This is a genomic window from Flavobacterium sp. HSC-32F16 (assembly GCF_024171645.1).
Taxonomy (GTDB): domain Bacteria; phylum Bacteroidota; class Bacteroidia; order Flavobacteriales; family Flavobacteriaceae; genus Flavobacterium.
Genome location: NZ_JALKAC010000009.1, coordinates 1 through 230,686, shown reverse-complemented (window position 1 = coordinate 230,686; position 230,686 = coordinate 1). Strand labels below are relative to the sequence as shown.

187 protein-coding genes, 4 tRNA genes and 1 other RNA gene (1 of these 192 cut by a window edge) are annotated in these 230,686 nt (G+C 33.6%); 110 read left to right on the top strand and 82 right to left on the bottom strand.

Going from position 1 to position 230,686, the window contains the following annotated elements; all coding sequences use genetic code 11:
• The 3 genes from L1276_RS21055 to L1276_RS21045 form a co-directional block, all read left to right on the top strand.
• On the top strand, window positions 1-2,490 hold the 3' portion of the coding sequence (locus tag L1276_RS21055) for a nitrate reductase (RefSeq protein WP_253791325.1). 1,026 nt of this gene lie to the left of the window's left edge; only the last 2,490 of its 3,516 coding nucleotides appear in the window; the start codon falls outside the window, past its left edge; it ends in the stop codon at window positions 2,488-2,490.
• 79 nt (window positions 2,491-2,569) lie between these two features.
• A complete protein-coding gene (locus tag L1276_RS21050; RefSeq protein WP_253791323.1) occupies window positions 2,570-4,012 on the top strand; it encodes a rubredoxin in 1,443 nt (480 codons plus the stop codon).
• A 389-nt stretch (window positions 4,013-4,401) separates the two neighbouring features.
• Window positions 4,402-5,037 carry a hypothetical protein gene (locus tag L1276_RS21045; RefSeq protein WP_253791322.1) on the top strand — a complete coding sequence of 212 codons (636 nt, stop codon included), beginning with the start codon at window positions 4,402-4,404 and terminating at the stop codon, window positions 5,035-5,037.
• Between the two features lie 177 nt (window positions 5,038-5,214).
• Here the strand turns inward: L1276_RS21045 and moaA are convergent, their stop codons facing one another.
• From moaA to L1276_RS20975, 14 genes are all read right to left on the bottom strand, one after another.
• Window positions 5,215-6,222, bottom strand: a complete 1,008-nt coding sequence (gene moaA / locus L1276_RS21040) for a GTP 3',8-cyclase MoaA (RefSeq protein WP_253791321.1) — start codon at window positions 6,220-6,222, stop codon at window positions 5,215-5,217.
• On the bottom strand, window positions 6,209-7,123 hold the full coding sequence (gene moaCB / locus L1276_RS21035; RefSeq protein WP_253791320.1) for a bifunctional molybdenum cofactor biosynthesis protein MoaC/MoaB: 915 nt from the start codon (window positions 7,121-7,123) through the stop codon (window positions 6,209-6,211). The genes moaA and moaCB overlap by 14 nt, the downstream gene beginning before the upstream one ends.
• Window positions 7,124-7,132: 9 nt before the next feature.
• The gene (locus tag L1276_RS21030) at window positions 7,133-7,564 is read right to left on the bottom strand and encodes a molybdenum cofactor biosynthesis protein MoaE (RefSeq protein ID WP_160373255.1); all 432 of its coding nucleotides are present in this window, start codon (window positions 7,562-7,564) and stop codon (window positions 7,133-7,135) included.
• A gap of 190 nt (window positions 7,565-7,754) precedes the next feature.
• Window positions 7,755-8,825: a HesA/MoeB/ThiF family protein gene (gene moeB / locus L1276_RS21025; protein WP_253791319.1), complete on the bottom strand. Its 1,071-nt coding sequence runs from the start codon at window positions 8,823-8,825 to the stop codon at window positions 7,755-7,757.
• Between the two features lie 10 nt (window positions 8,826-8,835).
• Window positions 8,836-9,072, bottom strand: coding sequence for a MoaD/ThiS family protein (locus tag L1276_RS21020; protein ID WP_253791318.1), 237 nt, complete (start codon window positions 9,070-9,072; stop codon window positions 8,836-8,838).
• A 2-nt stretch (window positions 9,073-9,074) separates the two neighbouring features.
• Complete coding sequence (cobA, locus tag L1276_RS21015; RefSeq protein ID WP_056202691.1) at window positions 9,075-9,863, bottom strand: uroporphyrinogen-III C-methyltransferase; 789 nt, start codon at window positions 9,861-9,863, stop codon at window positions 9,075-9,077.
• A 5-nt stretch (window positions 9,864-9,868) separates the two neighbouring features.
• Complete coding sequence (locus L1276_RS21010; RefSeq protein ID WP_253791317.1) at window positions 9,869-10,435, bottom strand: molybdenum cofactor guanylyltransferase; 567 nt, start codon at window positions 10,433-10,435, stop codon at window positions 9,869-9,871.
• Between the two features lie 285 nt (window positions 10,436-10,720).
• A complete protein-coding gene (glp, locus tag L1276_RS21005; RefSeq protein WP_253791315.1) occupies window positions 10,721-11,893 on the bottom strand; it encodes a gephyrin-like molybdotransferase Glp in 1,173 nt (390 codons plus the stop codon).
• A gap of 166 nt (window positions 11,894-12,059) precedes the next feature.
• Window positions 12,060-12,308, bottom strand: a complete 249-nt coding sequence (locus L1276_RS21000) for a DUF6755 family protein (RefSeq protein ID WP_253791313.1) — start codon at window positions 12,306-12,308, stop codon at window positions 12,060-12,062.
• 24 nt (window positions 12,309-12,332) lie between these two features.
• Window positions 12,333-12,845, bottom strand: a complete 513-nt coding sequence (locus L1276_RS20995; protein ID WP_253791311.1) for a ubiquinol-cytochrome c reductase iron-sulfur subunit — start codon at window positions 12,843-12,845, stop codon at window positions 12,333-12,335.
• 9 nt (window positions 12,846-12,854) lie between these two features.
• Window positions 12,855-13,424 carry a 4Fe-4S dicluster domain-containing protein gene (locus L1276_RS20990; RefSeq protein ID WP_253791309.1) on the bottom strand — a complete coding sequence of 190 codons (570 nt, stop codon included), beginning with the start codon at window positions 13,422-13,424 and terminating at the stop codon, window positions 12,855-12,857.
• An 18-nt stretch (window positions 13,425-13,442) separates the two neighbouring features.
• The gene (locus L1276_RS20985; RefSeq protein WP_253791307.1) at window positions 13,443-15,659 is read right to left on the bottom strand and encodes a molybdopterin oxidoreductase family protein; all 2,217 of its coding nucleotides are present in this window, start codon (window positions 15,657-15,659) and stop codon (window positions 13,443-13,445) included.
• Window positions 15,660-15,796: 137 nt separating this feature from the next.
• Window positions 15,797-16,846, bottom strand: coding sequence for an MFS transporter (locus L1276_RS20980; RefSeq protein WP_253791306.1), 1,050 nt, complete (start codon window positions 16,844-16,846; stop codon window positions 15,797-15,799).
• Between the two features lie 11 nt (window positions 16,847-16,857).
• Window positions 16,858-18,330 carry a nitrate/nitrite transporter gene (locus tag L1276_RS20975; RefSeq protein WP_253791304.1) on the bottom strand — a complete coding sequence of 491 codons (1,473 nt, stop codon included), beginning with the start codon at window positions 18,328-18,330 and terminating at the stop codon, window positions 16,858-16,860.
• Window positions 18,331-19,288: 958 nt separating this feature from the next.
• On the opposite strand from L1276_RS20975, the gene L1276_RS20970 reads away from it, so the two are divergent.
• The 9 genes from L1276_RS20970 (at window position 19,289) to L1276_RS20930 (ending at window position 32,433) form a co-directional block, all read left to right on the top strand.
• The gene (locus L1276_RS20970) at window positions 19,289-22,414 is read left to right on the top strand and encodes a TonB-dependent receptor (RefSeq protein WP_253791303.1); all 3,126 of its coding nucleotides are present in this window, start codon (window positions 19,289-19,291) and stop codon (window positions 22,412-22,414) included.
• A gap of 16 nt (window positions 22,415-22,430) precedes the next feature.
• Window positions 22,431-23,903, top strand: coding sequence for a RagB/SusD family nutrient uptake outer membrane protein (locus L1276_RS20965; protein WP_253791301.1), 1,473 nt, complete (start codon window positions 22,431-22,433; stop codon window positions 23,901-23,903).
• Window positions 23,904-23,934: 31 nt separating this feature from the next.
• A complete protein-coding gene (locus tag L1276_RS20960; protein ID WP_253791299.1) occupies window positions 23,935-25,857 on the top strand; it encodes an arylsulfatase in 1,923 nt (640 codons plus the stop codon).
• Window positions 25,858-25,995: 138 nt separating this feature from the next.
• Complete coding sequence (locus tag L1276_RS20955; RefSeq protein WP_253791296.1) at window positions 25,996-26,547, top strand: DUF1254 domain-containing protein; 552 nt, start codon at window positions 25,996-25,998, stop codon at window positions 26,545-26,547.
• Between the two features lie 61 nt (window positions 26,548-26,608).
• Window positions 26,609-27,202, top strand: a complete 594-nt coding sequence (locus L1276_RS20950; RefSeq protein ID WP_253791294.1) for a DUF1214 domain-containing protein — start codon at window positions 26,609-26,611, stop codon at window positions 27,200-27,202.
• Window positions 27,203-27,441: 239 nt separating this feature from the next.
• Window positions 27,442-28,500 (top strand): sterol desaturase family protein, encoded by a 1,059-nt coding sequence (locus L1276_RS20945; RefSeq protein ID WP_253791293.1) that lies wholly within the window; start codon window positions 27,442-27,444, stop codon window positions 28,498-28,500.
• A gap of 89 nt (window positions 28,501-28,589) precedes the next feature.
• The gene (locus L1276_RS20940; RefSeq protein WP_253791292.1) at window positions 28,590-29,306 is read left to right on the top strand and encodes a thioredoxin domain-containing protein; all 717 of its coding nucleotides are present in this window, start codon (window positions 28,590-28,592) and stop codon (window positions 29,304-29,306) included.
• 196 nt (window positions 29,307-29,502) lie between these two features.
• On the top strand, window positions 29,503-31,122 hold the full coding sequence (locus L1276_RS20935; protein WP_253791291.1) for a sulfatase-like hydrolase/transferase: 1,620 nt from the start codon (window positions 29,503-29,505) through the stop codon (window positions 31,120-31,122).
• Between the two features lie 51 nt (window positions 31,123-31,173).
• The gene (locus L1276_RS20930) at window positions 31,174-32,433 is read left to right on the top strand and encodes a YeiH family protein (RefSeq protein WP_253791290.1); all 1,260 of its coding nucleotides are present in this window, start codon (window positions 31,174-31,176) and stop codon (window positions 32,431-32,433) included.
• A 230-nt stretch (window positions 32,434-32,663) separates the two neighbouring features.
• Here L1276_RS20930 and L1276_RS20925 read toward each other — a convergent pair whose 3' ends face one another.
• Complete coding sequence (locus L1276_RS20925) at window positions 32,664-32,894, bottom strand: helix-turn-helix domain-containing protein (protein ID WP_253791288.1); 231 nt, start codon at window positions 32,892-32,894, stop codon at window positions 32,664-32,666.
• Between the two features lie 83 nt (window positions 32,895-32,977).
• On the opposite strand from L1276_RS20925, the gene L1276_RS20920 reads away from it, so the two are divergent.
• Complete coding sequence (locus L1276_RS20920) at window positions 32,978-33,208, top strand: hypothetical protein (protein ID WP_253791286.1); 231 nt, start codon at window positions 32,978-32,980, stop codon at window positions 33,206-33,208.
• Between the two features lie 206 nt (window positions 33,209-33,414).
• On the opposite strand, the gene chiA is transcribed toward L1276_RS20920, so the two are convergent.
• From chiA to L1276_RS20880, 8 genes are all read right to left on the bottom strand, one after another.
• The gene (gene chiA / locus L1276_RS20915; protein ID WP_253791283.1) at window positions 33,415-38,151 is read right to left on the bottom strand and encodes a T9SS-translocated chitinase ChiA; all 4,737 of its coding nucleotides are present in this window, start codon (window positions 38,149-38,151) and stop codon (window positions 33,415-33,417) included.
• Between the two features lie 492 nt (window positions 38,152-38,643).
• Window positions 38,644-40,710 (bottom strand): beta-N-acetylhexosaminidase, encoded by a 2,067-nt coding sequence (locus tag L1276_RS20910; protein ID WP_253791281.1) that lies wholly within the window; start codon window positions 40,708-40,710, stop codon window positions 38,644-38,646.
• A gap of 155 nt (window positions 40,711-40,865) precedes the next feature.
• Window positions 40,866-42,806, bottom strand: a complete 1,941-nt coding sequence (nagB, locus tag L1276_RS20905; RefSeq protein ID WP_253791280.1) for a glucosamine-6-phosphate deaminase — start codon at window positions 42,804-42,806, stop codon at window positions 40,866-40,868.
• Between the two features lie 116 nt (window positions 42,807-42,922).
• Window positions 42,923-44,494, bottom strand: a complete 1,572-nt coding sequence (locus L1276_RS20900) for a RagB/SusD family nutrient uptake outer membrane protein (RefSeq protein ID WP_253791278.1) — start codon at window positions 44,492-44,494, stop codon at window positions 42,923-42,925.
• 13 nt (window positions 44,495-44,507) lie between these two features.
• Window positions 44,508-47,534: a SusC/RagA family TonB-linked outer membrane protein gene (locus L1276_RS20895; RefSeq protein WP_253791276.1), complete on the bottom strand. Its 3,027-nt coding sequence runs from the start codon at window positions 47,532-47,534 to the stop codon at window positions 44,508-44,510.
• Between the two features lie 328 nt (window positions 47,535-47,862).
• Window positions 47,863-48,882, bottom strand: coding sequence for a glycosyl hydrolase family 18 protein (locus L1276_RS20890; protein WP_253791274.1), 1,020 nt, complete (start codon window positions 48,880-48,882; stop codon window positions 47,863-47,865).
• 89 nt (window positions 48,883-48,971) lie between these two features.
• The gene (locus L1276_RS20885; protein ID WP_253791272.1) at window positions 48,972-50,492 is read right to left on the bottom strand and encodes a SusD/RagB family nutrient-binding outer membrane lipoprotein; all 1,521 of its coding nucleotides are present in this window, start codon (window positions 50,490-50,492) and stop codon (window positions 48,972-48,974) included.
• A gap of 10 nt (window positions 50,493-50,502) precedes the next feature.
• Window positions 50,503-53,691: a SusC/RagA family TonB-linked outer membrane protein gene (locus L1276_RS20880; protein WP_253791270.1), complete on the bottom strand. Its 3,189-nt coding sequence runs from the start codon at window positions 53,689-53,691 to the stop codon at window positions 50,503-50,505.
• A 269-nt stretch (window positions 53,692-53,960) separates the two neighbouring features.
• Here L1276_RS20880 and L1276_RS20875 point away from each other — a divergent pair, with 269 nt between their 5' ends.
• The 3 genes from L1276_RS20875 to L1276_RS20865 all read left to right on the top strand — a co-directional run bounded on the left by L1276_RS20875 (window position 53,961) and on the right by L1276_RS20865 (window position 57,339).
• Entirely contained in the window at window positions 53,961-55,013 is a 1,053-nt protein-coding gene (locus L1276_RS20875) for a sensor histidine kinase (RefSeq protein ID WP_253791268.1), read from the top strand.
• Window positions 55,003-55,704: a LytTR family DNA-binding domain-containing protein gene (locus L1276_RS20870; RefSeq protein ID WP_253791266.1), complete on the top strand. Its 702-nt coding sequence runs from the start codon at window positions 55,003-55,005 to the stop codon at window positions 55,702-55,704. Before L1276_RS20875 ends, L1276_RS20870 begins: the two co-directional genes overlap by 11 nt.
• 168 nt (window positions 55,705-55,872) lie before the next feature.
• Window positions 55,873-57,339: an MFS transporter gene (locus tag L1276_RS20865; protein ID WP_253791264.1), complete on the top strand. Its 1,467-nt coding sequence runs from the start codon at window positions 55,873-55,875 to the stop codon at window positions 57,337-57,339.
• Between the two features lie 114 nt (window positions 57,340-57,453).
• Here the strand turns inward: L1276_RS20865 and L1276_RS20860 are convergent, their stop codons facing one another.
• The 5 genes from L1276_RS20860 to ffs all read right to left on the bottom strand — a co-directional run bounded on the left by L1276_RS20860 (window position 57,454) and on the right by ffs (window position 60,128).
• Entirely contained in the window at window positions 57,454-57,951 is a 498-nt protein-coding gene (locus tag L1276_RS20860; protein ID WP_253791262.1) for a hypothetical protein, read from the bottom strand.
• A 90-nt stretch (window positions 57,952-58,041) separates the two neighbouring features.
• Window positions 58,042-58,698 (bottom strand): fructose-6-phosphate aldolase, encoded by a 657-nt coding sequence (gene fsa, locus L1276_RS20855; protein WP_253791260.1) that lies wholly within the window; start codon window positions 58,696-58,698, stop codon window positions 58,042-58,044.
• A gap of 144 nt (window positions 58,699-58,842) precedes the next feature.
• Entirely contained in the window at window positions 58,843-59,049 is a 207-nt protein-coding gene (locus L1276_RS20850; protein WP_253791258.1) for a hypothetical protein, read from the bottom strand.
• 4 nt (window positions 59,050-59,053) lie between these two features.
• On the bottom strand, window positions 59,054-59,857 hold the full coding sequence (locus L1276_RS20845) for an SDR family oxidoreductase (protein ID WP_253791257.1): 804 nt from the start codon (window positions 59,855-59,857) through the stop codon (window positions 59,054-59,056).
• A 173-nt stretch (window positions 59,858-60,030) separates the two neighbouring features.
• An RNA gene (ffs, locus tag L1276_RS20840) (signal recognition particle sRNA small type) lies at window positions 60,031-60,128 on the bottom strand.
• An 88-nt stretch (window positions 60,129-60,216) separates the two neighbouring features.
• Between ffs and L1276_RS20835 the strand changes: the two genes are divergently transcribed.
• On the top strand, window positions 60,217-61,269 hold the full coding sequence (locus L1276_RS20835) for a glutaminyl-peptide cyclotransferase (protein ID WP_253791255.1): 1,053 nt from the start codon (window positions 60,217-60,219) through the stop codon (window positions 61,267-61,269).
• Between the two features lie 92 nt (window positions 61,270-61,361).
• Window positions 61,362-62,597, top strand: coding sequence for an imidazolonepropionase (gene hutI / locus L1276_RS20830; RefSeq protein ID WP_253791253.1), 1,236 nt, complete (start codon window positions 61,362-61,364; stop codon window positions 62,595-62,597).
• A gap of 180 nt (window positions 62,598-62,777) precedes the next feature.
• On the opposite strand, the gene L1276_RS20825 is transcribed toward hutI, so the two are convergent.
• Entirely contained in the window at window positions 62,778-63,659 is an 882-nt protein-coding gene (locus tag L1276_RS20825) for a hypothetical protein (RefSeq protein ID WP_253791252.1), read from the bottom strand.
• 97 nt (window positions 63,660-63,756) lie between these two features.
• Here L1276_RS20825 and L1276_RS20820 point away from each other — a divergent pair, with 97 nt between their 5' ends.
• A complete protein-coding gene (locus L1276_RS20820; protein ID WP_253791250.1) occupies window positions 63,757-64,803 on the top strand; it encodes a formimidoylglutamase in 1,047 nt (348 codons plus the stop codon).
• A 124-nt stretch (window positions 64,804-64,927) separates the two neighbouring features.
• Complete coding sequence (locus tag L1276_RS20815; RefSeq protein ID WP_253791249.1) at window positions 64,928-66,175, top strand: DEAD/DEAH box helicase; 1,248 nt, start codon at window positions 64,928-64,930, stop codon at window positions 66,173-66,175.
• On the opposite strand, the gene L1276_RS20810 is transcribed toward L1276_RS20815, so the two are convergent.
• From L1276_RS20810 to aroC, 3 genes are all read right to left on the bottom strand, one after another.
• Window positions 66,172-68,361 (bottom strand): response regulator, encoded by a 2,190-nt coding sequence (locus L1276_RS20810; RefSeq protein WP_253791247.1) that lies wholly within the window; start codon window positions 68,359-68,361, stop codon window positions 66,172-66,174. The genes L1276_RS20815 and L1276_RS20810 overlap by 4 nt on opposite strands.
• A gap of 114 nt (window positions 68,362-68,475) precedes the next feature.
• Window positions 68,476-69,756: a dicarboxylate/amino acid:cation symporter gene (locus L1276_RS20805; RefSeq protein ID WP_253791245.1), complete on the bottom strand. Its 1,281-nt coding sequence runs from the start codon at window positions 69,754-69,756 to the stop codon at window positions 68,476-68,478.
• A 52-nt stretch (window positions 69,757-69,808) separates the two neighbouring features.
• Window positions 69,809-70,867, bottom strand: a complete 1,059-nt coding sequence (gene aroC, locus L1276_RS20800; protein WP_029273121.1) for a chorismate synthase — start codon at window positions 70,865-70,867, stop codon at window positions 69,809-69,811.
• Window positions 70,868-71,055: 188 nt separating this feature from the next.
• Here aroC and L1276_RS20795 point away from each other — a divergent pair, with 188 nt between their 5' ends.
• Both L1276_RS20795 and L1276_RS20790 read left to right on the top strand, forming a co-directional pair.
• Complete coding sequence (locus L1276_RS20795) at window positions 71,056-71,880, top strand: UDP-2,3-diacylglucosamine diphosphatase (RefSeq protein WP_253791243.1); 825 nt, start codon at window positions 71,056-71,058, stop codon at window positions 71,878-71,880.
• A 157-nt stretch (window positions 71,881-72,037) separates the two neighbouring features.
• On the top strand, window positions 72,038-72,535 hold the full coding sequence (locus L1276_RS20790) for a hypothetical protein (protein WP_253791241.1): 498 nt from the start codon (window positions 72,038-72,040) through the stop codon (window positions 72,533-72,535).
• A gap of 134 nt (window positions 72,536-72,669) precedes the next feature.
• On the opposite strand, the gene L1276_RS20785 is transcribed toward L1276_RS20790, so the two are convergent.
• The 8 genes from L1276_RS20785 to L1276_RS20750 form a co-directional block, all read right to left on the bottom strand.
• Window positions 72,670-73,095: a protease complex subunit PrcB family protein gene (locus tag L1276_RS20785; RefSeq protein ID WP_253791239.1), complete on the bottom strand. Its 426-nt coding sequence runs from the start codon at window positions 73,093-73,095 to the stop codon at window positions 72,670-72,672.
• 25 nt (window positions 73,096-73,120) lie between these two features.
• The gene (bshA, locus tag L1276_RS20780) at window positions 73,121-74,257 is read right to left on the bottom strand and encodes an N-acetyl-alpha-D-glucosaminyl L-malate synthase BshA (protein WP_253791237.1); all 1,137 of its coding nucleotides are present in this window, start codon (window positions 74,255-74,257) and stop codon (window positions 73,121-73,123) included.
• Window positions 74,258-74,517: 260 nt separating this feature from the next.
• Window positions 74,518-74,964: a hypothetical protein gene (locus L1276_RS20775; protein WP_253791235.1), complete on the bottom strand. Its 447-nt coding sequence runs from the start codon at window positions 74,962-74,964 to the stop codon at window positions 74,518-74,520.
• Between the two features lie 233 nt (window positions 74,965-75,197).
• Window positions 75,198-75,680: an ABC transporter ATPase gene (locus L1276_RS20770; protein WP_253791233.1), complete on the bottom strand. Its 483-nt coding sequence runs from the start codon at window positions 75,678-75,680 to the stop codon at window positions 75,198-75,200.
• 121 nt (window positions 75,681-75,801) lie between these two features.
• Window positions 75,802-76,593 (bottom strand): (Fe-S)-binding protein, encoded by a 792-nt coding sequence (locus L1276_RS20765; protein ID WP_253791230.1) that lies wholly within the window; start codon window positions 76,591-76,593, stop codon window positions 75,802-75,804.
• 128 nt (window positions 76,594-76,721) lie between these two features.
• On the bottom strand, window positions 76,722-78,053 hold the full coding sequence (locus L1276_RS20760) for a (Fe-S)-binding protein (RefSeq protein ID WP_253791228.1): 1,332 nt from the start codon (window positions 78,051-78,053) through the stop codon (window positions 76,722-76,724).
• Between the two features lie 5 nt (window positions 78,054-78,058).
• Window positions 78,059-79,024 (bottom strand): MlaD family protein, encoded by a 966-nt coding sequence (locus tag L1276_RS20755; RefSeq protein ID WP_253791226.1) that lies wholly within the window; start codon window positions 79,022-79,024, stop codon window positions 78,059-78,061.
• 50 nt (window positions 79,025-79,074) lie between these two features.
• Window positions 79,075-80,196, bottom strand: coding sequence for an N-acetylmuramoyl-L-alanine amidase (locus L1276_RS20750; RefSeq protein WP_253791224.1), 1,122 nt, complete (start codon window positions 80,194-80,196; stop codon window positions 79,075-79,077).
• 49 nt (window positions 80,197-80,245) lie between these two features.
• Between L1276_RS20750 and L1276_RS20745 the strand changes: the two genes are divergently transcribed.
• Together L1276_RS20745 and L1276_RS20740 are read left to right on the top strand one after the other, a co-directional pair.
• Window positions 80,246-83,014, top strand: a complete 2,769-nt coding sequence (locus tag L1276_RS20745; RefSeq protein ID WP_253791222.1) for a putative LPS assembly protein LptD — start codon at window positions 80,246-80,248, stop codon at window positions 83,012-83,014.
• A gap of 25 nt (window positions 83,015-83,039) precedes the next feature.
• On the top strand, window positions 83,040-83,420 hold the full coding sequence (locus L1276_RS20740) for a RidA family protein (RefSeq protein ID WP_253791221.1): 381 nt from the start codon (window positions 83,040-83,042) through the stop codon (window positions 83,418-83,420).
• Here the strand turns inward: L1276_RS20740 and L1276_RS20735 are convergent.
• The 5 genes from L1276_RS20735 to L1276_RS20715 all read right to left on the bottom strand — a co-directional run bounded on the left by L1276_RS20735 (window position 83,401) and on the right by L1276_RS20715 (window position 91,647).
• Window positions 83,401-83,775, bottom strand: a complete 375-nt coding sequence (locus tag L1276_RS20735) for a methylglyoxal synthase (RefSeq protein ID WP_253791355.1) — start codon at window positions 83,773-83,775, stop codon at window positions 83,401-83,403. The two genes, L1276_RS20740 and L1276_RS20735, sit on opposite strands and share 20 nt — an antisense overlap.
• Window positions 83,776-83,785: 10 nt before the next feature.
• A complete protein-coding gene (locus L1276_RS20730) occupies window positions 83,786-84,637 on the bottom strand; it encodes an N-acetylglucosamine kinase (protein ID WP_253791220.1) in 852 nt (283 codons plus the stop codon).
• Window positions 84,638-84,763: 126 nt separating this feature from the next.
• A complete protein-coding gene (gap, locus tag L1276_RS20725) occupies window positions 84,764-85,768 on the bottom strand; it encodes a type I glyceraldehyde-3-phosphate dehydrogenase (protein ID WP_253791219.1) in 1,005 nt (334 codons plus the stop codon).
• A gap of 95 nt (window positions 85,769-85,863) precedes the next feature.
• Window positions 85,864-86,850 (bottom strand): 6-phosphofructokinase, encoded by a 987-nt coding sequence (gene pfkA / locus L1276_RS20720; protein ID WP_253791218.1) that lies wholly within the window; start codon window positions 86,848-86,850, stop codon window positions 85,864-85,866.
• A 309-nt stretch (window positions 86,851-87,159) separates the two neighbouring features.
• Window positions 87,160-91,647, bottom strand: a complete 4,488-nt coding sequence (locus tag L1276_RS20715) for a translocation/assembly module TamB domain-containing protein (RefSeq protein WP_253791217.1) — start codon at window positions 91,645-91,647, stop codon at window positions 87,160-87,162.
• 204 nt (window positions 91,648-91,851) lie between these two features.
• Here L1276_RS20715 and tsaD point away from each other — a divergent pair, with 204 nt between their 5' ends.
• The 8 genes from tsaD to L1276_RS20675 all read left to right on the top strand — a co-directional run bounded on the left by tsaD (window position 91,852) and on the right by L1276_RS20675 (window position 99,086).
• Window positions 91,852-92,874, top strand: a complete 1,023-nt coding sequence (gene tsaD, locus L1276_RS20710) for a tRNA (adenosine(37)-N6)-threonylcarbamoyltransferase complex transferase subunit TsaD (RefSeq protein WP_253791216.1) — start codon at window positions 91,852-91,854, stop codon at window positions 92,872-92,874.
• Window positions 92,875-92,876: 2 nt separating this feature from the next.
• Entirely contained in the window at window positions 92,877-93,590 is a 714-nt protein-coding gene (locus tag L1276_RS20705; protein ID WP_253791214.1) for a 16S rRNA (uracil(1498)-N(3))-methyltransferase, read from the top strand.
• A gap of 123 nt (window positions 93,591-93,713) precedes the next feature.
• A complete protein-coding gene (locus L1276_RS20700) occupies window positions 93,714-94,352 on the top strand; it encodes a DUF4159 domain-containing protein (protein WP_253791212.1) in 639 nt (212 codons plus the stop codon).
• 10 nt (window positions 94,353-94,362) lie between these two features.
• Window positions 94,363-94,863, top strand: coding sequence for a TrmH family RNA methyltransferase (locus tag L1276_RS20695; RefSeq protein WP_253791209.1), 501 nt, complete (start codon window positions 94,363-94,365; stop codon window positions 94,861-94,863).
• A 296-nt stretch (window positions 94,864-95,159) separates the two neighbouring features.
• A complete protein-coding gene (locus tag L1276_RS20690; RefSeq protein WP_253791207.1) occupies window positions 95,160-96,113 on the top strand; it encodes a zinc metalloprotease in 954 nt (317 codons plus the stop codon).
• Between the two features lie 128 nt (window positions 96,114-96,241).
• Complete coding sequence (locus L1276_RS20685; protein ID WP_253791205.1) at window positions 96,242-97,333, top strand: AI-2E family transporter; 1,092 nt, start codon at window positions 96,242-96,244, stop codon at window positions 97,331-97,333.
• Between the two features lie 2 nt (window positions 97,334-97,335).
• A complete protein-coding gene (locus tag L1276_RS20680) occupies window positions 97,336-98,517 on the top strand; it encodes a class I SAM-dependent methyltransferase (RefSeq protein WP_253791203.1) in 1,182 nt (393 codons plus the stop codon).
• 2 nt (window positions 98,518-98,519) lie between these two features.
• Window positions 98,520-99,086, top strand: coding sequence for a hypothetical protein (locus tag L1276_RS20675; RefSeq protein ID WP_253791201.1), 567 nt, complete (start codon window positions 98,520-98,522; stop codon window positions 99,084-99,086).
• Here the strand turns inward: L1276_RS20675 and L1276_RS20670 are convergent, their stop codons facing one another.
• Window positions 99,087-99,740 carry a M15 family metallopeptidase gene (locus L1276_RS20670; RefSeq protein WP_253791199.1) on the bottom strand — a complete coding sequence of 218 codons (654 nt, stop codon included), beginning with the start codon at window positions 99,738-99,740 and terminating at the stop codon, window positions 99,087-99,089. It lies immediately after the preceding gene.
• 95 nt (window positions 99,741-99,835) lie between these two features.
• Between L1276_RS20670 and L1276_RS20665 the strand changes: the two genes are divergently transcribed.
• Window positions 99,836-101,122, top strand: a complete 1,287-nt coding sequence (locus L1276_RS20665; protein ID WP_253791197.1) for a M20 family metallopeptidase — start codon at window positions 99,836-99,838, stop codon at window positions 101,120-101,122.
• Between the two features lie 43 nt (window positions 101,123-101,165).
• On the opposite strand, the gene L1276_RS20660 is transcribed toward L1276_RS20665, so the two are convergent.
• From L1276_RS20660 to L1276_RS20640, 5 genes are all read right to left on the bottom strand, one after another.
• Window positions 101,166-102,353, bottom strand: a complete 1,188-nt coding sequence (locus L1276_RS20660) for a DUF2931 family protein (protein ID WP_253791195.1) — start codon at window positions 102,351-102,353, stop codon at window positions 101,166-101,168.
• 321 nt (window positions 102,354-102,674) lie between these two features.
• On the bottom strand, window positions 102,675-104,768 hold the full coding sequence (locus L1276_RS20655) for a phospholipase effector Tle1 domain-containing protein (RefSeq protein ID WP_253791192.1): 2,094 nt from the start codon (window positions 104,766-104,768) through the stop codon (window positions 102,675-102,677).
• A 5-nt stretch (window positions 104,769-104,773) separates the two neighbouring features.
• The gene (locus L1276_RS20650; protein ID WP_253791190.1) at window positions 104,774-105,268 is read right to left on the bottom strand and encodes a DUF4280 domain-containing protein; all 495 of its coding nucleotides are present in this window, start codon (window positions 105,266-105,268) and stop codon (window positions 104,774-104,776) included.
• A 21-nt stretch (window positions 105,269-105,289) separates the two neighbouring features.
• Window positions 105,290-106,450, bottom strand: coding sequence for a hypothetical protein (locus L1276_RS20645; RefSeq protein ID WP_253791188.1), 1,161 nt, complete (start codon window positions 106,448-106,450; stop codon window positions 105,290-105,292).
• Between the two features lie 281 nt (window positions 106,451-106,731).
• A complete protein-coding gene (locus L1276_RS20640) occupies window positions 106,732-107,835 on the bottom strand; it encodes a fatty acid desaturase (RefSeq protein ID WP_253791187.1) in 1,104 nt (367 codons plus the stop codon).
• Window positions 107,836-108,056: 221 nt separating this feature from the next.
• Here L1276_RS20640 and L1276_RS20635 point away from each other — a divergent pair, with 221 nt between their 5' ends.
• Window positions 108,057-108,809 (top strand): hypothetical protein, encoded by a 753-nt coding sequence (locus L1276_RS20635; RefSeq protein ID WP_253791185.1) that lies wholly within the window; start codon window positions 108,057-108,059, stop codon window positions 108,807-108,809.
• A 102-nt stretch (window positions 108,810-108,911) separates the two neighbouring features.
• Window positions 108,912-109,865 carry an alpha/beta fold hydrolase gene (locus tag L1276_RS20630; protein WP_253791183.1) on the top strand — a complete coding sequence of 318 codons (954 nt, stop codon included), beginning with the start codon at window positions 108,912-108,914 and terminating at the stop codon, window positions 109,863-109,865.
• Here the strand turns inward: L1276_RS20630 and L1276_RS20625 are convergent.
• The 7 genes from L1276_RS20625 to L1276_RS20595 form a co-directional block, all read right to left on the bottom strand.
• On the bottom strand, window positions 109,862-110,683 hold the full coding sequence (locus tag L1276_RS20625) for a phospholipase A (RefSeq protein ID WP_253791181.1): 822 nt from the start codon (window positions 110,681-110,683) through the stop codon (window positions 109,862-109,864). The genes L1276_RS20630 and L1276_RS20625 overlap by 4 nt on opposite strands.
• 83 nt (window positions 110,684-110,766) lie before the next feature.
• Window positions 110,767-111,945 (bottom strand): MFS transporter, encoded by a 1,179-nt coding sequence (locus tag L1276_RS20620; protein WP_253791179.1) that lies wholly within the window; start codon window positions 111,943-111,945, stop codon window positions 110,767-110,769.
• A gap of 157 nt (window positions 111,946-112,102) precedes the next feature.
• Window positions 112,103-114,553: a glycoside hydrolase family 3 C-terminal domain-containing protein gene (locus L1276_RS20615; RefSeq protein ID WP_253791177.1), complete on the bottom strand. Its 2,451-nt coding sequence runs from the start codon at window positions 114,551-114,553 to the stop codon at window positions 112,103-112,105.
• A 124-nt stretch (window positions 114,554-114,677) separates the two neighbouring features.
• The gene (locus L1276_RS20610) at window positions 114,678-115,565 is read right to left on the bottom strand and encodes an alpha/beta hydrolase (RefSeq protein WP_253791175.1); all 888 of its coding nucleotides are present in this window, start codon (window positions 115,563-115,565) and stop codon (window positions 114,678-114,680) included.
• 13 nt (window positions 115,566-115,578) lie between these two features.
• Window positions 115,579-116,616, bottom strand: a complete 1,038-nt coding sequence (locus L1276_RS20605; protein ID WP_253791173.1) for a nucleoside hydrolase — start codon at window positions 116,614-116,616, stop codon at window positions 115,579-115,581.
• A gap of 243 nt (window positions 116,617-116,859) precedes the next feature.
• Window positions 116,860-119,172, bottom strand: coding sequence for a glycoside hydrolase family 3 N-terminal domain-containing protein (locus L1276_RS20600; protein WP_253791171.1), 2,313 nt, complete (start codon window positions 119,170-119,172; stop codon window positions 116,860-116,862).
• A gap of 10 nt (window positions 119,173-119,182) precedes the next feature.
• Window positions 119,183-121,438, bottom strand: coding sequence for a TonB-dependent receptor (locus tag L1276_RS20595; protein ID WP_253791169.1), 2,256 nt, complete (start codon window positions 121,436-121,438; stop codon window positions 119,183-119,185).
• A gap of 392 nt (window positions 121,439-121,830) precedes the next feature.
• Between L1276_RS20595 and L1276_RS20590 the strand changes: the two genes are divergently transcribed.
• Window positions 121,831-122,577: an NUDIX domain-containing protein gene (locus L1276_RS20590; protein WP_253791167.1), complete on the top strand. Its 747-nt coding sequence runs from the start codon at window positions 121,831-121,833 to the stop codon at window positions 122,575-122,577.
• A 347-nt stretch (window positions 122,578-122,924) separates the two neighbouring features.
• On the opposite strand, the gene L1276_RS20585 is transcribed toward L1276_RS20590, so the two are convergent.
• The 9 genes from L1276_RS20585 to L1276_RS20545 all read right to left on the bottom strand — a co-directional run bounded on the left by L1276_RS20585 (window position 122,925) and on the right by L1276_RS20545 (window position 138,729).
• Window positions 122,925-125,054, bottom strand: coding sequence for a DEAD/DEAH box helicase (locus tag L1276_RS20585; RefSeq protein ID WP_253791164.1), 2,130 nt, complete (start codon window positions 125,052-125,054; stop codon window positions 122,925-122,927).
• Window positions 125,054-126,367 (bottom strand): ATP-binding protein, encoded by a 1,314-nt coding sequence (locus tag L1276_RS20580; RefSeq protein WP_253791162.1) that lies wholly within the window; start codon window positions 126,365-126,367, stop codon window positions 125,054-125,056. Before L1276_RS20580 ends, L1276_RS20585 begins: the two co-directional genes overlap by 1 nt.
• Window positions 126,364-128,115 carry a tellurite resistance TerB C-terminal domain-containing protein gene (locus L1276_RS20575; protein ID WP_253791161.1) on the bottom strand — a complete coding sequence of 584 codons (1,752 nt, stop codon included), beginning with the start codon at window positions 128,113-128,115 and terminating at the stop codon, window positions 126,364-126,366. The genes L1276_RS20580 and L1276_RS20575 overlap by 4 nt, the downstream gene beginning before the upstream one ends.
• A gap of 47 nt (window positions 128,116-128,162) precedes the next feature.
• Window positions 128,163-129,065 carry a BRCT domain-containing protein gene (locus L1276_RS20570; protein ID WP_253791159.1) on the bottom strand — a complete coding sequence of 301 codons (903 nt, stop codon included), beginning with the start codon at window positions 129,063-129,065 and terminating at the stop codon, window positions 128,163-128,165.
• A gap of 480 nt (window positions 129,066-129,545) precedes the next feature.
• Window positions 129,546-132,533 carry an AAA domain-containing protein gene (locus tag L1276_RS20565; protein WP_253791156.1) on the bottom strand — a complete coding sequence of 996 codons (2,988 nt, stop codon included), beginning with the start codon at window positions 132,531-132,533 and terminating at the stop codon, window positions 129,546-129,548.
• Between the two features lie 156 nt (window positions 132,534-132,689).
• Window positions 132,690-134,258, bottom strand: a complete 1,569-nt coding sequence (locus L1276_RS20560) for a DndE family protein (RefSeq protein ID WP_253791154.1) — start codon at window positions 134,256-134,258, stop codon at window positions 132,690-132,692.
• A complete protein-coding gene (dndD, locus tag L1276_RS20555) occupies window positions 134,248-136,350 on the bottom strand; it encodes a DNA sulfur modification protein DndD (protein ID WP_253791152.1) in 2,103 nt (700 codons plus the stop codon). Before dndD ends, L1276_RS20560 begins: the two co-directional genes overlap by 11 nt.
• Complete coding sequence (locus L1276_RS20550; protein ID WP_253791150.1) at window positions 136,347-136,529, bottom strand: DNA modification system-associated small protein; 183 nt, start codon at window positions 136,527-136,529, stop codon at window positions 136,347-136,349. Before L1276_RS20550 ends, dndD begins: the two co-directional genes overlap by 4 nt.
• Window position 136,530: 1 nt before the next feature.
• On the bottom strand, window positions 136,531-138,729 hold the full coding sequence (locus L1276_RS20545; RefSeq protein ID WP_253791148.1) for a DNA-directed RNA polymerase subunit alpha C-terminal domain-containing protein: 2,199 nt from the start codon (window positions 138,727-138,729) through the stop codon (window positions 136,531-136,533).
• Between the two features lie 324 nt (window positions 138,730-139,053).
• On the opposite strand from L1276_RS20545, the gene L1276_RS20540 reads away from it, so the two are divergent.
• Together L1276_RS20540 and L1276_RS20535 are read left to right on the top strand one after the other, a co-directional pair.
• Entirely contained in the window at window positions 139,054-140,523 is a 1,470-nt protein-coding gene (locus tag L1276_RS20540) for a recombinase family protein (RefSeq protein ID WP_253791145.1), read from the top strand.
• A gap of 5 nt (window positions 140,524-140,528) precedes the next feature.
• Window positions 140,529-140,693 (top strand): PTS sugar transporter subunit IIBC, encoded by a 165-nt coding sequence (locus L1276_RS20535; RefSeq protein WP_253791143.1) that lies wholly within the window; start codon window positions 140,529-140,531, stop codon window positions 140,691-140,693.
• Window positions 140,694-140,883: 190 nt separating this feature from the next.
• Here the strand turns inward: L1276_RS20535 and L1276_RS20530 are convergent.
• The 3 genes from L1276_RS20530 to L1276_RS20520 form a co-directional block, all read right to left on the bottom strand.
• Window positions 140,884-140,957, bottom strand: a tRNA-Arg gene (locus L1276_RS20530).
• Between the two features lie 40 nt (window positions 140,958-140,997).
• A tRNA-Pro gene (locus L1276_RS20525) sits at window positions 140,998-141,072 on the bottom strand.
• A 14-nt stretch (window positions 141,073-141,086) separates the two neighbouring features.
• Window positions 141,087-141,170: transfer RNA gene (locus tag L1276_RS20520), tRNA-Ser, on the bottom strand.
• Window positions 141,171-141,407: 237 nt separating this feature from the next.
• On the opposite strand from L1276_RS20520, the gene L1276_RS20515 reads away from it, so the two are divergent.
• From L1276_RS20515 to L1276_RS20505, 3 genes are all read left to right on the top strand, one after another.
• On the top strand, window positions 141,408-142,586 hold the full coding sequence (locus L1276_RS20515) for an acetyl-CoA C-acyltransferase (protein WP_253791141.1): 1,179 nt from the start codon (window positions 141,408-141,410) through the stop codon (window positions 142,584-142,586).
• Between the two features lie 64 nt (window positions 142,587-142,650).
• Window positions 142,651-143,412 (top strand): C40 family peptidase, encoded by a 762-nt coding sequence (locus tag L1276_RS20510; RefSeq protein WP_253791140.1) that lies wholly within the window; start codon window positions 142,651-142,653, stop codon window positions 143,410-143,412.
• Between the two features lie 31 nt (window positions 143,413-143,443).
• A complete protein-coding gene (locus tag L1276_RS20505) occupies window positions 143,444-144,505 on the top strand; it encodes an SMI1/KNR4 family protein (RefSeq protein WP_253791138.1) in 1,062 nt (353 codons plus the stop codon).
• 196 nt (window positions 144,506-144,701) lie between these two features.
• Here the strand turns inward: L1276_RS20505 and L1276_RS20500 are convergent, their stop codons facing one another.
• Window positions 144,702-145,547, bottom strand: a complete 846-nt coding sequence (locus L1276_RS20500) for an AraC family transcriptional regulator (RefSeq protein WP_253791136.1) — start codon at window positions 145,545-145,547, stop codon at window positions 144,702-144,704.
• A 119-nt stretch (window positions 145,548-145,666) separates the two neighbouring features.
• Here L1276_RS20500 and L1276_RS20495 point away from each other — a divergent pair, with 119 nt between their 5' ends.
• The 3 genes from L1276_RS20495 (at window position 145,667) to L1276_RS20485 (ending at window position 147,855) form a co-directional block, all read left to right on the top strand.
• Window positions 145,667-146,653 (top strand): aldo/keto reductase, encoded by a 987-nt coding sequence (locus tag L1276_RS20495; RefSeq protein ID WP_253791134.1) that lies wholly within the window; start codon window positions 145,667-145,669, stop codon window positions 146,651-146,653.
• A 315-nt stretch (window positions 146,654-146,968) separates the two neighbouring features.
• Complete coding sequence (locus L1276_RS20490) at window positions 146,969-147,574, top strand: NAD(P)H-dependent oxidoreductase (RefSeq protein ID WP_253791132.1); 606 nt, start codon at window positions 146,969-146,971, stop codon at window positions 147,572-147,574.
• A gap of 2 nt (window positions 147,575-147,576) precedes the next feature.
• Window positions 147,577-147,855: a putative quinol monooxygenase gene (locus L1276_RS20485; RefSeq protein ID WP_253791131.1), complete on the top strand. Its 279-nt coding sequence runs from the start codon at window positions 147,577-147,579 to the stop codon at window positions 147,853-147,855.
• Between the two features lie 53 nt (window positions 147,856-147,908).
• Here the strand turns inward: L1276_RS20485 and L1276_RS20480 are convergent, their stop codons facing one another.
• Window positions 147,909-148,616 (bottom strand): class I SAM-dependent methyltransferase, encoded by a 708-nt coding sequence (locus L1276_RS20480; RefSeq protein ID WP_253791129.1) that lies wholly within the window; start codon window positions 148,614-148,616, stop codon window positions 147,909-147,911.
• A gap of 297 nt (window positions 148,617-148,913) precedes the next feature.
• Here L1276_RS20480 and L1276_RS20475 point away from each other — a divergent pair, with 297 nt between their 5' ends.
• The gene (locus L1276_RS20475; protein WP_253791126.1) at window positions 148,914-149,795 is read left to right on the top strand and encodes a LysR family transcriptional regulator; all 882 of its coding nucleotides are present in this window, start codon (window positions 148,914-148,916) and stop codon (window positions 149,793-149,795) included.
• Between the two features lie 356 nt (window positions 149,796-150,151).
• Window positions 150,152-151,438 (top strand): DUF2130 domain-containing protein, encoded by a 1,287-nt coding sequence (locus tag L1276_RS20470; protein WP_253791124.1) that lies wholly within the window; start codon window positions 150,152-150,154, stop codon window positions 151,436-151,438.
• A gap of 82 nt (window positions 151,439-151,520) precedes the next feature.
• On the opposite strand, the gene L1276_RS20465 is transcribed toward L1276_RS20470, so the two are convergent.
• Window positions 151,521-152,300 carry an META domain-containing protein gene (locus tag L1276_RS20465; RefSeq protein WP_253791123.1) on the bottom strand — a complete coding sequence of 260 codons (780 nt, stop codon included), beginning with the start codon at window positions 152,298-152,300 and terminating at the stop codon, window positions 151,521-151,523.
• A 267-nt stretch (window positions 152,301-152,567) separates the two neighbouring features.
• Between L1276_RS20465 and nirB the strand changes: the two genes are divergently transcribed.
• The 9 genes from nirB to L1276_RS20420 all read left to right on the top strand — a co-directional run bounded on the left by nirB (window position 152,568) and on the right by L1276_RS20420 (window position 165,411).
• Entirely contained in the window at window positions 152,568-155,081 is a 2,514-nt protein-coding gene (gene nirB, locus L1276_RS20460; protein ID WP_253791122.1) for a nitrite reductase large subunit NirB, read from the top strand.
• Between the two features lie 212 nt (window positions 155,082-155,293).
• The gene (nirD, locus tag L1276_RS20455; protein ID WP_253791121.1) at window positions 155,294-155,671 is read left to right on the top strand and encodes a nitrite reductase small subunit NirD; all 378 of its coding nucleotides are present in this window, start codon (window positions 155,294-155,296) and stop codon (window positions 155,669-155,671) included.
• A gap of 247 nt (window positions 155,672-155,918) precedes the next feature.
• The gene (locus L1276_RS20450; RefSeq protein ID WP_253791120.1) at window positions 155,919-156,503 is read left to right on the top strand and encodes a DUF4202 domain-containing protein; all 585 of its coding nucleotides are present in this window, start codon (window positions 155,919-155,921) and stop codon (window positions 156,501-156,503) included.
• 10 nt (window positions 156,504-156,513) lie between these two features.
• Window positions 156,514-158,322 carry an ATP-binding protein gene (locus L1276_RS20445; protein ID WP_253791119.1) on the top strand — a complete coding sequence of 603 codons (1,809 nt, stop codon included), beginning with the start codon at window positions 156,514-156,516 and terminating at the stop codon, window positions 158,320-158,322.
• Window positions 158,323-159,022: 700 nt separating this feature from the next.
• Entirely contained in the window at window positions 159,023-160,678 is a 1,656-nt protein-coding gene (locus L1276_RS20440) for an arylsulfatase (RefSeq protein ID WP_253791118.1), read from the top strand.
• Between the two features lie 30 nt (window positions 160,679-160,708).
• Entirely contained in the window at window positions 160,709-161,533 is an 825-nt protein-coding gene (epsC, locus tag L1276_RS20435) for a serine O-acetyltransferase EpsC (protein WP_253791117.1), read from the top strand.
• 13 nt (window positions 161,534-161,546) lie between these two features.
• Complete coding sequence (cysK, locus tag L1276_RS20430) at window positions 161,547-162,467, top strand: cysteine synthase A (protein WP_253791115.1); 921 nt, start codon at window positions 161,547-161,549, stop codon at window positions 162,465-162,467.
• 105 nt (window positions 162,468-162,572) lie between these two features.
• Window positions 162,573-163,493 carry a family 2A encapsulin nanocompartment shell protein gene (locus tag L1276_RS20425; protein ID WP_253791114.1) on the top strand — a complete coding sequence of 307 codons (921 nt, stop codon included), beginning with the start codon at window positions 162,573-162,575 and terminating at the stop codon, window positions 163,491-163,493.
• The gene (locus L1276_RS20420) at window positions 163,477-165,411 is read left to right on the top strand and encodes a family 2A encapsulin nanocompartment cargo protein cysteine desulfurase (protein WP_253791112.1); all 1,935 of its coding nucleotides are present in this window, start codon (window positions 163,477-163,479) and stop codon (window positions 165,409-165,411) included. The genes L1276_RS20425 and L1276_RS20420 overlap by 17 nt, the downstream gene beginning before the upstream one ends.
• 305 nt (window positions 165,412-165,716) lie before the next feature.
• Here the strand turns inward: L1276_RS20420 and L1276_RS20415 are convergent, their stop codons facing one another.
• Together L1276_RS20415 and rocD are read right to left on the bottom strand one after the other, a co-directional pair.
• The gene (locus L1276_RS20415) at window positions 165,717-166,169 is read right to left on the bottom strand and encodes a DUF1810 domain-containing protein (RefSeq protein ID WP_253791110.1); all 453 of its coding nucleotides are present in this window, start codon (window positions 166,167-166,169) and stop codon (window positions 165,717-165,719) included.
• Between the two features lie 194 nt (window positions 166,170-166,363).
• Window positions 166,364-167,617 (bottom strand): ornithine--oxo-acid transaminase, encoded by a 1,254-nt coding sequence (gene rocD / locus L1276_RS20410; protein WP_253791107.1) that lies wholly within the window; start codon window positions 167,615-167,617, stop codon window positions 166,364-166,366.
• A gap of 194 nt (window positions 167,618-167,811) precedes the next feature.
• On the opposite strand from rocD, the gene L1276_RS20405 reads away from it, so the two are divergent.
• The 4 genes from L1276_RS20405 to L1276_RS20390 all read left to right on the top strand — a co-directional run bounded on the left by L1276_RS20405 (window position 167,812) and on the right by L1276_RS20390 (window position 171,177).
• Window positions 167,812-168,264 carry an Lrp/AsnC family transcriptional regulator gene (locus tag L1276_RS20405; protein ID WP_253791104.1) on the top strand — a complete coding sequence of 151 codons (453 nt, stop codon included), beginning with the start codon at window positions 167,812-167,814 and terminating at the stop codon, window positions 168,262-168,264.
• Window positions 168,265-168,371: 107 nt separating this feature from the next.
• The gene (locus L1276_RS20400) at window positions 168,372-169,145 is read left to right on the top strand and encodes a dienelactone hydrolase family protein (RefSeq protein WP_253791102.1); all 774 of its coding nucleotides are present in this window, start codon (window positions 168,372-168,374) and stop codon (window positions 169,143-169,145) included.
• A gap of 34 nt (window positions 169,146-169,179) precedes the next feature.
• Window positions 169,180-170,151, top strand: a complete 972-nt coding sequence (locus L1276_RS20395; protein ID WP_253791100.1) for a DUF3667 domain-containing protein — start codon at window positions 169,180-169,182, stop codon at window positions 170,149-170,151.
• Between the two features lie 6 nt (window positions 170,152-170,157).
• Entirely contained in the window at window positions 170,158-171,177 is a 1,020-nt protein-coding gene (locus L1276_RS20390; protein WP_253791098.1) for a M28 family peptidase, read from the top strand.
• Window positions 171,178-171,320: 143 nt separating this feature from the next.
• Here L1276_RS20390 and rho read toward each other — a convergent pair whose 3' ends face one another.
• Window positions 171,321-173,138 carry a transcription termination factor Rho gene (gene rho / locus L1276_RS20385; RefSeq protein WP_253791096.1) on the bottom strand — a complete coding sequence of 606 codons (1,818 nt, stop codon included), beginning with the start codon at window positions 173,136-173,138 and terminating at the stop codon, window positions 171,321-171,323.
• Between the two features lie 184 nt (window positions 173,139-173,322).
• On the opposite strand from rho, the gene L1276_RS20380 reads away from it, so the two are divergent.
• The 3 genes from L1276_RS20380 to L1276_RS20370 all read left to right on the top strand — a co-directional run bounded on the left by L1276_RS20380 (window position 173,323) and on the right by L1276_RS20370 (window position 175,517).
• Window positions 173,323-173,739: a DUF4293 domain-containing protein gene (locus L1276_RS20380; RefSeq protein WP_253791094.1), complete on the top strand. Its 417-nt coding sequence runs from the start codon at window positions 173,323-173,325 to the stop codon at window positions 173,737-173,739.
• A 161-nt stretch (window positions 173,740-173,900) separates the two neighbouring features.
• On the top strand, window positions 173,901-174,557 hold the full coding sequence (locus L1276_RS20375) for a response regulator transcription factor (protein ID WP_253791092.1): 657 nt from the start codon (window positions 173,901-173,903) through the stop codon (window positions 174,555-174,557).
• Window positions 174,558-174,596: 39 nt separating this feature from the next.
• On the top strand, window positions 174,597-175,517 hold the full coding sequence (locus L1276_RS20370) for a sensor histidine kinase (RefSeq protein WP_253791089.1): 921 nt from the start codon (window positions 174,597-174,599) through the stop codon (window positions 175,515-175,517).
• Window positions 175,518-175,519: 2 nt separating this feature from the next.
• Here L1276_RS20370 and L1276_RS20365 read toward each other — a convergent pair whose 3' ends face one another.
• Window positions 175,520-176,014 (bottom strand): metallophosphoesterase, encoded by a 495-nt coding sequence (locus tag L1276_RS20365; protein WP_253791087.1) that lies wholly within the window; start codon window positions 176,012-176,014, stop codon window positions 175,520-175,522.
• A 271-nt stretch (window positions 176,015-176,285) separates the two neighbouring features.
• On the opposite strand from L1276_RS20365, the gene truA reads away from it, so the two are divergent.
• The 40 genes from truA (at window position 176,286) to L1276_RS20165 (ending at window position 213,724) form a co-directional block, all read left to right on the top strand.
• Window positions 176,286-177,020, top strand: coding sequence for a tRNA pseudouridine(38-40) synthase TruA (gene truA / locus L1276_RS20360; protein WP_253791085.1), 735 nt, complete (start codon window positions 176,286-176,288; stop codon window positions 177,018-177,020).
• Window positions 177,021-177,102: 82 nt separating this feature from the next.
• Window positions 177,103-178,857, top strand: a complete 1,755-nt coding sequence (locus L1276_RS20355) for an ABC transporter ATP-binding protein (RefSeq protein ID WP_253791083.1) — start codon at window positions 177,103-177,105, stop codon at window positions 178,855-178,857.
• 15 nt (window positions 178,858-178,872) lie between these two features.
• Entirely contained in the window at window positions 178,873-180,444 is a 1,572-nt protein-coding gene (locus L1276_RS20350; protein ID WP_253791081.1) for a histidine kinase, read from the top strand.
• A gap of 85 nt (window positions 180,445-180,529) precedes the next feature.
• Window positions 180,530-183,127 carry a zinc-dependent metalloprotease gene (locus tag L1276_RS20345; RefSeq protein ID WP_253791079.1) on the top strand — a complete coding sequence of 866 codons (2,598 nt, stop codon included), beginning with the start codon at window positions 180,530-180,532 and terminating at the stop codon, window positions 183,125-183,127.
• A gap of 18 nt (window positions 183,128-183,145) precedes the next feature.
• Window positions 183,146-186,484 (top strand): SusC/RagA family TonB-linked outer membrane protein, encoded by a 3,339-nt coding sequence (locus L1276_RS20340; RefSeq protein WP_253791077.1) that lies wholly within the window; start codon window positions 183,146-183,148, stop codon window positions 186,482-186,484.
• A gap of 11 nt (window positions 186,485-186,495) precedes the next feature.
• Window positions 186,496-187,815 carry a RagB/SusD family nutrient uptake outer membrane protein gene (locus tag L1276_RS20335; RefSeq protein ID WP_253791075.1) on the top strand — a complete coding sequence of 440 codons (1,320 nt, stop codon included), beginning with the start codon at window positions 186,496-186,498 and terminating at the stop codon, window positions 187,813-187,815.
• Between the two features lie 204 nt (window positions 187,816-188,019).
• Window positions 188,020-188,784: a LytTR family DNA-binding domain-containing protein gene (locus tag L1276_RS20330; RefSeq protein WP_253791074.1), complete on the top strand. Its 765-nt coding sequence runs from the start codon at window positions 188,020-188,022 to the stop codon at window positions 188,782-188,784.
• Between the two features lie 225 nt (window positions 188,785-189,009).
• The gene (locus L1276_RS20325; RefSeq protein ID WP_253791073.1) at window positions 189,010-189,594 is read left to right on the top strand and encodes an HNH endonuclease; all 585 of its coding nucleotides are present in this window, start codon (window positions 189,010-189,012) and stop codon (window positions 189,592-189,594) included.
• Between the two features lie 266 nt (window positions 189,595-189,860).
• Window positions 189,861-191,249, top strand: a complete 1,389-nt coding sequence (gene lpdA / locus L1276_RS20320; RefSeq protein WP_253791072.1) for a dihydrolipoyl dehydrogenase — start codon at window positions 189,861-189,863, stop codon at window positions 191,247-191,249.
• Window positions 191,250-191,827: 578 nt separating this feature from the next.
• Window positions 191,828-192,007: a type I toxin-antitoxin system SymE family toxin gene (locus L1276_RS20315; RefSeq protein WP_253791071.1), complete on the top strand. Its 180-nt coding sequence runs from the start codon at window positions 191,828-191,830 to the stop codon at window positions 192,005-192,007.
• Between the two features lie 145 nt (window positions 192,008-192,152).
• Window positions 192,153-193,106, top strand: a complete 954-nt coding sequence (locus tag L1276_RS20310) for an SPFH domain-containing protein (protein WP_253791070.1) — start codon at window positions 192,153-192,155, stop codon at window positions 193,104-193,106.
• Window positions 193,106-193,348 carry a hypothetical protein gene (locus tag L1276_RS20305; protein ID WP_253791069.1) on the top strand — a complete coding sequence of 81 codons (243 nt, stop codon included), beginning with the start codon at window positions 193,106-193,108 and terminating at the stop codon, window positions 193,346-193,348. The genes L1276_RS20310 and L1276_RS20305 overlap by 1 nt, the downstream gene beginning before the upstream one ends.
• A 13-nt stretch (window positions 193,349-193,361) precedes the next feature.
• Window positions 193,362-194,315: a hypothetical protein gene (locus tag L1276_RS20300; protein ID WP_253791068.1), complete on the top strand. Its 954-nt coding sequence runs from the start codon at window positions 193,362-193,364 to the stop codon at window positions 194,313-194,315.
• A gap of 24 nt (window positions 194,316-194,339) precedes the next feature.
• Window positions 194,340-195,299, top strand: coding sequence for a DUF6620 family protein (locus tag L1276_RS20295; RefSeq protein WP_253791067.1), 960 nt, complete (start codon window positions 194,340-194,342; stop codon window positions 195,297-195,299).
• 112 nt (window positions 195,300-195,411) lie between these two features.
• The gene (locus tag L1276_RS20290; RefSeq protein ID WP_253791065.1) at window positions 195,412-196,161 is read left to right on the top strand and encodes a DUF2314 domain-containing protein; all 750 of its coding nucleotides are present in this window, start codon (window positions 195,412-195,414) and stop codon (window positions 196,159-196,161) included.
• Window positions 196,162-196,302: 141 nt separating this feature from the next.
• Window positions 196,303-196,788, top strand: coding sequence for a YgcG family protein (locus L1276_RS20285; RefSeq protein WP_253791063.1), 486 nt, complete (start codon window positions 196,303-196,305; stop codon window positions 196,786-196,788).
• Between the two features lie 131 nt (window positions 196,789-196,919).
• Window positions 196,920-197,564: a suppressor of fused domain protein gene (locus L1276_RS20280; protein ID WP_253791061.1), complete on the top strand. Its 645-nt coding sequence runs from the start codon at window positions 196,920-196,922 to the stop codon at window positions 197,562-197,564.
• A complete protein-coding gene (locus L1276_RS20275; protein ID WP_253791060.1) occupies window positions 197,565-197,975 on the top strand; it encodes a hypothetical protein in 411 nt (136 codons plus the stop codon).
• 118 nt (window positions 197,976-198,093) lie between these two features.
• Window positions 198,094-198,996, top strand: a complete 903-nt coding sequence (locus L1276_RS20270; RefSeq protein ID WP_253791059.1) for an arginase family protein — start codon at window positions 198,094-198,096, stop codon at window positions 198,994-198,996.
• Between the two features lie 111 nt (window positions 198,997-199,107).
• Complete coding sequence (locus L1276_RS20265; protein WP_253791058.1) at window positions 199,108-199,482, top strand: YdeI family protein; 375 nt, start codon at window positions 199,108-199,110, stop codon at window positions 199,480-199,482.
• Between the two features lie 195 nt (window positions 199,483-199,677).
• Window positions 199,678-200,109 (top strand): GNAT family N-acetyltransferase, encoded by a 432-nt coding sequence (locus L1276_RS20260; RefSeq protein WP_253791057.1) that lies wholly within the window; start codon window positions 199,678-199,680, stop codon window positions 200,107-200,109.
• A gap of 20 nt (window positions 200,110-200,129) precedes the next feature.
• Window positions 200,130-200,519, top strand: coding sequence for a DUF1801 domain-containing protein (locus L1276_RS20255; protein WP_253791056.1), 390 nt, complete (start codon window positions 200,130-200,132; stop codon window positions 200,517-200,519).
• Between the two features lie 55 nt (window positions 200,520-200,574).
• Window positions 200,575-201,171 carry an NAD(P)H-dependent oxidoreductase gene (locus L1276_RS20250; protein WP_253791055.1) on the top strand — a complete coding sequence of 199 codons (597 nt, stop codon included), beginning with the start codon at window positions 200,575-200,577 and terminating at the stop codon, window positions 201,169-201,171.
• Between the two features lie 77 nt (window positions 201,172-201,248).
• Complete coding sequence (locus L1276_RS20245) at window positions 201,249-201,662, top strand: 3-hydroxyacyl-ACP dehydratase FabZ family protein (RefSeq protein WP_253791053.1); 414 nt, start codon at window positions 201,249-201,251, stop codon at window positions 201,660-201,662.
• A 151-nt stretch (window positions 201,663-201,813) separates the two neighbouring features.
• Complete coding sequence (locus L1276_RS20240) at window positions 201,814-202,302, top strand: SRPBCC domain-containing protein (RefSeq protein ID WP_253791051.1); 489 nt, start codon at window positions 201,814-201,816, stop codon at window positions 202,300-202,302.
• Window positions 202,303-202,468: 166 nt separating this feature from the next.
• Window positions 202,469-203,365, top strand: coding sequence for an NmrA family NAD(P)-binding protein (locus L1276_RS20235; protein WP_253791049.1), 897 nt, complete (start codon window positions 202,469-202,471; stop codon window positions 203,363-203,365).
• A 12-nt stretch (window positions 203,366-203,377) separates the two neighbouring features.
• Window positions 203,378-204,292 (top strand): AraC family transcriptional regulator, encoded by a 915-nt coding sequence (locus L1276_RS20230; protein WP_253791047.1) that lies wholly within the window; start codon window positions 203,378-203,380, stop codon window positions 204,290-204,292.
• Window positions 204,293-204,356: 64 nt separating this feature from the next.
• On the top strand, window positions 204,357-204,785 hold the full coding sequence (locus tag L1276_RS20225) for a hypothetical protein (RefSeq protein ID WP_253791044.1): 429 nt from the start codon (window positions 204,357-204,359) through the stop codon (window positions 204,783-204,785).
• 11 nt (window positions 204,786-204,796) lie between these two features.
• A complete protein-coding gene (locus tag L1276_RS20220; RefSeq protein WP_253791042.1) occupies window positions 204,797-205,012 on the top strand; it encodes an ArsR family transcriptional regulator in 216 nt (71 codons plus the stop codon).
• Between the two features lie 72 nt (window positions 205,013-205,084).
• The gene (locus L1276_RS20215; protein ID WP_253791040.1) at window positions 205,085-205,453 is read left to right on the top strand and encodes an ester cyclase; all 369 of its coding nucleotides are present in this window, start codon (window positions 205,085-205,087) and stop codon (window positions 205,451-205,453) included.
• A 98-nt stretch (window positions 205,454-205,551) separates the two neighbouring features.
• Window positions 205,552-206,601, top strand: coding sequence for a serine hydrolase (locus tag L1276_RS20210; protein WP_253791038.1), 1,050 nt, complete (start codon window positions 205,552-205,554; stop codon window positions 206,599-206,601).
• Window positions 206,602-206,608: 7 nt separating this feature from the next.
• The gene (locus L1276_RS20205) at window positions 206,609-207,031 is read left to right on the top strand and encodes a DUF1801 domain-containing protein (RefSeq protein WP_253791036.1); all 423 of its coding nucleotides are present in this window, start codon (window positions 206,609-206,611) and stop codon (window positions 207,029-207,031) included.
• 2 nt (window positions 207,032-207,033) lie between these two features.
• Window positions 207,034-208,137 (top strand): MBL fold metallo-hydrolase, encoded by a 1,104-nt coding sequence (locus L1276_RS20200; RefSeq protein WP_253791034.1) that lies wholly within the window; start codon window positions 207,034-207,036, stop codon window positions 208,135-208,137.
• A 52-nt stretch (window positions 208,138-208,189) separates the two neighbouring features.
• A complete protein-coding gene (locus L1276_RS20195; protein WP_253791032.1) occupies window positions 208,190-209,314 on the top strand; it encodes a lactonase family protein in 1,125 nt (374 codons plus the stop codon).
• A 201-nt stretch (window positions 209,315-209,515) separates the two neighbouring features.
• Window positions 209,516-210,034 (top strand): GNAT family N-acetyltransferase, encoded by a 519-nt coding sequence (locus L1276_RS20190; protein WP_253791030.1) that lies wholly within the window; start codon window positions 209,516-209,518, stop codon window positions 210,032-210,034.
• A gap of 82 nt (window positions 210,035-210,116) precedes the next feature.
• A complete protein-coding gene (locus tag L1276_RS20185; RefSeq protein WP_253791028.1) occupies window positions 210,117-210,698 on the top strand; it encodes a TIGR00730 family Rossman fold protein in 582 nt (193 codons plus the stop codon).
• A gap of 90 nt (window positions 210,699-210,788) precedes the next feature.
• Window positions 210,789-211,976: a PorT family protein gene (locus L1276_RS20180; protein WP_253791027.1), complete on the top strand. Its 1,188-nt coding sequence runs from the start codon at window positions 210,789-210,791 to the stop codon at window positions 211,974-211,976.
• 139 nt (window positions 211,977-212,115) lie between these two features.
• Window positions 212,116-212,583, top strand: a complete 468-nt coding sequence (locus L1276_RS20175) for an SRPBCC family protein (RefSeq protein WP_253791026.1) — start codon at window positions 212,116-212,118, stop codon at window positions 212,581-212,583.
• 85 nt (window positions 212,584-212,668) lie between these two features.
• A complete protein-coding gene (locus tag L1276_RS20170; RefSeq protein WP_253791025.1) occupies window positions 212,669-213,037 on the top strand; it encodes an iron chaperone in 369 nt (122 codons plus the stop codon).
• A 6-nt stretch (window positions 213,038-213,043) separates the two neighbouring features.
• Complete coding sequence (locus tag L1276_RS20165) at window positions 213,044-213,724, top strand: mutarotase (RefSeq protein WP_253791024.1); 681 nt, start codon at window positions 213,044-213,046, stop codon at window positions 213,722-213,724.
• Between the two features lie 78 nt (window positions 213,725-213,802).
• On the opposite strand, the gene L1276_RS20160 is transcribed toward L1276_RS20165, so the two are convergent.
• Genes L1276_RS20160 through L1276_RS20150 form a run of 3 tightly spaced genes read right to left on the bottom strand, consistent with a single transcriptional unit; the run spans window position 213,803 to window position 217,102 of the window.
• Window positions 213,803-214,165, bottom strand: a complete 363-nt coding sequence (locus L1276_RS20160) for a VOC family protein (protein ID WP_253791023.1) — start codon at window positions 214,163-214,165, stop codon at window positions 213,803-213,805.
• 19 nt (window positions 214,166-214,184) lie between these two features.
• Window positions 214,185-214,928 carry a DUF2625 domain-containing protein gene (locus tag L1276_RS20155; protein WP_253791021.1) on the bottom strand — a complete coding sequence of 248 codons (744 nt, stop codon included), beginning with the start codon at window positions 214,926-214,928 and terminating at the stop codon, window positions 214,185-214,187.
• Between the two features lie 26 nt (window positions 214,929-214,954).
• Complete coding sequence (locus L1276_RS20150; protein ID WP_253791019.1) at window positions 214,955-217,102, bottom strand: cation:proton antiporter; 2,148 nt, start codon at window positions 217,100-217,102, stop codon at window positions 214,955-214,957.
• A gap of 319 nt (window positions 217,103-217,421) precedes the next feature.
• Here L1276_RS20150 and L1276_RS20145 point away from each other — a divergent pair, with 319 nt between their 5' ends.
• The 8 genes from L1276_RS20145 to L1276_RS20110 all read left to right on the top strand — a co-directional run bounded on the left by L1276_RS20145 (window position 217,422) and on the right by L1276_RS20110 (window position 229,320).
• Window positions 217,422-218,849, top strand: coding sequence for an L-serine ammonia-lyase (locus tag L1276_RS20145; protein ID WP_253791017.1), 1,428 nt, complete (start codon window positions 217,422-217,424; stop codon window positions 218,847-218,849).
• Window positions 218,850-218,954: 105 nt separating this feature from the next.
• The gene (locus L1276_RS20140) at window positions 218,955-220,157 is read left to right on the top strand and encodes an SH3 domain-containing protein (protein WP_253791015.1); all 1,203 of its coding nucleotides are present in this window, start codon (window positions 218,955-218,957) and stop codon (window positions 220,155-220,157) included.
• A 49-nt stretch (window positions 220,158-220,206) separates the two neighbouring features.
• Window positions 220,207-221,025: a 3-methyl-2-oxobutanoate hydroxymethyltransferase gene (gene panB / locus L1276_RS20135; RefSeq protein WP_253791013.1), complete on the top strand. Its 819-nt coding sequence runs from the start codon at window positions 220,207-220,209 to the stop codon at window positions 221,023-221,025.
• 194 nt (window positions 221,026-221,219) lie between these two features.
• Window positions 221,220-221,909 carry an RluA family pseudouridine synthase gene (locus L1276_RS20130; protein ID WP_253791011.1) on the top strand — a complete coding sequence of 230 codons (690 nt, stop codon included), beginning with the start codon at window positions 221,220-221,222 and terminating at the stop codon, window positions 221,907-221,909.
• A gap of 75 nt (window positions 221,910-221,984) precedes the next feature.
• Window positions 221,985-223,313 carry an aldehyde dehydrogenase gene (locus L1276_RS20125; RefSeq protein WP_253791009.1) on the top strand — a complete coding sequence of 443 codons (1,329 nt, stop codon included), beginning with the start codon at window positions 221,985-221,987 and terminating at the stop codon, window positions 223,311-223,313.
• 121 nt (window positions 223,314-223,434) lie between these two features.
• Entirely contained in the window at window positions 223,435-224,229 is a 795-nt protein-coding gene (locus L1276_RS20120; RefSeq protein ID WP_253791007.1) for a hypothetical protein, read from the top strand.
• Window positions 224,230-224,326: 97 nt separating this feature from the next.
• On the top strand, window positions 224,327-228,379 hold the full coding sequence (locus tag L1276_RS20115) for a PAS domain S-box protein (protein ID WP_253791005.1): 4,053 nt from the start codon (window positions 224,327-224,329) through the stop codon (window positions 228,377-228,379).
• 92 nt (window positions 228,380-228,471) lie between these two features.
• Window positions 228,472-229,320, top strand: a complete 849-nt coding sequence (locus L1276_RS20110; protein WP_253791003.1) for a neutral zinc metallopeptidase — start codon at window positions 228,472-228,474, stop codon at window positions 229,318-229,320.
• Between the two features lie 297 nt (window positions 229,321-229,617).
• Here the strand turns inward: L1276_RS20110 and L1276_RS20105 are convergent.
• Window positions 229,618-229,691 (bottom strand) — tRNA-His (locus tag L1276_RS20105).
• Window positions 229,692-229,768: 77 nt separating this feature from the next.
• Entirely contained in the window at window positions 229,769-230,485 is a 717-nt protein-coding gene (gene bshB1 / locus L1276_RS20100; RefSeq protein ID WP_253791001.1) for a bacillithiol biosynthesis deacetylase BshB1, read from the bottom strand.
• Window positions 230,486-230,686 lie beyond the last annotated feature (201 nt).

Here is a 230,686-nt window from a genome sequence, read left to right as displayed (position 1 = left end):
CGCGAAGTGGGCGGTATGGCAACGCTTTTAGCAGCCCACAAAGACATCGCAAACCCAACACATAGAAAAGAAGTAGCTGATTTTTGGGGTGTTGACGAACTTTCAGATCAACCGGGTTTAACGGCAACCGAAATGTTTGATGCTTTAGAATCTGGAAAAATGAAAGCTGTTTGGATTATCTGTACCAATCCGCTAGTGAGTTTACCCGATTCCCGAAGAATCGAAAAAGCGCTTCAAAACGCTAAATTCGTAGTCGTTCAGGATATTTCGCATAATGCCGATACAGCAAAATTTGCCGATTTACTTTTGCCTGCTGCAGGATGGTTAGAGAAAGAAGGAACGATGACCAACTCAGAGCGTCGCATTTCTTATCTTCCAAAAGGAATAAATGCGCCCGGAGAAGCACTTCCGGATATTGAAATTTTAATTCGTTTTGCTAAAAAAATGAATTTTCATGGATTCAATTTTAACAGCGCCGAAGAAATTTATAAAGAACATTGTGCGCTTACTAAAGGCACTAATATTGATATTTCTTTTTTAAACTATAATCGCTTAAGATCGGAAGGAACTTTTCAGTGGCCCGTTCCAGATTACGGACATCCGGGTACACCTCGTCTATTTACGGATAAAAAATTCTATACACCCTCACAAAAAGCCATTTTCAATTTACCAGCGGCAATTGAAAACACATCAGAACAGCCAACGCCGCAATTTCCGTTTATTTTAACAACCGGAAGAGTTCGCGATCAATGGCATACGATGACTAAAACGGGTAAAGTCTCCAGATTAATGACGCATACACCAAGTCCGGTTTTAGAAATTAATCCAATTGATGCTTTTAAAAACAATATTAAAAACGGCGATATTGTCATTGTTTCGAGTAAAAATGGCGAAGTTCGGGTAAAAGCAAAAGTTACGGATTCCATTAAAGAAAAAGTAGTTTTCCTGCCGATGCATTGGGGAAAGCAACTTGAAAATGATTTAAACCGAACCAACAATTTAACGAATACTGTTGTCGATCCAATTTCAAAAGAACCCGATTTTAAATTTACAACCGTTTCGATTACGAAATATGTAAAACCATTTCAGAAAATTGCGATTGTGGGTGCCGGAGCGGCTTCATTTAGGTTCATTCAAAACTACCGTGAATTCAATACAACCGATGAAATTATTGTTTTTTCGAATGAAATAAATCCATTTTACAATCGTGTTTTACTTCCCGAATATATGACGGGCGAATTTACTTGGGAACAGCTTTTAAAAGTAAAAGACGGCGAAGCTTTAAACAAGCTCAACATTACCATGAAGGCCGGAGTTGCCATCGATAAAATAGATACAGCCAATAAAATTATAAAAGACAGTTTGGGAGAAACGCATACTTTCGACTCGTTAATTTTAGCCACCGGAAGCCGTCCGTTTATTCCGGAAAACGCACAGCTTCATCTTCCCGGCCGATTTACGGTAAGACGAAAAGAAGATGCAGATCGTTTAAAGAAACATCTTGACAGCACTAATCTTCCGCCAGAAGAACAGCATGTTGTGATTATTGGAGGCGGATTATTAGGATTAGAGTTGGCCGCCGCTTTAAAACATAAAAAGGTAAAAACCACCATAATCCAAAGAGCTTCTCGTTTGATGGAACGTCAGCTGGATTTAATTTCCAGTAAATTATTAGCCGAAGAAGTACAGCTTCGTGATATACAGATTTATTTTGATAATGAAGTCAGCACCGTTTTTGAAACCGATAATCCAAACGAAATAGAGATTGCACTAAAAAGCGGCAGAATCATTACCGCAAATGCCATCGTGTATACTATAGGTACAATTCCAAATATAGAAATTGCCAGAGAAAGCGGTCTTTCCTGCGGACGCGGCGTAAAAGTAAATCAGTATTTACAAACCTCAAATCCAGATATTTTTGCGATTGGAGAAATAGCTGAATTCAACAATAAGTTATTTGGAATCACTTCTGCAGCAGAAGAACAGGCCGATATTCTGGCTAACTTTTTAGCGGGCGATATCAGCAGTTATTATAAAGGTTCGGTTTTAATGAACATATTAAAACTCGAAGATTTAAATCTTTGCAGTATTGGCGATATCGAAATTCCGGAAAACGATGATTCATTTGAAGAAATTGTCTTTTCAGATCTTAAAAAACGCTATTACAAAAAATGCATCGTAAAAGACGATTTGCTTGTAGGAGCTATTTTAATGGGCGATAAAAATGAGTTTGCCGAATTTAAAACGATGATCGAGAGCAAAATCGAATTATCAGACAAACGAAATTTATTATTAAGAGGAAGCTCAAGCGCAAAACCTGTTTTAGGAAAATTAGTCTGTTCCTGCAGTCAGGTTGGAGCCGGAAACATCGAAGAAACAATTAAAAGCGGGGTAAACAATTTTACCGATTTATGTAAAAATACCGGCGCTGGATTAGGCTGCGGCAGTTGTAAAACAGAAGTTAAAGAGATACTCGCTAAGTGTAAATAGTTTCTTTTGTTTCAAGTTTCAAGTTTCAAGTTGTTGGAATGCGAAACCTGAAACCTGAAACTTGAAACAAAACAAAACCATGGAGTTAACAAGATTAATAGTAAAAGGAGGCGTTATATCTCCGGGAGAGTTGAGAGAAGTCGTTAATATGGCTGCTGATCAAGGTTTGGATTCCATTTCTTTTGGTTCCAGACAAGATATTATATTTCCAAAAGGTTTTAAATCTGTGGATAAAAACGCTTTAGGGAAACATCATTTTGTTTATCCCGATCAAAAAAGCGGGAATAATATTGTTTCGTCTTATGTTTCGACCGATATTTTTAGAAACACCAATTGGCTTACAGGAAATAAATTCCTTTATATATTGGAGCTTTTTAAAGAACAGCCCAGACTTAAAGTTAACATAAACGACCCCAAACAACAGCTTGTTCCGTTGTTTACCGGACATTTAAATTTTATTGCTTCAGAGCACGAAGACTATTGGTATCTGTACATCCGCCTGCCAAAATGGGAACGTATGGAACTCTATCCCGTTTTAATCTATAGTTGGGATATTGACAAGTTCTATTACGAAATCGAAAAAATTACCGCCGAAGAATCTATCGGAATCGATTTGATTTTTAATCTCGTAAGCGAAGCTTTAGACACTAATAACAGAACTATCGACAAACCTTTGAATGTTCCGTTTTATCCGTTTCCGTATTATGAGGGTATGAACAGAATGGGAATCGATCAATACTGGCTCGGTTTATATTGGCGAAATAATCTATACGATTTAGATTTTCTAAAAGAAATGTGTGATTTATGTTTCGATTGCAAAATTGGTAAAATCTGTATTACGCCCTGGAAATCATTCATAATAAAAGGAATTCCAAAAGACCGAAAACTTGAATGGGAAAAATTCTTAGGCAAACGCGGTATCAACGTTCGTCATTCGTTATTAGAACTCAACTGGCATTTACCCGTTGCCATGGAATGGGCGTTGAACTTAAAAACATTTCTGGTTCGTACGCTCGATCAATTTGATATCAGCACTTACGGATTGAATTTCGGAATATCCGAATACAATCGCGACGGTCATTATTTCACTTCAATTGTAGTCGAAAAAAACGAACTTCCTGCGGTTCTGGAATCAATTAAAATCCGCGATACTTATAATGTATTGTTTGCCAAAAATTTTGACCCAAACACACGTGAATATATTGTGCATTCGCAAGATATTGACAAACTCGAACTGCCAACAATTTTAATCGAATTAAGCCGAAAATATTTCAATGAACTCGGAAATGCAATAACCGAATCCACCGAAAAAAATCAGAAAAAAGAAAAACCGCAACAGGATATTTACCAATGTCAGGAATGCTTAACACTTTATAAATCAGAATTTGGAGATGAAAGCCAAGGTATTCAAAAAGGTATTTTGTTTACAGATTTAGGCGATGACTATTGCTGTTCCTTATGTGAAGCGCCAAAAAGCAATTTCAAAATTCTGGACACGAGAGATATCGAAATGACAAAGTAAATAGCAGAGAATTAAATTTACCCAAATAATTTTTAGGAGCTTTTTCCAGCTGTCCGCTATATCTTTTGTTTTTTAAAGAAAAAAACAAAAGGATGCCGCTTCCATCTGGGCTAGGGCAATCTTTTTCCATAGGTAATAATTTGAAAATGTCATTTTTCTTAAAACCTTAATTTTTATTACGGAAATACCTTAATTTTCATGTAGAATTGTTAAGAAATTTTGATTTTTCATTTTAGCCAAAAACACAAATTCCTCATCAACAACAACTTAATGTTAATTTTTATTCAAAAACTTAACATTGAAAGACTTGTTTTATAATTATCTTTACTTAACTATCAGTTAACAATTTAGTTACATTACTTATTATTCTCATCTAAAAGCACAGAAATATGGAAAACAAGAACGAAGAAATTGCCCCAGAGAAGATCGATTCACCTGCAGCTGAAAATGCGCAGCCCGTTAAGGAAAATGAAAATAAACCAGCTGTAAAAACACCTGTTCGCAAAGCACCAGTTAAAGCTGCTGCTCCCGCTAAACCTGCAGCTACAACAGCAAAAAATACTACTGCTAAACCTGCAGCGACCAAAGCTCCTGCAGCAACTGTTACTAAAACAGCTGCGACAACTTCTACAAAACCCACAGTAAGCAAAACTCCAGCAAAAAAAGTTTTAACTCCAGCTGCAAAGCCAGAGGAAAAAAAGACTATAGAAACAGCAGCAGCTGAACCAAAAGAAGAGAATACAAACGAAGCAGCTGCAACTGTAGAAACTGCTAAAGATAAATCTGATAAAAAGAAGAAAAAAGTGAAGGACAAAGAAAAAGACAAAGCGAAGAAGAAATTAGCCAAGAAAAAAGAGAAAGCTAAAAAAGACAAACAGAAAGAAAAAGCTAAAAAAGCAAAATTAAAAGCTGCAGCTAAGAAAAAAGATAAAGCGAAAAAAGCAAAGGATAAAGCGAAAGCTAAAAAAATTGCTAAAAAGAAAGTGAAGTCTAAGAAAAAGGCAAAAGCCAAAAAGAAAAAATAATATATAGAAAGGTTTGACTTTAAAAAGTTGAACCTTTTTTTATGCTTATTTTTTTGTCATGTCGACGAAGGAGAAATAACACTCGTAAATCGACAAAGATTGGCAATCTTCTCTGCGGAGTTTCAAGTGCGATTTCTCCTTCGTCGAAATGACAATATTCAGAAATTCTCTCAAATCCTACCCCCCAATCGCAATCATACTACGATTATCAAAATGTTTAGCAGGATCATTCATTTCATCTATGGTAACCATTCCGGCGCGGACTTTCTTTTTGTTTTGTACAGATTCTGAAATCAAATTTGTAATCGATTCGCCATTTCTAAAAGGCGTCAACAAATCCGTTTCAGAATTGGAAAAAAGACAATTTTTTATTTTTCCATCTGCAGTTAAACGAATTCGGTTACAGCTGTCACAAAACGGATTTGTAATCGAACTTATAATTCCGAAATCGCCTTGAAAATCTTTTATTTTATAGGTTCTTGCAGTGAAGTTTTTTTCGTCTTCCAGTTTTTGAATTTCATCTTCAGAAAAATCATTTCCTACTAAAGATAAAATCTCATTTTGAGAAACCATTTTACTTCTGTCCCACTCGTTTCCGGCAAACGGCATAAATTCAATAAACCGAACTGAAATGGGCAGAAACTGCGTTAGTTTAACAAAATCAACAATTTCGTTATCATTAAAACCTTTCATTAAAACGACATTTACTTTCACCTGAAAGTCATGGTTCAAAAGCAAATGCAGATTATCGACAACCTTCTCAAACTGATTTCTGAGCGTTATAGAATGAAATTTAGACGAAATCAATGTATCTAAACTCAAATTGATTTTTTTGACTTTAAACTGCTTTAAAGCCTCAATATGACGATCAATTAAAATCCCGTTTGTCGTTATCGAAAGTGAAATATTTAAATCAGCTAATTTTGCGATTATCTCTGGGAAATCTTTTCTTAAAAGTGGTTCTCCGCCTGTTAGCCTTATTTTATCAACACCATTTTGTACAAAAGTCTGGGCAATACCAAAAATCTCATCAGCAGTCATTAAACTGGCTTTAGGAGAAAGCGCAATTCCGTCCGCCGGCATGCAGTACGTACAACGCAGGTTGCATTTTTCCAGCAGCGAAATGCGCAGATAGTTGTGTCTGCGCCCAAAAACATCCGTCAAAATTGTGTTAGAGGCTGTCATGATTTTTTCCTTTTAAAATATGAAAGACGTGCATTACATGCGGAAAAACAGCGTCCATCGATTCTCTCGCTCCATTTGTTGAGCCCGGCAAAGCCAAAACTAAACTTTTACCCAAAGTTCCCGCCACAGTTCTCGAAAGCATTGCATACGGCATTCTTTGCTGTCCGTAATCACGAATTGCTTCTTCTATTCCCGGAATTCTGCTTTCTAAAATTGGCGATAAAGCTTCCGGCGTTACATCTCTTGGAGATAATCCTGTTCCGCCCGTAAAAATCAACAGTTGATTCTCTTTTGCGAAAGCTTTTGTTCTTTCCTGAATAATATCCAATTCATCAGGAATAATTTCATAATGAGAAGTTTCAACTCCGTATGATTCTAATTTTTCTACAATAATTTTTCCTGATCTATCTTCTTTATCTCCTGCAAAAATCGAATCAGAACAAACAAAAACCGCCGCTTTTATTGCATACGGAAATTTATTTTTAAAAGAAGATTTTCCACCTTCTTTATTAATCAATTTGATGGTCGAAATTTCGATTTCTTTATCAATTGGTTTCAACATATCATACATCGTCAATGCCACAATCGATGCGCCGTGCATGGCTTCAACCTCAACTCCGGTTTTATAAACGGTTTTTACATTGAAGATAATCTGAATCTCTAATCCTTCGATTTTATATTCAACTGATGTAAATTCAATTGGAAGCGGGTGGCAATCCGGAATTGATAAATGCGTGTTTTTTACCGCAAATAATCCTGCCGTTTTTGCCATTTCGAGCACATTCCCTTTCGGAACTAAATTATTCACCACAGCGTCAATTGTTTCTTGTCTGCTGACTTTTACAATTGCTGTTGCCGTTGCTTTTCTTAATGTGCTTATTTTATGCGTAATATCTACCATTTTATCTTGTTAGGTATTTTGTTTCCAAGTGAATGTATCGTTTTCAAACATTTCTTTACCAAAAATCGGCACATCGGTTTTGATCCAGTTTACAATGGCTTCTGTTGCTTCATAAACTTGTTTACGTCGGGTTGCCGAAACAAAAACGAACAAACAAATTTCACCTGCTTTTACAACGCCTAAACTGTGGTAAATGTGCATACAGGTTAAATCAAATTTGGCAAAAGCTTTTTCGCGAATCGTATGTAAAGCTTCGTTTGCCATATCGGTGTAAGCTGAATAATCAATCGCCACGACTGTATTGTCGTGAATTACATCGGCACGAACTTGTCCTAAAAAAATATTGTGCGCTCCAATTGTATGTTTAGATTGGTGCTTGGCAATAGATTCTGCTATAAATTCAGGAGCAATTGGCCCTTCTACAAATACATTTTTACTCATTGTTTATGTTTTTTTTGCCACAGATTACATGGATTAAAATGATTTTTTTCTTTTGCCACGAATTACACTAATTTCCACTAATTTTTATTCGCAAAAATCAAAAAATTAATTCGTGAAAATTAGTGTAATTCGTGGCAAACAACTTTACACAAAATAATTCAAAAATCCTTTTAATCCTTAAAATCTGTGGCTATAAATTCATCTCATTTGCTAATAATTTCTTAATTTCTAAAACACCGCCAGCAATACTTTTTATATTTTTAAATTGATGTTTTTGAAGCAACTCTACAGCAACTTTACTTCTTATTCCAGATTGACAGAAAATATAAATCGTTTGGTTTTTATTCAGTTTTTCAATTTCATTTTCTAAATCTGGCAACGGAATCATAATTTGATTTTTAAAACTGATTTTTGGCAGTTCCTCTTCGTTTCTAACATCCAAAAATAAAACAGAATCATTGTTTATTTCATCTAAAATTGATTCAAAATTGACTTCTTGAACTTCAGATTTATTATATTTTTCTTTGAATGATTCTCTGCTTATTAACTGAAAATCACTTTTATCGAAATCGTATTTTTGTTGTTCGTTGTTGAGAATATTATAAACCAATATTTTACCGCTTAAAACTTCTCCAATCCCCAGAATCATTTTCAGGACTTCATTTGCCTGAAGCATTCCGATAATTCCAACCGAAATTCCAATTACTCCGGCATCTTCACAGTTTAATGCGTTATTGTTTTCATCTGGATACAAACATCTGTATGTTGGTCCGTTTTGATAATTGAAAACCGAAACTTGCCCCTGAAATCTAAAAATTGATCCGTAAACCATTGGTTTATTGGTTACCAAACAAGCATCATTTATTAAATATTTAATCGAAATATTGTCTGTTGCGTCAACAATGATGTCGTATTTTTCAAATAACGAAATGGCATTTTTAACCGATAATTTTTCATTAAAAGCGTTGACTTTTACGAGCGGATTCAATTCTGAAATCATCAGTTTTGATTCTTCAACTTTATATTTTCCAACTGCCTGACTTTTGTAAATTACCTGACGTTGTAAATTCGAAATCTCGATATTGTCATCATCTACAATTCCTATTTCTCCAACTCCGGCTGCAGCCAAATAAGGTAAAATTGCCGCACCCAAACCTCCGGCACCAATAACCAAAACCTTAAATTTCGATAATTTGTACTGACCTTCCTCTCCTATTTCAGGAAGAATCATTTGTCGGTTATATCGGTTTGATGCATTCATAAATTAATTTTTATCCTCCGGCAAACGGTGGTAATAAAGCAACAATATCATTGGTCTGCAAATTATATGCGGCTGCTTTTGAAACTATTTTTTGATTTACTGCTACGCTGAAAGAAAGGGATTCAAATTGGTATTTTTCTTCTAAATCACGCAATAAATCCTGCAGTGAAACTTCAGAAAAAGCTACTTTTTCGAACTCACATTTTGTCTTTTCGGCAACAGCTCCAAAATATTTAATCTCAATCATTTTTATAAATTTAAATTTTGAAAAATGAATTCATCTTCAAAATGTTCCTGAAAATAGGAAATCCAGCTTGAAGTATTTCTAACTACTTCGCCAATCACAATAATGGCGGGTGATGATATGTTTTTTTCAGCAACCAATTTAGTGATTGTATTGATAGTTCCAATCACTTTCTGCTCTGAATTTTTTGTTCCGTTTTGAATAATGGCGATGGGCAAATCGTCATTTCTGTTTTCCTGATAAATAGAAATTATTTCGTTCAATTTATGCATTCCCATCAAAATAACTACTGTCGCCGCCGATTTTGAAGCCAAAAGAACATCTTTCGATAATTTATGATCTGAAGTTGTTCCGGTAATTACCCAGAAACTTTCGGCCACTTTGCGCTGTGTCAAACTAATTCCAACCGAAGCCGGAACGCCCAAAGCAGATGAAATTCCGGGAACAATAGCAGTTTCAATTCCAAATTCTTCTGCAAACTCGATTTCTTCGCTTCCTCTTCCAAAAACAAATGGATCTCCGCCTTTTAATCGTACAACGTGTCCGTGACTTTTTGCCATTGAAACGATCAAATCGTTAATTTGGTCTTGTGTGTAGGCGTGACAGCCTAAACGTTTTCCAACAAAAACAATTTCGGCATTTGATGCATATTCTAATAATTCTTCGTTGACCAAAGCATCATACAAAACTACATCGGCACTTTTTAAAGCTTTTATGGCTTTCATCGTAATCAATTCAACGTCGCCTGGACCTGCGCCAACAATCGTTAATTTTGGTGTTTTTAAGTTTTGCATAATCTTTAACTTAAATTGATATTCAGATCATTTAATTCGTCGGCCGAATTAATATTTGTTAAAGGAAAGTTTTTACTTTCTTCTATATTCAAAATTTGATGCGGCACTTTAGCTAATAAATCCATCATTTTTAATTCATCCGCTTCAATGGCGCTTTTAATAATCGGAACAATCTTTTTTGAATAAATTCCAATTAATGGATGTGTTTTACTTTCGGAAGCAAACACCGTAATTCCGGCTTCTTCGGTATGTTTTGAAATTAATTCTTGTAATAATTCGGTTGAAATTAACGGAATATCGCAGCTTAAAATCAAATTAAATTGAGTTTCAGAATGGGATAAAGCGGTATAAATACCACCTAAAGGACCTTTGTCTAAAACCAGATCGGGTATTTTTTCATACGGCAGATAATCGTATTCTTTTGATGCCGTAATCAGTTTTATTTGATCTGTAATGGGCAAAATTGCCTTAATGATGTGTTCTATAAATGGTTTTTCCTGAAACAAAACCAAGCCTTTCTCTGACTGCATTCGAGAACTTTTTCCGCCGCAAAGAATAAATACTGTTTCCATGGTTTTGCTTTTTTATTTCTGGTTTCAGATTGAAATGAGAAAAAAAATTTACCTCAAAGTTCCTTAAGGTTTTTTATTCATTGTTTGTTTTAAATTAAGTCCACAAAGCTGTTTGTATACAAACGGACTTGCCATTTTTTTTCCAAGTTTTCAGCTGTATGTTTTAAATTATATACCGCTTCTCATCTTAATCCTTAAATTCTTTATTCTATTCTCTTTATTCTATTCTCTTTATTCTATTCTCTTTATTCTATTCTCTTCATTCTATCTTCTAAAAAATCTCATTTAATCAATCGGCAAAAGGGTTACTAATTGTCCTTTTTTGTATTGTTCGATATTTTCGGGAACTATTAATAAACTGTTGGCCACTGCAAATGTATTGAGCATTGCCGAACTTTGGCTGTTTAAAACTGTGACATTTGTTTCGTCGTATTTTGCTTTTAAAAACAATGTTTTTCCTGTATCGTTTTTAACATCCGAATTTAATTTTCGAACTACTTTTGTTTTATGAATTTCAGAAAATCCGATTCTGTTTTTTATCGCTGGCGAAACATAAATGTAAAAATTCGTTAGTGATGATGCCGGATTTCCAGGCAAAGCGAAAACTAAAGTTTCTTCTTTTGAACCAAAGAACATTGGTTTTCCGGGTTTTTGATTGATTTTATAAAAAAGCTCTTTGACGCCGTTTTGCAATAAGGCTTCTTTTACAAAATCATAATCTCCTACCGAAATTCCGCCGGAAATTAAAACGATATCATATTTCTTCAGTATACTTTTTAATGCTTTTTTAGTGGCTTTGAGATTGTCATTAACTCTGTAAATCTTTGTTTTTTTGATTCCGATTGTCTGAAGCGCCGCTTCAAGCATAACGGAATTACTTTCGAAAATCTTTCCTTTTTTTAATTTCTTTCCCGGTTGTACTAATTCGTTTCCTGTTACGAGAATAGCTGTTTTAGGCTTTTTGTAAACCTCAACTTCAGTAATTCCTAAACCAGCCAGAAATCCTATCGCTGCAGGAGTTATTATTGTATTGGCTTCAAAAACAATATCGTCTTTTGCTATTTGTTCTCCTTTGGGGCGAACATTTGCTGCTTTTTCGGGCATTGTGGCAATTAAAATCGAATCTTTATTTGCCATTACGTGTTCCTGCATTACAACTGTATCTGCATTGTCCGGAACAAAAGCGCCTGTAAATATTCGAACTGCTTCGGTATTTTTTAGCTTTATATTTAAATGATCTCCAGCCTGAGAGGTTCCAATAATATCGTATTGGTGTCGTATGCTGTGAGTAAAAGCATATCCGTCCATCGCCGACTGACGAAATGGAGGCATATTTATTGGCGAGATTACTTTTTCTGCTAAAACGTAACCTAATGCTTTGCTGACCGCAATTGACTGCGTTGGCATTTTTGTACTGTTCGCTTCAATAATTGCTATGGCTTCTTCTACTTTAATCATTATGCTATTTTATTATAAGCGAAAAAATACTTATTACAAATATAAGTATTTTTACTTAGTTATTTCGTTAGTATTTAAATATTTTTAAAAATATAAATTTAGCGTTATTCTTTTAAATACATTCAGAAAAACTCAAATAGCTTTTTTAAACTTTAAATGCTTGTGTTTATTTCTTTCTAAAATTCCCTTTTGGAAGATAATATAACCAGGCAAAGCCAATAAAAAACAGTACTGCCGAGGCTATAAAAGCGGGAACTAAAATTTCTTTATTATTATCTAAAGCATTGTTTAATGAGGCATACAAAAGCCAGATTTGAATGCTTACATTTAAAATCAAAATAAAAATAAGGGTTGAAAGTATATTGTTCAATTTGTTAGGATTGGCTCGGTTCTGACTTCGTCTAAAAGTACTCATGCTTCTTAATTTAAATTATACAAATCAGCTTTCTTTTTTCTGTATTAATGCTTTTACAAAAACAGCATTTTCTTTAAATACCACTTCTAGCTGTGGCAAAGCTCTTGGCGGCGGGCCTGCAATTACATCTCCGGTCATGGCATCAAATGATCCTTCGTGGCAGGGACAATGTATAATTCCGGTTCCGGGTTTGTAATACACAGAACAGGAAAGATGTGTGCATTTTTGTTCATAAGCCCTGAATTCGCCATTTTCAAGATGAACTAAAATATACGGAATTGTGCTTCCTTCGAGTACAAATCCTCTGGTTCCTCCTACTGGAATATCTTCTTTATTGCAGATAAAATGTTCGCCTTGTACTTCTTCTTTTGGCAGTAAAAAAGCCTTTGCAGTTACAAATCCGCTTCCTACCATTAAGCCGCCGGAAACAAGAGTCAGGAATTTAGCAAAATCGCGTCGGCTGACCTGAGTTGATTCCTGCTTTTTAACAGGGAAATCTTTTTTCCAGTTTTGATTTAAATTATCTTCTTTTGACATGACTTGTATTTAATAGATTCTTAATTCTGTACTGCCTTTTGGCATCATGATATTTACTTTTGTTTTGACTTTTTCCTGTCCAAAAATAAAGTTGTTAATTGGCGTACTATTAGGTCTCATTTCTTCTATCTGCTCTTTGGTCCCAAAAAACAAAGCACCGCTTGGACATACTGTGGCGCACATTGGTTTTTTACCTACGCTTGTTCTGTCGTAACACATATTGCATTTCATCATCAAATCATACTCTTCATTTTTCTTTGGTACTCCAAAAGGACAAGCCATAACGCAGTTTGAGCATCCTATACATCTTTCTGTATTTGCGGTATGCACAATGCCAAATTCGTCCTGCGAAATAGCATCTGCCGGACACACATTAGCACAAACCGGATCTTCGCAATGCATACAAACCTGAACTGTGGTTTGAATAGTTGAAGAACGATCGACATAATTAACACTGATTAAAGTCTGCTGGCCGTTAGTTTCACATTCGGCGCAGGCCATTTCACAGGCTTTACAGCCAATGCAGCGCTGCATGTCTACAAAAAATTCTTCGCTGGTATTAAAATTAGTCAAATTCATAAGTTCCTTTTTTACAGATTAAATACTGGCATACGCTTCTGATTCTTTGGCCGGCGGTGCAATTTTTCCCTGCGGTTCTAGTAAACAAGCGCAGACTTTAAATTCCGGAATTTTAGAAATAGGATCTAAAGTTCCAGGTGTTAATTGATTGGCCGATTTATGTCCCGGCCAGTGATACGGAATGAAAACGGTATCTTTTCTAATCGTTTCAACAATATTGGCAGGAAAAATTCCTTCTCCGCGTCGTGTTGCCACTCTTACTAATTCTCTTTGTTTGATGCCGTATTTAGCGGCGAGTTCAGGATGAATTTCTAACATTGGTTCCGGAAACTGATCAACTAATTTTCCAATTCGGCGTGTTTGGGTACCGCTCAAATATTGCGAAACAACGCGGCCAGTTGTTAATGTTATTGGATATTCATCATCTGTAACTTCACCCGGAAGTTTATAGGGCGCGGGATTAAAATGCGCTTTTCCGTCTGGGGTTTTAAACTTTTTATCTTCCCAAAGTCTTGGCGTTCCCGGATGATCTTCGGTTGGACAAGGCCAGAAAACACCCATTTTATCTTCTACTTTTTTATAGGTAATTCCAAAATAGTCTGCTGTTCCGCCTTTTGAAGCGACACGCAATTCGTTAAAAATTTCTTCACTGTTATTATAAGTAAATTTATCTTCTTCGCCCAGTCTTTTGGCTATTTCTAATAAGATCGAAGTATCGGTTCTGGCTTCTCCCGGAGGAGTTACAGCCTGTCTTATTCGGATAACGCGTCCTTCTGCCGAAGTTGTCGTTCCTTCTTCTTCTTCTTGTAAAGAGCCAGCCAAAACAATATCAGCATGACGGGCAGTTTCATTTAAAAAGAAATCGATACAAACATAAAATTCCAATTTTTCTAATGCCGAACGAACATAATTATTGTTAGGAAGCGAAACCAGCGGATTGAAACAAATTGAAATTAATCCTTTGATTTCATCTCTGTGAATCGCTTCGATAATTTCATAGGCCGTAAGTCCTTTTCCGGGCATATCTTTTTCGTCTATTCCCCAAACCTGCGAAATATATTTTCTGTGTTCCGGGTTTTCAATATCTCTATTTCCGGGCAATTGATCGCATTTATGTCCGTGTTCTCTTCCGCCCTGACCATTTCCTTGTCCGGTGATCGTTCCGTAACCGCAATACGGTCTTCCAATTCTTCCTGTTGCCAAAACGAGATTGATACAACCCAAAACATTATCAACACCTTTTGAATGATGCTCAATTCCTCTGGCATGAAGCAAAAAGCTTGTTTTCGCTTTTCCCCATAAATCTGCGGCAGCTTTTATTTTTTCTTTATTGATTCCGGTAACTTCTTCTGCCCATTCCAGAGTATAGTCTTTTACGGCATCGATTGTTTCCTGAAATCCTGATGTATAATTATCAATAAAATCATGATCAAGCATATCGTGATCTACCAGATATTTGAGCATCGCACCGTATAAAGCCGAATCGGTTCCGGGTTTTACATCTAAGTGAATATCAGCCGTTCTGGCAAGCGGAATCATTCTTGGATCAATGACAATCAATTTTGCACCGCGATCTCTGGCTTTCCAAATCCAATGTGTTAAAGTTGGAAACGTTTCGCTTATATTGGCACCGGTTACAATGATAACTTCGGCATATTCTAAATCTGAATAATTATTTGAGGCGCGGTCTAAGCCAAATGCTTTTTTATTTCCGGCTCCGGCGCTTACCATACATAATCTTCCGTTGTAATCGAGATTTCTTGTTTTTAAAGCAACACGGGCAAATTTTCCAACTAAATAACTCTTTTCGTTGGTTAATGAAACCCCAGATAACATTGAGAATGCGTGTTTTCCGTATTTTTCCTGAATACGTTCTATTTCTGAAATAGTTTTATCGAAAGCTTCGTCCCACGAAATTTTTTCAAAACCTTTTCCTTCTACTCTCTTTATAGGATGTAAAAGCCTGTCTGGGTGATTATTCTGCAAATATCTTTGAACGCCTTTTGGACATAAACGACCTTCGTTAAACGGAAATTCCATCCACGGTTCAAAACCTACTACTTTATTTTCTTTTACTAATAGCTGAATCCCGCACTGCATCCCGCAAAAACAACAATGTGTTTTTACAACCTCATCCGGTTCGTCTCTTCCATCGTAACCATCTACTGGCGCGTAATTTAAATGCGGCCCAAATGCCTCAATTATTTTTTCTGTTGATACGGGTAGTTTTGCCATTTTTTTTTGTTCTTTTTTGTTTCAAGTTTCAGGTTTGAAGTTCTGTGTGGAACTTGAAAATTTATAAATTGTATTTAATGTTTTACGCTCTGTTCGGAACTTGAAACCTGAAACCTCAAACTTGAAACTTTTATAAATTATCCAAATAAATTTCCGCCTTCTACTCTTGCTTTTAAATGTGCTTGTGCTAAACGGGATCTTTTACCTTCGGGGCTTAGGTCGAGGTGAGAAGTTCCGTCTTCGTGGGTAAAATCAAAACCCAGTTCTTTGGTTACAATTTTTAAATCGTCGATATGTAATTGTGTGGCAAATTCTTCGCCTGTATGCGGACAGACTGCCATTCCTTTTTTGATTCCTTCTTTCTTATAAATATGAGCTCCAATTTGTGCCGGACGCTGTATGATGTGAAAGAATTTTCCAAAAGGAATCCATATCAAAAACATAATTACGGTTATGGCATGTATAACGGCAAGGAAATCATACGCAAAGCCTTTCATGAATTGGTAGGAATAAGTGAGGCATAATCCGGTAACTGATATTGCGATCAATAAAATAAGAGGCAATAAATCTCCTTCAAAAGTCTGGGTTGCTATTAATCCGGGATTGGTTAATCTTCTTCTTAAATAATAAACAGATCCAATTATAACGAGCCATGATGACCAATTTAAGGCATGAAAAATAAGGAATGCCAAAATGGACCCTATTTGAAAATCCATCATTTTAAATCCGAAGAAATGTGCTTCGTAAATGGAAATTGAATTTGGCGCCAGCGTAAAATGTATCCATCCAAATGTAAGCGGAATCGTAATAGCAAATGCCGATAAACATCCTAAAGCAATACAAAAATGGGCAAACCACCGCCATCTGCTTCGTGGATAAATGAATTTCTGGATTACAATATTTTCTACAGATTCTTTTCCTAAAAAAAATAAATGTGAAAAGACTTTACCCGTAAAAAGAAATTTGATGCTTCTTTTAAAATACATCCATGTTGGCGGTCTTTGCAGCCAAACGGTATATCGGTAGACGATTCCGAAGAAAGCGAATATGGTTCCAAATAAATAAGTTACAAGCGCTGCATCAAAATTTTGTAATTTTCTTGACCCATAAAACACAAGCACAATTGTTAGTACCGAAACTAATGATGCAACCAGTATGGCTTTGGTATTAAACGTTTTATTTTTCATTTGTACTTTTTTTAGTGTTTTCTATCCATATCTTTTGCATACTCTGGCGATTTCTCTTTCATTAAACTCACCACAACGCGATGCATCCAGATTAAACAGATTAAAGAAACAACGAGTATAAACATCCACGAACTGGTCCATAAACCGGTAAAACTTAAAAGATAGCCGAAAATAATCGGCCCGAAAAAACCGCCTAATCCGCCAAGCAAACCGACCATGCCGCCAATTACGCCGACTTCATTTGGAAAATAATCCGGGATATGTTTGTAAACTGCAGCCGAACCAATTCCCCACGCTGCGCCAATTAAAATAACCAGAACTAAATATACCCACATATTGGCTTCAAAATGGATCTGGGTTATTCCTTCGGCTAATAAATCTTTCTTTTGAACTTGCTGATTTTGTTCTACAACAACTTCCTGCCATGATTTTTTAGAGGGAAAGTATTGATTGTGTACAGCATCTTTATCTTCTTGTGTAATGGGATATGTTTTACCTCCCACAACAATTTCATTTTCAGAAACCTTGGTTACTGTTCCTGCTTTTGAGGCTACAAGTCCAGATCCTGACGTGGTAATATCCATTTTAGGAAACATCAATAGAAAGCTTAGTATTACTGATGAACTTAAGACCCAATACATTACTTTTCGTGCTCCAAATTTATCAGATAAAAATCCTCCGTAAGCACGTATAACGCCAGATGGAAGACTAAATAATGCGGCAAAAAGTCCGCCCATTACTAAAGTGGTGTGGTATACATTTAAAAAATTAGGTAGAAGCCATTGCGAAAATGCTACAAATGAGCCGAAAACAAGAAAGTAATACAGCCCGAATCGCCAGACTCTTGCTCTTTGAAGTGGTTTTAATAATTGTGAAACGGTTTTAGACTGTGCTTCGACTTTTTTATTTTTTGTAAAGACGAGAAAAACAATTCCCATTACTAATAAAGCCGATCCGTAAATAACAGGAAGCCATTTCCATCCGTTTTCCGGATCACTCTCGGAAAATTTTGTCAATAAACTCGGTGCAAGAAAGGTTGTCAGTGCAGCACCGGAGTTTCCCATTCCAAAAATACCCAATGCTCTTCCCTGCCATTCTTTTGGATAATAGACTGATGTATATCCTACGCCAATTGCAAAACTGGTTCCCACCATTCCAAACAAAAAACTTAAAATGGCAAAAGTCCAGAAACTATATGCAAATGGTAATAAAAAAAGCGGTATTGAAGATAAAATCAGTAAACAGGAAAAAACAGGTTTTCCTCCAAATTTATCAGTTAGGATTCCCATTGGCAAACGCATTATAGAACCTGTTAAAATGGGAATTCCCAAGAGCCATCCTGTTTCGACGACGGTCCATTCAAAGATTCCTCTATCGGTTAAAAAAGTAACTAATACTCCATTTAGCGTCCAGCAGGCAAAACAAACCACGAAGGCTAAAGTGTTGAAAAAAAGAATGCGGTGAGATTTTGAAAGATCTGTCATAGAAAATACTTTTTAACAATTACTAAAATTGGTACTCTATAAATCAATTTTTCCGGCGTATACAATTCTATTTTCTTTTCAAAAAATAGAAGATCTTAAAATTAAGAAAAAATTTACATTAAAACACTAATTACTAGCTATTTGAAAAGTTTCCAAATAAACTTTCAAACCCAATAGCTTTAAATGGAATTTTTTGATTTGAAATTAAAATTGTGTTTTCCTGACGTTTTTTAGAAATTTAAAGTGTTTACTAAGTGATTAATAACAAGTATTTTAACTGTAAAATACTACAATTTCATACCGCTTTTCAAAAAATATTTAACATTTTTCACAGCTTCAAACAGAAACACAAATTACTAATAATCAATACATTAGCTATGTTTTTTACCTTCAAAAATTCAACAAAATCATTCTTTTTCAAAAAAAAATGGTTAAACTTTTGGTTTTTATTATATTAAAATTAACTTTGTCTATAGGATTAGTAGAGTTATAAAATAATATTCGAAACCAAAAAAAAATATTTTGAAAACAACCGAAAGCATATCGTATTATATTCTTCCAAAAAATGATACTTATAACAATTGTTGTTATATGTGCTTCTGTTGTTAATTACCAACGCAATCCGTTCGTTATTAGATTAAATTTCTAAATCTAAAAACGAAATCCCAATTTCACCACCAGATTACTTTTATTGAATTAAGAATATCTAATTGAGGCCGGAAACTGCATCAAAAGGAATTTTTGAATGTATCTATATTTTAAAAAAGAAAATAATTAACCAACTAAAAAAAACTAAATGAAAACAATGCAAAGCTGCTGTAAATAAAAAAAGCCATTTCTGCGGCAACAGAAATGGCGAGGCTTAAAGAACATTTATCACTAAATCAAGGAAACAATTAGAGGGTTGAAAATTCAACGCTCAGGGCGCCTTGTTAATTACTTAAACCATTACAAAGAAATGAAAAAAAATATAAATCTCATTTTATGGGTTACAATTTTGTTAGCATCCCTGCAATTTCACGCACAAAATACAACACCGCTTATTCAATCTAAACTCGACGGAACTGTAGTCGATGACGTTACAAATCAGCCTATTATAGGCGCATCAATCAATATTAAAGGCACAACACACGGCGTACAGACAGATGCTGAAGGTAAATTTTATTTTCAGACAGGTCAGAAATTTCCTTACACACTAATCGTAAGTTATATAGGATATAAAAAACTGGAAATCGTAGTTGAAAAAAATCCGGTAACGATTCACTTAAAAGAAGAAAGACAAGAACTTGATGAATTGGTTGTTGTAGGGTACGGAACTCAAAAGAGAAAAGACATTACAGGTTCTGTAGCTTCAGTTCCAAAGGCAAATTTATCTCAGGTAACGTCATCGGCAGATAACTTATTACGAGGCGCTGTTGCCGGTGTGGTAGTTACACAAAGTTCTGGCCGTCCGGGTGCTTCTTCAAGTGTTCGAATTCGTGGAGGAAACTCCATTACGGCGGGTAACGAACCTTTATATGTGGTTGACGGAATCCTGATTTACAATGACAACTCAAACAGTTCTGCCGGTGTATCAAATGCTGGTGCGAGTTTAAACGTTTTATCTACTATAAATCCTTCTGACATTGAATCTATTGAAGTTCTTAAAGATGCTTCTGCAACCGCCATTTATGGTTCTCGAGGTGCGAATGGTGTTGTAATTATTACCACCAAAAAAGGAACAAAAGGTCAGGACAATATTTCGTACCAAGGTTATTTTGGGATTCAAAATATATCAAAAAAACTTCATATAATGAACGCAAGTCAATGGGCAAGTTTACGAAACGATGTTCAGGCTAGTATTGGTCAGGCACCTTCGTTTACTGCAGCTCAAATTGAAGCTTTCAAAAATTCAGGAAGTTACGACTGGCAGTCGGCTGCATTTAGAAAAGCAACTCCGGTTCAAAACCACCAATTGTCTTTTTCAGGAGGTGACGAAAGATCGAGATACTCCGTTTCTGCAGGATATTTTGATCAGGAAGGAATCGTTTTAGGATCTGATTTTAAAAGAATTTCGCTTCGTGTGAATTATGAAAGAAACTATTCTCAGAACTTTAAATTTGGTGTGAATGCCAATTATAGTAATTCTGTTTCAAATGGCGTAGGAACTAATGGAAGCGGCGGAAGAAATCCAAACCCTTTAGTTAGTATTTTATTAACTGCTCCGGTTGTTCCTATTAAAAACCCTGACGGAAGTTACAACGTAACCAACAACCCGTATGCAACTTCTGTAAATGGTTTTGTTCCGAATCCGATTAATGATTTGGAAAATACAATTAACGAAACTAAAATCAACAGAATCTTAACGAGCTTATTTGGTGAGTATAAAATCACTAAAAAACTGACAGCAAAAGTAGCCGTAAGCGGTGATGTTATCAGTACAAAACAAAACTATTATGCGCCTTCGAACACTACAAATGGTGCCGGAACAAAAGGTTTAGCTTCTATTGGAGACCGATTAGTAAGTTCTGTTTTAAATGAAAACACATTAAACTACAATACCAACTTCGGCGAAGACCATAAATTCTCAGCTTTAGGAGGTTATACTTTACAATATACTAAAGGTGAAGTTGTAACGGCAGGAGCGAATACGTTTGTAAACGATGCCAATACGTATAATGCTTTGCAGGATGGTGTCGCGGTAAAACCATACAGCGACGCTTTCGAAAGTGTTTTAAAATCGTGGCTTGCGAGAGTAAATTACTCTTATAAAGGAAAATATAATTTTACACTTTCTGCCCGTGCAGATGGTTCTTCAAGATTTGGTTCTGAATCTCTTTGGGGGTATTTCCCATCAGCAGGTTTCTCCTGGAATATTACCGATGAGGAATTTGCTAACAATATCAAAGGTGTAACAGAGGCTAAACTTAGACTTACAGCGGGAACTACAGGAAATCAGGAAATTGGAAATTACCTTGCTTTAGCTCAAATGGGTTCTGTAAACTACTCTTTTGGAGGAACTTTATATACCGGTCTTGCTCCTACCCGATTGGCAAATCCGGATTTGAAATGGGAAAAAACAGATCAATATAATGTTGGTTTAGATTTATCCTTATTAGATAGAAAAATCAATTTTGTTTTTGATGTGTATTACAAAAAAACAAACGATTTATTAATCAGCGTTCCGGTGCCGTTAACGTCTGGATATGCAACTGTCCTTCAAAATATTGGTGGTGTTGAAAATAAAGGTATCGAAATTGGTTTAACGACTGAAAACCTAAAAACGGAAAACTTTTCATGGAATTCAAATGTGGTTTTTTCTGCTAACCGAAATAAGGTTGTAGCGATTGGAAATGGAGTCGATCAGTTTTTCCCGGTTGTGCCAAATGGTTCATTATTACAGCAACAGCCTGTAACGGTAAAAGTAGGTCTGCCTCTGGGAACTTTCTGGGGATACAAAACAAACGGAATTTTCCAGACTCAGGAAGAGGTTAATACACAGCCAAAAATCAATAGTTTGGCTAATACAAAAGTTGGGGACAGAAAATATGTTGACACGAATGGAGACGGCGTAATTACAGCTCTTGACAAAGGAAATTTAGGTTCGTCTCAGCCAAAATTTGTCGGCAGTTTCAGCAACACGATTTCATATAATGATTTTGATTTGAATTTCTCTTTTCAGGGATCTTACGGCGGAAAAATCTTCAACGCTTTAAATCAGCAGTTAGAAATTTCAACTCTTGGAACAAATGCTAATGTTACTTTAGAAGACCGCTGGACGCCAACAAACCCAAGTAACGAAATCCCAAGAGCGACAAGTTCACCGCTTGGAATTGTTTCTGAGCGTTATGTAGAAGATGCTTCTTTCTTACGCTTAAAATTAATTACACTGGGTTATACATTACCAAAAAGCGCTTCTAAAAAACTGGGAGCCAAAAGTGTAAAATTCTATATATCGGCAGAAAATTTAGTGACTTGGACAAAATACACTGGATATGATCCAGAGGTAAGTTCATACGAACAAAACAACTTATATCCGGGAATTGATTTTGGTTCTTATCCAAACGCAAAAACATTCATCTCGGGCTTGAACGTAACTTTCTAAGTAAAAAAAATATAAAATGAAAAAGATTATCATAACATTCCTTTTTAGTGCCGGTTTATTTGTATCGTGCGCTGACCTTGAGGTAACACCAACCTCGTTTGTAACCGAAGATAAATATTTCGTAACCCAGGATGATGCTGTTGCGAGTGTAACTGCGGTTTATGCTTCGTTAAGCCTTGATCCTGGCGAACAGAGTTTATTTGGAAGAAACCTTTATTTCTTAACCGATATGGCTTCAGATTATGCTGCGGCGGGAGTTTCAGCTACTAATCCGCAGGTTAGAGCTTTGAGCAGTTTAACACATGATGCGACATCTGACCGTGTTCAGGTAGCGTGGAGACAAATCTATGCAGGAATCAACAGAGCCAACGTTTCTATTGATAATATTCCAAAAGTATCTGGAACCGAAGTCGTTAAAACAAGACTAATCAACGAAGCTAAATTTATCCGTGGATTGCTTTATTTTCAGGCGGTTCGTCTTTGGGGCGGTGTGCCGATTGTTTTACACGAACCGACTTCTATTCAGTTAGAAAGTTTAAAATCAAGAAGAGCAACTGTAGATGAAGTTTATGCTCAGATTATTAAGGATTTAACAGATGCAGAAAGTCTGCCTGCAGCTTATACGGCTGCAGATGCCGGACGCGCAACATCAGGAGCTGCAAAAGCAATTTTAGCAAAAGTATATCTGACTAGAAAAGACTGGCCAAATGCTATTTTGAAATCGAGAGAAGTAATTAACGGCGGTTACGGATATGGATTATTCGAAAACTTTCAGGACATTTTTACTAAAACAAAAAAGAACGGAAAAGAACACATTTTCTCTGTTCAGTTTGAGCCAAATCAGGCTGGAAACGGTTCAAGCGGCAGTACTTTTCAGGCCACTTCTTTTACTGGATTTACTGCAACAGAACCAGCAGATATTATTTCTGATGTAGCGTTATTTTATGATATTTATGCAGCTGGAGACACTCGTAGAGATGTTAGTTATGCTAAACAACTGCCAAACCCAACAACGGGAACTTTATATACTTTTCCAAAACCAATTTTTAAAAAATATCTGGATTTAACCAATTTGGCAACGCCAGGAAACGTAGCGATCAATTTCCCTGTAATTCGTTATGCCGACATTTTATTGTCTTTGGCTGAAGCCATAAACGAACAAGGGGCTCCCACTCCTGAAGCTTTTGAACTGCTGAATCAAGTCCGAAGAAGAGCTTACGGAAAAGCCATTGCAGCCCCAGATGCAACCCTAGATTTAACAGGATTAGATCAAGCAGGATTTAGAGCAGCGATTCAGGAAGAACGCAAAAAAGAGTTTGTTCAGGAAGGACAGCGCTGGTTTGACTTAGTTCGCTGGGGAACTTTGGTTACAGAAATCAAAAAAGTTACAGCTAAAAACTCCGTTTCAGAAAAAAACAACCTTTACCCTATTCCACAAAGTGAAAGAAATATTGATCCGGTTGGTTTACCACAAAACCCTGGATATTAAACTTGAACCACAAACCAAAAAACTATTTACGATGAAAAATTTTATGAATAATGCCACAGTCAAAAGCTCTAAAAAAGGGCTTTTGATTACTGCAATACTAGTTGCACAACTAGGAATTGGACAAGAAAAAGAAGAATTTAAAGGTACAATTGGCAAAACATTAGCCGATTCTAAAGAGTACTGGCCGGATCCGGTTAAAGCGCCGGCAGGTGCTCCAAATATTGTCTGGATTTTGTTGGATGATGTTGGATTTGGAGCTTCAAGTACTTTTGGTGGTTTGATTAACACGCCTGCTTTTGATAATCTGGCGAATAACGGTTTACGTTATACGAACTTTCATACTACGGCAATTTGTGCGCCAACACGTGCTGCATTATTAACAGGAAGAAATTCCGGAAGAGTTCATGTAAGCGGCTTTTCACACACGGTTTTATCGGCGGGTTTCCCAGGCTGGGACGGAAGAATTCCTTCTGATAAAGGAACTATTGCTGAGATTTTACGCGACAACGGTTACAATACTTTTGCTGTTGGAAAATATGGTGTAACGCCAGATGAAGAAGCTTCAAACGCTGGACCGTTTGACAGATGGCCGACTGGAAAAGGTTTCGATCATTTTTACGGATTCTTAGGTTCGCAAACTGATCAATATAAACCTGATTTAGTAGAAGATCAGACGCATATTAAACCAGACGGACGTCACTTAAATGAATTGATTACAGACAAAGCCATCAGTTATATTAAAACACAGCAAAAAGCGGCACCGGGAAAACCTTTCTTTTTATACTATGCACCGGGAGCCGTTCACGCACCGCATCAGGTAGCAGAAAAATGGGTTGAACCTTATAAAGGAAAATTTGATGAAGGCTGGGACGCTTATCGCGAAAAAGTATTGGCAAACCAAAAGAAATTAGGAACTGTGCCTGCAAATGCTGTTTTACCAGAAAGAAATCCGTTGATTACAGAATGGAAAAAACTTACACCGGATCAGAAAAAAGTATATGCAAGATTCATGGAAGTTTATGCTGGATTCCTGACTTACACAGATGCTGAAATTGGAAGAGTGGTTAATTATTTAAAAGAAACCAATCAGCTTGATAATACTCTGATTTTTGTGGCAATTGGAGATAACGGAGCCAGTAAAGAAGGTACTTTACAAGGAACGATCAACCAAAGTTTATTTTCTCAAGGAAAATCAGATGAAGAAAATCTTCAAAGCAACTTAAACAACATTGGCGAAATTGGAACTGCAAAAGGTTTAAATACGAACTATCCTTTAGGATGGGCGCAGGCAACAAACGTTCCTTTTAAAAACTGGAAACAAGATGCACAATCTGAAGGAGGAACTCGTAATCCGTTAATTGTATTTTATCCTAATGGAATTAAAGACAAAGGCGGCATCAGAAATCAATACAGCCACGTAACTGATTTATTACCAACAACTTTGGATATTGCAGGAATTAAAGCTCCGGAATATATCAAAAATGTGAAACAAGATATTATTCAGGGTTCTACATTCAAAGCCTCTTTGGATAATCCAAAAGCAGAATCTTTACACAAAGTTCAGTACTACTACATCTTTGGAAACAGAGCTATTTATAAAGATGGCTGGAAAGCCGCTGCGGCACATTTACCGGATTCATTTGCCGTAAAAAAGTCTTTGGGTAATAACGAAAAACCGGCTGCAAGTAATTTTGATACTGATGTTTGGGAATTGTACAATCTAAACGAAGATTTTAACGAGCGTAACAATCTTGCTAAAAAATATCCGGAAAAACTGGCTGAACTTCAGAAATTATTTGATGAGCAGGCAAAAGAAAACAATGTATATCCGTTAATTGACTGGCAGGATGTTTATAACAGAAGAATTCATAATACTGCGGCTGATAAAGGAAAAACGCTTCAGGATTTAGTAAAACAAGTAACTAAACCGGCAGATACAGAAACTACAAAATAAGGTTTCCAGAACCTGCAAGATTTTAAAACCTTGCAGGTTTCAAATTACTTACAAGAAAAGTCTGTATAGATTTTGAGTACCAAAAAATCATACCTGCAAAGTTTTTAAAGACTTGCAGGAAAACTAAAAAAATAAACTATGGCAGCAACAAAACCACTTATTAAGAAAGGCATTTTTGCCTTGATTCTTGTAGTAATTGCAGTAACTTTTTACTATTTGACCATTTGGGCAGTTCCATATTACGTTCAGAATAAATTTGCAGAAAAAAGCCTGGGATTTGTCAATACACCAAGATTTGGCGATCAGCCAAATGCTGAAAACAGCAGAGTAATTCCGCTTCCAAATCCTGATTTCTTGTATTCTACAATCAATTACGATTTAAAAGAAAATGTACTGAAAATTTCTGGAATTGTTCCTGATTCAACGTATTGGTCAATTTCGGCTTATCAGGAAAATACAACCAATTATTTTGTAGAAAACGAAGAAAAAGTAAAAGCAAAATTCGAATATTATTTAGCTCCGGAAGGAAGTACGTCTGCGGCTCTAAGAGATATTCCGAAAGAAAAAATCATTTACAGCCCAACTACAAAAGGTTTAATTCTGTTTCGCTATTTGGTTTCAAAAGCGTATCCGGTTAAGACACTAGCAGAATTGCAACACGGTGTTAAAGTAGAAAAGTTATCGAATTAATGACTACGACAACTTTGACAAAGTTGCTCAAAGAAAACATTCAATTTTAAAATCAATAAAAATGGCTTTAAATCAAAAAATTAAGAAAATAACAATTGGATTAGGATTAGTTCTTTTGTCCATAGTTTTAGGGAGCGGTATTGGTATTTACAATATCAAATCAGGCAAAAGTGATTCGCAGCGCATTATAGGCAACTGGCAGACGGTTGATAAAGACAAAGACCTCAACTCTGCTGATTTATTGACAATTGCACAAGTTGCCGTTTACGGACCTTACGCACTGACGAAAAAAGAAGTTATTTACCTCAGCACGAGTACTGACAGTGAAGGAAATGCTTTAGACCCAAAATCAGATTACATAATCAGCGGAAAAAAACTGGATGCTAAATATTGGAGCATCACAGCGTATGACGAAAATGGATTTTTAATTAAAAACCCAATCAACAAATACAGTTACAATCTGGAAGATGTTAAATACGAAGCTGATAGTACTTCTTATAAAATCAATCTTTCGGGAACAGAAAAAAAGGAAAACTGGCTTCCTGTCAATAATGTTCAAAAAACGAGTTTAATCATTCGTTTGTATCTGCCTTCAGAAAAACTAAGAGAAAATTTAACGGTTGAAACGCTTCCAGCCATTCAAAAAGTGAAGTAAAATATAGATTCTAACAAATTAGTGAAAAATTAAACAATAAAACTCTACTATATACATAGAATTAGCAGTTAATTTATTTATTTTTACACTAAAGTATTAAAATACAAAAGGATATGAAACGAGTAGATTATGAAATCATAGGAAAAAAGATTGTCGTTGGTACAATTCTCTTTTTAGTTCCGCTGGCCATTTTAGCCGGAGGTTTAGTATTAATTAATCAATTTTTAAAATAAGAAATCATGGCAATAGTTCAAAAAGAAAAATTAACAAGAGACTTAATCATTAGTCTATTTATATACAGCCTGCCAGTAGTGGCAATTTTACTGTATTTTAAACTAACAAATAACGTTGTGAGCACATCACATATTACTTTACCTCCATTTTTAGAATTTGCACAACCCGTATTTCAAAACATTAGAACTTGGGGATTAATTGTATTTATGATAGTTTTAGGAATTATCGAATTTACAGCAGGTCTTTATGATGATGAATGGACAGGCGAAGAACGTAAAATTGATATTGTTTCATTCCTTGCTCCAAAATTAATTTTACCGCCGGTAATTGCTTTTTTCAGCTTAAACGCTTTACCGTATTTATTGCCAAATGCGGCAAACTCATTATCATGGGTTCCGTTTTGGGGAGGTTTTTTCTTAATCGCAATCGCCGATGATTTAACGCAGTATTGGTATCACAGACTTCATCATCAAGTTCCGTTTTTATGGCGTTTTCACAGAACCCATCATTCCGCTCCATACATGGGAATGGCGATGGCTTCGAGACAAAACTTTATTTATACGATTTTTTTCTCGCAGATTTATTTAACGGCGACTTTAACGTATTTAGGTTTAGGATTACCAGCTTTATTTGTTTTGGTAATTAAAAGTTTCATCACATTGGGTGCGCACTCAAGTATTGCCTGGGACAAACCATTTTACAAATACAAAGTTTTACATCCAATTGCATGGGTTTTAGAAAGATTGATTTCTACTCCGGCCACACACCACGCACATCACGCAGATACAAGCGGAGACGGTGTGGGTCATTTTAAAGGAAACTTCGGAAATATGTTTTTCATATGGGATGTTATTTTCGGAACCGGATTAATCACTCGTAAATTCCCAGAATCTTACGGAATGAAATCATACAAACAAGAAGAATGGTACGCTCAATTTTTATGGCCGATATTCAAATCTAAAAAAGAAGGAAGTGCATTAGCAGACGGCGTTTTATCAGTTCCCTTAAAGCCAAAACCAGTAGAAGAACCTATTGAGCAAACTCCGGTTTTAGAACAGGCTTAATCGAAAAAAGTAAATAAAAACATAAAGTACGGCAGTGTATTCAAAAGGAATTTGATTACACTGCCCGCTTTTATCAAAACCTTTCCGTTATGAAAAATAATAGACTTAAAAACAGTATTATAATCCTAATTTTACTTGTTGCGATCGCAGGCTTTTCGCAGAATAAAAGTTCAAATACCGTTTCGCTTGATATTTTCTACAGCAAAATTCAAGCTGAAAAAAATCCACAGATAATTGATGCCCGCGGTCCCGAAGAATTTGCTTTAAATCATATTAATGGCGCAGTAAATTTCAATCTGGAGTCGAAAAATTATGCGGAACAAGCAGCAAAATTAGACAAATCAAAACCCGTTTTTACCTACTCTATTGGAGCTGGAAGAAGCGTTTGGCTGGCCGATGAATTGCTGAAAAATGGTTTTAAAGAAGCTTATAGTCTGGAAGGAGGTATTGCGAACTGGATTGGAAACGGAAAGCCTTTTTATGCCAATTCTAAAAGCAAACTCACTCTCACAGAATACAATAAAATCGTTGCGGATAATAAAACGGTGTTGGTCGATATTGGATCTAAATACTGCGGTGCGTGTACAAAAGTAAAACCCGTTTTAGAAACCATCAGAACCCAATATGGCGAGAATTTAAAAATTGTAGAAATCGACCTGGAAACAAGCCCGCAAGTTATTGCTGATTTAAAAACCATAAAAGTTTTCCCAACCTTGATTTTATATCAAAATGGTAAAATCATTTTCAAAAAAGATGGTTTTAATGATTTGAAAAAAGATGTTGATGTGGCTTTGGCTTCAAAATGATAATCTAATTTCAGGACAAAGTTCGCTGCAATCGTGTCGGCTGAGCGAAGTCTAAACCCGCGTTAGAAACTCTACAAAGATTAAATTTTCATGACAGAGCTACTTGTATAGGCTTCGACTTCGCTCGGCCTGACAAACTGTACATAAAAAAATCAAACAACGTAAAACCAAAATTCAAAAATTAACTCACCAAAATATGGCAGTCTATAAAAAAAGAACCAAAATCGTAATAGCCATTCTAATAGTGCTTCTCATTCTCGCTGCGTTTTTATTCTGGCCAATTAATACTGATGGAACATTAATAAAACCCGATGAAAAATTAGCGGAAGGAAAAGCCGATTTTCTTTCTCAAAAAGACACTTCTGCAGCTTCAGAAAAAAAACCTAATATTATCATTCTCCTTGCCGATGATTTAGGCAAATATGATATTTCGTTATACGGAGGAAAATCAACGCCGACACCGCAAATTGATTCTCTCGCTGCATCCGGCGTAACTTTTACAGACGGCTATGTTTCATCTTCTATTTGTTCGCCTTCACGCGCGGGATTGCTGACTGGACGTTATCAGGAACGTTTTGGACATGAATATCAGCCTGGAGATCGTTATCCAAAAAACAACTTAGAATATTATGCTTTTAAGTATGTAATGAATACGAACAGCTGGCGGTTAAATCCTAAAATTGAATATCCAAACGAAGCTTCAATCGCGACTCAGGGACTTCCAAAATCTGAAATTACTTTTGCTGACTTAGCCAAAAAACAAGGTTACAGTACGGCCATTATCGGAAAATGGCATTTAGGACATAACAAAGGATTTTTTCCTTTAGACCGAGGTTTCGATTATCATTACGGCTTTTATCAGGCGTTCTCACTTTTCGCTCCGGAAGATAATAATCCTGATATTATCAATCATCACCATACAGATTTTACCGATAAAATGATTTGGGGAAAAGGCCGTGTTGGAATTGGACAAATCCGTCGTGACACCACTATTATTGACGAAAAGAAATATTTGACCGAAAGTTTTGCAGAAGAAGCCGAAGCTTTTATTAATAAAAATAAAACCAAACCGTTTTTGCTTTACGTTCCTTTTAATGCACCACACACGCCATTTCAGGTTCGCAAAAAATATTACGATCGTTTCCCGAATGTAAAAGACGAAAACAAACGTGTTTATTTTGCCATGATCAGCGCACTTGATGATGCTATTGGAAGAATTAGAGCCAAAGTTAAAAAAGAAGGTTTAGAAGAAAACACCTTAATCTTCTTTGCGAGTGACAATGGCGGTGCCGATTATACTTTTGCTACAACAAACGCGCCATTAAAAGGAGGCAAATTTTCTCATTTTGAAGGCGGTGTAAATGTTCCGTTTGCACTTTCGTGGAAAGGAAAAATCAAACCCAATACGATTTATAAAACGCCAGTAAGTTCTCTGGATATTTTCAGCACAATTGCCGCCGTAACACATTCAGGGCTGCCAAAAGACCGTGTTTACGATGGTGTTGATTTAATTGATGTGGTCAATAATAACAAACAAGCACATCAAAATTTATACTGGCGTTCCGGAGATGCAAAAGCAATTCGAAGCGGTGACTGGAAATTAATCATTAGCGGTAAAACTCACGAAACATGGCTTTATAATCTGGAAAAAGACAAGTCTGAAACTACAGATCTGGCTTCAAAAAATCCAGAAAAAGTAAACGAATTACAAACTGCTTTACAAAAATGGGAAAAAGGTTTAATCAAACCGCTTTGGCCCAATCTGACTTATTATGAATTCAACTTTGGTAAACAAAAATACTTTGTTGATTTATAACAATTAACAGTCCTGCAAGGTTTTGAAAACCTTGCAGGAAATCAAAAACAAATGTCAACCCAACCTAAACCATTTAATATTCACGAAGACTGGACTGTCGTAATTTTAGGATTTATAATTATCGGGATTTCCCTTTTTATATTTCTTCCCGAAGTTCCCGTTTTCAGCTGGACAAATACATCTGATTTATTTACGAAAGTATTTGATTTAGCAAACCTTGAAATTCTTTTAATTCAGTTTTTATATCTCATTTCAATTGGCACAATCGGAGCATTTTTGATTGGAAGATCCATAAAATATTTCCTGTTTACTTTTCCAATAGTCTATCTTTTAACATTGATTGCATTGATTCTCGCAGGAAATTCAGCTATAAAATCCATCAATTTAGAAGCCGTTATTTTCAGTTTGATAATAGGTTTAGTGATTGGGAATTTCTTCAAACTTCCTGAATGGTTTCGTTCATCGCTTTCTACAGAAGTCTTTGTCAAAATCGGACTGGTTTTATTGGGAACCGGTGTTATTTTTTCAGATATATTAAAGGCAGGTTCATTAGGCTTAATTCAGGCATTGGTTGTTGTGATATCCGTCTGGTATTTCGCCTTTTGGCTTTGCCGAAAATTAAAGGTCGACGATGAACTAACAATGATGATTTCGAGTGCCGTTTCTATTTGCGGCGTTTCGGCGGCAATTGCCACATCGGGCGCAATTAAAGGAGATTCAAAGAAATTATCGTATGTGATTTCGATTGTTTTGGTAACTGCAATTCCCATGATGATTTTCATGCCTCTTATTGCCAAATACTTCAATTTCCCCGAAGAAGTAACCGGAGCCTGGCTCGGCGGTAGTATTGACACTTCCGGAGCTGTTGCAACTTCTGGAACTTTAGTTGGCGAAACGGCTTTAAAAATTAGTACAATTGTAAAATTCTCTCAGAACGTTTTGTTAGGATTAGCCGCTTTTGCTATTTCAGTTTATTGGACGTATTCGCATAATACGGCATCAGAAACTGTGGAATCAAAACCAACTTTAAAAGTCATTTGGGAACGCTTTCCAAAATTCGTAATTGGTTTTATTGGTGCTTCTTTAATTTTTTCATTTCTAATTACACCAGAAACCAGAGACGGCATAAAAGACAGTTTAAAAAATCTGCAGTCAATTTGGTTTGCATTAGCTTTTACAAGTATAGGTTTAGAAACCAATTTTAAAGATTTACTGAGTAATAACAGTCGTAAACCATTATATGCCTTTTTAATTGCACAATTATTCAATGTAATTGTTACGTTGATTGTTGCTTTTTTACTTTTTGGATGATCTTTTTTATTCTCCACGAATTGAATTTGTGTAATTTGTGATAAACACCTACTGCCTCATTTCTATAATAGTTTCATCTTCAAACCATAAAAAACCTGGCAACAAAAATTGCCAGGTTCAAAGGATTTACGCAAAGTTTAAGCTCTGTATTTGTCATCTCGACGAAGGAGAGATCACACAAGAAAGTCGCAAAGGTTTCTCGCAGATTTAGCAGATTTTTTTTGCTGAAGTTATTTCAAATGAAAGCTTAGCAATTCTGTAAGTTCAATATCAAAAGCATTTGCAATTCTAATAAAAGTTCTTATACCTGTATTTATTTTACCTCTTTCAATTCTGCCAATTTGATTCCGTGGAATACCACAATCATCAGCCAAACCTTGCTGAGATAACCCTCTTTTTTCACGTAATTGTCTAATGTGAATTCCGAGATTTACAATAAAAGTTTCTTCTGAAATATTCATATTTCAAAAGTCATAACAATTATTTTTTAATATGACACAAATTTGTGTCAAAAATTAATATATTTACAGAAAAAAACAAGATAATGATTACAGAAAACATTTCAAACGAAGTTGAAACCAGATTAAAAGATTTTTTTAATAACAGTATTGAATGCAAAGAAATGGCAAAAATGTTACGAGAAGTAAACAATGCACTTTCGCTATGCGTTATGAGAGGATGCGAAACTGTAGAATCTGAAATAAAGAATATCGATGATAATTTTTACTGGCTTAATAGACTTGCAGAAACTTTAGATCCTTATCTAGAAGCTTAAACAATTACTAGAAATTGTTTTAACCATAAAAAAACCTGGCAATAAAAATTGCCAGGTTCATAATGCGATCCTCAAGGAGAAAACCAAATAACAAATCTCCTCAATTCAATGCATTTATTCGAAATAAAAATAGATTAAAAAATAAATAACCAAACTCAATTTTAACCGTCCCAAACATTTTATTTCTAAGCTTTCAATCATTGTAATTAATTTAAAAAGTTCATTACTTTGAATGATTTTTTGTTTCCTGCTTTGTCTGTTACTACTACTAAAAACAATTGTTTAGATGAGAAACTATGACTCTGAAGCAGTACTTCTTTATTATTTTGAACATTTGTGTGACTTACTAAATTTTGTCCCAAAATATTGAAAACATCAACTTGGGCGATATCCTCATTTTCATTTGAAACTGATAATGCATTATTTTTAAAATACGCTATCGTTGCTGTCTTTTTAGCTGAAATATCGTCAAGTACTAATGTTTTTGCTGCTGACTGCGAAGCGAAATAAGCGGCATAGGCTTTAGATAATTCAGATGAATTACCACAAGAAGATGCATCCCAGTTTACAGACCAAGTCATTAAACCTCTTAAAGAAGGATATGGTCCGCCTGGCTGCATAGTATATGTTCTTCCTGAAAAAGTGGTTCCGGTTCTTAAATAATGCATAGCATTAATTCCTTCTGCCGGCGTTATATAACCGCTGCCTGCTGCACTTGGACAAGCTGGTAATGCAATAAGAACTTTTGAGGGTGCTAAACCATCAAAATGCATTCCTGTTGTACCAATGTTATATCCTTTTATCACCATATCTGTTAGGGCTGTTACCATGTTTGCTCTCTTAGCTGAACCATAATATTGGCCATCTAATCCATTTTCTCCTCCTGTATTATACAATTGTACAGCTAACAAATCTAGTTCATTACGTAAGTTTTGAATAATTGGCAGGAAGGAACCAAAAGTATCAGTATAGGTAGAATATCCTCCTTGTACGTATTGTGTTTCCGGAGCTGCAGTTAGTAAAAATCCAGGGCCATAGTAAGCTTTTAATTCTTTGAAAGCATCTACTACGTTTTTTAATCTTGGATAAGCAGAAATACCCGCATAAGAAATATCTCTTAAACCTCCTGCATTAAAATTCATCGATCCGCCTTCAAAATCAATATCAACTCCATCAAATTGATATTCATCAATAATTGCTTTCAGACCATTAACAAAAATATTTTTTTGAGCTACATTGTCCAAAACAACATGACCATTTTGACCTCCAATAGAAACAATAACAGGAACACCGCTATCTCTTAAGGATTTTATATCATTTTTCAGCAATTGCTTATTGAAAACACCATTCGTCAAATATCTAGTGTCATTAGTAGTTAATACTGGTGTATAACCATCACGATTAACTGTTTCTACGAAAGAATAATCAACTACGTTAAACTTACTTCCCACCATTTGAGAAAAATATAAAAATGGAGCAGAAGCATTTTCCCAAGAATGCGCATATCCTAAAATAATTTTAGATGGAAGCGGAATGAATCTATTAGTGCTCACTGGAGCAATTTTAATTGTATTGTTTAATGTAGTTATACCAGATTTATTATCGGTTGCTTTGATTACAACTGGATAATCCTGATAAGCAGATGGTGTAAAATTATACGTATAGGTATTATTTGTACCTGCTGTCATGTTAAATGTACCTCCATTTATTGTAATAGTAACTCCTGAAACCGATCCGTCACTATCAACAGCTGTAACTGAAATTGGCACAACTTGAAAAGAACTTTGGTTTACAGTAGTATTCGATGGTGAATTCCAAGTAATTACAGGCAATGTATTTGGACAGTTTGCACCTGAACAATTTAATGTAAAACTATATGTTTTTGAATCTGTTGTTCCGTTTGATGCAGTAGCCGTAACGGTTAAAGTATGAGAAACTCCGAACTGATTTGCTGCTGGTGTCCAACTTGCGGTATAAGTTCCCGAAGAATTACTAGCACTTAAGCTTTGTCCATCTAAACTAAATACAACAGATGAGATTGTAGTGGCATCCACTGCACTTAATCCAACACTTGCAACAAAATTAATTGCTGTCCCTAAATTTATAGCAATCGCGGAAGCTGTTGGTGCTGTAATCGTAACTACCGGCTTAGTCGCAACCACCGATTGTCTATTAAAATTATAAACCGTTGGAGTTGTAGGAACTGCAAAGTTGGCTAAGTTATTTGGATAATAAGTCACTTCACCATTTTCCCAAGAATTTAATTTCAAACTTAAAATTTGTGCATAACCTGCTACAACTGAATTATCGAAAGTATAATTTCCTGATGCATCTGTGGTTGCCAAAACACTTTTCCAGTTGTGCGTGTTATCTGTCCAAGGTAAAACAATTTCTACTTTTGCACCAGCAACCGGAGTTGTTCCGTTTTTAACACTACCACTGATTAAGTTTGTGGCTGCAGCCAATGCTGATTTTGCTGTAGAACTTGTATTAAAATTGTAAACCGTGGGATTTGCAGGAACTGCGAAGTTTGCCAGGTTATTTGGAAAATAAGCTGTTTCACCATTCTCCCAAGAATTTAATTTCAAACTTGTAACTGTTGTATAACCTGCTACAACTGAATTATCAAAACTGTATTTCCCTTGTGCATCTGTTACAGCAATAACACTTTTCCAGTTGTGTGTGTTATCTGTCCAAGGTAAAACCAATTCTACTTTGGCACCAGCAACCGGATTTGTTCCATTTTTAACTGTTCCGCTGATCTTATTTGTGCTTACCACAACATCTTGCGTGAAATTCAATGTTTTATTGGCATTCAAATTAGAATAAACAGTTGAAGCCGGCGTAAATGTCTGCCCTGTTAAAGCAGCAGTTACTGTATAATTTCCGCCGGAAGGCAGGCTAAGAGAATACGTACCGCTTGCAGTTGTAACTGCAGCATAACTTCCTCCTGTGAAAGAAGCCGTTACCGTTACGCCAGAAACCGGAGCTGTATTATTTAACACTGTACCGCTTACTGTATAATTAACAACTGGCGCACCTTGAGTAAAATTCAAAGTTTTGTTTGAGTCAATTGCATTATATACAGTTGAAGCCGGAGTATAAGAGAATCCGGATTTTGCCGCTGTAACAGTGAAATTTAATCCTGCTGTTAATCCTGCAATGCTGTAAACACCGCTTGCATTTGAAACTGCTGTTAATGTTGTACTTCCCGAAACTGCCGAAACTGTTACGCCTGAAACTGGTGTTGTACCATTAAGAACAGTTCCGCTTACTGTATAAGTCGGCTGAGTTCCGTTAATTACAATTGCCGTTTGATTTACCGTAACGTTTATTAAAGTTACAGGAGTAAATGTATAAGTCGCCTTTAAAGCTGTCAATGTATAATTTTGTGTCGAAGTTAAATTATTGAATGCAAAATTTCCATTAGTAGAAACCACTGTCTGAATAACAGCATTACTTGGATTGCGTAATTCAACTGTAACATCCGATACTAAAGCTGAACCATTTTTTACAGAACCCGAAATACTTACTGTTCCCGGAACAACGCTTCCAAAAGAAGTATCAACCTGATTCAATAATGAATTTGGAATTGCACCTCTGGTATCCTGAGACAATTCCCAAATCATACCTCCGGCCAAATTTCTCGATTTTATATACTGAACCTTTAAATCCATTGATTGTTTATCTTCATAAGAAATAAACTGTTTTAAAGTTGAGTTGTATAAATAAGGAACTTTAGTTGTATTGTCAAAATACCTTACCCACCCTGCCGAAGCTGCAGACGGAGTTACCATCATGGTACTTGGATCCAGATAAGCATGTGAATTGGTAACCGGATTTCCGACTAAATCACATATTTCAATACTTCCTGATTTTTCACAAGCTCCAGAACCATCCCATGTTCCTGTTGGATTTTGTGGATTTGTACATCCGGGAACTATATATCTTGGTGCTGCAACAAACAATCCGTTTGTTGAATTTGTGGCAACGTTATCGAATTTTTTTCCGTAGAAAGGTAATCCCATGATTAATTTATTCGCAGGAAAACCAATCACGTTTAAATATTGATTTGTTAATTCATCTAATGATTCTGATTGTGCTGCGCCATATAATGGATCATTTGTGTTTCCGCTGGCATATAAAGGCGCATTGTAACAAGTCTTATCATACCAGTTCCCTCCAAAATCATATCCAAAATAAGTAATATAATCGCAATAAGTCGAAATATCTTCTGTCATTCCGTATTGTGATCTGTTGTTTGGTCCTAAATATTGTTTAGAAACATTTCTAACATTGTTTCCCGCCGCAATTGTAACCAGTTTATTTGGCATTGCCTGACGCATTGCCTTCAATAAAAGCACTAGATTTTTGTTATCATCAGGACTGTATTTTTGCGGAGGAACAGGCGCTCCATTCACAATTTCAGTACCATCAGTTCCTCCAGAAAGAGGATATTCCCAGTCGATGTCGAATCCATCGATAAAAGGATAAGTGGCAATAAAATTTACCATATCTGCTGCGAGAGCAGCTCTTGCTGCCGGACTGGCGGCAATTGGAGAAAGATCCTGACCTTTTGTCCAGCCTCCAACAGAAATTAGAATTTTTAAATGCGGATACTTTTCCTTAAGCTTCTTTAAGTCATAAAAGTTTCCTTTTACAGGAGCATCCCAAGGGATTCCGCCTTCCATATGCTCAAAATCGGCATAAGTATCCAAACATTTTAATTTTGTATTCTCCGGATGAGCAGGATCATACGTTGTACCATAAAAAGAATAATTTAAATGCGTAATTTTACTTCCATCAATCTTGGGAACGTTAAAATCCCTTGCATAGATAGACCATTGCGCATAATATCCCACTACTTTTTTACCGTGGGCTGGCTGTGCCGACGCGAGTAAGGGAAACAGTAACAAAAAGAGTAATCTGTAATAATGTTTCATAATTAATAAATATTGGTTAATAGAAAATAAATAATTGGGCCGCAGAAGCTTTAAAGCTTCCGGGTTTCGCTCAACTGCAGGTTGGAAGGCTGCTGTCGACTGGAAATAAACTCAAATTACATTCTATAGATAAATATTACTATTACCGATTCTTTCATAATCAATAGCAAATAGTAGTGATTGATATTTATTTATAATTTCAAAAAAATTAAATTAAATACAACTGATAAATTTGGGACTACTCATCAATTCTAACTCTGTTTTGTCATGTTTTAAAAATTCTATTCTTTCTATTTGGTTTTTAAATGTTAATACTCCTTTAATGGTTATTTTTTTAATGCTTTTTTTTGAAGTTTTTTGTTTGATTCGGAATAAAAAAAATGGGAAAGTTTAACTATAATTACCTCTGCCAAATGTTTTTGGCAGAGATAATCAGCACTCTTAAAACAACACTGTAACTTAAACTTACTAAATACTAATTCAAACCAAACCTTAAATTAATTTCTTTAAACTTTCATAAACTGACAATTCTACGTCAGCATGATCTTTTGTATTACATTGTTCTACTAAACTTTTTAAATCTGCTGCTTTTAAAGTCGATTTTTTATCTAATACCAAAAGCAGTTCTTGCGATGCATCGCTTAATTTTTTAGACAAAGGCAAAATAGACTGTACTAAAGGCGCATTGGCGCTTAATTCGACTAACCCTTTATTAACAGAAATCCATTTATTAAAAAATGCTGCCACTTTTGCTTTATTATCTGCTGATTTATTTGCCAGATATTGAGTAACTGCTTCGTCAAAAGCCAGAGAATCTTTTGCATCAGGGGTACAAGCATCTGCAAAAAGTGTAAACGGAGAATACATTTGATATTCTGTTCCACCTTTATTTCTTGTATATCCTTTTAATGGTTCACAAACATTTGAAAACTCATTAATCGATTTGATATTTTGATTATTAGCAATATTTCTAAGGATAACAGCTTTATTTCTAATATGTGTTAATCCTAATTCTTCTAGTCTAAATGAAACCGTTTCAAGACGTTTGCGCATATTGGCAACATCTGTAATATTTTCTGCAGACCATAATCTTTCGGCAATAGCTGCTGTTCTTGGCCAAACTCTTGAATCTACTGTTGCTGCCGTTGTAAGTTCTGTCCACATTGTGGCTTCACCTCCCAGAATTCTTGCTTTTTCTTCTGTAGATAAAGCAGCCCCTTTTGGCATTGGATCATTTAAATAATGGCTCGCAATTGGGTACATCAAATCGATGTAAAATCCGTTTGACAATACGGTTTTATATCCTTTTTTTACGGCATCAACTAATGATTGTCCAGCAACTACACCTTCGTTTGGACCTCTCCAAGAGTGAACGATTGCTTCTTTTGAAAGGTCTTTTGTTAGAATTTCTTCCCATCCCATCAATTGTTTTCCATGTTTTTTAAGCATAGGAGCCAATTGCATCGTGAAATAAGTTTGTAATTCGTGATTCGTTTTTAAATTATGTTTCTTTTTAAACTCTTGAATTTTTGGATTGGCATCCCAGTCTTTACCTTCATTTTCATCGCCTCCAATATGGAAATAGGCTCCAGGGAATAGCGGGCATATTTCGTCAAAAAGTTCACTTAATATTTTATATGTTTTAGGATTTGAAGGATCTAATGTTGGTGAAAAAATACCAGCATTTCTCTCAATTCCATAGGTAGAGATTGCTGTACCTTGAATATTTTTTTCAGAAGTTCCTCCAGTCAGTGTAATCACTTTGCTTCCAATTTCCGGGTAAGCGGTAAGTATGGCTGATCCATGACCCGGAACGTCTATTTCAGGAACAATTAAAATACCGCGCTCATCGGCATATTTTACAATATTTCTAATTTCCTCCTGTGTGTAGTATAATCCATCCGAAGCTAATTCAATTAATTTTGGATGTTTTTTAGTTTCAATTCTCCAGCCTTGATCGTCAACTAAATGCCAGTGAAAAATATTCATTTTTACGGCTGCCAATGCATCTAGATTTCTTTTGACTACATCAACAGGCTGAAAATGTCTTGACGCATCAAGCATTAAACCTCTCCATGTAAATCTTGGAAAATCTGAGATTTGAGAAACCGGAAAATAGAACGATTTGCTGTCATTTTGAAGTAATTGTAATAAGGTTTCCAATCCATGCAAAGCTCCTAAATCGCTCGTTGCATTGATTGTAATTTTGTTAGCTTTTACATCTAAGCTGTAGCTTTCGTCTTCATACAAACCAATTTTTCCGCTTTTATCGCAGTTGATCTGCAATTCAGCATTTGGATATTCATTTAATTTTGTAATATAACCTTGTTCAAAAAAAATACCTGTTCTACCATCTAATCGGCGTAAAAAGCGAGTTACTCCTCCAAAAATTCTAGGATTAGGATTTCCGGAAATATTTACTTTAAAGTTTTTGGTTAATGTAAAATTTCCGTCGTTTACAACAACATTTTGAGGCCAGGGCATAAGGTTTAACTGCTCTTTTTTAATTTGAGCGTTTGCTGTTACGCCTGCTAATAGTAGTACAAATAGATATTTCATTTTAATTTTTTTTGATTCGATACTTTTTAGGCATCTTTGGAAATTAGATAAAAAAACAAAACTCAGAATGACTTCTGCTTTACCTCACCTATCGCGAGGTCAAACTGAATTTTGAAATTTGATTCGCTCTCACCCGAATCGGTTTTAAAACAACTTTAATAATCAAAACGTTTAAAAGCTTCAATAGCTTCATATTCTGCCAATCCTAATTCATCATACAGAATTGCGGTATTTTTATTTCGGTCTTCTGCCCTAACCCAGAATTCCCTTGAATCATTTCCCTGAAACATAACTCGGTCTTTTTGAGACTGGTGATATAAAATGGCGTGGCGTTTCAATAATACTTCTGATGGAGAAAGCGGGACTGCCATATCAATTTCATGAATATCCCATTCGTGCCAGGCTCCTCTGTAAAGCCATAACCAGCAGTCATCCATGTATTTTTCAGGTTTCAGTTCTTTCATTGCGGCAAAAATCGCATTCAGACAAACTTCATGTGTTCCGTGCGGATCTGCCAAATCGCCGGCCGCAAAAACCTGATGCGGTTTTATTCTCGCAATAATTTCTTTTACAATGGCAATATCTTCAACGCCTAACGGATTCTTTTTTACCTGTCCTGTTTCATAAAACGGAAGATCTAAAAAGTGTGTATTTTCATCTTTTAATCCAATGTATCTTGTTGCCGCGTAAGATTCTCTTCTTCTGATTAAGCCTTTTAATTTTCGAACTTCAAGAGAATCAATCTGATTTTCTGATTTGTTATTTAAAAACTCAATAACGGATTTGAAGTTGATGTCTTTTGGTAGATTTCCGCCTGCAAAATCGTTGCAGACCTCAGCAAATTTCAATGCCTCATCGTCTGTAACGGCAATATTTCCGGAGGTTTGATATACAACATGTACATCATGGCCTTGTTTTATCAATTTTGAAAAAGTTCCTCCCATTGAAATCACGTCATCATCTGGATGCGGACTGAAAAGGATAACTCGTTTTTTTGCCGGATTGGCTCTTTCCGGACGATGTGAATCATCGGTATTGGGCTTTCCGCCCGGCCATCCTGTAATGGTGTGCTGTAATACGTTAAACATATTGATGTTTAAATCGTAAGCAGAACCTTCTTGTGCTAATAGATCTGACATTCCGTTGTTGTTGTAATCACGGTCTGTCAATTTTAAAATAGACTGGTTTGTTTTCTGGCAAAGCCAAACAATCGCTTTACTTTTTAATTCCTGTGTCCAAATACATTCTCCAACCAGCCAGGGCGTTTTAAATCGTGTCAATTTTGATGCTGCAGACTGATCCAGTACAAAAGTTGCATTGGGATGATTCTGCAAAAATGTAGCCGGAACTTCTGAGCTGATATCTCCCTGCACTGTTCTTTTAACGATATCGGCCTTGTTTTGCCCCCAAGCCATTAATACAATTCTTTTCGATCTCATAATGGTAGAAACCCCCATCGTAATGGCTCTTTTAGGAACGTTGTCGATTCCGTTAAAGTCAGATGAAGCGTCTACTCTTGTAATATGATCTAAAGTGATAATTCTGGTTCCCGAATTGATATGTGATCCCGGTTCATTGAAACCAACGTGGCCTGTACGACCGATTCCTAATAATTGAAAATCAAGTCCGCCCGCTTGTTTAATATTCATTTCATAGTCGATGCAGTATTGATTGAGTTCTTCAATAGATACTGTTCCATCAGGAATATTAACATTTTCAGGTTTAATATCAATATGATTAAAAAGATGCTGATGCATGAAATAATGATAGCTCTGATTGTTTTCTCTACTCATTGGATAATATTCATCCAGATTGAAAGTGATTACATTATGAAAGCTCAGTCCTTCTTCTTTGTGCATTCTCACTAATTCTTCATATACTTTTATTGGAGAAGAGCCTGTTGCAAGTCCAAGCACACAAGATTTATTCTTTTCCTGCTTAGATCTAATCAATTGAGCAATTTCCTCTGCTACAATTACCGAAGCTTCAGCTGAACTTTTGAAGATCTCGTTGTGAATTTTCTCAAATCTTGTTTCTTCAAATTTACCGGCGCTCTTATAACTGATATCAGGTTTTATTTCTAAAGCACTTTTCATTTCTTTTCTTTTTTTGGTATATACAATTTTGGTTTTTGAAATGGCACAAGCAATTTGCATTGCTTGCACCATTTGCTAACCAAACTTAAAATCTTATATTTTTTTGATGTTTATTTTTAGAAATTCGGAGCATTAACATCCCACCAAAGTCTCGTAGCACCAGTATCTGCACCTCCAAGTTTTGTTAATCCTGATTCAACTCCTTTAGGATTGTTAGCTTTTTCTGATTGTGTAAAAGGTAATCTTCTAACACCAAACTCAGTACTGATAACACCTCCACTTTGATTGTTATTAATTCGAAATAATTTTGGGTAACCTGTTCTTCTGTATTCAGACCAGGCTTCTTGTCCATCAGGATAAGTAGCAATCCATTTTTGAGTAATAATTTTTTGAAGATTTGTTTCTTTATCAGCTCCCCAAGCAACAGTTACATTATTTATAGCCGGTGTGTTATTTTTAGGCTCAATTAAGTCAACATAATCTTTAGCTGTCTTAGTATTATCAGCAATATAAGCTTCTGCACCAGCTACTCCATTTTGTTCAAAAGAAGCTTTGATACCTCTTTCATATAAGCTTTGAGCATCTCCACCCATATTCCATCCTCTTAATGCACCTTCTGCTCTTAAGAAATATACTTCAGCAGTAGACATCCAAGTAATTTCTCCAGTTTTTGTTCTTGGACCTGTTTGCGAAAATGCGGCATATGTTGTTGCAGTAGGATATACAATACCTGTCCTAACTCCTTTATATTCACCTGGAGAAATTGCAGATGTTTCCCAATATTTAGAAATTCTAGGATCTTCATAACCTCCTAAAATAGACTCCATATCTGCGCCCATAAATAAACCTGCCCAAGAATGGCTCATTTGATCGATAACATTAAGATCTACAGGAGATTTTATCTTCATAACATCGTCATTTGTAACCATAACTCCTAATGGATGATTCACTGCTTTCTCTGCTTCCGTTTTTGCCAGTGCAGGGTCAACTTTAGAGATACGCATTGCTAGTCTTAAACGCATAGAGTTTGCATATTTAACCCATTGTGCATATTTTCCGTTATAAGAAGACAAATCAGTTCCTTCAAAAACCGATGCCTCTCCTGCAGTAATTCTAGCTGTTAAATCATTTACTGCAAAATCTAAATCTTTAAACATTTGAGTATAAATCTCTTGCTGTGAGTCATAAACCGCAGGTCCATCTGATCCGTAACTTGACATTACAGCCGGGCCATACATATCTGTAATTCTTTGCATTGCAACAGCTTTAATAATTAAAGACCACGAATAGAAATTATCATATTTACCTTTTGCTCTTTGCTCAACCTTATAAAGATTCGCAATAATATTAACATACGCATCATCCCAAGCATAAGTATTCCATCCTTCATTTAATACGTAGTTATTGTTTATTTCAACATATTTAAAAGGGTTTGGAGTGATCATATATCCAGACCATCCATCTGCTTGTAAACTCTGTTGTATTTGATACTGCCAGGTTACATCACAAATGTACATTCTGTTAAAACTTGGCTTAAACAAACTTTTAATATTATTAAAGTTTTGCTCTAAATCTGAGGTACCTGCCCCAACTGGGTTTGTATTAATTTCCTCAAAGTTATCTGTACAGCTAAATGCCGCTAGTAAGGAAAGGCATATTGCTGTTTTTTTTATTTTATTTGATATCATGATTTCTTTTAGATTAGAAAGTTATGTTTAAATTAAGACCGATACTTCTTGTTGATGGTAAACCAAATACATCAACACCTTGTAAACCTTCTCCAGTACTTAAAGCAATATTCGGATCAAAAGGAGCATCTTTATAAATAAAGAATAAATTTCTTGCTATTAATGACAAACTTGCTGATTGTACAAATGGAATAGCTTTTTTGTTAAAAGTATATCCTATCGAAATCTCTCTTACACTAACATTAGTCGCATCATATGCATACTCTCCAGATGCACCATTTCGACCACCAATACCATTATAGTAATCATATGCACTCATTGTAGTTACAGCTGTACCGTTAGGTAATACTGCATTAATTGGCACACCACCAGCGTTTCGTGCATCGCCTGATCTTTTAGAAACACCATTTGCATCGTTAATTGCTTCTGTTAAACTTAAAACTTCACCTCCAAAACGTCCATCTAATAAAATACTCGCAGTAAAAGCTCCAATTTTAAATGTATTAGACCAGCCTAACATGAAGTCTGGGTTTGCACTTCCAATTTCTTCCCAATCTGTTTTTTGTATTTTTCCATTTTCATCAAGCAATATTCTTCCTTGAGCGTCTTTTAAGATATTTTTTCCTTCAATAACTCCAAATGGTCTACCTTCAATTAGTGAATATCTATAACTATTAGATCCTGGATCTGTTAGAATAATTCTTCCTTGTGGAGTTTCTGCGGGGATATCATTTACCTTGCTTTTGTTAGTAGAAAAGTTAAGACTTGAGTCCCAAGAAAACTTTTCACCTTTAATTATACCAGCATTAGCTACCACTTCAAAACCTCTATTAGTGATACTACCAGCATTAATAGCATAATTAGTATAACCAAATGGATTTGTTGAAGGTGCAGGAACTTGAATATATTGATTTTTAGTTTCTGAATTATAGTACGAAAATTCAAAACCAAATCTATTGTTAAACATTCTCCACTCTGTACCTAATTCAATCTCAGACTTAAGTTCTGGTTTTAACGTTGTGCCTGGTTTTGGTCCTACTGGAGGATTTACTATACTTCCTGCTACAATAGTAGACGTTGGACTAGTAATAAAAGCGGCAATATCATTACCTACTTGTGCATAAGTAGCACGTACCTTTCCGTAACTCACCCACTCTGGCATTGCTGTCATTTCACTTAAAATAGCCGAAATACCTACAGAAGGATAAAAGAAACTAGGATTATCAGTATTCACCAATGTGGAAGACCAGTCATTTCTAGCTGCAACATCTAAGTATAAATAATTTTTATATCCAAAAGTAGTAGCCGCAAATATTGATTGTACTTCTCTTTGTGAACCAGTCTGAACGTTTCCATTATTATTAACAAAATTTCCTAAAGTAAAAATGTTATCATAATTTAAACCTCCACCAATTCCTGAATCTATAGTAAGACCAGTCGTTCTAGAATTATTGATACTTGCTCCAATTGTAGCATTAAAAGAAAATTTATCTGAAAAATCAGTATTGATTAAACCAATTAAATCAGCATAATTTTGGGTTCCAATTAAGCTAGCATTAATATACCTGCCTGTTGGATGAGCCAAAGCTTCGGCAGTTGATGCATACATTCTTTTTTGGAAATTACTTTCACTTCTATTATAACTATATCTAGATGTTAAATGAAACCACTCCGCAACTTTGTAATCTAAAGCTATAGAACCATTAAAAAAGTTGTTTGTATCTACTGTTTTTTCTCTATTTATAAGCCAATAAGGATTCTCATTACTATCATCAATCTTAACACCAGGATAGTTTTGAACCATCATATTTTTTACCGGATCAAATACTTCAAAAGTTTTTAAATCATTTAAAGTATATGCTCTAGGATGAGAGTAAACACTGTTTATTGGATTAAAGTACAAACCATTTGTAGGTCTGTTATCAATTGTTTGAGTAGTATAATTACCTGTAGCGGCAACATTTAATTTATCCTTGAAAAATTTTCCTGATTGACGAACACCAAAGTTATTTTTCTTTAAATGATTATTTGGAATGATTCCCGAAGCATCTGTATTTGCATAAGTCAAACTCGTCGATGATCCTTCTGTAGCTTTCGAAAAAGCTAACGAAGTTATTTGTGTAACTCCAGTTTCAAAAAAATCTTTAACATCATCTTTTACTTTCTGTTTAGCACCCCAAGATAATTGGCTTCCTGGATCAGAAGTATAATCTGATTGAAATTTTGGTAAATAAGCTGCCGTATCAAAAGTCGTAACAGATCCTACATTGAAAGTCTCTGCTCCTACTTTTCCTTTTTTAGAAGTAAGCAAAATTACCCCATTTGCTCCTTGACTACCATACAAAACAGAAGCTCCAGCACCTTTAAGAACAGTCATGCCTTCATAATCATCTGGATTAATCAGTGATACTACATCTCCTCCATCTCTGTTACCACCAGCTAAATCCCCAAAAGTTCCATTAGGCTGACCTGATCCTGCATTATATAACGGAATACCATCAATAACATACAAAGGCTGATTATTTGTAAAAGAAGAATTACCTCGAATAACTACTTTAGTAGAACCACCTGTACCAGAAGAACTTTTGGTCACAGCCACACCGGCTATTTTTCCTGCAATAGTATTAATAACGTTAACATCTCTAACTCTTGTTAGTTCTTCTGCTTTTAATTCCTGAGTAGCATAAGTAACCGATTTCTTAGCTCTTTTTATACCTAGTGAAGTAACCACAACCTCATTTAAAGAATTAGATGCCGCTTGTACCATTTTAACATTAACTGTAGCAGCATCTCCTACAACTATGTTTTGTGTTTCAAGACCTACATAGCTAAAAACTAGTGTCTGTCCTTTTTGAACCTCGATTGAGTACAATCCGTCAAAATCGGTAGTAGCGCCTTTTTGACCTCCTTGCACAGCAACAGATGCACCTGGTAATGGCATCCCGTCAGAATCTGTAATCACACCTTTAACATTTTTTACCTGAGCAAGCGAAACCTGCGTAGTAAAAACAATCATAAAGATTAAGAAAATTTTTTTCATGTTAATTTATTTTGTTAGTTATGATGTAAAATTATTCTTAAGGGATTGTTAAAAAAAATAATTTATACAAACTACTATAAAGTTTAAACCAACGACATAAATTAATCAACAATCCGTTACCCGAAAACGTTTTCATTTCTATAAAAAGCAGAATTATTCCCATTTACAACAATTATATTCTTAAAAACTTAAATTTTACTAAAATATATTCAAAATCAATAACAATCTATAAATCTGATATTTATAAAAAAAGTAATGCTTCTTTCTAATCAAATTGAATAAAAAGAAGCGAAAAACTTATTAATAAAAAAAGATATAAGAAGTACAATTAATTATTGCACATACCTGAATTCTTGTATTTTAAATCTGTATATTTTTTATGAATGATCTCTAAAAGTGAATACTCTCCAAAAGAATCCTGAGCCAATTCCCAAATCATTATGCCGCCTGTATTTTGTGCTGCATATTCTACTTTTTTCGAAATAGTTGGTCGGCCGTTGTAATAAATTTTACCTATTTCATCCTGATCGGCAAACTGCGTTCCTGTCTGTACTATTTCACCAAAAGTAGAACTGGTTACTACTGCATCAGTAAAATTATAACCATAAAAAGGTACGCCGAGTGTCAGTTTATGACTTGGAACATTTTGTTTCTTCCAAAATTCAATTCCTTCTTTTGCAAATTCAAACGAACTGTGCTGTTCCACTTTATTTGGACTCCACGGCCCGGTACTGTCATACGCCATTATATTTATAAAATCGAAAGCATTTAATGCTTCTGAATTTATATTCACAAATCGGGTATTGTTTGGAAGTGCAGCTGTAAGCAGTTTTTTTTTACTTGCCAGTTCTTTTTTTAATTCAACGACAAAACCGCTGTATCCGGATGTTACAGCATCCCATTCAAGATCTACATCAACGCCGTCTAAATTATGATCGCTTACAAATTTTAGAATGTTCTGAATAAACGCCGGCCGGTTTTCTGGTTTATCAATCAACAAAGACCAATTTGCAGCTTGTTCTTCAGAAATGACGCCGCCAGCGAGCGAAATACTTATAACAATATTTGGGTTAACCGATTTTACATATTTCGTTACCGCATCGATATCACCACTAAAAACCAGATTTCCGGTTTTATCAGGATTGGCAAATGCAATATTCAAGTGTGTAAGTTTACAAAACTGTATGGATTGTATTTTGTCAAAACTATCAGCAGATAAATACCCCACAACTCGTGCTGTTTTCTTTTTTGAATTTTCTAAATTTAGTTCTTTATCAGATGAACAACTGTACGCCGTAAGCGAACATATAAAAAAAAGGATGCCTAATAAGGCTTTATTTTTTATCATAATTTTGAATTTAAACTTTAGTGTTTTTAATTTTTAATTAGAATGAAAATAATACCTTATCAGGCATGACTTTATATTTTGGAATTTTACTAATTTACATCCCACCAAACTTTACCTGTCCAGTCGTTTTTACCTCCTAATCTTTCTACAGCTTCTAAATAGTTTTTCTCATTTTTCTGCATCTCGTCATTTGGATAATACAAACGTGTAGGTGTAACTCCTCCTGTTTGAGATTCCGGGCTTGTTATAGGCACTAAATGAGGATATCCTGTTCTTCTCCAGTTTGAATACGCTTCGATACTATTGAATAAATAAGTAACCCAAAGCTGTGTTCCTATTTGTTCTTTTTGTGTTCCCGCAACTAAAGGTTTTGCTGCCAAATATGTATTGATACTTGTCTGACTTGCAGCAGGTGCTCCATAGATTTCTAATTGTTTTACACCTGCTTCAACTCCTTTTTTATAGTAGTCTGCTGCCTCACCCGAAACCCAGCCTCTGTAAGCTGCCTCTGCTAATAACAATTGCGATTCAGAATAACTCACATGTAAAAATGGAGTTGTTAACTGCTGATAGTAAGGCTGAATATCGGATATTGATTCAGATCCTCCACCTGTAACCTCCCATATAAAACTTCCAGGTACAACTCCTTCGTATAAACTTTCCCCAGGTTTTGGCGCTCCCCCAGATGAACTTACTTTTTTTTGTGTCGCCAGCATTGGTAACCTTGGATCACCATTATCTCTTAAATAATTAATTAACAAAGAACTAAAATGATCTCCTTGCTGATCTGAAATAAAACCATAAGACAATCCATTTCCTCTAAAATCAAGCTTAGCAGGATCATCATTAAAAGGAAAATTCAAATGACGCATAATGCAGTTGTCAGCATTGCTTTCAAAAACACCATTTTGAAAAGCAAGTTTTGCCTGCTTTTCAGCTTCTGCCGGACTAACTTCAGAAATTCTCATTGCCAGACGCAAACGTAATGTATTAGCAAGTTTTTTCCACTTTGTGATATCTCCATCATAAAACAAGTCTCCTTTTACCGAACCTCCTCCAGCATTTAACTGAACAAAAGCTTCTTGCAGTTCTGCAAAAAATGAATTGTAAATATCTTGCTGTTTATCATACTTTGGCGTTACAATTCCTGTAGAAAATCCTAAACCAGCCTCTGAATAAGGGACATCACCATAAATATCTGTTAATCGCTGTGCAATCATTACTTTCATAATTTTAGCTACAGCATTTATATTTGAAGCCGCCGGGTCACTTTTGGTTTTATCCAAAATATCTACAACACTTTTCATTTCGTTAGAATAAACACTTCTCCATAGTGCAGTTGCATATTCATCGTTTTTCTTGAATTTACCCCCATATTCGGTTACAGCCCATGAACCAGAATAATGTTGTACAAAACCTCCAGAGTATATTAAATTAGTTCTGTGCTGATAAAATCCGTTCCCTGACATACACAACTGAGTAAATGTAAGCTGACCAGCCGGGTTTGGTGATAACGCAACCGGGTCTTTCATCAGTTCGTCAAAGTTTTCTGTACAGCCTGCCGTGGTAAATACTGCAGCTAAGGCTATTATTATATACTTAATTTTCATAATTTACTATTTAGAATGTAACTTTAATATTAAAACCATACGATCTTCTTGATGGTAATGAGCCATACTCAAATCCTTGTCCGTTACCCGAAGTGTACATTGATTCCGGATCAATGTTTGGCAGATCTTTATTAAATGTCAACAAATTTCTTGCAAAAGCAGAAATATAAATTGAATTAATTTTTGCTCCGTTAAAAACACTTTTTGGTATAGTATATCCTAAACTTACTTCTCTTAATTTAACGTAAGAAGCATCATAAATAAAAGGTGCAGGAGTGTTATCAAAAACACTTCCCCAATAAGCCTGAGGATCTACAGGTTTTGTATTTTTAACATAAACCGGATTATCAGCAGTTCCAGTATTTACCACTCCATTTGCTACATAACCTGCTGTAGCAACATAAGTCGATGGATTAAAATTAGGGTCATTTGCTGCAGCTTGTGCTCTTGCCGCGTTATAAGCATCACGTCCTTCTGTTGTAATATCCAAAAGTCCTTTTCCTGCCGCAACCGCATTCGTCATAGAATATACATCCATACCAAATTTCATATCCAATAAAAATTGAAGTGTAATCCCTTTGTATGAAAATCTATTGGTTAAACCAGCTGCCCAATCCGGAAGACCTTTTCCTAAAGCAACTTTAGTATCAGTGTATAATGGAAGTCCGTTTGCATCAACAATCATTTCTCCTGAAGGTGTTTTTTGAAAATCTTTTCCAATAATAGTTCCGTATTGTCCGCCAACTTGTGCCACAATTGCTGCATTTGCCCAACGAGCTTCAGAAATAGTGTAAGTGTTAATGTCTGGATGTAAAGAAAGAATTGAGTTTTTATTTTTAGAAAAGTTTAAGTCAATTCCCCATTCAAAATCTTTGGTTTTTATTGGTGTGCCCGATAAAAATATTTCAATACCTTCATTACGCAATTCTCCTGCATTTACCGAAAGAAATTCATATCCCGACGTTGCAGATGATGCTAAATCAAGTGTCTGATCTGAAGTATCTTCACGATAAACTGTAATATCTGCTCTTAACCTGTTTTTAAAGAAAGAAGTTTCCAAACCAAACTCGATTCCTTTTTTCGTCTGATACGTTAAATTAGCATTTGGTGCGGCTGTATTCTTAATATTCACAACACTTTGTCCGTCATAGGCCGAATAAGTTGTATAGTTTAATGCGTTTTTATAAGCTCCGGGTGCATTGGAAACTTTTGCCCAGGAAGCTCTTAATTTTCCATAAGAAAAAGCATCACTTTTGATACCAAATGCATCAGAGAAAACAAAACCTAATGAAGCGCCCGGATAAAAAGCATCTTTATTAATAACACTGAACCAGTCATTTCTTCCTGTAAATTCAGCATACAAATAGCCTTTATAATCAAATTTAGCAGATCCGTAAACAGAATTGGTTCTTGTTTTAGTTTCTGATGGTGCATTTATCGTTTGATTAGAAAAATTACTGATATATTCAGTCCCGGGTTCAATAATATTTGTTCCGAAACTAGAGTTTTGCATTCTTCTAAAATCTCTTCTGCTGGTTCCTAAAATTCCTGACAATGTAAAATCCTCAGCCAGTTTAATTTCGCTAAAATTAGCAATGATATCTGTATTCATTTCAGAAACCGTAATATCTTCTAAACCAAGATATCCAGTCTCTCTTGCCGGCCATGTACCGCCTGGAGCCATAAAATCCTTAGAACTAAAAACATAAGTATCTAAACCAGTTCTAAAAGTTAATCCAACCCATTTTTTAAACTGATAAGTTCCGGCAACGTTACCCATAAAACGGTTTTTCTTAGATGAATTATGATTTGCATCTACTGTAAAATAAGGATTTAGCTGATAAATATTATTATTCCATTTATAAACTTCTCCTGTTTCCGGATTTCCGTAATTTTTCAGCCAGGCCTGATCAATATTTGGTGCCAGACCAGTTAAAGAATATCCAACATTGTTTGGAGAATCTCCTAAACCAGGTCTGTTTTCCGTATTTTCAACCATATAATTTACGTTAGCATCCAAAGTAAATTTGTCCGATTTTAAAGTAGCATTTAAACTGGCATCATTTCTTTCTAAACCAGATCCCGGAATAACATCGTCATTTTTCAGATTATTATAACCAAAACGAACGTAGGCATTTTCACTACCTCCAGAAAGTGCAATTCCGTTGGTGGTTGTAACTCCAGTCTTAAAAAATCCCTGAATGTTATTATCAACTTTAGCATAAGGTCTCATAGAACCATCAAAAATTTTAACCTGCTGTCCTACTGCTTCAGAAAATTTAGGCCCCCAAGAACTTGTCGTATATCCATATAATTCATCTGGTGCTTTTGCAGGATCTGGTAAAGTTCCACGGCTTCCTGTACCATAATCAGATTGAAAATCATCATATTTGGCATTTACTCTGTCAAAACTAACACCGCTGGTAAGTTCAACTTGCAGTTTTCCTTTGCTTCCTTTTTTAGTTGTAATTAATATAACACCATTTAACGCTCTGGAACCATATAAGGCTGATGCAGCGGCTCCTTTTAATACCGTTAGACTTTCTATGTTATTTGGATTGATACTGGAAATTCCGTCTCCACTGTCTCTTCCATCAAACCATTTACTGGCTGCGGCACTATCGTTATTCAAACCTGAGTTATCAATTGGAACTCCATCTACAATATAAAGCGGCTGGTTACTCTCGCCTATACTGGAAATACCTCTAATAATAACTCTTGAACTTCCTCCAACCCCAGTTGCCGGAATAGAAACATCGACACCCGCAACTCTTCCGGAAAGCGCACTGGCTACATTAGTAGTGATTACTTTGCTTAACTGATCACCTTTTACATCCTGAACGGCATAACCCAGTTCTTTTTTCTGTCTCTTAATCCCTAACGCCGTAACCACAACTTCATTTAAGTTTTGTGTATCCGGGTTCAATACAACATCAATTGTTGCTGCCCCTCCTACTGTTACCGTTTTAGTTTTAATTCCGATATACGAAAATGCCAAAACATCTCCTGCAGATGCCTGAATCGTATACTTACCATCGTAATCACTTTGACTTGCCGTTTTTGTACCTTGAATAATAATACTTACTCCCGGCAGCGGCAATCCATTTTGATCGCTTACCAAACCTTTGATTGTCTTTACTTGTGCAAGTGAAACCTGCGCTGTAAATACAATCATAAGGGCTAACATAATTTGTTTCATTTTTATCATGGTTTTGATTAGTTGCAGATAAAATTATTGTTAAGATACTGTTAAAAAAAATTATTTATACAAACGGTTCTATTTTTTAAACAAACGACGTAAAACATTCAACATTATGTTTTACGAAATCGTTATTCTATTTAAATAAAATATTAATAAGCTTTTTTTACAAAAAAATTTTCAAAAGAATTGTGATTTAGCCAGTAATTGTGTAAAGTTGCACATTCATTACAAAACCTTACAATCAATAATAAAACGTTAAAAAAAAGTTGAACGAAATCCAAAAACTAAAATTCGATATAAAGCTTAAAAATCACATTTGGTTTTGGGGAAGTTATTTCACACTCAACTTTTTAAGATGGGGAGCTTATTTTAATGACTATCCTTATTCCTTCAAATCGAATTTAATTGAATTTTCACTGCACATTCCTTTGGTTTATTTCAACCTTTTTATTTTAGTGCCAAAATATGTTCTAAAACAAAAATATATTACCTACGCTTTAGCCTTAGTTACAAGTCTTTTTGGGATTTATTTATTAAAGACTGTTTTAACCTATTATATCATATCTGAAAATATCTGGCCGGAAGCCAACCGAGAATATCATCCTTTTGACATTAATCATATTTTAGCGGTCTGTATTGGAGAATTGTATGTGTTAGCAATGGCATCATCTGTTTATCTAACTTTAACCTGGCTTAGAGAAAGAGAACGAAACCGATCTTTGAGAGAAAATCAATTTAAAATCAAGCTCAAATATCTCGAAAACCAAATCCAGCCGCATTTCTTTTTCAATACATTAAATAATCTATATGCTTTATCATTAGAGTCTTCAGATAAAGTACCGGATGTAATCATCAAACTTTCAAATTTGATGGAATATGTTTTATATGATGTAAAAGGAACCAAGTTTGTGCCTCTCATCAAAGAGATTGATTACATTCAGAATTATATAGAAATTGAAAAGTTACGCTTTGAAAATGTAGAAGTTACCATCAACTTAGAATCGAATATTGAGGATATTGTTGTACCGCCGTTAATCTTTATTTCTCTGGTTGAAAATGCCTTTAAACATGGCGGAATTAACAACAATAATTTAAAAATTAAAATCAATTGTAAAGTTACCAACAACAAAATGTTAGACTTTGAAATCTTAAATAATTTTGTAATTTCACAAAATCTTAAATCTAAAGGCGGCATTGGTTTAGTAAATACAAAGAAGAGGCTGAAATTAATCTACAAGAATCATTTTAGCTTAAAAGACAAAACAAAACTTAATTACTATATAATACGTTTGCAAATACCTATTCAGAATGAAGATTAAATGTGTATTGATTGATGATGAGCCTTTAGCAATAAAAGTGCTGCAAAATTATTTTAACAATTTTACAGATTTTGAAGTTATCGGGACATTTAATAACTCGCTGGAAGCACTGGATTTTATAAACAATACTTCTGTCGATGCTGTTTTTTTAGACATCAATATGCCTATGATGACCGGTTTTGAATTAATAAGCTTAATAGAAAACAAAACAAAAGTTATTATTACAACCGCGTTTAGGGAATTTGCTGCCGAAAGTTACGATCTTGATGTACTGGATTATTTAGTAAAACCTATTCCGCTGCCAAGATTCATAAAATGCATCAATAAAATTACAACCGAATACAATTTAAAAAACAATATTAAAATCGATACCACAAAAGGCGATTCTCATATTTTTATTAAAGTCGATAAAAAAATGATGAAAATTAATATTGAAGAAATTCTTTTTATCGAAGGAATGAAAGAATATATCAAAGTTGTAACGCCTGATAAAACCTACATTACCCATAAATCCTTGACCTCTTTATCCGAAGAATTGCCGGCAGATCGCTTCCTCCGCATCCATAAATCCTATGTAATTGCACTGAATAAAGTAAAATCTATAGAAGGAAACCGCATTCAAATACAGTCTTACACCATTCCTATTGGAAGAAATTACAGTAAAGACGTCAAAAACAGAATTCTCGAATAAAACTTTAACATTTCTAACTCTCAATAAATTAACACATTGTTGAATAAATAAGGTAGTTGGTTTAAATTTAACATTATTTTCAATCAATAATTTTTTTTTGACTTACGTAACAAATATATTTACGGTCTTCAAAAAACAATTTATTAAAAAATTAACCTTATTACAATTATGAGTTCAGAAAATGTTCAAACCAAATGGGGACAGTTTATCTCATTGATAATCGTCTTCTTCTTTTGGGGTTTTGTTGGTTCTGCCAATGACATCCTGATTCCAGTATTCAAAAAAGTATTTACTTTATCTCAAGTACAGTCACAACTAGTTGCTTGGGCATTTTATGCTGCATATTTTGTAGGTTCAATAATCTTCTTTTTAGTTTCTTTAAAATTAGATGTTCTGCAAAAATTCGGTTACAAGAAAACACTTTCGGCTGGTTTACTTCTTTCTGCTGTTGGATCATTTTTATTCGTTCCGGCTGCAACGATGGAAAGTTTCCCTTTCTTCTTAACCGCTTTGTTTACTGTTGGTTTAGGTTTTTCAATTCAGCAAATTGTAGCAAATCCTTTAGCTATTAAAATGGGAAGCCCAAACACTGGAGCTCACCGTTTAACATTAGCAGGAGGTATCAACTCATTCGGAACAACTATTGGTGCTATCTTACTAGGTATCGCTTTATTTGGAATGGGAGATAATAAAAACACATCACTTTCTTTAGAAGATATCAAATTACCTTTCATCATCCTTGGACTTGCTTTTATCGCAGTAGCTATTTTCATGAACTTCTCTAAAATTGAAGATCCTGAAAAAGAGGAAGAAGTGGTTAAAACAGTTCACGAAAAATTCAACATTCTTGATTACCCACAATTGTATTTAGGAATGTTAGGAATCTTTATTTATGTTGGAACTGAAGTAACAATCATTAGTAATTTACCTGCTTTATTGCATACAGCAGAGTTTGGAAATGTATTAGAAGATGCCATTGCACCATTTATCGCCCTTTACTGGGGAAGTTTAATGATTGGACGCTGGAATGGTGGTGTTAACGTTTTCAACACTTCAAACCTGGTTAATACTGCTTTAAAATTTATCGTTCCGGCTATTGCTTTTGGAGTAATTATTGGAGCTAACATTTTTGCTGCACACGACGTTTCTTCATTCTACATCTACCCAATCTGGATTTTAGTATTCATTGGAGTAAGTTTTGTAGGAGGAAAAAATGCCGGAAAAACATTAATGCTTTTCGGACTTTCAGGAATCACCATGATGATTGCCGGATTAGTTTGGCCAGATCCCTCAATTGCTAAATTCTTCTTTATCTCAGGCGGATTATTCTTGTCTATCATGTGGCCTTCTATCTTCGATTTAGCGATCGCAGGTTTAGGAAAAAACACAGGAAAAGCATCTTCATTCTTGATCATGATGATTTTAGGAGGTGGAGTTATTCCTTTAGTACAAGGAAGCATCTGTGATCTTGATCTTAGTAAACCTGAAGGGATTTTTGGAATTACATGGACACATTTCTCTTATGTAGTGCCACTTATTGGTTTTGCTTATTTAGCATTCTACGGTTTCTACTGCCCTAAAATTTTGAAAAAACAAGGAATCAGCCACGTTGAAAGCGAAGGTGGCGGACACTAAAAAACTTAGAAACATCAATATAAAAAAAATCCAAATTCCCATAAACAGGAATTTGGATTTTTTTTATTCACAAAACAAAAACTTAGAAGCTTACCATCTTAAAAACTCAGTCCTTTATTTAGCATTAATAATATTATTCAAATTCTTTTTAAAAATCGCTTTATTCTGTACCGAAATTGAATAAACAACATCTTTGTCAGCATGAACAATAACTTTGTCTATATTGGCTTGTAAAAGTGCTTTTGGGTCTTTTATTCTTAAAGTACAAGCTCCGTCAAAAAAGCCGTCATCTTCAATAATCTTTCTGGCTTCTATAATAGTTCCATCGCTTAAAACCGCAGAAATAGTCATTTCCTTATTTAAAGTTTTCGAATAAAATCCATCCATAACCAAAAGCAGGCGATAAGAATTCTTCATTTCAGGCCCTTTAAATTCGTGCCGGGTAATGTTATACCGAAGTCCCTTTGCCAAAGTCTGAAACTTCACAGAACAATCCAATTCAAATGTTGCCACATCTCCCGCATCATTTACACTTTTAAGCACTTTTGCTGTTTGTGCATATATCGACACATTTAAAGCAAAAAAAGACAAAATAATTACTATAACTTTCATATTCAATTATTTAAGCTTCATATAAAAGTAAAAAAAATCGCCTTTTCTCGTTAGAAAAAAGGCGATTTTAATTTTATAACTATCTAAGGATTACTTATTTCCTTTTTCGAAGTCAGCAACGAATTGAGCTAAACCAATATCAGTTAAAGGATGTTTCAACAATCCATAAATTGCAGAAAGCGGTCCAGTCATAACATCTGCACCAATTTTAGCACAGTTTACGATGTGCATTGTGTGACGCACAGAAGCCGCTAAAATTTGAGTTTCATAACCGTAGTTATCATAAACCTCTCTAATTTCCTGAATCAGGTTTAAACCGTCAGTAGAAATATCATCTAAACGACCAACAAACGGAGAAACAAAAGTAGCCCCGGCTTTAGCAGCCAATAGAGCTTGTCCTACAGAGAAAACAAGAGTTACGTTAGTTTTAATTCCTTTATCAGAAAAATATTTCGCAGCCATAACACCTTCTTTAGTCATAGGCAGTTTTACAACGATTTGTTCATGTAATTCAGCCAGCTCCTCACCTTCTTTAATCATCCCGTCATAATCAAGAGCGTTTACTTCAGCACTTACATCACCCTCTACAAGGTTGCAAATGTCAACATAATGCTTAAGTATATTGTTTTTTCCGGTAATACCTTCTTTCGCCATTAACGACGGATTAGTTGTTACACCATCTAAAACACCTAAAGCTTGTGCTTCTTTAATTTGAGCTAAATTAGCTGTATCAATAAAAAATTTCATAATCTATTATATTTAAATTGTGTTGATTTATTTTTTGGGCGTGACCGCAAGGGTCGGGCTTTCGGCTATATCTTTTGTTCCGTTTCTATTCACAAAAGGATAACGACTCTATCCCTCACGCAAACTCAGCTGCAAAATTACAACTTAAAATTGCTTAGAAGAATTGTTTTTATTTAATTCTTTCAATTCATCCCTAATTTCTTCCAGAACTTTTAAGGTTTCTTCTTTATAAACTTCAGAATTATTAATCTTATCACTCAAAGAACTTAAAATTCTGCGAAGCACAAACCAAATAACCAGAAAAACTAAAACAATAAAAATAGTAGGCAAAAATTCTATAATCTTATCCATAATCCTATAATTTATAATGATTCATAAGCATTTTTTCGTAAACCTTATCTGGAAGTGCACGTTTCAAAACAATTGAAAATTTCTGCATAAACACGCCTACTTTATAATGTACTTTTGGTTTTTCTTTTTGAATGATTTTAAAAATCGCTTCTGCCATTTCATTCGGATTACTTCCCGCATCAACATGTTCATTCATTGTCGCAAGTGTATCGCCATATACTTTTTCATAAGCAGAACCTTTTACAACAGGCGCATGATAACGTCCGGAAGCAATATTAGTAGCAAAATCGCCCGGAGCCACGTTTGTAATTTCAACTCCAAACTGCTTAACTTCCATTCTTAAAGCCTCAGTAATCAACTCCAAAGCTCCTTTTGATGCTGAATAAACACTGCGATAAGGCAGTCCCATATAAGCAGCAATTGAAGTAATATTAATAATCAAACCCGCTTTTTGTTCACGCATTTGTGGTAAAACGGCTTTCATAACTTCAATTGGACCAAAAAAGTTCGTTTCAAAATTGTTTTTGATTTCCTCCATCGGAATTTCTTCCAAAGGTCCTGTGATTCCAACTCCGGCATTGTTAATTACAATATCCAGTCTGCCAGAAGTTTCGATAATTTTACTGACAGCTAATTTAATCGAATCAGTATTTCGAACATCTAAAGCTACAAGAGGAAATATTGAATTCAGGACTTTTTCAGGATTTCGGCTCGTTCCGTATACGACAAAACCTTTTTTATGCAAAAATTCACCAATAGATTTTCCAATCCCCGATGATCCTCCGGTAATTAAAACAACTTTACTCATTTGCTGGTTAGATGTTAAATATTATAAGTTAAATGTGATTATCTATGAGTAGAATTAATGCGAAAAAGAAAAACTTCTAACTTCTCACATATAACTTCTAACTTTCGAAAGGTCCAAAAATAAAAAAATCCTCCCGAAGGAAGACTACTTTTATACAAATTCTAAAAAATAAAAAGTGGCAAGCGACCTACATCGCACCGCTCAACCACGTACCCTTGCTATGTTCCCATCCTGGGGGAGTCTGCAGGAGCTGGTCGTGTAGGACTTGCCGGTGCAAATATACAATCTTTTTATATTTTTGCAAGAGCTTTGCTGCTATAAAAATATCATCGTATATTGGCTTATTCAAATTTTTAACTATGAAAAAACATAACTTCCTAGCTGTCATTTTATTAGAAATCACATTAATTGGATGTGGAGATAAAAATAAAAGTGAAAATTCTTTGTTTACTATCGATGATTCTGCTTTTCCGGCTCATTTTACGCAAAAAGAACCGCTTACAATCGGAATTTTAAACCCGAAATCGAAAGAAATTGACAGCGTTGCCTACTTCATAAACGACCAAAGTGTTGGAAGTACAAAAGGTGCTGAAGATTTTAGATTTGAATTATTAGATCAAAAATTAGGTTATCAATATCTAAAAGCTACTGTTTATTTTGGCGGAGATTCTTCTGATGCTACTAAAAGAATCGAACTAGTTTCAGATATAGAACCTAAACTATTAAAGTATAAAGTAGTCAATACATATCCACATGATAAAAAATCCTTTACAGAAGGTTTTGAGTTTTACAATGATACTTTATATGAAAGCACCGGACAAGAAGGCGCTTCGTTTATAAAAAAATACGACTATAAAACAGGAAAGATTTTTAAACAAATCGATCTTGACAAACAATATTTTGGAGAAGGAATTACGTTTATTAACGGCAAATTGTTTCAGTTAACATATAAAAACAAAAAAGGCTTTATTTACGATGCTAAAACATTAAAGCTTGAAAAAACTTTTGATTACGAAAAAGATATCGAAGGATGGGGAATGACTAATGACGGAAAATATATCTATCAAACTGACGGAACCGAAAAAATCTGGAAAGTAGACCCAAATACTCAAAAAATGATTGACTACATTAATGTGTATTCTGGAACTTCAAAAATTAAAGCGATTAATGAACTAGAATGGATTAACGGAAAAATCTATACCAATGTTTGGTTTAAAGATGCTATTGCGGTTGTAAACCCTGAAAACGGAGCTGTTGAAGGAATTTTAAACCTTTCAGATCTGCGTAAAACAATGAACGACATTACAACAGATGATGTTTTAAACGGAATTGCATACAATCCTAAAACCAAAACTATTTTGGTTACAGGTAAAAACTGGAGCAAAATGTTTGAAATAACGGTTTCTGAATAAAAAACACGAAATAATAAAAGCACAAATTTCACAGATTTCACGGATTAGTTCGTGTTAATTTGTGAAATTTGTGTTTTATAACAATCCCAATCATGGTTACAATAATAAAAAACATACAAGAACTGCTTCAAGTACGCGAAACTTCAATTTCTAAAGTTTCAGGAGCTGAAATGGCAGAACTTCCCACAATTAAAAACGCATTTTTAGTAATAAAAGATAATCTTATTGCTGATTTTGGAGCAATGGAAAACCTTCCTGAAATAAAAGCCGATAAAATTATAAATGCATCAGGCCGCGTTGTTCTTCCGGCTTGGTGTGACAGCCACACGCATATTGTATACGCTGGAAACCGCGAACAGGAGTTTGTAGACCGCATTAACGGATTTACTTATGAAGAAATTGCCAATCGCGGCGGTGGTATTTTAAACTCAGCTAAAAAATTAAACGAAACTTCGGAAGAAGAAATTTACGAACAGTCAAAGCTTCGTCTTGAAGAAGTTATGCATTTAGGAACCGGAGCTGTTGAAATAAAATCCGGTTACGGATTAACTATTGAAGGCGAATTAAAAATGCTTCGTGTTATTAAAAAACTAGCAGAAAACTATCCTATTTCAATAAAAGCTACTTTTTTGGGTGCTCATGCTTTTCCCTCACATTACAAAGAAAATAAAGCAGGTTACATTGACGAAATCATAAATAAAATGCTTCCGGAAATTGCTCAAAATAAACTGGCAGATTATGTAGATGTTTTCTGCGAAAGCGGTTATTTCTCAGTTGAAGAAACAGAAAAAATCATGCAGGCAGGAATTGAATTCGGCTTAAAGCCAAAAATTCACGTTAACCAGTTTAATTCTATTGGCGGAATTCAGTCTGGAATTAAATTTAACGCTCTTTCTGTAGATCATCTCGAAATAATGAACCCGGAAGATATTGAAGCTTTAAAAAACACCGAAACCATGCCAGTGGCCCTGCCTTCGTGTTCTTATTTCCTAGGTATTCCGTACACACCGGCACGCGAAATGATGAAAGCCGGATTACCTTTAGCCCTGGCTACTGATTTTAATCCTGGTTCTACTCCATCAGGAAACATGAATTTTGTTGTTGCAACAGCCTGTATCAAAATGAAAATGACTCCTGAAGAAGCTATAAATGCCGCAACAATAAACGGCGCTTATGCAATGGGACTTTCAGAAACTCATGGAAGTATTACAAAAGGCAAAAAGGCCAATTTAATCATAACTAAACCTATTTCATCTTACTACCAAATTCCTTATGCTTTTGGAAGCAATTTAATTGAAGATGTTTTGATTGAAGGAGAAATCATATAAACAGATATAATTTCAACGCAGTGATTGAAACTACTGCAAAAATACAATTCTTAAGTCTTCTAAGAAATATATACCGCAGCTGAAACTACAGGAAACTCTGCGTTAAACCTATTATATAAAAAAAGGTCTGTGAAATCACAGACCTTTAATATCAAAGTGGTATTTACTTTTTTAGCACAATTATCTCAAACTGAAACTAGTTTTAGAAACTAATTCGTCATTATCAAAAACATTGATAAAATAAGTTCCTTTAGCGAAATCTTTTCCTGGAAGATCTTCAGAAACATTTACAGATTTATTTTCATACTTTACAGTAGTTTTAAAGCTGTATGTTAAAGAATTATCTCCAAAGCTTTCTGTTTTTTTCTCGCCTAAAACGTTATTTTTTGCATCAATAACCTGAACATAATATGTTTTATCTCCAGATTTAGCAATTTGGTTTTCAGCAATAGTAAAACTTACTTTTAAGATATCAGCACGGCTTGCTTTATCTGTTTCGATTTGTTTTCCTGAGCTTTTCAATTTGTAAGCAGAAGTTTTAGTGTTCAAAACCGATAGTTTAGAACCTCTTTCAACTGTTTTTGCAAGCTCTTCATTTTGCCCTACAAGCACTTCATTGTATTTTTTAGACTCTCCTAATACAGTAATTGTACTGTCTCTCTGAACTGTTAAAGCACCATTTTGTTTTTTCAATTCATCATTCTCTGCAACTAAAGTTTTCATTTTACCTTGCATTGCCTGAACTTGAGCTCTGTATTTAGAAACATCACCTTTTGATTTATTTAAATCATCCATCAAAGCGACAACTTTATCTCTTTCCTGAATTAATTCGTCTGACATTGATGTGTTTTCAGCAATTGCAGCATCATAAGTTGCTTTCAATTCCTGTAAATCTTTCATTACAGATTCTTTTTCTGTCATTGTAGTTGTAAGTTCTGTCTTAACTACATCAGTATCAGAAGATAATTTAAAAATATACACTAAGCTACCAATCAGTAGGACTGCTAAAACCGCTATTACCGCTTTTAGACTTGAATTGTTGTTGTTCTTTGGGTTTTCCATATTTAATAATTTTCTTTAATAACAAATTTAAGAATTAATATATGTTAATAACGTAAGTTGTTACAATTATATTATTTTTGGAAAATAAATTTTTTTCATGGAGAAATTGATTCCTTTTACTGTCAATGATTTGGCAAAAGTCACAAATCATCGTAGTGGTGAAATAAAGTTCGGAGAAAAAATGATTGTACTGCCTAAAGAGGCTGACAAAATCAAATTTTTACAAGAATCTGAGGCGAAATATGTCCTTTTGGGAATTCCGGAAGACATTGGTGTGCGTGCGAATTATGGAAGGCCTGGAACAGCATCAGCGTGGGAAAACGCTATTAAAAGTATTGCAAACATTCAACATAACCGCTTTTCAAAAGGCAGCCAGATTATTGTTTTAGGACAGCTTGATGTTTCTGAAGAAATGCGTGATGTCGAAAAATTAGATTTTAACGACATCGATGATCGTTCAAAACTAAGTCAGCTGGTAGAAAAAATAGATAAAGAAGTTTCCCATATTATTTTTACAATAATGAAAGCCGGAAAAACTCCTATTATTATAGGAGGCGGACATAATAATGCTTACGGAAATATTAAAGGTTCGGCTTTAGCCAAAGGAAAACCAATAAACGCTGTAAATTTTGATGCCCATTCTGATTTTAGAATTCTCGAAGGGCGCCACAGCGGTAATGGATTTTCATATGCGTATGAAGAAGGCTTTCTAAAAAAATATTTCATTTTTGGGCTTCACGAAAATTATACTTCAAAAAGCGTTTTAGATCTTATTAAAAAATTGGAAGACCGCGTACGTTATAATACTTATGACAGCGTGAACATTCGCAAAGAAAAAGATTTTACCCGCGAAATGGCTCTCGCTCTGGAATTTATAAAAACGGATGCCTTTGGAATTGAAATTGATCTTGATGCTATTCCTAATATTGCCAGCAGTGCCATGACAATAAGCGGCTTTTCTGTAGAAGAATTACGACAGTTTATTTCATTTTTCGGACAGCATAAAAACGCTGCTTATTTACATATTTGTGAAGGCGCGCCAGATTTAGCCGATTCTCCAAATAACAATTTAATTGGAAAATTAATTGGCTATTTAGTAACTGATTTTATTAAAGCAAATAACGAAAAAGAGAAATTAGCTTGAAGAGCAGGCGGCTTAAAACCACACATTTTCCAAATAATACAAGATTCAAACAGCCGATTGACTGAATAAACCTATCTTTGCACAGAATTTAGTACTTAAAACTAAAATTCTTAATTACTAAGATATGTTATTCGAAGATTTATCACTCTCAAAAAGTATACAAAAAGCCGTATTTGAAGAAGGCTACCTAAACCCCACTCCTATTCAGGAAAAATCTATTCCGATTGTTTTAGCCGGAAGGGATTTAATTGGCTGTGCGCAGACAGGTACGGGAAAAACAGCGGCATTTGCAATTCCAATTATACATCAATTACATAGAATTGTTGGTTCGTCAAAAAAAGCAAAACAAATTCGCGCGCTGATTGTAACACCTACGCGTGAATTAGCAGTGCAGATTGGACAGAGTTTTGACACCTATTCTAAATATACCAATTTAACACAATTAACCATTTTTGGAGGAGTTTCTCAAAACCCTCAGGTTGATGCATTAAAAAATGGTGTTGATGTTTTGGTAGCAACTCCGGGACGTTTATTAGATTTACAAAAACAAGGTTTTCTTGATTTAGATCATCTGCATACACTGGTTTTGGACGAAGCCGATCAGATGCTGGATATGGGTTTTATAAACGATGTAAAAAAGATTGTAAAACTTACACCTAAAAACAGACAAACTTTATTATTCTCTGCAACAATGCCACTTGCAATTCGCGAACTGGCAGAAATGTTTTTGCAAGATCCTGAAAAAGTTGAAGTTTCTCCGGTTTCATCTACTGCCGAAAATGTAGAACAGCGTATTTATTTTGTTGACAAAACAGAAAAAAGAAACTTATTATATCATTTGATTAAAAACGAAAATTTATCAAATGTATTGGTATTTTCAAGAACCAAACACGGCGCAGATAATGTTGTAAAAGCACTTCGCAAAAAAGATATTCCTGCTGAGGCTATTCACGGTGATAAATCACAAAATGCCAGACAACGTGTCCTTGATGCTTTTAAAAATAAAGAAGTAGGTGTTTTGGTTGCGACAGATATTGCAGCAAGAGGAATTGATATTGATCAATTACCCTATGTTATCAATTTTGATTTACCTAATATTCCTGAAACGTATGTACATAGAATTGGACGTACAGGACGCGCAGGAAATGGAGGTATTGCTATTTCTTTCTGCGGAAAAGACGAAGAGCCTTACTGGAAGGATATTAAGAAATTAATAAAAGTAGATGTAAAAATTATTACAGATCATCCTTATCCATGGCATGCAGGAAGTCCTGAAGCTGGAGAAAAACCTAAAAACTCAAACAGAAGCGGCGGTGCTCACAAATCGAGAAAATCAAGTGCTTCAAAACAAAATAAAAAACGCTGGTATTAACAACCAGCGTTTTTCGCTTCTATAATTAAGTAATTTATAATCTTAAATAATTTTACAGGCTCAAAAGGTTTTACGATAATATCATTCATCCCTGACGAAAGCGCTTCATCTGTAATTTCATCTTTATCAAAAGCCGTCAGCGCCACAATGGGCGTTTTTATTCCTAATAAACGGATTCGTTTTGTGGCTTCAAAACCATTCATTAAAGGCATATTGATATCCATCAAAATAAGATCAAATCTTTCTTTTTCTAATATTGAAAGTGCCCCAAAACCGTCATCAACAACCTTACAGACAAAATTATTTTTTTCGATAATTTTTTTCGTAACCAGCTGATTAATTAGATTATCTTCTACAATAAGAATTTTATAAATTTCGCTTGATGTTAAATCCACTTCGATATCTTCAATTATTTTTTTTGTTTTTTGAGGATCATGCTCAAACGGAATTAAGAACGAGAAAGAAGTTCCTGCTCCCAAATCGCTTTCGAGCGTAATGGTACTTCCAAAAAGTCCTAATAATCGTTTTACAATACTCAGCCCTAATCCTGTTCCCTGATAATCTTCATCTTTTCGTCCAACCTGAACAAACTTTTCAAAGATTTTATTTTGATCTACAGCGGCAATCCCAACGCCATTATCTTTTATCAGAAAATCTAAATAATACAACTTACCTTCAATTTTATCCAACTTAACGATAATATCAACTTCTCCGTCTTTGGTAAATTTCAAGGCATTGCTGACTAAGTTCATCAAAATCTGCCCCAAACGAAGTTTGTCTCCAATTAAATATTCTGGTATATGATCGTCTATTTCAACATTGATTTTATTGTTATTTTTTTGAGATAAAAACGAAAGTGAATTTTTAATCATGGTAATTTCATCAGAAACATTAAATGTCAGGCTTTCTAGTATAACTTTATTTTCTTCAATTTTATTTATTTGAAGAATATCGTTTACCAATGAAAGTAAATATCTTGCTGAGAATTTTAAAGCACTTAAGTGCTGGCTTTGAGATAATTCTTTATGTTCTTCTAAAAGCATATTGGTTATACCAACCACACCGTACAACGGAGTACGCAATTCGTGGCTTATAGTCGAAATAAACTGGGTTTTAAGCAGTGAGGCTTCCTCTGCAATTTCTTTGGCTTCCAGAAGCTCTAAATTGTGTTTTTTCTTAAATCCGATGTTCTTAATTAAGGTTACAATTAAAAAAAGCAGAATTAGAGAAATCAAAATAAACAATATTACAATGATTCGGGATTTTTTAAGACTTTGAGATTGTGATGTTTTTTCGTTTTCAATTTTATCGATCTGTCTTTTATATTCATCCAATTCTAAATTGAAACCTGCAATAGAAGCTTTTTTCAGCTTTTCCTGATTGTAAAGTTCTGCGGTAATTTCATTAAACCTAACAAGATGTTTATAAGCTTCTTTGTAATTCTTTATTTTAGTTAAGAATTTAGAATATTCTAAATGCGTATACGATAAATCAGATTGTTCGTCACTATTTTTACCTGCCGTTATTGCTTTCAAAAAGTAGGCATTGGCTGCATTATCATCATTAATATAGCTGGAATACATACCGTTCAGCATATAGACAATTATTTCTGTTGATGCGTCTCCATATTTTTTAACATGATTTCCAACAAATTTTAAGTATGGATATCCGGCATTAAAATTTCCAATATCAAAATAAGCCCACGCAATATTTACGTTGGTAAAATAAATTTGATCTGTATTATTGGTTTTTAAACTATAAGCTATTGACTTTTTGTAATAATCGATTCCTTTATCAAATTGTTTTTTTTCAAAACAATAAATGTTGCCAATATTATTGTGAAGACTATATTTTATAGAATCGTTTTCAGTTTTATTAGCGTAGTACAAGCCTTTATTATAAAAGAAGAGTGCTTTATCAATCTCTGATAATTCGTTATAATTACCTGCAATGACTTTGTAGGATTTGGCAATTAAATTATCATTCTTGGCTGCTGTAGCATAATTTAAAGCTACACGGGAAGTAATTAGTGATTTTTCAAAATTAGAATCTTTGAAATCGTTCCAGGCCTGTTTAATTAATCTATTAATCCGGGCTTCAGAAACGGGTTCAGATTGTGCAACAGCCGAATAGCCGAAACAATTCAGGAAGAGTACTAAAAATAAAATAATCCGTATGTGGGGCATCAATCGGCTAATTTTATCAAATATACACTTAAAAATAAAAAAAAGCTGTATTTCCTATAAAAATACAGCTTTTCTTTTTCGTTTATCTGGTATCGTTTTCCCTTAGAAAAACAATTAATTTTCTAACGCAGATTCAGTGTCATCATTTCCTTCCCATTTACCAACAACTGAGGTTGCAAGTGCATTTCCTAAAACATTGGTTGCACTTCTAAACATATCACAAAAGTGGTCAATTGGCAGGATTAAAGCAATACCTTCAATAGGAATTTTAAACATTCCACAAGTAGCGGCAACAATAACTAAACTTGCTCTTGGCACACCTGCAATACCTTTACTGGTTAACATTAAAACCAAAAGCATAGCCATTTGTGTTCCTAAATCCAGGTGTACACCATAAAACTGAGCGATAAAAATACTGGCAAAAGTCATGTACATCATACTTCCGTCTAGGTTAAAAGAATAACCCAACGGTAACATGAATGCTACGATCTTATCTTTTACTCCAAAGTTTTCTAATTCTTCTGTTAACTTAGGAAAAACCGCTTCACTGCTCGTAGTTCCAAAAGCAATGGCCAACGGTCCTATAATTCGTTTTAATAATTCAGTCATCCTTCCTTTTAAGAAAAAGTAACCTACAAGAATCAAGACCACCCATAATGTACTAATCCCTACTAAAAATGATCCGAAAAATTTAAAATAGGTAATTATTAATTCTTCTGCATCGCGAATAGCAAATACTCCTGCAATAGCACCAAAAACTCCAATTGGAGCAAAGTTCATTACATAATTTACCATTTTTAAAACAATATGCGAAGCTTTATCAAAAGCATTTATAATTGGTTTTACTGTACTTCCTAATGAAGCAGCCGCTAATCCAAAAAAGATAGAAAAAATTACAATCTGTAAAATTTCATTGGTTGCCATTGCTTCAAAAATACTTTTAGGAACAATATGTTCAACGAAATTTTCTACAGATAATATTTTTGTTTTAGCTGTAACCTCAGAAGCCGCAGCCATATCAACATGATCTAACTTTAAGCCAACTCCCGGTTTTAAAACATTTACAAAAAATAATCCAATTAATAAGGATATAAAAGAGGCAGTAAAAAACCAGCCAAGTGCTTTTCCTCCAACTCTTCCAACAGTTTTTATGTCACCTAATTTTGCAATTCCTACTACTAAGGTGGTAAAAACTAAAGGAGCAATAATCATTTGCACTAATCTGATAAAGATAGTAGCCAGCATTTTTATTTTATTGCTAAATGATACTGCTGCTTCCTGGGAAATTGAATTATGAATAATAATACCCAAAACTGCTCCAAGCACCATTGCAATTATAATCTGCCCGGTTAGTCCTGAAAAAAATGATTTCTTTTTGTTTTCTGTAACTTGCATTAATTTACTTTTAGATTATTAAAATATAAGACCCTCACTGTCTTAATTTTTATTAATATGTTTTGTTGATTAAATAAAAATCAGCCAAAACAATTGCAGCCATCGCCTCAACGATTGGCACTGCACGAGGCACCACACACGGATCATGACGTCCTTTTCCAGTCATTGGTGTAATATTTCCTTTATTATCTAAAGAATCCTGAGTCTGCATGATAGTTGCAACAGGTTTAAAAGCTACTCTGAAATAAATATCCATTCCGTTGCTTATTCCACCCTGAATTCCGCCGGAAAGATTCGTTTTTGTAGTTCCGTCAGGATTATATAAATCGTTGTGTTCGCTTCCTTTCATTTCAGAACCGGAGAAACCGCTTCCGTATTCAAAACCTTTTACTGCATTAATAGAAAGCATTGCTTTTCCTAATTCAGCATGTAATTTATCAAAAACAGGCTCGCCTAAACCAACCGGAACATTTTGAATTACACACGATACAACACCGCCAACAGTATCACCTTGTTTGCGAATATCACGAATGTATTCTTCCATAATTGCTGCCGATTTTTCATCTGGACAGCGAACCGGATTGCTTTCTATTTTAGAAAAATCCAAATCTTGGTATGGCGTATCTAAATGGATAGGTCCAACCGAAGAAACGTAAGCATTAATTTTAATTTCAGGAAGCATTTGTTTTGCAATTGCTCCTGCTACTACTCTGCTTGCTGTTTCGCGGGCAGAACTTCTTCCGCCTCCGCGATAATCACGAAAACCATATTTTTGGTCATACACATAATCAGCATGACTTGGTCTGTAATTATCTTTTATATGAGAGTAATCGTCTGATTTTTGATTGGTATTTGGAATAATAAAACCAATTGGAGTCCCAGTAGTTTTTCCTTCAAATATTCCGGATAGAAACTGAACCGCGTCTGGTTCTTTTCTTTGTGTTACGATCGCTGATTGTCCTGGTTTTCTGCGGGACATTTCAACTTCAATCGCTTCTAAATCAAGTTCTATTCCTGATGGACAGCCGTCTATAATACCGCCTAGAGCTTCACCATGCGATTCGCCAAATGTAGTAACTTTATATAGGGTGCCGTAGCTATTTCCTGCCATTGTAATTTGTTTTGAGCAAATGTAAGTTTTATGAATTAAATTAAAAAATTAAAAATTGGTAATATTAATTAAAGATTAAACAGTTTAAAAATCACAATTTATTAAAATTGACCTCGAATTAGTAACCTTTTCATAAAATAAATTCCATGAGATTTACTTTCATTTGTGGAACTTCAAATTAAGAAAAATTGAAAAAACGAAATGTCGAATTGGTCATTATTTCTGATGTCCATTTGGGAACTTACGGAAGTCACGCTAAAGAACTAAACAACTATTTATCAACCATTAAACCTAAAACCTTAGTCTTAAATGGTGATATAATTGATGCATGGCAGTTTAGAAAATCTTATTTTCCAAAGGCGCATTTAAGAGTTATCCAGCGCATTATCGGGATGGCTTCAAAAGGCACCAAAGTATATTATATTACTGGAAATCACGATGAAATTCTTCGAAAATTCAGCGATATGAATATGGGGAATTTTTCTTTGGTCGATAAATTAGTTTTAGAATTAGACGACAAAAAAGCGTGGATTTTTCATGGTGATGTCTTTGATGCTTCTGTACAGCATTCTAAATGGATTGCAAAACTAGGCGGATTAGGTTATGATTATTTAATTCTTGTTAACCGATTTGCAAACTGGTGTCTGGCAAAATTAGGAAGAGAACCGTATTCTTTCTCTAAAAAAATAAAAGCAAGCGTTAAAAAAGCAGTTAAATTTATTTCTGATTTTGAAACTACTGCGACTGATCTGGCTATCGAAAAAAATTACGATTATGTAATCTGCGGTCATATCCACGAACCAAAAATCATTACCAAAGAAAACAAGTACGGATCTACTTTATACTTAAATTCAGGAGATTGGGTTGAAAATTTAACCGCTCTTGAATATCATAAAAAGCGTTGGAAACTATATTCCTATACACATAGTAATTTTACTGAAGAAGAAAATTTATTTGAAATGGAAGATATTTTAACTTCTCAATTACTATCAAACATTATTCTTAAAAAATAAAGCCAACCAGCCTTATAACATACTGTAGACTATGTTTTTAACTTTTTAGGATATTAAAAATTCTAAAAAATGTGAATTATATAACAATTTCTAAAAATATTATACGTTCTTCATAAACAAGGAAATCTAAATTTGAAAAAAATTAATTAACCATTTTATGAAGAAGATAATAGTATCTGCCATTATGCTTTTTGGATTTGCATTTACGGCACAATCACAAGAAATTTCAAAACACGCTCTAGGATTGCGTTTAGGAGACAACAACGGATTTGGAGGTGAAGTATCATACCAATTAGGACTAAACCAAAAAAACAGACTTGAATTTGATTTAGGCTGGAGAAACAGCAGCGATGTTGACGCCATTAAAGGAGTAGCTCTTTACCAATGGGTTTGGAACATCGACGGCGGGTTTAACTGGTACGCAGGTGTCGGGGGTGGTATCGCCGCTTGGGATCATGATTATTACAACAACAACTTTAGATACAACGACAGCGGAACTTATGTTTTTGCAGCTGGAGATATCGGTATAGAATACAGATTTAAAGAGGTGCCTATTACACTATCGTTAGATGCAAGACCTGAAATTGGTTCTGGATATTATGACGATGACAATTTTGGATTTGACGTTGGATTAGGCGTTAAATTCAGATTCTAATTAAAAATAAAAAATAATTGTAAGAAGAAACCTGTCGTTTAAAACCGACAGGTTTTTTTTATGTTTTAGGTTTCAGGTTTTGTGTTCAAGTTCACATCAAGCCTTACGCCTTTCATCAGGCATTCTTGACTTGGCTACTTAACAATAATCTCCTTTTTAGAATGTACTTTTACAACTGTATATGGATAAGAAATCATCTGCATAACCATTGCATCAGAAGCAGGAGCATTTTCTTTAACCGTTATAATAATATTTTTATCAGTTTCTTCAACCTTTTCTACGGCAATAGAATAACCGCTGGTATTTTTCTCCCCCATATTCAAAATAACATAGTTGGAGTTATTAATGTCAGCATTTTTCATTTTATCAGCCAAAATTGGGTCATTTTGAAGCATTTTAATCTCATTAGGTTCTGTAAGGATTTCAAAAAATCTGATATTTCCACCACCGCTCGATTGTTCCGTTAAAACCTCATAGAGTGCCGTTGTTGAATTTGTTGTCTTTGTTGCACCGCAAGAAATCAAAACAAAAATAACCAAAACCGAAATTGCTTTTTTCATTCGTTAAAATTTTTAAATTAATGTTTTAATCTTTATAATCGTCAATTGCTTTTTGGTACAAAGCTTCATATTTAGGCAGAATGTTTTTAATGTCAAAATTCTTTGCCACTTCAAGTGCATTTGCCTTAAACTCGTTCAGTGTTTTATCGTCTTTTAAAATCTTAATAGCATTTGCCGCCATCTCATCGACATTTCCAACATCACTTAAATATCCCGAAACTCCATTAAAATTAACTTCTGGCAAACCTCCTGAATTACTTGAAATAACCGGAACACCACAAGCCATAGCTTCTAAAGCCGCTAATCCAAAACTTTCTGTTTCTGACGGAAGTAAAAATAAATCAGTCATGCATAAAATTTTGTCGATTTCATTACTGTTTCCAAAGAAAATTACCTTGTCGTAAATTCCCAGTTCCATACATAATACTTCTGCTTTTTCCTTTTCTGGACCATCACCAACCATCATTAATTTAGCCGGCATTTCCTTCTGGATATTATAGAAAATCTTAATAATATCCGGAATACGTTTTACTTTCCTGAAGTTACTAATATGCGTTATGATTCTTTCGTTTTCCTTTGCCATAACGTAACGATGACAAGGCGCCGTCGGATCCTTAGCCACTTTATCCAATTCAATAAAATTAGGGATTACCTTAATTTTATTCTTGATTTTGAATAATTTCAAAGTATCGTCTTTTAAACTCTGCGAAACCGAAGTTACATAATCTGATTTGTTGATACTAAAAGTTACCGCTGGTTTATAAAACGGGTGATTCCCTACAAGAGTAATATCAGTTCCGTGAAGCGTTGTAATCATCGGAAGATTAATTCCTTCATTCTTTAACATTTGCTTTGCCATATAACCCGCATAAGCATGCGGAATTGCATAATGCACATGAAGAACTTCTATTTTATACAATTTAACCATATCGACCAATTTACTTGACAAAGCCAATTCATACGGTTGATAATGAAATAAAGGATATTCTGGAACGTTTACTTCGTGATAATGAACATTAGGATTTAAAAGCGCCAATCTTACTGGCTGACTGTAAGTTATAAAATGGATTTCGTGTCCTCGTCTGGCTAATTCGAGGCCTAGTTCTGTTGCAACTACGCCACTACCGCCAAATGTCGGATAACAAACTATTGCTATTTTCATGTATTAAATTTAATTCTACGAAAATACTCAAAAATAGCGTTTAATTAGGCTTTTAAATTGTTAGATTTTCGACAAAATTAGATTAACTCTGGTTGATAAATATTTTTAGAAGAAGCACAATATCTGCAAAAAAGACCAGTAGTCCCGCTGTTCACTAAATCTTTTATGGCGAACCCCGCCATAAAAGGATACCGCTTCCATCGGGGCTAGATTAGGCGGTTTTGTTTTTATAAGAACATTTTATTTTAATGCTTTTAATTTTAAACATCGCTAGTAAAAGTCAATTCATTAAAGTTTGGAATTTTATTTATCATGCCATCGTTCCAGCTCATAAAGACAAAATTCTCAACTTCTTCAAGATTACTAATTACAATATTTGTCTCTTTTATAAAAGCTAAAACACCTGTATATCCCAGAATTGTTGCATTTGTATCCATATATGATGCACAAAACCCATTTATCTTAATAGTCCAGAAATCGGAACTGTGTGAAAGTGCAAATTCAAGTCCATTTCTCAATCCGGTTTTCCAAGTATTGAAACCTTCATGCCTGACATCCATCAAATCGCTGGAATATTTGTAACCCGAATAATCTTCTATAATTTCATTTCCAGTTTCATTCTTTTGAATATGTAAGTTTACAATCGCAAAATGTAATAATCCATTTTTAACCTTATGCCATCTAAAATTATGATCAGGGTTTATCATTATTAATATTATTAGCTATTTATAAACTAGGCTGCTATTTAAATTGATATTCTTTTATCTCGTGAACTTTGTCAAAGTTTCACGCAATCTTTGTCGATTCTCCAGTGCGATTCCTCGTTCGTCGGAATGACAAACTTTCGTGAAACCTGAAACTTGAAACCTCAAACAATTAAAACAAAAAAAGGCACAAAATTTAAAATTTCATGCCTTTTCAAATATATTATAAATTTCTCTTAGAAAAATCTGCTGTGCCAGCTGTCTGCGGCAGGAACCTCCCAAGATTCATTGAATTCTTCGATATTGTTTACCAAATTATTGAAAACAATAGTATTCTCAGATACAGATTTATCTTTTACCATTTTTTTGAAATCAATTAATGGTTTATGAGCAATATGTTCTCCATTCTTAAAAGTAACATTCATTTTATCCAATAAATCAACGTTGTACTTTTTCTCTAAACTTTGAATGAATTCTACCGAACTATCAATAGAACAACCCGTGGCGGCCTGCACATCCTGATTTACAGCTAATATGATAAAACGATTGTATTTTAGCAAAAATGATGCTTCAAGACTGGTTCCGTGTGCGGCCCATTCTTCTACAAAAGCTTTTAAATCGGTTTCAATTTCAGAAAACTCTTCCTCAGAAAACTTTCTGTTCGATTGGTAAATCCAAACTCTTGATTCACCAGGTAAATTTTCAAAAGGTATATACATTTTTAAATTTTAAATTATTGATTTTAGATTTTAGATTTCTTGAATTGTTTCAGGTTTAAGGTTTCAAGTTTTAAGTTAAAAAACTTAGCAGCTTAGCATCTTAGAACCTTAGCAACTTTCTCTATAAATCTTGCGCATTCGCAATTAACTCCGCAACGTCCATTACTTTTACCTCACCCTCTTTATGAGCATGTTTAATTCCATCCGTTAGCATCGTGTTACAGAAAGGACATCCGGCAGCGATAATATCCGGCTGAACTTCTAAAGCATCTTCTGTACGCAGTACGTTTACTTCTTTGTTTCCTGGTTCAGCATCTTTAAACATTTGCGCTCCACCTGCTCCACAGCATAATCCGTTTGCTTTAGAACGTTTCATTTCGACTAATTCAACATCAAGTTTCTGAATTAATTCTCTTGGTGCTTCGTAAACTTTATTGGCTCTTCCTAAATAACAAGGATCATGAAAAGTAATTTTCTTGCCTTTAAACTGCCCGCCTTCAACCGTAAGTCTTCCATCATCAATTAATGATTTAAGGAACTCTGTATGGTGAACAACTTCATAATTTCCTCCTAATTCAGGATATTCATTTTTTAAGGTATTAAAACAATGCGGGCAAGCTGTAACAATTTTTTTTGCTTCATAAGCATTTAAAACCTCGATATTCATCATGGCCTGCATTTGAAACAAAAATTCATTTCCAGCCCTTTTTGCAGGATCTCCTGTACAGCTTTCTTCTGTACCCAAAACTGCAAAAGAAACATTAGTACGATTTAAAATACGCACAAATGCTTTAGTAATTTTTTTTGCTCTATCATCAAAACTTCCTGCGCAACCTACCCAAAACAAAACTTCTGGTTGTTTTCCTTCGGCCAGCATTTCTGCCATTGTTGGTACTACTAAACTTTCTGACATCTTATTCTGTTGTTAAATCGGTTAATCGTTGATTTGGTTAATCGTTCTCTCTCTACGATAACCTTACTAAAAACCTTAAATATTTTATTATCAATTAAACGGTTAAACAAATAAACGCTTAAAGTATCTTAATTCTCGTTTTTCCAGTTCAAACGGTCCTGCTGGCTGTATTGCCAAGGGGCACCATTATTTTCAATATTAGTCATCATAGCATTTAATGACATTGGCGCAGCGCTCTGTTCCATAACTAAATAACGACGCATATCCATAATAATAGACAACGGACTAATATTTACCGGACATTCTTCTACACAGGCATTACATGAAGTACAAGCCCATAATTCTTCTGGAGTAATATAATCGTTTAATAGTGTTTTATTATCCGGAACAAAAACGCCTTTATTGGCATCTATGTTTTTTCCAACTTCCTGAAGACGGTCTCTTGTATCCATCATAATTTTACGCGGAGACAATTTTTTACCCGTTTGGTTTGCCGGACATGCAGAGGTGCAACGACCGCATTCTGTACACGTATAAGCATTTAAAAGCTGTACCCAGTTTAAATCCTGAACATCGCTTGCACCAAATTTGCTTGGAGCAGCATTTTCATCAGCCGGAGCTGCTGCAAATGGATCGGCATTTGGATCCATCATTAACTTAACTTCTTTTGTAACGGACTCTAAGTTATCAAACTGTCCTTCTGGATTTAAATTGGCAAAATAGGTATTTGGGAAAGCTAAAAGAATGTGCAAGTGTTTTGAGAAATATAAATAGTTCATAAAAATCAAAATACCAACAATATGAAGCCACCAAAAAACTTCAAACAACAGCATCACCAATTCATTTGACATTCCGTTAAAAATTGGAGCAATGAACTGACTTATCGGGAAGCTTCCTGCTTTATGAAACACTCCTCCCGGAACGCTTTGTAAATGAAGATCTGAAGCATTCATTAACAAAAATAAGATCATTAAAACGGTTTCGAAATATAAAATATAATTCGCATCGCTTTTTGGAAATCCTTTTAAATCAGAATGGATAAAACGCTTTAACCTGATAAAGTTTCTTCTGATCCAGAATACCGTAACCGCAAAAATTACAAGTATTGCTAATATTTCAAATGAAGCAATTAAAACATCATAAACTACACCTAAATAAGGTGCAAAGATTCTATGAGTTCCAAACAACCCATCGATTATAATTTCCAGTAATTCGATATTAATAATTATGAAACCCACATATACAAAAATATGAAGAATTCCTGCTACAGGGCGTCTCACCATTTTTGACTGCCCGAGAGCAATCAATGCCATGTTTTTCCAGCGCGCTTTAGAATTATCTTTTCGATTTACATCTACTCCTAAGTTAATGTTTCGGATGATTTTTTTCACGCTCGCTGCAAAAAAACCGAAACCAACTATAAGAAGTATGGCGAACAAAATATTATCTAAATAACTCATTACAATTATTTTTTATCAGTTGAATTAGCATCTTCTGCAGGCGCTACATAAGGTTTGTTTTTCTTTCCAAAAAGAGAAACGTTTACGTAACGAGTTGGGTACAAACGAACGTCTTGTAATAACAATTCAAGTTCTTTTGATGTTTTCGCAAGGTTATTATAAAGAGCATCGTCATTTAATAATTTACCTGCAGTACCTTTCCCAGAGTTTAAGTTAGCCATAATACCATCTACTTTTGCTAAAGTCTGGTTAAGATTACGAACTGTTTTTCCTAAATCGGCTTTGTTTAAAGAATCAGAAATTTTATTGAAGTTGCTTGACATTTTATTAAAGTTTGTCACAACGCCGTTTATCTGCCCTTTGTTTGTATCCAAAATATTGTTTAAACTTCCTGAAGCTCTATGAAACTGCTCCATTGTCTGGCTCAATTCAGCTAAAGTTTTCTTTAAATCTTGTTGTGTTTTTTGATCCAAAACATTGTTTAATCCAGTAACCAGATTATCAATATTTAAGAGCATTTTATCCAATTTTTGTGTTATTGGTTCAATTTTACCTCCTAAAGATTCTGTTAATCCTAATTTCACATCAGCAGGAAGCGTTTCTCCGTCTTCTACAAGATTTTTATCGGCTAAATTTGGAATAATAGCAATTTGCTTTCCTCCAATTAAACTAGCTGAATATAAAGATGCTTTACTTGTTTTTGCAATAGGAAAATCAGTTTTTAATTGAAGCTCAACTAATAATTTCCCAGTATTTTCATTGATAGTAATTTTATTCACTTTACCAACAACAAGTCCGTTTATGGTAACTGGCGCTGATTGTGAAAGTTCTTCAACATTATCATATTCAACATATAATGTTTTATAATTTGTAAAAAGATCTTTGCCTTTTAAAAAACTGTAGCCCCAAATAAATAGTAAAATTGACGCGATGACTAAAATAGCCGTTTTAATTTCTCTTGTTAGTTTCAAAATTCTAGTGTTTGTTACAAAATTAATATAAATATTCGAACTTGTGACGATTATTTGATCGCGTCCTGAATACTGATCTTCTCCCCGTCTTTGGTTGCCACTAAAAAGGAAGCGCCATATCCTTTATTTTTAGCCTCTTCCATATATTTTTTTGCAGTTTCATAATCTGGAGTTTCCTGGTAGAAATATTTATAAATATTGTTTTCGTAGATCATGGTAACATTTTTCAACCCTTTAAAATTTTTAGGCTCTAGTGGTGTTTTTTTGATACTTGCAATAAGTTGTACTTTAAAAAAAGTTCCTTTTGGCGCATTTTTCGTTACTGCAGCAGGAGCAGTTGTTTTTGGTTTTGCGGGAGTAGTATCTCTTATGGGCCGACTATCGTCTGACTCTCCTCCTGAGCCAAAATATTCTCTTTTATAACTCAGGATTGCTTCTGCAATTGCTTTTGCTATATCATCCTGGCCTTCTTCTGAATTTAAAATATTACCTTCTGTTGGATTTGATACGAATCCTGTTTCTACCAAAACTCTTGGCATGTATGCTTTGTGAAGTACCATGAAAGGTGCTTGTTTTACTCCTCCCTGACGAAGTTTTTTACCTAACCTCTCAAAATTATCTTCGATTTTAGTGGCGAGAGAAATGCTATTATCTAAATATTCTTCCTGCATCAATGTCATTCCGATCATAGATTCTGGCGAATTTGGATCGAAACCTTCATATTTACGTTTATAATCTTTCTCTAAAGTAATTACAGAGTTCTCTTTTTTCGCAGCTTCAAGATTCGAAGCAACTTTACTCAAACCCATTACATACGTTTCGGTTCCGTCAGCGGCTGTATTTTTATTGGCATTACAGTGAATAGAGACAAAAATATTTGAGTTTGCTCTGTTGGCAATATTGGCTCTTTCGACCAAATCTACAAAAACATCCGTTTTACGAGTATAAATCACATTTACATTTGGATTTAGCTCTAAAATTTTCCCTACTTTTAAAACAATAGCTAAGGCAATATTTTTTTCGATCCGGCCGCTGTAAACTGCTCCAAAGTCATGATCTCCATGTCCGGCATCAAGTGTTACTTTAAAAACATTTGATTGACTATAAGAGCAAAATGACAATATCGTTAGAAAAAAAGTAAAGATTACCTTAATTTTGTTTAAACCATTCATAAATCTAAAAGTTAATTTTAATAAAATGCAGCTGTTATAATTTTTACAATTGATTATTTTTGCCAAAAAATTATATGTAAGTTTGACATGTCAAAAAACAAGCCATAATTTTACAAAAATAGTATTTAAACCTTTGCATACAAACTTATTTAATATCGTTTTAATATCATTTTTCCTAACTATAGGATGTGGTAAATCATATTCGCAAGAGATAAAACCTAAAAAAAAATCTTTACCTGCTGCAAAACAGACAAATAAACCGGCCGCTTCTCCTACAACAGCAGCACCGGCAGTTTCTACAGCAACTGTTGATACGGTTAAGATAGACAGCATTAAACCCAAAAAAGAGTTTCTCGATGCTCCTACTAAATATAAAGCTAAAGATTATGCAAAATATGATAAGAAGAACAAATTGCTTACTTTGTATAATGAAGCCGAATTGTATTACAAAGATGTTGAATTAAAATCGGGGATTATTATCTTAAATCTTGAAAAAGATGAAGTATATGCCGGAAGAATAAAAGATTCTGCCGGGGTTTTAGTGCAATATCCTAATTTTAAGCAAGGTTCAAATGAAGTACAGCCTGATTCGATACGTTTTAATTTTAAAACAAAAAAAGCCTTAATTTATAATTCAAGAACAAAACAAGGCGAATTAAACATTAAAGCTTCTGTTACCAAAAAAGAAAACGATTCTGTATACTTCTTAAAAGGTGCACGTATTACAACCGCTGAGGATATCGACAATCCTGAATACTACTTTCAAACCAGCCGAATTAAATTTGTACCCGGCAAAAAAATTGTGGCAGGTTTAACACAAATGGTAATTGCGGATGTTCCTACTCCTCTGGCATTACCGTATGGTTTTTTCCCGTTGAGTAAAGAAAAAAGTGTTTCAGGAATCATTATTCCAAGTTACAATGATTCAAATACAAGAGGATTCTCATTACAAAATGGAGGATACTATTTTGCACTTAGCGATAATTATGATTTAACCGTTTTAGGAGATTATTATACCAATGGAAGTTACGCCATGCGCTTTGAGTCTGCGTATGCGGAGAGATATAAATATCGAGGAAATGTCAACATACGTTTTGAAAACCTTATAAACAGTGAAAGAGGATATCCCGATTATTCAAAACAAAACATTTACAACATTCAGTGGTCGCACTCTAAAGATACTAAATCGAATCCAAATTCAACTTTTTCTGCGTCTGTAAATATGGGTAGCAGTAAGTACTTTAAGCGATCGATAAATCAGGCCAACATTGGTTCTAATTTAAATAACACTTTAAGTTCGTCTATTTCATACAATAAGACTTTCAATACAATACCCGGTTCACGTATATCGCTTTCAGCCACGCATCAGCAGAATACACAAACTGAAGAGATTTTAATGACACTTCCTAACTTTCAGGGAAGTATTGATCGTATATATCCTTTTGTGGGCGAAAACGGAGTTAAAAAAGGATTCTTTAAAAACATCAATTTGCAGTACAATGTAACCGGAAAAAATAATTTTAAAACAACCGATTCATTATTTTTCAAACCACAAATGTTTAAAGATGCCCAAATTGGTATGCAGCACAGTATTCCAATTAGCACCAACTTTAAAATATTTAAATATTTTAGTGCAGGAGCATCAACAAATTATCAGGAAACATGGGTTACCAAAACAATTGATAAAAATTACGATCCTAGCAAAGGTGAAGTATCAAACACAACCGTAAATGGTTTTGACGCCTTTAGAACGTACAATTTCAGCACTAATCTGGGAACTACCATTTATGGTACATTTAATTTTGGAGCCGACAAAAAGATTCAATCTATTCGTCATGTCATGAGACCGAGTATTACATATGCTTATACACCTAGTTTCGAAAGATATTATGACCATTATACGGTAGATGCTGCCGGTCGAATTTCGACAGATGAATATACAAGATTCGAAAGCGGTATTTACGGCGCTCCAGGAAGAGAAAATTCGAATATCGTTGGATTCTCTTTAAGCAACACTTTTGAAGCTAAAGTAAGAGACAGTGACAGTACAAAAACTGAACCGAAGAAAATCATGCTGTTAAACAATTTAAATTTCAGCACGAGTTATAATTTCAACGCAAACGGAAAAGAAACTTTGGCATGGCAGCCAATTATTGTGAGCGGTGGAACTCAGTTTTTTGACAATAAAATGAATGTCAATTTTGGCGCTGTTTTAAATCCGTATGCCATCGATAATGCCGGAAACGTAATCAATATGTACAATATTGAAAATGGAGGAAGTTTGTTTAGAATGACAAGTGCCAACCTTACCATGAATTATTCGTTTTCAAACAAAGGAACCGGAAAGGAAAAAAACAGCCAGAGCCAGCGGAATGGTGGACGTAATGATGATTTATTTGGAACCAATACAGACTTAAATGACACCCGAAACAGTCAGTTTGCAAATGATCCTGAACGTGAGGAAGATGTTATTACAGAATTCTTCAGTTCAAAATTACCGTGGGATATGACAATGGCTTATTCGCTTACCTATTCTAATGTAAATCGTGAAAGCAAAATAACCGGAAACTCTATTATGATTTCTGCCAATATGGATATTACTCCTAAATGGAAAGGCGGGGTTTCGACTGGGTTTGACTTTGTTCAAAAAGGGGTTACTTTTACTCAGTTCCGTTTTGAAAGAGATTTATTAAGCTGGAGAATGGCATTTAACTGGCAGCCAATGGGAACAAATTCAAACTGGAATTTCTTTATTGGTATAAAATCCGGAATGCTGAGCGACATTAAATGGAATAAACGAAGTACTTCAACTCGATAATACATCGACTTAAAATAATTTTATTATGAAAAAAATAATCTTTACAGAAAAGGCTCCAGCTCCTATTGGTCCTTACAGCCAAGCGGTTTTATCAGGCAATACACTTTATGCTTCTGGACAAATTGCTATTAATCCAGCTTCTGGAGAATTGGTTACTGATACTATCAATAATGAAACTACTCAGGTTATGGAAAATATTGCTGCTATTTTAGAAGCTGCAAATATGACTTTTGAAAACGTAGTTAAAGCCACAATCTTTATTATGGATATGAACAATTTTGGTGCTATAAACACTGTTTACGGTTCTTACTTTAACGAAAAAACCGCTCCAGCACGTGAAACGGTTCAAGTGGCATGTCTGCCAAAAAATGTAAATGTTGAGATATCTATAATCGCTGTCCAATAGCATCTAATAATAATTGTGCCGTTGCTTCATTGGTTGCCAGCGGCACATTATGCACATCGCAAACACGAATTAACATATTAATATCCGCTTCGTGAGGATGACTTGACAATGGATCTTTAAAAAAGAAAACCATTTGTGTAATCCCTTCTGCTACTCTTCCTGCAATTTGCGCATCGCCTCCTAAAGGTCCTGAAAGCATTCTTTGCGTTTTAAATCCCGCAGCTTCCGCTTTTCCTCCAGTAGTTCCAGTACCTATAAGCTTAATTTTTTCATTATGAAGAATTGCTTCATTCTTAATCAAAAAATCAATCAAATCGGCTTTTTTACCGTCGTGTGCAATAATTGCAATTTCCATAAACCCAGAACTATTGATTAGCGACATGGTAAGCAATTAAACCATCAATAGGTCTTCTTAATACATTTCCTAATTTAAGCTCGTATTTATCAAAAGTTTCTTGTAATTCATCTTTCAAATAGAAAGCGATTGAACCAACAAAATGAACAGGAACTTCTTGACAGTTATCAAATTGTTTGATATAGTTTTTAACGAAAGATTTCATTCCTTTGAAAATGATTTTTCTACAGAATTCAGTGTCTTTATGTTTAATTAAAAACTTAGCAAAAGTTGCCAGATAAGCATTTGGGTTTGGCTCTTTATATAATTTGTTTTTAATAAAATCAGGATCAACGTCGTACTCTTTTTCAAGTTCCTGCGCTAATTCCTTTGGCATTTTATTAAAATAGTACTTTCTAATCAATTCTTTTCCAAAAACGTTTCCGCTGCAATCATCCATTACAATATAACCTAATGACTGAACTTTTTGATGCAATACTTTTCCATCAAAATAACTGCAGTTAGATCCAGTTCCTAAAATAGACACAATTGCTTCTTCACCTTTTGGAGTTGTAGCATAAACAGCTGCATAAGTATCTTCCTGAACATCAATAATAGCGTTAGTAAAATACTCCTGAAAGATTAACTTTAAAGCTTCTTTCATTCTGTCTGTTCCACAACCTGCTCCGTAAAAGAACAAATGTGTTGCATTTTTTTTATTTTGTAAAATATCAAAACGGTCGTTTAGTCTTGCAATAATTTCCGGTCCGTCTAGAATTTCAGGATTTAATCCTAATGTTTGTGTGGTAAATAATACTTTTCCATTATCATCAATTGCAATCCAATCGGCTTTAGTAGACCCACTATCAACTATTAATTTCATTTTATTTTTTGTTTTTGGTTCAGTTGCATTTTAAATAAGTGTATTTTCTACATTAATTAAAGATGTAACAAAATAAGAAAATCCCGTTATTTTGGTGATAACGGGATTTTGCAAAAATATGTAATATTATTTTAAACCTGCGATATGTACAGATAAATCAATTAATTTGCTTGAGTATCCGTACTCATTATCATACCAAGATACTAATTTAAAGAAAGTTGAATTTAAACCGATTCCTGCACCAGCATCGATGATAGAAGTTCTTTTGTCAGAGATGAAATCCTGAGAAACAACTGCATCTTCAGTATATCCTAAGATACCTTTTAATTCATTTTCTGAAGCTTTTTTCAATACAGCTAAGATTTCTTCGTATGTAGTTTCTTTAGCCACTTTTACAGTTAAATCAACAACAGAAACGTCAGCAGTAGGTACACGGAAAGACATTCCAGTTAATTTTCCATTCAAAGATGGGATAACTTTTCCAACCGCTTTTGCAGCACCAGTTGAAGAAGGAATGATATTGATTGCAGCCGCACGTCCACCTCTCCAGTCTTTTCTAGAAGGTCCGTCAGCAGTCATTTGAGTTGAAGTAGTTGCGTGAACAGTTGTCATTAAACCTTCAACAATTTCGAAATTATCATGGATAACTTTAGCTAATGGAGCTAAACAGTTTGTAGTACAAGATGCATTAGAAACTACTAAATCAGAAGCTTTTGCAGTTTCGTGGTTCACTCCCATTACAAACATTGGAGCATCTGCAGATGGAGCAGAAATGATAACTTTCTTAGCACCACCTTTAATGTGCTCATTTGCAGTTTCAATAGTTGTGAAGATACCAGTACATTCTGCTACTACATCAACATCAACTTCATTCCATTTTAAGTCAGCAGGATTTCTTTCAGCAGTAATACGGATATTTCTTCCGTTTACATACAATTTTCCTTCTTTAACTTCAACAGTTCCGTCGAAACGACCATGAACTGAATCATATTTTAATAAGTAAGCTAAGTGATCTACGTCTAATAAATCGTTGATTGCTACAACTTCTACATTATCTCTATTGAAAGACTCTCTAAAAACGATTCTTCCGATACGTCCAAATCCGTTTATTCCTAATTTTACTTTTGACATTTTACTAAATTTTTGCTTTTGTTTTTATTATACTAATTCAAAGTCTAATTTCCTCACAATAAACTTCTTCTCTTTTAAACTTTTATCTTATATAATTATGTAGACATGATGTCTGACACTCTCAATAATTCTCTATCAATTTCAGATTTACCTTTAATTGCCTGCTCAAGCGGGGTTAAAACTACTTTATCTTCTTTAAGACCTACCATGTAGTTTGATTTTCCTTCAATTAAAGATTCTACTGCTTTTACACCAAGACGGCTTGCCAGAACACGGTCAAAACAAGATGGCGAACCACCACGCTGCATATGTCCTAAAACTGATACTCTTACGTCGTACTCCGGTAAATTAGCTTCAACATAATCTTTTAATTCGAATACGTTTTTACCAATTTTATCACCTTCGGCAATAACCACTATACTTGATGATTTTCCTGAAGCTTTACTTTTTTGAAGAGAGTCTAACAATCTGTCAAGACCTAAATCTTCTTCAGGAATAAGGATTTCTTCTGCACCTGCACCAATTCCGGCATTAAGTGCTATATGTCCTGCATCTCTACCCATAACCTCTACAAAGAATAAACGGTTATGTGAACTTGCAGTATCTCTAATTTTATCTATACAGTCAACAACAGTATTTAAAGCAGTGTCATAACCTAATGTAAAACTTGTACCAAAAATATCATTATCGATTGTACCTGGAATTCCCATTACCGGGAAATTGTATTCTGCATTAAAAATTAATCCTCCGGTAAAACTTCCGTCGCCGCCAATAACAACCAAAGCATCAATTCCTGCTTTTAAAAGGTTTTCGTGCGCTTTTTTTCTACCTTCAGGTGTTCTAAAATCTACAGAACGAGCGGATTTTAAGATCGTCCCTCCTTTATTTACAATATTGTTAACGCTTCGAGGGCCCATTTCTTTAAAATCTCCTTCGATCATTCCTTGATACCCTCTATAAATTCCTATGCATTCTATATTATGATAAGCACATGTTCGAACAACTGATCGTATTGCAGCATTCATTCCTGGTGAGTCTCCTCCTGAGGTAAGAACACCTACTTTTTTTATTGTTTTTGACATTATTTAAGTATTAAAGTTGTAAATTTAGCAAACATTCACCACTTTTCTGGTTATGTTTATTATAAATTAATAAAATCTGTTAAATTCAAACGTTTTCGTTAATAAGTTTTTTGGTATCAAAAATTTCATTTAAAATAATAAATCGCCCATTTTTTAATTAATTCTTTAAAATTAACAATACCTGAATCAAGTGTTATAAAAATCTTAATTATAGCTCTTTAGGAAAAAACAAACCGAAACTCTAAAATTAAGCATAAAAAAACCATTCGTTACTGCGAATGGTTTTTTTATAGTCATTTTAACAATCTATTAAAAATCGTTGTCCGGAATTAAGCCTTCGTTATTATTTTGGGGTTTTGGCTTTTTCTCTTCTTCTTTTACTGGTTTCTTTTTATCTTTATCAGTGTCTTTACTGCTTTTGAAATTATTCATATAATTAGGATTTAGATTAGAATCCTGAAGGTCATCCGATTTTTTAACCGCTCTTTCCAGTTTATGACTTTTGAATAATTTATTTACCAATTCGCTGAAAGTATCAAAATCGACTTCATACGAAATACCAACTCCTTGCGTGTAACCAATACCTTGTCCAATATAATTAATATCATTTTCTTTATTAAATAAACGAAGATTCATCGATCCGTCTTCGTTTACACGATATAAAATCTCAATATCCCCTACAATAGCAGATTCATTTACTCCACCAACCGGAACTCCGACTTTACCATTTATGGAAATTCGTTCATTAATCTGTGATGAAATATTAGCAACAAACTGGCCGTCAGCTTCCTGACCCAGCCTTCTATCTGCCGAAATAAAATTCAAATCTATATTAATAAGGTCATTATCTGATTTTATAATCCCGCCTAACAAACTGGCAGCAGTTTCTGCAAATGTTCCAGATAAATCGCTTTGGTTAAATCCGTCCTGACTCATAAATGAACCTGTTGAAAGTAAATACAAAGCCTGTGTCTGACGAACGTCTTTATCATCTAACTTATATTGTATTTCAGATTTTAATACATTACTTACTGATGGAAACTGAATATCAAAATTAGGCTCAGGACTCGTTAAATCTCCCCTTAAACCAATTACCACTTCTACAGGAACTTTTTTATTGAAAGATGAATTATCTAACAATACGGCTGGATTTGCCGAAGTCCTGTAAACGGCCTCTAAATTCAGCTGTGCTTTCATTGGGTTTCCTTCCCAAATAATAGAACCTCCTTTTTTAACCGCGAATTTTTTATCAATTAAACCGCCATATTTAAAGTTATAAGTTCCTTCGTATGCCTGGAAATCTCCCCACATATTAAATTTACCCAGCGTATTAATTTTAAACAATAATGATCCGTATCCTTTTCCTTTCATACCATGACCGGAATTTCTATCGAGGATCACCTCTACTTCTGCATCTGGCGTAATATCAAAATCAAATTCTAATTCAAGACCATTATAGTTTCTTGTTTTTTCTACAATACCGTTTGCGAGATTGTATTTTTCTTTTGGCGTAACAAAATGTATCCAGCTGCTTTCTCCTACGCTTTGTACATTATTTATAGGAATCTTAACTTCAGTTCCTTTTTCTGATTTGGCGTCAACTTTAATAAATAAATTTTCTGTTGGGCCTTTTATGCTTGCGGTTCCATTTATAAAAGCAGTTCCAAAATAAGCCGCATCCTCGCTGTCTTTGGTATCCAGTGCCAATAAACGTTTAGAAGTTATGGTTAAATCTAATTTCCAATCGCCAAAATTATGATGCTCAATAGTTCCGTTTAACAATCCTTTTGTTTTAAACTTAGTATCGGTTAACTGATTATTTCGAAACAGAAATTTTTCATCAGTTAAATCAATAACCGTCCTGTCGCTTAATTCGTAATCTGTATTTAGATACGGAATTGTCATTCCTGCCTTTTCTACATATAAACGCCCGTTGATTTCTGGTTTTTTCAGATTCCCCACAACTGCTGCATTTCCAGAAACAGAACCTCTTACATTCGATAAAACATCGCCGCCTACAGTTCCTAAAGTAGCCAGATTAAATCCTTCGAGCTTTAAGCTTAAATCTAAAAATGTCTCTTTATTTTCGATTGCAAAAGTTCCATTTGCTCTAAACGACTCTGCAAAACCGTTTATAATTGAAGAATTTATAGTAAACTTTTTAAAACTTTGATCTCCCGAAATATCAAAATTCAGCGTTCCTAAATCTACTTTATTCAAATTAAGATGATCTACCACAATATTTGCCGTTGGCTGAAAAACATCTTTATTCTGCTTATAATTTATGTTTCCGTTTAAATTTCCGTTAAACACAAACTTCGAAGTATAAGGCGTTATTTTATTTATATCTACATCTTCAAAATTGAGGACAATATCTTTATAATCTTTTCCTTTGATGATACCATTCAAATCAATTTTCTGATTTTCATGAGATAAAACAATATTATCAATCGTAAAATTTTTAAAAAACTGATCAAAAACAATCTGATTGTCTTTTGCTGCATCTTCGTTTAAATACCATAAATAGTCTTTAAACTTCATTTCGGATTTTTTTATTCCTATGATATTATTTTTCTTTTTATCGATGGTATGAAATAAATCCAGATTGAAATAATCCTGTCCTTTGTCGCCGCCTTTAAACTCTGAACGAACAAACAAGGTATCTTTTGAAGTTACGTTGATTAAATTGAAATCACGTATTTTATAATACGGAGTTTTAATACTGTCTAGTTCAACGAAAGCATTATAAAGCGGGTTTTTATTATCAATACTGATTCGGATATTATCAAAAGTATTTTTAGCTGCTGTAATTTGTTTCGATCTGAAACCAAATTTAAATTCCTGTAAATCTGAATCAATTTTTCCTCGTACCACTGTACTCGAATCAATTTTCATTTCAGGATACAACATTTCAACAACCTTATTGTATACATGAAAATTGAAACGTAAAAATTGTCCTTTCTTCACCTTATAAGGCTTGTAATTGGTATATAAACTTCCAACGGAATTCATTACCAGTTTATCCAATTGCGCAAACTGAAATTTACCCACAATTCTTCCTTCAACAATATCTGATGAATTAATTGTTATGGTTCTCAACCTGTCTGCATCAAAATTTGAACTTATCGTTACATCATCAAAAACATAGGTTTCTTTTGGATTTTGATATTCAGCATCTTTTATAAAAATAGTCCCTTGAAGATTCTCAATCGAATTTCCGGTTACCTGAACAACGGCATCACCTTTAAAATGAGAAATTGAATCATTGATGAATCTCAATTTCTGTAAATCTGAATTTTCTACATTGATATGAAAATCATAACGGCTTTCTCTTTTACTTAAGTCTACCAATCCGTCAAAAGTCAAACTCAAATTAGGATCATTTATAGAAAGCTGACCTTTATAATAAGGAAGCTTAAAATTACCGTTAACTACAATATTACTGTATTTGTATTTATTGTAATCTAATTTCGAAATGTCTCCTTTAACAATAGTATTCAAATATTTCTCGGTAAAACCAACTCCGTCCACATCTAAATCTAAAGTAGTTCTGCCAATATCTTTTCGGCCCAATAAAGAACCAATATCAAAATTATCCAAAACGATATTTCCCGAATAAGAAGCTTTATCAATAAAATCCATATTATTCATATGAAGATTAATTTTACCATCTCCCAAATCGGTTGCCATTTTAAAGTCGGTTTCCAGGGCCGTGGTGGATACTTTTGCTTTCCCTACGATATTAAACTTCCCAATTCTTTTAAGCTCTTTAGGCAGTTTTCTTCCTAAAATACCCGGAAGAATCACAACCAGATTATCATAACTCGATATCAATTTATCAAACTTTCCGTCCATCGAGAACTTTTGTTCTTTTGCACCTAAAAGATTTTTGAAATTAATGTTCCCGAAGATTTTAGAACCGTTTGCATCACTAAGTCTTAAATGATTTAGGTTTAAATTATTTAATGGCCCTTTTATCTTCGTTTTAACTTTAAAATGCTGATTTTTACCCAAACCGTCATAAAAATAACGAATATCATTTGAAGCTATAGATGACGAATCCAGCGCAACATCAAACTGAACTTTATCTGTAAATTCTAAGAAATCCTGAACTTTATAATTCAAAATAGCTTTTCCATAAATCCATGATCTTTTGGTTTTTATGGCTAAATTTTCAACCTTAATCTGTTTTTTGGTATAACTGAATTTTCCGGCAAAATTAGAAACATATAAACCTCGATGATCTAAAAATGAAAATCTATGAATATTGGTATTTACTTCTGGACCATAGAGTTTAAAGTCGCTGATATAGGCATTTAGCTTTTTAAAGTCTAAAAACCTTGGAGTGTTTTTATTTTCATCAACAACCGAAAAATTTCCATTGGTTATATAAGCGTTTCTCGCTGTTAGAAGAAAGTGTTTATTTGATTTTGGTTTTTCTTGCTTTTCATTCTCAAACAATCTAATAAACTTATTAATATTGTTTTCGTCTTCGTTTTTATAGGTTTTTAAATTAAAAATCAAACCTGTTAAACGAATATCACCAAAAATCAAATCGCCGTCAATGGCTCTTTTAATGCTTAAAATATCTGTATTTATAAGCTCCGAATAGATTAAAGTCTTTTTATGATGATCTAAAATATGTACTTTTTTTAGTTTTACACCGCCAAAAATATTAATAGCCGCTTTATCAATACTGATATTGGTTTTAAAATCAGTATTAAGAGTTTCAGTAATATACTTTGCGATTTTTGTCTGCACTACAGGCAGAGACAGAGTGATAGCAAGTACCAGCAAAAGTAAAATTAAGCCAATCAGGGTTCTGGATACTATTTTCTTAACTCTTTTGATAACTGTATTATTATTGTTTTTGTATTAATTTAATTTGAACAGACAAAGGACGACTGTTTTGATAAAAATTCTTTAATTTTGGCATCTGCTTCAATCAAAGAAATTTCAAAATTTGATTTGTCAAATATAATCCAAAATTCGTGCCTTTATATGCAAAATTCAGAGGTTTTTATTCTTGCCATCGAAAGTTCATGCGATGATACTGCCGCCGCGGTTTTACATAACGACAAAGTACTCTCAAATGTTGTAGCCAATCAGTTAATTCACAATCAATATGGTGGTGTAGTCCCTGAATTAGCTTCGAGAGCACACCAGCAAAACATAGTTCCTGTAATCGATGCTGCACTTCGCAAAGCAAATGTACAAAAAGAACAGCTATCTGCCATTGCCTTTACACAAGGTCCCGGCTTAATGGGATCACTTTTAGTGGGAAGCTCTTTTGGTAAATCATTATCACTGGCGTTAAATATTCCGTTAATTGCTGTAAACCACATGCATGCACATATTTTAGCACACTTTATTGAAGAAGAAGGATATGACAAACCCGAATTTCCTTTTTTAGCTTTAACTATTAGCGGTGGACATACACAGATCGTTAAAGTAAACAGTTTTTTTGATATGGAAATCATTGGCGAGACCACTGATGACGCGGTTGGAGAAGCTTTTGACAAGAGTGCAAAAATATTAGGACTTCCCTATCCGGGCGGACCTTTAATTGATAAATATGCCAAAGAAGGAAACCCAAAAGCTTTTGCTTTTACAAAACCAAAAGTTCCGGGACTAGATTTTAGTTTTTCGGGATTAAAAACGGCTATTTTATATTTCATTCAAAAGAACAAACAGGAAAATCCAAATTTCATCGAAGAAAACCTAAACGATATCTGTGCTTCAATTCAGCATACGATTATCGAAATTTTAATGGACAAATTAAAACTGGCTGTTAAAGAAACCGGAATTAAACAAATCGCTATTGGAGGCGGCGTTTCGGCAAATTCAGGAATTAGAACTACTCTAAAAGAAAGTGAAGGCAAATACGGCTGGAAAACTTTTATTCCGAAATTTGAATATACTACGGATAATGCTGCAATGATTGGAATTGTAGGTTATCAAAAATATTTATCAAAACGATTTGAAACTTCCTCAGTGGTTTCTAAAGCGCGAATTCAATTTTAATTATGCAGTTATTTTACAATCCGGATATAGACGAAACAACCGAAAGTTTTTCTTTTGATAAAGAAGAAAGTAAACATATTATAAAAGTTTTACGCAAGAAAGATTCAGATATTCTTCATGTTACAAATGGTCAGGGTTTATTGTTTGAAACCGAAATTACTTTGGCCTCTGATAATAAATGCATTGTAAGTATTCTTTCTATAAAAAAATCTCCGGAACCTAAATTTCGTCTGCATTTAGCCGTTGCACCAACCAAAATGAATGATCGCTTTGAATGGTTTTTGGAAAAAGCAACAGAAATTGGAATTCAGGAAATTACGCCAATCATCTGCGATCGTTCTGAAAGAAAAGTGATTAATTTAGAGCGTTTTGAAAAAATCATTTTATCAGCAATGAAACAGTCAAATGAAACATTTCTTCCTAAATTAAATGATGCCGTTTCGTTTAAAGAATTTATTAAACAGGAAAATAAAGGTTTGCAATTTATCGCACATTGCGAAGAAACCGATAAAAAATCTTTGAAAGAAGCTCTAAAACCAAACGAAGACGTTATTTTATTAATTGGCCCAGAAGGTGATTTCTCAGAAAAAGAAATTGCATTGGCTATTGAAAATAAATATCAGCCGGTAATGTTAGGAAATACGCGTTTGCGTACAGAAACCGCAGCAGTTGTGGCTTGCCATAGTGTTGTGTTTTTTAATGAAACATCAAATTAAGACAATCTTGTCATCCCGAGGAACGATGGATCGCACTAGTTTATTGACAAAGATTATCGGTAATCTCTGCAGAATTTCTAACGCTTTTTCTCCTTCGTCGAAATGACAAACATGTAAAATTATATGAAAAAACTATTTCTTTTATTCTTATTGGTTTCCAGCGCTTCCTTTTCACAGGAAATTGCATTACTAAAATACAGCGGCGGAGGCGATTGGTATTCCAATCCAACTTCGCTTCCTAATTTAATTCGTTTTTGCAATTCAACTATCAATACCCGAATAAAAGCAAAACCTTCGACTGTGGAGCCAAGCAATCCTGATTTGCTTTCGTATCCTTTTGTACACATGACAGGACACGGAAATGTAGTTTTCAGCGATTCTGATGTTTCGAACTTAAGAAATTATTTAAATGGAGGCGGTTTTCTTCATATTGATGATAATTATGGAATGGATCAATATATTCGAAAAGAAATCAAAAAAATATTTCCTAATAATAATTTAGTCGAAATTCCGGCAAATCATCCTATTTTTCAAAAACCATTTCCTTTCCCAAACGGACTGCCTAAGATTCACGAACATGATGGAACACGTCCGCAGGCTTTTGGAATTTTTGTAGAAAATAAACTCGTTTTATTGTATACTTACGAATGTGATTTAGGCGACGGCTGGGAAGATGCCGAAGTTCACAACGATCCCGCAAATGTTCGCGATAAAGCCTTAAAAATGGGTGCGAATATCATTAATTATATCTTTACCAATTAAATTTTAAAAAGTGCAGCTGACTCACGAAGAAAATCAATTTGAGAGAAAAACATTTCCTATAACTTTGGTTTGCGATCATATTTATTTTCAGCAGAATATTGGTTCTCTTTTTAGAATTTCTGAAGCCTTTGGTGTAGAAAAAATCCTTTTTTTAGGAAAAGATATTCCGCTTACGCCAAGAAAAATCAATAAAACTTCTCGCAGTACACACCTTCATGTACCGCATCAAATTATTGAAGAAACCGCAGAATTAGCTGTCTATCTTCAAGAAAACAACTTCGAAATTATTGCTTTAGAAATTGCAAGCAATAGTAAACCTCTGAAAGAAGTTGTGATCCAGAAAGACAAAAAAACAGCACTTTTGATAGGAAGTGAAATTGACGGAATTTCTGATGAGCTTCTAAAAATCTCAAATGAAATTGTTCATATTAATATGTTTGGAAAAAACAGCAGTATGAATGTAGTACAAGCGGCCAGCATTGCTTTGTACGAGATTACTTCTTTGTTCTAAATTCTACTAACAATTAATCTTCAATTTGAATCAATTCTTAAACAGTCTTTTAAAGAAAGATTCAAAAACCCGATAAAAAGCAAATAATAACGTTAAAATACATTTAAAAAACTAATAAGTAAGAAAAAACATCTTAAAAATAATTTTAACTTTTTTGTAGGAACTAGATTATATAAGGGATTGTAAAATTCTCACAAATAAATTGGTATAAAAATTTGGCTACAAATTGAATTTGTTATAAAATTGCGACCTGGTTAACCAAAACTAATATTTTATAACAAAAACCCCCTAGATTTATGAAAAAGGTTATTATTTCCGCAATTACAGCTTTAGTGCTGTTTTCATGTCAAAGCGAGTCATCTGAATCTGCAAACCCAGATGCAGCAATTGCAAGCCGTCGTGCCTGTGCAACTCAGGATGTTTTAGAAGCTCAATTAAAAGCTGATCCAACATTAGCAGTTAGAATGAACGAAATTGAAGCTTTCACAAACAAAGCTTTACTTACAGGTAAACTTGTAAATGGAAAAATCGAAATTCCTGTTGTAGTAAACGTTTTGTACAGAACAACTGCAGAAAACATTTCGGCTACACAAATCCAATCTCAAATTGATGTATTAAATAAAGATTTTAATGCATTAAACTCTGATTACAATAGTGTTCCTGCATTATTTGCTGGTGTAAAAGCCAATATCGGAATTACATTTGTTTTAGATCAAATTATTCGAAAATCAACAACAAAAACCTCATGGGGTACAAATGACGCCATGAAAAAAACAGCCCAAGGTGGTTTGGCACCAACTTCTCCTACAACAAAGCTTAATATATGGTCTTGTACTATTGGGAACAATATTTTAGGTTATGCACAATTTCCTGGCGGAGCATCGTCTACAGATGGAGTTGTAATTGATCCAAGATATTTTGGTTTATCTGGCGCAGCAAATGCACCATTTAATTTAGGAAGAACTGGTACTCACGAAGTGGGACACTGGCTGAACTTACGTCACATTTGGGGAGATGCAACTTGCGGAAGCGATTTAGTTGCAGATACACCAACTCACAACGAAGAGAATTATGGCAACCCTGCTTATCCACATTACAGTACTTGTTCTGGTACGCCTGTAGAAATGACAATGAACTACATGGATTATGTAAACGATAATGCAATGTACATGTTCTCAACAGGTCAGAAAAATAGAATTTCAGCTATCTTCGCAAGCGGAGGCGCAAGAAATTCTTTTGCACAACCTTAATTAAAAAAATTGTAATTAAAGGCGAGATGAAAATCATCCCGCCTTTTTTTTTGCTAATTATTTTAGAACGTCCCAAACATTAGAATTATAAAAGCTTTTTCCTATATTTATAATCTTAAAATTTAAATATGGTAACGTCAAAAACTATTTCTAACGGCATCTTACGATCATTGGCAACAATCTTAGTAATTGGTATCGTTTTATACTTCTTATATGAAATTCAGACTGTAATTGTTTATTTATGTGTTTCCTTACTATTGTGTTTAATTGCCAATCCGCTGGTTTTATTTTTAAAAAATAAACTAAAATTCAGTAATTCAATGGCTGCCACAACTACCATTATCTTTTTTATCTTTCTTATTGTAGGCTTTATTTTACTGTTTGTGCCTTTAATTATTTCGCAGGCAAATAATTTGGCTCTATTAGATACAGCACATCTTCAGACTAAATTTATGGAGACAGAAACCCATCTTGAAGAATATTTTAATATTCAGCATATTGATTTAAATAAAGTTATCAAAGACTCAAAACTAACATCGGTATTGGATTTTAGTTATTTCACCGGATTTATCAATTCAATTATCAATTTTATGGCCAATATGGGAATGGGATTGGTATCGGTATTTTTTATTACTTTCTTTTTTATAAAAGATCAAACCATTTTTAAAGACCAGGCAAGAAGAATACTTCCTGATTCTAATGAAGATAAAATTTTAAATTCAATCACAAAAATCAACCACTTATTGACCCGATATTTCATTGGTTTATTATTGCAGTTAATCGTTGTATTTATTCTTTATCTGATTGTATTACTAATCTTTGGCAATAAAAATGCTTTTGTAATTGCTTTTTTATGTGCTATTCTAAATGTTATACCTTATTTAGGGCCAATTATTGGAACTACTTTGGCTGGAATTTTAACTATGATCAGTATGATTGGGCAAGATTTTCAATCAGAAATTCTACCAAAAACCATTTATGTAATTATTGGCTTCTTAATCGTTCAGGCAATTGACAATAATATCAGCCAGCCAATAATTTCGTCAAAAAGTGTAAATTCGCACCCGTTAGAAATATTCTTAATTATCTTAATCAGCGGTATCACGTTTGGAATTGTGGGAATGATCATTGCTGTTCCGGCTTTTACCATGATTAAAGTAATTTTAAAAGAATTTTTTCCTAACAATAAAATTGTCTCCGTATTAACCGAAAGAATTTAGCTTTGAACAATCCCATTTTGCATCCAGATATTCAAGAATTTATAATTCAGAATACTGGTGCAGATTTAACAAAATTAGCGCTTCAGAAAAATCCGTTTCCAGAAATGGATTGGATTTTAATTTTAAATCAGATTGAAGCAAGAACTAAAGCAAAAGATAAACTCCCGACTTGGTTTGCGGCGGAAAATATCATTTATCCAAGTAAGGTTTCTGTTGAACAAACCTCATCCGAAAAAACAGCGGCTTATAAATCTTCTTTAATCGAAGGCGATACTCTAATCGATCTTACCGGAGGCTTTGGTGTTGATGATTGTTACTTTTCCAAAAAGTTTAAATCTATTGCGCATTGCGAAATAAATAAAGATTTATCTGCAATTGTAAAACATAATTTTGAACAGCTGCAAGTTAAAAATTGTCATTTTTATGCTGATGATTCGGCAAACGTTTTAAATAATTTGAGTCAGAAATGGGATTGGATTTATATTGATCCTTCTCGTCGAAATGATGCAAAAGGCAAAGTTTTTATGTTGAAAGACTGTCTGCCCAATGTGCCGGATTCTTTAGATTTTTATTTTGAAAAAGCAAATTCAATTTTAATTAAAACAGCGCCTTTACTGGATATTTCTGCCGGATTATCTGAATTAAAATCTGTAAAAAACATTCATATTATTGCGCTTGAAAATGAAGTTAAAGAACTGCTTTTTGAAATTCACAAAAATTATTCGGGTGAAATAACTTTAAAAACAGCCAACATTTTAAAAGATAAAATTGAAACATTTGAATTTGTTTTGGGTGCAGAAAATGAATTACCATCGTATCATCTTCCTCAAAAATATCTTTACGAAGCCAATTCAGCAATAATGAAATCCGGCGGATTTGATGAAATAAGTTCTTTTTTCAAAATAAATAAACTTCATAAACACTCTCATTTGTATACTTCTGAGGATTTAATTGATTTTCCGGGAAGAAGGTTTGAGATTGAAAAAGTAATTTCATACAACAAAAATGAAATGAAAAATGAACTTTTAAATCAACAAGCGAATGTTACAATCCGTAATTTTCCCGAAACTGTAGAGAACATCAGAAAGAAATGGAAAATAAAAAATGGAGGAAATCTTTATTGTTTTTTTACAACTGATAAAAATGATAACAAAATAGTTTTAATTTGCAGAAAAATAAACTAGAAATGAAACAACTAATTACATTAACTCTTTTTTTATTAACCTTTACAGCATTTTCCCAAAAAGCATGCGAATACAGCGTGAATGTAACAGACTCTATTGGATCTTATAAAGTAACTAACGAGTATTTAATGAGCGAAAAATACTTTGGCGGTTCGTTTAACTATGTTTTCTTTTCGCTGGCACAAACGGATGGTCTTCCGACTTTAAATTTACAGAATATTCAAAAAAGCAAAGATTTTATAAAAGCCAACTGCTTTGATAAAAATTCAAAAATCTTTCTTCAATTAGAAAACGGAAAAATTGTAACACTGCTTCATATTGATGCTGAAAGCTGTGGTACTCTTGTACGTGATGACAAAGGTTTTGATAACCGAATCAATACAGGAATCTTTATGTTTATGAAAGATAATTATGAAGAGCTTAAAAAATCGCCAATATCAATTATGCGCGTTAAATATCTTACGAATATTGAAGATTATATCGTAAAAAGAGACCTTACTTCTGAATTAACAGGTAAAGTAACGCATCCGAATACGTATTTCATGGAAAATATAAGATGTGTGGAGTAATTAATTGCAATTCCACTTTTGATTAGAAACGGCATCTTTTAAACCTGCTTTTAAGTTATAATGCCACCATTCCGAATCAAATGAATTGAAACCATTTTCTATCATTATCTTTTTCAAAAACTTTCGATTAGATAAAACTTTTTTAGACAAATTGGTATAATTATGAGCTGCTTCTGGTCCAAAAAAATCAAAAGCAGTTCCCATTTCCAACTCTTTTCCGTTAACATCGACTAACGAAATATCAACGGCTCCTCCTCTATTGTGGATGGAGCCTTTTTTTGGATCGGCCACATATTTGGGGTTCGATACAATTTCCCACATTCTCTTCTGAATCGATAAAGGTCTATAGCAATCGTAAAGTTTAATTTTATAGCCTTTTTTAATAAATTCCTTATTAGCCGCAACTAAAGCTTTTACTGTTTTCAATCGTAGTAAACATTCAGCACAATCGTACACTTTGGCTTTTAAAAAATTGTCTTCTGTTGCATATTTCATATCATAGACAAAATCTTTGCTATAGTCTTTTAGATTAACAAAAGTGGTGTCTTCAATTTTATGTTCTACGGGTTCTGTATAAGTTTCGTTTTGTGCTTTCGCAGAATTTATCCCAAAAACAGCAATAAAAAAAACGGAAGTTTTAATAAAATGTAACATGAAGTTATAATTTTGTCTTTATTTAAGTAAATATATAAATTATAATTAAATTCGTTTGACTTAAAAGCTTCCTAATTCAAGATTCCGTTTTTAAAATGAATAAACAAATTCTATTAACATTACTTATTTTGAGTACATTTTGTACGCCTATTGCTTACGGGCAAAAACCAAAAAGTAAATTGACTGTACACGAATCTATTCAGTTTGAAACAGATAAAATCTTCGACAAGCTTGTTCAGATTCGACGGGATTTTCATGAAAACCCAGAACTTGCCGGCAAAGAAAAAAGAACTCAGGAAGTTATCAAAAAGCATTTATTGGATTTAGGCCTTCAAGTCGAAACAGAGATTTACGGCTATGGTGTTATAGGTATTTTAAAAGGAGATAAAAAAGGAAAAAATATCGCCTGGCGAGCCGATATGGATGCCCTCCCTAATGATTTCCCTGATCCATCTGATTTTAAATCTAAAGTAAAAGGTGTTCAGCACGGCTGTGGTCACGACGTACATATGGCCGTTGCAATAGGAATTGCAGAAGTTCTGGCAAAAAACAAAAAGTCACTTCGAGGTACGGTTTATTTTATTTTTCAGCCTGAAGAAGAAACATTTATTGGTGCAAAAAGAATTGCCGAAAATAAAAAATTCGAGCAATTTAAACTCGATGAGATTTATTCCCTGCATGTTACGGCACTTCCTGCAGGACAAATAATGGTAAAAGCAAATGAAATGTATGCTTACCAAAAAGAGATAAACATACGATTTAAAAATGCATTATCTGGGGAAGAAATAAAAGAACTTACATCGAAAATTCGTAACTCTTTAGTTCGATCTAATAATGGCAGTAAACCCTGGGAAATCCAGTCTATTATAGATCCTAAAATTGGATTAGCTAATCCAAGCACGATATTCAAAGACTATTTAATTGCTGATGAAAAATTTAGAACTTATTCTAAAAATGATTCGTTTCACATGAATGCAGAACTATATGAGACCGATGCTGATAAAATAAAAAATATAATACCTAGTGTCGAACAGATAATAAAAGACAGTAATTACGGTTCTCAACTGCTGTCTGTTTCTTTCATAAAAGAAAATCCAACGGTTTTAAACCCTCCTAATTTAACACGCAATTCAATAAATACGCTGGACACTATTTACGGAAAGGGTTTTATTACACCTGATTACGGACAAGTTCCTTATTTTAATGATGATTTCGCTTATTTTCAGCAAAAAATACCCGGAGTTTATTTCTTGCTTGGAGGTTCTAATTTCGAAAAAGGAATCACAGCCATGAATCATGCTCCAAATTTTGAAGTTGATGAAGAATGTATTAGAACTGGGGTTAGAACGTTTTCTTCGTTACTGTTTGAGAGAGGCAAATAAAAAACTATTTCAAATGAAATAGTTTTTTATTATCAAAGCATTCTTAATCAGCATCATAAACTGCTACTGTAGAGTTAGGTATTTCAACTTCTGATGTTGATGATTTTAGAAAAACTTTACCTGAATAAACCGGCTTGTAGATGTTACTTTTCACAATTTCTTTATTGAATTTAATATACAATTCAACATTTTCATTTTGAGCATAAAATGTTTTAAAAACTTTTATCAGCTCTAGATTTTTATTACGTTCCTCAACCAGTGATAAATTTTCTTCTATTTTTTTTTCTTTAGGAACACAGAGATCAATACGAACCTCAAGCTTTCGCCCAAAATTATCTTTTAGAAACAACACCATATTTCCAGGAATAGCTTTTAATATTTGAGATTTTAAAATATAATTCAAATCATTGCTCTTAGTATCGACAGATTCATGATTAATAAACCAAATCTCATAATCATATATTTTGTATTGTTCTGTTTTATTAAAGTTTATTGAATATTTATACCTTTCTAATAAATCTTTCCAATAAATATTATTTATTTTGTTGTGTGTTATTTCATCTTGTACAAAAGGAAGCATATCATTTTGATAACTTTTTATTACAACTTCTCTTTTAGCTTCTCCTCTGTAAAAATTTTCCCATTCAATATTTGTTTCGTGTGCTTGATATGTCCCTATTTCTATCTGTGCAAAACCACTAATCCATAAAGTTACCAAACCTTTTGGGGCTAATCCAACTGTAAGTTCTGAAAATTTTAAATCAAATTCTGATCCGTCAGGATGAATTCCTTTCCCATAATTTTGCTTAAACAATTCGTACATTTTTTGCTGTGGAAGCTCAAATTCGCCAGTAAAAAATTTATTTTCTGCATAAGAAAGCCAAGTTAATATCATGCGTTCTGGTACTTTTCTCAATTCATCACCTACAACCCAACTACCATTACTATTACCCCAGCCGGCTTTCAAAACTTCTCTGCTTGGTATCCATTGTGCACTGCCGTCAGAGGCAATAAAGCTTCCACTTACAATTTCCATTGGATATTCTTCGCCTGCACCTGCAGCTGCTAACCATCCGAATTTTTCTGTTTTTATTAGCATTTCTTTTTTCTCTTCCTTGTTAAATATTAGCATACCACTTTCCTTGCATACATTATAGACATCCTTTAATAATATTACTAATAGTGTTATCACTATTAAAATGTAAATTTTGTTTAAATTATTTATTTTCATATTTTTAAATTAATGTGATCCCATTCCTTTAGCAAAGTGGTAAAAAACACCAAATTAATGACAATACAATTATGCTTGCTATAATAAGAAGTGTAAATAAAATTTTTGCCCATATTTTTTTTAATCCATATGCATAAACATATAAGGAAAATAAGATTGTAAAAATAGGAATTGTTGTTATTAATTTTTCTCCATTTGAATCACTTGAATAAAAAAAACTGCATAAAAAAGAGATTAACAAGATTAGTAATAATGATAATATCTTATTTTTATTTTGATCGGACATTTTATTTAAATTTTTAACTTTCATAATTTCAACTATTAACCCTCAATAATTTTTCTTGAAGGTTTTCCTTCTTTATACCTGCCTTCCATTCCTAGTCCATCATAAGTTGATCGATGTAAATACTTTTTCCGTACAAAATGTAATTTTTCAGTTTTTAGGGTTACTGCTTTAGAATGTGCTCCATCATTTGCTAAAGCAAAATTTAACAATAATTCTTTTGTATCAGCTAAATCTTCTGGAACACTGTATTTTAACCCCTTAGTTTCAATGTCTTTTTTCTCAAATTTTAATTTATATTTTTCAGCTAAACTTACCATAATAGCTAATGGAATAAATTGATACGAGAAAGGTATAGTTCGATTTGCCATATGCGTCGTATAAGGATACCCTTCACTTTGAACTGTTGTCGTAACTATTTGTTTCTCGTCATACCAGCCTTCTTTTATTAAAGTTTCTTTTATATTATTGTATCCACTTTCTAAATGAAGTCTTCTTCGTTCATTTTCTATTTCTGCATAACCACCTCCAATATCACTATGAACCCCTGGTATAGAAAGCTCATAACCTATTCCAGCATCAATAGAGCTTTTTATATTGGTAAGAGAGAAGTTATATCGGTATTCATCATATGCAGTAAGGTGAAATACTTTTTTTACATTCCCTTCTAATTTTAATTTTAGTTCTTCGACATCGTTATCAAAGTTATGCGACAATCCTGAACCGACTTTTGCAAAACGGCCCTCTTCTTCGTACGAAGAAACTGTATCAAATAAACCTACAAAATTTATTATGAACTTATTTGATTCAATATTATACAAATCTTGTAATTTTCTTCTTTGCGACAAAAAATGCCGTGCTGCTGTTGCACCTCTACTAAAACCGATAACATTTACATCTATTTCATTTATAAACTGATTTGATGTTATATATTTTTTCTTTTTTAAACTATCTATTTCAGTTTGTATTTGATTAAAAGCTTTACGAACCTTTACAGGAATGCCTGATACATCACCACTACCAAAAGCATATCCCATAGTATCATCCTTCTTTTCGTTTGTTGTTCCTTCTCCCTCGATATAAATAGGAATGATTCGTTCATTCAAATCCATGATATTTATTGTTTTCATAATTGCAACATTTGAAAAATAATTATCATAACTACTTCCTTCTTCTTTATTTTTAACAAAAGCTTTTGCTCCTATTTCTTCCTCTGGAGTTAATATTATTCCTTTTTTCTTCTTTTCATAAGCTAATCTAGCTTGAGTATTTTTCATGTTGTTTTTAGTCCCGTCAAAAAAAACATTAAGAGTTACTTTTACTCCTATTTTATTTTCTGGTTTCTTTTGCTTGTATGGAGCAGAAACCTTTACAACACTATTATTTTTAGGCGGTTCAACCATTTTTTTAAGATCATTTACAATTTTCAATTGTATTGTATCTTTATAGGTATCTATTTTTCCTTTGTATTTTACCTGAGCATAAAATTCATGTTCATTTTCATCTCTAAAATCTTTATCATTCAGTATTTTTTGATATACTTTTATGTTATTAAAATAAATTTCGGTTTTACCATATTTATCTACAGGCGAAGATTTATAAGTTCCCATATTTCGAGAGCTGCTCCCATGTCCATCTGTTCCTTCATCTTCCCAAATAGTTACATCAAGTCGGTCTCCAACAGGAATATTGAGAGTATGAATAAACAAGCGAACATTATCAGAATAACCTATTTTTTTTTCCTCAAGATCACGATAATATTCATCCTGCCATTTTAAATTCTCAATACTTGGAGTTCCTGCAACTGGAGTAATATTGAGCTTTGCTGTGCCTTGTGCTCCATGGGAATCTGAAAAATCTACTACAATTGTATAATTGCTTCCTAAACTTGCCTGACTAAAAGTGATTTTCCCATCTGTACCCAAATCAAAAAATAGTTTTCCATTTTTTAAAAGTTTCCATTGCTGCTTCACAATTTTAGAACCATCTACATTTTTATGAACATCAGCTTTATCATTAACATATAATTGTACTCCTTTTTTTACTTGATCATTATTTTGCTTTGTGTACATTAATACATACACATTCTTACCAATTATAGGCCTTGTCTCCCCTTTTATAAAAAAACTCATAATTTCTATTTATCAACTTCAGGTATTCCATTTAACTCATTTTGAAACTCTCTCATATTAAACATTGGATTTATTAGATTATGAATATCTGGATCTGCTTTCATAAAATTTTGTTCACTTGGCTCAGCTAACTGCCCATGTTTTGTTATTTCAATACAATCGGTTCCGCCAATTGGACAAGTTCCTTTACTATCTTCCAATAATATTTTTCCTTTGTTAGATAAAGTAATTTTTTCATAAACATTACTCCATTTTGTAATGGTAGCTTGACATGGCAGATAATCACCACTACCATTTGGCTGCATTTTACATTTCCCAAAAGTATTTTTATCTAAAGTCTGACCAATTTCTTTATCTGTAGCAATCAGCTTTTTTTCAGCGTCTTTATCATTTGCATAATGTTTACTTTGTGTATTGACTTTTAATTTATCTAATTTCGCTTCAACACTAAATTTGCATTTTAAAGAGGCTCCATTTACAACAATATGTTTTTCGCTCATAATTGTTTTCTTAAATTATGTTTAATAATGAAGTTTAAAAAGGTCTTTAAAAAAGCTTTCTTTTTTTTTCTTTTCTTCTACAAAGAATGATTCTTTTTTATTATAAGGAACAATCTTTGTATCATTAAGATTATAGATTTTGACAAAGACCTTTTTATGGTAATCTCCCAGAATATCACATTCCAGACTTATATTTTCGATTGCATAGGAATTAGGATTTAAATGATGAATAGAATGATAATTCCCAGATGATATATTGTTAAATGGGGTTGTTTGTTCAGACCAATCAGCCAGCAATCCTTTTTTTTCGATTACTATCATGCCAGCATCATTTAAGTATTCATTAATTTTTTGAGTTACATTAAATAGTAGTACATCATCTTTAGGTGTAAGAGAGAAATCTGCCTGATTTGTAAAAGAAAAATTTAAAGTATAACCAGTGTGAATTCCATTAAAAAACATATTTAAAAACCAATCATCTGATACATTTTTCAGCAGATTATCAGGATTCTCTAAAATAAAATCGACAGTATTAAAATATTTATTGATCACAATACCTTCTTTAGTTTCTGCAATTTTTTTTCTCTTTTCAGTCCAACGTTCAACTATATCATTAAAATTATGAATATCAACCCATTTTCCTTCTGGATTAACAACAATTAATAAAGGGTACAAAATAGTTGAAACCTCTTCAGCAACAGTATCTACTATCTTTTCTATGACATTGTTATTTAAAAACACTTTAGACACTCTATCAATTTCAAATAAGGAGTATCCATTTTTATCTCTTTTAATAAACTCAACACTAACCTTATAACTAACAGATTGTAATTGTTTATCATTCTCTACAGCTAAAAATACCTTATAGCTGTTTTTACCTATAACGTGACTGAAAGGTATCGTAAACTCATTATCAAAAACTACTTTTACAGGCTTCAATTCTTCCTGCTCTTTGTTTGATCCAGTACTTTTCGGATTTAAAAGAAGAAACCCTAGATGACTTGGAAAACCGGCATTTATTACATCTATATTTTCAATACAATTAAAATTATGATAAGATCTAAGCTCATATAATGTCATTTCAAGTTTATCAGCAACTGATTCAGGAGTATCTCCTTTTTGGATTTCATAAATAAAGTGTTTAATCTCTCCAAAATCATTTAAGATTTTACCTAAAGTCATAAAATTGTAAGATTTATTTTCGTTTTAAAGATACATTTTTTCTTACAATTTATAATTAATCGGTAAAAAATAAACAAGTAAAATATAATTATTTTCTTATATAATCAATATACTTGTTACCAACTAATTACGTTTCTAGATATGATTAATGAAAGACGATATCTGGTATTATTTTTAAATTTAATTTTGGATTAGTGATTGAAATTAATCTGAAATAAGCAGATTATACAAGAAGTTTACATTTATTATAGTTGGAAAGAATAAACTATTCTCTTAAATCCTCAAATCTCTCCAGTCATCAAAATATTTTCTTTAACTCCTTTGTTTTTCAACATTCTAAAATGCGAACGTATTGCATGATAAAAAGGATAGGAAGTATATGGAAGATCATATTCTTTTGCATATCGCATTATAATGGGCGTTATGTATGGATAATATGTATGACCAACGCTTGGAAAAAGATGGTGCGCCACATGATGAGTAAAACCTCCGTATAAAAAATTGGCCAGTTTACTGTTGGTACTAAAATCTTTGGTAACAATCATTTGATGAAACGCCCAGGTTGCGGAGAGATTTCCGTCTTCATCGGTTCCCGGGAAATGTGCATCTTCATCAACATGTGTAGAAACTAGTGCTACAACTCCTAAAACACTTCCAAATAAATGCATTGAAATCCAAGCTGATAAAATTAAATACCAAGGCTGATTTAAAACAATCATCGGGATAAAAAGAATATAAAACAGATTTATGATTTTTGCCGTAAACAATAGGAAAATCTGTTTTCGCGGAATTTCTTCGACAACCTTTTTTACAAAGTTATTTTTAGTGCCAAAGAAGTCTTTAAAGTCGCGAATGTAAATCCAGTTCAAACTGTAAAACGGATAAATAAACCACATATAAATATGCTGATATTTGTGATACTCAAAAACCGGACTGTTTGGAAAAATCCTGATAATATCACTTTGTTTAATATCAATATCCCAATCGGGCACATTGGTATAAGCATGATGAAGGTTTATATGGCGCCGCATCCAAAGCCAGTGATTGCTCCCAAAAAGTTCTAAAACATATAAAAACAATTCGTTATGCTTTGGTTTTTTAAATAAGGCACCATGCGCGGCATCATGAAAAGCATTTATAAAAAGTACAATCATGGTAAACCCAGTCAGAATGTAAAAAAGGAAAAGTAAAGGTGTGCTGTTTCCAAAAAACAAAATACAGCCATAAAACAAATAAAACAAAAACAAAAGGCCTAAAGACTTTACAACATTTAAAAGGTACAAGGATGAATTTTGCAAAACAGTTTCGTTCACTTCTGTGCGTAACTTTTTAAAAAAATCATCGGTACCGGCTTTAAGATAAACCGGGCGTTTTAATTTTTCCATAATCGGTATTGCTAGAAATTGTGATATCAAATTTAATAAAAAAAAGTTAAAACACATACTTTCAAAACATTACAACAATAACAACCAGTCATTTATAAAAATATTTTCAAAAAATGAAACCACAAAAAGTTTAGTAAACATACATAAACTATTGATTTTTTATAACTTTACTTCAACCCAATATTTATCATTTTACAATCCAGAAACGCAAATTTTCTAAAATGAAAAAAAGAGAGAAATTAGAAATCATTAGAAAATACTATCCTAATGCTTTAACTACAATCGATTTTATAAATAAAATCATTGATTATATTGAAGAAGAACTAGACTTAGAACCGGCAGAAATAATGTTTGCAGACAGCATTTGCAGTGATGATGTAAACAGCATTCAATATCCTGTACGAACTAATGAATTTCTGGGACCTTTTAAAATGGGCGGATTAGATGGTTTCCCTTTTACCGGATTAACCGGAATGCAGGCATTCGCGAGTCATGTTCCCGATAACGGAGCTGTTTTTATTTATTATGGACCTCACATTGGAATTTCTAAAGAGGGAACTATTGGCGAAATAAATCGTTTTGGCCAGCACAAACCCTCAAGCTGTTGCGGCGCAGCCCATGGAGCTTTGAATAAGTTACTCGATAATACTATACAGCCAGGACACATTACTGAAATAGATTATCAAATGAATACAATTGAGCAAATTCTTTACAATCAAAAAGATAAAATAATAAATGCCGAAATACCGCTTTATGAAGCAACAGAAATAATCTACGAATCAATAGACAATCGAATTCAGCAGTTAATTGAAAGCACGAAGTATAACTGCAAATATGTTATTCTGGTTGGAGCTGTTTTAATTAACAGCGACAGCGATATTGGTTCTTTTTCATCAACCAAAAGATTTGATGTTATTGATTTGAAAAAAGGAACGAGACAAAATGTATTATCTACATTACATTTAACTTTATAAGAAACAATTTATTTTATCTTTATACACTTATAATCATTCTGTTAATAAAACAAAAATTGACAAAACAGAGCAAATCTGATCTCATAATTAATTACATAAAAGATGAAAAATAAAATACAATTTACTCTGATTCTTCTTGTAGTATTTGTTGGCTGCATATGTGCACAAACTCAAACTAATTATGATACTTTATCTGTTGGTAAAATAAAACAGATTATTTCTTATAAAGGAAATCAAAATGCGCCTCTTATACTTTTTTTACATGGAGGTCCAGGCAGTTCCAGAATGAATCAGGCAGAAAAATTCAGCAATAAACTTCAAGATCATTTTCTAGTGGTACAATGGGATCAAAGAGAGGCAGGCAAAACACTGGCTTTAAATACATCTTCAGTTCCAATTACACTTGAATTGATGGAAAACGATACTTATGAGTTGATAAAACTTCTTTTAAAAAAATTTAATAAAAAGAAAATCTTTCTCGTTGGGGAATCGTGGGGCACTATTTTAGGTTTTAAAATGGCCGAAAAGCATCCGGAATTATTAAGCGCTTATATCGCATTCAGCCCAGTGATAGATCAGTCAAAAAGCGAACAAATACTGCTGGATAAACTCAAAGCCGATGCAAAAGAAAAAGGCAATGCAACCGCAGAAAAAGAATTAAATACCGTTAAAATTCCTTTTAAGAACTCCGACCAAATATATTATTCCCGCAAATGGATGTTTAGTTATGACGGGCAGCCTTTTGCCGACAAGGACACAATCGCAGTAAAACAATACCTAAAAACATGGTCAGACACATGGCTGCCAACATGGAATAAGGCCATTACGCAAAATCTATTTAAAGAACTGCCTTCGGTTAAATGTCCTGTATATTTTTTTATTGGAAAAAAAGACCTTCAGACCAACTTTTCTATTGCCGAAAAATATTTTGAAATTCTAAAAGCTCCAAAGAAAAAAATATTTTTGTTTGAAGATGCCGGGCATTCCGTCTTAACCGAAAAATCAGAAGAAGTTCAAAAAATAATTATTGAAGAAATCTTAAAAGCCAATAATTAAAAAATCCCCATATTTTCGGGCTTAATGGTAAATCCTAATCGAATCATGCTTTTGTGTTCCTGATAATCGATTAAACTTTCGGTGTAACCCACAAACCATTGCAAGGTGAGATAATAATTCTCGTCTTTATAGGGTTTCCAGTTTAATTGTGTCTGCAAAGAGCCATAATTAATAAGACCGCTTCCTTTTCTAAAAAGAACATCGGCGCTCCATCGTCCAGGTTGTATCTGATAAGTTGCACTTGCTTCACCGTAACCCACATATTTTGTAAGTCCGGGATTGTCTTCTTTATCTACAAGCGGAATCCAGCCTCGTAATCCGACAGTCCATCGTGGTGAAACCTGTGATTTTAACGAAAAAGCCAGCATATTCCAGGTTCTTGAATAAATAGAATCTCTTCCGTTTGATTCGTGTTCAAATGAAATGGCTCCATACGTTAATCTTTCGCCTTTTAAATAAAACGGACGAACAAGGGCGACACCTGGATTAAAATTAATTTCTGAAAAGGGTTTCGAATTGGCGTAAATATCCCAAAAGGCTTTTTGGGTATACATTAAATACGGGAAAAAACCACCCCATAAAGGTTTTGAGTTTAATCGGAGTTTAAAACTAACCTGATATTTTACATCGGCACTATTACGGGTAATATCGTCATCAAGAGGAACACCAGTTAAAAAATAATTATCCCTGTGAACAGAAAAACTATGTTCTTTAAGCAGCGAATCTGCCGCGCGGAAATTCTTTTTATCTTCTACAATCTGTGAATTTGCTTTGAGCGAAAACAAAACAAATCCTATAAATAAATATTTTAAGTACATTTTTATAGTTTAAATTGGGGCTTAATTATAAGCTTTTTACACTAATGTACGGTATTTTTATCAAATTAAAAAATTGCATTTTTCTAGAGTTTCTCTTTAAATCTTTTCCTTTTCCAGTACAAAAGGTATAAAATTCCCATAAACAAGACCAGAATATCTATTTTCATGATTTGTGGTATTCGTGATATTTGATCACTGTAATAACTGCCTCCCAGTAAAGCTCCTAAGCCAATTCCTAATTCCATAGAAATATACATGGTGGCTATCGCTTTTCCGCGGTGTTCAGGATTACTTAAATCAATAGTCCATGCATTGATTGCCGGCGATAATATCCCCGTTCCCATTCCGTAAAGTGCGGCTCCTGCTAAAAGCACCGTTATACTATTTCCTGTACTAATTACAAATAAAGCAATTGAGGTTATAACCAAACCTGCAAATATAACATTGGTGCGTCCGTGCCTGTCAGAAACCTTTCCAGAACCAAACCGAACCAAAACAGAAGCGATTGTAAATGCAGTAAAAAATACTCCTTTATTTTCGGCGCCCAGATGCTCGCTCCAATCTGGAATTAAAGTCAATATTAAACCATAAGCTGTATAAGAGAAAAAAGTAATAATTCCGGCAGGAAGTGCTCCAATATCTATAATATCTTTTCTACCAATGTAAAACATTGATTTATGAAGTTTTTCTTTTGCAACTAAAGTTTCTTTCATATTCATTACAATAACAATCGATAAAAAAGCAAGAAACGACGAACTGTAAAACATAATATCGATTCCGTAAGCATTTACAACCATCCCGCCCAGCGCAGGTCCCAAAGCACCGCCAATACTAAAACATAAACCATGCATTCCTAAAGCTTCACCCCATCGTTCCTGTGGAATAATATCGGCAACATATGCCGAAGTGGCCGTGGGTTTAAATCCTGTTGAAAAACCATGAACCAAACGCAAAAACAAAAATCCTGATACTGAAGTTAATATGGGATACAAAAATCCGCAGATTAAACACACCACAGATCCAACTGCCATTACAGGAACACGTCCCCACTTATCAGTAAGTTTTCCGCTGAAAGGACGAGAAATTGCAGCCGTAAGTGTAAACAGCGAAATAATAAATCCTTTATATTCTGCTCCGCCCAAACTGCTTAAATAACTTGGCAGCTCCGGTATAATCATATTAAAACTTGACGAGAACAAAAGGGAACTCAAACAAAGCAAAATAAACTGAAGCGTATAAATAGATTTCTTTTTTTGTGACATTTTAAGCAGTTAGGATATTTCTAATAAAAAGAAAAGAAGATTTTTTTAAGGCTGCAAAGATAAAGGTATCGAACAAAATTTTGGTATAATAAACAAAACAAAAAACCGTCTCAAAAAATGAGACGGCTTTTATTAACCAACGCGTAACTAACTATAATTAAGGCTTAAGCTCTGTAAACTTCGAATCTAATTCAAAAGCTTTCTTCACTTTCTCAACCGTAATTTCTTTTTCAACTGCAAACGATGCGGTTTGTTTAATATCTAAAGAAGAAGCTCCAACTAAAACTTTGTAATTTCCTGCCTCAGCAATCCAGGCACTTTTGTTTTCTAAGAAAGAAGCCAGATCTTTTGGAGATAAAGTCAAAGTTAACGTTTGGCTTTCGCCTGGTTTCAATTCTTTTGTTTTTCCAAAAGCCTTTAATTCTTCTTTCGGTTTATCAATAGATTTTGAAGGTGCTGAAAGATACAATTGCACTACTTCTTTTCCTGCTGCTTTTCCGGTATTTTTTACCGTAACCGAAACAGTCAATTTATCTTTGAAAGTTGGAGAACTTAATTTTATACCAGAATATTCAAAAGTTGTATATGAAGTTCCAAAACCAAATTCATAAGACGGTTTAATGTTGAACGTATTAAAATAACGGTATCCAACATACACACCTTCTTCATAAGTCACGTCTTTCGGATTATCAACTGGAAATCCAGGGAAATTTTTAGCCGAAGGCGTATCTGAATATTTGGCTGGGAAAGTCATTGTCAATTTTCCAGATGGATTTATTTTTCCTGAAACCACATCAGCAACAGAATGTCCGCCTTCCTGACCTGGCTGCCAAGCTAATAAAATAGCATCAACTTTATCTTTCCAAGAAGCTGTTTCGATAACCCCGCCAATATTTAAAATAACAACTACTTTTTTTCCTTTGGCATGAAAAGCTTTTGAAATTTTATCCAGCATTTGAATTTCTTCATCAGCCATATTAAAATCGTTATTGACAACTCTGTCGCCGCCTTCTCCAGAATTTCTTCCTAAAGTCACAAATGCAATTTCAGAACTTGCCGCTTTTTTAGCGATAAAAGCATCATCCATTTTTAATTCTGGAAGTCTTTCTGGCAAAGCCAAAATTCCTCTTGCTTTTCTGTTTTCTTTTTCAACTGCTACTTCTTTTTCCGCATGTGGTTTATATAAATCAACCAATTCTTTGTCTAATTTATAACCTGCAGCTGTTAAACCTTCTAAAAGAGAAACGGTATGTTTGTTGTTCACACTTCCGCTTCCTGTTCCGCCTGTAATCCAAGCATAAGACGTAACTCCAAAAACTGAAACCTCTTTTTGTTTGTCTGCAAAAGGCAGGGCATTGTTTGTGTTTTTAAGTAAAACCATTCCTTCGGCTGCAGCATTTCTGGTTACTTCAGCATTTTTAGTCAAGTTCGGTTTATCGCTGTATTTGTATTTCGCAAAAGTCGGCGTACGGAAAACATATTCTAAAATTCTTTTCACGTTTACATTTGCCACTTCCTGAGATAATTTACCAGAATCTAAGGCTGTCAACAACGCTTTTTTCTGAACTGGAATTCCCGGCATCAATAAATCATTTCCGGCAATCATTTGCTGTACAACATCAGAGTTTGAACCTTTAGAAATAGATTCAAAACCTGGAAAACCCCCAAACCAATCCGTCATTACAATTCCTTTAAAACCCCATTCGTCTCTTAAAACCTGAGTCAAAAGATCTTTTCTGTCAGAGGTATAAGTTCCGTTTAATTTGTTGTATGAAGACATTACAGTCCAAGGCTGCGATTCTTTAACAGTGATTTCAAAACCTTTTAAATACAATTCACGAATTGCTCTTTCAGAAACATGTGCATTAATTGTCAAACGGTTTGTTTCTTCATTATTTACTGCGAAATGTTTAATCGAAGTTCCTACTCCCTGAGACTGAATTCCGTTTACAATTGCAGCAGCAGTTTTTCCAGATATTAATGGATCTTCAGAATAATATTCGAAGTTTCTTCCGTTTAAAGGATTTCTGTGGATATTTAAAGCAGGCGCTAATAAAACATCAACACCGTATTCTTTTACTTCATTCCCCATTGCTTTTCCAACTTCTTCTAAAAGCGCTTTATTCCAAGTTGAAGCCAAAGCCGTTCCAACCGGAAATGCCGTTGCATAATACGTTTTAGAATCATTATCTCTCGTTGGCGCAATTCTCAATCCAGCAGGACCATCGGCTACTACCGTTGCAGGAATTCCGAATCGCTCAAAAGCAGCTGTTCCTCCTGCCGCACCTGGAACCAAACCTTGTTTAGAATCTCCAACGGGACCAGTTAAAACTTCGATTCCTGGCATTCCAGTTCCAATCAAAAGTTCTACTTTTTCTGCATTCGTCATTTCTTTGATGATCGCATCAATTCTTTGATTAGCAGTAAGACGCGTATCTTCCCACGGATCTAGTTTTCCGTTTCTGTTGAAATCAGCAAACGTAAATCCTTTAATAGTAACAAGAGGCGGATTCGTTTCATTATTTGGAATTGTATTCCAAGACAAATTAGAAAGCACTAACGCCGTTAAAAGCGTTATTTTTCCTGTTTTTATAATTTTATGTTTCATAATATATAGTTTTTAAAGTCTTATTTTTTTTCACGCAGATTTAGACAGATTTAAGCAGATAAATGCAGATTTTTTTATTCTAATCTGCTCAAATCTGTCTAAATCTGCGTGAAACCTTTTATTTCTAGTTTAAAAAACCTTGAAGTTTCAACCAATCTTCAAAGCGAGTTTCCCATGAGTCAACTGGCAGATTTTGTTTTCCAGTTCCAAAACCATGTCCGCCTTTTGAGTACATATGAAGCTCAACAGTCTGCCCTGCTTCAAGCCATTTATTATACATTTGAATGCTTCTTGGAGCCAATTTTAATTGGTCATCACTCGCTGCACATACAAACATTGGAATCTTTTTTTCTGGCGCAGCAACGCTCAGAAGTTCAGGTCTTGGACCTCCGTAAATATTCGCTACAAAATCCGGAAGCTGTTCTGTTTTATTATCCAAAACAGTTTCCATTGCTACCGTACTTCCTGCAGAGAAACCAATAATTCCCACTTTTTTAATATCTATGCCATATTTTGAAGCATTGTTGCGAACGTAGTTTAAAGCATTTTTTCCGTCTTGAGCCGCTAATTGAATTGTTGCCAGAGAGTTTTTTTCGAATGCTGCTCTGTCTTTCAATTTGTCCATCATTTCTCTTGCCGGATCATTGGTTTCGGTTTTATTCAAGCGGTATTTCAAAACAAAAGCGGTAATTCCTTTTTTGCTTAAAATTTCGGCCAGTTCTTTTCCTTCTCTGTTAATTGATAAACTTTGGAAACCGCCACCCGGAGCAATGACAATCGCGGTTCCTGTATTTTTAACTCCTTTTGGAACTTGGTAAACCAATAAACTTGGATCAGTTACATTATAAACTACTTCGGTCTTAAACAAATCCGAATACATTTGAGCTTCTTTTTGTGTCCAGTTTTCAGATCCCGGCACTTTTCCCTGATATAATTTTATAGCTTCTTGTGCTTTCACAGAAGTTCCTAACAGCAGAAATCCTGCTGCTAAAAATGTGTATATAATTTTCATAATAGTTTGATTGTTATTTAGTTGTTTTAAACAATTGCAGTTTGGCAAAGAAATCTTCAAACATCAATCGCGTATCTAATTGGTTGTAAACTCTAATATTTCTTCCGTTATGATTGATTTCATAAAGTCCCTGTGCATTAATAAATGGTGAAGATTTCAAGACATAAGAACTCGAACTCGGATCTGCTTCAAAAGAAGATTGTAAAGCCGTTAACAAAACCAGCGGACTGTCTCCCATAATATAAGTTTCGCCAATATGAAGGTTGAATTGCTGTACTCTTTTCATCAGGCTTTCTATTTTTTCTGAAAGATATTCTCCTGTTTTTCCTTGTGGTTTTACTTTTAACAACAATTCAGAATACGACAATAAAGTCTGGCGATACGCATTTCTAGGAATTTGCCAAATTGGAATTTTTGAATCATTAAAAATGACTTGTCCCGCAGTAATATCAATTCCTAAATTGTATTCTAAAGAAGTGTAACCCGGCGGTGGTGTCGCTAAATCTGTATATTCAGGACCTCCTATCCAAACCAGAGTAAGACGTTCTGCTATTTTAGGTTCTAGTAAATAAGCGCTTGCAATTTCTGTTAATCCTGCACCACAAACTACATAAAGCGGTGTTTTTACATCGTCTCGCATAGCTTCTTTTACAATGGCCTTTGCTCCTTCTGAAATATTTGGTGTTTTAGCATCTTTCAGCTGCAAATTGGAACCTTCATAAACTGGAAAAGCGTTTTGAAGTTTCATGACTTCCAAAAGTTCTTTCACTTTTTTAACCGCATTTGTGGCAGTTTCTGATGAAGAATCAAAACCATCTCCCGGTTTTAAATGTGATCCAATTATTCCTTTTATTTCTGCTGAAGGCGATAAAATCTGATGAACTAATTGAAACAATCCATCGGGATCTCCGCTAAAATCATTATCGACAATAACACGCATTCTAGTCTGTATCAAATCTTTTGAAAATGAATTTTTAGATGTTGATTGGGCTTGTGAACAAATGCTTAAAAGCAAACAGAAAGCAAATAGTATTTTTATATTATTTCTCATTATTTCACGCAGATTTATTATGATTTAAGCAGATTTTGCTGATTTTATAGTTTTCGCTAACATACAGTTTGTCATTTCGACCTAAGGGAGAAATCTCCGTAAGTAGCTCCGATCCTAAGACAAACCAATCTTTGTCGAGTTTCTTGCGAAGATTTCTCCTTCGTCGAAATGACAAGATTGTGTTTACTTTGTCGAAACCTGACAGGTTTTAAAAACCTGTCAGGTTTAAAATCGTACTAAAAATTATTGCTTTTTATAAACCTCAGTACGAGCATCTTTAATAACCCCTTTCCAGTTCAATCCAAAAGCAAAATCATAAGTATTTCCTTCGCTGTCTTTATGCGGTATAATATCGTAAGGAACATCTTCAAATTGTTTTTCGACCGTTTCCATATTCGCTGGCATTTGTACTGGAAGCAATCCTGAAGGTTCAGCTTTTCCTGAAATAATATCTAAAACAGCCTGAGAAGAAACTCCGAAATTCAATACAATTCCGTCAACCTGTTTTTCGAATTCATTAAAAATCATAGGTTTTGAAGCCGTAACCGAAACAATTACCGGCTTTCCGTTCATCATATCTTTAGTATCGAGAATCGTTCTCAAATCCATAGTGTTTGCGACAGTTACCGTTTTGTTTTTGTAGGTTCTGTCTTTTATAGTTGGGTCAATAACCTGATCTCCGGCTGCGATACTTTTTGTTCTGGCTTCCGTTGCGGTATAAGTTCCGTATTGAAGTGAAATCGGCACGTAGCCATTACTTCCGTTTTGTCTGTCTTTTAAATCATAACCGCCTTCTAAACTCTGCGGACTTGTTACAAAAACAATGGCAAAATCAGCTTTTGAAGGATCTTCGGTAACATTGTAATATTTCTTTACTAACTCTAGATTTACTGGATATTCTAATTTCGGCTGACTTGCAACGCCCCACCAATCTTTGGTTGAAGCCGTATAAATCTTCGGAATAAAAACGGTTTTCTTTTCTTTTAAAGGCAAAACAGCCGCTTTGTTTTTCAATAATACAACCGATTTCAATTGGGCGTCATAACCTGCTTTCATAAACTCAGGATTTCCAACAACAGCTTTTGTTTCTTCCACATTCAAATAGGGATTTTCAAAAAGCCCTACTCTAAAAATGTTTTTCAATAAACGAACGGCTGATCTTTCAAATCTGGCTCTCATAAAAGATTCTCCAAATTCTTTAGTTCCCATTTCATAAGCAGCCAAAACGGGTTTCTTATCATTGTTTCCGCCAAACTGATCTACTCCCGCAATAATTGCTTTGTAGTGTCTTTGATCGATTGAAAGATTTTCAACTCCCCAAGGTTTTCCGGCAAAAAGATTTGGTGTCTTTCCTTCATCTCCCGTTACTAACCAATCGGTACAAACTACGCCATCGTAACCGTATTTATCTCTTAATAAATCGGTAATAATATATTTGCTGTAACCATTGGCCACATTTTCGTTGTATTTTTTATCCTGATCAAAAGTGATCGTGTAATAAGGCATTACCGCCGAAGCTTTACTGGTTTTTCCTTTCAATTTGAAAGCACCATTAATAAACGGATCAATATGCTGCTGTAAATTATTTCCAGGATAAACCGCAAATTTTCCATAAGCCCAGTGACCGTCGCGTCCGCCTTCTTCAGCACCGCCGCTTGGCCAGTGTTTTACCATTGCGTTTACACTTTTGTAACCCCAGCCGTCTTTAATTTCGTCTTTTCCGTATGAAGTCTGAAAACCATCAATATAAGCTCTTCCCATGTCTCTGGTTAAAGCTGGGCTTTCGCCGAAAGTCATCGAAATTCTGTACCATCTTGGCTCAGAACCTAAATCAATTTGCGGCGATAAAGCAGTCGCAATTCCAAGTGCACGATATTCTTTTGCAGCAATTTGTCCAAACTGTTCTACAATTTTTGGGTCAAATGTCGATGCCATTCCTAATCCGTCAGGCCACATTGAGATTGTTCCTCCCGCTCCGGCATTAAACTCAGACGTTACATTTGCCGTATGACGCGGATCTGTACTGGTATTACTCGGAATTCCAAGTCCAATTCCTTCTACAAAAGCCTGCATTTCGTTGTTCCATAAAGCGGCAGTTTCCGGCGTTTCTACACTTGTAATAAGCACATGGCGAAGATTATCATCTTTAAGAAATAATTTCTGCTCATCTGTAAGCTGCCAAGGTTTGGCTCCGCTTTCAGCAAAAACTTTTCCGTTGTAATGACCCGCTCTATATCCATCTGCAGGAGCCGGAAGCGCCTGATGACGACTATAAAGCATCAATCCTGCAATTTGTTCCACTGACATTTTTGAAGCTAAATCTTTGGCTCTTTCATCTGCCGAAAGGCGCCAGTCTTCATATTTATCAAGCTTTCCGTTTTTATTTAAATCTTTAAATTTCTTTCCGTTAACGGTTAGAATTTTGATGCCAGATTCGGGAGAATATCCCAAATCTGCACCTTTATTATTTTTAACTATGGTAAAATTTCCTTGCTGTGCCTGCATGGTAACGCTTATAAAAAAAGCGAAACCTGCAGTTATAATTATTTTTTTCATAGAATGAAATTTAGAATCTGAAATTAAGAGACGCTTCTAAAGTAAATGGACGAATGTAAGATCCAACCAAAAGCTGATCGTAATAATTTGAAGCATCTGTAATTAACTCAGCTCCATTGATTGTTCCTTTTGCTCCTGTTTGATTTAAGAAGTTTACAGCAGTCAAACCAATATCAAAATGGTTGTTGATTTTGTAGTTTACACCTCCAAAAGTTTCCCATCTTGGAGCAAAATATAACGCATTGGTCTGATTTGCATATTGCTTGCTGAAATATCTAAAACTTGCCCAGAATTTGAAATCTTTGTACGTATAACTTGGGTCAATTTCCATTAAAACTTTAGAGATTTCCAAAACGTTTTTATCGTTATAAGAATAACTGTTTCCAAAAGCATTAAAGTTGTAGTTTTTATAAACCGGATCTTGAAACGTAATTAAATAATGCAGATTAAATCCTTTGAATGGTGAAGCCACAATATCTGTTGTCCATCCCAAAGTCTGAATATCGTAGAAAACTGTTGCCACTTCCGACTGACTTGCATTTGATGGATTTACTAAGTTTAATCTTGCCTGATAATTATTTCTTGTCAAATAAGTTGCCTGAGATACAACACTGAATTTATCATGATTGAAATACAATCCAAAAGCTCCTAATGGACTTTTAGTTTTTGCCATATTAGGCACGGCAGCTCCAGAATAACTTTCTAATTGTCCGTTTTTTTCTGTATAAGTAAAGTCTGCAAGAATTCCCGCTCTTTTAGTTACTTTATAAACCGCATTGATAGAACCTCCTAAATGAAACCAATTGTTATCAAAATACGTTTTCTGACTTGGATCAAACACTAAATCTGGTGTTCTTGGTGTCAGATAATAATCTCCTTTTAATTTGTGGTATCTTAAATTAACTCCATAAGCTAAACTCAAACGATCGTTAATCATCCAGTTATCAGAGAAATATCCAGATAATTTATTTTCGAAACCATTGTGGTATTCTCCCCCAACATTGTAATTGTAAAATCCGTCAGCATCTGTGTTTGAAGTGCCGCCCGGAGTATTACGAACCAATTTATCAGGATTTGCGCTTACCGTTTGGTTAAAAAATGAACGGCTTGAAGTAAAGTCGTCTACTTGATAATAGTATTCTGTTACACCAAATCTCCAATTGTGTTTTTCCACATTTTTTGTAATCTCAAATCTTGATAAAGCCGTTTTTGTAGGCGTTCCATCTGTGTATAATCCCAACATCGAATTTACATTCCCCACATAAGCATTTCCAGTTGATTTGTATGTGAAATTGTCCGCCGCACTCGCCTGAAAAATCCCAAGCGGAATGGCAATTAACTGAGAAGCTTCGGCATAACGAAAACGAGTTGAGAAATTTAATTTCCAATCGTTTGCTAAATCATAATTTCCTAAAATGTCAAAAGTGTGTGAAGTCGATGCTGCATCGCTTCCGCCCATATCAGCAAATTTAGTTTCTCCTGTCATGATATCTTTAAACTTCATGATTCCGTCATTTACGATATAAGAGTCACGACCAATTTTAAAGTCATTGTATTCTTCTACTTTTCCGCCTTCTTTGTATCTAAAAACAGCGTAATTTGTTAGCGAAGCTGAGTTGGCATATTTATACAAAAAGCTGATCTGTCCTTTTCCGTTATTAAATTTCTTGGTAAGTCCGGCTCTGTAAATTTGTGTTCTGTCTGAATAATTAGCAAACTTTAAGTCAAATGAATTTGGATCAAAATTGGCATAAGCTCCCATTGTATAAGACCAGCCTTTAGCCAACGGTCCGGAAACATTTAAGTCACCTTTCATCCAGCCAAAACTAGATCCTGAAAAGTTTCCGTTAATTTCTAATTTATCGGTTCCAAGTCTGGTGTATGAATTCACTGCAAACCCTAAATCTCCGGTTGTAATAGCAGCTTCACCAATTTTCAGTAAACCTGTGCGTCCTAAACTTGCACTTTGCCTCCAGGTTCTGTTTGGTAATTCCGGCCAGAAATAATACACAACCGGCAGATCATTTTCCTGAATTGTAATTCCGCCAACAGTTGAAGGCAATCCGATATTTACATCACGCGGCCCAGTATTATTGGCTGCGTTTAGCATTACATTTCTATTTTTTTCTTCTTTACTATCAGTTTCAACAATTTTGGTCAATTTTTTTATTGAATCTGCTGCTTGTTGTTTTTTATCGTCTTGAGAATAAGCGTCGATTGTTGGAAAAACAGCCATGCAGAATGCGGCCATTAACATTTTTTTCATAAGTGGTGAGGTAGTTTAGTTTGTGATACTTTTTCATTGCTTCATAATGAAGCAATATTAAATACTATTTCTGAATTCAACAAATAATCACCTTAAAAATTTTCAAAATCGCATTATAAATGGAGCAATAATTCTATATAAACAATTAGAACAGAATATTAATGTATAATTAAAAAAGAAGAAAAGTAAAGCTACCACGTTTGCGTAAAGTACCGAAAACAGTGGATAAAGTCAAGATGACCTTATAACATCAAAAAATACCAAAGTGTTAGGCTCTGCCGATAATTAACATTTTTCTTTTTTTTTCTAAGAATATAAAATTGTCAGAAAAAATCTAAAAAATTTGACTCGTACCTGTTAAAACAATTAAATTTGAAGCTAATTGTACCGTAATGGAATTTAAAAAGTTTCTCGAAACCGAGTCTGAAGAGGCTTGGAAAAAATATATTCCGACACTTTCTATCGATAGTGTTATCTTTAGTTTTCACCAAAACTCACTTCATGTCTTGTTGTTAAAAATGATAGATATGGATTCTTGGGGACTTCCCGGCGGTTATGTAAAAAAAACTGAAAATGTTGATGAAGCTGCAGTCCGCATTTTAAAAGACAGAACGGGAACTGAAAATATTTACCTGCATCAGTTTCATACTTTTGGAAATCTTAATCGTTCTGAAGATGCTTTTTCGGATTATGATGATAGTATTTGGTACAAACAGCGTTTTATTTCTATTGGGTATTATGCTTTGGCAGAACATTCGCAGGTAAATCTGGTTATTGATGAATTTTCCAGCACTGTTGAGTGGCATCCAATAGAAAGTCTTCCTGAATTTATGATGGATCACAGAGCTATTTTTGATAAAGCATTAATAACGCTTCGCGAACAATTAAACAATCATCCTATTGGTTATAACCTGCTCCCTGAGAAATTTACAATGCCTGAACTTCAAAAATTATACGAAGGTATTTTAGGTAAAAAACTAAACAGAGGTAATTTCTACAGAAAGATTCTGCGTTATGATATTTTAACCAAATTGGATGAGTCCCGCAAAGGCGGTGCACACAAAGCTCCCGATTTATATAGTTTTGATTTGGAGAAATATAATAGCGCCTTAAAAGAAGGATTGCAAGGGAATTGGTAATTAAACAAATATTTTATTTTATAAATAGATAACCTTCGTGAATATTGAAGGGTAAATTTTGATATTTAACTCTCTGTTTCGTAAATTAATTAATTTGAAAGTATCCCTGATGGAGGATTACTTCTTTTATCTAAGATTTCTTCTATCTTCTGAATGTGAATTTAAAAATATTGAAGTTTATCACTATTGATATCTGCTTTCATGGAATCAGATAAACTTTTTTTCCAATATATTAACCACTTTTATATTCCATAATTCTCAATCTCCCAAATTTAAAATCAGATTTCTTTTCATTTCATGATAAATATAAAGCCTTTAAATTTCGTTGCTAACTGTAAAATAAATCATTACAAATTATCTACAATTTGAGTAACGCTAATTAAAAAATCCTCAGTTTGTTTTATATCAAAATAATTTTGTTTCATCCATTCTATTTGATATTTCACTGGTAAATAAACACCCCATTTTGATGTAATTAAGGAATCTGGATTTTTTTCTAATTCTTCTGTTATAATTTCCTCAATAACATCCACGTTTGAAGTTATGTAATTAAATTTATCCAAAAAATCATCTTTAAATTCATCAATATCGAATGAGCTTGTGCAATCGTCTAATGAGTGCTTTATTTCAGAAAATTTAAAAAGAAATTGTAAAGTTCTATTTATTTTAGTACCTGTAAAAGTGTACAATACGAGTTTTTTTTCTGAAACCAACAATGGTCTTTCCAACTCCATATTGTTGATACCAAAAACAGAAAAATCACTTCGCATCTCATCTAACTCCTCTGAAGCTTCTTTATTTAGCTCATTAAATTGTTGATTCTGAAATAATATCTCAAACATCTTATTCCTAATTTTGGGATGTACCATTCCGCTTCCACCAAAAAAAAGAGGCTTTTTACCATCATTTGTAGGTTTAACTTCAATTTTTTTTGCTTTGAAATCGACAAAAATAATTTTCCAGATTTTAGCTGCTAATAAAATATTTTCATCTTCTCTGATTTGTGGTGTCAATGGAATTTCACCTATTTTTATTCCTGCATTCACAACCTTAAAATTATCTTCAATAGTAAAGGCACTGTAAAAATCCCTATTATTGACGATTTTTTCTCCTTCAATTCCTATAATAACTTCATCTCTTAATTTTTCGAATAAATCAATAGCAATTAAATGGTTTAAAATCTCTTCAATATCTATGCTCTCGATATCATTGAATGCGAAGTTTTGCTTTAGTATTTTAACTAATTCATTAAAATTAATGCCTGAATTTCCTTTTGTTATTGATAATGCCTGATGCAGTAAAAGATCATAAGCTAAAGTCATTGAGTCTTTTGGCTCAATAAAACCTTCTTTATACAATTCCCAGCAAGCCAATGACTGCAATAAGCTCCATTTATCTGTTGCATACAAATAGAGAAAACTTTTTGCACCATCTCTTCTTCCACTTCTTCCTATACGCTGTATTAATGATGCAATACTGTGCGTTGCATCTATTTGTACAACCTGATCAACAGAACCAATATCAATTCCGAGTTCTAAAGTTGAAGTACAGGAAATGCAAAAATTTTGTCTGTTGTTACTTTTTGCAAAATATTCTACGTATTCCCTAACTTCCTTATCAACAGATGAATGATGCGAAAAATAATTTACATGACCGTTTAGCTTTTCAGAAAGCTTTTTTAATTTAACTGCTACAACTTCTGCAAGTCCTCTGCTATTCGGAAAAATTAAAACTTTACTATCTTTAGTTTCTAAATACAAATCTTTAAAAAGACTTAAGGGTAAGTCATCACCGTCGTTTTTGAAATATTTAAATTTAGCTTCAATTTCTTTTGATGCTTTATCTCTTAAAACTATTGTTGGTACGGCAGAACCTGCAAATTTCTTGACCTCGTCATAATCTCCCAACGTTGCTGAAAGTCCAATTAGCCTAAATTGATTTTCATTTAAATCCTGTAATCTGGATAAAATAGACTTTAATTGTACGCCTCTTCCCGATCCAATAAAAGAATGAATTTCATCAATAACAACAAATTTAAGGTTCGAAAAAAGATGCTTTACGTTAAAAGGTTTGTTTGAAAGCATAGCTTCCAGAGATTCTGGCGTTATTAAAACAACTCCCGATGGGTCCTTTATTAATTTCTCTTTTAAAGTTGCATTTGCTTCTCCATGCCATTTTACAACATTAACTTCTAAGTTTTTACACAATTCTTCAACTCTGTAGAACTGATCATTAATTAATGCAATAAGAGGGGAGATATATAGAACTTGTACCCCCTTTTCATTAAAATTAACCTGAGATAAAATGGGCAAAAAAGCAGCTTCAGTTTTTCCAGAAGCAGTTCTAGATACTAGAATATAATGATTATCTGTTGTTAAAACTCTTGAAATTGCTGCATTTTGAATAGGACGTAATTCTTCCCATCGTTTATCACGAATATATTTTCGGATAGGTTCAGATAATAATTCAAATGACATTACAATTCTTCTATGCTGTCCATTAAAACAGTATCTGGTCTTTCGTCAGAAATTTCAATCTCTCCAAATAATTTTGATTTATCTAAATCAGGGTTCTGTCTTAATATATTTAGAATATTTAAAAAATCTCTAATAACTTCTCTTGGTGTCAAAAATTCAGAAGCTCCCGGTTTATTAAACATTTCCTCCATGAAGTTTTGTATATCTTCATCAGAAACATTTGTTGATACTTTATAATTATAATCAAAGATTGCTTTAAGCTTTATTAAAAGCACAAAAATTTCGTTATGATCGAGTGGCAATAATTTAATTACAGGCTGTGCAAAGTCTCTAATTTCTGCGGTTTCAAACTTATTTGTTTCTAAACGGGATTTTAAAGCATGATAACTAAACAATCCTCTTCTTTCGTTTTCCAGAACTTCTTTAGTTCCTGCAAAATTGAAAAAAAGATTACTCACTTTACCTTGAAAACAATCATTATATATTGCCAAAATCTTTTCATAATTCTTTTCTCTAGTTGCGGAAACAGATATTTTATAAAGATTTATGGCTTCATCAAGATTAATCATAAAACCACTATACCCCATGCTTACAAACAATTTGGTGAAGTTTTTAAGCATATCATAATAATTCAAGTCGTTGAGGATCTCTCTCACGCCTAAATCTTGTTTCGCTTCCGTTTTGGTATTATACTCTCCTTTTAACCATTTTAAGGCATTTCTTCTTAATTGCTCATCATCTTTGATATAACCCTCGTAATATTTCATCACAACTGTTCCAAAATCAAAACCTCCAACTTCGGTTATTTCGTTGATGGTTTTCATTATGTTATTCTGAATAAGAGTCAAATATTGTTCTTCTCTAACATTTTCTAATGGTATATTATTAGATTCTGCCGTTTTCATAATCACTTGTTCTATCCATTTTTCCATTAAAGTTGGCAATGCCCCACCTTCAGGTTTAGTCTGAATAGCAACATTATCCATAATAGCGGCATATAATGCTACTCCTTTTCCATCATTTGAGTAAAGTCTGTTATCTGGCGTAAAATCTGCATTTGCTACGACAAACTTTTGTTTTAGTGCGACAGTGTTTAGTAAGTGCAACATGAATGATTTTCCAGACCCGAAATCTCCGATCCAAAATTTAACCATACTATGTCCATTTTTCACATCTTCTAATGCGCTTACAACTGCATCAATTTCCTCAGAGCGTCCAACTGTAATATGCTGGACACCAATTTTAGGAACTACACCTCCAATTAATGAATTAATAATTGCTGTTGCTTCTTTGGGTTTTATGTTTTCTGTCATTTTGCTAAAATTCGGTTATAGTAATTTTCGTTTATAATATAAAAATCATCATCTTCTTCAATTAAAACATCGTCTAATGTGTCGTAGCATATTTCATTAATACTTTCTATCAGTTGGTTTTTAAACATCCCTTTCGATTTTGCGAAAGTTTCAAAATCAGCCTGAAGAAGAGAAAAATTTGCCTTTGAAAAAGAATCAAGAACATCTTGCTGTATTTTTGTAAAATTGAGTAAGTTGTCATAAAGAGATGTATCGATCTTAATGTATTCAGAAACAGTCTGTCTCTCTGTTTCAGGATTAATGACTAATTCTGTTTTTAAATCTTCCTGCTCATTTTCATCTCTAAGATATTCATTAAGAAGCTCAACCGTTCCCGAGTGTTTTTCATGAACTTGTTGAATAGCATTTCTATCCAATTGAATTTTTTTTCGTTTAGCTGTATAAACATTATTTACAGCCTTTAAAGCTTTTTCTAAATCTTTATCCTGGATAAACTCATTGATTATTGCTTGAAAATCATCAAATTGATCGCCATTTTTGAACAAAGTTTTCTGAACTGTCACACCTAATGGTTTCTGATCAAATTTTACGGATTTTAAATCATAATGAATATAATAAACGTACAATGTAAGCGACGCTTCTTTATTATGAACTGCGATAAACTTTGATGCGTCATAAAAAATATTTTCAATTGATGGATTATCTCTATTTAAATTTCCAAGATTGATAATCTGATTTATAAATGTGTCTGAATCTTTATTGAAATTACTAGTTAATTCATCAAATTTAATTTTCCAACGAGTTGTATTTTGGATATTTAATTCATAATCCGTTTTTTCATCTGGCTCATTAATTGTTGGTGCATAAATTTGTAATATCTTATTTAACCGTATTATTATTCGTTCGTTGTATTCTTCTTTTACAGTATTCGATATATAGGTTAGATCTACATTAAGTTTTCTTTTGTGTCCAAAAATTTCACGAACAGTATTTTCACAGTATTTGAAAATATTAGAATGAAGTTCATTTATAACCGTTTCAATAGAGTATTTATAGTTATTACTTTCTGGTTTATAGTTATAGTGTTTTTGTGCGATAATATCAGCTACTGTAGTAAGTTCTTCATGTAAAGAAGATGAATCCTTTTTACATCTTTCATCTAATCTTTTAATTACAGACAAATAAAATTTCATGATTTCGACAGCACAAAACTCAATATTAAAGAAATTATTAGCCGGATTCCAAATGTTATTTAAAAGCACCGCATCTTCATCATTTAAATTTAATTTGCCTCTAAATTGAAATCCCAATTTTAACTGATCGTATCCCGAATAATCATCATAATAATTTTCCTGTCTACGAATTCTCTCTGAATCTTTTCTTAAATCGTGTTGCTCTAATTTTTTAATAAAATGAGAAACACTGTACGTTTTTGTTTTAGGATAGTTTATTTTTAATTCGTTTAATTCTTTTTCTAAACGAGCAATATTTTTATGATTATCAAATTCTTTTAAAAGGTCAAAAAGTAAAACAAACGCATAATTATTATTCCCTTCTAAATCTGAATAAATACCGTTTAAAAAGTTAAATTTAAAAGTTTTGTAATAAACACGCTGCTGGTTAGTTGCCGAATTTATTTCTGAATATGAATATACATATTGATGCCCCCAATAAGGAACTTTTGAAGGTTTTGAAATATTTGAAAGACTATAAGATTCTCCTGTAATATCTATAATAGAATTATCCATACATCCTAAATTTGATTTTATTAATACTATGCTCTAAATCGGATTTATTATAATAAATCGTCTATAAGATCAGAAAAATCAAATTCATGTATAAGCATAATAAAATATCCTTCTTTTCTTAAATTAATAGCTTTTTCAACTTTTCTTCCGTAACATGAAAAAGCCCAAGCTGGATTACCATTATCACCAACAATTAAATAATCAGTCTTTTTAGTAAGGCTGTCTGTTGGTATACCTCCAAGTTTAATAATATCTCTGTGAAGATTCTCTCTATTTCCTCTTTGTAAAACTCCTGTAATGCAAAAAGTTTTACCTTCAAAAACCACCTCAGGTTCACTCGTACAAAGACCTGAAATATTTACATCAATTGTTTCATTTTGAATCTTCTGTCTTATTTCATCATCATGAATTTGTACAAATTGCTTAAAAAAAGCCATCAAAACTACTCTTTCTTCTTCTTCAATTTTATTATCAGATAAAATAGAAAGAACTAAACTTCTTATTTCATCATAAGGATAATACGTATTTAAATGTTCATTGTCATCCAGCCATTTTTGAAGATCATAAATTTCTTTATCAGTAATAATCCCATCTGCTAAAATACCGTGACAAATACCTTGCAAAATCTGAAGATCTGAAGTTACCGCATTATAGTAGTAATTACCGTTTTCGTATTTCTGACATAACCAATATAAATCATCAATTGTTTCTTTTGCTGGAATTTTATTGGATATAGCATCTTCAATAATAATCATGAATTCGTTCAAAGGATTACGATTCATTAACTCTCTATGAGCAATAACCCATTTTTGAAGTTCTTTTATTTCTTGGATATTAATTTCGTCATCTAATTTAATACCCAATAAAAATCCTTTTAGAGAACTAATAGCTTTATCTGTTTGGGATTTTACAGTATACACTTTTAATAATTCCTGATCAACATTTATCATAATGAATTGATTTTATTATAATTATAAAAAATAATTTTGACTATAAGATTATTTATAAAGTGTAAATATTAAGCTTTATATTTTGTAATCATTACGGAAAACCATAATCATAAAAATTATATCAAAAATATCATTAACGAATTAAAAATAATTAAGTATATATACCTGTTTTATAACTTTACTAAAGGATTAAGAATTTAAGACTTCCAATTTTGCCATAATTATTGAATTATAATGCTCGTTATAAAAAATCATGTGCAAACATTATTAGAAATTAATAAAGATAATAGATTTTATTATCTTAAAAGTGATATAAAACAAAAAAGCCACTCAATTGAGTGGCTTTTTTGTGAACGCAGAAGGAGTGAATACGAACCTTTTACTTGAAGATTTGAAACTTTTAGCTGAATCGTTTGATGATATTTTGCTTTAAGAAGTAATCTTAATTTATAATCATAGATTTTGATGTTGTATGAGAGATTACTTTTTTGTTTCGTAAATTAAATGGTTTGAGAGAATACCAGATGGAGTCTTGCTCTTTTTATCTAATATTTCTGTATTTGCAAAAACAATAAAATTATCTTTAGCTCTTGAAACTGCTACATTTAACATATTCGGCTTATTGTCTCTATCAAAAAACATTGTACCTGAATCGCCTTTTCCATAAACCATTGAGAACAAAATTATGGATCTTTCAGCTCCTTGAAGTGCATGAACGGTTCCTAATTTTAATTTATCAACATTAAATCCTGCATTTTTTAATGCGTATCTCAAACTGTTTTTTTGACCAACAAAAGGAGTAATAATACCAATAGAATCTTCAACTTTTCCATATCTCTCCTCTATTCTCGTTTTATTCTGAACTAACCAATTAACTATTGCCTTTACTTCATTCTCATTGTAACGACTTGAATTTTTTACCGTCGAATTTCCTTCAACATGAACGCAATACATTGGAGGGAATAATAAATCACTTTTTGCTGGTCCTTTAAGTGGTACTAGCTTTCCATGGTATGCTAAAACATTGCAATAATTAATAATCTCATCAAAACAGCGTCGATGCTCAACCAAAGTAACACCTTTTTCCTTTGCGTCAAGCTCTCGAATATTACTCGAATTTTGAGCCATTTTCATTATACTTCCAGTTGAAGCAAGAAAACCTTTAGGATCAAACTCTTTTTCATAAATAGGATCATCATAACTTTTAATGATGTTGCATTTTTTTAAATTACCAATATCAATTTTATTGGTAATATTCCAAACAGGCTCAATTTGTTTAACATCACCTACAATTACTGCCTGCTTAGCCAGAGAGAATGTTGCAACTCCAACCTCAGGAGCAACCTGACCTGCTTCATCAACAATCAATAAATCTATAAAACTATAAAGTGGTGGAGTGTCAAAAATATTTTTACCATCTTCACCTTTTTTGAAAAACCTGAAAAAACTAAAAAATTTAGGGGCCATGTAAAATGTGCTTACAAAACAAGGCGTTAACATTGCTTGTCGCTGCCATCTATTTATGATTGCATCAAATCCTTTTCTATCGAAACTTTCATCATTCAAATCAGATTCTAATTTCAATAGCCATCTTCCTTCCCAGTAGTGCAAAGCAAGTTGAAATGCTTTGTGACGAAGAGAAACATCTAGCTCATCATAAAAACAATTTGGTTTGGTACCATTTTTAATTTTCAAATACTCAAATTCCCAGTATTCTTCTTCTGTTTTAGGTGGATTTCCAATAATTGAATTAGAAATTTTCCATTCTTTCCAATTATTAATAGACTCAATAATCCTTTTTGCGGTTGTTATTTTATTGTTAATCTTTTCAAGTATTGCACTTTTTGTATAAACAAATTCTTTGGTTTCACTTATTAATGAATCTCTCAATAAAATTCTAACTTCAGATACTCTATTCGCTAAAGCTGATTTCAACCCAAAATAGCAAAATAGCTTTCTAAAGAAAGATTCATTATTAAAGTATGAAATAATTTTTTCTTCTAATTTATTTAAAATCTCAATATCAGATTGAAACTGCATTTCGTTTAAAATGTTTTCAGAATAATATGTCTTACGAATGCTGATATTATTTAAATAACCATTTGAAAATAGTTCTTCATTTTGTAAGTAATCTTTCCATTTTTTAGATGCTTCATTTAATATTGTCTGGATATTTAAAATTTCCTTTTGGATTTTTTTTATACCATCATTAATATTTAAAATCTTATCTTCTAAATATTTTGAACAGTTTTCGGTAAAATAAGGTTTTGCTATTTTTAAGTACGAATGATTTTCAACTCTATTAAACAAGCCTTCACCATTTTGCTTCTTGTAGTTTATTCCTTTTAGTTCTGCTTCTGTTTTTCCATTAGCTGGTAAATAAGTTGCATATCCTTCAATTTCTGGTAACCATCTGCCTTCTAAATTACCTGGCTTTGTATTTGATTGTGAAAAACTATCTATTATATTTGTTACTGCTTGATTATTCGTTGAACAAGCAAGAATTATAGAAGGTTGATTCCCAACAATGGCACTTTCTACAAATTTGTTAGCAACTATACTTTGCAACAAAGTCGTTTTTCCTGTTCCCGGAGGTCCATTAACTGCAAAAACTTTGTCATTTGTATTTAAAAAGGTATTTAAACTTTTACGCTGGGATATTGAGATTGGGAAATCAAATCCCATTTGTCCAGTATGCAGGAAATTTGAATCGATGAATTCAGATACATTTAATGGATTGTTTTCTTTAGGATTATTTAGCGTTATAAAAGTCTTTAGTAATTCAGGAATGTTGTCTTCTTTTAATATCTTCTCATACAAATGAATTATACCAATAGCGGCATTTATATCTTCATCTGGCAATAAAACAATCGCATTTTTTAAAGTTTCATAACCCTCTGTTTGATAATTCTCAATGTTCTGATTTATGGCTAAGGCAAAAACATTTTTTACGTAATCTATATATTGCTTATAATTCACATATTCTTCCCGACCTACAGCAGTTGCATTATCAATATCTTCAACTGTACCAAATACAAATTCAGTTCTTTCATCAGCTAAAGGCTCTAAATACTTTCTTTGGAAAACTGGAAAATATTCTTCAGGAACTTGTAGCCTTCCTTTTCTATCTAGTTTAGCAAAATACCAAAACGGAAACTTAGGCTGTTTGTCTTTTAAGAAAACAAGATTTTCCGTTGTAGGCCTTATTTTTATTGGAGAAATCAATACTTGGACTTCATCTAAAGCAACCCAATTCTCACTTTCTTTACTTAAAACTCCTTTTTTTTTATTTATACTTGCTTCTTCAAAATCTATCAAGTTATTTACGCTTATCAAATCTTCTATTTGCTGAATGTCAATTTCAAAACTATCAATTTCAAAATGTTGAAGTTTATCAATATTTATATCTGCTTTCAAGGAATCAGATAAACTTTTTTTCCAATATGTTAACCACTTTTTATATTCCATAATTTCTCACTCCCCTTAATTTGTAATCAAATTCTTTTTACACTTTATGATATATAATTAGACTTAAAAAAAAACTAACTGCAAAATAAAATCTGTCATTGCAGCATCCTTAAACTGTAAAATTAAACCGTTCTAAATTTGTCCTCGAGTAATTCTTTATATGTTTTCTTCTCTTTTAGTCTTCCACCATTGCTTTAATTCAATAAGTTTTGGTTCTCCCATATTAATTAATCCCCTACCAGAATCCAGCATAGATAATTGAGAATTTAATTTCACTTCGCTATTTACGCTTCCAAGAAATGGTATTATTCTTTTAGAAGATTTATCATTAACATTTGCACAAATTGGAAACTGTATTTGAGACATAAAATTAAAATCATTATATATAAAATCTTGAGTCTCTTGAGCAATTAAAATTATAATTATCCCCATTGATCTTAGCTCTCTTAGCATTGATTCAATTACAGGTCTTGCATTTTTATGTTGCAAAAAGTTTTGAGCTTCATCAATAATAATAACATGTTTCAACTCTTTAATATTATTGGTAACAATAGTATCACCCGATTTTTTAATACTATCATACATATATTTTAAAAGATTGAATGTTACAAATTGTTTAATTTCTTTTGTAACTTCGGAAGGCATAGAAATGTATGTACTTTGATTAAAGATTGAATAAGTATCTGACTCATTATATATTCCTGAATTTATCAATTGTTGTATTACACTTGTTGTTGTGTCAAATTTACCTTTATTTTTTTCTAGAATCGTTTCTAATAATTCATCTAATGTTGGTGCTTTTTTATTTTCAAAATAATAATCTTTAATTTCTCTGACTAAACTTGCAGATTGAACCTGTCCAATACTTTTAAAAAAAGTTCTCAAATCACTCGCAAATGATTCTATATAATTTTGATTACTTAAATCGTAATTTTTCAAAGGACTGAAAGGAAAACCATTTTGATGATTGATATTAATAAAAGTTGCCTTTGTTGAAGCTAAAAAAGAATCCAGTTTTTCTTTCGTATCAGTACCTTTAAAATCGAAAAAAGTATATTTTAATTCATAATCTGTTTGTTTAGAAATTTGATAAATCAAATCAAATACAAATTGTGTTTTTCCAGAACCTGTTGTACCTGCTATACCAAAATGTCTACTTGTATATTCTGTTTCATCATTAATTTTTATTTTAATAGAATTGCCATCTAGATCAGTTCCTAAACAAAGTTCAATAGGCTTACTTGAAGTATTAATTTTTAAAACATTAATTTGAGACTCATTTTGGTTAACAATGTGTACATTCGTACTTCTCATTAATAAACCCTTATTAATGGCTTTTAATAAAATGTCTATGTGATCCCCTTTTGAGATGTTCCCTATATCAATCTGGTCATTCCAAATGTTTAGACCGTGATTTAAATGAAGCTTAAACAACTTTGCAAATTCTTCTTCAAAAGTATTTTTATTATAATGCTGATCTAAAATAGACTTAAAAATTATTGTATTAGAGCTATCTCCAATAATAGTTCCAAATAAAGCTTTATCATCACGAAATTCTTTACCATCTGAGCTAGGTATTTCTTCGTTTTCAATATCAAAAATCTTACCTGAGAGCAAACTATATGAGAATGCTATTCGAGGAACAATACCTTCATTTTTGAAATTGTATAAAGTTTTTAACTTGTATAACAACTCATCGTTTTCTTTGCTAATTTTAATTCTCATAACTATGGAAATATCCGTTTTTTAAATTTGTATTGGCTCCATCATTTACCAATAAATATGATTTTGAAACATTCTCTGAAATATCTTTAAATCTTTTTGGTGTAATCTCACTATTAGTTGAAAATAAGACAACTTGTTCTGAAAGAGTAGGATAATATTTTTTAATAATACTATCTCTATGTTCTTCATCGAGTCTTCCAAGTGGTGTATCAATAAATATAGGTAAGCTTTGAATTGATTCTTTTAAAATAGCTTTTATTAAACAAGAAATATAAATCTGTTTTTCACCAGATGACAAGGTCTCTTTTCGAATTTCATTATCATCTTGGTCTATAAGAGTTATTTTCATGCCTTGACCAGATGCTAGAATTGTTACTTTGACATCTTCAATAAATTTACTATGATTCTCTTCACTATTTAGTTTATGCATTAAAGTTTTCAATTCAACCAGAATTGTTTTTTCTAAACTTTCTTTATGCTTATTTTTTTGTTCGTCTAGAAACAAATTTAAAACTTCAATATATTCGTTACTTTTCTTAATTTTTAGTTTATTTTGTTCATTTATATCTACTTTTTTAACAAGTGCAACTAATTGTTGATTAAGCCTAACAATATCGTTTTTAAGTTTTGTAATTTGCTGAAGATTTTCACCAATATTCCTGTTTTTTTCAGTTATGTTATAATCGGCAGTCTCTTTTTTTGAAGAATAATCTAAAATTAATTCATCTTCTAAATCAGCATCTACTTTATTAAGCGTTTTATTTAAATCAGAAAGTTTAATTTTTGTTTCGTTGAATTCATCAATTGTAGTTGCAAATAAATCTTTTGATTGAGTATTTATAACATTGATTGCATCAACAACTAATCTTTTTTCCGAGTTATTCAAATCGTGATCAAATTCTAATTCTACATAATCACCATTTTCTTTAAACAATTCAGAACCTAATGACTGAGCTTTTTGATAATAAAAGATTTTGTCTTTTAAAGACATTGTTGAGTTTTCTGGTTCGGGAGGCTTGTTAAAAAGTAATTCAATAAAACTTTCTATTTTTTCTGAATTTTCTTTTAAAAAGCTTTGGGAAACTTCATTTTTTTCCTGAATTTCAAGATGTTCTTTTACTTCTTCTAATTTTCCAGAGAGCATCGCTAGTGGAATAATTTCACTTAGCTCATTAAATCTTTCATTCAATTCATTCTCTTTAACTTTAAGTTTCTCAATTTCAATTACAACAGTTTCTCTGTCAAACATTGAATTTCCTTGCTTACTATGTTTAGATATTAAATTGTCGTATTCTCGGATGTTTTTTTTAAGTCCGTCAATTTCTTTCAATCTTTCAGCATTTTCTTCTTCAAATTTTTCAATATCAATTTCTGAAATTTTAATTTCATTTTCTTTATTAGCAATTAATTCTTGCAAATTTTTTGTTGCACCTTCTTTTTTAAGATTATTAATATAAAAATCAATATCTTCTATAAGTGTTTCATAAGTGTCTAATCCTAATATTTTTCCTAATGCGTCATTAATAAAACTACCCTCTTCTTTTATAGATAAATTTGCAATCTCACCAATCTTTTCAGCATCAAAAAATACAAATTTTGCAGCGTCAATTGGAATGATATAATCATTGATAAAATTAATTTTATCATTTTCTTCATTAAAGATTTCAATATTAGAAATAGAATCAACAATCGACAAAGTTTCACTCATTGAAGCCACATCAAAAGTTCTTGTTATAATTATACTTTCCGAATTTAAAGACAATGTTTTTAGTTCAGGTAATTCAATTTCTGTAATAATAATATTTACAGAAAAATTAGTTTTGTTTTCTCTTTTTGCAGACCAATTAAGAGATTGTTGCATAAAAGATGAATAATTTTTTTCTTTTTGTATTTCTTTTTTGAAATTCTCATCTATTTGGGAAATTTTATCACCATAAAGACACCAAACAATAGCTAAAAGAAAATTGGTTTTGCCATATCCATTTCTACCACCTATAATAATAATATTCTTATCAGAACTAGTAGTTAGATCAATATTAACCGAATTATAATATTGTCTAAAATTTTTTATTTCTATATTTGAAAACTTCATTTTGTTGCTTTTTCGATTATATCATTAATTTTTGGTTGATGATAATTATTTCTTTTCAAAAGTTTTTTTGTTTTTACAGATTCAAGTAAAGATTTTAGAGAATCATAATTTATATCTTTCGACAGACAAATTTCTTTTAGTCTTGTTTCTTGCAATATTTTAGCTTCTTTGATTTTCATATTAAAAAGTTTGTATTTTTTTTGCGATTTCTATAAAATTTAATTCTTCTTTTTCATTCATTTCTTTAGCTTCAAATAACTTCCTTTGTTTATAGAAAAAAACATATAATTTTTCTTCTCCTGGCTTATTTGCTGAAGGCAAGCGTTTTTTATTAGAAATAAATTCTATCAGTTCTTTGTATTTATAAGATGTGCTTAATCTTCTTCTTTTATTTGAAGTATCTAATTGGTTTATAAGTGAGGTTATAAAGTTTTCTTTTTTACTTTCAAGTTTACCTTTATCGATTTTACTTCTCTGAACATTGTACCACCTATATAATTGTATTTCTTCTTCTGGACATCCACTTGAATATGGAAGACGATTCTCCTTTTCAATAAATTCTGCTAAAAGCTCAAAGCTTTCCTCCCATGTTTTTAAAACAGATTTGTTAAATGATGATAATGGAATAAATATATCTGTATCATATTTTTTATAAGAAAGCCCAACTGTTGAATCTTTATAAAAAACAAATAGTCCAGACTCATCAGCTTTTAGATTATCTAAAATACTCCTTTCGTATGTTTCAGGTCTAAATTTTATAACATACTCTGCTATTTCTGAAATATGTTTAGGTTTATAAGCATTGTGCAAAAAATCTTCTGTAATCTCTCTTATTGTACCACCTTTAAACCCTTCAAGTTCTTCTTCCCACTTTTTTAGCCCAAAAACGCTGTTTCTTCCGATTGGTACAAAACCATTTATTCTTTTCAGAGTAGCTCGAACTTTAGCATCATCAGTCTCATAATGAGGGTGCAATTCCATAATTTTTTGAGTAATCTCGTTTACTTTCGATGGTTTACCTAGTTGTTGTAACGCTTCATAGGAGTATTCAAAGCCTGATTTTGAAGAATTTCTTTCAAAAATTAAATTATCTTCTAAATCAATATAGATCTCGAATTCTTGATTTACCACCTTTTCTGCAATACTTATAATTGAGTTGAGAGTTTCTAAATTATTATTAATTAAAAAATTAGATAAATAACTTTTAAAACTAAAACTATAAGTTTCTTCAATACGATCACTTAATCTCCGATTTATATCATTTGCGAATAAAACAAAATCAAATTCTATTGCAAGTTCTTTTTTAATTAAATAGAAATTATTCCAGTTATGTCTATTTCTAGCAGTAAAAAATTTTGGCTGTAAAACATCTTCGAAATTTCCAATAAGTTCATATTCGTAAGACCAATAGGAATATATTATATATGTTATAAATTCTTTAGTGAAGTTTGTTTTATTTTGAATGTTAATGGATTCCACTCGAGTATCGTCTATCTCTAAGTAATATTGAATATTATCAATATTATATTTTTGAAGTAAATTATCATTAAAGTTTCGAATAAAAAGTAGTTTATTAAATAACTCTTCCAAAATAATTTTTCTAACTTGTCTAACTCTTTCTCTGGTCAAATTTACTTCTTGGGCTATGCCATCAAGAGAAAGTTTTGAAGCGTGGCGATAAATTTTAAAAGCTTTTCTAAAGATTTTTGTTTGATTTACATCATATAAGGCATTTTGATTTATTAGAAAATTAATCAATTGAAAAATTGATTCTGATTCCAATATTTCGTAAGGTATAAAAGGTAAACGAAACGTTTTCTGAATTAAAAATTTATTTTTTAGTGATATTATATATTTAGCATCTTCATTTTTACTTACTTCAACAATAAAATCTTGAATAATGCTAATATATGCTTCTAATTCAGAGACCGAACGAGCACCTACATTTCTTATTTTTTTAATATCAAAACCATCTGAAAATAATATTCTATCTGCAAAATTTTTAATCTTAAAATTATCCTCCAGAAATATTTTGATTGCATTTTTACTTCTAATTGAAAGACTATTTGTGTTTATTTGGATAAAACTATTTATTACTTCTCTTTGATTTCTAGACAATTCAGAAATAATTATTTTTAATTTGTTTTCAATTTTGGTCGGATAAATATCATCAAAACCAAAATCAGTATTTTTATATTTATTGTATAATTCTATTAACTCTTCATTTGATTTCTTACCACAATTTCTGAGTTTATCGAAAGAGCAATTTTCTTGATAGAATTTAATTATATCTTCAAGCGTTTCAAGTCCACTATATTTACAGGCGTGATAAGAACGAACACTTAAGTTTTCGTTTTTATAAATTTCATCAATTGTCATTAAATATTTTCAAATATTAGATTCAGTCTTTGAATATTGTGAAACAGAAAATAAATCATTTACTTTCTGTTTTCAAGATTTCCAACAAATATTATTCTTTTTCATGGGTCAATTTTACGGAAAACCATATTTGTCCTTCAAATATATCTATTCGCAAAAATTAACAACCACGTATTTATACCTGTTTATTTATAATTAATGTCACTAATATTTCTGTGTTGATTTATCCAAAAATTACTGTTTTTGTAAATTTATGTAACTAATTGAGATGTCTACACATGTCCCTGCTAAAAACAAATCAAGAAATCTCTATATATTATTGCTATGGAAAATGCTTATTTATATGTCAGAGTAAGTACTGACGAACAAAAAAGAAAAGGTTATTCCTTGCCTGAGCAGGAAGAAAGATTATTGAAGTATTGCAAATTCTACGATATAGAAGTCAAAGGAATTTATCGTGAAGATTTCTCCGCAAAGAATTTCAATAGACCAGAATGGAACCGATTATTTTCAGAAATTAAAAAGAAATCATCAGGAGAAGGTAAAAACATATTATTTATCAAATGGGATCGATTCAGCCGCAATATTGAATATGCTTACGAAATGATTGGAAAGCTTCGGAAATATAAAACAATAGCAAAAGCTATTGACCAGCCAATTGATTTCTCCGTGCCGGAAAGTACAGTTATGCTGGCGGTATATTTAGCTGTTCCGGAAGCAGAAAATACTCGGAGAGCTCAAAACACTTCAAACGGCATTCGACGAGCGAAGTTGATGGGAAGATATCCTAACAAGGCACCATTAGGTTTTATCAATTTAACATCAATGGATGGTAAAAAAGGTATAGCTCCCAAAGAGCCTGAAGCTGAAATCATAAAATGGGCTTTTTATCAAGTTGCAAAGAATGATCATAGAATAACTGAAATCATAAAAACAGCTAATAATAAAAGATTAATTTGTTCAAGATCACACTTTTTCAGGATTTTGCACAATCCAGTTTATTGCGGACTTATACCGGTCAAACTTGAATCTAGCGAAGAGCAAGTGGTAAAAAGATTACACGAACCATTGATATCTGAAACTTTGTTTAATCAGGTTCAGTCTGTTATTAATACTAAAAGAAAAACTACTGCTAAAAGAGATGATTTGCAATCAACATTTTTTCTCAGAGGTTTTTTAACATGTCCTATCTGTAATCGAAAACTTAGCGGAAGTATCTCAAAAGGAAGATCAAAAAATTATCCATATTATCATTGTCATAATGGCTGTAGGACAAGGATAAGTGCATTCTTTCTCAATGATTGTTATCAAAATAAACTCCAACAATTAATACTCTCAAATAATGCGATTGAATTATTTAAAAAAATTTTAGAAGAGCAGAATATAAACACACAAAAAGCAAGTTATTTATACACCCAAAAAGTATTAGCGAGGAAAATAAAAGAAGAGGGTATAACCCTTTCTCAAGGCAGAAAACTATTTATAGCCGGAATATTAAAAATTGATGATTACAATGAATTAAAAAAAGAGACTCAGGTCAGTACCAAAAATCTTAAAAAGGAAGCACATGATATTGCTGTTAAATTAAAAGCTATTGATAGAAAAAATCAAATCGAAGAAAAAGCATTAGTTGAAATTTTTAAGAGTTTTTCTGAATTTGAGACCTCAGATAAAAGACATTTGGTAAATCTTATTCCACCAACCGACATTAATTTTAAAACAGGTGACCTATCTTTAGATTTAAATCAGGCGCTTTTAAAAATTTTATCAAAAAAAAGTAACCCAAAAAAGTAGAAAAAATGAATTTCATTGAGAAGAATGTTTCAGTAGAAAAAGCCGTTATTATTCTTTCCAAGAACGGCATTCAGATAGATGAGAAGGAGGCAAAAATTATTTTGGAATTACTATATTTAGTGTCAAAAAATTACGAAAAACCAAAAGAGAAAAAAACTCTATATCCTTAACGGGATTTCGAATCATAGTTCAGCTTCGATTAAATCTCTAATAAAGCCACTTTTAGACTGTTTATTTCAAACAGACTAAGAATTCCTTGTGAAAAATTCGAACCGTAAAATATTACGCTGTAAAGACTTGAAAAACCTACATATTCGTATAAAAAAAATGAGACAACTATTAACTAGTTGTCTCATTAAGTGATCCCAGAAGGATTCGAACCTTCGACCTACGCATTAGAAGTGCGTTGCTCTATCCAGCTGAGCTATGGAACCAAAATAAGATTTTTTTTAATTAAAAACTCTTAAAAAAAAGTCGGGGTGGCAGGATTCGAACCTGCGGCCTCCTGCTCCCAAAGCAGGCGCGATAACCGGGCTACGCTACACCCCGAGGCAAAATTTAAGCGGAGAGACAGGGACTCGAACCCTGGCGACGGTTACCCGTCGACAGATTAGCAATCTGCTCCATTACCGCTCTGGCACCTCTCCAAGCTCAAGAAACGTGTTCTGTTTTGCGGTTGCAAATGTAAGACAACATTCCATATCTCACAACTATTTTCACGCTTTTTTTTAAGTTTTTTTAATCTTTTTTTCAAAACACTTCACAATCAAACAAATAGAATTAACAAAAATTTCATCTTGAATTTAAAATTACCCTATTTGATACAAAATTTGAATTTATTCAAATAAACAGTAAATTTGCTAGATAACTAATATTAACAGAAAATGAACAAAAGAGTTGTGATTGTTTCTGCCGTTAGAACACCTATCGGAAGTTTCATGGGAGGGTTATCTACCGTACCCGCACCAAAATTAGGCGCTGCCGCTATAAAAGGAGCCCTTTCTAAAATTAACCTTGACCCAAAATTAGTTGATGAAGTTTTCATGGGGAACGTAATCCAGGCAGGTGTTGGACAAGCTCCGGCTCGTCAGGCTGCGCTTTTTGCAGGATTATCAGAAGAAGTTGCTGCCACAACAGTAAACAAAGTCTGTGCCTCTGGAATGAAAGCCGTAATGTTTGGCGCGCAGGCAATCGCATGCGGAGATGCCGAAATCGTAGTTGCCGGCGGAATGGAAAGCATGAGCTTAATTCCACATTACGTGCAAATGCGCAACGGAAATAAATTTGGTCCGGCAACAATGCTTGACGGAATGCAAAAAGATGGTTTGACAGATGCTTACGATAATAACGCAATGGGAGTTTGCGCTGATTTATGTGCAACTGAATACAACATCAGCCGTGAGGAACAGGATAATTTCGCTATTCAGTCATATGAAAGAAGCGCAAAAGCCTGGGATGCCGGAAAATTTGATAATGAAGTCGTTCCTGTTGAAGTACCACAAAGACGCGGTGAACCTATTATATTCTCAAAAGACGAAGAATATACCAATGTAAAACTAGATAAAATTCCTTCGTTAACCGCTGTTTTTACAAAAGACGGAACAGTTACTGCTGCAAATGCCTCTACAATTAATGACGGTGCTGCTGCTTTAATTTTAATGTCTGAAGAAAAAGCAAACGAATTAGGAATAAAACCCCTAGCCTACATAAAAGGCTATGCCGATGCCGCACAAGAACCAAAATGGTTTACTACAAGTCCGGCTAAGGCATTACCAAAAGCATTAAACAAAGCAGGAGTTGCCATTGGAGATGTTGATTATTTTGAATTCAACGAAGCCTTTTCTGTTGTTGGTTTAGCCAATTCAAAAATATTAAACCTTGATAACAATAAAGTAAACGTAAATGGCGGTGCAGTTTCATTAGGACATCCTCTAGGTTGTTCCGGAGCTCGTATTATTGTAACTTTACTAAACGTTTTAGAGCAAAACAATGCTAAAACCGGAGCTGCAGCAATTTGCAACGGCGGCGGCGGCGCATCTGCAATTGTTATTGAAAGAGCATAATTAAATTACAATTAGGAGTTATTCATCGCAATAACTCCTAATTTTCAACTAATACATTACCTAAATGTTCGGAATTTGTAATCTTGCCATAGTACCCGTTCGATCTGAACCTAGTGACAGAAGTGAAATCGTTACACAACTTTTGTTTGGCGAACACATCGAAATTTTAGAACGTCATAATCAATGGGCCCGAATAAAAATTCAGTTTGACGATTACGAAGGCTGGGTTGATTCAAAACAATATCAGGTAATTTCTGACGAACAATACAATCAATTAAGCAAAGAAGCCATCATTCTAAATGCTGATTTAATTGATTATATCACAGCACCAGATAATTTATTACTGCCAATTCCTCTTGGAGCTTCCTTAACTTTTCTTAATAACAGCGAAATCAATACAGCAAATTTTGATTTTGAAGGCACAAAAACCAGCGGCATAAAACCCAAAAGTGCGCTTATAAGCACCGCCTTTATGTATTTGAATGCACCTTATTTATGGGGAGGAAAAACACCTTTTGGGATCGATTGTTCCGGTTTCACACAAATGGTTTACAAACTAAACGGCTATAAAATCCATAGAGACGCATCTCAGCAGGCATTGGAAGGAGAACCGTTAAGTTTTATTGAAGAAAGCGAAGTAGGCGATTTAGCCTTCTTTGACAATGATGAAGGAAATATTACCCATGTAGGAATTATAATGGAAAACAACTACATCATTCACGCAAGTGGAAAAGTTCGCATTGACCGCTTAGATCATACCGGAATTTACAATCCTGAACTAAAAAAACACACTCACAAACTGCGTGTAATTAAGAAAATAATTTAATTCTTTATCGTAATCCTTAAATAAACTCACTTTGACAAAGCTTTTATTATCTAAAACTGACTTTACAATTAATGATGTTTCTATCCAATTTCCAATTGATATAGATAATTTAAAAAAGGCTTTGGGAGAATGTCGATATACAAAGAAACAGTATAATCACATTTATACATGGGATGAACTTGGAATTATAGCTTTTTCTAAAGAAGGTAAACAAGCAGAACATTTGATGCTTGAACTCATAACTAACAAATATGATTATTGTTCAAAAAATCCTTTTAAAGGACAATTTCTCTTTGATGGCGATGATATATTCGATTTTTATATATCTAATAAAAATCAAATTGTAAAACTTTTTAAAGGAGACAAAACCGGAGCTTTAATTCTTAACGGAATGAGTGTTTGGTTTGACAAAGAAGATGGCGAAATTACCGCTCTTGATATTGCTGCTTACCAAGAAGCAGAAAAACAAAAAACAGAAAAAACACCTCTTGATCCAGAGTTTACCATATTTGAAACTTTATGGAAGGAATGGATTTCTGAAATCAATAAAATTGTTGAAACCGATAATGATTATTATAATCTGACAGACGGTATTACTCCTAAAACCGCAACAGAACATTCTCCATTAGAAGACGACATAAAAATTCCGCCAGCACTTTTAAATTTTTACAAAGTCCAAAATGTAGAATACGATGCCGTAACTTCTGCTTTTCAGTTTTTAATAGGCACCTGGAGTTATGATCTTATTCCGTTTGAAGACATTGCAGAAGAATGGAATTCGATACAAGATTTACAATTTGACGAAGACGATCTTCCTGAACAAGAAGAAATAGATTTCGAAAGACTTCAAACCAACAACTACACAAACCCAAAATGGATTCCGTTTGCTACAGGAAGAAATGGAGATTATTTATTGTATGATACAGACCCGGCCGAAAAAGGAAAATTCGGTCAAATCATAGAACTTCAAAACGAATCTTGGGACAGAAATATTGTCGCAGATTCTTTAGAAGAATTAGTTCAAAATGAAATTAATAATTTAAAAGCGGGTAAAACTGAGCATTTTGATTTTATTATTGAAAAAGAGGATTAAAGTACACGGATAAAATTGATTCGCCTTGCGAAAACGCGGATAAAACTGATTTTTTTCCATCTCTCAGAGCGCAGACTTATTTAAAAATCCATTTTAAATCAGCTTAAATTATTTTATAATCTGCATGAAATAAAAAATCTTTTTAATCATTAAAATCTGTGGCAAAAAAAATTCGTGCAATTAGTGCAATCCGTGTTTAAGCACTCAATCGAATCGTCTTTCTAAACTCAGACGGACTATAGCCTTTTTGCTTTCTAAAGAACTTATTAAAATGGCTTTCATCCGTAAAACCAAATTCATAGGCAATTTCGTTAATACGCTTATCGCTGAATTGCAATCGATGTTCAATCAGCTTCGTTTTATAATTGCTGATATATTGCTGCATGGTTTCGCTGGCATGTTTCTTAAAATAGCGTCCCAAATACGTATTCGAAATTCCGAAATAATCACTTATAGATTCTGCTTTAATCTTTTCAGGATAATAAATATTCGTCTGAATATATTGAAGAATACCCATTGCTCTCGCTTCAGAACCCACATTTACCTGTTCCGGTAAATATTTCGCAATATTCCTTGCTACAATGATAATCAGCGTGTTAACTAATTGCTGGATCAATTCCTGATTATAAACATCCTTATCCTGATGTTCCCTGCAAATAGCTTCAATCATTACTTTAACCAAACATTTATCGGCATCATTTTTTAAAATACAACCCGGCTGATGATTGGCATTTTGCAGAATATATTCTAAACGTTGAATGTTCTCGTTTTGAAGACTTGAGTTTTTCAAATAAATATCATTAAATCTTAAAAAGAAAAATTTCGTTTTGGTTTCTATCGTAAAATTATGACAATCCTCAGGTGTCAACAAAAACATATGTCCGGCATCATATTCAAAAATATTTTTATTGATGCACTGTCTTCCCGTTCCACTCAAAATATAAACCAACTCAAAGAAATTATGACGATCTCCAACATCCGGATATTCATCTAATGTTTCAAAAGATACTGTAAACGGCTCGTATAGATTTTCTTTTTTCATAAATTTAAAATTATTTGAAGTTGCAAATTTACATAAAAAAGACAAATATATACAAGTTAACACTCTTAAAAATGGTATAATTTTGTCAAGCGAAATTTAAGATATAAAAATACAACATTATGGAATATAGAAAATTAGGCAATACCGAACTTGAATTATCCACTATTACATACGGCGCATTTGCCATTGGAGGAAACATGTGGGGAGGAAATGAGAAGAAAGATTCAATCGATTCTATTCACGCTTCAATCGATCACGGCGTAACCACAATTGACACCGCTCCTTTTTACGGATTTGGTTTAAGCGAAGAAATGATTGGCGAAGCATTAAAATCTCACGATCGTTCAAAAGTACAATTGTTAACCAAATTTGGTTTGGTTTGGGACGGAAGTAATAAAGAAAAAGGAGATTTCTTTTTTGACGCCGATGATAACGGAAAAAAAGTTCCTGTTTACAAATATTCATCAAAAGAAAACGTAATAAAAGAAGTTGAAGAAAGCTTAAAACGCCTTCAAACCGATTATATCGATTTGCTGCAAATTCACTGGCCAGATGCTACAACGCCAATTTCAGAAACAATGGAAGCCGTTGAAACTTTAATCCAACAAGGAAAAATCAGAGCTTTTGGAGTAAGTAATTATAGTATCCCACAAATTCAGGAAGCACAAAAAACAGTTCAAATTGCCTCAAATCAAGTTGCTTACAGCATGCTGAACCGCAAAATTGAAGAAGATTTAATACCTTTTACAGTTGCAGAAAACATCGGAATCATTGCTTACAGCCCAATGGAAAGAGGTTTGTTAACCGGAAAATATTTCACAGACAGCAAACTAAAAGAAAACGATCATAGAAATGGTTATTTTGGTCAGTTCGATCTTCAAAAAGTAAAAACATTGGTTGAAGAATTAAGTTCACTGGCAAACGCAAAACACATTTCAATTTCGCAATTAGTGCTGCGTTGGACAACTTTACAAAAAGGAATTGCAATTGTTTTGGCTGGAGCCAGAAATGCAGAACAGGCCGTTTCAAACGCAAAAACAATGGATTTCGATTTGTCGGTTTCAGAATTGGAATTTATTAATCAGGCAATTTCAAAGCTTAAATAATATTCTTTTTACCACATAGAAACATAGTTTTATAGTGTCGTTAAAGGCGTTTTACTTGCATTAACAAACATAGCTATGTATGAAAAACCAGTTACTTTCAACTACCTTTTTCAAGAAAGAAAAATCTATGCTTCTATGTGTTTCAAAAAAATCTCAAAAATTAAATAATTAGAATTTGGGCGTGTCCCAAGGGCCGGGCTATCCACTAAATTCCCAATTAACAAAAACTACGGCTAAAAAGCCTTGTTTTTCTAAATCGGGAGATACCGCTCCTATCCCTCACGCATCCATTTTCAAAAGAAACAATCATATAAAATGAAAAAAATATTTATCATCAACGGAAGTCAAAATTTCGCACATTCAGGTGGAAAATTCAATGAAACCGTTACCGATTGGACAATTGAATACTTAAAAAACAATAAGCAATTCGAAATTAAAACAACCGATATCAAACAAGACTTTGACTTAGACGAAGAAGTAGAAAAATTCGTTTGGGCAGATGTTGTTGTATATCATACTCCGGTTTGGTGGTTTCAATTACCAAATCTTTTCAAAAAATACATCGACGACGTTTTTACAGCCGGACACAACAAAGGAATTTACAAAAGCGATGGAAGAAGCCGAGTAAACCCAGATATTAATTATGGAACAGGCGGACAATTACACGGGCGTAAATATATGCTTACCACAAGTTGGAATGCACCCGCAGCCGCTTTTACACTTCCGGGAGAATTCTTCCAAGAAACATCTGTAGATGACGGAGCGATGTTTGGCTTCCATAAAATGAATAAATTTGTAGGTATGGAAAAATTAAACAGTTTTCATTTTCATGATGTTGAAAAAGGTGCAACTGCAGAAAACATTGTCATCTTTAAAGAAAATTACACCAAACATTTAGACGAAACCTTTAAAAATCTATAATTATGATCTCTATCACTGCAATTATAAAAAGCAAACCGGAGCATTTAATCGAAGTTCAAAACATGCTTACACATTTAGTAACCGAAACGAGAAAAGAAGCAGCTTGTATTCGTTACGATTTACATACTTCTGAGAATGTATTTATTCTTTGGGAAGAATGGAAAGATCAAGTTGGATTGGATTTACATAATAATCAATCTTATCTGCAAGAATTCATTAAAAAAACAGAAACGCTTGTCGCTATTCCAATTCAGGTTTATAAAACAGCTCAGGTTTTATAAATTATATTCATTATACCTGCAAGGTTTTGAAAACCTTGCAGGTATAATGAATACTATTTTACTCCGCCAAAAGCGCCAAAACACATGTTTTTATGTAAAATTTCTACTTTTGAAAAACCTACTTTTTTCATTAAATCCAATTGATAATTCATAGATCTCGGCGTATCTTCTTTGGCGATATAATCAAATACATTTTGACGGTATTCTGCCCCTCCTATTCCTTCTAAATATTCACCATAACGCTGCCAAGTATATTCGTTTAATAATTCGGTGTCTTGCGTAATCAAATCCGAAATCATAAAACAACCGCCTGATTTCAATACCTTGAATATTTTTGTGAAAGTCGTTTCCCAATCCTGATCATCTCTCAAATGATGTAAAACCGCCCCAGCCAAAATAATATCAAAACTATTTTCTTCTAAAGATACTTCTCGAATATCACCTTGTTTAATTTCTACCTTTCCCTTCGTTTCCATCGAAACCCTTTCAAAAGCTTTATCCAGCATCGGCAAACTCAAATCGACTAAAGTGCAGTTTAAATTTGGCAATTTAGACAACATCATTAAAGTATAATTTCCAGCTCCGCAGCCAATATCCAAAACATGAGCAGCATTTGGAACAATACGTTTTGAGGCTTCCGTTATTAATTCTAAAGAAACCTTAGCATCAATTGTAGACAACTGTCCCGTTTCTAAATTCGAAAATCGTTCGACATCATTGTCAAATCGTTCTTTGATCTCTTCAATAGTTGATTTTTTCATGATTTTGATTTTTAATCTCTCGCAAATTGCGCAGATTGAGCGAATCTTTTTGCTATTATATGATTGGGAGATTATTATGATTAAGATGATTTATCTAAATTAATAATCCGCTCAATCTCCAAGATCTGCGAGAGAATTGTTATTTTAAAAGTTATAAGTTTTTTTGCTATGAGTTATTCGTTACAGCTCTAACTTTTAACGTTTCACTTCTAACATTTAACTTAAAACCAAAACTATCGCTTTCATGAATACTTTAAAAATACTATTTTTATCAATTAACAATACTTTAAAAGTATCATGGAATTACGTCATCTAAAATATTTTCTGGCTGTAGCCGAAGAACTGAACTTTACCAAAGCCTCAGAAAAATTATTTATTTCCCAGCCTCCATTGAGCCGTCAGATTATTGAATTGGAAGAAGAACTTCAGGCAAAACTTTTTATCAGAAACAATAAAAAAGTAGAATTGACCGAAGCCGGAAAGTATTTCGAAAAAGAAGTTAAATCCCTTTTTCAGGATTTGGAGCGCATTTCTGTGAAAACAAAAAAGATTGCTGAGAATATTTCGGGAGAATTCAGAATCGCTTATATCAGTTCTATATATTCTTCGACGATTGCAGAATTAATCAAACATTTAAAAATACAATTTCCCTTTGTAAATTTCAAACTCTTTGAAGTTTCAACGAGCAAACAAATCGATGCTTTGGAACAAGGAAAGATTGAAATGGGAATTATTCGTTCACCTATAAAATCTCCCAAAATACAATCACATTTATGGTTCCAGGATGGGTTTTCAATTGTTTTTAATAAAAAGAATGCTCCCCTAAAATCTGAAAAAGAAATATTGAATTTAAAAGAGGAAACTTTCATTTTCTTCAATAAAGATTATGCACCCCATTATCATGAAGTTTTACTGGAACTTTGTGCTTTTTACGGCTTTACGCCGAAGATTATTCACGAAGCCAACAACATTAATTCCATCGTGCAATTAGTCAAAAACGGATTAGGGATTTCAATTGTTCCTTCAAACATTGCAAAAAACAACCAAGATCAAGAAATTGGTTTTATTGAATTAAAAAAAGTCAATTTACAAACAGATGTTTCGATTATTACATCCAAAGAAGATGATTCTGAAATTACAAAAGCAGCCGTTGCGTTTTTGCTGCCACAAAGGCGCTAAGACGCAAAGTTTTTTTTAAAAAGAAAGGAGCGTACAGTTTGTCATCCTGACGAAGGAAGGATCACACAAGAAATTCCACAAACAGAATCGACAATCGTTGTCGAGTTACGTGTGTGACCCTTCCTTCGTCAGGATGACATAAATTGAGAAAAAATCCTTTTAATCCTTTAATCTGCGGCAAAAAAACTTTGCGCCTCTGCATCTTTGTGAGATTAAATTAGAAAAAACTTTGCGTCTCAGCGCCTTCGCGGCCATAACAAAAATTCGTTACAATTTAGTACAGAAATCCACATTATAAAAAGAGAACTTTTAAATACCTTAGCAAATTATAATTCTACACAAAAAAACTAATAAAAATGGCTGAACAATCTTCAATTCAGTGTCCAAACTGCGGAACTCCCATAGATGTCAATGATGTTTTAAAACATCAATTGGAGGACAGCATTCGCAAAGAATTTCAACAAAAAGCAACTATTCAAAATAAAGAATTAGAGCTTAAAAATGAACAATTGGACAAAGCCAAAGCAGAATTTGAAGCCAAAAAGAAACAGGAAAACGAGCTTTTTGCCGAACGTTTGGAACGTGAAAGAAAAATTGCTGAAAAAGAAATTTCAGAAAAACTAAAAACCAAACTCGAAGAAGAAAACAAAGATCGTTTACTTTTAATGGAAAAAGAACTCTCTGAAAAATCAGACAAAATCAGAGAATTAAATAAAATGCAAGGCGAAATTGCAAAACTCCAACGTGAAAAACTGGAAATGAAAGATACCATTGAAGCCGAAGCACAAAAACAATTAAATGCCACTTTGGTTTTAGAACGTGACAAAATCCGCAAACAGGAAGAAGAAAAAAACGAGCTAAAAATCAAAGAATACCAAAAACAATCTGACGATCAAAAAAAGCTGATTGAGGAAATGAAACGTAAGCAGGAACAAGGTTCTATGCAGTTACAGGGCGAAGTAATGGAATTAGCAATTGAGGAATGGCTGGCAAATAATTTCCCTCTTGACAGTATTGATGAAATCAAAAAAGGCGCAAATGGAGCCGATTGTCTTCAGATTGTAAATACACGTGAACTTCAAAACTGCGGTTCTATTTATTATGAAAGCAAACGAACAAAAGCTTTTCAACCTTCGTGGATTGAAAAGTTCAAAAATGATATTAGAACAAAAAGAGCCAATATTGGTGTTTTAGTAACCGAAGTTATGCCCGCAGGAATGGACCGAATGGGAATGCGAGACGGCATCTGGATTTGTACTTATGAAGAATTTAAAGGTCTAAGTGCGGTTTTGCGTCAATCCTTAATTCAGATAAGTCAGGCAGTTCACGCACAAGAAAACAAAGGCGATAAAATGTCGATGTTGTACGATTTTCTAACCAGCAACGAATTCCGTTTACAGATTGAAGGAATTGTAGAAGGTTTTACACAAATGCAAAGCGACTTAGATTCTGAAAAAAGAGCGATGCAGAGAATCTGGAAACAAAGAGAAAAACAAATCGAAAAAGTAGTTCACAATACTTTAGGAATGTACGGGTCAATTCGTGGTATTGCCGGAAATGCCGTCCAAAGCGTTAAAGCATTAGAGTTGGATTTTATTGAAGGTAATGATGAAGAGGAAGAACCTAAAGAATTATTGGAATAACTTAAGTATAAAAAAAACTCTCGCAGATTGAGCAGAAAAAAATCTGATTTATCAGCTAAATCTGCGAGAAATAACAAACACATCAATCCACCTTCTTAAAAACCAAAATCTTAGCAGAAGGATTCGACAGTGTCAATCTATTATTTTCAATAGAGTACGCAGTTGTACTTTGTAATGCCTTAGTAAACTCCCCTTCTTTATTTCCGGGTGCACACGCCATTAAAGTCGAAACTACTTTGGAAAATCGAAGTAAATCTTTTTCATAAAAAATAGAACCGCTTATAGCATTACAGCCGCCATAACCTGAAAATCTGTTTTCTGATGAATTGATTTCGATTCTTGGAAATTCTCTTTGAAAATCAGTTACAAAAACTTTAAACCCGTTTAACTCTTCAAGAACCCAAATATCATGCAGACGATAATCTGTATTATATTTTCCACAACCCTGAATTTTTTTAGTCTCTAATTCTGAATTATTTTTAATTTCTATCGAAACTTTATAAGGAGAAATTGCACCCGACATTGAATTCTGGCAATCTACCTGCTGGATTGTAATTGTCGCCGACGAAGTTTCGTTGCTTACTTTATACATCTTAACATTGGCATCCATTGCCTTTACAGCATCAACAGGTGCAAAAACAAGTTTTTCTTTTCCAGAAATCAAAGATGTGAATATAATATTGTCATTCCCCATCTTTAAACCCCAAAACGGTTCATTTCCCGTTGCTGTAAAATAATATTTCATCTCATCTTCCTGAGATCCATATTCAGAAGTAGTTTGTGTATCCGAAGTTTTGCTTGCTGTAGATTTACAGCCTGACAGGAAAGAAAGTAAAAGCAAAAGTGACAGTATATTTTTCATAACGTTTTATTTAAAATAGCATCTTTTAACAAAATACAGGTAAAATTCTTATGAATTTACGACATTTTTCTGAATTACTTATTTAGAATCTTTTCAAATTTAAAATATTTGCAAGTATTTCAATTTGTCCGAATCCCGTATTACGTAAAGGATTAAGATAAAATACGTATTCATACAAGAACATATTACATGAAAAACTAATAATATTACGTATTTTTATAAGTATAAATACTTATATTTGCATAGTAATACTTAATTAAAGAAATCATGATTAAAGTAATAGTAGTTGGAAATGGCATGGTTGGTTATAAATTTTGCGAAAAGTTCATTGCAAAATCAGGACAGGAAAAGTATCAAGTTACCGTATTTGGAGAAGAACCGAGGCGTGCTTACGACCGCGTTCACTTAAGTGAATACTTTGGAGGAAAAACCGCAGATGATTTATCACTTTCAACTTCCGAATGGTACTTAGAAAATAATATTACTCTAAACACATCTGAATTAATTACGGATATTAATCGTACCGAAAAAACAATACATACGCATTTAGAAAAAACACATACGTACGATTACTTAGTTCTAGCAACAGGTTCGTCAGCTTTTGTTCCGCCAATTGAAGGCGTTGAAAAAGAAGGTGTTTTTGTATACAGAACCATCGAAGATCTCGATGCAATTATGTCTTACGCTAAAAAAATAAAAATAAAAGGTGCAACCGAAGCTGCCGTTCTGGGCGGAGGATTATTAGGTCTTGAAGCTGCAAAAGCGGTAAGAGATTTAGGATTGAATCCTCATGTGGTGGAATTTGCTCCTCGTTTGATGCCGAGACAACTAGACAAAGGCGCAAGCGATATGCTCCAATCTAAAATTGAAGAATTAAATATTGGAATTCATCTTAACAAATCAACGCAATATATTGACGGAAAAGAAAGTATAACAGGAATGATGTTTGCAAACGACGAATTGTTAAAAGTAGACATGTTGGTTATTTCTGCCGGAATTAAACCTCGCGATGAACTGGCAAGAGTTTCAGGACTTGAAGTCGGCTTACGAGGCGGAATCGTGGTAAACAATCAAATGCAGACATCAGATCCTTCCATTTATGCTATTGGCGAAGCGGCGCTTTACAATCAAAACATTTATGGACTTGTTGCTCCAGGTTACGAAATGGCCGATGTTGCTGCCGAGCAAATCTTAAATGGTTCTAAAACCATGAGAGAAACCATCGATATGTCGACTCAATTGAAATTAATTGGCGTTGAAGTGGCAAGTTTTGGCGATCCTTTTATTGAAAATGAACATGTTACAGCGATTGTTTACGAAAACAAATTAAGCGGTATTTACAAAAGAATCAACGTTACTAAAGATTCGAAAACGCTTTTAGGAGGAATTTTAGTTGGAGACTCCAGCGATTACAATTCCCTTTTCCAGATTTACAGCAACGCAATGGCTTTGCCTAAAAATCCAGAGGATTTGATCTTAGGTTCTCGAGATGGTTCTGAAGGTTCAAGTTTAGGAAGCGTAATGGATTTGCCGGACACTGCCGTAATTTGTTCTTGCGAAAATGTGACCAAAGGGGCTATCTGCTGTAAAATTCTAGACGAAAGTTGTGCTACTTTTTCAGATGTTGTAAAAGCAACTAAAGCAACTTCTGGTTGTGGCGGCTGTAAACCAATGGTTTCAGATTTGGTAAAAGCAACACAAAAATCTTTAGGAAAAGAAGTAAAAGAAGTAATCTGCGAACATTTTAACTACAATCGTCAGGAGTTATTCGATTTGGTGAAAATCAATAAATATGAGAATTTCTATGATGTTTTAGATCATCACGGAAAAGGCGACGGATGCGAAGTCTGCAAACCTGTAGTTGCATCTATTTTCTCTAGCATTTACAATGATACAGCAAACAAACACGTTACAACGCAAGATACTAATGATAGATTCTTGGCTAACATTCAGCGTAACGGAACTTATTCTGTTGTTCCGAGAGTTGCCGGAGGAGAAATCACTGCTGAGAAATTAATTGTAATTGGTGAAGTTGCCAAACAATTCGATTTATACACTAAAATAACCGGAGCACAAAGAGTTGATTTATTCGGAGCGCATTTAAGCGATCTGCCAAAAATCTGGAAAATTTTAATTGACAATGGTTTTGAAAGCGGTCACGCTTACGGAAAATCGCTTCGTGCCGTAAAAAGCTGTGTCGGAAATGCTTGGTGCCGTTACGGAATGGACGACAGTGCCGGATTTGCGATCGAACTTGAAAATAGATACAAAGGAATTCGTTCTCCGCATAAATTAAAAGGCGGTGTTTCGGCCTGCATTCGCGAATGTGCCGAAGCCCGAGGAAAAGATTTCGGATTAATCGCCGTTGAAGGCGGATGGAATTTATACATCGCAGGAAATGGCGGTGCCAATCCAAAACACGCTGTTTTATTAGCCGAAAAAATTGATAAAGAAACCGTAATCAAATACATGGATCGTTTCTTAATGTATTATATCCGCACGGCTGGCCCGCTGATTAGAACTTCAACTTGGTTAGAAAAATTAGACGGCGGTTTAGAATATTTGAAAGAAGTAATCATCGAAGATAGTTTAGGAATCTGCGAAACATTAGAAGCCGAAATGCAGACTTTAGTAAACACTTTCGAATGCGAATGGAAACAAGTTCTGGAAAAACCAAGATTACTAAAACGCTTTAATCACTTTATAAACTCAGAAGAAAAAGACGACAATGCCGTTTTTGTTCCGCTAAGAGATCAAAAAGCGCCAAAAGCGTGGACTTAAAAAAATATGTTGCCACAAAGACGCAGAGTAAAATTATAAAAAATCTAAAAAAACTTAGCGCCTTTGAGCCTTTGCGGCAAACATAAGCTCCAAAAAAAGAAAAAAAATCACAAACGTTTGCTGTCCTTCTTACCCTCTTTTTTACTGCGCCATCATAACTCTCATGATTGTAAAAAGAGGGCTAAGAAACAGGAAACCAAAACTCAATCAAAATGGAAGAAATCTTAAATCAATACGAAACAGTTCATGCGAGCGATGCTACAATTTGGTTCAAAGCTGGTAAAGTAGAAGATTTTCCAACTAACCGTGGCGGATGCATCAAATACAAAAACAAACAAATCGCTATTTTTAACTTTACGCGCCGTAACGAATGGTACGCCTGCCAAAACGCATGTCCCCACAAAATGGAAATGGTGCTTTCAAGAGGAATGACAGGCTCTACAGATGATATCCCAAAAATCGCCTGCCCAATGCATAAAAAAACATTCTCGTTAGTAGATGGTACTAACTTAAATGGCGATGATTTAAAAATTGCAACGTATCCAATTAAGGTTATTGAAAACGAAGTATTCGTGGGCTTTGTAGATTAATTTATAAGCCACAGATTTCACAGATTAAAAGGATTAAAATTGTTCGCCACGAATTTCACGAATTCCACTAATTTAATTCGTGGTAATTCGTGAAATTCGTGGCAAAAAAACTTAACACTAGATTAAATCCAAAAAATCCTTTAATCTGTGGCAAAAAACAAAAACAATAATTTGTGCTAATTCGTGAAATTCGTGGCGAAAAAAAACTTAATTCCGTATCTTTGAAATTCTATTATCAAACCAAAAAATGACTACACCTTTTCAAAAAGCAAGCGAATGGATTGATGCTGAAAACGCACAAGATCCAAACATCGAAACCGACCAAAACAAAGAATATCCAAAAGAATTATTGTATTCCAACAGGATGTACGAAAGACTCATGCAGTTTGAACCTAATGCATCCGAAGAAATCCAGATCGCATCAAAAGCACAGCACATCTGCCGATGGAAAGTCGCTCGCGAATCATACCCAATGGATCGTGTTGGTTATTTGAAATGGAGAGAAGAACTGAAAAAATTCCACGCAAAAACTACTGCCGAAATTTTGGAGAAAGCTGTTTATGATCAGACTTTTATCGATCGCGTTTCCTTTTTAATAGAGAAAAAATTACTTAAAAAAGATCACGAAACACAATTACTTGAGGACGTTATTTGCTTAGTGTTTTTAGAATATTACTTAGATCCTTTCGTTCACAAACACGACGATGAAAAACTAAAAAATATCATCAAAAAAACCTGGGATAAAATGTCAGACAAAGGACATCAGGAAGCCTTAAAAATCAACTATTCTGAAGAAAATCTAAATCTTATAAAAGCCTCTTTAGGATTGTAATTTGATTTCTATGAAAAAAAGCAATCAGGAAGAAGACAAAATCACGTTCAAAAATTTACGCCGACTGTATTTTTTTGCGCTTCTTACTATTGCCTTGACTATAATTGTGAGTCAGTTTTTAGTACAATACAACCTCAATCAGCAGTTAAGTGATTCCAAAATCATTAATTTTTCGGGAAAACAACGAATGCTGAGCCAGAAAATCGTCAAAGAAGTTCTAATTCTGCATTACGTTTCTGATACTGCTTCTGCCCAACAAATTTCACATTTAAATGAAGTTTTGTCACTTTGGAAGAAAAATCAAAATGCACTCGAAAACGGCAGTGACAGCTTAGCTTTTCCAAAAGAAAAATCAGAAACACTTTCTAAATTATATCTAGAAATCAATCCGATTTTCGATAAAATTGCGCAGACAACCGATTCTTTTTTACTCAATTTAAAGCAGCAAAAAACAACTGCTGAAAACCAAAAATTTGTAAACATTATTTTAGAAAACGAAGGCATTTTCCTTTCTAAAATGAATCAGATTGTAACCCAATACGATCTTGAAGCACACGAAAAAGTAACCGAGCAGCGTCGAATAGAATATTGGATTTTCGGCTTTACATTGTTGATTTTGCTTTTAGAATTTTTCTTCATCTTCAAACCAACAAACAAGAAGATCGAACGATTAATTACAAGACTTTTATCTTCAGAAAAGAAAGCTTTAAAACTGGCGTACGACACGGAAATTCTTAGTGAAATCAAGGAAAATTCGGTTAAAGAATTAAAATCACTCAATTATGCAATGGAAAACACTTTACTCTATTGCCGAATTGCGCCAGATGGTTCTATCATTCATATTGGAGAAAAATTTGCCAAACTGCTGAATTATACCAAGTTTTCATCCAACAAAAAATTCTCTGAAGTTTTAACCATTGACGAAAAAGAACAAACCAACTTTGACCGCCTAATTTTCGAAAAACAAAGAAGTGGCTGGCAAGGTGAAATCAGTATTTTAAACAAAGAAAACGAAACTATTTGGCTTGATTTGTCAATGGTTCCGGTCATGATCAAAAAAGACGAATTAGAACTTTTAATCGTTTGCTTCAACATCACCGAACGCAAAAAAGCACAGCGCGAAGTCGAACGTTTAAACCTTGAAAACACAACCGAAAAAATCAATCAGCAAAAGATTATTTCGAGCAAAATCGTCGAAAATCAAGAAAACGAACAAAACCGAATTGCCAAAGAAATCCACGACGGAATAGGTCAAATGCTTACGGGTTTAAAATTCAGTTTAGAAAGCATCAATTTAGATGACCGAGAAAAATCAGAACAGAAAATCGAGTATTTAAAGAAACTTTCGCTAGATATTATAAAAGGCGTCCGCACCGCAACTTTCAATTTAATGCCACCGGAATTAAGCGATCACGGAATCGTTTCGTCTTTGGCAAAATTGACTCAGGAACTCTCAAAACTTACTGGAAAAGAAATTCTTTTCTATAATAAAACCGATTTCGACCAACGTTTAGATTCCCTAATCGAGATCAACATTTACCGTCTTACGCAGGAAGCCATCAACAATGCCATAAAGTACGCCGAATCGTCGCATATAATCGTCCAGCTATCCCACAGTGAAACACTTTTAAGCATCATTATCGACGACAACGGAAAAGGTTTTGACATTAATTCAGTAGATAAAAAGCGTAACAGCGAATCCGGAATGGGACTTTTATTCATGAAAGAACGCATCCAATACATCAACGGCCGCGTTTTCATCAAGTCAATCCCAAACGAAGGAACGAGAATTACTTTTAATATTCCGATACTGAAGTAGAAATTCCATTTTAAATTCCAATACAAAAATCCCAAATTCCAATTCCGCAAAGTATGTCATCTCGGTGAAAGAGAGATCATAATAGAAACTTCATAACGTACATCGCTAATCTTTCTAGAATCGCGAGCGCGATTTCCCTTCGTCGAAATGACATACTTTAAATCTTTTACAACCAATCAACGATTTGTAATTCAATTAATTAAAAACAAAAACATATCCAAATCCTCCTCTACACTATCTTTTTTTTTCAAAAAAAACAAAGATTAATTTGGATATTACAATATTAAATATAACTTTGTCTATAGAATTAGTAGAGTTTAAAATTAAAAACTTACATTTTGAAAACAACAGAAAATAACACACATTACATTCTTCGTAAAAAACACACTTATAACGCCTCTTGTTATATGTGCAGCTGTTGTTAATTCTTCTTTATACGTTCGTTTTGAATCGGTTTAAAATAAAAATCGGAAACTATAAATCGAACTGCAATTATTCCCAAATTTTATTAAAACATTCATTTGATGCTTTTGCTTCAAAAGATTTGCGTTATAACAATAAATCAAAAATGAAAATGGAGACAACAAACTAACATTCTTTTTGATTATCAAACGTCATTTCTGCGGCAACAGAAATGACCCGATTTAAAGAACATTTATCACTTACAAAAACAAAGAAACAAACAACAAAAGACATTGCAATGAATACAAAAATTACAAAATTTCTTTTTTCTATTCTCTTAACCGGAGTTGTAACTTCTCACGAGTTACATGCTCAAACAGAATCAAAACCCAACATTATTTTGATTTTGGTTGACGATATGGGGTATTCCGATTTAGGAAATTATGGTTCAGAAATTAAAACGCCAAACCTCGATAAACTGGCTTCAGAAGGTTTACGTTTACGCGAATTTTACAATAACTCAATCTGTGCGCCAACACGAGCTTCCCTCCTAACCGGACAATATAAGCATAAAGCCGGAGTTGGATTTTTTGATGTTAATTTGGGTTTACCGGCTTATCAGGGTTATTTAAACAAAGAATCTTTAACCCTTGGAGAAGTTTTCCGGTCGGGAGGCTACAGCACACTTTTATCCGGAAAATGGCACGTGGGCTCTGAAGATCAGGCGCAATGGCCGAACCAAAGAGGTTTTGATAAATTTTTCGGAATCTTAAAAGGAGCATCAAATTATTTTGATACAAAACCGCTTCCGTTTGGAAAAATGCCGTATCCGGTAAAACTAATCCGTAATAATGAAGAACTGCATCCAAAAGATGATTCGTATTATTTTACAGATGAAATTGGGAATAATGCCGTGACTTTCTTAGACGAACAAAACAAAGAAAATAAACCTTTCTTTTTATACTTAGCTTTTACAGCACCGCACTGGCCATTGCAGGCAAAACCAGTTGACATTGCCAAATACAAAGGAAAATTTGATGAAGGCTGGGATGCTTTAAGAGATAAAAGAATTCAGAAATTAAAAGCAAACGGTATTTTACCAGCAGATCAAACTGTTTCTCCAAGAGATCCTGAAGTTCCGGAATGGAATAAACTGACGTATGACGAAAAGCAATTCTGGAAAGCTAAAATGGAAGTTTACGCCGCAATGGTCGACAATATGGACCAAAACGTAGGTAAAGTTCTGGACAAACTAAAAGCTTTGAAAAAAGACAAAAATACGCTGATCATTTTCATCTCAGACAATGGCGCACAAGGCGGATTCAATACGTATAATCCGCTTGGAAGAGGTTTGGTTCGAAATGAAGGACCAGTTGGAACTTCGGGTTCATTTGATTATCAGGAACAAAACTGGGCTTATTTATCGAATACGCCGTTGCAGCAATATAAAAACAATATGCATGAAGGCGGTTTCAGTTCGCCGTTTATTGCCTGGTATCCGTCAAAAATCAAAGCGGGCAGAATTGATAAGGGAACCGGACACATTATTGATCTTGCTCCTACTTTCTATGAACTAGCCGGAATTGAATATCCAAAAGAATATAATGGTGTGACAACAAACGCCCTGGCTGGAAAAAGTTTGTTACCTGTTTTATTTAATAATGTTTCACAGGTCGACAGAGGCGCACCATTATTTTGGGAAAGAGCAGGAAACAGAGCCGTTCGTGATGGAAAATGGAAGTTGGTTTCAATTTATCCTTCTTATGAATGGGAATTGTATGATCTTGAAAAAGACCGAGGTGAAACGACAAATCTAGCACAACAGAATCCGGGAATTGTAAACAAACTTTCGGCATCGTATTTTGAATGGGCAGACAAAACCGGAGTTGTGGAATACAGTAAATTCAAACTAAAACCAGAGACAATGCCGGGCGGTGCAGCGCTGAAAAAATAACATTATTTTCTAACCAAAAGATTATCAATTATGAATTCATTTTATCAGGAAATTGCAAAGCAGCATCAGGAATTATTGATACTTCCTGAGAAGAAATTAATTCATCAGTTTATTGATGATCTGTTTATTATTTTATTTTCAAATACATCAAAATCATACGAATCTGAAGCGACGGTTAAATACAAATTCAATCAGCTTAGAAAACAGTTTGATGACTTGGTTTTGGATTTTTCATTAAAATCAGAACAAAATAAAGATCAAACAACTGTTTTTTTCGACGCCATTCCGAATCTGCATAAACAAGCTCTCAATGATTCTTTAACCATATTAACAAAAGATCCTGCAGCCAAATCCTTAGAAGAAGTATTATACTCGTATCCAGGTTTTTTCGCTATTGCCGTTTATCGATTTTCTCATCAGCTTTGGAAGCAGGATTTAAAATTATTAGCCCGAACAATTTCAGAATATGCTCATATTAAAACCAGCATAGAAATTCATCCCGGTGCCAAAATTGGAAATGATTTTGCCATTGATCACGGTACTGGAATTGTTATTGGCGAAACCACCATTATTGGCAATAATGTTCAAATTTACCAAGGCGTGACACTAGGTGCTTTAAGCGTAAAAAAAGAGGAAGCTTTTATAAAAAGGCATCCTACAATTGAAGACAATGTAATTATTTACGCCAACAGTACAATTCTTGGCGGACAAACAACTGTAGGCAGAGATTCTATTATTGGAGGGAATGTATGGCTGACGTATTCTGTGCCATCAAATTCAGTTGTTTATCATAAAAATGAGATGAAGGTGAAGGATAATAATCCTTTTCCCGAGCCCATTTTATATTCTATTTAAAAATATCAAACACATGAAATATCAGAACATTTTAGAAACCATTGGCAATACGCCGCACATTAAGCTCAACAAGCTTTTTAAAACCCATGAAGTATGGATTAAATTAGAAAAAGCAAATCCGGGATCGAGTATCAAAGACAGAATTGCTCTGGCTATGATTGAAGATGCAGAGAAAAAAGGGCTTCTAAATCCGGATTCGATTATTATTGAACCCACATCTGGAAACACTGGAATTGGGCTTTCTTTAGTGGCTGCGGTAAAAGGCTACAAAGTAATTATTGTAATGCCGGAATCGATGAGTGTGGAACGCAGAAAAATTATCGAAGCCTATGGCGCTGAATATGTTTTGACTCCAAGGGAAAAAGGCACTTCGGGAGCGGTTGAAAAAGCAAAAGAACTGGCATCGACAATTAAGAATGCTTTTTTGCCTTCTCAATTTACAAATCCGGCAAATGTCGAAGTTCACGAAAGAACAACAGCTCAGGAAATACTGGCCGATTTTCCAGAAGGAATTGATTATCTGATTACCGGAGTTGGAACGGGCGGACATATTACCGGAGTTTCTAAAATTTTGAAACAGCATTTTCCAAATCTAAAAACAATTGCAGTCGAACCCGCCCTTTCGCCGGTTTTAAGCGGCGGTATTCCTGCTCCTCACCCATTACAAGGAATTGGTGCCGGTTTTGTGCCAGAAGTATTTAACCGCGAATATGTAGATGAAATTGTTACGATCGAAAAAAATGATGCTTTTTCATTTGCCAAAAAACTAGCGAAAGAGGAAGGTATTTTTGGAGGAATTTCTACCGGAGCAGCATTAGCGGCAGTTTCTAAAAAAATAAAAAATATTCCGGAAGATGCCGTAATCCTCACTTTTAATTATGATACCGGAGAACGCTATCTTTCTGTAGAAGAATTATTCGATTTTTTCTCCTAAAAAACACAAAATCAAAACATTACAATAAACTAAAACCTGTAATTTTAAGAAATAAATCTTAGAATTGATTAAAAATAAAATAATTAACCAAAAAACCTTAAAACTATGGCAGATTTACAAAAACAACAGACCGCATTAGGCGATGTTGCTGCAAGACAATTAGCAATCGCAACTCGTACCGTTCCTCAAATTGGAACTATTACACCACGCTGGCTAACGCATCTTTTACATTGGGTTCCTGTTGAATCTGGTGTCTTTCGTTTGAATAAAGTAAAAAATGCAAACCATATCGAAGTCGATTGTTCAGCACGTGATGAAAGAGTTTTACCAAATACTTTCGTAGATTATATCGAAAACCCAAGAGAGTATAATCTGGCTGCTGTTCAAACAATTGTCGATGTACACACTCGTGTTTCTGATTTGTACAGCAAACCGTATAATCAAATTTCAGAACAGCTTCGTCTGGCTATTGAAACAATTAAAGAACGTCAGGAAAGCGAATTAATCAATAATAAAGATTACGGATTATTGAGCAACGTTGCGCCTTCTCAAATTATAAAAACCAGAACCGGTGCACCAACTCCAGACGATTTGGATGAACTGTTAACAAAAGTCTGGAAAGAACCTGGTTTTTTCCTTTTGCATCCGCTGGCAATTGCTGCTTTTGGTCGTGAATGTACTCGTCGTGGTGTTCCGCCTCCAACAACTTCTTTATTTGGATCTCAGTTTTTAACCTGGAGAGGAATTCCGCTTATTCCATCTGACAAATTACCTATCGTCAAAGGAAAATCTAAAATCATTCTGTTAAGAACTGGCGAAAGCCGTCAGGGCGTTATCGGATTAATCCAGCCGGGATTACAAGGGGAACAATCTCCCGGATTATCTGTTCGTTTTATGGGAATTAATGAAAAAGCCATTGCTTCTTATTTAGTTTCGCTGTATTGCTCTTTAGCTATTTTGGTAGATGATGCTATTGCTGTTTTAGAAGATGTCGAAATAGAAAAATATCATGAGTACAAATATTAACAACAATGGTTTACCTGACATCGACGATTTGCAAAATTTAGCAAACGAGTTGTTTAAAGCTTTACCGAATGAATTCCCAAAAGAAATTTCATTAAGTCCGGATAAAGCCGAACATCCTCGTGCAGCAAAAATTGCAGAAACGATTTTGCATACCGGAAATGTTGATCAGTTTGGTCACATCCCCGCGGTGAGTCCGTCGAGTGTTCCGCCATCGCCGCCAGCATTCAGCGGATTTGGAGTTTCTCCTTCTGTATCAAATTATGGAAATACGGGAGTTTCTGCTTTATATCCAAATGCCGGAGCAGGATTTGATCCGAAAAATAGAAATTCGTCTTCAGGAGTTGAGGAAAATCATGATTTAAACATCAACAATCCGCATAACGGATTTTATGATGCAAATTTAAAAAACGGGAATTCCGCTCAGTTAAATGAAGAAAGTCTTTTTTCAGGGTTTTCTTTGAACAATCAGTATCTGCCTTTTCAAACCGAGAATTCTTCTTTTGAGATCGAATTACAAGCGGCTTTGGCATCGGTTGATACATTATTTAAGAAACGTGAAGGTTTTCCTTTAAATGGAAATGAAACAACATCATCTTACTATTTTTTAGATCAAAATCCTTTTGCTTTTGATAAAAGAAGTACCGATATCATTGTTGGAAATTCTTTTGATCAAAAAGAAATTACTCTTTTTAAAGGACACCATTTTGATGCTTCTTTAGTTAAAAAAGATTTTCCTATTCTAAGAGAAACGGTAAACGGAAAACCATTAGTTTGGTTTGATAATGCGGCAACTACGCAGAAACCACAATCTGTAATTGATAGAATTGCGTATTTCTACGAACATGAAAATTCAAACATTCATCGTGCGGCGCATGAACTTGCTGCACGCGCCTCTGATGCGTATGAAGCAGCAAGAGAAAAAGTAAAAGCTTTTTTGAATGCCGGTTCTGTAAACGAAATTGTTTTTGTGAGAGGTGCAACAGAAGGAATAAATCTGGTGGCTTCAACCTGGGGAGAACAGAATTTAAATTCCGGAGATGAAATTATTGTGAGTAATCTGGAGCATCATGCAAATATTGTTCCGTGGAAACGTCTTGCTGATAAAAAAGGCTTGAAATTAAGAGTTATTCCTGTTGATGATGACGGTCAGATTCTGCTTGATGAATATGCAAAACTTCTCAATTCTAAAACGCGTTTAGTTGCTTTTACACAAGTTTCGAATGCATTAGGAACGGTAACTCCTGCAAAGAAAATAGTTGAAATGGCACACGCTGCGGGAGCAAAAGTTTTAATTGACGGCGCACAATCGGTTTCGCATATGAAGGTTGATGTACAGCATTTAAATCCGGATTGGCTGGTTTTTTCTGGACATAAATTATTTGGACCTACGGGAATTGGTGCTTTATACGGAAAAGAAGATTTATTGAACGAAATGCAGCCGTATCAATCTGGCGGCAACATGATTCAGGACGTAACTTTTGAGGAAATAAAATACCACAAAGCGCCAAATCGTTTTGAAGCCGGAACGGGAAATATTGCCGATGCCATTGGTCTTGGTGCCGCAATCGATTATGTTACAAAACTTGGAATTGAAGCCATTGGCCAATATGAGCATTATCTATTAGAATATGCTACGAGACTTTTAAAAGAAATTCCGGGTGTACGATTAATTGGAACTGCTAAAGATAAAGCCAGCGTATTGTCTTTTAATTTACAAGGCTATTCAAATGATCAGGTTGGACAGGCTTTAAATAAAGAAGGCGTTGCGGTGAGAACCGGACATCATTGTGCCCAGCCTATTTTGCGAAGAATGGGAGTTGAAACAACCGTTCGTCCGTCATTGGCATTTTACAATACAACCGAAGATGTCGATACTTTTATTAAAACCATTTGGGAACTTAAAAAAGTGAGATTCTAAAAATAAGGAGATTTTATTCTCAACGAAATAATTACTTTTTTTGATATTTTAAGTAATTATAACCAAAGCGATTGTTCTCGGACAATCGCTTTTTGATTTATGAGATTTAAATATGTAAAATGATAAACATTTATTCTCCATATATATCCTGGAGAAGCAAAATATTTATAGAATGAATTGCTAAAAAAACAGAACCCCATCAGATTGGAATATCTTTCAGCAATAAAAATACATCAGCCTGATGGGGCTTTATACAAAGAGGATAAAACGTCCTGCAAATGTTTTGGGTATGTTTAATAGTAAAATTAAGAAGCCATGGCAATTTCTATTGGTTCAGCAATACTTGATAAAGTAAGCGGGTCTGAAAACCCTGAGAAAAAGACATCTAATATTTCCTGAAATATAGGATCTGCATTTTCTGCCTGAGAAAAAAGCGTCATTGATGAACGAAGTTTTCGTGCATTTAATTCACCCAAAATTGCTTCAATAGATTTTGTTTTATATTCTAATAAAACCTGGCAAATTTCAATTAAATGTTTGGCTAAAATAGGATGATTTAGAAAATCTTCTGCTTCTTTTAAATCTGCAAGAGCATAATATTTAGCAATCGTACTTTTCCCTAAACCTTTTATCTGCGGAAAAATAAACCACATCCAATGCGTTTCTTTTTTTCCTTTTTGTAATTCGGAGTAAGCCGTAAGATAAAGTTTGTTCTGTGCGTCTAAAAAACGTGTTAAATCATTATTTGCGTAAGCCATCTGAAGTATTTTTTATTAGGTTAAACAAATTTTCAGGTCTTTTTTAAAGACATTCAAAACTACTCACGTTCCTGATTTAAAATTTATATAATTAATACACTTCATTATATAATTCCAATTTTAAGAAAACAAAAAAGCTGCAGAAAATTAATCCCGCAGCTTTAAACTTTATAATAGTAAGAGTAGTATAGATCTTAAGCTTTAAATTCATTTAAAGATTTCTCAATAATTTCTAGACATTCATTAATTTGCTCTTCTGTCATAACCAAAGGCGGTGCAAATCTAATTTTATTACCGTGTGTTGGTTTTGCCAATAATCCGTTGTCTCTAAATTTTAGACAGATTTCCCAAGCCAAATCAGAATCTTCTCCGCTGTTAATTACAATTGCATTCAAAAGTCCTTTACCACGAACTAGTGTAATTAAGCTGTTTTTTTCGGCAATCTTGTTTAACCCATCTCTCAAAATAATTCCTAAACGTTCTGCATTTTCGGCTAATTTTTCGTCTTTCACTAATTCCAGAGCTGCAATAGCAACGGCTGCCGCAACGGGATTTCCTCCAAAAGTAGATCCATGCTGTCCCGGCTTGATTACATTCATGATTTCATTATTACATAAAACTGCCGAAACCGGATAAACTCCGCCAGAGATTGCTTTTCCTAAAATCAAAATATCAGGCTGTACGTTTTCGTGGTGAACGGCTAATAATTTTCCTGTACGTGCAATTCCCGTCTGCACTTCATCTGCAATAAATAAAACATTATGTTTTTCACACAACGCTTTTGCTTTCGCCAAATATCCTTCAGACGGTACATATACTCCTGCTTCACCCTGAATAGGTTCAACTAAAAATCCTGCAATATTTTTTGATGATTCTAAAGCCTTTTCAAGAGCGTCAAGATTATCGTATTCTATTTTTATAAATCCGTCTGTAAAAGGACCAAAATTTTTACGGGCTGTTTCATCGTTAGAAAATGAAATGATTGTAGTCGTTCTTCCGTGAAAATTATTCTCGCATACAATTACCTGTGCCTGGTTTTCAGGAATGCCTTTTACTTCATAAGCCCATTTTCTACAGACTTTTAATGCCGTTTCAACAGCTTCTGCACCAGTATTCATTGGCAGTACTTTATCAAAACCGAAATATTTTGTAATGTATTCTTCGTAGTTTCCTAATTTATCATTGTAAAAAGCACGAGAAGTAAGCGTTAAGGTCTGCGCCTGATCTATCATCGCTTTCACAATTTTTGGATGGCAATGTCCTTGATTTACCGCAGAATAAGCAGATAAGAAATCGTAGTATTTTTTCCCGTCAACGTCCCATACATAAACACCTTCTCCTTTTTCTAACACTACAGGAAGCGGATGATAATTATGTGCTCCGTATTTATTCTCTTTTTCGATCAAAACTTCAGATTTTGACGAAAGTATTTCTTGAGTATTTGCCATGATAATTTTATTTTTTCTGAAACAAAAATATAAAAATTATTTATTTTAAACCAAAATTAAAGTATTTTTAACCTTATTTAAGTTTTAAAAAATAAATATAACTTATTTTAAACCAAATTAAAGTCATTTTAAAAAATTTGGCTTCAAATTCAAATGAGAGTTTTTTTATCTTTACAAAAATTAAAATTAACGGCATGGATATGTTAGATGAATTTGACGTAAAAATCATCAAAGAGTTAGAAAAAGACGGCCGAATTGCTTATTCGACAATTGCATCTAATTTAAAAATTTCAAATACAATGGTGCATCAGCGTATAAACCGTTTGTTTGAACAAGGCATAATTACGGGAATCAAACCCATTTTAAATGAAAAACAAATTGGGTACGACTGGGCTTCTTTTACCGGAATTACATTAAATAAAGATTCAGATTCTGAAAGAGTTATTGAAGCCTTAAAAGAAATCCCGGAAATTACAGAATGTTATTTTGTAACGGGTTCATTTACTCTTTACTTAAAAATTACAGCAAGAAACCATGAACATATGCGTAAAATATTATATGAAAAAGTCGATAATATTCCGGGAATAGCCAAAACCGATTCGATGATCGAATTAGGATGCGCTTTTAAGAGAAATGTCTCTTTGTAAGAAATCTGAATTTCATTCAATTTTAAGAATATAAACCTCGCAAGAAATAACTTGCGAGGTTTTTTTGTAACATTTTATTTCAGATATTTGTTAAAAATTGTAAAAAAATGAAAAATTCGATCGCACTTATTTTTGCTGTAATATTGTTTTCAACTACTATGAACGCACAACTAAAACCCGTAAAATATTCTGAAGGAAGCCAGAATTTGAATGGTTTATTTATTAAATCGGCTAAAAAAAGCAATAACAATCCGGGAATTTTGCTTTTACCGGCATGGCTTGGAATTGACAATGCATCAAAAGGTATTGCCGAAGATTTATCTAAATTAGGCTATCATGTTTTTATCGCTGATATCTATGGTGAAGGAAATTATCCAAAAAATACTGGTGAAGCTGGTAAACAAGCTGGTTTTTACAAAGCAAATCACGAAGCTTATCAAAAACGAATCAATGCCGCTTTACAGGAATTAGTTAAATCCGGAGCAAATGCAGATAATATTGTGGCTATTGGGTATTGTTTTGGAGGAACTGGAGTTTTAGAAGCTGTTCGAGGAAATTTGAATGTAAAAGGAATTGCTTCGTTTCACGGTGGTTTAGGTAAAGATGCGGCGAGAAAAACTGAACCAATTTCTGCCAAAGTTTTAATTTGTCACGGAGCTGATGATCCATTTGTGTCAAAGGATGAAATTACTTCTTTTCAGCAGGAAATGCGTGATTCTAAAGCCGACTGGCAGATGATTTATTATGCAAACTCTGTGCATTCATTTACCAATCCTGAAGCTGGAAACGACAATTCTAAAGGCGCTGCTTATAACCCGATTGCCGCCAAAAGATCTTTTGGACATTTACAACTTTTTTTAAACGAAGTCCTTAAAAAATAAACTGATAAAACTACCAAAACCAACCAAAAAACCAATGTCACACAACAAAATTAGAGAAGACAAAACTTGTTTAAACTGTAAGCACGTTGTAGAGCAAAAATTCTGTCCCAATTGCGGACAGGAAAACAGCGACAGCCGGAAAACTTTTCATCATTTATTTGTTCATTTTTTTGAAGATTTAACGCATTATGAAAATGCTTTCTGGAAAACCATAAAAAATCTGCTTTTTAAGCCTTCTACACTTACTAAAGAATATCTTTCCGGAAAACGTTTGTCGTATCTTGCTCCGGTTCGTCTTTATATTTTTATCAGTTTTATTACCTTTTTATTGATTGCTATGTTTCCCAGTAAAATAGATAGTGACATTAATAAAAGTGAAAATGAATTAAATAAGGAAATTGACAAAGCTACTAAAGACCTGAATATCAAAAAGAAAGACAAAAAATACTTTCATATTTTGAACATGAAGAAAATTGATTCTATTCAGAAATATGGAAAAGAAGAAGAGAAACTTAATACCACCAGCTACTGGTTTGCTGAAAAAGCAAGTCACGTCACTGAGAAATACACAAAAAAAGAGATTTATGTAAAATTCGCAGAAGCTTTTTTTCACAATCTTCCTAAAATTCTATTTATTATTATGCCGTTTTTTGCTTTTTTCTTGTGGCTTTTTCACAATAAGAAAAAATGGTATTATTTTGATCACGGGATCTTTACGCTTCATTATTTTTCCTTTCTTCTTCTCATTTTCCTCATAATGTTTATAATAGACAGGATTATAGGTTTGTTTGGAGAAGACAGTCCGCTGAGTTATATTTCGACAATAATCAATTTCGCTGGTACAATATGGATGTCGTATTATTTTTATCCGGCACATCATCGCTTTTATGGAGAAAGCAGAATTGTATCGTTTGTTAAAAGCGTTGCATTATTCTTTATAAATTTCTTTTTTATTCTATTTTTACTTACAATTTACATTTTATACACATTCATCAATTTACACTAATACGAAATGAAAAAAATCCTCATTTTATTTTTAATCGCCACCACAGCGTTTTCATGTAAAAATGCGCAGCCGGCTGCTTCCAAAGACAATTCAGATCCCTCTAAATACGTCAAGCTTATTTCTGAAAAAGACCTTAAAACAATGCTTTATGTTGTAGCTTCAGATGAAATGGAAGGCCGTGAAACGGGATCTGCGGGACAGAAAAAAGCAGGTCTTTATATGATTGACCAATACAAAAAAAGCGGTATATCTTTCCCAAAAGGGGCTTCAGATTTTTATCAGCACATTCCGGCATCTTACCTAAATGCCAGACGCAATCAAAATTTACCAGATTCAGAAAATATCTGGGCTTACATCGAAGGTTCTGAAAAACCGGATGAAGTTTTAGTTATTTCAGCACATTACGATCACGTAGGAATTAAAGATGGCGAAGTGTATAACGGAGCTGACGATGATGGTTCTGGAACTGTAGCGGTTATTGAAATGGCTAAAGCTTTTGCTAAAGCTAAAAAACAAGGACACGGGCCAAAACGTTCTATTTTGTTTTTGCACGTAACAGGGGAAGAACATGGTTTGCATGGATCTCGTTTTTACTCAGAAAATCCTCTTTTTCCAATCGCAAACACTATTGCTGATATCAATATTGACATGATTGGCCGTCGTGATGTGGAACACGCTAACACAAACAATTATGTATATGTAATTGGTGCTGACAGATTATCATCTGACCTGCATAATGCGGTTGTTGCTCAAAACGAAAAATACATCAAAATGGACTTAGATTTTAAATTTAATGACCCTAAAGATCCTAATCATTTTTATGAGCGTTCTGATCACTATAACTTCGCAAAACATGGTATTCCGGCTATTTTCTTCTTTAATGGAGTTCACGAAGATTATCACGGAAAAGGCGACGAACCTGAAAAAATCGAATACGACGCTTTAACCAAAAGAACAAAACTTGCTTTTGTACTTGCCTGGGATTTAGCAAATAGAGAAAACAGACCGGTAGTTGATAAGAAATAAGGGGCTAAGATTCTAAGGAGCTGAGTTTCTGAGATTCTAAGATAAAAAACAAAAAGGGATGAGTTTTATAAACTCATCCCTTTTTTATATTGTGAACTAAAGTGATAGAAAAACTTAGAATCTCAGAACCTTAGCAACTTCTTTTAGTCATTCATCGAGATCAAAAACTCTTCGTTATTTTTTGTTTTCTTGAAACGCTCGTTTACAAAATCCATAGATTCTACAGGATTCATATCTGATAGATATTTACGCATGATCCACATTCTTTGTAACGTTTTCTCGTCAAGTAATAAATCATCACGACGCGTACTTGAAGAAGTAAGATCGATTGCAGGGAAAATACGTTTGTTGGCAATTTTACGATCTAATTGAAGCTCCATGTTACCGGTTCCTTTAAATTCTTCAAAGATTACCTCGTCCATTTTAGAACCTGTTTCTGTTAATGCAGTTGCGATGATACTTAATGAACCACCATTTTCTACATTTCTGGCCGCTCCAAAGAAACGTTTTGGTTTTTGTAATGCATTAGCATCAACACCACCACTTAAAACTTTTCCTGATGCCGGCTGTACCGTATTGTAAGCTCTTGCTAAACGTGTAATAGAATCTAATAAAATTACAACATCATGTCCGCATTCTACTAAACGTTTTGATTTCTCTAAAACGATATTAGCGATTTTTACGTGTTCTTGCGGTTCTCTGTCAAAAGTTGACGCAATAACTTCACCGCGAACACTTCTCTGCATATCTGTAACCTCCTCCGGACGCTCATCAATTAAAAGAACGATTAAATACACTTCTGGATGATTTGCCGCAATTGCATTTGCAATATCTTTTAAAAGCATTGTTTTACCCGTTTTTGGCTGCGCAACGATCATTCCACGCTGACCTTTTCCAATAGGAGAAAACAAATCAATAATTCGAGTTGATACAGAACTGCCTTTTTCGGCTAATTTAAATTTTTCAGAAGGAAAAACAGGTGTCAGGTGTTCAAAAGAAACTCTGTCGCGAACAACCTGCGGATCGTGTCCGTTAATTTTTAATACACGAACAAGAGGGAAAAATTTCTCGCCTTCTTTTGGAGGACGAACAACGCCTTTTACAGTGTCTCCGGTTTTTAAACCAAATAATCTTATTTGTGAAGTCGATAAATAAATATCGTCTGGTGATGCTAAATAATTATAATCAGAAGAACGTAAAAATCCGTAACCATCAGGCATCATTTCAAGAACACCTTCACTTTCGATAATTCCGTCAAATTCAAAATCTGAATCCCTGAAATTATTGTTCTTTTTATTTTTATGATTTTGATTTTGATTCTGGTTTTGATTCCCATTATTACCATTTCCGTTCCCATTTTGATTTGGGTTTTGATTTTGATTCGGATTTTGATTTTGGTTGGGATTTTGGTTTTTATTTTGATTAGGATTAATCTTTTTAACCGGGGCAGTATTTTCAGTTTTTTCAGCAGTTGGTTCAGCTGGAGCATTTTCTGTAACTTCTTCTGGAGAAATTACTTCTTTTGTAGCCTCTTTTTCTTTTTGCTGTGCGACCTTTTTTTCATAAGCCGACTTACTAAATTTTACAACTTTTGGACCTTTTGCCTGTGCTGTCTTATTTTCAGATGTTTCTTCAGCTTGCACTGACTGTTTTTCTTCAACAGCCTCAGGAGCTTCAACTTCTTTAGCAGTTTCCTCTACAGCATCAAATTCTAGAACGGGAGCGCTTTTACTGACTGTTTTTTTTGCAGGAGCAATTCGGGCTCTTTTAGGTTTATCATTGTTTGCTTCCTTTTCTGCAACAGCTTCTGCGGGCGGTGCTGAATCCGCCTCTTGATGCGCTAAAATCTGAGTAATCAGAGTATCTTTTTTAACGCCATTAATCTTTATTGTTTTAGCTAACTTAGCTATTTCTTGAAGCTCAGAAAGCTTCATTTCTTTTAATGCAGAAATATCAAACATGAATGTTCTATGAGTTTAATTATTTTAAAGGAAAATACTGTAAAAAGAATAGGTAGATATTTTATTTCAATTGACCGCAGTATGAAGTGCTTACGGTATTTTGATGCAATAATACGAATAAAATTTAATCATACAATAGTATTTTAAAAAAAGAAAATATATTTTTGTAAAACAATTTCAAGTTATGTTACAACGAATTCAAACCGTATATCTAATTCTAACCTTTGTAGTAACAGGGGTTTTAATGTTTTTTACGCCGCTTTGGACCCTAAATACAGGTAAGCCATTTTACTTTATGCAAGATCAGGTTTACACTATAATTTTAGGTTTAAGCACAATGCTTACTATCATTAGCATTATTTCATACAAAAAAAGACAAAATCAGTTTGTAATGGGCAGACTGAATATAATATTAAATTTAATTTTATTAGGATTATTTGTATATCGTTCTCTAAATTTATCTGGAGAAACTGTTAACGCCGTTTCTGAGAAAGGTATTGGGATGTTTCTTCCTATTGTTGCTATCGTATTATTAGTTTTAGCTAATAAGGCCATCAAAAAGGATGAAGATCTTGTAAAATCTGTAGACCGTTTGAGATAAACCTATAAACTTAATTTTTTGTGCGAAGAGAACCCGAATTTTTATTCGGGTTTTTTTGTGGCTTATTTTTCCTCTTGTAACATAATATCTGAAATCATTACCAAATATTATTTTTGTAAGATATTTTATTCATAAATTTGCGTTTTGCACAAAAACCATTTATGAATAAAATAAAAATACATCTTGCCGATGATCATCAGGTGCTTATTGACGGACTGAGCAATTTACTGCAGACGGTTTCAAACTTTGAGATTGTGGGCAGTTCATTGAATGGTACAACTATATACGATGATGTAATTCAAAATCAGGCCGATATTTTAGTTCTGGACATCAGCATGCCTGTAAAAGACGGCATTGAAGTTTTAAAAGAATTTAATCAAAAAGGGCTTCCTTGTAAAGTGATTATTTTATCGAGTTATGATGATCTTAAGATCATTAAAGAAGTAATGAAATTAGGCGCTAAAGGATATTTGACTAAAAAGTGTGCCGGCGAAAATATAATCGAAGCTATTGAAGCTGTTAATGAAGGACAGGAATACTTTTCGGATGCAGTAAGAGAAAAAATTTTTAGTATGTTTTCTCAAAACAATCCAAAACTAAATCAGAATGTTTATATCGAAAACCCCATTTTAAGTCCAAGGGAAATTGAAATTACAACACTGATCTGTCTGGAATACAGCGGAAAAGAGATAAGTGAAAAACTTTTTATCAGCATAAATACTGTTGAAACGCACCGAAAAAACATTATGAAAAAACTCAATATAAAAAACACAATCGGGCTTGTAAAATATGCTTTAAAAAATCATTTAATCAATTAGTAATTCAATTTACGAAATACTTAAAATCAAACAAAACATATGTTTTTTATTAGAATTCTAATAGTAGCTTTTTTCTTTATATCGACAGAAAATATGGTTTTTGGCCAAAAGCCTGCTCCTTCTGAAAAAAGAGAAGCATCCTCTATTGAAACCTCAAAAAAAACAGCTGTTTCTAAGAACATTAAGCAAGAACAATTACTAAATAAAAAACTGATTAGTTTGTCTTTAATTTTAGTTGTTTTATTATTTTTCCTTATTTATTATGCATATCAAAATAACCGATTAAAACAGAAAATTAAACGTAAAGACACTAAGCAGAAAATACTTTTAAATGTAATAAATGCAGGAATTGACAGTCAGGAAACAGAACAAAAAAAGATTGCTTCCTTTTTGCATGATAATATAAATTCGCTATTATCTTCGGCCGGACTGCATCTAAATGTTTTTACAACAAAAAACAACATCCAATCTGAAGAAATTCAAAAAGCAAAAACTATTCTGGCCGAAGCCCACGACCTTTTACGCGATATATCACATGACCTCGTTCCTACTCTTTTGGTTCGTTTCGGTTTAATTTATGCTTTGGAAGATTTGTGCGAAAGAAATTCTAATTCGAGTATTCAGTTTAAATTTTCAAGTTCAGTTTCAACAGATACCCGATATTCTGAAAAATTTGAAACGAAACTTTATTTTATTGTCTCAGAGCTGCTAAGCAATATTATAAAACACAGTGAAGCACAAAAAGCTCAAATTTCACTGCACGAAAATAACAATCATTTAATCATTATAATTCACGATAACGGAAAGGGCTTTGATGCAGAAAAACTTAACGAAATTGAAGGTTTTGGTTTAAACCGAATCAGAGTGAGAATTAAAAAATTAAAAGGTAATTTTTCTATTATTTCCAGAGCGAATGAAAATACAGGAACTTCTATTAAAATAAAAGTTCCAATTTTGTAATTTTATTTTTTACCAATTTCTATAATCTCCAGATCTTTTATTTTATCCTCTTCTATTACAAAACGAAGCATAGTCCGCATTTGGTGAAAACCACTTTTCCCTGCCGCACCTGGATTCATATGTAATAGATTATTCTTTTTATCAAACATCACTTTTAAAATATGCGAATGTCCGCAGATGAATAATTTAGGTGGATTCGAAGCCATTTCTTCCCTAATCGCAGGATTGTATTTTCCTGGATAACCGCCAATATGTGTAATCCATACCGAAACATTTTCGCACATGAACCTATTATGTAATGGAAATTCCAATCTCGCTTTTGCATCATCAATATTTCCATAAACACATCGCAGCGGTTTTAGCTTTTTTATTGTATCAGTTACATTTAAATCGCCAATATCACCTGCATGCCAAACTTCATCGGCCTGAGCGACATATTTTAAAATAGTATCATCAATATGAGAGTGCGTATCGGAAAGCAGGAGGATTTTTTTCAATTTTCTATTGAGGTGCAAAGGTTGACAGATGCAAAGGTACAAAGGTTTTTCTTGTAGAAAAACATTATAACGCGTCTCAATTCTCTTTTATATTTATTTACTATTTGGATATTAGATGCACTGCTGTGCGCGTCTATAAATTACATCGTATGATAATCATCCTAAAAAAACTTTTCACTTCAGAACCTTAAAAAAAACTCAGCCTCTTAGTATCTTAGAACCTTAGCCACTTTTTTTCGTACCTTTGCACTTCAAAACCTCTGTCCCTCACATGAGATATTTTATTCATTTTGCTTATAACGGAACTCACTATCATGGCTGGCAGTTTCAACCTAATGCTTCATCAGTTCAGGAAACTTTAAATAAAGCGCTTTCGGTTTTATTAAATTCGACCATAAATGTTATGGGCGCCGGAAGAACAGATACTGGTGTTCATGCCGAGGAAATGTATGGTCATTTTGATTTAGAAAAATCAATTGATATTCCTGTTTTGGTTCATAAACTGAATTCGTATTTACCTAAAGACATTGCGGTTTACAATTTAATTTCGGTTCATGATGATGCGCATTGTAGATTTGATGCGACAAAAAGAACATACGAATATCATATTAATACGATAAAAAATCCGTTTTTAGAGGGATTAAGCTGGTATGTAAATCAAAAATTAGATATTGATTTAATGAACGAAGCTGCAAAGATCTTGTTAAACCATATCGATTTTCAGTGTTTCTCAAAAGTAAATACAGATGTTAATACTTTTGACTGCACGATTTTTGAGGCATATTGGAAACATGAAAACAACAAACTCGTTTTTACAATTTCGGCGAATCGTTTTTTACGAAACATGGTTCGGGCAATTGTAGGAACTTTAATTAATATAGGATTACACAAAATCACTCTGGCTGATTTTGAAAATATTATTGCCAGTAAAAACAGAAAAAAAGCTGGATTTTCGGTTCCGGCGCATGGTTTGTATTTAACCAAAATTTATTACGATTACCTATAGCTTTAAGCTGTAGGCTGTAGGCAATAAGCTTTATACTTTGCGCCTAAAGCTTATTGCATAAAGCTTAAAGCTTAAAAAATAAATGAAAGCAAAAGCATTTGATACCGGTTTATTTAAACGAATTTTAAAATATACGAAACCCTATAAATGGCGTTATTACGGCGTTATTATTTTTGCGGTTTCACTCTCCATTTTTGCCGCACTGAGACCTTACTTATTAAAACAAACGGTCGACGGCTATATTAAAACGCACGATAAAACGGGTTTACTGTTGTATATTATTTTAATGGGTGCTGTTTTGGTAATGGAAGTTTTTTCTCAGTTTTACTTTGTCTTTTGGGCCAACTGGCTCGGGCAGGATATTGTAAAAGATATTAGAACCAAGCTTTTTAAACACATTTTAAGCTTTAGGATGAAGTATTTCGATTTGGTTCCGGTAGGGCAATTGGTTACCAGATCAGTTTCGGATATTGAATCGATTGCTCGTATTTTCAGTCAGGGATTGTTTATGATTATAAGTGATTTGATGAAAATGCTTGTGGTTTTGATTTTCATGTTTTATATGAATTGGCAGCTGACCTGGATTGTAGTTGTTGCGATGCCTCTTCTGGTTTATATTACCCGAATTTTTCAGCGTAAAATGCAAATCGCTTTTGAGGAAGTTCGTACGCAGATTGCTAATATGAACTCGTTTGTTCAGGAACGCGTAACGGGAATGAAAATCGTACAGCTTTTTAATCGTGAAAAAATTGAAGCCGAAAATTTCAGGGTTATAAATGACAAACACAGAGTTGCCTGGATTAAAACCATTTTGTACAACTCGATCTTCTTCCCTATTGCCGATATTATTTCGTCGATTACTTTAGGCCTGGTTGTGGTTATTGGAGGGTTTAAAATTTTAAATGGTGATAACTTTACCACCTTTGGAGATTTGTTTTCTTATACAATGTTTATCGGAATGCTTTTTAATCCGTTAAGGCAGATTGCAGATAAATTCAACGAAATGCAGCTGGGAATGATTGCTGCAAATCGTGTTTTTGACATTATCGATACTCAGGATCACATTCAGGATACAGGTACAATTGAAGCTCCGGTTTTTAACGGAACTATCGATTTTAAACAAGTTCGTTTTAGTTATATTCCCGAAGAAGAAGTTATAAAAGGTATTGATTTATCTGTAAATGCAGGACAAACCGTTGCCATTGTTGGTTCAACAGGAGCTGGAAAATCGACTATTATTAATTTGCTGAATCGTTTTTATGAAATTAGCAGCGGAACGATTTGTATTGATGGAGAAAATATTGAGAATTATACTTTGGCTTCACTTCGAAAACAAATTGCTGTGGTTTTACAGGATGTCTTTTTATTTGCCGATACGATTTACAATAATATTACACTTCATAATCCAGAAATTACCCGCGAAAAAGTTTTGGATGCCGCAAAGAAAATTGGTGTTCACGATTTTATCATGAGTCTTCCGGATAATTATGATTTTGATGTTAAGGAACGCGGCGTGATGCTGTCGTCTGGACAAAGACAGCTGATTGCTTTTTTACGTTCGTATGTCAGTAATCCAAGTATTTTGATTTTGGATGAAGCAACTTCGTCAATCGACAGCTATTCCGAAGAATTGATTCAGCGTGCGACAGAAACGATTACAAAAGGAAGAACTTCTATTATTATTGCGCATCGTTTGGCAACCATCGTAAATGCTGATAAAATTGTGGTAATGGATAAAGGTTTGATTGTGGAACAAGGAACGCATCAGGAATTATTAATGAAAACTGATGGGTATTATAAAAACTTATACGATTCTCAATTCTCGGTTGCGAATTAAATTACTGATACTTCTTTGAAATTTAGATTAAAAAAAATAACATCCCGACGCGCCTTTTTAATTTATATAGGTGTCACTATTCTCATTACTGTTTCTTCTGTATATATATTGAGTAATTTGATTACTGATCTTACCGAAAAAGCGAATGAAGAATCAGCACAGCGTAACTTTATTAAAAAGCAGGAATTTTTTTTGCAGGAATTCTCGAAATTTCTGGAACAGGAAAACAGAATAAAGCATGTTTTAAAAATAAGCAACCTCGATAATTTAGCTTCGAACCTTCGTGTTTTGTCTTCGGTTCAAAATACCAATTTATTGATAGCCGATAATTGGTTTCAGATAAATGATAATAAAATTCAGTTTGGAACCGATTCTGTTTCTGATGCCGTAAAAAAAAATGCCGAAGATTTTATCAAAAAAAATAAAGATCAGGATCATATCAGTGTTATTATTCCGCAGGGAAAGGAATGGGTTTGGAGAATTTATTTTAAACTCATTTCAAAAAACACAGTAGTACGTTATGGTTACGACATCAACTTAAAAAAACTTGTTGATTATTTTTCTACTGTAGATATCAAATCGACTAATAATTATGCTTTTATTTTTGATAAATCAGGAAGATGTATTTATCACCCCGAATCGAATTTTATAGGAAAAAATATTTATGAGATTTCTTCTACCCGTGCGATTGACACGATATTTCCTAAAAAGCAGGATTATGTAAAAAGAGTCACTATGTCTGAATATCTAAAACTGGATGTAATCAGATTTACAAAAAAACTAGATCTTAAAAATTCATGTTGGTTTGTATGTGTTAATTTCCCCAAAAATATTATTAACGAAAATACAGCGTTAATTGAAAAATATTCAACCTGGATTTATTCGATAACAACGGTAATGCTTTTGCTGATTTTCTATTTATTTTCGTATGCCAACAGACGTGCTTATAAAGAGAAAGGAATTGCCATTAAAGAAAAAAACAGGCTTCTTGTAGAGAATGAAAAAATCATCAAAGAGAAAGCACTTATTCAGCTCCAGCATTTAAAGGAACAGATTAATCCGCACTTTCTGTTTAATTCGCTCAACTCACTTTATATGTTAGTGGGAACCGATGTAAAAACAGCGCAGAAATTCACTTTGAATCTTTCGCGTATTTATCGTTATTTAATTGATCCGCCGGAAAAAAATATTGTATCACTTAAAGACGAATTATTATTTATTGAAAAATATATCTTTTTACAGCAGACTCGTTTTAAGGAAGAATTATTCTTTTCTATAAAAATAGAAGATGAAGGAGCTCTTGATAAATATCTTCCGTATCTGGCATTTCAGGTTGTGGTCGAAAATGCTATTAAGCACAATAGGGCAACGCACGAAAATCCGCTGACAACTCAAATTCTGGTTCAAAAAGATCAGGTAATAATTACTAATAATCTTCAAAAAAAGACACACAGTGAACCCAGCACAAATTTTGGGTTAAAATATCTTACGAGCATCTATAATTTCTACTCCAGAACCAATTTAACAACCTCAGAAAAAGACGGCAAATTCGTATGTATTCTGCCATTAATATCTATTCACTCCTAAAAAAAAGCCATTCACTCCGTTTTGTTTTTTTTCTGAACTAAAATCGAATAGTTTCGACGAAAATTAACTTTAACTTAACATCAAAATGAAGGAAAAGGCATTCCTGCATAATGTAAAATTATTCTGCTTACTAATTTTATTATTATTCATTCCTGTTACAGTTCTTTCTCAAAAGAAAAAGAAAAAAGAAACAGAAAGTGAAATTGTAAAAAAAGATTCTACTGACGCCAAAAAAGGCAAAAAATATAGTGACCTTATAAAAAAGGGAACTGTTAAAAAAGGACTATTCAATATCATTCAGGTTAAAACCGATGTATATTTTGAAATTCAGGATAGTTTGTTTAAAAGAGAATTTCTAATTGTAAACAAATTATCTCAGGTTCCTTATGATATTAACGAAGCTGGATTAAATAAAGGAATGAATTATGAGAATAAAGTTATTTCCTTTTATAAAGATACAATTGCAAAGAAAGTCTGGGTAAAGACATATCAGCCTAAGGTTTCTTCTCCTAAAGAAGATGCTATCACAGCTTCTGTTATTGACAATTTCTCTGAATCGATTATCGAAGTTTTTGATATTGAAACTAAGAACAACGATTCGACTTCGGTTGTAATTAAAGTAAACAAGATTTTTGACGGAAAACAAAAAAGCTTTAATGATGTAATGGGCAACATTGGCTTAAACGGTTCTGTAAAATCTGATTTATCCTATATTGAGGGATTAAAATCTTTCCCTAAAAACATTGTTGTAAAATCACAGATGACAACTTCACTTAGCGACGGAGGTGCTGCAGTACCGATTACGCTTGGTGTGACAACTAATATTATTTTATTGGATAAAACCCCAATGAAACCTCGTTTTTCTGACAAAAGAATTGGATTTTTTACTGAAAAGCATTGGTATTTTGCCGATGCACAGCAGGCAATGCTTGAAAAAGAATTGATTACCCGCTGGCGTTTAGAACCAAAGAAAGAAGATGAAGAACGTTATTTGAAAGGTGAATTAGTAGAGCCGAAAAAACCAATCGTTTATTACATCGATCCTTCTACTCCAAAACAATGGAGAAAGAATATAATTGATGGGGTACACGATTGGCAGGCAGCTTTTGAAAAAGCCGGATTTAAAAATGCCGTTATTGCAAAAGAACCTACTGAACAAGATTTAGATTTTGATATTGATGATGTGCGTTATTCTGTTATTACGTATGCCGCATCTCCAAAATCAAACGCAATGGGACCCTCTGTGGTTGATCCAAGAAGCGGTGAAATTATCGAGGCCGACATTATCTGGTGGCATAATGTAATGACTTCGCTTCAAAGCTGGATGCGTATTCAGACTGGACCGATTGATCCAAAAGCACGCGGAAATAAATTCAGCGATGAACACATGGGAGAAGCAATTCGTTTTGTATCGTCTCATGAGGTAGGCCATACTTTTGGTCTAAAACATAACATGGGTTCTTCTTATGCTTATGATGTAGAATCTTTAAGATCTAAAGAATTCACAGCAAAAATGGGCGGTACTGCTCCTTCTATCATGGATTATGCACGTTACAATTATGTAGCACAACCGGAAGATAACGTAACGGTTATTACTCCAAAAATTGGTGAGTACGACAAATACGCAATCGAATGGGGTTACAGATGGTATGGTCCAAACGAAAATGAAACGGCAAGACTAAACGAAGCTATTGCAAAACATCAAAACGACCCGATTTATTTTTACGGCGAGCAGCAATTTGGCCCTGCAATTGATCCTCGTTCACAGTCTGAAGATTTAGGAAATGATGCTGTAAAAGCTAGCGAATACGGTTTAAAAAACTTAAAACGTGTTGTAGATAATATCTTAAACTGGACATACGATAAAGATCAGTCTTACCATGAAACTGGCAAACTGTATATTGGAACTATCGGACAATGGCACATGTACAATGGTCATGTAGTGGCTAATGTTGGCGGTGTTTATTTAAATACAACGGTTCACGGTGATAACAAACAAAGCTATGTTCCTGTTCCTGCAGCAATGCAGAAAAAAGCAGCTGATTATTTAGTTAAAAATGTAATTACGATTCCGCAGTGGTTGTTTTTCAATGACATTTTAGACAAAACAAATCCGCTGAAAGATTCTCCTATTGGACCTTATGAGTACACGCCATACACGCTGGCAAGAGAATTACAATACGATCTTATGTATAGTTTATTATACGATGACCGTTTGCTCCGAATGACAGAAAATGAATTATACCAGCGAAATAAAACCAATGAGAAGGTTTTTACCGTAAATGAATTGTTTAAAAAAATACACCAAAGTGTATTTGCAGGAACTATCCAAAACAAATCACTTACTATTCTGGAGCGTATGACACAAAAGAATTATGTAGATGTTTTAATTGTTTCGACAAATAAATTATTTGAAAAAACGGATGCTAAAAAAACAATCGAAATACAAGAAACATTACAAATGCCTCATTTATGTTCTATAGATGATGCACATACGGCAAGAAACATTAATAACTATTTTTTAAAAAGAGTTACAGAAGTAACGTCTGATAAAAAAGGAGAATTATCAAAAGTGCTTCAGTTGTTAAAACTAAAAAAGAGCACCGGAGATCAATCGACCCAAAACCATTACCGCGATTTAACACAACGAATCGAAAAAGCCCTGAATAATACAACCTTTTAATAATTACAAACCCAAAACATGAAAAAAATTCTACATGCCTTACTGCTGTTCCTGGCCATCGCAGGATACTCGCAGGAAACCCGAACTATTACGGGGATCATTCAAGATGAAGCAGACTTGTCGCCAATTCCTGGTGCGTCTATCTTTGTTGAGAATAATTCCATCTCAAACAAAACTGCTATGGCAGGTATTATTCAAAGTGAAGCTATTGGAACTACTACAGATTTCGATGGTAAATTTACTTTGAAGATCGCAAAAAATGTTACTTCATTGAGAGTTGTTTTCATGGGATACAAATCGTATACTCTTGAATTAGACGGTCAAAAAAATTATACAATTAACTTAAAATCTGAAACAGCAAAACTTCAGGAGGTTGTAGTAACTGGTTACCAAAAAATCGAGAAAAGAAAACTTACTGCAGCGGTTACCAAAATCGACATGGCTGCAATCCAGCAGACAGGGGTTTCGAGCATTGACCAATTATTAGTTGGACAAATTGCCGGTGTTGCTGTAAGTACTCCATCTGGAGCACCTGGAGCACCTGCTAAAATTAGAATCAGGGGTACAGCTTCTCTAAACGGTGCACAAGATCCTTTATGGGTATTGGATGGTTTACCATTAGAAAGCAATGATGTTCCTAAAAACTTCGATAAGGATAACATCGATGTATTAAACAACTATTCTATCGCTGGTTTAAACCCAGATGATATTAAAGATATTACAATCTTAAAAGATGCTGCTGCAACAGCTATTTACGGTGCTCGTGCAGCAAATGGTGTAATTGTGGTTACAACTAAAAAAGGTAAAGCTGGTAAAATGGTTGTTAACTTTAACACAAATACCTTTATTACACAAAGACCTGAGTTTTCTAAATTAAACTTAATGAATTCAAACGAAAAAGTTGATTTCGAACTTGGTCTTGCTGGACGTGAAGATTTAACATACAGAGCTGATGGCGGAGATATTATGCGTATCTTAAACGGAACAAATCAATTGAATGCATTCAGAAACGGCGGATTCTCTTCTTTAAGCCCTGAAACACAACAATCGATAAATTCTTTAAGAAACAACAACACAAACTGGGGTAACTTATTATACCAAACTGCTATTAATACACAGCACGGTTTAAGTTTATCTGGTGGTGGTGAAAAATCAGATTACTATTTCTCTTTAGGATACTATGATGAAAAAGGGACAACTATTGGAACTGGTTTCAAACGTTACAACGTAACATTGAAAAATAACTACGAAATTACAGATAAATTTAAAGTAGGTGTTTCTCTTTTTGGTTCTGAAAACAAAACTTCATCTTACCTAGTAGATTCTTATGCATTTACGAGTCCTTCTACTTATTCTAGAAACGTAAATCCATATTTAACTCCATACAACGAAGATGGAAGTTATAAATATGATGCTGATATCGTTGGATATTCAGATCGTAAAGTACCTTTTAATTTCTTGGAAGAAAGAGAAAACACTTCTCATGAATTAAAAACAAGAGCTGTAAAAGCTTTATTAGATGCTGAATATAAAGTTACTAAAGATTTAAAAGTAACATCACAATTAGGTTTACAATTAGACAATACATCAAGCGAAAAATTTGCTGGTAAAGACACTTATTTCACTAGAAACTTAAGAGAAAAATCAAGCTATTTTAGCGGTGGAGCGCAAAATTATTTTCTTCCAGTTGGTGGAGTTATACAAAACGCAAACACAGATTTCTTTCAGTACAACTTGAAAACAATGGTGAATTATTCTAAAACTTTAGGAGAAAAACACGAAATTGAAGCAATGGTTGGTAACGAATTAAGAAGAAATTATACAACCTTAGTTTCAACTAAAGGTTTTGGTTTTGATGAGAATAATTTAACGAATCAGCAAATTATTTTCCCTAACGCTGGTTTTGCAAAAGAAGCAGATTGGAAAGCATACTCTAAATCAAAAAATGAAAGTGCTTTTGCTTCATTCTTTGCAACAGCTTCTTATACATACAACAAAAAGTATAGTGTTTTTGGAAGTGTTAGATACGATGGCTCAGATTTATTTGGTGTAGATCCAAAATACAAATATTTACCACTTTGGTCAACATCTGCTTCATGGGCAGTATCTGAAGAGAATTTCTTAAAAGATAACTTAACATTATCTAATTTAAGACTTCGTGCTTCTTACGGTTTACAAGGTAACATCGACAAAAATACTTCTCCTTACGTAGTAGGAAGTAACAACACAGCTATTATTCTTCCAGGTCAGGCAGAACCGGTAATTACTGTAGAAAGTCCTCCAAATGATAAATTACGTTGGGAAAAAACCAGCAATACTAACATTGGAGCTGACATTGGATTGTTTAATAACCGTATCAGCATTGTTACTGATTTATACGGAAGAAAAAGTACTGACTTAATTGGCTTAAGATCATTGCCATTAGAAAATGGTTTTGAATATACTAATATGAACTGGGCACAGGTAAGTAATAAAGGTTATGAAATAACTTTGTCTACAAAAAATATTGACCGCCCAAACTTTAAGTGGAATACAAGCATTAACTTCTCTCACAATAAGAGTAATGTAGATCGTTTGCAAGTAAGAGATAACAGTTACTTACCAAATCAGGAAGGTCATGCTGTAAATGCAGTATTTGGATTTAAAACAAACGGTATCGATGAAAATGGCTACCCGTTATTTGTAAATAAAAAAGGAGAAACTGTAAACGCACAGACTTTCTTTGGATTATATGATGTATGGGCAGATTTTTTCCCGGGAGAATTCTCTGATACAAAATTATCAGCAGCTGAATTTAGAGACTTATTTGTTTATTTAGGAGACAGAGACCCTAAGTTTACAGGAGGTATTACCAATACATTTAAAGTGAGTAATTTTGACCTTACAATTGCAGCTTCTTTTAACATAAAACAAACAGTAACAAGAACTCCTCCCTACAACGGTACACAAGTAGATAGAGGACAAAATTACAGCAAAGATATCTTAGATGCTTGGTCTCCAACGAACACATCTTCTAATTTACCTGGAATTACAAGCCAGACTTCTGGTACAGGAGATTCTTGGATGGCATACCAATATTTTTCTGGAAGAAATCCAATAACTACAATGAACTATTTAGATACATGGGCTAGTGAGATGAGTTATATGAGATTAAGCAGTGTGCGTTTAGGTTATACATTCCCTAAAGCTTTTACAGATCATATTAACATCTCAAGCATTAGATTAAATGTTGAAGCAAGAAACTTATTCGTAGTAAGCTCTGATTACAAAGGTTACTTTGACCCGGAAACTTTTGGAAATATTTATGCACAACCAGTTCCTAAGTCATTTACCTTAGGATGTAATGTAACTTTCTAATAAAATTAAAGATGAAAAAAATCTCAAAATATATTCTACTTTTTGTTGCTGCAATTGCTGTAACAAGCTGTGATGATTATCTGGACGTTCAGCCTATTGGGCGAGTTATTCCGGAAACACTTGATCAATATCGCGCAGTATTAACTAAAGGATACTCTGTTTATCCAAGACACAAATCTTTAACTGCAGTTCGTACTGACGAATTGACATTGAATGAAGACAGCAGTGAGCTTAATCTTTTTAAAGATGTTTATTTTTGGAAAGACGCTAATCCAGACAGCTTTACAACTCCTTTTCAGTATCAGGCTTTATACAATGTAATTTTTTATACAAATGTTATAATCAATGATGCTAACGGAAAATTATCAGCCTCAGCACAGAAAGACCAATTAGTTGGAGAAGCATATGCATTAAGAGCAATGGCTTATTTCGATTTAATTAACCTTTTTGGAAAACCATATAACGCTTCAACTGCTGCTTCAGATAAAGGAGTTCCTTTAGCGTTGCAGATTGATTTAGAGCAGGCGTACCTTCCACAAAGTGTTGAAGTAATTTACAATCAGGCTATTTCTGACGTAGAAAAAGCGGGTCAGTTAATTAATTTAGAAACTCAAACAAAAGGAATCAACTACCGTTTTTCTAAAGTTTCATTATACAGTTTAGAAAGCCGTATTTACTTATACCAGCAAAAATGGCAGAAATCTCTTGATGCTGCTAACAAAGCATTGGCAATTAACAGTAATTTAGTTGATTTAAAAGCAACTCCTGTTTTAGCAAACAAATACGACTCAAAAGAATCTATTTTAGCTCTTGAAGATATGTATTCAACTGGTCTTAAAGGAACTTCATTTGCATCAGCAGTTTTACTTGGAGCTTACAACAAAACTACAGATTTACGTTACCCTCTTTACTTTACAGGAAGCGGAAGCCGTGTTAGAATTCAAAAAGGTGTTGATGATGAGCAAAAATGCAGCTTCAGAACTTCTGAATTGTATTTAATAAAAGCTGAGACATTATTAAAATTAGATAATCTTGCTGATGCTAAAACAACTGTTTTAACTTTCATCAAAAACAGATATACACCAGCTGGATTTACACAACTAGAAAGCGATGTAACAGCAATGACTGCTGCTGATTTAACAACATTCATTTTAGCAGAAAGACAACGTGAGTTTGCAGTTGAAGGGCAGCGTTGGTTCGACTTAAGAAGAACAACTCAAAAAGAAATCGTTCACTCTTTCAATGAAGAAGAAGGAACTTTGATACAAAATGATCCGCGATATACAATTGCTTACCCAGCAGGCGCGAGATTAAACAATCCCAATCTATAAGTTACCTATTGTTTTTTTGAAAAAGGTCCAGTTGCAAAACTGGGCCTTTTTTGCTTTTTACACAAAAAGTATATTTTAATCACAACAAAAATTAAAACAAAATTAAAAACCTATTGCAAAAAAAGCAGAGACAATTATATTTGCAAAATCTTTAAGAGTTTCTCTCTTAAAAATGAAACGTTTTAACTTTACCATAAAAGGAAAATGAGAATTGCCATTGTCGAAGACGAATATCTTGCTTCCAGTTATCTAAAATCAATTTTAGAACAGCAGGAAATTTTACAGATTGCAGAAATTACAGTTTTAAAATCTGTAAAAGAAGCCGTTGACTTTTTTAAACAAAACAATGTCGATCTCGCTTTTATGGACATTCACCTTGGCGACGGAAAAAGTCTTGAAATTTTTGAGAAAGCCACTATCTCCTGCCCTGTTATCTTTGTTACCGCTTATGATTCTTATGCCATTTCGGTCTTTAAACACTTTACAATAGATTATCTTTTAAAACCATTTGAAGAACAAGAATTGTTAGAAGCCTTATTCAAATTCAAAAAAATAAAAGACAGTTTTAATGCCGATAATACACTGCAGTCACTAGTTGCATTAGAAAATCCCGAAACAAGCAAAATACAGCGTCATTTTCTCGTAAACCACGGCTATAAGCTAATTTCGGTAAACGAGTCCGAAATCACCTATTTTGCCGCGTCTGGAAAACATCTATTTATCTACGTAAAATCCGGAAACAGTTATTTGTACAACAATACCCTTACAGACATTATAAACAGCCTCGATCCGTTTACTTTTTTCAAAGTCAATAGAAAATATATCGTAAACCGAAATATTATAAAAGAAGTAATAAAACATTCGAACCAAAAAATCGAATTAATCCTAACCGTTCCTGCAGTCGAAAATGATCCGATTATGATCAGTAAAAAAGAAATAAACAATTTCAAAAGCTGGCTAAATCAATAATTTTAGATCCAATTTTTCTTAATTTTTGGCTTTCGCCGAAAATTAAAAAACTGAACTATTCACAATTTGTGAATTAAAATCTGCCTAAAAACTGTCAAAAGCATTTTAAAACGTTAAAATAGCGTTATAAGAATCATAAAATTGACGGTTCATTACCAGCATTATAGCATTCTTCATTTTGGAATTCTTTATCTTTGAGAGACAAAATTTAAATGAAAAAGAAAAATGCCACATAATAGATTTTACCCTAACGAAGTATTCAAAGAAATAGAAATAAACGCCTCATTACAACTTAAATATGCCATTTCAAACAGAGGAAGACTTATAAGCTTTACTGACGAAATTGAAAACGGCCGCATCTTAAAAGGCGGTTTAAGCGATGGGTACCCAACCTTTAGATTTAAAGTCAAAAAAGACGATAAAATCATTAACAAATATTTATTTCTCTACAAATTAGTTGCCCAATATTTTATTCCCAAAGATTCTGAGGAACAAACATATGTCCTGCATCTGGATTACAACCGAAGCAACGATGATATAAGCAATTTACGCTGGGCAACCAAACAAGAAATGATGGCACACAGCCGCAAGAGTCCGCGTGTAATTCAGGCTAAGAAAAACCTGATCGAACACAACTTAAAAGCCGACGGAAGAAAACTGACCACAACAAAAGTCATGTTAATTAAAAAAATATTAGCAAGACCAGAACAAAAAACGCGTCTAAAAATGATCGCCAAACAATTTGGAGTAAGCGAAATGCAGATCCGCAGAATTGCCAGCGGTGAAAACTGGGGACACGTTAAGGTTTAATTTTCTTGTAAAATGTGAAAGGTAAAAGGTAAAATGTGAAATGTTAGATTATTTAAATCAAAATTTCACATTTTACCTTTTATTTTTTAAATCTCTTCCAATTTACAACTCACTTTTTCACATTTTCACATTTTACCTTTTTACAACTTACAATTTTTTAAAATAAATCCTTAAATTCGCAAGCACAAATAACAAAGAATAATCGAAAAATGAGTTTCGGAAAATATAAACTTCATTTTCGATAGTTAATATTAAAAACCAAAAAAATGAAATACGACGTTATTGTTTTAGGAAGTGGTCCTGGCGGATATGTAACAGCAATTAGAGCTTCACAATTGGGCTTTAAAGTAGCTGTAGTTGAAAAAGAAAATCTTGGTGGTGTATGTTTAAACTGGGGATGTATCCCAACAAAAGCATTACTAAAATCTGCTCAGGTTTTTGATTATTTAAAACACGCTTCTGACTACGGATTAAAAGTTTCTGAATTCGATAAAGATTTCCCTGCAGTAGTTCAACGCAGCCGTAGTGTTGCTGACGGAATGAGCAAAGGAGTTCAATTCTTAATGAAAAAAAACAAAATTGACGTTATCGAAGGTTTTGGAAAACTAAAACCAGGAAAAAAACTTGACGTTACTGATAAAGACAATAAAGTTACTGAATACAGCGCTGACCACATTCTCATCGCAACTGGAGCTCGTTCTCGCGAGTTACCAAACTTACCTCAAGATGGTGTAAAAGTAATTGGATACCGTCAGGCAATGACATTACCAACACAGCCAAAATCTATGATCATTGTAGGTTCTGGAGCAATTGGAGTTGAGTTCGCTCACTTCTACAACTCAATGGGAACAGAAGTTACTATTGTAGAATTTATGCCAAACATTGTTCCTGTTGAAGACGAAGACATTTCTAAGCAAATGGAACGTTCTATGAAAAAAGCAGGAGTAAAAATCATGACAAACTCTTCTGTAGAAAAAATCGACACTACAGGAAACGGAGTTAAAGCCACTGTAAAAACAGCAAAAGGAGAAGAAATTCTTGAAGCTGACATTGTACTTTCGGCAGTTGGAATTAAAACAAACATCGAAAACATTGGTTTAGAAGAAGTTGGAATCGCTGTTGACAGAGATAAAATCTTAGTAAACGCTTACAACGCAACTAACATTCCGGGATACTACGCAATTGGAGACGTTACTCCGGGACAAGCTTTAGCTCACGTAGCTTCTGCTGAAGGAATTAACTGTGTAGAGAAAATTGCCGGTTTACACGTAGATCCAATCGATTACGGAAACGTTCCGGGTTGTACTTATGCAACTCCAGAAATCGCTTCTGTAGGTTTAACTGAAAAACAAGCAAAAGAAAAAGGTTACGAATTAAAAATTGGTAAATTCCCATTCTCAGCTTCTGGAAAAGCAAAAGCTGCCGGTGCTGCTGACGGATTCGTAAAAGTAATCTTCGATGCTAAATACGGAGAATGGTTAGGATGCCATATGATTGGTGCTGGTGTTACAGATATGATTGCTGAGGCAGTTGTAGCTCGTAAACTAGAAACTACAGGTCATGAAATCCTTAAATCTATCCACCCTCACCCAACAATGAGCGAGGCTGTTATGGAAGCGGTTGCTGATGCTTACGGCGAAGTAATTCACTTGTAAAAATATACCGTTTACGGTTATATATAATCTTCAATTTAAAAATCCGATTTGTGAAAACAGATCGGATTTTTTTATTCTGTCATTTCGACCGAAGGGAGAAATCGCACTCATATATCCACAAAGCAAATCCCCAATCTTTGTCTTAAAATCAGATTTGTGAAAACAAGTCATTTTTTATGGCGTGTCCCTCCGGGTCAGGCTGTCCGCTGTATCTTTTATGGCGAACCCCGCCATAAAAGGATGCCGCTCCCATCCTTCACGCACAGTAGTTTTTCAAAAGATAAATTATACGCAATTATGATACATCAACCAACTTTGTGAAAACAAGTCGTTTTATTATTCCTGCATATTAAAAATTATTAATAAAATTCTTACTTGTAAACTTTTAAGTTGACAACATTCTCAACTATTCGTTAGACATTGGTTATTACAAAACAAGATAGTTTTTGTCATTTCGACCGAAGGGAGAAATCTTCACAAGAAACTCCACAAAGCAAGTCGCTAATCTTTATCGATAAACGAGTGCGATTTCTCCCTTCGGTCGAAATGACAATACTTTGTCTTAAAAAATAACAACAATGAAAGATTCTGGAAAACTTAAAATTCATCCTAAATATCAAAAAAGAATGTACAAAAACATTACCATTCCATCAATTAAACCAGAAGGCAAATGGCTTGAAAATCTTGGATTTAAAAAAGGCGGCGTTGTAATTGTCGAGCAAAAGAAAAACAGACTTATCATTACCACCCAAAAATAATAAATCATCTTTTTTCCAAACACCAATTCAAAACCACAATACAAGTCTTAAAACTTAACAAACAAAAAGTTGTTAAAAACTTGATATAAAAAAGTATGACCATCGTCTTATAATTCTTATTTTTATTTCTTACAAATAAGAATTCATGAAACTACCTTTTATCGAAATAATCGAAGCCGCAACAAGTGATCCTAATTTACTGATGTGGAAATTTTATGATGAAGATAAAGAAATCAAAAACGGAGCAAAATTAACCGTTCGTGAAAGCCAGCACGTTATGCTTTTAAATGAAGGTCAGCTTGCAGATGTTTTTTCTCCCGGACTTCACACCTTATCTACAGAAAATATTCCTGTTTTAAGCAGGCTGAAAGGTTGGAAATACGGTTTCGAAAGTCCGTTTAAAGTCGATGTTTATTTTTTCAATACACACCAATTCATCAATAATAAATGGGGAACTCCCGCTCCTATTTTGATGAACGATCCACAATTTGGACAAATCAGAATTCGCGCTTTCGGAAGTTTTGATATCAAAATTGTCGATGTCGCAAAATTCTTCCGCCAATATGCCGGAACTTATAAACAGCTTACGATTTTTGAATTACAAAATCAGCTGAGAGATTTTGTTGCACCAAAATTTGGAGAAGTTCTCGCAAACGAAAATATAACCGTTACAGACGTTGCAGGAAACATTACACAATTAGGAAAAAAAATTGAACCTTATCTTAAACCCTATTTTGAGCAATTCGGAATTGAATTAACCCAATTCGTCATTACAAGCGTAACCTTACCGGAAGAAGTTACGGCACATTATGATAAAATTACCAATATGAATATGGTAACCGATATGGATAAATTTACCAAGTTTAATACTGCGGCCGCCATTGGCGACAAAGGAACTGCGCTCCATGATGCAACGCAAAATGCCTTAAGCATGGGAATTCTTTTAAACCAATTACAGCAAAATAAAGAAACTCCAAAACTAGAAACCGCAGACGATTTAACCTCTAAACTTCAAAAACTAAAATCTTTATTTGATGCCGGTTTAATTGACGAAGACGAATTCAAAAACAAGAAAACCGAACTATTAAATCAATTGTAATGGAAGAGAAAAAAGTCAATTCGTTTTTGAGCAGACTCAAAGAAAATGCACAAAAACAAACCAACTATGGAGGCGAAATCGAAATTACCGAAGCTAAAATGAACGCTAAAGACTGCCCTAACTGTGGTGCCGGAAGAGCAAAACAAGACGGCTTAACCCATTGCGCGTATTGCAGATTTGAGTTTTTAAGCGTAAAACTTACAGACGGAGTTTATATTAAAAAAGACGATAATTCAATTTAAACAATTAGATAACGTGTTCGGATTATTCAATAAATCAAAAGACAAAGAAAACGAAGGAAACAGCCAAACATTTCCGGAATGGTATGCAGAGCTTCAGGAATCACAGCAAAGATGGTTTGCCTTTTTAGAAAAACTCGAAGCAAAAATGGAAGAACTGGCAGAAGCGGCCATTCCAGAATTGAAACAGCTTTTGCAAGAAGATGAAGATATCTACAAAAGAACTTTTCACAGAGTGTATTCGGGCGTAAACGGTCAGTTAAACAACATTAGAGAAAAGGCCAGAGATACTTATGAAGAAAAAATAGACAGCATTTATTACGATCTCAACTCCAGAATTTCTGTTTTAGATAAAAACCACGATTTATTATCTGATTTTAGAAGCGCGTGTTCGGATCGTTACAACGATTTTGATGATAAATACGATTATTGGAGAAAACAAATTGACAAAACTCAGGAACGGGATCTTGAAATTGAGTACAAAAAAATTCTTGATGAATTTGAAACTATAAAAGACAAATTCAGCTGTACACAATGCGGAGGTAATATTAAAATCGAAAAAATATTTTTAATCGAAACTTATATTTCATGTCCGTACTGCAAAACACAAAATACCTTTGCGCCAAGCACACAAGGAAAAAATCTACAGAATATTGCCAGAGAATTGGCAGAACAAAGAACAGTGCATTTGTATGAAGAATTTGAAAATGAAAACAATAAAGAACGTGAATTGTACCATCAGCGTCATGAACTAAGCCTGAGTAAAATTCACGAATCTGATAAAAAAGTTTTAGGCGAAATTCAGGCAAAAATGGATAATCTCGAAGAGCAGAGACAATTCGTTATTAAAAATGCTCCAAAACTTCGTCAAATTTACCTTAGAGCGATGTATGACGAATGGAACAAAATTACACCCGATTTAAAAGAGCACAACGAAAAAATGTATCAAAATCAATTACAATCCTTATAATTTATTAACCCTAAAATTTGAAAAATGTTTAAAAAACTTTTTGGATCTCTAACTGGAGACAACAAGCAGGAAAACCAAAATTTTGAAGCACAGACTTCAAATGATAATTATGAAAATGATTACGAAGAGGAATATCAGGAAGTAGAATACGATCCTGAAACACTACACGGAACACATTATACAGTAGAAGATTTTGATGCCGAAGTTGCCGAAAGAGCCGAAGCATGGATTGCAGATGAACGTGCAAGTGGAGAAAATCTGGAAGAAAAAGATATTAAAAACATATATTTTAATTACAGAAGAACGGTTTACACAGAATGGAATAACTGCGATTCAGATCAAATGATTCGTTTTGAGCACGCTAATTCTTTAAAATACAGCGGTGTTCAGACTTCTGGATTTGTAAAAGTAGACGATAACAATCCGTTTCTTGAACCTGTTCACGGTGTAGATTTAAGAACGTATACGGCAATGTGTCTTAAAATCAGCGCCGGAATCGATTATCTTGAAGTTTGTAAAGCAATGGGATTCGAACCTGCAGTTTGGGAAGAGTTAAACACAATCTGGCCGCAGCGTATGGGAGAAGATACTTCGTTTACCGTTACCACTTTATTCGGACAATATTATGCTGAAAATGTAACTGTTCCACAATTAGAAAACCTGAAAGCTGAAATTTCTGAAGAAGGCGCAGCAAATCTGGAAAGAATAAAAACAGATCGTTATTTCTACGAAGAACTAGCTGGCGCAAGACAAGCGGCTTACGAATACGGAATTGACGGGGCACAATGGATTTTAGATACTTTTGGAATTAATCTTGCCGACTTCCAATCTGTAGCAATGCAATGGATGACAGAGCAAAACCAAAACTGGAATTCAGCAGATATTACAGAATTTCATGATTATCAACAACAAAAACAAAAAGAATATGCTGCCAAATTTGCAGCAGAACAAGGCGGAAATATTGCAGACGATGTAAATTTCTAAATTGAATTTCTTTTGATGATAAAAAAACCGATTTGCAAAAACAAATCGGTTTTTTATTCGTTTAAAATTTCTTAGACATCTTAAAATTTTACTTTACAATAAATAATACAAAATGGAAAACACACCAATATTCTTTGCCGATGGAGAAAATCCAAAAATGATCGAAGCCTACAAAAAAGCACAAGAAACTTTTAAATATTTCTGGAGAGAATTATCCTGGGAATACCGAAGAATAATTCCGGGACTTGATGTTGCCTGCGTTAAACTAGCATTTACTCAGGACATAGACGGCGAAACTGTAGTTGAACATATGTGGATTAACGATATCAATTTTGACGGCGACAGTATCTACGGAATCCTTGTAAACCAACCTAACGAATTAACAAACGTAAATAACGGCGACGAAGTAGAAATACCCGTAAATCAAATCAGCGACTGGTTATTTGCCAGTCAGGGAAAAACGTACGGGGCTTTCACAATCCACGCCATGCGATCAGAGATGAACGAAGAGGAAAGAAACGAACATGACGAAGCCTGGGGATTAGACTTTGGAGATTACAACGATATTCTGGTAGTTTCTGATCAAAAAGAAAAACCAGAAAACCTTGTAGAACATCCTATGAGCAAAAACATGAAAGAAAGCCTTATGGATTTTGTAAAAAACAATCCGGAAGAACTTACTTCACAAGACGAGTCTGGTTATACTTTTTTACATCGTGAAACCATTGCCGGAAACAGTACATCTGTCGAAGTTTTACTGGAATCAGGAGCAGATCGCAACGCGAAAACCAGCAATGGCAAGACCGCGCTTGATTTTGCTAAACAATTAAACTGGGAGCATTTAATTCCGTTATTGCAATAGATTTCAATCAAAATCCGATTCGTTTAAGCAAATCGGATTTTTTTTATTTCCCTAAAAATAAATATTAATTTATCGTCACAATTTAAAGACTGATTTTTAATAATAAAGCATTAATTTTGCGGCACCCAAAACATATCTGCCATGAAAAAATTATTACTTTTTTTAACCCTTTCTCTTTTTTGTTCTCAGTATTTTTTTGCGCAAACAAGTAATCAGAACAATTTTGCAAAATCGTACGATTATGTAAATGACTTCGAAAAGATTTTAACCTCAAGCCAGCTCAAAACTTTAAACGATTTATTAAAAAAAAGCGAGACCAAAACCAATACAAAAATCACTATTGTAATTACTCCTTCAATAGCGCCGTATACAGATTTAACTCAATATTCTTCAGATTTAGATAAATATCTTGTTGCTAATTTAAAAATAGACACTTCTATCTTAATCATTTTAAGCAAACAACTAAGACAAATTCAGATTCAGGGTGTTGAAAAAATACGATCTAAAATGTCAGATCAGGAAATGAAAGATATTGTCTCCAATTATGTACTTCCCGAATTAAAAAAAGGCGATTATTACAAGGCACTTCAGGAAGGCGCAAATCAGCTCATAAAAAAACTAGAATAAAAATATAGTATCCGGCTCTTCAAACAAGCCGGATTTTTTTATGCTTTTTTTGCTTCCGGATAACAAATAAATTTAATTTTCTGCACTAAAAATAATATCTTGTCTATTATTTAAACCAGAAAATTGTTAGTATGAATTTAGAAGAATATAAAAAAGCGTTTTCAGAAGATGATGCCGTTGGATGGCTGGAAATAGATAAAGTATTTGACCAGCTTTATCCGGAACAAGAACCCAAACATTTTGCTCCTGCCATAAGTTATATGCTAGGCGGAGAAAGTCCGCTGGACGGCGTAAGTATTTACGAGAGCAAAAAACAAGAAGACCACTTTCATTTTGTAACCTACGGTTTTTCTGAATTGTATTATAACGAAGAAAAAGTCGATGGCGAATTCAGTAAATGGGGATTTGAACTTACTTTTAGATTAAAACCTTTTGAAGCCGACAACGGAAACCCAAGCTGGGCAGTGGCACTTTTACAAAACATTGCCAAATATGTGTTTGACAGCGGAAACTGGTTTGAAGAGTTTCATTATATGCCTGCCAATGGTCCAATAAGACTTGACACCGATACTGATATTACAGCGCTGCTTTTTATAAACGATCCCGAAATCGAAAAAATACAAACACCGCACGGAGAAGTTTCATTCCTGCAGATTGTTGGAATTACTTCGACAGAATACGAACACATCAAAGAAAACCCAACAACGGTTGAAGAATTAGTAAATAAATTAAAGAAAGACAATCCTTTATTGATAACTGATTTAAACAGAAAATAAATGGCAAATACTTTTTATTCCTATTCTGCTTATATATCGCCCGTATCAAATGCAGATATTACCGTTTTAAGAGAATATCTAGAAACTTTTTATCAAGAATCTGATAATGCAGACAAACCACAAATTGTACTGAAGGATAATGCAATTACGATAACTTTTGATGACCAGTACAAATTCTATATTTATTTATCCGATGAAAAACATGTAAATGAAGAAGCTGCAGAAATTGCTGATTATCTTGAAGAAGACTGGAACGAAAACACTTATGATAAAGAAAAACTAAAAGTTTCACAAAAAAGATTTGAAATTTGGGGAGATCAGGATTTTGACATGGATTATTTCAACGACAGCCTTTTTATAATAGACCAAATTGAAAAGTTTAGCGATATTATTATCTTTCAAAATCAATAACTTATATTAAATACAAAATCCGATTTACGATAAACAGATCGGATTTTTTTCATTTTGGATTGTTAAAAAACCTTTCGCAGACATATATTTTAATAACTTTAGATACAAAAACGGCATTATGAAAGAAATAACCATTGTCGAATTTACTTCTAATTTAGGTTTAAAAGAACCATATCCAGGCAAAGAACCAAGCGTAAATTGTCTGCCGGATTGGTTATGGAAACACAATTTGCATAAAACCGTTAGAGCTAAAAATATAATAAGACTCGATCCGCCAAAATATTCCAGCATAAAAGATCCCGAAACCAATATTTTAAACGCAGATTCTCTGGTTACTTATGCGAGAGAGCAAGCGTATTTAATAAACAATTTACTCAGCTCAGGTAAATTTCCGTTTGTACTTGGCGGTGATTGCAGTATACTTTTAGGAACCGCAATGGCATTAAAACAAAAAGGAAATTACGGTTTATTTTACCTCGACGGCCATACTGATTTTATGGATATTTCGCTATCAGAAACCGGTGGTGCCGGCGGAATGGCTGCATCAATTATTACAGGAAACGGACATACAAAACTAACCAATATTCTAAATTTATCTCCTTATATAAAAGAAGAAAACCTTTGGTGCGTGGGCAATCGTGAATATGATGACACTTACGAAAACGAAATCAGGAAATCCACAGCAACTTATTTAAGCCTTAATGAATTACGAAAACAAGGCATAAAAAATGCCGTTCAATCCTTTCTTTTAGAAATCAAGAGCAAAAAACTCGACGGCTTTTGGATTCATATCGATGTCGATGTTTTAAACGATTCTATAATGCCCTGCGTAGACAGCCGAACTCCAGACGGCCTGACTTACGACGAATTTAACGAACTTACCTCCTATTTGTTTCAAAGTAAAAAACTAACCGGACTCGAAATCACAATTCTAGACCCCGGTTTAGACGAAACCGGACAATATACTAAAGAGTTTGTAGAAAACATTACTTCAACTTTTAATCAAAATTTCAATAATTAACTACACAAATAAAAACCATAAACACCAAATAATCAATATTTTAATTTATTTTTACTCCTGACAAACCGTTGTCATCATCCCATTTTACTTTTACTATTAAAAATAAGATATATGGAAACGAAAGACGGAAAATCAGCCCTTTATGCCCAAACCAGAGCTGATTGGCGCAAATGGTTAACAGAAAACAGCGTCAGCGAGAAATCAGTTTGGCTGATTTTATTTCACAAGAAAAGTAAAACTGAAAGTGTCAATTTAATTGAAGCTACTGAAGAAGCACTTTGTTTTGGCTGGATCGACAGCTTATGCAAAAAACGCGATGCCGAAAGTTATTATCTCACCTTTTCGCACCGAAACCCGAAAACCAGTAAATGGAGCAAACCCAACATAGAGCGAGCTGAACGTATGATTAAAGAAGGTTTGATGACAGAACACGGACAAAAATTAATCGACATTGCAAAGGAAAAAGGAAAATGGGTTACAGAATAATATGAGTGTTCACTTCTGTCAGGCTGTGCACTCTATTTCCAATTAACAAAAATTACAACTAAAAGTCTTGTTTTTCTAAATCGGCAGATGCCATTTCCATCTTAATGCAAACCCGTTTTTACAGGACCTTATTTGTAACAGATCATTTTAAATAAAAAGGCTACTTTTAAATGAAAATATAAACGCAGTCATTTGATGAAAATAGTCGAAATTAGAAATAAAGATTACCCATTACTAAAACAGCTGTTTTTAAACGAAAGGCAAAGAACATTTTCCTGGCTGGATACATCCGATTTTCAATTAGATGATTTTGAAAAATACACGCAGGGTGAACAAATTCTCGTGGCATTATCAGATGATATTCCGGTTGGATTTATTTCAATATGGACTCCCACCAATTTTATACATCACTTATATATCGATCAAAAATACCAAGGCCAAAAAATTGGAACGGCATTATTAAAAGCAGTAATTAATACATTTAAACTTCCATTGACTTTAAAATGTCTTGAAAACAATACCAAAGCAATTCAGTTTTATAAAAAAACAGGATTTACAGCAAAAGAAAAAGGACAATCCGGCAACGGAACTTATATTTCGTTTGAGCTTTCAAAAAATATTGATTAACAAGTAAAAAATCAAAAACCATGAATCAGGAAATCCAGAAATACAACGATTCTCAAAATCCCGAAGACAAAAAAATAGGTATTATTTTGAGTTCAGAAATTGATGCGTTTTTAACAGAAGCCGAAAGCAAAATCTGGCATCGGCATCCGGTTTGGTTTCTTGACGGAAATCCCGTTGCAGGTTACAGTAAACTAAAAGATTCTGTAAGATTACTTTTTTGGAGCGGACAATCTTTTGACGAACCTAATCTTCAAAACGAAGGAAGTTTTAAAGCTGCCGAAGCCCGTTACCCAACCGCTGACCAAATCAATATAGAAGATTTAAAAAGATGGCTTGAAAAAGCCCGAAATATTCAATGGGATTATAAAAACATAGTAAAACGCAAAGGTGTTTTAATACGACTGAAATAATATTAATTTAAATACACTGAAGTGTGTCTTTACATTTAAAAATAAACTATTAAAAATGAATATCCTAATCGTTTACAGCCATCCCAGTAAAAAATCTTACACCTTTCAGGTTTTGGAACAATTAAAACAAGCCATAAAGAAACAAAACTGGGATCTTGAAATTTCGGATTTATATGCTTCCAGCTTTCAAAGTGATATGAGTGAAGAAGAATATGAAAGAGAAGGTTTTGCTAAACTTAATCTGCCTATTCCAAAAGACGTTTTAGCAGAACATCAAAAAATTAAAAAATCCGATTGCATTATTTTTCTATATCCCGTTTGGTGGAGCGATTGTCCTGCAAAACTAAAAGGCTGGTTCGATCGCGTATATTCTGTTGGATATGCGTATGGACAAACAGACAATTTCCCAAAAATGAAAACCATTCCGTTTGGACTTGTAATTTGTACTGCCGGACATCCAAACTCTTTTTTATCTGAAATTGGAATGTCACAAAGCATGGAAAAAATTATGATTGAAGATCGTTTAGGAAAACGTTTCGAAAACAAAGAAATGCTTATTCTGGGCGGAACATTAGAATTAGAAAAAGTAATGGCAGATCATCTTTTACAGATTGAAAAAGCCGTTGAAAAAATTAAAATTTATTTGGCCTAAAACCCAAAAAACGATAAAATTTCAAATTAGAATAATCTCCGCATTTTCCTTATATTGCGTAGAACAAAACTACAAGCATGTCAAAAAATATAGAAAGTCTAATTCCGCACAGAGCACCATTTCTTTTTGTTGATGAAGTACTATCTTATACGAAAGCAGAAATAATTGGTATTAAAACATTTAACGAAAAAGACAACTGGTTAAAAACTACTTTTAGAATATTAGATTTCATACCCGGAGCTATTCTTATCGAAGCAATGGCACAATGTGGCGGCGCAGGTGTAAAACTTTTGGGAATTACAGATGGAATATTTGGTTTAGTAAGCATTGAAAATGCCGAGTTTTATGGCAAAGCCAAATTTGGAGACGAAATAAAACTTGTAATAGAAAATATCCGTTTGGGCGAGAAAATTATAAAACAGCAAGGAACTGCTTATATTGACGAAAAACCAATTCTTAAAGCTGGCTGGATGTGTGTTAAAATAGCTTAGCCATTTACCGCAGATTTCGCAAAGTCAAAAAATCTAAAATCTAAAAACTCCTCAAAACTTGTCCGAAATCACCCGTAAAATTGTCTCATAAAAACCTAACCAATTGATTTTTAAAGAATAAATTTGATATTCAACTTTTAAAAATCATAAAATGAGCGCAATAGATTTTACCACAGTAATACAAGTCAATCAGTCTCCGCAGGAAGTTTTTAATGCTGTTACAAATGTACGAGGCTGGTGGTCTGAAGAAATAGAAGGGAATACGGCGAAATTAAATGATGTATTTGATTATCATTATGAAGATATTCATCAATGTAAAATAACATTAATAGAAGTAATTCCGAACCAAAAGATAGTTTGGCTGGTCGAAAAAAATTATTTCAAATTTACCGAAGATAAAACAGAATGGACAGGAACAAAACCAACTTTTGAAATCAAAGAAAAAGAGGGTAAAACAGAACTTCGTTTTACTCATTTTGGTTTAGTTCCAGAATACGAATGTTTCGAAATATGCCGTGATGCCTGGACAAACTACATTCAAAACAGTTTAAAAAAACTAATTGAAACCGGAAAAGGAGAACCCAACGCAACCGGAAAACCTCAGACAGAAAACGAAAAGAAATTATCTGAAAAGCAATAAATTTATGCCCGCTGATTCTACGGATTAAACAGATTTTCACTTAAAAAACTCAGTACATCAGAATCTTAATTTCTAAGCCTCTTTTTTAGACTACAACAATAGTAGATTTGGCTACAGCTGTTCTTTTGATGTGACGCAACTTTGTATCATCAAAAAATCAGAACACATGAAAATTACAATTACAGGTTCTTTAGGGAACATCAGCAAGCCATTGGCTAAAGAATTAATTCAAAAAGGTCATTCAGTAACCATAATTACAAGCAGTGCTGAAAGAAAAGAAGAAATCGAAAAACTTGGTGCAGAAACCGCTATTGGCTCAGTTGAAGACAGCGCATTTTTAACTGAAACTTTTTCAGGTTCAGATGCCGTGTATTGCATGATTCCGCGCGCCAATTATTTTGATCCAAACTTAGATTTAGATGCTTTTACCCGCAAAATTGGCAATACTTATGCCCAAGCCATCAAACAATCTGGCGTAAAACGCGTTGTTTTTCTAAGCAGTATTGGAGCACATTTAGAGCAAAATTCAGGAATTATTCAGCGTTATAATGAAATTGAAGCTGTTTTAAATCAACTTACAAACGTTTCCATTACGTTTATGCGTCCAACTTCGTTCTATTATAATTTACTGGCTTATATTCCGGCGATAAAAAACCAAGGATTTATAGCAGCAAATTATGGCGCAGATTCTCTAATTCCATGGGTTTCACCAAACGATATTGCACAAGCCATTGCCGAAGAACTTACTTCTCCGCTTGACGGAAAAAAAATCCGTTATGTGGTAAGTGAAGAATTAACAGGTAATGAAACAGCACATATTTTAGGAACAGCAATTGGAAAACCCGATTTGGAATGGAAATTAATAGGCAATGAAGAAGTATTAAATGGCTTAGTTTCTGTTGGTATGCAGCCTAAAATTGCAGAAGGTTTGGTCGAAATGTATGCGGCACTTCACAACGGAGTATTAGGCGCAGACTTTTCTAATAATAAACCTAACGTATTTGGAAAAACAAAACTGGCAGATTATGCAAAAGAATTTGCTTTAATTTACAATCAAAAATAAGTATCTTAGGTTATGGCAAATCAACAACCGCATAGAATAAAAAGCATCAGCGAATTTCATGAGTTTCGGGATTTGCCAAAACCTGAGCATCCGCTTGTCAGCGTTTATAATTTTGAGGATCTTAAATATCTCAATGCACAAGAACCAAAAAGTCTGATTTTGGATTTCTATTCCATCGCATTAAAAAGAAATGCCAATGCCGTAATGCGTTACGGCCAGCAGGAATACGACTTTAAAGAAGGCGTTTTGTTATTTATTGCGCCGGGTCAGGTATTTTCTATCGAAGGAAATTCAGAACTGCAGCACACGGGATATTCATTATTAATTCATCCCGATTTTTTATGGAATACACCGCTTGCGCAGAAAATCAAGCAATACGAATATTTTGGATATTCTGTTTACGAAGCACTGCACCTTTCTGATAAAGAAGAAAAAATGATTATCGATATTATAAAAAATATTCAGCAGGAATATCAATCTAATATTGACAAATTCAGTCAGGACGTTATAATTGCACAAATTGAATTATTGCTCACCTATTCTGAACGTTTTTACAACCGTCAGTTTATAACCCGAAAAATAAGCAATCATGAAATTCTGGCACGTTTAGAAAATCTGCTCGAAGACTATTTCAGCAGTCATTCTTTAACTAAAAAAGGACTTCCTACAGTATATTCTATCGCCGAAAAATTAAATGTTTCTCCCAATTATTTAAGCGGTTTATTGAAACATCTTACGGGACAGAGCACACAACAGCACATTCACAATAAATTGATCGAAAAAGCCAAAGAAAAACTTTCGACTACCAATTTGTCTGTAAGCGAAATTGCTTTTGAGTTAGGTTTTGAGCATCAGCAGTCTTTCAGCAAATTATTCAAGACCAAAACCAATATTTCTCCTCTGGAATTCAGACAATCTTTCAATTAAAACAATATTTCACTATATCTAATTCATAATTTTCATAAATTCGTAAGTCTAAAAAATCGAAATTATGAACCCCATTTTGAGGAATACTTTGGCTGTTATTGTCGGAATTATTATTGGAAGTATAGTAAATATGAGTATAATTTTAATGAGCAGTTCAATTATTCCGCCTCCAAATGGAGTTGACAATAGTACAATGGAAGGTCTTCAAAAAACAATGCATTTATTTGAGGCTGAACATTTTCTTTTTCCTTTTCTGGCTCATGCCGTGGGAACGTTTGCCGGGGCAGTTACAACAGCCATACTTGCTTTTAATCAAAAAAAGAAACTGGCTTTGGTAATTGGTGCTTTTTTTCTTCTTAGCGGAATTGTAAGCGTTTGCTCGCTTCCGTCACCAAGGTGGTTTACATTTATAGATTTAGCTTTTGCTTACATTCCAATGTCTTATCTCGCTTTAAGAACAGTTTGCAAAAAAGAGACCCGATTACAATACTAAAAAAAGCAAAAATGAACGAGAAACTCTCCAAACAAAAACCGGCAAAAATGTGTTACGAACATATTGGCGGAAAACTAGGCCAGTTACTAGCTGTGAGCTTTGCTGAAAAAGGATGGATTGCCAAAAAAAAACCAAGTGATAAACACTTTTATATTACTGATTTAGGGCAAAAAGAATTCACAAAATTAGGCATTGATATTTCGGAAATAAAATCCGAAGATTTATAAAAAATAAGCGTTTATTTATTTAAAAACGTACTTCCAAATTTCATAACTTAGTTTGCTATTACATTTAAAATTATGACTAAGAAAGAAATTGCTCAAAACTTCCTGAAACTTGCAGCTAACGGACATCCTCACGAAGCATTCCGACTTCATGTGAGCAAAGATTTTAAACATCATAATGCTTATTTTAAAGGCGATGCCGATACTTTAATGCTGGCAATGGAAGAATCTGCAAGAAAAAATCCGAATAAGATTTTTAATGTTCATCATATTTTAGAAGAAGATAATATCGTCGCAGTGCATTCGCATTTAAAACAAACTCCAGCAGACGCAGGTTTTGCAGTTGTTCATATTTTAAAATTCAAAGCCGACAAAATCATTGAACTCTGGGATTTAGGTCAGCAGATTCCAACTGAAACTGTAAACGAAAATGGAATATTTTGAAATAATTATTAATTATAATTCAGATTCAAACACTAAAACTAACAGTTAACCACCAACCATAAACTACCAACCATAAACTACCAACCATAATCCAAACAATGACCTCAATTTTTAAATTTTCCTCTTTTTTATTTCTATTACTTATTCTTTCAAGCTGCAATTCATCGGCACAAAAAAAAGATGATTATTCTTTTAAGATTGACAGTATTATTCAAAATAGTACTTCTCCTGTGTTTAATGGCGTAGTTCTAATTTCTAAAAACGGGAAAACTTTATACAATAAAGCACATGGCTTTGCCAATTTTGAAAGTAAAAAACCTTTGCAGCCAGATAGTCAATTCGAAATTATGTCTAATACCAGACAAATTACAGCTGTTTTAATTTTGAAAGAAGTTGAAAAAGGAAAAATTGATTTACACGCACCTATAAAAAAGTATTTACCCGAACTTATACAATCCTGGGCAGACTCAGTAACTGTGCATGAATTATTAAATCATACTCATGGAATAATTGATATAGAAAAACCATTGCTTTTTAAACCCGGAACTGAATTTAAATATGGAAATTTAGGATATAGTATACTTGGGAAAATAATTGCTGTAACTACTAAAAAAAGTTATTCAGAAACAGCAAATGCTTTTTTCAAAGAACTTAAAATGAAAAACACATTTTGTTATACTGCTGATAAAAATCTAAATTTAGTTTCTGGTTATATAAATTCTAAGAATGTCTTTGAAGGTGTAACCGAAACAATGATTACACCTGAAAGCATTGCATCTAATGGAGTTATTTCAACTGTCGCCGATTTAAATATTTGGAATAATAACCTTCATAAAGGAAAACTTTTAAAACCCAAAAGCTATCAATTACTTTTCAAGTATAACATAACTGCACAACATAATTTTTTTGGAAAAGAAAAAGAAGGTTACGGTTATGGATTTAGAATTATTGAAAAAGAAACTGTAAAATATATTGGACACACTGGTTTAGGTGATGGGTTTTCTTCAATAAATTTGTATTTTCCTGAAAGTGATATTAGTCTGATTGTTTTGGAAAATCAAATGAATGAAGATTCAAATTTGTTCTATTCTTCTGAATTTAAGATTAAAAACATTTTATTGAAAAGCGATTTGCTTCATAAAAAATAAAAGTATCATGGCAAAGAATAAAACTACAGAAACAGAAAGCAGCGTCATTGATTTTATAAAAGTTATTGATGACGAAAATAAACGAAATGATGCTTTTGAACTTCTAAAAATAATGCAGGAAGTTACAGGTTTTGAACCAAAATTGTGGGGACCCAACATTATTGGTTTTGGAAGCTATCATTACAAATACGCCAGCGGACATGAAGGCGATGCGCCGTTAACAGGTTTCTCGCCAAGAAAAGATGCTATCTCGCTTTATTTAAATCCGGTTTTTGAAAACAAAGAAGAACTGCTTTTGAAATTCGGGAAACATAAAGCCGGCAAAGGATGCATTTATATCAAAAAACTAACAGACATTGATCTCGAAATCTTAAAAAAGATGATTTCGCTTTCAGTAGAATCTATTCAGAAATTATATCCCTCAAAATAAAAATGATCACATTCTTAATCCTGCTATTGATAATCGCACTTATCGGTTATACCTTTTTACAACATCCAAAATTTGGAAAAAAGCCTTCCGGCGAAAGATTAGCTTTAATTCAAAAATCACCTCAATATAAAAACGGAAAATTCGAAAACCAGACTTTTACGCCGGATCTGGCCGAAGGTGAAAGTTTTATTGGCGTTTTATTTGAATTCTTCTTTAAAAAAGTAGAGAGAAAAATTCCAACCGATTTAATTCCGTCAATCAAAACCAATCTGCATCAACTTTCTATCGATCAGGATGTTTTGGTTTGGTTTGGACATTCGTCTTATTTTATTCAGCTTGAAGGAAAACGGTTTTTAATCGATCCGGTTTTCAGCGGTAATGCCTCTCCCATTGCTGGCACAACAAAATCGTTTAAAGGAAGTGACATTTATACTGTTGACGATTTTCCTGAAATTGATTATTTACTGATAACTCATGACCATTACGATCATTTGGATTATGATACCATTATCAAATTAAAACCTAAAACAAAAAAAGTAATCACGGCACTTGGAGTTGGTTCGCATTTTGAATTTTGGGGTTTTCCAATAGAAAACATCATCGAAAAAGACTGGAATGAAAAAATAGAATTAGATCAAAACCTAACGCTTTATACAACACCGTCAAGACATTTCTCCGGCAGAAGTTTTAAACGCTGTAACACACTTTGGACTTCTTTTGTTTTAGAAACCAAAGATTTTAAAATGTATTTGGGCGGAGACAGCGGTTACGACAAACATTTCGCCGAAATTGGAGCAAAATTTGGTCCGTTTGATGTCGCTTTAATCGATAACGGTCAATACAACGAAAAATGGAAATACATTCATAATATGCCAAATGACGTGATAAAAGCCATAAAAGATTTAAAAGCAAAAAGGGTTTTCCCTGTACATTCTTCTAAATTTGCTTTATCGCTGCATTCCTGGGATGAACCGCTCATTAAAGTAACCGAATTAAACGCCGTTTCAGAAAATCCAATTCCGTTAATTACGCCAATGATTGGCGAATTAGTGGAATTAAAAAACGAAAAACAAGAGTTTAAACAATGGTGGAAAGGCGTGAGATAAAATTTAGATTTTAGATTGAATTGAGACTGTAAACTTGAAACAAAAAAACCACATGAAACAAAAAATAAGCTTCTTAATACTAACTCTTTTCCTGACATTCAATATTTTTTCGCAAAACACCTATGTCTTTTTAGGATCATACAATCGTGATAAATCGGCAGAAGCAATTCAGGTTTATCAATTAGATACTTTAAACGGAAGACTGAACAAAATAACTTCGGTAAAAAATATTATAAATCCATCCTATTTAACCGTTTCTCCAAACGGAAAATACATTTATGCCTGTACAGATACTAAAACACCAAACGCGGGAAGTGTAAGTAGTTTTGAATTTAATCCCGAAAATAAAAGCCTGACTTTTTTAAACAGTCAAAGAAGCGGAGGCGAAAATCCGGTATATGTTTCAGTTCATAAAAGCGGAAAATGGCTGGCGAATGCAAATTATACCGAAGGAAGTGTTTCGGTTTACCCGATTCTTGAAAACGGAAAAATCGATTCGATTGCACAGAATTTCCATTATACAGACGGAAGCACTCATAAAGAAAGACAAACCAAATCTCATGTTCATTCGGCCGTATTTTCTCCGCAATTCGATTATTTATTTTTACCCGATTTAGGTGCTGATAAAATTCGCTGTTATGCTTTTAACGAAAATAAAAAACAGCCTTTAACCGAAACCGAAAATCCGTTTACCAAAACTGATTTAGAAGCCGGACCAAGACATTTTACTTTTCATCCGAATCAAAAATTTGGTTATTGCATTGAAGAGATGGCTGGGCAGATAAGTGTTTATAACTATGATAATGGCGTTTTAAATAAAATTCAACGTATTGCGACACATTCTGATAAGATAAAAGAAGGATTTGAAAGTTCTGATATTCATATTTCTCCTGACGGAAAATTTCTGTACGCTGCAAATCGAGGAAAAGAAAATAATATTGCTATTTTCTCTATTGATGAAAAGGGGCTTTTAAAAAACATTGGTTATCAATCGACTTTAGGAAAACATCCAAGGATTTTTGCCATCGATGAAACTGGCAAATTTTTAGCTGCCTCAAATGTGCTTACTGGAAATATTATTGTTTTTAGAAGAAATCCTAAAACAGGATTGCTCAAAAAAATAGGAAAAGAAATTAAAATGGAAAACGTTTCTTGTGTTCAGATTAAAAATATTTAATTGATTTTGCTGCCCACTGACTTTACTAAACAAACTGCTGAACGCCGTTTTTTCATCTTGAGCGAAGTCGAAGGATTCGCCATGAAAAGCATTACTCTTTGTCGATTTTCGAGCATAATTTCTCCTTTTTCTGTCGAGATAAGAAAATCATTTTAATCCATTAATATGTGGAAAAGACTAATCAAAAAAAAATCAAAAATCATGATATCAAATTTCAACTTACAGCCTGAAGTTTTAGAAAATGAAATCTCAAAGTTAATCCCATTAAAGGACAAACATTTTGACGCATTATTTGAAGCGGCTTCCGACCCCTTAATTTGGGAACAGAATCCTGTAAAAAACCGACATGAAAAAGAAGCTTTCAAAACTTTTTTTGATATCATAATTACAAAAGGTTCGTTCTTAATTTTCGATAAACAAACCAATGAAATAATGGGAACAACGAGCTTTTACGATTACAGTTCAGAAAAATCAAGTGTTGCAATTGGCTACACCTTTATAACCAGAAAATTTTGGGGAGGACCTTATAATAAATCAAATAAAAAATTAATGATCGATTATGCTTTTCAGCACGTTGATTCGATCCTTTTCCATGTTGGCGCAGAAAATTTCCGTTCGCAGAAAGCCGTTTTAAAACTCGGGGCAGAAAAAATAAATGATGTCATGTTTAGTGTGAATGGTGTTGACATGCCGTATTTTGAATATGAATTGAAGAAATAAATTTGTCACAGTTTATGTCAGTTTACAGTAAAGTGTAAATTTGCAGCAAAACATCAACCTTTTTACTTTTTAACATACAAACATGAAAAAAATCACCGTTTTCTGCGGATCAAGTTTTGGAACCGAAGAAATCTATAAAGAACAAGCCGAACTATTAGGAAAAACTTTAGCCAAACAAAATATAGGTTTAGTCTATGGCGGAGCAAATGTTGGCTTAATGGGCGCTGTTGCCGATGGCGCTTTGAGCGAAAATGGAACTGTTATTGGTGTTCTTCCTAATTTTTTAAGATCAAAAGAAATTGCGCATCAGGGTTTAACCGAATTAGTTTTGGTTGAAAGCATGCACGAACGCAAAACTAAAATGAGTGACTTATGCGATGGCGTAATTGCACTTCCCGGAGGTTTTGGAACTCTAGAAGAGCTTTTTGAAATGCTTACTTGGGCACAACTGGGTTTACATAAAAAACCTATCGCCATTTTAAACATCAACGGATTTTATGATGCCCTTATTCAGCTTCTTAATGTCATGGTTGAAAAAGGTTTACTGAAAGACGTAAATGCTGAAATGCTTTTAGTAAGTGATAATATTGAGGATTTACTAGATAAAATGAGAAATTATAGGCCGCCAACGGTTGGAAAATGGATTGATAAGGGGAAGGTTTAAAAACTTTTTTTTGAAATTATTTATATGAAATTTCTTGTATATATTTGCCCGCGATTAACATTTCAAAAATAAAAATTTCAAACCATCAAAATGATTAAAAAACTACTTTTCTTACTTTTATTTACTTTTCTCAGCTTTCATTCTTATTCACAAATTGTCTTCGAAAAAGCGTATTACATTGACAACAATAACACCAAAGTTAACTGCTTAATTAGAAATCAAGATTGGATAAAAACTCCAAAAGAATTTCAATATAAATTAACTGAAACAGATCAGCCTCAGACTTTAACTATTCAGCAAGTCAAAGAATTTGGTTTTGAAAACGATGCAAAATATCAAAGATTCAGTGTAAATATGGACAGATCGAGTGAGAATATGAGCGCGATGAGTTATGTCAAAAATCCTGAATTTACTGAAGAAACATTGTTTTTAAAAGTATTAGTTGAAGGAAAAGCAACTTTATATCAATATGATGAAAATGATTTAAAAAGGTTTTTCTTTAAAACTGATGAAGCAGCTTTAAATCAATTAGTTTATAAAAGTTATAAAATTAACGAATTTGAAGTTGGCCATAACAACCATTATAAACAGCAATTATCTAATGCTTTGCAAGACAATGCTATTACATATAGAGATATTAAGAGTTTAAGCTACAGTAAAGATAAATTAGCGGCACTTTTTTCAAAATACAATCAATCTGTTGATCCAAAAACTGCCGTAGAAAAAATCAAACAGAAAAAAGATTTATTCAATTTAAATATTAGAGCAGGAATAAGCAATAGCAAAGCTTCTGTAAAACGTATCGATATGCCTTTGTATGATGCTGACTTTGATAATAAAACACAGGTAAGATTAGGGGTAGAAGCTGAATTTATTTTAGGTTTTAACAGAAACAAATGGGCTTTTATTGCAGAACCTACTTATCAATACTATACTGCAGAGACAATAGTAAGAAAAGTGAATACATCTATTGATTATAAATCCATTGAATTACCTATTGGGGTAAGGTATTATTCGTTCTTAAATAATGATTCTAAACTTTTCTTTAATTTACAATACATTGTAGAATTTCAATTAAGTTCAGAAGTAAAATATCCTCCCTTTGGTAACTTCGACGTTGCAGTTAATAGGCCTTTTGCAATGGGAGTTGGTTATAAATTTAAAGATAAATATGGCTTAGAAATAAGATACTCAACTAAGAGTATTCTTAATGAAGGCAGCCATTATTCATCAAAATATACATCTGCTTCAATCATTTTTGGCTATACCATATTCTAAAATAAACTTTCATTACTTATACAAATCCAGACAGGTATCTTGTCTGGATTTTTTTTATCTCAATTTTTGAAATTTCTTTCTTAAATTAGAAGTCCAAAAAACAACTCACATTTTACCTCTCACATTTTACTTATTAACCATGAAAACAGAAAACAACAAATATGCAAAGGCCGAAATGCTGATTAGAAAACCTGTTTCGGAAGTTTTTGAGGCTTTTATTGATCCGGAGATTACGAGTAAATTTTGGTTTACAAAAGGTTCCGGAAAATTAGAAGAAAATCAAAAAACAGAATGGACTTGGGAAATGTATGGTTTTTCGCTTACCGTATCGACTTTGGTTTTACAGAAAAATAAAAAGATTGTTATTGAATGGGGAAATCCTGATGAAACCACTTTAGTAGAATGGGTTTTTACGCCATTAAATGAAAATGAAACTTTTGTAAGCATTACCAATTCTGGTTTAAAAGGCGATTCAGATAAAATAATCGATCAGGTTCGTAATTCAACAGAAGGTTTTACATTGGTTTTAGCTGGAGCAAAAGCTTATCTGGAACATCAATTACAATTGAATTTGGTTCTGGATCGATTCCCGAAAGGACTGGCATAAAGAAATTTCACGTTTCAAGTTTTTTTAGTTTCAAGTGCTGTTTCAACCTGAAATCTGAAACCTGAAACTAAAAAAACAAAAATTCATGGAAACGAAAAAACCCGAAAATATCGACGAATACATTGGCGGATTTCCTAATGCTGTTCAGGAAATTTTAGAAAAAGTTCGAATGACGATTCAGAAAGCGGCACCGGATGCCAAAGAAAAAATCAGTTATTCGATGCCGGCATTTGAGCAAAACGGAATTGTTGTTTATTTTGCAGCTTATAAAAATCATATTGGTTTGTATGCTTTGCCAACCGGTCATGAAGCTTTTGCAGCAGAACTTTCAAAATATAAATCCGGAAAAGGTTCTGTTCAGTTTCCTTTAAAAGAAAAAATGCCTTATGATTTAATTACCAAAATTGTAAAATTCAGAGTAAAAGAAAACCTTGAGAAAGCGAAAAAGAAATAAGCTTAAATGAATTTAACGGAACATTACAAGCAACTTTATACATCTTCTGCGGAAGCGATTTTAAACGAAAATTATCGTTTAGATCCGAAGATAAATGACCCATCTGATTCCAGATTTGGAATTACGCTTCTCCTCCGCCCCAGCGAAAAAATAAAAGAAAAAATACTGCTTTTTCTAAAACAATTAAAAGCTGTTGAACCTTCTCAATATTATTATCCGGATTCTGATATTCACATCACTGTAATGTCGATTATTTCGTGTTATGAAGGTTTTAGTTTGGATAAAATTGCAATTGAAAATTATATCGAAATCATCCAAAAAAGCTTATTCAATTTAGATAAAGTTAAAATTGATTTTCGAGGCGTAACAGCTTCAAATTCGGCCATTATGATTCAGGGGTTTCCTTCTGATGAAACTCTGAATAATTTAAGAAATAATCTACGTGAAAACTTTAAAAATTCGACTTTAGAACAAAGTATCGACAGTCGTTATTCAATTTCTACGGCTCATTCAACCGTAATGCGTTTTAGGGAAAAACTTCAAAATCCTCAAAAATTAATTGAAGTTGTGGAACAATTTCGGGATTATAACTTTGGAGAGTTTAATGCTGAAAAATTAGAATTAGTTTTTAATGATTGGTATCAAAGAGAGAAAAATACAATTCTTTTGAACGATTTTGAGTTGTGATTTTTTTGCTGCGAATTGCTCGAATTTTCACTAATTTTTATTTCCCATTCGTGGAAATTCAGGCAATTCGCGGTAAACTTATTTTTTAAACGTCCCAAAATGCCATAAAACTCCTGACGGATCGTGTAGAAAACATTCGCTTCCCCAATCTAAATATCTTGTTGGTGTTAATTTAACACCGTATTTTTCTGTTAAGTTCAATACTGCAAGTTCTTTGTAATAACGATCTGCGTCATCAACTTCAAGGAAAATCATCGTATTTTCAATCCAGCTTTTATCATAATAATCTTGTAGATAAAAAGCCATTTCTCCTGATTTAAAAACCGAAAAATTAGATTCTAAAACTACTTCTTCAAACCCTAAATCTCGATAAAAAGATCTTGAAACTTCAAAATTTTCGGCGCCAATAAAAGGCCGAATTGATTTGATATTATGATTCATGTTTTATTGTCTTTTGAAATTATTTATCAAAACCAAGCTGCTTCCGTAAATCCAAATTTAAACTGTATTGTTCCTGAACCGGAATTATTTTTCTAGAGCTTTTGTTAATATCACTTCCTTCGGCTGTCCATAGAAAAGGATAGAAGTTAAACACTTCATCACCTTTTAATTTTGAGACTTCTTCTCTCCATCCGTTCCATCTGTTGCCTTCATAAAACTTATCGAGATCATTATTAAAGCAAAATCCTAAAAATTCAGAATATGTAATATCAAGCTGCTCAAATTCGAGATTATCAGGAGAAAAATAATACATCTTTCCAATGTCAGTTCCTAATCCGCCGCCGTTTAAAAAATAAAAACCACCAATAGCATCATCGGCAACTAATAAAAACGCTGGGGCTTCGCCAAATTCATTAAATGATTTTCCTTTGTTCCAATCTGGAAGCGTGCGGTCAAATTTTGAATTTCCTGAACCCAAAATCCTAATCCATCCATCATCGATCAAAAGACCGCCGGTATTAAAAACAATTGCTCCCATTGGCGATCGGGTTGTAACCTGAGTTTTGTATAATGCTTCTTTTGCTTTTGATGCGTCAGTCGGTAAAATCTCAACTTTATTTTTTGCGGTTTTAATCCAATCTTCAACCAGAGTCCAGCCCGGATCTGTTTTATCAATAAGTTCTTCGGCTTTTTTCATTTTGTTTTGTGCAGTTGCTGCAAAAGTTAAAAATGTCAATACTAGTAACGAAAACTTTGGTGTCATTTATATAATGCAGATAATTATTTATTCTAGCTTTTTTTCAAAATACTTCCTAAACCACGGCTAATCTGCTCAATTGCCTCCAGACTTTTGGTTAATGGCGTAGCAGTAAAATCTTCATAGGCATCCATAGCACTTTCTTTTCGATCGTCTTGCGGATAAACCAAAATGATATTATTATCGTTGAAGAATTTTTCAAATTTATGAGGAAGTCTGTCAAAAATAGAATGATAAGAAACCGAACCTTTTCGGGATAAATTGAAAACAATTAAATCAGTCGGGCGAATTTCATCTGAAATAGACTCGAAATCATCCCATTCCAATACACTTTTAAATCCTAATTTAGCATTTAGTCGAAGATTATTGGCAATCTGCTGAATGGTCTGATGCGTTTTATATTCGGCATAAATTACAATTGGAATACTTAATTCCTGAGATAATCTGCTGATTTTTTGCAATAAAAGCTGAAAACCAACTCCTCTTTCTGAAAATGGCGGGCAAACAAATACCAGTCTTTTTTCTTCTATAAAATTCTTCTGAAATCGGCAGATAAACAAACTTTTATCGATATTGTTGATAATCGAATCTACATTTTCTCCAAAGATTTTATCAAGAAAACCCGTTTTTCTAGGCCAGCCCACAATCACAATATCCGACATAATTTCTTTGGAAGTTCTAGCAATTCCACTTGCAGGATTATGATCGATTCTGGCAATTGTATTTATTTTTACTTCAGAAGCTGAACCCTGAATTACAAATTTATCAACTGCTTTTCTATACTTTAAAATGTTTTTTTCGGCCTGATCGTTATTCGGTACAATTGTTAAAAGCGTAACCGGATTTGATGATTTTTTATCTTTAATTAAAAGTGCAAAATCTAATAAGCTGGCTGTGGCCGAAGTTTTTGCCAGAGGGATCAAAATATGTTCGTCTAAAATTTGATCTTTATCAGCATTTTCATGCGAAACTTCTTCTTCGCAGATGGCAATTTTTTTCGCAGCCTTTTCAGTTGCAAAAGAAGCCACAATACAAGTTATCAGAATTAATATAATAGTTCCGTTTAAGATATTTTCATCCAGAATTTTAGCTTTAAAACCTACTAAAATTACAGCCAGAGTTGCAGCTGCGTGCGCACTGCTCAATCCGAAAATAAGCTGTCTTTCAGTTTTGGTATATTTAAAAACGATTTGAGTAAAAAATGCGGCAATCCATTTTCCAAAAATAGCTACAACACTCAAAGTTCCGGCTACAATTAAAGCTGTAGGCCCGCTTAAAATTACACTGATATCAACCAGCATTCCAACCGAAATCAGGAAAAACGGAATAAATAGAGCATTTCCAATAAACTCAATTCGATTCATCAAAGCTGACGAATGCGGAATTAAAGGATTCAACGCCAAACCGGCAACGAAAGCTCCTATAATAGGTTCTACTCCAGCTACTTCAGCCAAAAACGCCGCGAAGAAAACGACAGACAAAACAAAAATATAATGGGCGTGTTTTTCACTTTCTAATTTCTTAAAAAACCATTTGGCAATTCTTGGAATAACCAAAAACATAATAGCAGAGAAAATCGCCAATGAAACCCCCAATTTGATCCAAAATGCCTGATTTAGACTTCCTTGAGCACTTCCCATAATTACGGCCAGAATAATCAAAACAGCAGTATCGGTCAAAATCGTTCCTCCAACTGTAATGGCAACAGCCTGATTTTTTGCAATTCCCAGTTTGCTCACAATTGGGTATGCCACTAATGTGTGTGTTGCAAACATACTTGCCGTTAAAAAACTGGCGTTAAAATCGTATTTCAGCAAATAAAAACAAACCGGAAAACCTATTGAAAGCGGTAAAATGAAGGTAAAAAAACCAAATAATAAACTCTTGTTTCTATTGGCTTTAAATTCATTCATATCCAATTCTAGACCTGCAATAAACATGATATACAAAAGTCCTATTGTCGAGAATAAATCAACCGCAGAATTTTTTGCCAATATATTCAATCCGTGAGGTCCTATTATAACTCCAGAAATAATTAAACCAATGATTCCGGGAATATTTATTTTTTTTAATAAAATAGGCGACAGCAGAATAATGAAAAGTATTAATGAAAAAATCAATACTGGGTTGTTAAGAGGCAGTTCGAATTCCTGTAAAAAATGCTTGAAAAATTCTATCATAATGTAATTTTAATCTTCTTGTAGTATTCTAAATTTTTCGTAAAAGTACGGTAACGGCATTAAAACGAAATCCTTGGAGTTGATACAAACAGCAAGTCTAAAGAACCTAAAGAAATTACAGATTTAACCATTTGCATCCTTACAAAAATACCTAAAAAACGCAAACTTTATACGAAAAGCGCATATTAAACAATTAAATTTATTTCGTTGCCGAATTATTAAAATTTAATATATTTTTTAACAAATATGCAAGATTAATAATTGAAACTAAACTATCATTGCATTATTCAATTATCTTTGTCTTAACAAAAATTGAACAATGGAAGAATGTATCTCTGTTTTTGATATGCTTAAAATTGGCGTTGGCCCTTCAAGCTCACATACTTTGGGTCCTTGGAGAGCTGCTGAACGCTTTCTGGAAGAATTAAAAAGTGAGTCGATTTTAGACCAGATTAAACGAGTAAAAGTCGATTTATATGGTTCACTTTCCTTAACCGGAAAAGGTCACGCAACTGATTTGTCTGTCATGCTTGGTTTAAGCGGACAGGATCCTGAATATATTCCGGTTGAGAATATTGCAGGAATCATCAAAACTATTGAAGACACAAACGAGATTAATCTTTCAAACGAATATAAAATTCCTTTTTATTTTCTTCAGGATATCGTTTTCAATAAAGATTTTCTTCCTTTCCATGCTAACGGATTAAAATTTACGGCTTATAAAAATGATGATTCTGAATATGAATCTACATTTTATTCTATCGGCGGTGGTTTTGTGGTAAAAGAAGAACGCGAAAATGCCAAAATAAAAGAAGTTATAAAATGTGCTTTTCCGTTCCCAATTCAAAATGCGGTTGAGCTTTTAAACTATACGCTTTCTGAAAACAAATCTATTTCGGAAATTGTGTATGAAAATGAAAAATCAATGCGCTCTGAAGAAGAAATTCATTCAGAATTAATGCGTATTTGGAATACAATGCTGGAATGTATGTACATTGGCTGTCATACCGGAGGAATTCTTCCGGGCGGCTTACACGTTCGCAGAAGAGCTTTTGATATGCATCAAAATTTAATTGGTTTATCAAACTACACAGATCCGCAATCGTGGCTGGAAGAAATTAGAAAAACCGAAGTTAAATTTCGCCAGATTTTAAAATGGGTAAGCTGTTTTGCTCTTGCTGTAAATGAAGTAAATGCTTCTTTAGGCCGTGTTGTTACGGCGCCTACGAACGGAAGTGCAGGCGTTATTCCGGCCGTTTTAATGTATTACATGGTAATTGAAAACCATAATGCCGGCGAAAAAGAAATAAAACAATTTTTGATGGTTGCGGGAGAAATAGGCAGTATCTTTAAAAAAGGCTCTACAATCTCTGCTGCAATGGGAGGTTGTCAGGCCGAAATTGGTGTTTCGTCATCGATGGCTGCAGCGGCGCTTTGCGAACTAATGGGCGGTTCTCCTGCTCAGGTTTTAATGGCGGCCGAAATTGCAATGGAACATCATTTGGGTTTAACTTGTGACCCAATTGGCGGTTTGGTTCAGATTCCCTGTATCGAAAGAAATACAATGGGTGCCATAAAAGCTATAAATGCGGCCGAACTGGCTCTTGAAACAGATTCTAAAAATGCAAAAGTACCCTTAGATAAAGTGATCAACACCATGTGGCAGACAGCAAAAGATATGAATTCAAAATACAAAGAAACTTCAGAAGGAGGTCTTGCCGTTGCGGTAAACATGGCAGATTGCTAAGAATAAAACTGCCGCGAATTTCAGGATTTACACTAATTTCTATACTGATTGGTAAAAACAATTACTGTAATCGTGAAATTCGCGGCAGACAAAAACAAACACTTCATGAAAAAAATCTACTTTTTAATTGCATTCTGCTGCTCTGTTTTATTGCATTCTCAGGAACGTTATTTTCTTAATTCAGATACGCGTCTTTATACTTCTGCAAGTTCATCAGCTTCTTTTTTAGGCTATTTTAAATACGGTGCAGAAATCCGATTGTTATCTGGAAGCCAAAACGGGTGGTATAAAGTTCAGGCAGATAATTTTAATGAGGGATATGTTCAGGAGAGTTTTGTTACAACAAGATTAAATGCAAAAGATGTTAAAATTAAAGATACTGAAAACCCTATTTTAGAAGGCGGTGATGCGTATTATGGCGGTAATCATTTGTTTGTTCTTGTTGCTGGATTAAAAGCCAGAGCATTGCCGGATAAAAACTCAAAAATTAAAGAAATTCTTTTTACCGGAGATCCCGTTGCTGTAGATTATCTTCCTGTAAATCAAGATGAATGGGTAAATATAAATGGTAATTTCGACGAGGAATATGCGAGATATACACTAAGAAAATTTATTGGTTTAAGACCCAGCTTTGAATCCTTGCTTAAAGATTTTGATAAGCTTGATGTAAATGCGGTTTCTGATCGTAAAACAGTCAGCGAAAGAATTGTAGAACTGGCATGGAACAGCGAATATGCTAAACTAGAACCGGCATATCAAAGATATTACGAAGTAGTTAAACAGATTAATGATCCAAAATTAATTAGTGAAACCGAAATGAATATGGCTTTGGCCAAAGGCTTAGCGAAGCATAAACTATCGGAACAAATTATTGCTTTTACCAGAAAAATTGGATTCTTATTGGGCGATATCAAGACCGATACACCGATGCCGAATTTTACCCAAAAGCAATTATTGAAATTTTACGGAGATCCGGATAAAAAAGTAAAAATAAGTGATGAGTGCGGTCTTTATTTAAGCGATTTATTTTATTACTATCCCAATTTGGAAATTTCTGTAGATGAAAAGAAAAATAAGGCTGAAGTTATTAAAGTTTATGTGAGCCCAAATTATAAATTCATATTAAACACAAATGATTTTTTAGACAATTCTACGTCCGAAAAAGCTTTCATTGAAAAATATGGAACGTATATCGAAGCTTCATTGAAATCACCGCATAATTATTCTATCATAATGGAAGACAGTCAATTTAGAATTGTATTTAAAGATGGGAAGCTATTTTCTGTCGAAATATTCTTTTATTGCTGATTCCCCTTTTACAATTATTCATACTTTTACATTATCAAAAAAAATTAAAATGTCAGTAGCAAAAAAAGATTATAAAAGAATCACAACAAAGTCATTAATTGAAATGAAAAGCAACGGAGAAAAAATCTCTATGCTTACCGCGTATGATTACACAATGGCTAAAATTGTCGATACCGCAGGAGTCGATGTGATTTTAGTTGGAGATTCTGCTTCAAATGTTATGGCTGGCCATGAAACCACTCTGCCAATAACTTTAGACCAAATGATTTATCATGCTTCATCTGTAGTTCGTGCTGTAGAAAGAGGTTTAGTTGTGGTGGATCTGCCTTTTGGAAGTTACCAGTCAGATCCTAAAGAAGCGCTGCGCTCTGCTATCAGAATCATGAAAGAAAGCGGCGGGCACGCTGTAAAATTAGAAGGCGGAAAAGAAATTAAAGAATCTATCAAAAAAATATTAAACGCAGGAATTCCAGTTATGGGACATTTAGGCTTAACACCTCAGTCTATTTATAAATTTGGAACTTACAGCGTTCGTGCAAAAGAAGAACAAGAAGCTGAAAAATTAATTGAAGATGCCAAAATGCTTGAAAAAATAGGCTGTTTTGGAGTTGTCCTTGAGAAAATTCCTGCTGATTTAGCTGAAAAAGTAGCCAAAAGTATTTCAATTCCTGTTATCGGAATTGGTGCAGGCGGCGGCGTTGACGGACAGGTTTTAGTTATTCATGATATGTTAGGAATGAATAATGAATTTAGCCCCCGTTTCTTGCGTCGTTACTTAAACTTATACGAAGAAATGACTCAAGCAATTGGTCAATATGCTGCTGATGTTAAGTCTAGCGATTTCCCAAATGCTAATGAACAGTATTAGTTTTTTAAGACACTAAGTCGCTAAGGTTCTGAGATGCTAAGTTTTTTAGGCACAAAGATTCAAAGCAACAAAGGTTCAAAGGCTTTTTTTAAAATTCAAAAAATAATTGCCTCCAGCTTTAGCTGGAGGTATATTTTTTAAGCCTGTATATTGGGCTTTAGCCAAATTATTACACTAAAATTTTATATTTTCAAATGAAAATTATTTCAGATAAAAACAATCTCCAAATTCTTCATGAAGACAATCACATTATTGTAGTTAACAAACGCGTTGGTGATATTGTGCAAGGCGATAAAACAGGGGACAAACCTTTATCTGATGTTGTAAAGGAATACATAAAAGACAAATACAATAAACCTGGTGATGTTTTTCTGGGTGTAATTCATCGTTTAGACCGCCCTACAACCGGAATTGTGGTTTTTGCGAGAACGAGTAAAGCATTATCACGAATGAACGAATTGTTCAGCAATCGTGAAACTAAAAAAACGTATTGGGCAGTTGTAAAAAATAAACCTGTTGAAGCTGCTGCAAAATTGGTTCATTATTTAAAAAGAAACGAGAAAAACAATACTTCAAAAGCACATTTAAAAGAAGTTCCTGAGAGTAAACTGGCAAGTCTGGATTATAAAATCATCAAAGAACTTCAAAATTATACGGCTCTTGAAATCAATCTTCATACAGGACGTCATCATCAAATTAGAGCACAATTCTCAGCAATTGGTTCTCCAATAAAAGGAGATTTAAAATATGGAGCTGACCGAAGCAATCCTGATGGAGGCATTCATCTTCATGCCAGAAAACTGTTTTTTATTCATCCGGTTACAAAAGAAAACATTACAATTATTGCCCCGGTTCCGGATGAAACGATTTGGAATGCAGTATGATTTTATGATTAAATTGTTAATTTTTTAATTTTTATCGATTAACTTGCATATCCTAAAAAACAAGCTGATCACAAAATGGACTTCAAAAACGATATTGGTTACCGAAAAGAAACTCTGAAAAAGTTATTATATAACATTCAGAAAAATGAAGATCTGATTGTAAAAGCTTTGTATGATGACTTCAAAAAACCTGAATTTGAAGCTGTTTTAACCGAAACTAATTATGTTATTTCGGAACTAAAAGATACTATTAAAAACATTAGTTCCTGGGCTAAACCAAAACGCGTTGTCCCCTCTCTTTTAAACTTTCCTTCTGCAGATTATATTTATAAAGAACCATACGGAAATGTTTTAGTAATTGCTCCCTGGAATTATCCCTTTCAGCTCGCTTTGTGTCCGCTTATTGCTGCTGTTGCTGCCGGAAACCGAGTAGTTTTAAAACCTTCAGAACTTACACCTCACACCTCTTCTATCATTGCCAAATTAATCGAAAAAACATTCCACATCAGTCATGTAGAAGTTTTTGAAGGCGGTGTTGAAGTTTCAAACAAATTATTGGCAGAACGCTGGGATTATATTTTTTTTACCGGAAGTGTTTCCGTTGGAAAAATCATAGCAAAAGCTGCTGCCGAAAACCTGACTCCGGTTACCTTAGAATTGGGCGGAAAAAACCCTTGTGTGGTCGATGAAACTGCCAATTTAAAATTAGCAGCAAAACGAATTGTGTGGGGAAAATTCATAAACGCCGGCCAAACCTGCATTGCTCCTGATTACATTTTGATTCAGAAGAATATGAAAGTCAATTTCATTTCTTTTCTGATGGAAGAAATCGTCAATGCTTATGGCAAAAAAATGGACAAATCGCCTGATTTTGCCCGAATTATTAATACTAAAAACTGGGTGCGCTTAGATCAGATGATTGAGCGCGAAAAAGTAATTTTTGGAGGAGAAACCAATCATGATAAACTATACATTTCACCTACTTTAATCGAAGAACCAAGTTTAGACAGCCCCGTAATGAAGGAAGAAATTTTTGGCCCGATTTTGCCAATTCTAACTTACGAAACCGAAGCAGAAATTCATAACATCATCAGTAAGTACGAAAAACCTCTCGCATTTTATATTTTTAGCGAAAATAAATCTTTTACTAAAAAATTAATCGCAAATTACTCTTTTGGAGGTGGTTGTATAAACGACACAGTTGTTCATTTTTCTAATAAAAGACTGCCTTTTGGCGGTGTTGGGCACAGCGGTATTGGAGCTTATCACGGTCAGATGAGCTTTGATACTTTTTCTCATCATAAAGCAATAGTTAAAAAAGGAAACTGGCTCGATTTACCAATGAGATACGCTCCTTACAAAGACAAACTGGTTTCAATTAAACGAATTTTAGACTGGATTTAAGATTCGAAAACAATTTCGTAATGTTTTCTAGATTTTTATACGGAATTGATTAAAAATATTATATTTACGTCAAGCAATTAATATAGTAAAACGTAAAATATAAAACAACTTTACCTTTAAAATGAAATCTACACTTGACCAAATTGAAGACATCAAAAAAGATGGCTATTCGATAGACTTTTCTACTGTATTTAATTACGCTGTTGAGAATTACAAAAAAATCGCCTTATACTCCGGACTTATAATTCTGGTCTTTTCGGTTGTGGTTGTATCTGTAATTATGGGGCTGGCGGTTGCTTTTTATGGCGTGCAGAGTTTTTCTGAGAGTTTTATAGAAAATTTTAAAATTGAAAACCTAAGTTATGTACAGCAGATAATCACTGCGGTTTCTTTTGCGGCGGTTACAGCGATATTTGCTCCGCTTGGCGCAGGATTTTTAAAAATGGCCGATTGTGCAGATAAAGATGAAACTTTTAATGTTTCGACAATCTTCACCTATTACAGCTCGCCTTATTTCCTTCAATTGTTTTCGGTTGCTTTTATTATAGGACTTGCAACAAATGGAATCTCTTATTTTACTGAAAGTTTAGGTTTTGGTTATTTAGGAACAGGCGTGTCATTATTCGTTAATTTTTTCACTTTTTTCACAATTCCGCTGATCATTTTTGGAAACTTAAATGCTATAGATGCTATAAAATCAAGTTTAATTTTAGTGAGTAAAAATCCAGTTACGATATTCTTACTGTTTATCGTAGGTTTTCTTGGATCATTAGTAGGACTTGTAGGCTGCTGTATTGGAATAATTTTTACAGCCGTTTTTAATACATCCATAACTTACGCAGCTTATTTCTCTATTTTTAATGAAGAAGAAAAGAAGGATTCAATAGATTCAATTGGAAGATCGGATTTAGAATAAACTAAAAATTCCAGAATAAATAAGAGCTTAACCTACTCTTGTCAGGATTTTTTTTTTACAAATACCATTTACTAAACCAAAAACATCCCCAAAATTTATGGGAGAAAACTATAGTTTTTTCAATTTATTGGTTTCAGGAATTGCCGGTTATGGCAATACCCTGAAATCAATTATGACAAACTGGTACGTTTTCAACTCAGATATTATCTTCTATAACAATCCTAAACTTATCCTTCTAGGCTTTTCACTGTTGGGATTTTTATCTTTGTTAGTCTATCAATTTTTTAGAATTAAAGCCAAAATTGGAAATTTCATAGAAAAAAAGAAAGAAACCGATACGGCGGGAAGAGAATATCAGCTTTATATTTTATTCTTTGGAATTGCAGTAATTGTAATCGAAATTATAAATGAAATTTTTAAAATAAGACCAAAAAGTTTACTGATTATAAACGTTTCAATTGGTTTTTCGGTACTTCTAAGCTACCTCATAACTGATAAAGTTAAATGGCTTCGGGACAGAATTCAGAAAATATTCATTTTTTGTTTTTTTCTCTATATGGCTTATGTGAGCTATAACATTGTCACTTTTACTAAAGACGTAGTTCCGGTAATTGTTTTTTTAATCTCATTTTTCTTCTCTTATAATATTTTAAAACCAATAAAAGTGTATTGGCTTTTTGTAGCAATCATGTTTGGCTTTTTATTTTTAACGGTTACATTTCAATTAATTCCACTAAAATCATCCATCTTATTAATTAATTTCTGCATTTTAATATTCATTATAAATCAGGTCAAATATGCAGTTTTATTAAACAACAGAGACAATTTTAGATTTGCAAATGAGATTGTGCATAAAGGAAATTCTTTAACAATTGCAACAGACCAAAAAGGTGAGGTTTTATTTTGCAGTGAAACCATCAACTCTATCTTGGGATATTATCCTGAAGAAGTTATGGGATTAAATTTCTGGAAACTTACCAAAGGCGAAAAATACACTGCCAATCTTCACCCAATACACCATCATGAAAATAAAATTTATACTCGGAAATTAAAGACCAAAAACGGAGAATATAAATACATACAATGGAAAGATAAAAAATTTTCTGATGATTTAATTATCAGCATTGGCCAGGATGTTACAGAACAGGTTCTAGTTCAGGATCAATATAAAAACCTAATCCAAACTGCAACTGATATTATTTTTGAGGTGGATGCCGATGGTCATTTTACTTTTATAAATGAATTTGCCTATTCTGTTTTAGGCTATTCAGAAAATGAAATTGTTGGAAAACATTACTCCAATTTTATTCATGAAACTTATTCCATGAGTGCCGTTGATTTTTATGAGAATTTTGAAAACAACGGATATAAATTTCCTATAATTGAACTTCCTATTTTAAAGAAAAACGGGCTTGAATTATGGATTTCTCAAAAGATTATTATTCGTAAAAATGATTTAGGACAGACTATTGGTTTTGCAGGTATAGCAAGAGATATAACCGAAATCAAAAATGCTGAAAACGAGAAAAAAAGGCGTCTGGAAAAAATTGAAGCCTACAACAATTCCACCAAAAAACTATCAACCACAGATTTTAGCACTTACGATAACTTAAATACAGTTATCGATTATATTATCAGAGAAGCTTCGACTGTCAGTAAATCAAACAGGGTGAGTTTTTGGAAATACTACAAAGATTTAATTACCTGTAAAAACCTTTACAGCATTGATAATCAAAACCTGACTGATAAAAATATTTTAGATAAAGAATCCTATCCAATCTATTTTGAAACCTTAAAAAACAAAGCCATAATAAATGCTCCGGATGTTTTTAATAAATTAGAAACGTCTGAATTTCAAAAACTTTATTTCACAAAAAATCACATAAAGTCGATGCTGGATGTTCCCATTTTCTTAAGCGGACAATTGGCCGGCGTGGTTTGTTTTGAAAGCACAGAGGAACAGAGGGACTGGGACAACGAAGACATTAATTATGCCCGAACTATTTCTGACGTTATTTCGCTCGCAATCTCAATGCAGATGCGTTTAGAAACCGAACGTAGATTAGAATTTAAAAGTCAGCTTTTATCGGCACTTTCCCTTTGTACCGAGAAATTTTTGCTTAGTAAATCGACACAGCAGATGTTTCAGGAAACGTATGATTTAATTGGAAAAGCTTCAAAAGCAGATCATATGTTTTATTACGAAAGGGACTTTTCAACCAATACCGTAACTCAAAAATACAAATGGTCAAGACAAGGAATTGCGCATCAAATAACACCGCTGCGCCATATGACCGAAGACAATTTAAAAGAAATTTTTGAGGCTGCAAAAAACAAACGTATCGTAAATACTTTTACCCGAAAACTCGAAGATTCGTTTTTTAAACAATTATTAATCAACAATGAAATCAAGTCTATTTTAGTTCTTCCGCTTTATATCAATGATATTTTTACCGGATTTATTGGTTTTGATGACTGCAGCACTGAAAGAAAATGGTCTGAAGAAGAAATCTATATTTTTCAGGTTTTAGCCAATAATATTTCATCGGCTTTAGAAAGAAATCGTAACGAATCTAAAATTATTGAAAGCGAAGAAAAGTTCAAATTAATCGCAAACAATATTCCGGGAACCGTTTATTTATCAAAATTTGATGCTTTTTCTACCAAGATCTTTTTAAATGATGAAATTCAAAATCTTACAGGATATTCTAAAGTAGAATTTATAGAAAATAATCTATCCTTTCTATCTCTTATACATCATGACGATCGCGATGAAGTAATTAACAATCAGATCGATAATCTTCAAAATGGAATGCCTTTGCATAATATTTACCGAATTAAGCGAAAAACCGGCGAATATATTTGGGTTGAAGAATTTGGTGACGTAATAAAAAAAGGCGACGAAATTGAATTTGTGGGTGGTATTTATTTTGATATCACCAATAAAAAAGAAACTGAAGATGCTATTAAAGCCAAACAATTAGCAGAAGCAGCGAATAAATCAAAATCTGATTTTCTGGCCAATATGTCGCATGAAATCAGAACTCCGCTAAACGGTATTATTGGTTTTACCCATTTATTGATGAAAACCGAACTTGAAGAGATTCAGGAAAAATACATGACAACAATTAATCAATCGGCTCATTCATTGTTGGAAATTATAAATGATATTCTGGATTTTTCTAAAATTGAAGCTGGAAAGCTGGAACTTTTTATTGATTTATATGACATCAAAAAAGTATTGGGCCAGGTTTTTGATTTGATTGTTTTTGAATCTAATCAAAAAAGTCTGCAATTAGAACTCAATGTAGATCAGGATGTACCTAAATATATTTGGACAGATATTGTTAGAATTAAACAAATTTTGATAAATCTGCTTTCAAACGCGGTAAAATTTACTAATGAGGGATCCATAAAACTGAATGTTTCAGTTTTATCTAAAACAAAAAACAATTTTTGCTCGATACGTTTTTCTGTAATTGATACCGGAATTGGAATCATGGAGAAAAACCAAAAGAAGATTTTTAAAGCTTTTTCACAGGCAGATAGTTCTACAACGAGAAAGTTTGGCGGAACGGGTTTAGGATTAACGATCTCAAATCAGCTCTTGGCTTTAATGGAAAGCCGATTACAACTGGAAAGCAAAATTGGTGAGGGAAGTAACTTTTTCTTTGACTTAAATTTAAAAACCAGCAACCAGAGTATAAATGAAAAATACAATAACGAACTTAAAAGCATCAGTTTAAAATCTCAAATTGATAAAAATGGCGCCAACAACAAAAATATTCGTTTTTTAATTGTTGAAGATAATAAGGTTAATATGCTGCTTTTAAAAACAATTGTAAAAAACTTATATCAAAATGCTTTTATTTTTGAGTGTGAAAATGGCTATGAAGCGGTAAAACAGTTTGAAAGTATTAACCCCAATCTTGTTTTTATGGATATTCAAATGCCAATTATGAATGGCTACGAAACCACAAAAGCTATTAGAAATACTATCAGCGGTAAAAATATACCTATCATTGCGGTAACCGCAGGCGCTGAAAAAGAAGAACGAAATAAATGCATCTCTGCCGGAATGGACGATTATATTTCAAAACCAATTATGAAAGGAACAGTAGAGGAAACTTTAGAAAAGTGGTTAAAATAATTGAAACTAATTACTGCTAAATCATACGTTTTTCCCAAAAATTATATAAATTCGTACAAGAAAAAACGCAAAAAGCTTAAAAACAATTTACTATGAAATGGCAAGGCAGAAGACAAAGTGATAATGTTGAAGACCGAAGATCGATTTCCGGCGGAAAAGTTGCCGTTGGAGGAGGTATTATTGGTATCATTATTTTACTGGTAAATGTTTTTGGCGGTGAAAATGCCCAGCTTATTACTCCTGTTCTGGAGCAATTACAAGGCGGAGGACAAACACAAACTGAAGCCGCAACTCCATTAAGTAAAGAAGATGAGGAAATGGGACAATTTGTAAAAGTTATTCTGGCCGATAATGAAGACATTTGGGGAAAAATATTTACTGAACATGGAATGACATATAAAAACCCAAAATTGGTTCTTTTTAGAGGCTCTGTTCAAACTTCCTGCGGTGGTGCTTCATCTGCATCAGGACCTTTTTATTGTCCCGCAGATCAAAAAGTATACATGGATTTAGGTTTCTTTGAAGAACTTAAAACAAAATTTGGTGCTAAAGGCGGTGATTTTGCAATTGCATACGTAATAGCACACGAAATTGGACATCATGTGCAGACGCTTTTGGGCACTTCTGCCAAAATGCATCGTGAACAGGAAGGCAAAAGCCAGGCAGATGCCAATAAACTTTCAGTTGCCCTGGAATTACAAGCCGATTTTTATGCGGGTGTATGGGCGCATTACAATCAGGAAAATTTAGATGAAGGCGATATCGAAGAAGCTTTAAGCGCAGCAAATGCAGTGGGTGACGATGCTATTCAAAGTAAAATGCAAGGACAAATTGTTCCCGATTCCTTTACACACGGAACTTCTGAACAGAGAATGTACTGGTTTAAAAAAGGTTTTAAATCAGGAGATATTAAGCAAGGCACCACTTTCGATGAAATTTGATAATACATAAACCAAATATAATAACCGCTAAAAGCATGATTTAACCGTCATGCTTTTTTTTGTTTTTTATTGAACCATATAAGTTATATAAGGTCATTTTAGATTTGCTTTTTGATTGTTTTAATGAAAATTAATTAGATCATATATAAAATACAATAAGTATTTTTTAAACTTAATAATTACAGCATTCAAGCCTAAATCTAAATTGACCTTATATAACTTATATGGTTTAAAAAAAAGAGGCAAAAAAATAAACGCACAAAAAAAGCCTTGAATTTCTTCAAGGCTTTAAATCTGGGTGGCTGACCGGGTTCGAACCGGCGACCCGCGGCACCACAAACCGCTACTCTAACCAGCTGAGCTACAACCACCATTTTTGCTTAGCGAGTGCAAATATAGAACAAAGGTTCAGTTCTACAAAGAAAAAAACGAAAAATTTTCATAAAAATTACATCAAATCCTGTAAGCTATTGACTGCCAAACATCTTTCAACGGTAAAACCTTCGGCAAAATCTTTCCCAACTAACCTTCCTAAGTCCTGCGCACGATAATTTAAACTCTCAAAGAAGTTTTTACTCGTAATTGGCGTTGCAGGTTCTTTTGAATTTGGATCATAAAATTGCGTTTTATAAGCCATTACAGCTTCTATTTTCTTTTCTTCAAAACCAGTAATATCTACTACAAAATCTGGAGTAAGATTTTTCCACTGAATATAATGATATACCACTTTTGGTCTCCATGGCTCTTGTTTCTCTCCGTCAATCGAAGTTTCAATTTTCATCAAACCAGATAGAAAACAAGCATCAGAAACTAATTTACTTCCTTTTCCGTGATCAATATGGCGATCATCAACTGCATTGCACAATACAATTTCCGGTTTATACTTTCTAATCATTTTTATGACTTCTAATTGATGTTTTTCATCATTCACAAAAAAACCATCGCGCAAGCCTAAATTTTCGCGAACTAAAACACCTAAAATCTTTGCAGCGTCTTTTGCTTCCTGATCTCTGGTTTCGGCCGTTCCACGCGTTCCTAATTCGCCGCGGGTTAAATCAACAATACCTACTTTTTTCCCAAGGGAAACTTCTTTTAAAATGGTCCCAGCACAACCCAATTCTACATCATCCGGATGCGCGCCAAAGGCTAATATATCTAACTTCATAACTTTCAATATCAATGTCAAAATCAATTTTAATAACTATTCTCTAAAATTAAATTTGATCTTATCTTTATTCTTTTCTCTATTTTCTTTTATCTTTATTCTTTCCTCTTTCCTCTATCTTCTTTCCTCTATCTTCTTTCCTCTATCTTCTTTCCTCTATCTTCTTTCCTCTATCTTCTTTCCTCTATCTTCTTTCCTCTA

Coding starts and splice junctions, on each gene's coding strand:
- L1276_RS21050 (WP_253791323.1), top strand. CDS start 2,570: ATGGAGTTAACAAGATTAATAGTAAAAGGAGGCGTTATATCTCCGGGA.
- L1276_RS21045 (WP_253791322.1), top strand. CDS start 4,402: ATGGAAAACAAGAACGAAGAAATTGCCCCAGAGAAGATCGATTCACCT.
- moaA (WP_253791321.1), bottom strand. CDS start 6,222: ATGACAGCCTCTAACACAATTTTGACGGATGTTTTTGGGCGCAGACAC.
- moaCB (WP_253791320.1), bottom strand. CDS start 7,123: ATGGTAGATATTACGCATAAAATAAGCACATTAAGAAAAGCAACGGCA.
- L1276_RS21030 (WP_160373255.1), bottom strand. CDS start 7,564: ATGAGTAAAAATGTATTTGTAGAAGGGCCAATTGCTCCTGAATTTATA.
- moeB (WP_253791319.1), bottom strand. CDS start 8,825: ATGAATGCATCAAACCGATATAACCGACAAATGATTCTTCCTGAAATA.
- L1276_RS21020 (WP_253791318.1), bottom strand. CDS start 9,072: ATGATTGAGATTAAATATTTTGGAGCTGTTGCCGAAAAGACAAAATGT.
- cobA (WP_056202691.1), bottom strand. CDS start 9,863: ATGCAAAACTTAAAAACACCAAAATTAACGATTGTTGGCGCAGGTCCA.
- L1276_RS21010 (WP_253791317.1), bottom strand. CDS start 10,435: ATGGAAACAGTATTTATTCTTTGCGGCGGAAAAAGTTCTCGAATGCAG.
- glp (WP_253791315.1), bottom strand. CDS start 11,893: ATGATTAAAGTAGAAGAAGCCATAGCAATTATTGAAGCGAACAGTACA.
- L1276_RS21000 (WP_253791313.1), bottom strand. CDS start 12,308: ATGAGTACTTTTAGACGAAGTCAGAACCGAGCCAATCCTAACAAATTG.
- L1276_RS20995 (WP_253791311.1), bottom strand. CDS start 12,845: ATGTCAAAAGAAGATAATTTAAATCAAAACTGGAAAAAAGATTTCCCT.
- L1276_RS20990 (WP_253791309.1), bottom strand. CDS start 13,424: ATGAATTTGACTAATTTTAATACCAGCGAAGAATTTTTTGTAGACATG.
- L1276_RS20985 (WP_253791307.1), bottom strand. CDS start 15,659: ATGGCAAAACTACCCGTATCAACAGAAAAAATAATTGAGGCATTTGGG.
- L1276_RS20980 (WP_253791306.1), bottom strand. CDS start 16,846: ATGAAAAATAAAACGTTTAATACCAAAGCCATACTGGTTGCATCATTA.
- L1276_RS20975 (WP_253791304.1), bottom strand. CDS start 18,330: ATGACAGATCTTTCAAAATCTCACCGCATTCTTTTTTTCAACACTTTA.
- L1276_RS20970 (WP_253791303.1), top strand. CDS start 19,289: ATGAAAAAAAATATAAATCTCATTTTATGGGTTACAATTTTGTTAGCA.
- L1276_RS20965 (WP_253791301.1), top strand. CDS start 22,431: ATGAAAAAGATTATCATAACATTCCTTTTTAGTGCCGGTTTATTTGTA.
- L1276_RS20960 (WP_253791299.1), top strand. CDS start 23,935: ATGAAAAATTTTATGAATAATGCCACAGTCAAAAGCTCTAAAAAAGGG.
- L1276_RS20955 (WP_253791296.1), top strand. CDS start 25,996: ATGGCAGCAACAAAACCACTTATTAAGAAAGGCATTTTTGCCTTGATT.
- L1276_RS20950 (WP_253791294.1), top strand. CDS start 26,609: ATGGCTTTAAATCAAAAAATTAAGAAAATAACAATTGGATTAGGATTA.
- L1276_RS20945 (WP_253791293.1), top strand. CDS start 27,442: ATGGCAATAGTTCAAAAAGAAAAATTAACAAGAGACTTAATCATTAGT.
- L1276_RS20940 (WP_253791292.1), top strand. CDS start 28,590: ATGAAAAATAATAGACTTAAAAACAGTATTATAATCCTAATTTTACTT.
- L1276_RS20935 (WP_253791291.1), top strand. CDS start 29,503: ATGGCAGTCTATAAAAAAAGAACCAAAATCGTAATAGCCATTCTAATA.
- L1276_RS20930 (WP_253791290.1), top strand. CDS start 31,174: ATGTCAACCCAACCTAAACCATTTAATATTCACGAAGACTGGACTGTC.
- L1276_RS20925 (WP_253791288.1), bottom strand. CDS start 32,894: ATGAATATTTCAGAAGAAACTTTTATTGTAAATCTCGGAATTCACATT.
- L1276_RS20920 (WP_253791286.1), top strand. CDS start 32,978: ATGATTACAGAAAACATTTCAAACGAAGTTGAAACCAGATTAAAAGAT.
- chiA (WP_253791283.1), bottom strand. CDS start 38,151: ATGAAACATTATTACAGATTACTCTTTTTGTTACTGTTTCCCTTACTC.
- L1276_RS20910 (WP_253791281.1), bottom strand. CDS start 40,710: ATGAAATATCTATTTGTACTACTATTAGCAGGCGTAACAGCAAACGCT.
- nagB (WP_253791280.1), bottom strand. CDS start 42,806: ATGAAAAGTGCTTTAGAAATAAAACCTGATATCAGTTATAAGAGCGCC.
- L1276_RS20900 (WP_253791278.1), bottom strand. CDS start 44,494: ATGATATCAAATAAAATAAAAAAAACAGCAATATGCCTTTCCTTACTA.
- L1276_RS20895 (WP_253791276.1), bottom strand. CDS start 47,534: ATGAAAAAAATTTTCTTAATCTTTATGATTGTTTTTACTACGCAGGTT.
- L1276_RS20890 (WP_253791274.1), bottom strand. CDS start 48,882: ATGATAAAAAATAAAGCCTTATTAGGCATCCTTTTTTTTATATGTTCG.
- L1276_RS20885 (WP_253791272.1), bottom strand. CDS start 50,492: ATGAAAATTAAGTATATAATAATAGCCTTAGCTGCAGTATTTACCACG.
- L1276_RS20880 (WP_253791270.1), bottom strand. CDS start 53,691: ATGAAACAAATTATGTTAGCCCTTATGATTGTATTTACAGCGCAGGTT.
- L1276_RS20870 (WP_253791266.1), top strand. CDS start 55,003: ATGAAGATTAAATGTGTATTGATTGATGATGAGCCTTTAGCAATAAAA.
- L1276_RS20865 (WP_253791264.1), top strand. CDS start 55,873: ATGAGTTCAGAAAATGTTCAAACCAAATGGGGACAGTTTATCTCATTG.
- L1276_RS20860 (WP_253791262.1), bottom strand. CDS start 57,951: ATGAAAGTTATAGTAATTATTTTGTCTTTTTTTGCTTTAAATGTGTCG.
- fsa (WP_253791260.1), bottom strand. CDS start 58,698: ATGAAATTTTTTATTGATACAGCTAATTTAGCTCAAATTAAAGAAGCA.
- L1276_RS20850 (WP_253791258.1), bottom strand. CDS start 59,049: ATGGATAAGATTATAGAATTTTTGCCTACTATTTTTATTGTTTTAGTT.
- L1276_RS20845 (WP_253791257.1), bottom strand. CDS start 59,857: ATGAGTAAAGTTGTTTTAATTACCGGAGGATCATCGGGGATTGGAAAA.
- L1276_RS20835 (WP_253791255.1), top strand. CDS start 60,217: ATGAAAAAACATAACTTCCTAGCTGTCATTTTATTAGAAATCACATTA.
- hutI (WP_253791253.1), top strand. CDS start 61,362: ATGGTTACAATAATAAAAAACATACAAGAACTGCTTCAAGTACGCGAA.
- L1276_RS20825 (WP_253791252.1), bottom strand. CDS start 63,659: ATGGAAAACCCAAAGAACAACAACAATTCAAGTCTAAAAGCGGTAATA.
- L1276_RS20820 (WP_253791250.1), top strand. CDS start 63,757: ATGGAGAAATTGATTCCTTTTACTGTCAATGATTTGGCAAAAGTCACA.
- L1276_RS20815 (WP_253791249.1), top strand. CDS start 64,928: ATGTTATTCGAAGATTTATCACTCTCAAAAAGTATACAAAAAGCCGTA.
- L1276_RS20810 (WP_253791247.1), bottom strand. CDS start 68,361: ATGCCCCACATACGGATTATTTTATTTTTAGTACTCTTCCTGAATTGT.
- L1276_RS20805 (WP_253791245.1), bottom strand. CDS start 69,756: ATGCAAGTTACAGAAAACAAAAAGAAATCATTTTTTTCAGGACTAACC.
- aroC (WP_029273121.1), bottom strand. CDS start 70,867: ATGGCAGGAAATAGCTACGGCACCCTATATAAAGTTACTACATTTGGC.
- L1276_RS20790 (WP_253791241.1), top strand. CDS start 72,038: ATGAAGAAGATAATAGTATCTGCCATTATGCTTTTTGGATTTGCATTT.
- L1276_RS20785 (WP_253791239.1), bottom strand. CDS start 73,095: ATGAAAAAAGCAATTTCGGTTTTGGTTATTTTTGTTTTGATTTCTTGC.
- bshA (WP_253791237.1), bottom strand. CDS start 74,257: ATGAAAATAGCAATAGTTTGTTATCCGACATTTGGCGGTAGTGGCGTA.
- L1276_RS20775 (WP_253791235.1), bottom strand. CDS start 74,964: ATGATAAACCCTGATCATAATTTTAGATGGCATAAGGTTAAAAATGGA.
- L1276_RS20770 (WP_253791233.1), bottom strand. CDS start 75,680: ATGTATATACCTTTTGAAAATTTACCTGGTGAATCAAGAGTTTGGATT.
- L1276_RS20765 (WP_253791230.1), bottom strand. CDS start 76,593: ATGTCAGAAAGTTTAGTAGTACCAACAATGGCAGAAATGCTGGCCGAA.
- L1276_RS20760 (WP_253791228.1), bottom strand. CDS start 78,053: ATGAGTTATTTAGATAATATTTTGTTCGCCATACTTCTTATAGTTGGT.
- L1276_RS20750 (WP_253791224.1), bottom strand. CDS start 80,196: ATGAATGGTTTAAACAAAATTAAGGTAATCTTTACTTTTTTTCTAACG.
- L1276_RS20740 (WP_253791221.1), top strand. CDS start 83,040: ATGAAAAAAATAATCTTTACAGAAAAGGCTCCAGCTCCTATTGGTCCT.
- L1276_RS20735 (WP_253791355.1), bottom strand. CDS start 83,775: ATGGAAATTGCAATTATTGCACACGACGGTAAAAAAGCCGATTTGATT.
- L1276_RS20730 (WP_253791220.1), bottom strand. CDS start 84,637: ATGAAATTAATAGTTGATAGTGGGTCTACTAAAGCCGATTGGATTGCA.
- gap (WP_253791219.1), bottom strand. CDS start 85,768: ATGTCAAAAGTAAAATTAGGAATAAACGGATTTGGACGTATCGGAAGA.
- pfkA (WP_253791218.1), bottom strand. CDS start 86,850: ATGTCAAAAACAATAAAAAAAGTAGGTGTTCTTACCTCAGGAGGAGAC.
- tsaD (WP_253791216.1), top strand. CDS start 91,852: ATGCAAAATTCAGAGGTTTTTATTCTTGCCATCGAAAGTTCATGCGAT.
- L1276_RS20705 (WP_253791214.1), top strand. CDS start 92,877: ATGCAGTTATTTTACAATCCGGATATAGACGAAACAACCGAAAGTTTT.
- L1276_RS20700 (WP_253791212.1), top strand. CDS start 93,714: ATGAAAAAACTATTTCTTTTATTCTTATTGGTTTCCAGCGCTTCCTTT.
- L1276_RS20690 (WP_253791207.1), top strand. CDS start 95,160: ATGAAAAAGGTTATTATTTCCGCAATTACAGCTTTAGTGCTGTTTTCA.
- L1276_RS20685 (WP_253791205.1), top strand. CDS start 96,242: ATGGTAACGTCAAAAACTATTTCTAACGGCATCTTACGATCATTGGCA.
- L1276_RS20675 (WP_253791201.1), top strand. CDS start 98,520: ATGAAACAACTAATTACATTAACTCTTTTTTTATTAACCTTTACAGCA.
- L1276_RS20670 (WP_253791199.1), bottom strand. CDS start 99,740: ATGTTACATTTTATTAAAACTTCCGTTTTTTTTATTGCTGTTTTTGGG.
- L1276_RS20665 (WP_253791197.1), top strand. CDS start 99,836: ATGAATAAACAAATTCTATTAACATTACTTATTTTGAGTACATTTTGT.
- L1276_RS20660 (WP_253791195.1), bottom strand. CDS start 102,353: ATGAAAATAAATAATTTAAACAAAATTTACATTTTAATAGTGATAACA.
- L1276_RS20655 (WP_253791192.1), bottom strand. CDS start 104,768: ATGAGTTTTTTTATAAAAGGGGAGACAAGGCCTATAATTGGTAAGAAT.
- L1276_RS20650 (WP_253791190.1), bottom strand. CDS start 105,268: ATGAGCGAAAAACATATTGTTGTAAATGGAGCCTCTTTAAAATGCAAA.
- L1276_RS20645 (WP_253791188.1), bottom strand. CDS start 106,450: ATGACTTTAGGTAAAATCTTAAATGATTTTGGAGAGATTAAACACTTT.
- L1276_RS20640 (WP_253791187.1), bottom strand. CDS start 107,835: ATGGAAAAATTAAAACGCCCGGTTTATCTTAAAGCCGGTACCGATGAT.
- L1276_RS20635 (WP_253791185.1), top strand. CDS start 108,057: ATGAAAAAAAGAGAGAAATTAGAAATCATTAGAAAATACTATCCTAAT.
- L1276_RS20630 (WP_253791183.1), top strand. CDS start 108,912: ATGAAAAATAAAATACAATTTACTCTGATTCTTCTTGTAGTATTTGTT.
- L1276_RS20625 (WP_253791181.1), bottom strand. CDS start 110,683: ATGTACTTAAAATATTTATTTATAGGATTTGTTTTGTTTTCGCTCAAA.
- L1276_RS20620 (WP_253791179.1), bottom strand. CDS start 111,945: ATGTCACAAAAAAAGAAATCTATTTATACGCTTCAGTTTATTTTGCTT.
- L1276_RS20615 (WP_253791177.1), bottom strand. CDS start 114,553: ATGAAACATAAAATTATAAAAACAGGAAAAATAACGCTTTTAACGGCG.
- L1276_RS20610 (WP_253791175.1), bottom strand. CDS start 115,565: ATGAAAATTATATACACATTTTTAGCAGCAGGATTTCTGCTGTTAGGA.
- L1276_RS20605 (WP_253791173.1), bottom strand. CDS start 116,616: ATGAGAAATAATATAAAAATACTATTTGCTTTCTGTTTGCTTTTAAGC.
- L1276_RS20600 (WP_253791171.1), bottom strand. CDS start 119,172: ATGAAAAAAATAATTATAACTGCAGGTTTCGCTTTTTTTATAAGCGTT.
- L1276_RS20595 (WP_253791169.1), bottom strand. CDS start 121,438: ATGAAAAAAATGTTAATGGCCGCATTCTGCATGGCTGTTTTTCCAACA.
- L1276_RS20590 (WP_253791167.1), top strand. CDS start 121,831: ATGGAATTTAAAAAGTTTCTCGAAACCGAGTCTGAAGAGGCTTGGAAA.
- L1276_RS20585 (WP_253791164.1), bottom strand. CDS start 125,054: ATGTCATTTGAATTATTATCTGAACCTATCCGAAAATATATTCGTGAT.
- L1276_RS20580 (WP_253791162.1), bottom strand. CDS start 126,367: ATGACAGAAAACATAAAACCCAAAGAAGCAACAGCAATTATTAATTCA.
- L1276_RS20575 (WP_253791161.1), bottom strand. CDS start 128,115: ATGGATAATTCTATTATAGATATTACAGGAGAATCTTATAGTCTTTCA.
- L1276_RS20570 (WP_253791159.1), bottom strand. CDS start 129,065: ATGATAAATGTTGATCAGGAATTATTAAAAGTGTATACTGTAAAATCC.
- L1276_RS20565 (WP_253791156.1), bottom strand. CDS start 132,533: ATGGAATATAAAAAGTGGTTAACATATTGGAAAAAAAGTTTATCTGAT.
- L1276_RS20560 (WP_253791154.1), bottom strand. CDS start 134,258: ATGAGAATTAAAATTAGCAAAGAAAACGATGAGTTGTTATACAAGTTA.
- dndD (WP_253791152.1), bottom strand. CDS start 136,350: ATGAAGTTTTCAAATATAGAAATAAAAAATTTTAGACAATATTATAAT.
- L1276_RS20550 (WP_253791150.1), bottom strand. CDS start 136,529: ATGAAAATCAAAGAAGCTAAAATATTGCAAGAAACAAGACTAAAAGAA.
- L1276_RS20545 (WP_253791148.1), bottom strand. CDS start 138,729: ATGACAATTGATGAAATTTATAAAAACGAAAACTTAAGTGTTCGTTCT.
- L1276_RS20540 (WP_253791145.1), top strand. CDS start 139,054: ATGGAAAATGCTTATTTATATGTCAGAGTAAGTACTGACGAACAAAAA.
- L1276_RS20535 (WP_253791143.1), top strand. CDS start 140,529: ATGAATTTCATTGAGAAGAATGTTTCAGTAGAAAAAGCCGTTATTATT.
- L1276_RS20515 (WP_253791141.1), top strand. CDS start 141,408: ATGAACAAAAGAGTTGTGATTGTTTCTGCCGTTAGAACACCTATCGGA.
- L1276_RS20510 (WP_253791140.1), top strand. CDS start 142,651: ATGTTCGGAATTTGTAATCTTGCCATAGTACCCGTTCGATCTGAACCT.
- L1276_RS20500 (WP_253791136.1), bottom strand. CDS start 145,547: ATGAAAAAAGAAAATCTATACGAGCCGTTTACAGTATCTTTTGAAACA.
- L1276_RS20495 (WP_253791134.1), top strand. CDS start 145,667: ATGGAATATAGAAAATTAGGCAATACCGAACTTGAATTATCCACTATT.
- L1276_RS20490 (WP_253791132.1), top strand. CDS start 146,969: ATGAAAAAAATATTTATCATCAACGGAAGTCAAAATTTCGCACATTCA.
- L1276_RS20485 (WP_253791131.1), top strand. CDS start 147,577: ATGATCTCTATCACTGCAATTATAAAAAGCAAACCGGAGCATTTAATC.
- L1276_RS20480 (WP_253791129.1), bottom strand. CDS start 148,616: ATGAAAAAATCAACTATTGAAGAGATCAAAGAACGATTTGACAATGAT.
- L1276_RS20475 (WP_253791126.1), top strand. CDS start 148,914: ATGGAATTACGTCATCTAAAATATTTTCTGGCTGTAGCCGAAGAACTG.
- L1276_RS20470 (WP_253791124.1), top strand. CDS start 150,152: ATGGCTGAACAATCTTCAATTCAGTGTCCAAACTGCGGAACTCCCATA.
- L1276_RS20465 (WP_253791123.1), bottom strand. CDS start 152,300: ATGAAAAATATACTGTCACTTTTGCTTTTACTTTCTTTCCTGTCAGGC.
- nirB (WP_253791122.1), top strand. CDS start 152,568: ATGATTAAAGTAATAGTAGTTGGAAATGGCATGGTTGGTTATAAATTT.
- nirD (WP_253791121.1), top strand. CDS start 155,294: ATGGAAGAAATCTTAAATCAATACGAAACAGTTCATGCGAGCGATGCT.
- L1276_RS20450 (WP_253791120.1), top strand. CDS start 155,919: ATGACTACACCTTTTCAAAAAGCAAGCGAATGGATTGATGCTGAAAAC.
- L1276_RS20445 (WP_253791119.1), top strand. CDS start 156,514: ATGAAAAAAAGCAATCAGGAAGAAGACAAAATCACGTTCAAAAATTTA.
- L1276_RS20440 (WP_253791118.1), top strand. CDS start 159,023: ATGAATACAAAAATTACAAAATTTCTTTTTTCTATTCTCTTAACCGGA.
- epsC (WP_253791117.1), top strand. CDS start 160,709: ATGAATTCATTTTATCAGGAAATTGCAAAGCAGCATCAGGAATTATTG.
- cysK (WP_253791115.1), top strand. CDS start 161,547: ATGAAATATCAGAACATTTTAGAAACCATTGGCAATACGCCGCACATT.
- L1276_RS20425 (WP_253791114.1), top strand. CDS start 162,573: ATGGCAGATTTACAAAAACAACAGACCGCATTAGGCGATGTTGCTGCA.
- L1276_RS20420 (WP_253791112.1), top strand. CDS start 163,477: ATGAGTACAAATATTAACAACAATGGTTTACCTGACATCGACGATTTG.
- L1276_RS20415 (WP_253791110.1), bottom strand. CDS start 166,169: ATGGCTTACGCAAATAATGATTTAACACGTTTTTTAGACGCACAGAAC.
- rocD (WP_253791107.1), bottom strand. CDS start 167,617: ATGGCAAATACTCAAGAAATACTTTCGTCAAAATCTGAAGTTTTGATC.
- L1276_RS20405 (WP_253791104.1), top strand. CDS start 167,812: ATGGATATGTTAGATGAATTTGACGTAAAAATCATCAAAGAGTTAGAA.
- L1276_RS20400 (WP_253791102.1), top strand. CDS start 168,372: ATGAAAAATTCGATCGCACTTATTTTTGCTGTAATATTGTTTTCAACT.
- L1276_RS20395 (WP_253791100.1), top strand. CDS start 169,180: ATGTCACACAACAAAATTAGAGAAGACAAAACTTGTTTAAACTGTAAG.
- L1276_RS20390 (WP_253791098.1), top strand. CDS start 170,158: ATGAAAAAAATCCTCATTTTATTTTTAATCGCCACCACAGCGTTTTCA.
- rho (WP_253791096.1), bottom strand. CDS start 173,138: ATGTTTGATATTTCTGCATTAAAAGAAATGAAGCTTTCTGAGCTTCAA.
- L1276_RS20380 (WP_253791094.1), top strand. CDS start 173,323: ATGTTACAACGAATTCAAACCGTATATCTAATTCTAACCTTTGTAGTA.
- L1276_RS20375 (WP_253791092.1), top strand. CDS start 173,901: ATGAATAAAATAAAAATACATCTTGCCGATGATCATCAGGTGCTTATT.
- L1276_RS20370 (WP_253791089.1), top strand. CDS start 174,597: ATGTTTTTTATTAGAATTCTAATAGTAGCTTTTTTCTTTATATCGACA.
- truA (WP_253791085.1), top strand. CDS start 176,286: ATGAGATATTTTATTCATTTTGCTTATAACGGAACTCACTATCATGGC.
- L1276_RS20355 (WP_253791083.1), top strand. CDS start 177,103: ATGAAAGCAAAAGCATTTGATACCGGTTTATTTAAACGAATTTTAAAA.
- L1276_RS20345 (WP_253791079.1), top strand. CDS start 180,530: ATGAAGGAAAAGGCATTCCTGCATAATGTAAAATTATTCTGCTTACTA.
- L1276_RS20340 (WP_253791077.1), top strand. CDS start 183,146: ATGAAAAAAATTCTACATGCCTTACTGCTGTTCCTGGCCATCGCAGGA.
- L1276_RS20335 (WP_253791075.1), top strand. CDS start 186,496: ATGAAAAAAATCTCAAAATATATTCTACTTTTTGTTGCTGCAATTGCT.
- L1276_RS20330 (WP_253791074.1), top strand. CDS start 188,020: ATGAGAATTGCCATTGTCGAAGACGAATATCTTGCTTCCAGTTATCTA.
- L1276_RS20325 (WP_253791073.1), top strand. CDS start 189,010: ATGCCACATAATAGATTTTACCCTAACGAAGTATTCAAAGAAATAGAA.
- lpdA (WP_253791072.1), top strand. CDS start 189,861: ATGAAATACGACGTTATTGTTTTAGGAAGTGGTCCTGGCGGATATGTA.
- L1276_RS20315 (WP_253791071.1), top strand. CDS start 191,828: ATGAAAGATTCTGGAAAACTTAAAATTCATCCTAAATATCAAAAAAGA.
- L1276_RS20310 (WP_253791070.1), top strand. CDS start 192,153: ATGAAACTACCTTTTATCGAAATAATCGAAGCCGCAACAAGTGATCCT.
- L1276_RS20305 (WP_253791069.1), top strand. CDS start 193,106: ATGGAAGAGAAAAAAGTCAATTCGTTTTTGAGCAGACTCAAAGAAAAT.
- L1276_RS20295 (WP_253791067.1), top strand. CDS start 194,340: ATGTTTAAAAAACTTTTTGGATCTCTAACTGGAGACAACAAGCAGGAA.
- L1276_RS20290 (WP_253791065.1), top strand. CDS start 195,412: ATGGAAAACACACCAATATTCTTTGCCGATGGAGAAAATCCAAAAATG.
- L1276_RS20285 (WP_253791063.1), top strand. CDS start 196,303: ATGAAAAAATTATTACTTTTTTTAACCCTTTCTCTTTTTTGTTCTCAG.
- L1276_RS20280 (WP_253791061.1), top strand. CDS start 196,920: ATGAATTTAGAAGAATATAAAAAAGCGTTTTCAGAAGATGATGCCGTT.
- L1276_RS20275 (WP_253791060.1), top strand. CDS start 197,565: ATGGCAAATACTTTTTATTCCTATTCTGCTTATATATCGCCCGTATCA.
- L1276_RS20270 (WP_253791059.1), top strand. CDS start 198,094: ATGAAAGAAATAACCATTGTCGAATTTACTTCTAATTTAGGTTTAAAA.
- L1276_RS20265 (WP_253791058.1), top strand. CDS start 199,108: ATGGAAACGAAAGACGGAAAATCAGCCCTTTATGCCCAAACCAGAGCT.
- L1276_RS20260 (WP_253791057.1), top strand. CDS start 199,678: ATGAAAATAGTCGAAATTAGAAATAAAGATTACCCATTACTAAAACAG.
- L1276_RS20255 (WP_253791056.1), top strand. CDS start 200,130: ATGAATCAGGAAATCCAGAAATACAACGATTCTCAAAATCCCGAAGAC.
- L1276_RS20250 (WP_253791055.1), top strand. CDS start 200,575: ATGAATATCCTAATCGTTTACAGCCATCCCAGTAAAAAATCTTACACC.
- L1276_RS20245 (WP_253791053.1), top strand. CDS start 201,249: ATGTCAAAAAATATAGAAAGTCTAATTCCGCACAGAGCACCATTTCTT.
- L1276_RS20240 (WP_253791051.1), top strand. CDS start 201,814: ATGAGCGCAATAGATTTTACCACAGTAATACAAGTCAATCAGTCTCCG.
- L1276_RS20235 (WP_253791049.1), top strand. CDS start 202,469: ATGAAAATTACAATTACAGGTTCTTTAGGGAACATCAGCAAGCCATTG.
- L1276_RS20230 (WP_253791047.1), top strand. CDS start 203,378: ATGGCAAATCAACAACCGCATAGAATAAAAAGCATCAGCGAATTTCAT.
- L1276_RS20225 (WP_253791044.1), top strand. CDS start 204,357: ATGAACCCCATTTTGAGGAATACTTTGGCTGTTATTGTCGGAATTATT.
- L1276_RS20220 (WP_253791042.1), top strand. CDS start 204,797: ATGAACGAGAAACTCTCCAAACAAAAACCGGCAAAAATGTGTTACGAA.
- L1276_RS20215 (WP_253791040.1), top strand. CDS start 205,085: ATGACTAAGAAAGAAATTGCTCAAAACTTCCTGAAACTTGCAGCTAAC.
- L1276_RS20210 (WP_253791038.1), top strand. CDS start 205,552: ATGACCTCAATTTTTAAATTTTCCTCTTTTTTATTTCTATTACTTATT.
- L1276_RS20205 (WP_253791036.1), top strand. CDS start 206,609: ATGGCAAAGAATAAAACTACAGAAACAGAAAGCAGCGTCATTGATTTT.
- L1276_RS20200 (WP_253791034.1), top strand. CDS start 207,034: ATGATCACATTCTTAATCCTGCTATTGATAATCGCACTTATCGGTTAT.
- L1276_RS20195 (WP_253791032.1), top strand. CDS start 208,190: ATGAAACAAAAAATAAGCTTCTTAATACTAACTCTTTTCCTGACATTC.
- L1276_RS20190 (WP_253791030.1), top strand. CDS start 209,516: ATGATATCAAATTTCAACTTACAGCCTGAAGTTTTAGAAAATGAAATC.
- L1276_RS20185 (WP_253791028.1), top strand. CDS start 210,117: ATGAAAAAAATCACCGTTTTCTGCGGATCAAGTTTTGGAACCGAAGAA.
- L1276_RS20180 (WP_253791027.1), top strand. CDS start 210,789: ATGATTAAAAAACTACTTTTCTTACTTTTATTTACTTTTCTCAGCTTT.
- L1276_RS20175 (WP_253791026.1), top strand. CDS start 212,116: ATGAAAACAGAAAACAACAAATATGCAAAGGCCGAAATGCTGATTAGA.
- L1276_RS20170 (WP_253791025.1), top strand. CDS start 212,669: ATGGAAACGAAAAAACCCGAAAATATCGACGAATACATTGGCGGATTT.
- L1276_RS20165 (WP_253791024.1), top strand. CDS start 213,044: ATGAATTTAACGGAACATTACAAGCAACTTTATACATCTTCTGCGGAA.
- L1276_RS20160 (WP_253791023.1), bottom strand. CDS start 214,165: ATGAATCATAATATCAAATCAATTCGGCCTTTTATTGGCGCCGAAAAT.
- L1276_RS20155 (WP_253791021.1), bottom strand. CDS start 214,928: ATGACACCAAAGTTTTCGTTACTAGTATTGACATTTTTAACTTTTGCA.
- L1276_RS20150 (WP_253791019.1), bottom strand. CDS start 217,102: ATGATAGAATTTTTCAAGCATTTTTTACAGGAATTCGAACTGCCTCTT.
- L1276_RS20145 (WP_253791017.1), top strand. CDS start 217,422: ATGGAAGAATGTATCTCTGTTTTTGATATGCTTAAAATTGGCGTTGGC.
- L1276_RS20140 (WP_253791015.1), top strand. CDS start 218,955: ATGAAAAAAATCTACTTTTTAATTGCATTCTGCTGCTCTGTTTTATTG.
- panB (WP_253791013.1), top strand. CDS start 220,207: ATGTCAGTAGCAAAAAAAGATTATAAAAGAATCACAACAAAGTCATTA.
- L1276_RS20130 (WP_253791011.1), top strand. CDS start 221,220: ATGAAAATTATTTCAGATAAAAACAATCTCCAAATTCTTCATGAAGAC.
- L1276_RS20125 (WP_253791009.1), top strand. CDS start 221,985: ATGGACTTCAAAAACGATATTGGTTACCGAAAAGAAACTCTGAAAAAG.
- L1276_RS20120 (WP_253791007.1), top strand. CDS start 223,435: ATGAAATCTACACTTGACCAAATTGAAGACATCAAAAAAGATGGCTAT.
- L1276_RS20115 (WP_253791005.1), top strand. CDS start 224,327: ATGGGAGAAAACTATAGTTTTTTCAATTTATTGGTTTCAGGAATTGCC.
- L1276_RS20110 (WP_253791003.1), top strand. CDS start 228,472: ATGAAATGGCAAGGCAGAAGACAAAGTGATAATGTTGAAGACCGAAGA.
- bshB1 (WP_253791001.1), bottom strand. CDS start 230,485: ATGAAGTTAGATATATTAGCCTTTGGCGCGCATCCGGATGATGTAGAA.